Source organism: Novosphingobium aquimarinum (assembly GCF_009746585.1).
Taxonomy (GTDB): domain Bacteria; phylum Pseudomonadota; class Alphaproteobacteria; order Sphingomonadales; family Sphingomonadaceae; genus Novosphingobium; species Novosphingobium aquimarinum.
Map to the genome: position 1 here is coordinate 225,507 of NZ_WRPO01000001.1, position 196,249 is coordinate 421,755.

188 protein-coding genes, 4 tRNA genes, 1 pseudogene and 2 riboswitches (1 of these 195 running past the window's edge) are annotated in these 196,249 nt (G+C 64.7%); of the genes and pseudogenes, 107 read left to right on the forward strand and 86 right to left on the reverse strand.

Annotated features, from left to right (window positions below):
- The 3 genes in view from GQO94_RS01100 to cysS are tightly spaced (at most 38 nt apart) and all read right to left on the reverse strand, a layout consistent with a single transcriptional unit that may run on beyond the window.
- Positions 1-307 carry the start of a D-2-hydroxyacid dehydrogenase gene (locus GQO94_RS01100; protein WP_156839297.1) on the reverse strand. The gene continues 638 nt to the left of window position 1, outside the view, so the window shows 307 of its 945 coding nt (coding positions 1-307); it begins with the start codon at positions 305-307; the stop codon falls past the left edge of the window.
- A complete protein-coding gene (locus GQO94_RS01105; RefSeq protein WP_156839298.1) occupies positions 304-795 on the reverse strand; it encodes a DUF3828 domain-containing protein in 492 nt (163 codons plus the stop codon). The genes GQO94_RS01100 and GQO94_RS01105 overlap by 4 nt, the downstream gene beginning before the upstream one ends.
- 38 nt (positions 796-833) lie before the next feature.
- Positions 834-2,288: a cysteine--tRNA ligase gene (gene cysS, locus GQO94_RS01110; RefSeq protein ID WP_156839299.1), complete on the reverse strand. Its 1,455-nt coding sequence runs from the start codon at positions 2,286-2,288 to the stop codon at positions 834-836.
- A 213-nt stretch (positions 2,289-2,501) separates the two neighbouring features.
- Between cysS and GQO94_RS01115 the strand changes: the two genes are divergently transcribed.
- Positions 2,502-4,073: a DUF1570 domain-containing protein gene (locus GQO94_RS01115; protein WP_156839300.1), complete on the forward strand. Its 1,572-nt coding sequence runs from the start codon at positions 2,502-2,504 to the stop codon at positions 4,071-4,073.
- Here the strand turns inward: GQO94_RS01115 and GQO94_RS01120 are convergent.
- The 5 genes from GQO94_RS01120 to GQO94_RS01140 form a co-directional block, all read right to left on the reverse strand.
- Entirely contained in the window at positions 4,070-4,975 is a 906-nt protein-coding gene (locus GQO94_RS01120; RefSeq protein WP_156839301.1) for a DMT family transporter, read from the reverse strand. The two genes, GQO94_RS01115 and GQO94_RS01120, sit on opposite strands and share 4 nt — an antisense overlap.
- A gap of 3 nt (positions 4,976-4,978) precedes the next feature.
- Positions 4,979-5,629, reverse strand: a complete 651-nt coding sequence (locus tag GQO94_RS01125) for a nitroreductase (protein WP_232332721.1) — start codon at positions 5,627-5,629, stop codon at positions 4,979-4,981.
- Between the two features lie 234 nt (positions 5,630-5,863).
- Entirely contained in the window at positions 5,864-7,678 is a 1,815-nt protein-coding gene (cobT, locus tag GQO94_RS01130) for a cobaltochelatase subunit CobT (protein ID WP_156839303.1), read from the reverse strand.
- Between the two features lie 246 nt (positions 7,679-7,924).
- The gene (gene fsa, locus GQO94_RS01135; RefSeq protein ID WP_156839304.1) at positions 7,925-8,575 is read right to left on the reverse strand and encodes a fructose-6-phosphate aldolase; all 651 of its coding nucleotides are present in this window, start codon (positions 8,573-8,575) and stop codon (positions 7,925-7,927) included.
- Between the two features lie 56 nt (positions 8,576-8,631).
- On the reverse strand, positions 8,632-9,321 hold the full coding sequence (locus GQO94_RS01140; RefSeq protein ID WP_232332706.1) for a DUF4197 domain-containing protein: 690 nt from the start codon (positions 9,319-9,321) through the stop codon (positions 8,632-8,634).
- Between the two features lie 89 nt (positions 9,322-9,410).
- Here GQO94_RS01140 and GQO94_RS01145 point away from each other — a divergent pair, with 89 nt between their 5' ends.
- The 3 genes from GQO94_RS01145 to GQO94_RS01155 all read left to right on the forward strand — a co-directional run bounded on the left by GQO94_RS01145 (position 9,411) and on the right by GQO94_RS01155 (position 14,733).
- A complete protein-coding gene (locus GQO94_RS01145; protein ID WP_156839306.1) occupies positions 9,411-11,576 on the forward strand; it encodes a primosomal protein N' in 2,166 nt (721 codons plus the stop codon).
- 62 nt (positions 11,577-11,638) lie between these two features.
- Positions 11,639-13,111: a tetratricopeptide repeat protein gene (locus GQO94_RS01150; protein WP_156839307.1), complete on the forward strand. Its 1,473-nt coding sequence runs from the start codon at positions 11,639-11,641 to the stop codon at positions 13,109-13,111.
- A gap of 65 nt (positions 13,112-13,176) precedes the next feature.
- Positions 13,177-14,733, forward strand: coding sequence for a cryptochrome/photolyase family protein (locus tag GQO94_RS01155; RefSeq protein WP_156839308.1), 1,557 nt, complete (start codon positions 13,177-13,179; stop codon positions 14,731-14,733).
- A 13-nt stretch (positions 14,734-14,746) separates the two neighbouring features.
- On the opposite strand, the gene ada is transcribed toward GQO94_RS01155, so the two are convergent.
- Complete coding sequence (gene ada, locus GQO94_RS01160; protein WP_156839309.1) at positions 14,747-15,793, reverse strand: bifunctional DNA-binding transcriptional regulator/O6-methylguanine-DNA methyltransferase Ada; 1,047 nt, start codon at positions 15,791-15,793, stop codon at positions 14,747-14,749.
- A 186-nt stretch (positions 15,794-15,979) separates the two neighbouring features.
- On the opposite strand from ada, the gene GQO94_RS01165 reads away from it, so the two are divergent.
- The 7 genes from GQO94_RS01165 to GQO94_RS01195 all read left to right on the forward strand — a co-directional run bounded on the left by GQO94_RS01165 (position 15,980) and on the right by GQO94_RS01195 (position 22,717).
- A complete protein-coding gene (locus GQO94_RS01165) occupies positions 15,980-17,512 on the forward strand; it encodes a S1C family serine protease (protein ID WP_198045736.1) in 1,533 nt (510 codons plus the stop codon).
- Positions 17,513-17,687: 175 nt separating this feature from the next.
- A complete protein-coding gene (locus GQO94_RS01170; protein WP_156839311.1) occupies positions 17,688-18,242 on the forward strand; it encodes a F0F1 ATP synthase subunit delta in 555 nt (184 codons plus the stop codon).
- A 33-nt stretch (positions 18,243-18,275) separates the two neighbouring features.
- Positions 18,276-19,805 (forward strand): F0F1 ATP synthase subunit alpha, encoded by a 1,530-nt coding sequence (gene atpA / locus GQO94_RS01175; RefSeq protein WP_156839312.1) that lies wholly within the window; start codon positions 18,276-18,278, stop codon positions 19,803-19,805.
- A gap of 4 nt (positions 19,806-19,809) precedes the next feature.
- On the forward strand, positions 19,810-20,103 hold the full coding sequence (locus tag GQO94_RS20730) for a putative quinol monooxygenase (RefSeq protein ID WP_269748708.1): 294 nt from the start codon (positions 19,810-19,812) through the stop codon (positions 20,101-20,103).
- Positions 20,104-20,105: 2 nt separating this feature from the next.
- Complete coding sequence (locus tag GQO94_RS01185; RefSeq protein ID WP_156839314.1) at positions 20,106-20,978, forward strand: F0F1 ATP synthase subunit gamma; 873 nt, start codon at positions 20,106-20,108, stop codon at positions 20,976-20,978.
- Positions 20,979-20,996: 18 nt separating this feature from the next.
- Positions 20,997-22,454, forward strand: a complete 1,458-nt coding sequence (gene atpD / locus GQO94_RS01190) for a F0F1 ATP synthase subunit beta (protein ID WP_156839315.1) — start codon at positions 20,997-20,999, stop codon at positions 22,452-22,454.
- Between the two features lie 5 nt (positions 22,455-22,459).
- The gene (locus tag GQO94_RS01195; protein WP_156839316.1) at positions 22,460-22,717 is read left to right on the forward strand and encodes an ATP synthase F1 subunit epsilon; all 258 of its coding nucleotides are present in this window, start codon (positions 22,460-22,462) and stop codon (positions 22,715-22,717) included.
- An 83-nt stretch (positions 22,718-22,800) separates the two neighbouring features.
- Here the strand turns inward: GQO94_RS01195 and GQO94_RS01200 are convergent, their stop codons facing one another.
- Positions 22,801-23,088: an HNH endonuclease gene (locus tag GQO94_RS01200; protein WP_156839317.1), complete on the reverse strand. Its 288-nt coding sequence runs from the start codon at positions 23,086-23,088 to the stop codon at positions 22,801-22,803.
- 116 nt (positions 23,089-23,204) lie between these two features.
- Here GQO94_RS01200 and GQO94_RS01205 point away from each other — a divergent pair, with 116 nt between their 5' ends.
- Complete coding sequence (locus GQO94_RS01205) at positions 23,205-24,737, forward strand: CpaF family protein (protein WP_156839318.1); 1,533 nt, start codon at positions 23,205-23,207, stop codon at positions 24,735-24,737.
- A gap of 58 nt (positions 24,738-24,795) precedes the next feature.
- Here the strand turns inward: GQO94_RS01205 and GQO94_RS01210 are convergent, their stop codons facing one another.
- Positions 24,796-25,008: a hypothetical protein gene (locus GQO94_RS01210; protein WP_156839319.1), complete on the reverse strand. Its 213-nt coding sequence runs from the start codon at positions 25,006-25,008 to the stop codon at positions 24,796-24,798.
- Between the two features lie 43 nt (positions 25,009-25,051).
- Here GQO94_RS01210 and GQO94_RS01215 point away from each other — a divergent pair, with 43 nt between their 5' ends.
- Positions 25,052-25,969: a DMT family transporter gene (locus GQO94_RS01215; RefSeq protein WP_232332707.1), complete on the forward strand. Its 918-nt coding sequence runs from the start codon at positions 25,052-25,054 to the stop codon at positions 25,967-25,969.
- Between the two features lie 63 nt (positions 25,970-26,032).
- Positions 26,033-26,161, forward strand: a complete 129-nt coding sequence (locus GQO94_RS21195) for a hypothetical protein (RefSeq protein WP_269748709.1) — start codon at positions 26,033-26,035, stop codon at positions 26,159-26,161.
- Between the two features lie 42 nt (positions 26,162-26,203).
- Here GQO94_RS21195 and GQO94_RS01220 read toward each other — a convergent pair whose 3' ends face one another.
- The 12 genes from GQO94_RS01220 to GQO94_RS01275 form a co-directional block, all read right to left on the reverse strand.
- Positions 26,204-27,244, reverse strand: a complete 1,041-nt coding sequence (locus tag GQO94_RS01220; protein ID WP_156839320.1) for a bile acid:sodium symporter family protein — start codon at positions 27,242-27,244, stop codon at positions 26,204-26,206.
- A 77-nt stretch (positions 27,245-27,321) separates the two neighbouring features.
- Complete coding sequence (gene gcvPB, locus GQO94_RS01225; RefSeq protein ID WP_156839321.1) at positions 27,322-28,890, reverse strand: aminomethyl-transferring glycine dehydrogenase subunit GcvPB; 1,569 nt, start codon at positions 28,888-28,890, stop codon at positions 27,322-27,324.
- The gene (gcvPA, locus tag GQO94_RS01230) at positions 28,887-30,245 is read right to left on the reverse strand and encodes an aminomethyl-transferring glycine dehydrogenase subunit GcvPA (RefSeq protein ID WP_156839322.1); all 1,359 of its coding nucleotides are present in this window, start codon (positions 30,243-30,245) and stop codon (positions 28,887-28,889) included. The genes gcvPB and gcvPA overlap by 4 nt, the downstream gene beginning before the upstream one ends.
- Before the next feature lie 4 nt (positions 30,246-30,249).
- Entirely contained in the window at positions 30,250-30,621 is a 372-nt protein-coding gene (gcvH, locus tag GQO94_RS01235; RefSeq protein WP_156839323.1) for a glycine cleavage system protein GcvH, read from the reverse strand.
- A gap of 10 nt (positions 30,622-30,631) precedes the next feature.
- Positions 30,632-31,801 (reverse strand): glycine cleavage system aminomethyltransferase GcvT, encoded by a 1,170-nt coding sequence (gcvT, locus tag GQO94_RS01240; RefSeq protein ID WP_156839324.1) that lies wholly within the window; start codon positions 31,799-31,801, stop codon positions 30,632-30,634.
- Positions 31,802-31,835: 34 nt separating this feature from the next.
- A riboswitch (glycine riboswitch) is annotated at positions 31,836-31,944 on the reverse strand.
- A gap of 1 nt (position 31,945) precedes the next feature.
- A riboswitch (glycine riboswitch) is annotated at positions 31,946-32,051 on the reverse strand.
- 136 nt (positions 32,052-32,187) lie between these two features.
- A complete protein-coding gene (locus GQO94_RS01245; RefSeq protein WP_156839325.1) occupies positions 32,188-33,348 on the reverse strand; it encodes a deoxyguanosinetriphosphate triphosphohydrolase in 1,161 nt (386 codons plus the stop codon).
- Position 33,349: 1 nt separating this feature from the next.
- Entirely contained in the window at positions 33,350-34,045 is a 696-nt protein-coding gene (locus GQO94_RS01250) for an aspartate/glutamate racemase family protein (protein ID WP_156839326.1), read from the reverse strand.
- 34 nt (positions 34,046-34,079) lie between these two features.
- Positions 34,080-34,394 (reverse strand): hypothetical protein, encoded by a 315-nt coding sequence (locus GQO94_RS01255; RefSeq protein WP_232332708.1) that lies wholly within the window; start codon positions 34,392-34,394, stop codon positions 34,080-34,082.
- Complete coding sequence (locus GQO94_RS01260; protein WP_156839489.1) at positions 34,394-35,893, reverse strand: NAD(P)(+) transhydrogenase (Re/Si-specific) subunit beta; 1,500 nt, start codon at positions 35,891-35,893, stop codon at positions 34,394-34,396. Before GQO94_RS01260 ends, GQO94_RS01255 begins: the two co-directional genes overlap by 1 nt.
- A gap of 23 nt (positions 35,894-35,916) precedes the next feature.
- A complete protein-coding gene (locus GQO94_RS01265; RefSeq protein ID WP_156839327.1) occupies positions 35,917-36,201 on the reverse strand; it encodes an NAD(P) transhydrogenase subunit alpha in 285 nt (94 codons plus the stop codon).
- Between the two features lie 17 nt (positions 36,202-36,218).
- Positions 36,219-37,352, reverse strand: a complete 1,134-nt coding sequence (locus GQO94_RS01270; protein WP_156839328.1) for an NAD(P) transhydrogenase subunit alpha — start codon at positions 37,350-37,352, stop codon at positions 36,219-36,221.
- 7 nt (positions 37,353-37,359) lie between these two features.
- Positions 37,360-37,485 (reverse strand): aa3-type cytochrome c oxidase subunit IV, encoded by a 126-nt coding sequence (locus tag GQO94_RS01275; protein WP_156839329.1) that lies wholly within the window; start codon positions 37,483-37,485, stop codon positions 37,360-37,362.
- Positions 37,486-37,635: 150 nt separating this feature from the next.
- Here GQO94_RS01275 and GQO94_RS01280 point away from each other — a divergent pair, with 150 nt between their 5' ends.
- On the forward strand, positions 37,636-39,060 hold the full coding sequence (locus GQO94_RS01280; protein WP_156839330.1) for a sigma-54-dependent transcriptional regulator: 1,425 nt from the start codon (positions 37,636-37,638) through the stop codon (positions 39,058-39,060).
- A gap of 26 nt (positions 39,061-39,086) precedes the next feature.
- On the opposite strand, the gene folP is transcribed toward GQO94_RS01280, so the two are convergent.
- Complete coding sequence (gene folP / locus GQO94_RS01285) at positions 39,087-40,199, reverse strand: dihydropteroate synthase (protein WP_156839331.1); 1,113 nt, start codon at positions 40,197-40,199, stop codon at positions 39,087-39,089.
- A 20-nt stretch (positions 40,200-40,219) separates the two neighbouring features.
- Positions 40,220-41,326, reverse strand: coding sequence for a site-specific DNA-methyltransferase (locus GQO94_RS01290; RefSeq protein ID WP_408636563.1), 1,107 nt, complete (start codon positions 41,324-41,326; stop codon positions 40,220-40,222).
- Positions 41,327-41,615: 289 nt separating this feature from the next.
- On the opposite strand from GQO94_RS01290, the gene GQO94_RS01295 reads away from it, so the two are divergent.
- Positions 41,616-42,314, forward strand: a complete 699-nt coding sequence (locus tag GQO94_RS01295; protein ID WP_156839332.1) for a sulfotransferase family protein — start codon at positions 41,616-41,618, stop codon at positions 42,312-42,314.
- Positions 42,315-42,433: 119 nt separating this feature from the next.
- On the opposite strand, the gene GQO94_RS01300 is transcribed toward GQO94_RS01295, so the two are convergent.
- A complete protein-coding gene (locus GQO94_RS01300) occupies positions 42,434-43,060 on the reverse strand; it encodes a ribonuclease HII (protein WP_198045738.1) in 627 nt (208 codons plus the stop codon).
- Between GQO94_RS01300 and GQO94_RS01305 the strand changes: the two genes are divergently transcribed.
- Genes GQO94_RS01305 through GQO94_RS01330 form a run of 6 tightly spaced genes read left to right on the forward strand, consistent with a single transcriptional unit; the run spans position 43,059 to position 47,816 of the window.
- On the forward strand, positions 43,059-44,225 hold the full coding sequence (locus GQO94_RS01305; RefSeq protein ID WP_156839334.1) for a PQQ-dependent sugar dehydrogenase: 1,167 nt from the start codon (positions 43,059-43,061) through the stop codon (positions 44,223-44,225). The genes GQO94_RS01300 and GQO94_RS01305 overlap by 2 nt on opposite strands.
- A 43-nt stretch (positions 44,226-44,268) precedes the next feature.
- A complete protein-coding gene (locus tag GQO94_RS01310) occupies positions 44,269-44,805 on the forward strand; it encodes a GNAT family N-acetyltransferase (RefSeq protein ID WP_156839335.1) in 537 nt (178 codons plus the stop codon).
- A 22-nt stretch (positions 44,806-44,827) separates the two neighbouring features.
- Entirely contained in the window at positions 44,828-45,373 is a 546-nt protein-coding gene (locus GQO94_RS01315; RefSeq protein WP_156839336.1) for a DUF1285 domain-containing protein, read from the forward strand.
- Entirely contained in the window at positions 45,370-45,963 is a 594-nt protein-coding gene (locus tag GQO94_RS01320) for a CoA pyrophosphatase (protein ID WP_156839337.1), read from the forward strand. Before GQO94_RS01315 ends, GQO94_RS01320 begins: the two co-directional genes overlap by 4 nt.
- The gene (locus GQO94_RS01325; protein ID WP_156839338.1) at positions 45,956-47,122 is read left to right on the forward strand and encodes a CCA tRNA nucleotidyltransferase; all 1,167 of its coding nucleotides are present in this window, start codon (positions 45,956-45,958) and stop codon (positions 47,120-47,122) included. The genes GQO94_RS01320 and GQO94_RS01325 overlap by 8 nt, the downstream gene beginning before the upstream one ends.
- Before the next feature lie 46 nt (positions 47,123-47,168).
- Entirely contained in the window at positions 47,169-47,816 is a 648-nt protein-coding gene (locus GQO94_RS01330) for a retropepsin-like aspartic protease family protein (RefSeq protein ID WP_156839339.1), read from the forward strand.
- Positions 47,817-47,819: 3 nt separating this feature from the next.
- On the opposite strand, the gene GQO94_RS01335 is transcribed toward GQO94_RS01330, so the two are convergent.
- Together GQO94_RS01335 and parC are read right to left on the reverse strand one after the other, a co-directional pair.
- Positions 47,820-48,827 carry an amidohydrolase family protein gene (locus GQO94_RS01335; protein ID WP_156839340.1) on the reverse strand — a complete coding sequence of 336 codons (1,008 nt, stop codon included), beginning with the start codon at positions 48,825-48,827 and terminating at the stop codon, positions 47,820-47,822.
- Positions 48,828-48,869: 42 nt separating this feature from the next.
- The gene (gene parC / locus GQO94_RS01340) at positions 48,870-51,155 is read right to left on the reverse strand and encodes a DNA topoisomerase IV subunit A (RefSeq protein WP_156839341.1); all 2,286 of its coding nucleotides are present in this window, start codon (positions 51,153-51,155) and stop codon (positions 48,870-48,872) included.
- A gap of 184 nt (positions 51,156-51,339) precedes the next feature.
- Here parC and GQO94_RS01345 point away from each other — a divergent pair, with 184 nt between their 5' ends.
- Positions 51,340-51,876, forward strand: a complete 537-nt coding sequence (locus GQO94_RS01345) for a type 1 glutamine amidotransferase domain-containing protein (protein ID WP_156839342.1) — start codon at positions 51,340-51,342, stop codon at positions 51,874-51,876.
- Positions 51,877-51,897: 21 nt separating this feature from the next.
- Here the strand turns inward: GQO94_RS01345 and GQO94_RS01350 are convergent, their stop codons facing one another.
- The 3 genes from GQO94_RS01350 to GQO94_RS01360 are packed head-to-tail and all read right to left on the reverse strand — an operon-like array spanning position 51,898 to position 54,378.
- A complete protein-coding gene (locus GQO94_RS01350; RefSeq protein WP_232332709.1) occupies positions 51,898-52,230 on the reverse strand; it encodes a 2Fe-2S iron-sulfur cluster-binding protein in 333 nt (110 codons plus the stop codon).
- A 1-nt stretch (position 52,231) separates the two neighbouring features.
- Positions 52,232-53,326 carry a cysteine desulfurase family protein gene (locus tag GQO94_RS01355; RefSeq protein WP_156839344.1) on the reverse strand — a complete coding sequence of 365 codons (1,095 nt, stop codon included), beginning with the start codon at positions 53,324-53,326 and terminating at the stop codon, positions 52,232-52,234.
- Positions 53,323-54,378 (reverse strand): cysteine desulfurase family protein, encoded by a 1,056-nt coding sequence (locus GQO94_RS01360; RefSeq protein WP_156839345.1) that lies wholly within the window; start codon positions 54,376-54,378, stop codon positions 53,323-53,325. The genes GQO94_RS01355 and GQO94_RS01360 overlap by 4 nt, the downstream gene beginning before the upstream one ends.
- A 129-nt stretch (positions 54,379-54,507) precedes the next feature.
- On the opposite strand from GQO94_RS01360, the gene GQO94_RS01365 reads away from it, so the two are divergent.
- A complete protein-coding gene (locus GQO94_RS01365; RefSeq protein ID WP_156839346.1) occupies positions 54,508-55,164 on the forward strand; it encodes an alpha/beta hydrolase in 657 nt (218 codons plus the stop codon).
- A 52-nt stretch (positions 55,165-55,216) separates the two neighbouring features.
- Here GQO94_RS01365 and GQO94_RS01370 read toward each other — a convergent pair whose 3' ends face one another.
- Entirely contained in the window at positions 55,217-55,435 is a 219-nt protein-coding gene (locus tag GQO94_RS01370; protein WP_156839347.1) for a hypothetical protein, read from the reverse strand.
- Between the two features lie 148 nt (positions 55,436-55,583).
- Between GQO94_RS01370 and GQO94_RS01375 the strand changes: the two genes are divergently transcribed.
- Complete coding sequence (locus GQO94_RS01375) at positions 55,584-55,751, forward strand: hypothetical protein (protein ID WP_156839348.1); 168 nt, start codon at positions 55,584-55,586, stop codon at positions 55,749-55,751.
- A 198-nt stretch (positions 55,752-55,949) separates the two neighbouring features.
- Here GQO94_RS01375 and GQO94_RS01380 read toward each other — a convergent pair whose 3' ends face one another.
- The gene (locus GQO94_RS01380) at positions 55,950-57,560 is read right to left on the reverse strand and encodes a phosphoenolpyruvate carboxykinase (RefSeq protein ID WP_156839349.1); all 1,611 of its coding nucleotides are present in this window, start codon (positions 57,558-57,560) and stop codon (positions 55,950-55,952) included.
- 230 nt (positions 57,561-57,790) lie between these two features.
- Here GQO94_RS01380 and GQO94_RS01385 point away from each other — a divergent pair, with 230 nt between their 5' ends.
- The 8 genes from GQO94_RS01385 (at position 57,791) to GQO94_RS01420 (ending at position 63,572) form a co-directional block, all read left to right on the forward strand.
- Complete coding sequence (locus GQO94_RS01385; RefSeq protein ID WP_156839350.1) at positions 57,791-58,549, forward strand: response regulator transcription factor; 759 nt, start codon at positions 57,791-57,793, stop codon at positions 58,547-58,549.
- A gap of 31 nt (positions 58,550-58,580) precedes the next feature.
- Entirely contained in the window at positions 58,581-60,158 is a 1,578-nt protein-coding gene (locus GQO94_RS01390) for a sensor histidine kinase (RefSeq protein WP_156839351.1), read from the forward strand.
- Positions 60,155-60,583 carry an HPr kinase/phosphorylase gene (locus tag GQO94_RS01395; protein WP_156839352.1) on the forward strand — a complete coding sequence of 143 codons (429 nt, stop codon included), beginning with the start codon at positions 60,155-60,157 and terminating at the stop codon, positions 60,581-60,583. The genes GQO94_RS01390 and GQO94_RS01395 overlap by 4 nt, the downstream gene beginning before the upstream one ends.
- Positions 60,584-60,653: 70 nt before the next feature.
- Positions 60,654-61,577 (forward strand): RNase adapter RapZ, encoded by a 924-nt coding sequence (gene rapZ, locus GQO94_RS01400; protein WP_232332710.1) that lies wholly within the window; start codon positions 60,654-60,656, stop codon positions 61,575-61,577.
- A 48-nt stretch (positions 61,578-61,625) separates the two neighbouring features.
- Positions 61,626-62,030, forward strand: coding sequence for a PTS sugar transporter subunit IIA (locus tag GQO94_RS01405; protein ID WP_156839354.1), 405 nt, complete (start codon positions 61,626-61,628; stop codon positions 62,028-62,030).
- A gap of 4 nt (positions 62,031-62,034) precedes the next feature.
- Positions 62,035-62,307, forward strand: coding sequence for an HPr family phosphocarrier protein (locus GQO94_RS01410; protein WP_156839355.1), 273 nt, complete (start codon positions 62,035-62,037; stop codon positions 62,305-62,307).
- Between the two features lie 4 nt (positions 62,308-62,311).
- Complete coding sequence (locus tag GQO94_RS01415; protein WP_156839356.1) at positions 62,312-63,121, forward strand: TrmH family RNA methyltransferase; 810 nt, start codon at positions 62,312-62,314, stop codon at positions 63,119-63,121.
- A gap of 88 nt (positions 63,122-63,209) precedes the next feature.
- Positions 63,210-63,572, forward strand: coding sequence for an META domain-containing protein (locus GQO94_RS01420; RefSeq protein WP_156839491.1), 363 nt, complete (start codon positions 63,210-63,212; stop codon positions 63,570-63,572).
- 2 nt (positions 63,573-63,574) lie between these two features.
- Here the strand turns inward: GQO94_RS01420 and rmuC are convergent, their stop codons facing one another.
- The 3 genes from rmuC to recR all read right to left on the reverse strand — a co-directional run bounded on the left by rmuC (position 63,575) and on the right by recR (position 66,414).
- Positions 63,575-65,119: a DNA recombination protein RmuC gene (gene rmuC / locus GQO94_RS01425; RefSeq protein ID WP_156839357.1), complete on the reverse strand. Its 1,545-nt coding sequence runs from the start codon at positions 65,117-65,119 to the stop codon at positions 63,575-63,577.
- Between the two features lie 74 nt (positions 65,120-65,193).
- Positions 65,194-65,760 carry a peptide deformylase gene (gene def, locus GQO94_RS01430; protein WP_156839358.1) on the reverse strand — a complete coding sequence of 189 codons (567 nt, stop codon included), beginning with the start codon at positions 65,758-65,760 and terminating at the stop codon, positions 65,194-65,196.
- A gap of 57 nt (positions 65,761-65,817) precedes the next feature.
- Positions 65,818-66,414 (reverse strand): recombination mediator RecR, encoded by a 597-nt coding sequence (recR, locus tag GQO94_RS01435; protein ID WP_156839359.1) that lies wholly within the window; start codon positions 66,412-66,414, stop codon positions 65,818-65,820.
- A gap of 54 nt (positions 66,415-66,468) precedes the next feature.
- Between recR and fmt the strand changes: the two genes are divergently transcribed.
- The 3 genes from fmt to GQO94_RS01450 all read left to right on the forward strand — a co-directional run bounded on the left by fmt (position 66,469) and on the right by GQO94_RS01450 (position 70,707).
- Positions 66,469-67,377 (forward strand): methionyl-tRNA formyltransferase, encoded by a 909-nt coding sequence (gene fmt / locus GQO94_RS01440; RefSeq protein WP_156839360.1) that lies wholly within the window; start codon positions 66,469-66,471, stop codon positions 67,375-67,377.
- Between the two features lie 92 nt (positions 67,378-67,469).
- The gene (gene truA, locus GQO94_RS01445) at positions 67,470-68,207 is read left to right on the forward strand and encodes a tRNA pseudouridine(38-40) synthase TruA (protein ID WP_156839361.1); all 738 of its coding nucleotides are present in this window, start codon (positions 67,470-67,472) and stop codon (positions 68,205-68,207) included.
- Positions 68,208-68,661: 454 nt separating this feature from the next.
- Positions 68,662-70,707 (forward strand): putative bifunctional diguanylate cyclase/phosphodiesterase, encoded by a 2,046-nt coding sequence (locus GQO94_RS01450; RefSeq protein ID WP_198045739.1) that lies wholly within the window; start codon positions 68,662-68,664, stop codon positions 70,705-70,707.
- A 22-nt stretch (positions 70,708-70,729) separates the two neighbouring features.
- Here GQO94_RS01450 and cobS read toward each other — a convergent pair whose 3' ends face one another.
- Positions 70,730-71,722 (reverse strand): cobaltochelatase subunit CobS, encoded by a 993-nt coding sequence (gene cobS, locus GQO94_RS01455; RefSeq protein WP_156839363.1) that lies wholly within the window; start codon positions 71,720-71,722, stop codon positions 70,730-70,732.
- An 84-nt stretch (positions 71,723-71,806) separates the two neighbouring features.
- Entirely contained in the window at positions 71,807-72,514 is a 708-nt protein-coding gene (locus GQO94_RS01460) for a winged helix-turn-helix transcriptional regulator (RefSeq protein ID WP_156839364.1), read from the reverse strand.
- A gap of 88 nt (positions 72,515-72,602) precedes the next feature.
- Between GQO94_RS01460 and GQO94_RS01465 the strand changes: the two genes are divergently transcribed.
- The 9 genes from GQO94_RS01465 (at position 72,603) to GQO94_RS01505 (ending at position 77,275) form a co-directional block, all read left to right on the forward strand.
- Positions 72,603-73,031, forward strand: coding sequence for a VOC family protein (locus GQO94_RS01465; protein WP_156839365.1), 429 nt, complete (start codon positions 72,603-72,605; stop codon positions 73,029-73,031).
- 30 nt (positions 73,032-73,061) lie between these two features.
- Positions 73,062-73,739 (forward strand): glutathione S-transferase family protein, encoded by a 678-nt coding sequence (locus GQO94_RS01470; protein WP_156839366.1) that lies wholly within the window; start codon positions 73,062-73,064, stop codon positions 73,737-73,739.
- 4 nt (positions 73,740-73,743) lie between these two features.
- On the forward strand, positions 73,744-74,124 hold the full coding sequence (locus GQO94_RS01475; protein ID WP_156839367.1) for a DUF1428 domain-containing protein: 381 nt from the start codon (positions 73,744-73,746) through the stop codon (positions 74,122-74,124).
- A complete protein-coding gene (locus tag GQO94_RS01480; RefSeq protein WP_156839368.1) occupies positions 74,117-74,923 on the forward strand; it encodes a VOC family protein in 807 nt (268 codons plus the stop codon). Before GQO94_RS01475 ends, GQO94_RS01480 begins: the two co-directional genes overlap by 8 nt.
- 66 nt (positions 74,924-74,989) lie before the next feature.
- Positions 74,990-75,619, forward strand: a complete 630-nt coding sequence (locus GQO94_RS01485; RefSeq protein WP_156839369.1) for a glutathione S-transferase family protein — start codon at positions 74,990-74,992, stop codon at positions 75,617-75,619.
- Entirely contained in the window at positions 75,616-75,774 is a 159-nt protein-coding gene (locus GQO94_RS01490) for a hypothetical protein (RefSeq protein WP_156839370.1), read from the forward strand. Before GQO94_RS01485 ends, GQO94_RS01490 begins: the two co-directional genes overlap by 4 nt.
- A complete protein-coding gene (locus GQO94_RS01495) occupies positions 75,771-76,154 on the forward strand; it encodes a VOC family protein (RefSeq protein WP_156839371.1) in 384 nt (127 codons plus the stop codon). The genes GQO94_RS01490 and GQO94_RS01495 overlap by 4 nt, the downstream gene beginning before the upstream one ends.
- Complete coding sequence (locus GQO94_RS01500; RefSeq protein ID WP_156839372.1) at positions 76,151-76,816, forward strand: glutathione S-transferase family protein; 666 nt, start codon at positions 76,151-76,153, stop codon at positions 76,814-76,816. Before GQO94_RS01495 ends, GQO94_RS01500 begins: the two co-directional genes overlap by 4 nt.
- Before the next feature lie 9 nt (positions 76,817-76,825).
- Positions 76,826-77,275 carry an SRPBCC family protein gene (locus GQO94_RS01505; RefSeq protein WP_198045740.1) on the forward strand — a complete coding sequence of 150 codons (450 nt, stop codon included), beginning with the start codon at positions 76,826-76,828 and terminating at the stop codon, positions 77,273-77,275.
- Positions 77,276-77,302: 27 nt separating this feature from the next.
- On the opposite strand, the gene GQO94_RS01510 is transcribed toward GQO94_RS01505, so the two are convergent.
- Positions 77,303-78,037, reverse strand: a complete 735-nt coding sequence (locus tag GQO94_RS01510; protein WP_332310807.1) for a J domain-containing protein — start codon at positions 78,035-78,037, stop codon at positions 77,303-77,305.
- Between GQO94_RS01510 and GQO94_RS01515 the strand changes: the two genes are divergently transcribed.
- On the forward strand, positions 77,936-78,223 hold the full coding sequence (locus GQO94_RS01515) for a BolA family protein (RefSeq protein ID WP_156839375.1): 288 nt from the start codon (positions 77,936-77,938) through the stop codon (positions 78,221-78,223). The genes GQO94_RS01510 and GQO94_RS01515 overlap by 102 nt on opposite strands.
- 25 nt (positions 78,224-78,248) lie before the next feature.
- Here the strand turns inward: GQO94_RS01515 and GQO94_RS01520 are convergent, their stop codons facing one another.
- Positions 78,249-79,322 (reverse strand): DUF2332 domain-containing protein, encoded by a 1,074-nt coding sequence (locus GQO94_RS01520; protein WP_156839376.1) that lies wholly within the window; start codon positions 79,320-79,322, stop codon positions 78,249-78,251.
- 39 nt (positions 79,323-79,361) lie between these two features.
- Here GQO94_RS01520 and hisG point away from each other — a divergent pair, with 39 nt between their 5' ends.
- The 7 genes from hisG (at position 79,362) to GQO94_RS01555 (ending at position 86,962) form a co-directional block, all read left to right on the forward strand.
- Positions 79,362-80,018, forward strand: coding sequence for an ATP phosphoribosyltransferase (hisG, locus tag GQO94_RS01525; protein ID WP_156839377.1), 657 nt, complete (start codon positions 79,362-79,364; stop codon positions 80,016-80,018).
- Positions 80,018-81,310: a histidinol dehydrogenase gene (gene hisD / locus GQO94_RS01530; RefSeq protein WP_156839378.1), complete on the forward strand. Its 1,293-nt coding sequence runs from the start codon at positions 80,018-80,020 to the stop codon at positions 81,308-81,310. The genes hisG and hisD overlap by 1 nt, the downstream gene beginning before the upstream one ends.
- Positions 81,307-81,750 (forward strand): transcription antitermination factor NusB, encoded by a 444-nt coding sequence (gene nusB, locus GQO94_RS01535; RefSeq protein ID WP_156839379.1) that lies wholly within the window; start codon positions 81,307-81,309, stop codon positions 81,748-81,750. Before hisD ends, nusB begins: the two co-directional genes overlap by 4 nt.
- Before the next feature lie 32 nt (positions 81,751-81,782).
- Complete coding sequence (gene thiL / locus GQO94_RS01540) at positions 81,783-82,676, forward strand: thiamine-phosphate kinase (protein WP_156839380.1); 894 nt, start codon at positions 81,783-81,785, stop codon at positions 82,674-82,676.
- A 105-nt stretch (positions 82,677-82,781) separates the two neighbouring features.
- A complete protein-coding gene (locus tag GQO94_RS01545; RefSeq protein ID WP_156839381.1) occupies positions 82,782-84,938 on the forward strand; it encodes a sodium-translocating pyrophosphatase in 2,157 nt (718 codons plus the stop codon).
- A gap of 243 nt (positions 84,939-85,181) precedes the next feature.
- Positions 85,182-86,270 (forward strand): GNAT family N-acetyltransferase, encoded by a 1,089-nt coding sequence (locus tag GQO94_RS01550; protein ID WP_232332722.1) that lies wholly within the window; start codon positions 85,182-85,184, stop codon positions 86,268-86,270.
- A 164-nt stretch (positions 86,271-86,434) separates the two neighbouring features.
- Entirely contained in the window at positions 86,435-86,962 is a 528-nt protein-coding gene (locus tag GQO94_RS01555) for a GNAT family N-acetyltransferase (RefSeq protein ID WP_156839383.1), read from the forward strand.
- 48 nt (positions 86,963-87,010) lie between these two features.
- On the opposite strand, the gene uvrC is transcribed toward GQO94_RS01555, so the two are convergent.
- Both uvrC and GQO94_RS01565 read right to left on the reverse strand, forming a co-directional pair.
- Positions 87,011-88,954: an excinuclease ABC subunit UvrC gene (uvrC, locus tag GQO94_RS01560; protein ID WP_156839384.1), complete on the reverse strand. Its 1,944-nt coding sequence runs from the start codon at positions 88,952-88,954 to the stop codon at positions 87,011-87,013.
- Between the two features lie 70 nt (positions 88,955-89,024).
- Positions 89,025-91,883, reverse strand: coding sequence for a TonB-dependent receptor plug domain-containing protein (locus GQO94_RS01565; protein WP_232332712.1), 2,859 nt, complete (start codon positions 91,881-91,883; stop codon positions 89,025-89,027).
- Between the two features lie 200 nt (positions 91,884-92,083).
- Between GQO94_RS01565 and infA the strand changes: the two genes are divergently transcribed.
- From infA to GQO94_RS01590, 5 genes are all read left to right on the forward strand, one after another.
- Positions 92,084-92,329 carry a translation initiation factor IF-1 gene (gene infA, locus GQO94_RS01570; RefSeq protein WP_058735963.1) on the forward strand — a complete coding sequence of 82 codons (246 nt, stop codon included), beginning with the start codon at positions 92,084-92,086 and terminating at the stop codon, positions 92,327-92,329.
- A gap of 10 nt (positions 92,330-92,339) precedes the next feature.
- A complete protein-coding gene (locus GQO94_RS01575; RefSeq protein WP_232332713.1) occupies positions 92,340-92,942 on the forward strand; it encodes a Maf family protein in 603 nt (200 codons plus the stop codon).
- Positions 92,935-93,912: an Rne/Rng family ribonuclease gene (locus GQO94_RS01580; protein WP_156839385.1), complete on the forward strand. Its 978-nt coding sequence runs from the start codon at positions 92,935-92,937 to the stop codon at positions 93,910-93,912. The genes GQO94_RS01575 and GQO94_RS01580 overlap by 8 nt, the downstream gene beginning before the upstream one ends.
- A complete protein-coding gene (gene yacG / locus GQO94_RS01585) occupies positions 93,909-94,076 on the forward strand; it encodes a DNA gyrase inhibitor YacG (RefSeq protein WP_156839386.1) in 168 nt (55 codons plus the stop codon). Before GQO94_RS01580 ends, yacG begins: the two co-directional genes overlap by 4 nt.
- 85 nt (positions 94,077-94,161) lie before the next feature.
- Positions 94,162-94,237 (forward strand) — tRNA-Phe (locus GQO94_RS01590).
- Positions 94,238-94,450: 213 nt separating this feature from the next.
- On the opposite strand, the gene GQO94_RS01595 is transcribed toward GQO94_RS01590, so the two are convergent.
- A complete protein-coding gene (locus GQO94_RS01595; RefSeq protein WP_198045741.1) occupies positions 94,451-95,302 on the reverse strand; it encodes a cupin-like domain-containing protein in 852 nt (283 codons plus the stop codon).
- 280 nt (positions 95,303-95,582) lie between these two features.
- Positions 95,583-97,607 (reverse strand): amidohydrolase family protein, encoded by a 2,025-nt coding sequence (locus tag GQO94_RS01600; RefSeq protein WP_156839388.1) that lies wholly within the window; start codon positions 97,605-97,607, stop codon positions 95,583-95,585.
- 257 nt (positions 97,608-97,864) lie between these two features.
- On the opposite strand from GQO94_RS01600, the gene GQO94_RS01605 reads away from it, so the two are divergent.
- Positions 97,865-98,617 (forward strand): hypothetical protein, encoded by a 753-nt coding sequence (locus GQO94_RS01605; protein WP_198045742.1) that lies wholly within the window; start codon positions 97,865-97,867, stop codon positions 98,615-98,617.
- Between the two features lie 61 nt (positions 98,618-98,678).
- On the opposite strand, the gene GQO94_RS01610 is transcribed toward GQO94_RS01605, so the two are convergent.
- From GQO94_RS01610 to GQO94_RS01620, 3 genes are read right to left on the reverse strand one after another with little or no spacing between them, the layout of a single operon-like run.
- A complete protein-coding gene (locus tag GQO94_RS01610; protein ID WP_156839390.1) occupies positions 98,679-98,909 on the reverse strand; it encodes a hypothetical protein in 231 nt (76 codons plus the stop codon).
- Positions 98,909-103,165 carry a translocation/assembly module TamB domain-containing protein gene (locus tag GQO94_RS01615; protein WP_156839391.1) on the reverse strand — a complete coding sequence of 1,419 codons (4,257 nt, stop codon included), beginning with the start codon at positions 103,163-103,165 and terminating at the stop codon, positions 98,909-98,911. Before GQO94_RS01615 ends, GQO94_RS01610 begins: the two co-directional genes overlap by 1 nt.
- Positions 103,165-105,414: an autotransporter assembly complex protein TamA gene (locus tag GQO94_RS01620; RefSeq protein ID WP_332310808.1), complete on the reverse strand. Its 2,250-nt coding sequence runs from the start codon at positions 105,412-105,414 to the stop codon at positions 103,165-103,167. The genes GQO94_RS01615 and GQO94_RS01620 overlap by 1 nt, the downstream gene beginning before the upstream one ends.
- A gap of 185 nt (positions 105,415-105,599) precedes the next feature.
- On the opposite strand from GQO94_RS01620, the gene GQO94_RS01625 reads away from it, so the two are divergent.
- The 6 genes from GQO94_RS01625 to GQO94_RS01650 all read left to right on the forward strand — a co-directional run bounded on the left by GQO94_RS01625 (position 105,600) and on the right by GQO94_RS01650 (position 110,573).
- On the forward strand, positions 105,600-106,670 hold the full coding sequence (locus tag GQO94_RS01625) for a YihY/virulence factor BrkB family protein (RefSeq protein ID WP_156839392.1): 1,071 nt from the start codon (positions 105,600-105,602) through the stop codon (positions 106,668-106,670).
- A gap of 252 nt (positions 106,671-106,922) precedes the next feature.
- The gene (locus tag GQO94_RS01630) at positions 106,923-107,732 is read left to right on the forward strand and encodes a crotonase/enoyl-CoA hydratase family protein (protein ID WP_156839393.1); all 810 of its coding nucleotides are present in this window, start codon (positions 106,923-106,925) and stop codon (positions 107,730-107,732) included.
- 56 nt (positions 107,733-107,788) lie between these two features.
- Positions 107,789-109,090 carry a 3,4-dihydroxy-2-butanone-4-phosphate synthase gene (gene ribB / locus GQO94_RS01635; RefSeq protein ID WP_156839394.1) on the forward strand — a complete coding sequence of 434 codons (1,302 nt, stop codon included), beginning with the start codon at positions 107,789-107,791 and terminating at the stop codon, positions 109,088-109,090.
- 4 nt (positions 109,091-109,094) lie between these two features.
- Positions 109,095-109,523 carry a 6,7-dimethyl-8-ribityllumazine synthase gene (gene ribH / locus GQO94_RS01640; RefSeq protein ID WP_156839395.1) on the forward strand — a complete coding sequence of 143 codons (429 nt, stop codon included), beginning with the start codon at positions 109,095-109,097 and terminating at the stop codon, positions 109,521-109,523.
- Positions 109,524-109,690: 167 nt separating this feature from the next.
- Positions 109,691-109,954 (forward strand): hypothetical protein, encoded by a 264-nt coding sequence (locus tag GQO94_RS01645; protein WP_198045743.1) that lies wholly within the window; start codon positions 109,691-109,693, stop codon positions 109,952-109,954.
- Positions 109,955-110,141: 187 nt separating this feature from the next.
- Positions 110,142-110,573, forward strand: coding sequence for a MarR family transcriptional regulator (locus tag GQO94_RS01650; RefSeq protein ID WP_156839397.1), 432 nt, complete (start codon positions 110,142-110,144; stop codon positions 110,571-110,573).
- A gap of 61 nt (positions 110,574-110,634) precedes the next feature.
- On the opposite strand, the gene eno is transcribed toward GQO94_RS01650, so the two are convergent.
- A complete protein-coding gene (gene eno / locus GQO94_RS01655; protein ID WP_156839398.1) occupies positions 110,635-111,921 on the reverse strand; it encodes a phosphopyruvate hydratase in 1,287 nt (428 codons plus the stop codon).
- A gap of 171 nt (positions 111,922-112,092) precedes the next feature.
- Here eno and GQO94_RS01660 point away from each other — a divergent pair, with 171 nt between their 5' ends.
- From GQO94_RS01660 to GQO94_RS01680, 5 genes are all read left to right on the forward strand, one after another.
- On the forward strand, positions 112,093-112,593 hold the full coding sequence (locus tag GQO94_RS01660; protein WP_156839399.1) for a hypothetical protein: 501 nt from the start codon (positions 112,093-112,095) through the stop codon (positions 112,591-112,593).
- A 29-nt stretch (positions 112,594-112,622) separates the two neighbouring features.
- Positions 112,623-113,018, forward strand: coding sequence for a phage holin family protein (locus tag GQO94_RS01665; protein WP_156839400.1), 396 nt, complete (start codon positions 112,623-112,625; stop codon positions 113,016-113,018).
- Positions 113,015-113,332 (forward strand): hypothetical protein, encoded by a 318-nt coding sequence (locus GQO94_RS01670; protein ID WP_156839401.1) that lies wholly within the window; start codon positions 113,015-113,017, stop codon positions 113,330-113,332. Before GQO94_RS01665 ends, GQO94_RS01670 begins: the two co-directional genes overlap by 4 nt.
- The gene (locus tag GQO94_RS01675) at positions 113,316-113,915 is read left to right on the forward strand and encodes a hypothetical protein (RefSeq protein WP_156839402.1); all 600 of its coding nucleotides are present in this window, start codon (positions 113,316-113,318) and stop codon (positions 113,913-113,915) included. The genes GQO94_RS01670 and GQO94_RS01675 overlap by 17 nt, the downstream gene beginning before the upstream one ends.
- A gap of 67 nt (positions 113,916-113,982) precedes the next feature.
- Positions 113,983-114,210, forward strand: coding sequence for a DUF4170 domain-containing protein (locus GQO94_RS01680; RefSeq protein WP_156839403.1), 228 nt, complete (start codon positions 113,983-113,985; stop codon positions 114,208-114,210).
- Between the two features lie 105 nt (positions 114,211-114,315).
- Here the strand turns inward: GQO94_RS01680 and greA are convergent, their stop codons facing one another.
- From greA to carA, 3 genes are all read right to left on the reverse strand, one after another.
- Entirely contained in the window at positions 114,316-114,792 is a 477-nt protein-coding gene (gene greA, locus GQO94_RS01685; protein ID WP_156839404.1) for a transcription elongation factor GreA, read from the reverse strand.
- Between the two features lie 105 nt (positions 114,793-114,897).
- Positions 114,898-118,221, reverse strand: a complete 3,324-nt coding sequence (gene carB / locus GQO94_RS01690) for a carbamoyl-phosphate synthase large subunit (protein ID WP_156839405.1) — start codon at positions 118,219-118,221, stop codon at positions 114,898-114,900.
- A 51-nt stretch (positions 118,222-118,272) separates the two neighbouring features.
- Positions 118,273-119,439 carry a glutamine-hydrolyzing carbamoyl-phosphate synthase small subunit gene (gene carA, locus GQO94_RS01695; RefSeq protein ID WP_156839406.1) on the reverse strand — a complete coding sequence of 389 codons (1,167 nt, stop codon included), beginning with the start codon at positions 119,437-119,439 and terminating at the stop codon, positions 118,273-118,275.
- 154 nt (positions 119,440-119,593) lie between these two features.
- Here carA and GQO94_RS01700 point away from each other — a divergent pair, with 154 nt between their 5' ends.
- The 3 genes from GQO94_RS01700 to rpoD are packed head-to-tail and all read left to right on the forward strand — an operon-like array spanning position 119,594 to position 124,009.
- Positions 119,594-120,046, forward strand: coding sequence for a GatB/YqeY domain-containing protein (locus tag GQO94_RS01700; RefSeq protein WP_156839407.1), 453 nt, complete (start codon positions 119,594-119,596; stop codon positions 120,044-120,046).
- Positions 120,047-120,077: 31 nt separating this feature from the next.
- Positions 120,078-121,928: a DNA primase gene (dnaG, locus tag GQO94_RS01705; RefSeq protein ID WP_156839408.1), complete on the forward strand. Its 1,851-nt coding sequence runs from the start codon at positions 120,078-120,080 to the stop codon at positions 121,926-121,928.
- Between the two features lie 59 nt (positions 121,929-121,987).
- Positions 121,988-124,009: an RNA polymerase sigma factor RpoD gene (gene rpoD, locus GQO94_RS01710; RefSeq protein ID WP_156839409.1), complete on the forward strand. Its 2,022-nt coding sequence runs from the start codon at positions 121,988-121,990 to the stop codon at positions 124,007-124,009.
- Positions 124,010-124,063: 54 nt separating this feature from the next.
- Here the strand turns inward: rpoD and GQO94_RS01715 are convergent, their stop codons facing one another.
- Positions 124,064-125,011, reverse strand: a complete 948-nt coding sequence (locus tag GQO94_RS01715; RefSeq protein ID WP_156839410.1) for a homocysteine S-methyltransferase family protein — start codon at positions 125,009-125,011, stop codon at positions 124,064-124,066.
- Between the two features lie 205 nt (positions 125,012-125,216).
- On the opposite strand from GQO94_RS01715, the gene GQO94_RS01720 reads away from it, so the two are divergent.
- The 8 genes from GQO94_RS01720 (at position 125,217) to rpsD (ending at position 130,238) form a co-directional block, all read left to right on the forward strand.
- On the forward strand, positions 125,217-125,834 hold the full coding sequence (locus tag GQO94_RS01720; protein WP_156839411.1) for a TetR/AcrR family transcriptional regulator: 618 nt from the start codon (positions 125,217-125,219) through the stop codon (positions 125,832-125,834).
- A gap of 75 nt (positions 125,835-125,909) precedes the next feature.
- Positions 125,910-126,362 (forward strand): ribose 5-phosphate isomerase B, encoded by a 453-nt coding sequence (rpiB, locus tag GQO94_RS01725; RefSeq protein ID WP_156839412.1) that lies wholly within the window; start codon positions 125,910-125,912, stop codon positions 126,360-126,362.
- Positions 126,359-127,657 carry a serine hydroxymethyltransferase gene (gene glyA, locus GQO94_RS01730; protein ID WP_156839413.1) on the forward strand — a complete coding sequence of 433 codons (1,299 nt, stop codon included), beginning with the start codon at positions 126,359-126,361 and terminating at the stop codon, positions 127,655-127,657. Before rpiB ends, glyA begins: the two co-directional genes overlap by 4 nt.
- Before the next feature lie 5 nt (positions 127,658-127,662).
- Positions 127,663-127,956, forward strand: coding sequence for a zinc ribbon domain-containing protein (locus tag GQO94_RS01735; protein WP_156839414.1), 294 nt, complete (start codon positions 127,663-127,665; stop codon positions 127,954-127,956).
- 4 nt (positions 127,957-127,960) lie between these two features.
- The gene (locus GQO94_RS01740; RefSeq protein ID WP_156839415.1) at positions 127,961-128,179 is read left to right on the forward strand and encodes a hypothetical protein; all 219 of its coding nucleotides are present in this window, start codon (positions 127,961-127,963) and stop codon (positions 128,177-128,179) included.
- Between the two features lie 13 nt (positions 128,180-128,192).
- Positions 128,193-128,654: a transcriptional regulator NrdR gene (gene nrdR / locus GQO94_RS01745; protein ID WP_156839416.1), complete on the forward strand. Its 462-nt coding sequence runs from the start codon at positions 128,193-128,195 to the stop codon at positions 128,652-128,654.
- A 7-nt stretch (positions 128,655-128,661) separates the two neighbouring features.
- Positions 128,662-129,390 carry an RNA methyltransferase gene (locus GQO94_RS01750; protein ID WP_156839417.1) on the forward strand — a complete coding sequence of 243 codons (729 nt, stop codon included), beginning with the start codon at positions 128,662-128,664 and terminating at the stop codon, positions 129,388-129,390.
- Positions 129,391-129,623: 233 nt separating this feature from the next.
- Positions 129,624-130,238 (forward strand): 30S ribosomal protein S4, encoded by a 615-nt coding sequence (gene rpsD, locus GQO94_RS01755; RefSeq protein ID WP_156839418.1) that lies wholly within the window; start codon positions 129,624-129,626, stop codon positions 130,236-130,238.
- Between the two features lie 247 nt (positions 130,239-130,485).
- Here rpsD and GQO94_RS01760 read toward each other — a convergent pair whose 3' ends face one another.
- From GQO94_RS01760 to GQO94_RS01805, 10 genes are all read right to left on the reverse strand, one after another.
- A complete protein-coding gene (locus GQO94_RS01760) occupies positions 130,486-131,151 on the reverse strand; it encodes a ParA family protein (protein WP_156839419.1) in 666 nt (221 codons plus the stop codon).
- 78 nt (positions 131,152-131,229) lie between these two features.
- Complete coding sequence (gene tgt / locus GQO94_RS01765) at positions 131,230-132,354, reverse strand: tRNA guanosine(34) transglycosylase Tgt (protein ID WP_156839420.1); 1,125 nt, start codon at positions 132,352-132,354, stop codon at positions 131,230-131,232.
- A 60-nt stretch (positions 132,355-132,414) separates the two neighbouring features.
- Positions 132,415-133,338 carry a DUF481 domain-containing protein gene (locus GQO94_RS01770; RefSeq protein WP_156839421.1) on the reverse strand — a complete coding sequence of 308 codons (924 nt, stop codon included), beginning with the start codon at positions 133,336-133,338 and terminating at the stop codon, positions 132,415-132,417.
- Positions 133,339-133,357: 19 nt separating this feature from the next.
- Positions 133,358-134,131, reverse strand: a complete 774-nt coding sequence (locus tag GQO94_RS01775) for an ABC transporter permease (RefSeq protein ID WP_156839422.1) — start codon at positions 134,129-134,131, stop codon at positions 133,358-133,360.
- Complete coding sequence (locus tag GQO94_RS01780) at positions 134,128-135,075, reverse strand: ABC transporter ATP-binding protein (RefSeq protein ID WP_156839495.1); 948 nt, start codon at positions 135,073-135,075, stop codon at positions 134,128-134,130. Before GQO94_RS01780 ends, GQO94_RS01775 begins: the two co-directional genes overlap by 4 nt.
- Before the next feature lie 156 nt (positions 135,076-135,231).
- On the reverse strand, positions 135,232-136,260 hold the full coding sequence (gene queA, locus GQO94_RS01785; protein WP_156839423.1) for a tRNA preQ1(34) S-adenosylmethionine ribosyltransferase-isomerase QueA: 1,029 nt from the start codon (positions 136,258-136,260) through the stop codon (positions 135,232-135,234).
- A gap of 9 nt (positions 136,261-136,269) precedes the next feature.
- The gene (locus GQO94_RS01790) at positions 136,270-136,929 is read right to left on the reverse strand and encodes a peptidylprolyl isomerase (RefSeq protein WP_156839424.1); all 660 of its coding nucleotides are present in this window, start codon (positions 136,927-136,929) and stop codon (positions 136,270-136,272) included.
- A gap of 84 nt (positions 136,930-137,013) precedes the next feature.
- Positions 137,014-137,538 (reverse strand): pantetheine-phosphate adenylyltransferase, encoded by a 525-nt coding sequence (coaD, locus tag GQO94_RS01795; protein WP_156839425.1) that lies wholly within the window; start codon positions 137,536-137,538, stop codon positions 137,014-137,016.
- Positions 137,538-138,443, reverse strand: coding sequence for a polyprenyl synthetase family protein (locus GQO94_RS01800; protein ID WP_156839426.1), 906 nt, complete (start codon positions 138,441-138,443; stop codon positions 137,538-137,540). The genes coaD and GQO94_RS01800 overlap by 1 nt, the downstream gene beginning before the upstream one ends.
- A 3-nt stretch (positions 138,444-138,446) precedes the next feature.
- Positions 138,447-138,701 carry an exodeoxyribonuclease VII small subunit gene (locus GQO94_RS01805; protein ID WP_156839427.1) on the reverse strand — a complete coding sequence of 85 codons (255 nt, stop codon included), beginning with the start codon at positions 138,699-138,701 and terminating at the stop codon, positions 138,447-138,449.
- A gap of 139 nt (positions 138,702-138,840) precedes the next feature.
- Here GQO94_RS01805 and purL point away from each other — a divergent pair, with 139 nt between their 5' ends.
- Both purL and GQO94_RS01815 read left to right on the forward strand, forming a co-directional pair.
- Positions 138,841-141,060 (forward strand): phosphoribosylformylglycinamidine synthase subunit PurL, encoded by a 2,220-nt coding sequence (purL, locus tag GQO94_RS01810; RefSeq protein WP_156839428.1) that lies wholly within the window; start codon positions 138,841-138,843, stop codon positions 141,058-141,060.
- A gap of 96 nt (positions 141,061-141,156) precedes the next feature.
- Positions 141,157-141,516: a hypothetical protein gene (locus tag GQO94_RS01815; protein WP_156839429.1), complete on the forward strand. Its 360-nt coding sequence runs from the start codon at positions 141,157-141,159 to the stop codon at positions 141,514-141,516.
- A gap of 19 nt (positions 141,517-141,535) precedes the next feature.
- On the opposite strand, the gene serB is transcribed toward GQO94_RS01815, so the two are convergent.
- Positions 141,536-142,372 carry a phosphoserine phosphatase SerB gene (serB, locus tag GQO94_RS01820; protein WP_198045744.1) on the reverse strand — a complete coding sequence of 279 codons (837 nt, stop codon included), beginning with the start codon at positions 142,370-142,372 and terminating at the stop codon, positions 141,536-141,538.
- 40 nt (positions 142,373-142,412) lie between these two features.
- On the opposite strand from serB, the gene miaA reads away from it, so the two are divergent.
- The 9 genes from miaA (at position 142,413) to GQO94_RS01865 (ending at position 151,488) form a co-directional block, all read left to right on the forward strand.
- Positions 142,413-143,396 (forward strand): tRNA (adenosine(37)-N6)-dimethylallyltransferase MiaA, encoded by a 984-nt coding sequence (gene miaA / locus GQO94_RS01825; RefSeq protein ID WP_156839431.1) that lies wholly within the window; start codon positions 142,413-142,415, stop codon positions 143,394-143,396.
- A 190-nt stretch (positions 143,397-143,586) separates the two neighbouring features.
- Positions 143,587-145,329: a biosynthetic-type acetolactate synthase large subunit gene (gene ilvB, locus GQO94_RS01830; RefSeq protein ID WP_156839432.1), complete on the forward strand. Its 1,743-nt coding sequence runs from the start codon at positions 143,587-143,589 to the stop codon at positions 145,327-145,329.
- A 34-nt stretch (positions 145,330-145,363) separates the two neighbouring features.
- Complete coding sequence (ilvN, locus tag GQO94_RS01835) at positions 145,364-145,879, forward strand: acetolactate synthase small subunit (protein WP_156839433.1); 516 nt, start codon at positions 145,364-145,366, stop codon at positions 145,877-145,879.
- A 122-nt stretch (positions 145,880-146,001) separates the two neighbouring features.
- Positions 146,002-147,021 (forward strand): ketol-acid reductoisomerase, encoded by a 1,020-nt coding sequence (gene ilvC, locus GQO94_RS01840; RefSeq protein ID WP_156839434.1) that lies wholly within the window; start codon positions 146,002-146,004, stop codon positions 147,019-147,021.
- Positions 147,022-147,081: 60 nt separating this feature from the next.
- Positions 147,082-147,492: a hypothetical protein gene (locus GQO94_RS01845; protein WP_156839435.1), complete on the forward strand. Its 411-nt coding sequence runs from the start codon at positions 147,082-147,084 to the stop codon at positions 147,490-147,492.
- A 65-nt stretch (positions 147,493-147,557) separates the two neighbouring features.
- Entirely contained in the window at positions 147,558-148,229 is a 672-nt protein-coding gene (locus tag GQO94_RS01850; RefSeq protein ID WP_156839436.1) for a YceI family protein, read from the forward strand.
- On the forward strand, positions 148,216-148,530 hold the full coding sequence (locus tag GQO94_RS01855) for an I78 family peptidase inhibitor (RefSeq protein WP_156839437.1): 315 nt from the start codon (positions 148,216-148,218) through the stop codon (positions 148,528-148,530). Before GQO94_RS01850 ends, GQO94_RS01855 begins: the two co-directional genes overlap by 14 nt.
- Positions 148,531-148,741: 211 nt before the next feature.
- Positions 148,742-150,406 carry a 2-isopropylmalate synthase gene (leuA, locus tag GQO94_RS01860; RefSeq protein WP_156839438.1) on the forward strand — a complete coding sequence of 555 codons (1,665 nt, stop codon included), beginning with the start codon at positions 148,742-148,744 and terminating at the stop codon, positions 150,404-150,406.
- 134 nt (positions 150,407-150,540) lie between these two features.
- On the forward strand, positions 150,541-151,488 hold the full coding sequence (locus GQO94_RS01865; protein ID WP_156839439.1) for an NAD(P)H-dependent flavin oxidoreductase: 948 nt from the start codon (positions 150,541-150,543) through the stop codon (positions 151,486-151,488).
- 48 nt (positions 151,489-151,536) lie between these two features.
- Here the strand turns inward: GQO94_RS01865 and GQO94_RS01870 are convergent, their stop codons facing one another.
- Together GQO94_RS01870 and GQO94_RS01875 are read right to left on the reverse strand one after the other, a co-directional pair.
- A complete protein-coding gene (locus GQO94_RS01870; protein ID WP_156839440.1) occupies positions 151,537-152,334 on the reverse strand; it encodes a hypothetical protein in 798 nt (265 codons plus the stop codon).
- A 70-nt stretch (positions 152,335-152,404) separates the two neighbouring features.
- Positions 152,405-152,824 (reverse strand): annotated as a pseudogene (locus tag GQO94_RS01875) (flavodoxin family protein); the annotation flags it as partial.
- Positions 152,825-152,979: 155 nt separating this feature from the next.
- Between GQO94_RS01875 and recJ the strand changes: the two are divergent.
- The 4 genes from recJ to GQO94_RS01895 all read left to right on the forward strand — a co-directional run bounded on the left by recJ (position 152,980) and on the right by GQO94_RS01895 (position 155,543).
- Complete coding sequence (recJ, locus tag GQO94_RS01880) at positions 152,980-154,773, forward strand: single-stranded-DNA-specific exonuclease RecJ (RefSeq protein ID WP_156839441.1); 1,794 nt, start codon at positions 152,980-152,982, stop codon at positions 154,771-154,773.
- A 105-nt stretch (positions 154,774-154,878) separates the two neighbouring features.
- A tRNA-Glu gene (locus tag GQO94_RS01885) sits at positions 154,879-154,953 on the forward strand.
- A gap of 28 nt (positions 154,954-154,981) precedes the next feature.
- Positions 154,982-155,056 (forward strand) — tRNA-Glu (locus tag GQO94_RS01890).
- Between the two features lie 244 nt (positions 155,057-155,300).
- A complete protein-coding gene (locus GQO94_RS01895) occupies positions 155,301-155,543 on the forward strand; it encodes a hypothetical protein (RefSeq protein ID WP_156839442.1) in 243 nt (80 codons plus the stop codon).
- A 45-nt stretch (positions 155,544-155,588) separates the two neighbouring features.
- On the opposite strand, the gene GQO94_RS01900 is transcribed toward GQO94_RS01895, so the two are convergent.
- The 3 genes from GQO94_RS01900 to GQO94_RS01910 form a co-directional block, all read right to left on the reverse strand.
- A complete protein-coding gene (locus tag GQO94_RS01900; RefSeq protein ID WP_156839443.1) occupies positions 155,589-155,819 on the reverse strand; it encodes a hypothetical protein in 231 nt (76 codons plus the stop codon).
- A gap of 163 nt (positions 155,820-155,982) precedes the next feature.
- A complete protein-coding gene (locus GQO94_RS01905) occupies positions 155,983-156,726 on the reverse strand; it encodes an extensin-like domain-containing protein (RefSeq protein ID WP_156839444.1) in 744 nt (247 codons plus the stop codon).
- 143 nt (positions 156,727-156,869) lie between these two features.
- Positions 156,870-160,628 carry an error-prone DNA polymerase gene (locus tag GQO94_RS01910; RefSeq protein ID WP_156839445.1) on the reverse strand — a complete coding sequence of 1,253 codons (3,759 nt, stop codon included), beginning with the start codon at positions 160,626-160,628 and terminating at the stop codon, positions 156,870-156,872.
- Positions 160,629-160,780: 152 nt separating this feature from the next.
- Between GQO94_RS01910 and GQO94_RS01915 the strand changes: the two genes are divergently transcribed.
- Entirely contained in the window at positions 160,781-161,674 is an 894-nt protein-coding gene (locus GQO94_RS01915; RefSeq protein WP_156839446.1) for an alpha/beta fold hydrolase, read from the forward strand.
- Here the strand turns inward: GQO94_RS01915 and GQO94_RS01920 are convergent, their stop codons facing one another.
- From GQO94_RS01920 to GQO94_RS01935, 4 genes are all read right to left on the reverse strand, one after another.
- The gene (locus tag GQO94_RS01920) at positions 161,675-162,223 is read right to left on the reverse strand and encodes a GNAT family N-acetyltransferase (protein ID WP_156839447.1); all 549 of its coding nucleotides are present in this window, start codon (positions 162,221-162,223) and stop codon (positions 161,675-161,677) included.
- Between the two features lie 9 nt (positions 162,224-162,232).
- The gene (locus tag GQO94_RS01925) at positions 162,233-163,849 is read right to left on the reverse strand and encodes a DUF6504 family protein (protein ID WP_156839497.1); all 1,617 of its coding nucleotides are present in this window, start codon (positions 163,847-163,849) and stop codon (positions 162,233-162,235) included.
- A 37-nt stretch (positions 163,850-163,886) separates the two neighbouring features.
- Positions 163,887-164,714: a hypothetical protein gene (locus GQO94_RS01930; protein WP_232332714.1), complete on the reverse strand. Its 828-nt coding sequence runs from the start codon at positions 164,712-164,714 to the stop codon at positions 163,887-163,889.
- A gap of 107 nt (positions 164,715-164,821) precedes the next feature.
- Entirely contained in the window at positions 164,822-166,375 is a 1,554-nt protein-coding gene (locus tag GQO94_RS01935; protein WP_156839448.1) for an amino acid permease, read from the reverse strand.
- A gap of 176 nt (positions 166,376-166,551) precedes the next feature.
- On the opposite strand from GQO94_RS01935, the gene panB reads away from it, so the two are divergent.
- The gene (gene panB / locus GQO94_RS01940; RefSeq protein ID WP_156839449.1) at positions 166,552-167,424 is read left to right on the forward strand and encodes a 3-methyl-2-oxobutanoate hydroxymethyltransferase; all 873 of its coding nucleotides are present in this window, start codon (positions 166,552-166,554) and stop codon (positions 167,422-167,424) included.
- Positions 167,425-167,433: 9 nt separating this feature from the next.
- Here panB and GQO94_RS01945 read toward each other — a convergent pair whose 3' ends face one another.
- The 4 genes from GQO94_RS01945 to GQO94_RS01960 all read right to left on the reverse strand — a co-directional run bounded on the left by GQO94_RS01945 (position 167,434) and on the right by GQO94_RS01960 (position 174,086).
- Complete coding sequence (locus tag GQO94_RS01945; protein ID WP_198045745.1) at positions 167,434-169,113, reverse strand: tetratricopeptide repeat protein; 1,680 nt, start codon at positions 169,111-169,113, stop codon at positions 167,434-167,436.
- Positions 169,114-169,219: 106 nt separating this feature from the next.
- Positions 169,220-170,587 carry a PEP-CTERM-box response regulator transcription factor gene (gene prsR, locus GQO94_RS01950; RefSeq protein ID WP_156839451.1) on the reverse strand — a complete coding sequence of 456 codons (1,368 nt, stop codon included), beginning with the start codon at positions 170,585-170,587 and terminating at the stop codon, positions 169,220-169,222.
- Positions 170,584-172,701 carry an XrtA/PEP-CTERM system histidine kinase PrsK gene (prsK, locus tag GQO94_RS01955; RefSeq protein ID WP_156839452.1) on the reverse strand — a complete coding sequence of 706 codons (2,118 nt, stop codon included), beginning with the start codon at positions 172,699-172,701 and terminating at the stop codon, positions 170,584-170,586. The genes prsR and prsK overlap by 4 nt, the downstream gene beginning before the upstream one ends.
- Positions 172,701-174,086 (reverse strand): TIGR03013 family XrtA/PEP-CTERM system glycosyltransferase, encoded by a 1,386-nt coding sequence (locus tag GQO94_RS01960; protein ID WP_156839453.1) that lies wholly within the window; start codon positions 174,084-174,086, stop codon positions 172,701-172,703. Before GQO94_RS01960 ends, prsK begins: the two co-directional genes overlap by 1 nt.
- A gap of 273 nt (positions 174,087-174,359) precedes the next feature.
- Between GQO94_RS01960 and GQO94_RS01965 the strand changes: the two genes are divergently transcribed.
- Positions 174,360-174,878, forward strand: a complete 519-nt coding sequence (locus tag GQO94_RS01965; protein WP_156839454.1) for a hypothetical protein — start codon at positions 174,360-174,362, stop codon at positions 174,876-174,878.
- A gap of 16 nt (positions 174,879-174,894) precedes the next feature.
- Here GQO94_RS01965 and GQO94_RS01970 read toward each other — a convergent pair whose 3' ends face one another.
- The 6 genes from GQO94_RS01970 to efp form a co-directional block, all read right to left on the reverse strand.
- Positions 174,895-176,235: an amidohydrolase gene (locus tag GQO94_RS01970; RefSeq protein WP_156839455.1), complete on the reverse strand. Its 1,341-nt coding sequence runs from the start codon at positions 176,233-176,235 to the stop codon at positions 174,895-174,897.
- A gap of 73 nt (positions 176,236-176,308) precedes the next feature.
- Positions 176,309-176,392 (reverse strand) — tRNA-Leu (locus GQO94_RS01975).
- Between the two features lie 64 nt (positions 176,393-176,456).
- Complete coding sequence (locus GQO94_RS01980) at positions 176,457-176,792, reverse strand: hypothetical protein (protein WP_156839456.1); 336 nt, start codon at positions 176,790-176,792, stop codon at positions 176,457-176,459.
- Between the two features lie 80 nt (positions 176,793-176,872).
- Positions 176,873-177,709 (reverse strand): inositol monophosphatase family protein, encoded by an 837-nt coding sequence (locus GQO94_RS01985; RefSeq protein ID WP_156839457.1) that lies wholly within the window; start codon positions 177,707-177,709, stop codon positions 176,873-176,875.
- 34 nt (positions 177,710-177,743) lie between these two features.
- A complete protein-coding gene (locus GQO94_RS01990) occupies positions 177,744-178,157 on the reverse strand; it encodes a hypothetical protein (protein ID WP_156839458.1) in 414 nt (137 codons plus the stop codon).
- Positions 178,157-178,720 carry an elongation factor P gene (gene efp / locus GQO94_RS01995; RefSeq protein ID WP_156839459.1) on the reverse strand — a complete coding sequence of 188 codons (564 nt, stop codon included), beginning with the start codon at positions 178,718-178,720 and terminating at the stop codon, positions 178,157-178,159. The genes GQO94_RS01990 and efp overlap by 1 nt, the downstream gene beginning before the upstream one ends.
- A gap of 119 nt (positions 178,721-178,839) precedes the next feature.
- On the opposite strand from efp, the gene GQO94_RS02000 reads away from it, so the two are divergent.
- The 4 genes from GQO94_RS02000 to GQO94_RS02015 all read left to right on the forward strand — a co-directional run bounded on the left by GQO94_RS02000 (position 178,840) and on the right by GQO94_RS02015 (position 182,691).
- On the forward strand, positions 178,840-179,313 hold the full coding sequence (locus GQO94_RS02000; protein ID WP_198045746.1) for a hypothetical protein: 474 nt from the start codon (positions 178,840-178,842) through the stop codon (positions 179,311-179,313).
- A 177-nt stretch (positions 179,314-179,490) separates the two neighbouring features.
- Positions 179,491-180,543: an ABC transporter substrate-binding protein gene (locus tag GQO94_RS02005; protein WP_156839460.1), complete on the forward strand. Its 1,053-nt coding sequence runs from the start codon at positions 179,491-179,493 to the stop codon at positions 180,541-180,543.
- A 147-nt stretch (positions 180,544-180,690) separates the two neighbouring features.
- Positions 180,691-181,632 (forward strand): cation diffusion facilitator family transporter, encoded by a 942-nt coding sequence (locus GQO94_RS02010; protein WP_198045747.1) that lies wholly within the window; start codon positions 180,691-180,693, stop codon positions 181,630-181,632.
- A 138-nt stretch (positions 181,633-181,770) separates the two neighbouring features.
- Positions 181,771-182,691 (forward strand): hypothetical protein, encoded by a 921-nt coding sequence (locus tag GQO94_RS02015; protein WP_156839461.1) that lies wholly within the window; start codon positions 181,771-181,773, stop codon positions 182,689-182,691.
- Between the two features lie 109 nt (positions 182,692-182,800).
- Here GQO94_RS02015 and GQO94_RS02020 read toward each other — a convergent pair whose 3' ends face one another.
- From GQO94_RS02020 to GQO94_RS02030, 3 genes are all read right to left on the reverse strand, one after another.
- A complete protein-coding gene (locus GQO94_RS02020; protein ID WP_198045748.1) occupies positions 182,801-183,871 on the reverse strand; it encodes an alpha/beta hydrolase in 1,071 nt (356 codons plus the stop codon).
- A 97-nt stretch (positions 183,872-183,968) separates the two neighbouring features.
- The gene (locus tag GQO94_RS02025; protein WP_156839462.1) at positions 183,969-186,491 is read right to left on the reverse strand and encodes a penicillin-binding protein 1A; all 2,523 of its coding nucleotides are present in this window, start codon (positions 186,489-186,491) and stop codon (positions 183,969-183,971) included.
- Positions 186,492-186,576: 85 nt separating this feature from the next.
- The gene (locus GQO94_RS02030; protein ID WP_156839463.1) at positions 186,577-187,440 is read right to left on the reverse strand and encodes an N-acetylmuramoyl-L-alanine amidase family protein; all 864 of its coding nucleotides are present in this window, start codon (positions 187,438-187,440) and stop codon (positions 186,577-186,579) included.
- 577 nt (positions 187,441-188,017) lie between these two features.
- Between GQO94_RS02030 and GQO94_RS02035 the strand changes: the two genes are divergently transcribed.
- The 4 genes from GQO94_RS02035 to zapE all read left to right on the forward strand — a co-directional run bounded on the left by GQO94_RS02035 (position 188,018) and on the right by zapE (position 193,478).
- Positions 188,018-190,837 carry an Rne/Rng family ribonuclease gene (locus tag GQO94_RS02035; RefSeq protein WP_156839464.1) on the forward strand — a complete coding sequence of 940 codons (2,820 nt, stop codon included), beginning with the start codon at positions 188,018-188,020 and terminating at the stop codon, positions 190,835-190,837.
- A 286-nt stretch (positions 190,838-191,123) separates the two neighbouring features.
- A complete protein-coding gene (locus tag GQO94_RS02040; protein WP_156839465.1) occupies positions 191,124-191,909 on the forward strand; it encodes a succinate dehydrogenase iron-sulfur subunit in 786 nt (261 codons plus the stop codon).
- A 1-nt stretch (position 191,910) separates the two neighbouring features.
- Positions 191,911-192,369, forward strand: a complete 459-nt coding sequence (locus GQO94_RS02045) for a PaaI family thioesterase (RefSeq protein ID WP_156839466.1) — start codon at positions 191,911-191,913, stop codon at positions 192,367-192,369.
- On the forward strand, positions 192,366-193,478 hold the full coding sequence (gene zapE, locus GQO94_RS02050) for a cell division protein ZapE (protein WP_156839467.1): 1,113 nt from the start codon (positions 192,366-192,368) through the stop codon (positions 193,476-193,478). Before GQO94_RS02045 ends, zapE begins: the two co-directional genes overlap by 4 nt.
- Before the next feature lie 247 nt (positions 193,479-193,725).
- Here the strand turns inward: zapE and GQO94_RS20935 are convergent, their stop codons facing one another.
- Complete coding sequence (locus GQO94_RS20935) at positions 193,726-196,014, reverse strand: EAL domain-containing protein (RefSeq protein ID WP_156839468.1); 2,289 nt, start codon at positions 196,012-196,014, stop codon at positions 193,726-193,728.
- Positions 196,015-196,249: the final 235 nt, after the last annotated feature.

Sequence of the window (196,249 nt, forward strand, 5' to 3'; positions counted from 1 at the left end):
CGGCAATGGGACGGGCATTGAGCTTGGCGCCATTGGTAAAGATCACGCCCCGCTCGCGCATCAGATCGAGCGGGAAACCTTCTACCCCGGCGGCCATCGTATTGAGCCAGCAGGCGTTTTCGGCTTTGGTGTAGGCCTCCAGCGTATGGTGAAAATCGAAGGTGTCGAACCACCCGATCTCGACGATCGGCGCGATCTCGAGAAGCGCGTCCCCATCGGCGAACCAGCGCGGCTCCACCCAGGCGGGCAAGGTATCTCCCAGCAAAGGCCGAAGCCGCTCGTTGAGAGCCACCGATGTGCGCGTCACTGGCGCGCGTGTCCTTGGATGACTTCGCGTAGCTTCTGACGCAAACCGTCGGGGAAATCGGATGCTACGAGATCATCGATCTTCCAGGCGCCGTCTTCGCGGACGAGATGGAAGGCGGCTTTATGCTCCGCGCCGGGAAAGACGACGATCCGCACATTGGCGTTGGCGGTATTGCCGGTGACAGTCGATTCGAACACTTCGGTGCTGAACGTGCTCGCGTCCCAGTCCTGGCATTGGCACAGCCAGTCGGCTCCGCTCAAGTCATCCGCTTCGTTCGCGGGAAGCGTGGCATGCCAGCGTTCGACGAGTGCTGCCAGGTCCTTGCTGAAGATCGGCCGCTCCCACGCCGGCAGCGTCGCTTCGAGATCGTCGGTGTCGGCAAAGTACGGCGCGTAAAGGGCGTCGATCGCGGCTTCCATCTCGGGATCCCCCGCCAGCACCGGAGCCGGCGCGAGCAGCGGCGACACACAGATCAGCAACTTTCTCATATCGCGCTCTCTATCTCGGTTTTAGCCAGCCTGCCCGATCACGCACCGATTTTCCATTCCCAACCGAGCGGATCGCCATCCATCACTTCGACGCCTTGCGCGGCGAGCTCGTCGCGCAGGGCGTCGGACGCGGCAAAGTCCTTCTCCGCTCTCGCGGCCTTGCGGCGTTCGAGCACCGTTTCGATGTCGCCTTCGGAAAGGCTGACCGCGCTTGGCCGGAGCCGCAAGTCGGCGCGTGTCTTGCTGAACAGATCCAGCCCGAGCACCCGATCCATGCGTTCGATGACGGCCCGCTTGGCGCCGAGATCGACCTTTTTCATCGCCAAAGCCTCTTCCACGACCGTCAGCGCGACCGGAGTGTTGAGGTCTTCGGAGATCGCGGCCTCGAACGAAGCCAGCAGCGGTGCCAGCTTCGGATGCCCTGGATCCCCGGCTGCGACATCGGCCAGCTTTTCGCTCGCCATCAGCATGCGCTTGAGGCGAGTCAGAGCCGCGCCAAGCCCTTCCCAGGAGAACTCCAGCTCGGACCGGTAGTGCGCCTGAAGGCACATCATCCGGTACGCGAGCGGGTGGTAGCCCTTGTCGATCAGCAACTGCAGACGAAGGAATTCGCCCGAAGACTTGCTCATCTTGCCCGACCGCTCGACGAGGAAGTTGTTGTGCATCCAGAAGCGCGCGCCCGAATTTTCGACCGCGTCGAGGCCATTGGTGCAGCAGAACGCCTGATTCTGGGCGATCTCGTTGGGGTGATGGATCTCGCGGTGATCGATACCGCCGGTGTGAATGTCGAACGGAAAGCCGAGCAGGTCGCCCGACATCACCGAGCATTCGAGGTGCCAGCCGGGTGCCCCCCTGCCCCACGGTGAATCCCATTCCATCTGCCGCGTTTCGCCCGCCGGAGTCTTGCGCCAGATCGCGAAGTCGGCGGCGTTGCGCTTGCCCTCGACCGCGTCGATGCGGCCCTCCCCTTCCTCGGTCACGGCGCGCGCCAAACGCCCGTAATCCGCGACGGTCGAAACGTCGAAGTAGAGCCCGCTCGCGAGCTCGTAGCAGTGCTTCGGCGCGATCGTCTCGGCGAATTCGAGCATCTGCGGCACGTAATCTGTCGCGATCGACCACTTCGCCGGTTGCCGGATATTGAGCGCGGCGATGTCCGCCCAATAGGCCTCGGTATAGTGCTTGGCGATGTCCCAGATCGACTGCGACTTCGCTGCCGCCATCTTCTCCATCTTGTCCTCACCCGCATCCGCGTCGTCGGTGAGGTGGCCGACATCGGTGATGTTGATGACGTGGGTGACGTCGTACCCCTTGAAGCTCAGCGTTCGCGAGAGCACGTCGGCGAAGACGTAGGCACGCATATTGCCGATGTGCGGGTAATTGTAGACCGTCGGCCCGCAGGTATAGACGCGCGCCTCGCCGGGATGGACCGGCTCGAACCGCTCGAGCGACCGCGTGAGGCTGTTGAACAGTGTGAGGGAAGCGACTTCAGACATCTGCCGCGCCTTATCCCGCCGCGAAGCAAGGTCAAGAGAGAGCCGTCAAGCAGACCTCGCCAGGTTATCTGAAAAAGTTGTGCTCATTTTGGGCTTATTCGGCGGATTTTAGTATCCGTCGCCTTGGGAGAGTAATATATCCCGCAAAGGAATCCCATGGTGCGAAACCTTATGCATACGTTGCGATTTGAATCGAACAAGTGTCTCGTACACATGGCGCTTTTCATTCTGATGCTGGTGCCTTTTCCCGCTCATGCCGAGTGGCGAGAGGCCTCGAGCGATCATTTCGTCATTTACGGCAATCAAAGCGATGCCGAGATCCGCACTTTCGCCGACAGGCTGGAGCGCTATCATGCGGCCCTGCGTTTCGTGACGACCGTAAAAGCGGAAAAGCCCAGTCCTTCGAACCGCCTTACCGTCTACGTCGTCTCATCAGATCGCGAGGTTCAGGAACTCTACGGCACGCAATCGAGCATGCTGAAGGGCTTCTATGTGCCGCGAGCAGGCGGTTCGATCGCGATCGCGGCGAACGACGAGAATAGAAAGGGTTTCTTCGATCTCTCTCCCTCGATGTTCTATTTGCTCCATGAGTACGCACACCATTACACCTTATCGACAAACGCCTTTCCCTGGCCGAAGTGGATGTCCGAGGGGGTTGCAGAGTTCTTTGCCGCCGCCAAGTTCGAGCGGGACGGGACTGTCTCGGTGGGCCGCCCCTCACAGCAGAGAGCAGCCGAACTGGCCTGGGCCGAAACCGTACCGATCGAGGAAATCTTTGATGCGGCGCTTTATGCCAAGGGCGCCGGGGCCAAGAAGGCCTACGATGAATTCTACGGCCGCTCTTGGCTGCTCTATCATTACCTGAGCTTCGAACCCGCGCGCAAAGGCCAGTTGGAGACTTATCAGAAGAGCCTGGCACGCGGTCGCACGTCGCTGGAAAGCGCGAAGCAGGCGTTCGGCGACCTCAAGGTGCTCGACCGCGAGTTGGACAGCTATCGCAAGCGTCGCAAGTTGTCTGCGTTCTTTCTCACGCCTGAGAAGCTCACGGTCAGCCCGATCACAGTGCGCGAACTCGGCAAGGGCGAAGCGGCGGCCATGCCCTTGCAGATGCGCTCGCGTGTCGGCGTTGACGACGAGCGCGCCGAAGTTCTGGTCGCGAAAGCCCGCCAGCTCGCGAAGCTTTATCCTGACGACCCGGCCGTGCTCTCGGTGCTGGCCGAAGCCGAATTCGATGCTGGCGACGATGCGGCCGCGATCGCCGCTGCGGACCGTGCGCTCGCAATCGATCCTGCGCGAGTGAACGCTTATATCCAAAAGGGCTATGCCTTGTTTCGCATTGCCGAAGACGCTTCGGACGCGGATAGCGCGGCGGCGTATGCCCAGGCTCGCAGACCTTTCATCGCGCTCAACCGGATCGAGAACGATCACCCCCTGCCGCTAATTTACTTCTACCGCAGTTTTGTCGAGCAAGGGCTCGCGCCGAGCGATATCGCCAAGCAGGGCCTTGCCCGCGCCGCGCAACTCGCGCCGTTCGATATCGATTTACACATGACGTTGGCGATGATGTATTTGCGCGATGAAAAGCTCGACTTCGCACGAAGCGAGCTGCGACCGGTCGCCTATGCCCCGCACGGTGGCGGTTTCGCGACGATGGCGCAGACGATCCTGGCAGGGATCGAGAGTGGAACGATCAAGGGGGGCCCGAGCTTCGATCCCACGTCCTACATGCCACATCTCGAAGATGCTGAATCGGAGACCCCCGATACCCTCACCGCCGAAGGTTAACCGCGGTGCCCTATCAATAGCAACGCGACGCCGCCGGTGATCAGCGCGAACCCCGCCCACTCGTGCCTCGCCAGGTCCTTGCCCGACACGCGCCGCGACAGCAGCGCAGCCAGCGGCATCTCGACGAGGCCGAGCGTGCGCACATTGGCCGCGTTCGTCAGCGAAAACGCCAGGAACCAGCCCGCCGAGGCGAGCGCGCCCAGAAACCCAGCGCCGATGCTGACCCGCCATTCGCGCAGTGATCCGGCGAAGGCGGCGCGATCGCGTACCGCCAACCACACGCCGAGCAGCAGCGTCTGCACCCCCAGCGAAATCGCCAGCATCAGCAGGCTGCGCATCACGAACGAGCCCGAGGGCAGCGCCTCGATTGCACCGCGAAAGGCAATCGCGGACAACCCGAAGAATGCGCCCGAACTTACGCCGATCGCAGCGGGGCGCAGTTCCCCCACCAGCTTGCCGAGTTGCGAGGGGGGTGTCGCCGCGAGGATGACGCCGGTCGTCACCACCGCGATCGCCACCCAGCCCAGTGCCGTCGGCATTTCGCCGAGCAGCACAACGCCGAATAGGGCGACCAGCACCGGCTCGGTCTTGATGTAGGCATATGCAACGCCGAAGCCGCGTGCTTTCATCGCGACGAGCATCAGCGCCGTGGCCGCGATCTGCGACGATGCGCCGAGCACGATCCACCCGGGCGATGCTACCTTAACCGGCGGTAACGGCTCGCCGGTCGCCAGCGTTGCGGCGATCAAGAAGATGACCGCGAACGGCAAGCCGAATACGAAGCGCACTTGCGTCGCGCCGAGCGTGCCGATCCGCTTGGTCAAGCCCGCTTGCGCCGAATTGCGCAGGACCTGCGCGGTCGCCGCCACGAGGGTGAATGCGACCCACAGTGCGCCCGTCATAGCCTAGCCCAGGAACGTGACCTGTTCGTCGAGCGGCACGCGCTCTCGCTCGAAATTATTGACCGGGTGATCGGCATCGCGCCAGCCGATCGCGAGCCCGCAGAACAGCAGGGTATCGTCCGACAGTCCGAGGTGCGTCTTGATCGTGCGCCCGTACATGCCCATCCATTCCTGCGGGCAGGTATCGAGACCCTCGTCGCGGGCCAGCAGCATGATCGTTTGCAACCACATGCCGACGTCCGACCACTGCGGCTCCTTCATCATCTTGGGAAAATGCGCGAGCAGCAGCACGGGCGCGCCGAACGAGGTGAGATTTCGTTGGGAGAAGTCGGACCGCTCTTCCGAGTCCCCGCGCGCGATCTCCATCGCGCCGTACATCGAAGCGCCGACCGCCGAGAGACGCTGCTGATACTTCTCGACCGCGCCGGGAGCCGAAAAATCGTATTCCATCGGATCGTCCTGCGGGCTTGCCAGCAGCACATCCTGCAGCGCCTTCAGCGGTTCGCCGCGCAGCACGGTCGCTTCCCAGGGCTGGAAATTGCATCCCGAAGGCGCCATCCGCGCCGCCTCGAGCATGCGGACTACGGTTTCGTGCGGTACCGGCTTATCAAGGAACGCCCGCACCGAGCGGCGCGTCGACACGGCTTCGTACACGTTCAAGTTTCAATTCCCCAATATCTGTCAGCTGCAAAGTTCTGCGCGTCGAGCGCATATCTAAAGGTTTGATCGAAACGCCGCACACCAACTTGAACTTGCCAAATCGCCTCGTTCGAATGTGTATGGTTCTGAAGTTTGAACATTATCGCGACAGTTTGGCCTTGCACCCGGCCATTTCGCGTACTGCTATGACCGTTCCCGTCCCATTCAATGTTACGTACAACGACCAACTCATTCCTCCTCGAAAAGGCCTGCAAGCTGCTCGATCATCGTGCCGCCGAGCTGCTCGGCGTCCATGATCGTAACGGCGCGGCGATAGTAGCGGGTGACGTCGTGGCCGATGCCGATGGCGACGAGCTGGACCGGAGACTGCCGTTCGATCCATTCGATCACGCGCCGCAAGTGGGCTTCGAGATATCCCGCGCTGTTCACACTGAGCGTCGAATCGTCCACCGGCGCGCCATCGGAAATGACCATCATCACCCGGCGATCCTCTGGTCGTGCGAGCAGTCGCGAATGCGCCCAAAGCAGCGCCTCGCCGTCGATATTTTCCTTGAGCAACCCCTCGCGCATCATCAGGCCGAGGTTCTTGCGCGCACGGCGCCAGGGCTCGTCCGCCTTCTTGTAGACGATGTGGCGCAAGTCGTTGAGGCGGCCGGGATGCTGCGGCTTGCCGCCCGCCAGCCAGGCCTCGCGGCTCTGCCCGCCCTTCCAGGCGCGCGTCGTGAAGCCCAGGATCTCGACCTTCACGCCGCAGCGTTCCAGCGTGCGCGCCAGCACGTCGGCACTGATCGCGGCGATCGAGATGGGACGGCCACGCATCGAGCCGGAATTGTCGATCAGCAGCGTGACGACCGTGTCCTTGAACTGGACATCGCGTTCGACTTTGTAGGACAGCGATTGCCCGGGCGAGACGACCACGCGAGCGAGCCGCGCGGCATCGAGCAGGCCTTCTTCCTGATCGAAATCCCAGGACCGGTTCTGTTGCGCCATCAGCCGGCGCTGCAGCCGATTGGCGAGCCGCGTGACGACGCCCTGCAGCCCCTTGAGCTGCGCATCGAGATAGGCGCGCAGGCGAGTCAGCTCTTCGTCGTCGCACAAATCGGACGCGGCCGTGATCTCGTCGAACTTTTCGGTGAACACCTCGTAGTCGAAGCTGTCGGGAATGTCGGTCCAGGGACGATTGGGGCGGACCGGCATCATGCCTTCTTCGCCATCGTCCCCGGCTTCGCCGTCTTCCATTTCGTCCGACGCGTCGCTTTCGGACTCGCTCTCGCCCTCGTCCTGCCCTTCGCTGGGTTCGGCGGCCACTTCGCCGGGCTGCTGCTCCTGCCCCTGGTCGTCGCCGGCCTGCTCTTCCTCGGTCTCCTCGTCGCCGTCCATGTCGTCGGCGTCGTCGGGTTCCTGCGGCACGTCCTCGGCCCGCGTCAGCTCCAGATGCTGCAACATGTCGAGCGAGAGCGACTGGAACGCCTGCTGATCGTCGAGCCGATCGGCGAGCGCGTCGAAATCGGCGGCGGCGCTGCCCTCGATCCATTGGCGCAGCATCGCCACGCCCTTCTCGGCCACCTTGGGTATGGCTTGCCCCGTGAGCCGTTCGCGCAGCAGCAGGGAAAGCGCGGTCGGGATCGGCACTTCGTCGGCCGCGGCCGCTCGTGCGATCGGGTCCGAAGCCATCCGCACATCCATCGAGGCATCGAGGTTGGCGCGGATGCCCGAATAGCCATTGGCACCGAGCGCTTCGTATCGCACCCGCTCTACCGCATCGTAGCACGCCCGCGCGATCGGATCGGTCGGTGCCGAGCGCGCGTGCACACCCTCGTTATGATGACGCAGCTTGAGCGCGAAGCTGTCAGCAAAGCCGCGCGCTTCCATGGCCGCGCCAAGCGGCAGGCTGCGCCCCGGCATCGGCACGCGAAACTGCTTGCCCGCGGCGGCGGGAGCTTCGGCAGTCCAGTTGACGTCGACCTCGGCATCGTGCGCGAGGGCGCGGCTGGCGCCGGTCAGGACGGACTTGAAGCGATCGGAGGGGGATTCGTCGGACATCGCCTCCCCCGCTAGCGCATGCGTCGCGCAGGCTCAAACGCTGCGGCGCACAATCGCGTTGCCCGAAGGGGGGCGGGGGCTCCTCCCCTACCCCGGCACCAATCCGGTCCCGACGCAAGGAACTCGTCACCCTGAACGTGTTTCAGGGTCCATTTCTCCTCGCGCGCCGGCAATTCGGGGGGCGGGATGCACGCTGAAACGCGTTCAGCCTGACGGTCGGAAGGTGGGGGCGTCGGTTTAAGCTTCCTAGATTGTCTGACCGGTCTTGGCCCAGTCGGCGAGGAAGCCTTCGATGCCCTTGTCGGTGAGGACGTGCTTGAACAGGCCCTTGATGACCGCAGGCGGCGCGGTCATCACGTCGGCCCCGATCCGGGCGCATTCCAGCACGTGCACGCCATGGCGGATGGAGGCGGCCAGGATTTCGGTTTCGTAGGCGTAGTTGTCGTAGATCAGCCGGATGTCGCGGATCAGGTCGAGTCCGTCGAAGCCGTTGTCGTCGTGCCGGCCGATGAAGGGCGAGATGAAGCTCGCTCCCGCCTTGGCGGCGAGCAGCGCCTGGTTGGCCGAGAAGCACAGCGTGACGTTGACCATCGTTCCGTCGCCGGTGAGCTTCTTGCAGGTCTTGAGGCCGTCGATCGTGAGCGGCACCTTGATGCACACATTGTCCGCGATCTTGCGCAGCACTTCGGCCTCGCGCATCATTTCCGCGTGATCGAGCGCGACCACTTCGGCGCTGACCGGCCCATCCACGAGACCGCAGATTTCCTTGGTCACTTCCATAAAATCCCGCCCCGACTTGTGAATCAGCGAGGGATTGGTGGTGACGCCGTCGAGCAGTCCGGTCTCGGCCAGCTCGGCGATTTCCTTGGTATCGGCGGTATCGACGAAGAATTTCATGTCAGCTCCCGGAAGCGAATCGCGCCGGACGCTATAGGGTTATGACCTCGTGCGGGCTAGAGCAGCTTCAGCGCTCCGATCAGTAGCGGGTCGTTGGTCGAGGCCGGATCCTGGCGGATCTTCGATTCTTCGGCGCCCACCTGATACCAGATCGCGTTGTCGGCCTCGAGCGCGAGGGCCTTGGCGGCATCGGCGACGTTCACGCCCGAAAGCGCCGCCAGGGCCTGACCGACGATCGGATTGTCGGCCGCGCTCATCGTGTCCTGCAACTGGGGGATCATCGCGTTGACGAGCGCGGGCCCCATGGCGGAGCGCAGCAGCGTCGTCGCCGCAGTCGGTTCGTCACTGCGCAGCACGGCGTAGGCGTCGGGGATCGAGATGTTGCGCACTGCTTCCGCCACGACCGGGGCCGCGCGGCGCGCGCCGTCTTCCGCGAAGCGGTTGAGCTGGCGCTGGAGCTGCTCGCGGAACGGCTTCGAAGCAAGGACACCCTTGAACGCACCGGTCGACTTGCCGAACAGCGTCGGCATGTCGACGCGGGCCACGGCGCTGTTCCAGAAACCGTCCTGAGCGGTAAGACTGGTGAAGGCGCGGCGCGTGGAAACGTCCAGCAAGCGACGGATCACCGCGCTGTAATCCATGCTCGTGCCGCCACTGGCACCGCCGCCCATGGTCGTCGCGCAGCCCGGCAGGACCGCGAGCGACGACAGCGCGATGCCACCCAAAAGCATGCGTCTGCGGCTCACTTGATCGATCATATTCGAATTCCGTCCCCAGTCCTGCATCACCCACTCCTTTTGCGAGACACGCTCGCCTGCCTATATCAGGCGCGTTTATGCAACGCGTCCGTCTTCTCGTCTTCAACGCCGCGCTTGGCGCGCTCGATTACCGGGTCCCGGACGGGATGCAGGTCGAGGTCGGGTCGGTCGTAGTCGCTCCGCTCGGCCCGCGCCAGATTCTTGGCATCGTGTGGGAACCGGAACGTCTGAAAACTCAGGAGGTGCCCGAGGCGAAGCTGCGTCCACTGCTGGAAGTCATGCCCGTTCCTCCGCTGCCCGCCGAATTGCGCCGTCTGATCGAATGGACGGCGGACTACTACTGCGCATCCTTGGCCGGCGTCGCGCGGATGGCGCTGGGCAGTACCGGCGCGCTGCGCGGCGGGGGCACGACCACCGAATATCGCCTTACGGGCGCGGAACCCGCGCGGATGACGCCGCAACGCGCGGCGGCCCTCGATGCCTTGCAGGGCGAACAAGGCTCGATCCGCGAGCTGGCCGAGCTTGCCTCGGTATCGGAAGGCGTCTTGCGCGGCATGGTCGGTGCGGGCCTGCTGGAAGCCGTGCTGGTCGATCTCGACCGGCCCTATCCGACCCCACGCCCCGAACACGCCCCGCCCGATCTCAACCCCGGTCAGCGCGAGGCCAGCGACACGCTGGTCGCCGCCGTGGCGAAGCGCAAGTTCGCCCCGTTTCTGCTCGACGGCGTCACGGGTTCGGGCAAGACCGAATGCTATTTCGAAGCGGTCGCCGAAGCCGTGCGCGAGGGTCGGCAAGTGCTGGTGCTGCTGCCCGAGATTGCGCTCACCGAAAATTTCCTGCGCCGCTTCGAGCAGCGCTTCGGCGTCGCCCCGGTGCTGTGGCATTCCTCGCGCAAGGCGAGCGAGCGGCGCCGCGCCTGGCGCGCGATCGTGCACGGTCAGGCCCAAGTGGTGGTCGGCGCGCGATCGGCGCTGTTCCTGCCCTTTGCCGATCTCGGCCTGATCATTGTCGACGAAGCGCATGAGGTGTCGTTCAAGCAGGACGATGGGGTGCGCTACAATGCGCGCGACGTGGCCGTGATCCGCGCCCGGTTCGAGCAGGTCCCCGTCGTGCTTGCCAGCGCCACACCCGCGCTCGAATCGATGCAACTTGCCGAAGCGGGCATCTACACGCGCATCGAGCTGCCCGACCGGTTCGGCGGCGCCAGCATGCCAGACATAGCGGCGCTCGACTTGCGCAAACACCCGCCCGAACGAGGTCGCTGGCTGGCCCCGCCGGTGGTTGAGGCGATGCAGCAGCGGCTGGAGCGCGGCGAGCAATCCCTGCTGTTCTTAAACCGCCGGGGCTATGCGCCGCTGACGCTTTGCCGCAATTGCGGATACCGCTTCCAGTGCCCCAACTGCTCCGCCTGGCTGGTCGAGCATCGCTTCAGCCAGCGGCTCGCCTGCCACCATTGCGGCCATGAAGTCCCCGCGCCCGAGACGTGCCCTGATTGCGGGACCGCCGATTGCCTCGTGGCTTGCGGGCCCGGGGTCGAGCGAATCGCGGACGAAGTGGCCGAGATCATGCCCGAGGCGCGCGTGGCAGTGGTCACGTCCGATACGCTGGGCAATGCGGAAGCGGTCAATGCCTTCGTGGCCGCCGCTGAGGAAGGCGCGATCGACGTGATCGTCGGCACGCAGCTGGTCACCAAGGGTTATCACTTCCCGGAACTGACGTTCGTGGGCGTGGTGGATGCGGACCTTGGCCTGGAAGGCGGGGACTTGCGCGCAGCGGAGCGTACTTATCAGCAGATCGCGCAAGTCGCAGGCCGCGCCGGTCGCGGGGAGAAGCCGGGCGAAGTCCTGCTGCAGACGCGCCACCCCGAAGCCTCGGTGATTGCCGCGCTGGCGGCGGGGGACCGCGATTCGTTCTACACCGCCGAAACGAGCGCGCGGCGAGATGCTGGCGCCCCGCCGTTCGGGCGCTGGGCCGCGATCATCGTCTCGAGCGAGGATCAGGCCGAAGCGCGCGACGTGGCCCGCGCGATCGGCGGGCGCGCGCCCGATGCGCCCGACATCGTGGTGTTCGGTCCCGCCCCCGCGCCGATGGCGCTGCTACGTGGACGCTATCGCTTTCGCCTGCTCATCAACGCCCGCCGGTCGGCCGAATTGCAGCGCACTTTGCGCGAATGGCTCGATCCCTTCGATTTTCCGCGCAGCGTGCGCGTGAACATCGACGTCGATCCCTACAGCTTCGTGTGAGCACCCGCGCTCGGCCGCAACCGGCTTGCCGCGTGCCCTTCCGAAGGTCTAGGCCGCATCCCATGCGCATGCGCACCGCCCTGCTCCGCGTCCTCGCGCTCGTCGCAGTTCTGCTCGCGCCGGCGGTCCGTGCCGAGGAATGGCTCCGCGCCAGTGCCCCCGGCTTTATCGTCTATTCGCAAGGCGAACCGGCGACGCTGGCGAGAATGGTCGAAGATCTGGAGCGCTACGACGCCGCGCTGCACCTGGAAATGGGCGTACCGGACGGTCCCCCGGGCGCACCGCTCACGATCTATCTGTTCAAGGATCCCAAGGCGGTGGCAAATATGCTGTCACGCAACCACGTCGCCGGATTCTACGCGCCGCGGATCGACGGCAGCGTCATCTTCTCCCACCGCAAGGAAAGCGGCAAGGCTGGCCCCAGCGCGCGCGAAACGCTGTTCCATGAGTACGCGCACCACTTCATGTTCCGCCACATCGCCGCGCCCTGGCCCGCCTGGTACCGCGAGGGCTACGCCGACTACGTCAGCACGCTTACGCTTCTGCCCGATGGCCGCTTTACCATCGGGCGCCCCGCGCTGTTTCGGCTGGGCACCGCACGCCGCAAGAGCGTGCCGCTGCTGACGCTGCTGGAAGAAGACGAAGGCGCTTATCCCGAAGGCAAGGAACGTTGGTTCTATGCCAATGCCTGGTTGCTGGTGCATTTGCTGCGAAACGATCCGCTATTGGGGCGCAGGCTGGATGCATATCTCGACGCGTTGACCAGGGGTGAGGCGCATGATGTGGCGCTGCTCGAACTGGGCAACGTTTCGCTGATCGAACAGCGAATGCGCGATCACGCGGCAAGCGCCATGGTCGAGCGGGTATCGACCATGGCGCTTGCCCCCCCGAAGCCCGCGAGGATCGAACCGCTCGACGGCCCGGCCTCGCGCCTGCTCGAACTCGAGCTGACCTGGCAGTTCGGCAAGGATCGTGAGCGGACGCTGGCCGAGCTGGGCACGCTTGCCGCCGATCATCCGGACCGCGCCGACATTGCGTATCGCTATGCCGTCGCGCTGTCGCAGCTGGACAAGCCGGAAGCGGAAGGCCAGGCCGACCGCGTACTTGCTCTCGATCCGCAGATGGCGCGCGCGCTGGTGATGAAGGCTGAGCTCCTGCGCAAGCGGCGCGGCCCGAAAGCGCAAGTCCAAGCCTACATGGCCGAGGCCGCCCGCCTCGCGCCCGACGATCCCCTGGTCCAGCTGGCCTACTATCAGACGCGCGTGAAAGATGGCCGCGTCTCGGCAATCGAGGCGTTCCCTCTGATCGAGCGCGCCTATAGCCTTGCTTCGGAAGTGCCGAAGCTGCGCCTGACTTATGCTCTGGCCCTCGCCGCCCAAGGGCGCCTGGACGAGGGCGAAGCACTGCTGGTCCGGCTGGCAGGCGAACCCGAATCCAGCGTCAAGGCGAAGGCTGCACTCCAGCGCTTCCGCGAGATTCGCGTCGCACGCGAACAGGCCGGCGCCGGAAAGGCCCCACGCGCCGAGGCGAACTAGCGCCGCGATTCCGCCCCATCGGGCATCCCAGGGCACTGCAAGCGGGCTTGTCCGTTAGCCTTGCCATGACTCGACCGATCCTCGTCCCCATCCTTGGCGATCAGCTTACCCGTACGCTCGCGTCTCTGCGCGGCATGACCAAGGCCGATACCGTCGTGCTGATGATGGAAGTGCGCGAGGAAGCGACGTACGTGAAGCATCACAAGCAAAAGCTCGTGCTGATCTTTTCCGCAATGCGCCACTTCGCTGAGGAATTGCGGCAGGCGGGCTGGCACGTCGATTACATCGCGCTCGACGATCCCGAAAACTCCGGCAGCTTCAGCGGAGAAGTCGAACGCGCGATCCAGCGCCACGATCCCGAACGCATCCGCATTGTCGAGTCCGGCGAATGGCGCGTGCGCGAGATGATCGATGATTGGCCCGACGCCTTCGATCGCGACGTCGAAGTGCTGGCCGACGATCGGTTTTTGTGCGCGATCCACGAATTCGCTGATTGGGCGGAGGATCGCGACAACTTGCGAATGGAAGCCTTCTATCGCGATATGCGCCGCCGAACCGGGCTTCTCATGGAAGGGGACGAACCGGCGGGCGGCCAGTGGAACTACGACAAGCAGAACCGCGCTTCGCCCGACGATGACATGCGCGCCCCGCCCGCCCCAAGCTTCAAGCCCGACACGATGACGTGCGAAGTCATCGAAATGGTGGAACGTGAGTTTGCCGATCACTTCGGCTCGCTCGACCGGTTCCGTTGGCCGGTCACGTCGGATCAGGCCAAGTCCGTCCTGGACGCCTTCATCACCGAGCGCCTGCCCGATTTCGGCACTTATCAGGACGCGATGGTCTGCGGCGAGGACGACTTGTTCCACTCGCTGCTGTCGACTTCGATCAACCTTGGGCTGCTCGATCCGCTCGAGTGTTGCGAGCGCGCCGCCGAAGCCTGGCGCGAGGGTGATGCGCCGTTGAACGCGGTCGAAGGCTTCGTGCGCCAGATCATCGGCTGGCGCGAATATATCCGTGGCATGTACTGGCTGCAGATGCCGGACTTGCGCGAAGCCAACGCGTTAAAGGCGGAACGCGCCTTGCCCGAGTTCTACTGGACGGGCGAAACCGACATGCGCTGCCTTGCCGACTGCGTGCGCTCCACCCGCGACAACGCCCACGCGCATCATATCCAGCGGCTTATGGTTCTGGGAAACTTCGCGCTGATCGCCGGTATCCGCCCGCAGGAAGTGGAAGACTGGTTCCTGGTGGTCTACGCCGATGCGTACGAATGGGTAGAGCTGCCGAACGTGGCGGCGATGGCGCTATGGGCGGACGAGGGAAAGCTGGCGTCCAAACCCTATGCGGCGAGCGGCAATTACATCAACAAGATGTCCGACTATTGTGGACAATGCGCCTATTCGGTCTCGAAGAAGCACGGGGAAGGCGCTTGCTCGTTCAATCCGCTCTACTGGCATTTCATGGACCGCCACCGCGAGCGCTTCGAGAACAATCCGCGCATCAGCCGCGTCTACGCCACTTGGGACCGCATGGATGCGGACAAGCGCAAGGCGTATCTGGAAAGCGCGGAAGCGTTTCTGGATAGCCTGAAACCCGCTGAGAATGGTTGGGCGCGGGCGTGAGGAAGAGATCGATCTAACCACCATCCTTTGCCTCGCGCTTCAGCAGCTCCCGCTTGATCTCCAATCCATAGGCGTACCCGCCCAGCGTCCCGTCCGAGCGGATCACCCGGTGGCAGGGAATCAGCACTGCGACGTTGTTCGCGCCATTGGCAGAGCCTGCCGCCCTCACGGCCATCGGCTTACCCGCAGCTGCGGCAATCTGCGCATAGGATCGCGTTTCGCCCGGCGGAATACGGCGCAGCTCGCGCCACACCGCCTCCTGGAACGCAGTACCCTGCACGTCGAGCGGAATGGCGCGCGAATCGCCCGGCTGCTCGACCGCGCTGACGACGTCGGCAAGCAACTCGGCGAAGCCCTCACCGCCCTCTTCCAGCGTCGCGTTCGGGAAGCGTCGTGCCAACGCCTCCCGGTCTTCGTCGAAGGACAAGCGGCACACGCCTTTGTCGGTGGCCGCGACGAGCATCGGGCCGAGCGTCGTATCGACCAGAGCCCAACGGATCGTGACGCCGCGGCCGCCGTCGCGCCACGCGCTCGGCTCCATGCCCATGCGCTCGCGGTTGGCCTCATAAAAGCGTGAAGGCGCACCGTACCCGGCCGCATAGACGGCTTTGGTGACGCTGGTGCCCTCGCTCAGCGCAGCGCCCGCACGCTCCGCGCGCAAGGCCCGCGCATAGGCAGCGGGCGATAGCCCGACCGCGCGTTTGAACACGCGCTGAAAATGCGTGCGGCTGTAACCAGTGGCTCGCGCCAGCCCGTCCAGCGACAGCATCTCGGATGATTCGCGCAGCAGTGCCAACGCGCGGGAGACGGCCTGCTCGTCGCGCGAGACCGCATCCGGCCGGCACCGCAGGCAAGGCCGCAAGCCCGCTTCCCGCGCCAGTTGCGGCGATGCATAGAAACGCACGTTCTCCCGCTTGGGATGACGCGCCGCACAGGACGGCCGGCAATAGATGCCGGTGGAATGGACGCCGGTCACGAAGCGCCCATCGAACGCGCGGTCGCGCGCCAGCACCGCCTGCCAGGCGCGCGTATCATCTAGGTCATTCCCGACAGCAGACATGGACACATCCTTCGCTGTCGGATCTTCGGCATGCAAGCGCGCAAAGGGTGAAATTCGGTATGTCATCGCGAGCTCCATCAAGCTAGGAACCCCTCCTAGGCGGATCGGCGCTGCCCCGCTTCCCGAAGCTTGCGGTCAAACCCGAAGGCGCCCCGCGGCCCTCAAATCTTTTCGGAGAGCGACGACTTGCTGCGTATCCTGCTGTTCCTCGCCACGGTCATCGCTTCGCTTACCATCGCGAGCCCGTCGCACGCCGAGCAGGCGGACATCAACGCCGCGGCGCGTGGTGCGGTGCGCGTCGTGCTCCTCGAAGAGAACGGCGACGAAGTCGAACTGGTCGGCTACGGCAGCGGCCTGGCGATTGCTCGCAATCTCGTCCTCACCAACGCGCACGTCGTCCAGCCCGCGCAAGGCCGCGAGGCCATCCGCATCGGCGTCGTGCCGCCACAGGGCCAGCGCGGCACGTTTACCCGCGTTCTCGCGGTGTCCCCGCGCAACGACCTGGCATTGCTCCAGATCGACGAGGGATCGCTGCCGCCGATCAGCCTGTTCACCGGTAGCATCGCCGACGGCGCGCAAGTCTTCGCAGTGGGCTACCCCGGCAGCGTCGATTTCGCCCAGGGACTCGATCCCTGGGAGATCATCTCGCCGATGAGCCCGGTCAAGACGCAAGGCACGGTATCCGCCGGCCGCAGTGCCAAGGGCTTCGAGACGCTGCTGCATACCGCGCCGATCGGGGCGGGCAACAGCGGCGGCCCGCTGCTCGATGCTTGCGGGCGCGCGATCGGCGTCAACAGTTTCGGCACGATCGCCGGAGAGGCGGATTCCGAATTCTTCTTCGCCGTCTCGATCCGCGAAGTGATGCGCTTCCTGACGGCCGCCAAGGTCAAGCCGATGACCACCGGCGCGCCCTGCCGCTCCATCGCCGATCTCGACCGCGAGCAGGCGAGCCGCGACGCTGCACAGCGCGAACGCGATCGGATGGAGGATCTGCGTCGCACCGAGGCACTGCGTGTCGCCGAACGCGATGCGCAATTGGACATCCTGTCCGAACGCGAGAACACGATGGCGCTGGCGGGGCTGGCGCTGATCCTGGCGGTCGTCTGCGCCGCGGCCGCCTTCGTCTTCGCCCAGCAGGACGATCGCGGCCGCGACGTGAAGATCGCGATCGCGCTGGCGATTGCTATCGCGATCTTCGCGGTGGTCACCTGGCTCTCGCGCCCGAAGATGAAAGAGGCGACCGAGCGCGCCAGGGACGCGGTTGCCGAGCAGCAGGAACGCCGGCAGTCATCGCGCAAGTCCGACACGCCGCTGACCGGTTCGCTGGTCTGCGTGCTGGACAATGCCCGCAGCCGGATCACGGTATCCCCAACCACTGACGTGCCGTTCACCTGGTCCGGGTCTGGTTGTGTCAACGGTCGCAGCCAGTACGGTCTTGGCGCCGATGGGTGGTCGCGTATTCTCGTGCCGAACGAGGAGCAGACGGTGACCATCGCATCCTACGATCCCGATACGGCGACGTATCGAACCGATCGCTTCCTGCTCGATCTCGAAACCATGGACAAGCTGCGCGCCAAGCGCGGCGAATACGAGGTTCCGTCCTGCAAAGCCGGCGACGGCGCGGCGCGCGAGCTGGGAAGCTTGCAGGACGCTCTGCGCGCGCTCCTGCCGCAGCAGCCGAACGAGCGGCTGGTCTATCGCTGTTCGCGCGCGCCATGAATTCTCCGCGATGAATTGGCATGACCGCGTTTCCCACAGTGGAGCGAAACCTGCGGCGGCTGCCTTGCATCGCTACAGAATCGTCGCTATGCGCCCCCCGTCTGCGGGCCGGCCTGCGCTTTTGCGCGGGTCTTTCATGTGCCCCAGCCCACCCGATGCTAAGGATAGGACACGCGTGGAGAATTCCGCCGGTATCAAGGCCAGTCTGCAGGGCCGTTACGCTTCGGCTCTTTTCGATCTCGCCAGCGAAAATGGCGTGGTCACGGCCGTCGAGGCCGATCTCGACAAGGTCGAGCAGGCGATCCGCGAGAGCGATGAATTCTCCCGGCTGATCCGCAATCCGCAAGTCAGTCGCACGGACGCTCGCAAGGTGACCGATGCGATCGCGCCGGTGCTCGGACTGTCGCAGCTGACGCAGAATTTTCTTGGCGTCCTCGCCAGCAATCGGCGGCTGTCCTCGCTGCCCGAAATCATTCGCGCCTTCCACGCGATCGCCGCTGCCCAGCGCGGCGAAGCGACCGCCGAAGTCGCATCCGCGCATGCGCTGACCGACAGCCAGGTCGAAGCGCTGCGCCAGAAGCTCGAGGCCCGCGAGGGCCGCAACGTCAAGGTCCGCACCAGTGTCGATCCCGACCTGCTCGGCGGCCTTGTCGTCACTATCGGATCGAAGCGCATCGATGGCTCGATCCGCACCCGTCTCAACACGCTCGCCCAGGCGATGAAGGGCTAAGGCCCCAACAAGATTTCGACGAAAGGCAAACCCATGGACATTCGCGCCGCAGAAATCTCCAAGGTCATCAAGGACCAGATCGCCAGCTTCGGCACCGAGGCCCAGGTCTCGGAAGTCGGCACCGTGCTGTCGGTCGGCGACGGCATCGCCCGCATCCACGGTCTCGACAAGGTTCAGGCCGGTGAGATGGTCGAGTTCAACGGCGGCATCCAGGGCATGGCGCTGAACCTCGAAGCCGACAACGTCGGCGTCGTGATCTTCGGGTCGGACCAGGACATCAAGGAAGGCGACACCGTCAAGCGCACCGGCACGATCGTCGACGTGCCGGTCGGCAAGGGCCTGCTCGGCCGCGTCGTCGACGCGCTCGGCAATCCGATCGACGGCAAGGGCCCGATCGCTTACGAAAAGCGCGCCCGCGTCGAAAGCAAGGCCCCCGGCATCATCCCGCGTAAGTCGGTGCACGAGCCCGTGCAGACCGGCCTCAAGGCGATCGACGCGCTCGTGCCCGTCGGCCGTGGCCAGCGCGAGCTGATCATCGGTGACCGTCAGACGGGCAAGACCGCCGTCGCGATCGATACCTTCATCAACCAGAAGGAAGTCAACGCGGGCGACGACGAAGGCAAGAAGCTGTACTGCATCTACGTCGCGGTCGGCCAGAAGCGTTCGACTGTCGCGCAGATCGTGCGTCAGCTCGAAGAAAACGGCGCGATGGAATATTCCATCGTCGTTGCCGCCACGGCTTCCGAGCCGGCGCCGCTGCAGTACCTTGCGCCTTACACCGGCGCCGCGATGGGAGAATTCTTCCGCGACAACGGCATGCACGCCGTGATCGTGTATGACGATCTTTCCAAGCAGGCCGTCGCCTATCGTCAAATGTCGCTGCTGCTGCGCCGCCCGCCGGGCCGCGAAGCCTACCCCGGTGACGTGTTCTACCTCCACAGCCGCCTGCTCGAGCGTGCGGCGAAGATGAACGACGAAATGGGTGCCGGTTCGCTGACCGCGCTGCCGATCATCGAAACGCAGGCGGGCGACGTCTCGGCCTACATTCCGACCAACGTCATCTCGATCACCGACGGCCAGATCTTCCTTGAGACCGGCTTGTTCTTCCAGGGCATCCGCCCGGCGATCAACGTCGGTCTGTCGGTCAGCCGCGTCGGCGGTGCCGCCCAGACCAAGGCGATGAAGAAGGTCGCCGGCTCGATCAAGCTGGAACTCGCGCAGTACCGCGAGATGGCCGCCTTCGCGCAGTTCGGTTCGGACCTCGACGCCTCGACGCAGAAGCTGCTCAACCGCGGCGCGCGGCTGACCGAATTGCTCAAGCAGCCGCAGTTCTCGCCGCTGCCGTTCGAAGAGCAGACCGTCTCGATCTTCGCCGGCACCAACGGTTATCTCGATGCGATCCCGGTGACCGACGTGACCCGCTACGAAGGCGAGATGCTCAGCTACATGCGTTCGGAACACGCCGATGTGCTCGGCGAGATCCGCTCGTCGCAGAAGTTCGAGGGCGAAGTCGCCAACAAGGCGAAGGCCGCGCTCGATACTTTCGCCAAGCAGTTCGCGTAAGACCATGTCGCATCGCGTCTTCGTACGATTGACTTGCAAGCCTGACTGCATGGACGCCTTGTCCAGCGCTGTCCGCGAGGTCATCGGCAAGGCGCGTTGCGAAGATGGGTGCGTATCGTTCGAGCCTGCGGTGCCTGCAGACGGTTCCGCCACTTTGCTGATCTGGGAACACTGGGCTAGCAAGTCGGCATTCGATGCGCACAATGCCCATCCTTACATGCAGGAGCTGTACGGAAAGCTGGGCGATTGGCTCGCAGCAGCACCGGATATCGTCGAAATCAAGGAATTGGAAGGCTAACGGTGGCAAGCCTCAAGGAACTCAAAGGTCGGATCAACTCGGTCAAGTCGACCCAGAAGATCACCAAGGCCAAGCAGATGGTCGCAGCGGCGAAGCTGCGCAAGGCGCAGGCCGCCGCCGAGGCGGGCCGGCCTTACGCCGAGCGTCTCGCCGCGGTGATGGCCTCGCTCGCCACCAAGGTCAGCGGGGACAGCGCGCCGCGCCTGCTCGCGGGAACCGGTAGCGACGAGCGGCACCTGCTGGTGGTCGTGAACACCGACAAAGGCCTGTGCGGCGGTCTCAACGCCAACCTCGTCAAGGCGGCCAAGGTCAAGGCGCGCGAGTTGATTGCCGCCGGCAAGTCGGTCGAGTTCTATCTGGTGGGCAAGAAGGGCCGCGCCCCGATCCGGCGCGATTACGCGAAGGAAATCACCGGCGGGTTCGACACCAGCGTCGTGCGCAATCCCGGTTTCGAAGAAGCCGAGAACATTGCCGAGGAACTGGTCTCGATGTTCGAGGCGGGCAAGTTCGACGTGGCCCACCTCATCTACCCGATCTTCCGCTCGGCCCTGGTGCAGGATCCCACGGCGCAGCAGCTGATTCCGGTTCCGGCGCCCAAGTCCGCCACCGCCGACAGCGGGGCGGTCGTCGAGTACGAGCCGGGCGAGGAGGAAATTCTCGAGGCGCTGCTGCCGCGCTATGTGAAGACGCAAATCTTCGGTGCGCTGCTGGAGATCGCGGCTTCTGAACAGGGCGCCTCGATGACGGCCATGGACAACGCCACGCGCAACGCGGGCGAACTGATCCAGAAGCTCACCATTCAGTACAACCGCAGCCGCCAGGCCGCGATCACCACCGAACTCGTCGAAATTATCGCGGGCGCCGAAGCGCTCTAAGAAGGCAAGGAAAAGACAATGGCCACCGCACCCGTGCTCAACCAGACCACCAACGGCACCATCAGCCAGGTCATCGGCGCCGTCGTTGACGTGACTTTCGAAGGCGAGCTGCCGGCGATTCTGACCGCGCTCGAGACCGACAACAACGGTAACAAGCTGGTCCTCGAAGTCGCCCAGCACCTCGGCGAGAACACGGTGCGCTGCATCGCCATGGACGGCACCGACGGCCTCACCCGCGGGCAATCGGTGTTCAGCACCGGCCGGCAGATTTCGGTTCCGGTCGGCCCCAAAACGTTGGGCCGCATTCTCAACGTCATCGGCGAGCCGATCGACGAACGTGGTCCGGTCGGCGCTGAGATGACCGCGCCGATCCATGCCGAGGCTCCGCTGTTCGTCGACCAGTCGACCGATGCCGCCATTCTCGTCACCGGTATCAAGGTCATCGACTTGCTCGCGCCTTATGCCAAGGGCGGCAAGATCGGCCTGTTCGGCGGCGCCGGCGTCGGCAAGACGGTGCTCATCCAGGAGCTGATCAACAACATCGCCAAGGGCCACGGCGGCGTGTCGGTCTTCGCCGGCGTGGGTGAACGCACCCGTGAGGGTAACGACCTCTACCACGAATTCCTCGACGCCGGCGTTATCGCCAAGGACGCCGACGGCAACGCGACCTCGGAAGGCTCCAAAGTGGCGCTCGTCTTCGGTCAGATGAACGAGCCCCCGGGTGCCCGTGCCCGCGTCGCGCTTTCGGGCCTGACGATGGCCGAATACTTCCGCGACCAGGAAGGCCAGGACGTGCTCTTCTTCGTCGACAACATCTTCCGCTTCACCCAGGCGGGCGCCGAAGTGTCGGCCCTGCTCGGCCGTATTCCTTCGGCCGTGGGCTATCAGCCGACCCTGTCGACCGACATGGGCCAGCTGCAGGAGCGCATCACCTCGACCAACAAGGGCTCGATCACCTCGGTCCAGGCGATCTACGTCCCCGCGGACGACTTGACCGACCCTGCCCCGGCAACCTCGTTTGCCCACTTGGACGCGACGACCACGCTGAACCGCGCCATCTCGGAGCTGGGCATCTACCCGGCGGTCGACCCGCTCGACTCCACCTCGCGCGTGCTCGAGCCGCGCGTCGTCGGCCAGGAGCACTACGAGACCGCGCGTAAGGTCCAGGAGACGCTGCAGAAGTACAAGTCGCTGCAGGACATCATCGCCATTCTCGGCATGGACGAGCTGTCCGAAGAGGATAAGCTGACCGTCGCCCGTGCGCGCAAGATCCAGAAGTTCCTCTCGCAGCCGTTCCACGTCGCCGAGGTCTTCACCAACATCCCTGGCAAGTTCGTCCAGCTCGAAGACACCGTGAAGTCGTTCAAGGCAGTGGTCGACGGCGAGTACGATCACTTGCCCGAGAACGCCTTCTACATGGTCGGCGGCATCGACGAGGCGGTCGAGAAAGCCAAGAAGCTGGCCGAGGACGCCTGATCGCCATGGCTCTGCACTTCGAACTCGTCACGCCCGCGCAGCTCGTGCGGTCCGAGGATGTCCACATGGTGGTGGTCCCCGGCACCGAAGGCGAGTTCGGCGTGCTGGAGGGTCATGCGCCCTTCATGTCGACCATTCGCGACGGCGCGCTCAAGATCTACAAGAGCGCGAACGCAGCGCCCGAAGAGATCATGATCCAGGGCGGTTTCGCCGAAGTCGGCGATGCCGGGATCACCGTGCTGGCGGAGCATGTCGCCGGCTGATCCGCCGCCACCAGATCACATGACGAGAACGGGCGTCGCGACAGGGTTCGCGGCGCCCGTTCTCGTTGCGGCTACGTTTCGGATCACGGCCCGCGCCGTCTGGCCGTGGGTGCGTGGAAGTCGGCTGGCTTGCCCGCGATCCATTTCAGAAACCGGCCGATCTCCAGCTTGGCGACGAGCTCGGCGCGCTGGTCGCCGATCTTCGCGAGTTCGGCATTCGAGAAAGTCGCATGCAGGGTCCGGTGGCAAATCGGGTGCAGCGGAACCGTCTCGCGCCCGCCCCGGCTCTTGGGCACCGGATGATGCCATTCGACCTTGCGCCCGAGTGCCCGGCCACACAGCCAACAGTCGATCGGACGCGCCTCGGACATGCCGAGATATTGGCAGACCATTAGGGAGTTATCAAAGTTTCAACCCTAATGATTTGGCAAATCCGCAGGATCGAACCAGCGCGGCGCCGAACCGCGCGTAAGGGAATGAGCTAGAGATGAGTGCATTCGGGCGTCGCAGCGGGCCTAATGGCATGGGCCAGGGATCTCGGCCCGCGTTCGGTGTAGCCAAGCCGCTCAAGGGTGGCAGTCCCGATCGGAGCGCAGCGTCCCCTCCCGCAGGAGCCCCGGTTCCCGGCGGCGATCAGTTTCCGCCGCTGCCGTCTGCCGATGTGGGCACGTCCGTTCCGCCGAACTTGCGTGAAGACGCCATGTCGCGGCTCGCCGACCGCGCCAACGCCGTCCACGAGACGTTTGAACAGAACGGCTTCGAAGCCTCGATCCACAAGATCAAGGAGCAAGTGCTGCCGCGCCTGCTCGAGCGGGTCGACCCGGAAGCTGCAGCGACGCTGACGAAGGACGAGTTGTCGGAAGAATTCCGCCCGATCATCGTCGAAGTGCTGGCCGAACTGAAGATCACGTTCAATCGGCGCGAGCAGTTCGCGCTCGAGAAAGTTCTGATCGACGAGCTGCTCGGCTTCGGTCCGCTGGAGGAATTGCTCAACGATCCTGATGTCTCCGACATCATGGTGAACGGCCCCGATCAGACTTACGTCGAAAAGAAGGGCAAGCTGACTCTCGCTACGACCAAGTTTCGTGACGAGCAGCACTTGTTCCAGATCGCGCAGCGCATCGTCAATCAGGTCGGCCGCCGCGTCGACCAAACGACTCCGCTGGCCGACGCCCGCCTCAAGGACGGCAGCCGCGTCAACGTGATCGTGCCGCCGCTGAGCTTGCGCGGCACCGCGATCTCGATTCGTAAGTTCTCCGAAAAGCCGATCACCATCGACATGCTCAAGGACTATGGTTCGATGAGCGAGAAAATGGCGACCGCGCTGAAGATCGCGGGTGCCTGCCGGATGAACGTGGTCATCTCGGGCGGTACCGGTTCGGGCAAGACGACGATGCTCAACGCGCTGTCGAAGATGATCGATCCGGGCGAGCGCGTGCTGACCATCGAGGACGCGGCCGAACTGCGCTTGCAGCAGCCGCACTGGCTGCCGCTCGAGACCCGTCCGCCGAACTTGGAAGGCCAAGGCGCCATCACCATCGGTGACCTCGTCAAGAACGCGCTGCGTATGCGCCCGGACCGGATCATCCTGGGCGAAATTCGCGGATCGGAGTGCTTCGATCTGCTTGCCGCGATGAACACTGGCCACGACGGCTCGATGTGTACGCTTCACGCCAACAGTCCGCGCGAATGCCTGGGCCGTATGGAAAACATGATCCTGATGGGCGACATCAAGATTCCCAAGGAGGCCATCAGCCGCCAGATCGCGGAATCGGTCGATCTCATCGTCCAGGTCAAGCGCCTGCGCGACGGTTCGCGCCGCACCACCAACATCACCGAAGTAATCGGCATGGAAGGCGACGTCATCGTCACCCAGGAGCTGTTCAAGTTCGAGTATCTCGACGAGACGGACGACGGCAAGATCCTGGGCGAATTCCGCGCCTCGGGTCTGCGCCCCTATACGCTGGAAAAGGCGCGCCAGTTCGGCTTCGATCAGGCGTACCTCGAAGCCTGTCTCTGATCCTTACGTTCGTTTCGTGTGGTGAATCCGGTTCCCGCCGACCAGGTATCGACCCAAGCTACAACCCGGCCGCGATCCACTCGCGGCCAGCCAGTCCGAGCAGGATCAGCGCAGCGACCAGCGACAGGAAGAACAGGCCCGTCCAGGGCATGAACCCGATTCGCTCGAGGTCGCGGCGGCGCACCCGGCGGCGGTCCCCCAACCAGGCAGTCAGCGCGAGAATCGCAAAAAACGCCCCCGGCACGGCAAGCAGATAAAACGTCGGCTCCATTTCCCGCCCTTGCCCCGCGTTGCCCTGCGTTTAAAGCCCTCGCGTGGCCCAGACCGAACGTCCCATCCTAGCCCTCGGGCTGCGCGTCTGTGCGATGGCGCTGATCGCGACCATGTTCATGCTGATCAAGGTGGCAGGCGATCGGGGCATTGCCGGGCTGGAAGTGATTTTCTGGCGACAGGCTTTGTCTCTGCCGATCATCGTCACATGGCTCTGGGCGCGGGGCGGACTTTCGATCCTGCGGACTCGGCGCATGGCGAGCCACGCGCAGCGGGCCATCTTCGGCATGATGGCGCTGTTCTGCAACGTCTCGGCCGCCATGCTCCTGCCGCTGGCCGAAGCCACGACCTTTGGCTTCACCGCTCCCCTGTTCGCGGTTCTTTTGACTCCGCTGATCCTGAAGGATCGCGTCGGACCCTGGCGCTGGGCTGCGGTTCTGCTCGGATTTGCGGGAGTCCTGATCATCGCCAATCCCGGCCACGAAGTCGTCGCGCCCCTGGGCGTCGCTGCCGGACTGGGTGCCGGCTTTCTCGTCGCGGTCGTCAGCTTCCAGATTCGCGATCTGGCTCAGACGGAAGCGACGATCACATGCGTTTTCTGGTTCGCCTTCTTCGGCGCCGCCATGAGCGCCATCGTGCTGCCGATCTATTACACCCCGCATGGGGCTTTCGATTGGGCTCTGCTGGTTCTGATCGGCATTTGCGGCACGTTCGGGCAGCTCCTCCTGACATCGGCCTTGCGGTTCGGGCAAGTCGCGACGGTCGTGGTAATGGATTACACCTCGCTGATCTGGGCGACATTATACGGCTGGCTGATCTGGGATCTCCTTCCCGGCATCGCGACCTGGCTCGGTGCGCCTGCGATCATCGCGGCAGGGCTCATCATCACCTGGCGCGAGCATCGCCTCGCCAAAGCCGTTGCGCCGGTCACTTCGCAAGGCGCGTCGTCGGGAACCGCTTAGACCTTTACGGGTTTAACCGATCAGCGCCCAAGCCTCACCAAGCGGGCGCAGCGGAGATAGACTATGATCAAGAAAGTCGTTTTGGCGCTCGTGGCCGGCAGCATCGCTCTGAGTGCCTCGGCGTGCAACACTGTACGCGGTGCCGGTGCAGATCTTGAGTCGGCTGCGAACGAAGTCGACAAGGAAATGTAACCATCGGGCAGCGCTTCAGACGCTGCCTTTGATCCTCGAAATTCAATGCATCCCCGCCCCCGCTTGCCGCGAGGGCGGGGTTGTTGTCGTGCGGCTCTCCGCTGACCCGACCTGCTCACGCGCGGCAGCACGCGCCCACACCGATGCCAGGATACTCCCCAGCACCACATGCGTGACCGCCGAGAAGGCAGCAGGAACCGGCGCGAGCGCGGCTTGCGCCGGCATCGAAAATTGCGAGCGAAACGCAGGGGATGAAGCGAGACTGGCGCCCAGTCCACTGTTCTGCATGCCGACTTCGATCGAGATCGTTCGTTGCGCCGATCGGTCGAACCCGAGCATCCGCGTCACCACCCAGCCCAGTCCGAACCCCAGAATATGCAAACAGACGACGGCCGCGACGAGCACCCCTGCATGCGCCGCGATCAGCGGCTTCGACCGCGCGATAATGCCCGAGACGATCAGGACCACGGCAAACACCGATACCAGTGGCGAAACCCGCGCGATCGCTCGCGACGCGTTCGGCAAATAGCGCGCCATCAGCACGCCGCTGAACACCGGAAGCAGCACGACCGCAACCATTTCGCGAAACAGGTTCCACCGATCGATCGAGACGTAGACGCCCGCGAGCCAACCGGCGAGCACCGGCGTGAGTACGATCGCGACGACCGTCGATGCCATCGTCATCGTCACCGACAGCGCGACATTCGCCCGCGCGAGATAAGCGACCACGTTGGACGCGGTTCCGCCCGGGCAGCAAGCGACGAGGATCAGGCCGACCGCAAGTCCGGGCTCGAGGCCGAATAGCCAGGCCATCGCCATCCCGGCCAGCGGCATGACGGTGAATTGGAGCGCGACGCCGGCGGCCACGCAACGCGGCATACGCCCGATCCGCTTGAAATCGTCGACCTCCAGCGTGATCCCCATGCCCAGCATGACGATCCCGAGCAGCACGCTGATCAGCGGTTGGCCGAATGGTCGAACGCTGCCGTCGGCGACCCACGCGAAGTGCTCCGGCAGCAACCAAGCCCACAAGGCGCCGAGCACTGTCCACAAGGCGAACAGCCGTGTCGCACGCTCGATCATCGCCGTCCCCTCCCCCGCGGTCGCGCAGCGCTATGGCAGGCTGGCGGAGTGGCGGCAATCCGCCGAGCCCGCCGCGATCAGTCTTCGGCGGCCGGTTTCCAGGTCAGCACCGGCTTGCGCGCGGCCTGCGTCTCATCGAGCCGGCGGCGCGGCGCGAAATGCGGCGCGTCGTGCAGCGCCTCGTCGCCGTCCCGAGCCCGCTGCGCGACGTGACGCAACGAAGCGATGAAGCGATCGAGCCCCTTCTTGCTTTCGGTTTCGGTCGGCTCGACCAGCATCGCGCCTCGCACGACCAGCGGGAAATAGACCGTCATCGGGTGAAAACCCTCGTCGATCAGACCCTTGGCGATGTCGAGCGTGGAGAAATGCTCGGCGAGGCTGGCATCGCTGAACAGCGCTTCATGCATGCAGGGGCCGCTTTGGCCGAACGGCGCATCGAGCAGATCCTCGCAGGAACGCAGAATGTAGTTCGCGTTGAGCACTGCATCCTCTGCGACTTGTCGCAGGCCATCCGCCCCGTGGCTGAGAATGTAGGCCAGCGCGCGCGTAAACATGCCCATCTGCCCGTGGAACGCCACCATCCGGCCGAACGCCTGCTTGTGGTCGAACTCGGCGGCGTTGTCCTCTTCGACGAGATGGACGATGCCATCCGCGGTCTTGGCCGTGAACGGCAGCGGACCATAAGGGCACAGCGCCTCGCTGAGCACGACCGGCCCGGAACCGGGTCCGCCGCCGCCATGCGGAGTGGAGAAGGTCTTGTGCAGATTGATGTGCATCGCATCGACGCCGAGGTCGCCCGGGCGCACTTTGCCGACGATCGCGTTGAAGTTCGCGCCGTCGCAATAGACGTAGCCGCCCGCCGCGTGGACCGCGTCCGAGATCGCCTTCATGTCGCGCTCGAACAGGCCGCAAGTGTTGGGGTTGGTGATCATCACCCCCGCGACGTCCGGACCGAGCCGCGCCTTCAGCGCATCGAGATCCACCCGACCCTCGGCGGTCGCGGGAATGTTTTCCACCCGATAGCCCGCGAAGGCCGCCGTCGCGGGATTGGTGCCGTGCGCGCTTTCGGGCACCAGCAGCACTTCGCGCGCATCGCCCTTGGCTTCGAGGGCGGCGCGGATGCACAGCACGCCGCACAGTTCGCCATGCGCGCCGGCCTTGGGGCTCATCGCCACGCCACTCATGCCGGTAAGGTCTATCAGCCAGAAGGCCAGTTCGTTGATCACTTCGAGCGCGCCGCGAATCGTATCGCCGGGCTGCAGCGGGTGCAGATCGGCAAAACCGGGAAGACGCGCGACCTTCTCGTTGAGGCGCGGGTTGTGCTTCATCGTGCAAGAGCCGAGCGGGAACGGCCCGAGATCGATCGCGTAATTCTGCCGCGAAAGGCGCGTGTAGTGACGCACGGTTTCGCCCTCGGAGAGGCCGGGAAGCGCCAGCGGCGCCTTGCGCAAATGCTTGTCGAGCGCCGCGATCGGCTCAAGCTCGCAATGCTCGAAATCGACGCCCGTCGTGGGTTCGCCCGCCAGTTCGAAGATCAGCGGTTCCTCTAGCATCAACCCGCGATCGCCGCTGGCGGTCACGGCGTCGCCCGAAGTGCCGCCCTCGCCCATGCTCGGCTTCCATCCGCTTGCGTTGACGACGTTCATGCCAGCACTCCAGCCAGTTCGCGCGCGAACGTGGCGATGTCTTCCTCGGTGGTGGTTTCAGTAGCGGCGACGAGCATGCCGTTCGCGAGCTCGCTCTCGCCGGGATAGAGCCGGCCGAGCGACACGCCGCCCAGCACGCCGCGATCGGCGAGCTTGCGCAAGATCTCGCGGGTATCGCTCGGCAGCCGCAGCGCGACTTCGTTGAAGTAGCTCTCGTTCACCACTTCCACCCCGGGCACGTCCGCCAGAGCTGCAACCAGCTGCTGCGTTCGGGCATGACTGATCTTCGCCATGCGGGCCAGGCCTTCGCCGCCCAGTAGCGTCATGTGAATACTGAAGGCCAGTGCACAAAGACCTGAATTCGTGCAGATATTGCTTGTCGCCTTCTCGCGGCGAATGTGCTGCTCTCGAGTCGAGAGCGTGAGCACGAAACCTCGCTTGCCCTCGGCATCCACGGTCTGCCCGCACAAGCGCCCGGGCATTTGCCGCAGGAACTTCTCGCGGCAGGCGAACAGGCCGAGATAGGGGCCACCAAATTGCAGCCCGACTCCGAGCGACTGCCCTTCGCCGACGACGATATCGGCGCCCAGATGCCCCGGCGCCTCGATCAATCCCAGCGCCACCGGTTCGGTCACGACCGCGACCAGCAACGCGCCCTTCGCGTGCGCCGCTTCGGCGATCGCGGCGAGATCCGGAATGCGGCCGAGGAAATCGGGATACTGGACGACGACGCATGAGGTCGCATCGTCGATCGCATCGCAGATGGCCGCGTCGTCGGTCGTCGCCTCAAGCTTCGGCGCCGAGGAGGCGATCTCGTCGCGCGTGAACTTCGCCATCGTGCGCACGACTTCGGCGTAGTGCGGGTGCAGACCGTCGGAGAGCACGACGCGACGCTTGCGCGTGATCCGGCCCGCCATGACGATCGCTTCCCAGCACGCGGTCGATCCATCGTACATCGACGCATTGGCGACATCGGTGCCGAACAACCGCGCGACTTGCGTCTGGAACTCGAACAGCACTTGCAGCGTGCCTTGCGCGATTTCCGGCTGATAGGGCGTATAGGCGGTAAGGAATTCGCCGCGCTGAATCAGATGGTCGACGCTGGCAGGGATATGGTGCCGATAGGCCCCTGCCCCCAGGAAGAACGGCGCGTTTCCCGCGCTGAGGTTCTTGGCCGCGAGCCGCGCCATGTGCCGTTCGACCGCCATCTCGCTGGCGTGCATCGGCAAGCCCTCGATCGGGCCGGAAAGCCGCGCCTCCTCGGGAACGTCGACGAAGAGATCGTCGACCGAGCCGACCCCGATGACATCCAGCATCGCGGTCCGGTCGGGGTCGGTCAGGGGCAGGTAACGCATCCGGTCAGAGCCCCGCGACGTAGGCGTCGTAAGCCTTGCGATCCATCAGCGGTTCGAGCTCGGAGCTGTCCGAAATCGCGATGCGGTACAGCCAGCCCGTCTCTTCCGCATCGGTATTGACCAGTTCGGGCTCGTCCGCGAGCGCGGCGTTGGCGGCGGTCACACTGCCACTGACGGGGGTGTAGACGTCGGATGCCGCCTTGACCGAATCCACCACGGAAACGGAGTCTCCCTTGGTGACGTCGGTGCCCTCGCTGGGAAGTTCGACGTAAGTGATATCGCCAAGCTGGCTCTGCGCATAATCGGTAATGCCGACGGTTCCGACGTCACCTTCGACGTCGATCCATTCGTGGTCCTCGGTAAAGTAGCGGGGCATGGCTGGCTCCTCAACGATAGTAGCGGTGGGGGACAAAGGGCATGGACACGACGCGGGCGGGCAGGCGTTTGCCGCGCATCTCGATTTCCAGCGCGGTGCCGTCCGTGGCAAGGTCGGCATCGACGTACGCCATGGCGATCGGGTGCTGCAGGCTCGGCGAGAAGCCGCCGGACGTGACCGTGCCGATCATCCGGGCGCCGAGATGGACGGTGGCACCTTCGCGCGCGGCCATGCGGCCTTCGAGCGCGAGGCCGACCCGCTTGCGCGGCGCACCTTCCGCCAGCAGCGCCAGGACTTTGTCGGCCCCCATGAAGCCACCTTCGGCGCGCCGCCGCTTCGAAATCGCGAAGCCGAGGTCGGCGGCGACCGGGTCCGTCTCGGGCGAAAGCTCGTGTCCGTACAGCGGCAGCCCCGCCTCGAGCCGCAGCGAATCGCGAGCGCCGAGGCCGATCGGGCGGACTTCGGGCAGCGCCGCGAGTGCATCGGCCAACGCGACGACGTCCTCGCTGCGGACCGAAATCTCGAAGCCGTCCTCGCCAGTGTAGCCGGAGCGGCTGATGCCCAGCGGCTTATCGTTCCAGAGATAGGCGCCAGCCTGCATGAACTTGAGATCGAGCAAGGCAGGGGTGTCGGAAGACTCAGGTCGCACGTCGAGCCGCGCGAAAGCCTCCGCCGCCTTCGGGCCTTGCAGCGCCAGCAGCGCGTGCTCGTCGAGATGGTTCATGGTGATTTCGTCGGGCAGATGCTCGCGCAAATGGCCGATATCGTCCCACTTGGTCGCGCCGTTCACGACCATGTAGTAGTCGCCGTCCCGGTTCGCGATCATCAGATCGTCGAGGATGCCGCCGTTGTCATCGAGCAGAAGCGAATAGCGCTGGCGGCCGGGTTTGAGCGCCGAGATCTCGCCGGGGAGCAGCGTTTCGAGCGCCGCTGCCACGCCCTCGCCCGAAAATTCGAGCTGGCCCATGTGGCTGACATCGAACAGGCCGGCCTGCTCGCGCGTCCACAAGTGCTCGGCGATGATCCCGCCGCCCTCCCCGGTATATTGAACGGGCATCATGTAGCCGGCGAATTCGACCATGCGAGCGCCGCGGGCGCGGTGCCATGCATCGAGCGGCAGCAGCGCAGGCTCCTGCGGCTCTTCGCTGAAACCGTTGTCGTTCGAAAGCGATTCACTCAAGGCACGGCTCCGCACAGGATTGGCACACCAGTCAGGTGCCCCCTCTGTCACGGAAGCCTGAGAGCTTTCCCCAGCGGTTGCCCGCGCGGGTTACACCGTCGGCGGCCCGGCCTTGCGGCAGGACACTTTCCAGAGTGTCGCTATAGACGGTGCGCGGTCCTTCTGCCTGAGAGATTCCGGGGCGGTTGCTCCTTCGGCGCCTTCCGCCTCGGCTTGCACCGAATCGGAAAGTCTCTCCCGCGCTGTCAGCGATCGTTTAACGATGGGCGAGCCTCAAACCCAAGTCAACTGCTGCGGCGCAGCATGGCCCTTGGTACAGTCGCGCCGACGACCCAAATGCTCCGGACGGTCTGCATCGTCACCGCAAGAACGAAGCAGGGATCGGTTCAGACATGACCCAGATCTTCGTGCGAGACGCCGTAGATCTGTTCGTGACAATTGATGGCGAACCGGTCAGTCATCCCGGCGATGTAGCCGGCGATGTGCCGCGAACGATCGGGCTCGTGGCGCGGCATCGTGCCGATCCATTCCTCGTCCATCAGCACTGGCTCTTGGGAGTAAGCCGAATAGAGCTCCGCCACCAGCGCGCGGGCGCGTCGGGCCGTCTCCAGCTGCAACGGGTGGTGGTAGAGCTTCTCGTACATGAAGCGCTTGAACTGACGTTCCGACGATTCGAGCGCGGGCGAAAATGCCACCGTCGCACGCCCGGCAGCGCGAACTTCGTCCACCGACGCGATGCCCTTAAGACGGACCCGAGTTTCGGCCAGCAAGTCATTGACCATGTGGCCGATCTGGCTGCGGACGAGTTCGGCAAGCTGGCGATCGAGCGGGGCATCGGGATAACGCGCTTCGACTTCGGCCCAGTGATCCGCGACGAAGGGGTGCGCGAGCACTTCGTCCAGATCGAGGATGCCGGCGCGCAAGCCATCGTCGATGTCGTGGTTGTCGTAAGCGATGTCGTCCGAAAGCGACGCCACTTGCGCTTCGAGCGAAGGCCACGTCCCGAGCTCCAGTGGAAATTCGGTGTTCAGTTCGCCCAGCGACCAGTTCGGCTCGGCGACGGGGCCATTGTGCTTGGCCAGGCCTTCCAGCGTTTCCCAGGTGAGGTTGAGCCCGTCATGCTCGCAATACGGCGATTCGAAACGCATGAGCACGCGTAGCGCATGGGCGTTGTGATCGAACCCGCCGCGGCCGGTGAGCGCGGCATTCAGCGCGTCCTCGCCCGCGTGGCCGAACGGCGCGTGGCCGATGTCATGCGCCAGCGCCAACGCTTCGGTCAGGTCTTCATCCAGCCCGAGGACGCGCGCAATAACCCGCGCGATTTGCGCGACTTCGAGGCTGTGGGTCAAGCGGACGCGGTAATGGTCGCCGTCGGGCGCGACGAAGACCTGAGTCTTGTAGCGCAGCCGGCGGAAGGCGATCGAATGGATGATGCGATCGCGGTCGCGCTGATAAGCCGTGCGCGGTCCGCGCGCGAAAGTATTCTCGATCGCGAATTCGCGGCCGCGCGAGCGCGCTGGGTCCGAGGCGTAGGGGACAAGTGGCAAGTCAGTCGGCCCCCAGAATCCAGTCGACCGCGGCATCGGCATGGATGCGCGTGCAATCGAAGATCGGCAAGACGTTGGCATCGACATCGACGATCATTTCGAGCTCCGTGCACCCCAACACGACGGCCTTGGCGCCCTCCTGCTGGAGCACGGTGATGATCGATCGCAACTCGCGCTCGGACTGGCGGGTCGCCTTGCCGAACATGAGCTCCTCGTAAATGATCCGGTCGAGCGTCTCGACCCGCGCGAGGTTGGGCGGCAGCAGTTCGATGTCGCGCGCGATCAGCTTTTGACGATAGAACGTATCGAGCATGACGTTGCGTGTGCCGATCAGCGCCGCATGCTGCATTTCCTGCGCGACCATCGCATCGGCCACGCATTCCGCGATGTGCAGCATTGGCACCGAAACCGCGTCGGCGACCTGGTCGTACACTTTGTGCATCGAATTGGCGCCGATCAGGATCGCGGTCGCGCCCCCGTCCTCGAGACGTTTGGCACTGTCCGACAATGTCGCCGCCGCGCGCTCCCAGTCCTGCGCGCTGGAAAGCCGCATCAGACTCGAGGCATCGAGGCTCTCGATCAGCAAGGGCGCACTCGCCGTCAGCCCCGCGCGGGCCTGAATGCCGCGCTGGATGTGCTCGTAATAGGTTCGGGTCGAATACCAGCTCAGGCCGCCGATAAGGCCGATCTTGCGCAAGATCCGCTTCTCCTCGTGGGTTGTCTGAAACCGCCTAGCGGACGAGGCCACTACCGCACAAGGCGGCCGAACTGGCGGTTACCCCGATAAGCTCGGGATCGCCGATTTTCCGGACGATGACGAGGTAGTCCGCCAGTGTTCGCCGTTCGCCCCGAAGCGCCTCCAGCTTGCGCAGCTGGCCGATCGACAGCCGATCGACCATCCGCCCGGCCATGCAATCGGCATGACGATCCGACAAGCCGGCTTCGACCAGCGCGCCGCGCACTCGGCTTTCGGCGATTGCGGAAATGCAGCCCGACAGGGCCGCCGCCGCCAGAAGCAGCGGCACCAGCGCCCTGCTGGGCCGCATCAGTCAGCCAGCGCCTTGTTGATTTCCTCGACCATCTTCTTGGCATCGGACAGCAGCATCATCGTCTGGTCCATGTAGAAGACATCGTTGTCGACGCCGGCATAGCCCACACCGCCCATCGAGCGCTTGATGAAGAAGACCTGCTTGGCCTTGTCCACGTCGAACACAGGCATCCCGTAGATCGGCGAGGACTTGTCGGTCTTCGCGGCAGGATTGACGACGTCGTTGGCGCCGATGATGAACGCGACGTCGGCCTGCGCGAATTCCGAGTTGATGTCCTCGAGCTCGAAGACCTCGTCATAAGGCACGTTCGCTTCGGCGAGGAGCACGTTCATGTGCCCCGGCATGCGCCCCGCGACCGGATGGATCGCGTATTTGACGCTGACGCCGTGCTCCTTGAGCTGATCGCCCATCTCGCGCAGCACGTGCTGGGCCTGCGCCACCGCCATGCCGTAGCCCGGGATGATGATGACCGTTTCGGCTTCCTTCATCAGATATGCCGCATCCTCGGCCGAACCGCGCTTCCAGGGACGGTCGGTCTTGGCGACGCCGGGACCCGCGTCGCCCGCATCGGCACCGAAGCCGCCGGCGATCACCGAGATGAACGAGCGATTCATCGCCCGGCACATGATGTACGACAGGATCGCACCCGATGCGCCGACGAGCGCGCCGGTGATGATCATCGCGGTGTTGTGCAGCGTGAAGCCCATCGCCGCCGCGGCCCAGCCCGAGTACGAGTTGAGCATCGAGACCACGACCGGCATGTCCGCCCCGCCGATCGGGATGATCAGCAGGAAGCCGATAATGAAGGCGAGCAGCGTGATCCAGACGATCAGCAGCCCCTCGCCCGGCCCGCCCGCACCGCTCAGCGCATAAGCCGCGACCAGAACGATGATCGCGGCCAGCACGCCGAGATTGATGACGTGACGTCCCGGGAGCATGATCGGCGAGCCCGACATGCTGCCGTTGAGCTTGAGGAAGGCGATGACCGAACCGGAAAAGGTGATCGCGCCGATCGCGATGCCCAGCGCCATCTCGATCCGGCTGGTGACCAGGATCTGACCGGCGGTATCGACAATGTCGAACGCACCCGGATTGAGCCAGGCGGCGAGTCCCACCAGTACTGCGGCAAGGCCGACGAGGCTGTGAAATGCGGCGACCAGCTGCGGCATCGCCGTCATCTGGATGCGGCGCGCGACCACGAAGCCGATGCCGCCGCCGATCGCGATCGCGATCAGGATCTGAACCAGCGTCGCCAGGTCAGCGGCGGTCGGTTCGGGCAGGAACTGGCCTTCCGGTACCGGCGCCTTGAGCAGCATCGTGGTGAACACCGCAATCGCCATACCGGCCATGCCGAAGCGGTTGCCCTGGCGCGATGTCGAAGGCGAGGACAAGCCCCGCAACGCCAGGATGAAGAACACGCCGGCAACCAGATAGGCCAGCGCCACCCATGGGTTGACCTCGTGGATCACTGGAACCGCGAGCGCCGGCTCGGGCATGGTCTCGGGGGCGAGGAGCGCCACTATTTGCGCTCCTTCTTCTTGTACATCGCGAGCATGCGCTCGGTGACGGCGAAGCCGCCGAAGATGTTGATACTGGCGAGCACGATACCCACCAGGCCGAGCCAGCGCGCCGTCGGGCTTTCGCTCGCCGCCGCGGCGATCAGGGCACCGACGATGATCACTGAGGAGATCGCGTTGGTCACCGCCATCAGCGGAGTGTGCAGCGCCGGCGTGACCGACCAAACGACGTAATAGCCCACGAAGCAGGCCATCACGAAGATCGAAAGGATTGCGATGAAGTTCATGAAATCCTGACCTCGCTTCAGTCCAGCAGTCGCGCGTTGACGATTTTGCCGCCCTTGGTGAGGCGGATGGCATCGCCGATTTCCTCGTCCAGCACGGGTCCACCCGCCTCCTTGTCCCAGAAAGCGGACAAAAAGTTGAACAGGTTGCGTGCGAACAGGGCCGAGGCGTCGGCAGGAAGGTGTGCCGGCGTGTTCGAATAGCCGATGATCTTCACGCCATGGCGCTCGACCACTTGATCGGCGACGGTGCCCTCGACATTGCCACCTTGCGGCGCGGCGAGATCGAAAATCACGCTGCCGGCTTTCATCGTCGCGATCTGCGCATCGGTCACCAGGCGCGGCGCGGGGCGACCGGGGATCAACGCCGTAGTGATGACGATGTCCTGTTTGGCGATATGGCTGGAGACCAGTTCGGCCTGTGCCTTCTGATATTCCTCGCCCATTTCGGTGGCGTACCCGCCAGAGCCCTCACCCTCGATACCGGCGACGCTCTCGACGAAGATCGGCTTGGCCCCGAGCGAGAGGATCTGCTCCTTCGTCGCCGAGCGCACGTCCGTCGCGGAAACTTGCGCACCCAGGCGGCGCGCGGTCGCGATCGCTTGCAGGCCGGCAACGCCCACGCCCATGACGAAGGCCTTGGTGGCGCTGATCGTCCCCGCCGCCGTCATCATCATCGGGAAGGCACGGCCATACGTGTCGGCAGCGGCCAGCACCGCCTTGTAGCCGGCAAGGTTCGACTGCGAGGAGAGAATGTCCATCGACTGCGCGCGGGTGATGCGCGGCATGAACTCCATCGCTAGCGCCTCCAGCCCGGCAGACGCATAGGCATCGATGCGCTCGCGCTTGCCGAACGGGTCAAGCCCGGCGACGATCCAGGCTCCGGAATTGACGCCCGCCAGCAGCGCCGGATCGGGAGCCTGGACGCCCAGCACGATATCCGCACCCGCGACCGTCTGCGCCACGTCGGCAACGCTGGCTCCGGCCGAAGCGTAGTCCTCGTCCGAGATCGAGGCGGAGACGCCCGCTCCCGATTCGACGGCGAGCTGGGCGCCAAGCGCGGTCAATTTCTTGACCGTCTCGGGTGTCGCCGAAACGCGCGTTTCTCCCGGAGCGCGTTCCGTCAATACCGCGATCCGGCGAGGCGTGCTCATGTGCCGATCAAGACGCGATCAGGAGAACGACGATCGCTGCCACGATCACGCTGAGGATCGTTCCCCACTTCAACATGACGAGAAAGCCGCTGTACGTGGAAGTTGCCGCCTTCATGTCTTGACCTTCAGCCATCAAAATGTCCCCCGCTGTATAGGATCTCAGCCGGAGCCTTTAGCCGCCAGTTTCGCCTCGCTCAAGGCTTTAGCCTTAATCTGGCCTTTACCTGGCACCTCTAAGAGGTTTCCTCGTAGTTTATGTGAACCGGGGGACCGCTGGCGCGCCATGGCGGATACGGACAATCGTCTGCTCATGCTCATCGATGATGAGCCGGCGCAATCGCGGCTCATCACCGCGCTTGCTTCACGCGAAGGCTGGCGCACGATTGTGGCGCGCGATGCCGAAACCGCAATCGCGCAACTCGGCACGCGCCAGGGCATGCAGCTATCGGCGATCATCCTCGACCAATGGGTGCCCGGTGACGGTGCCTGCGAACTGATCGCCGAGCTGAAGTCGCGGCGCCCCGCCTTGCCGATCCTGATGCTCACGTCGAGCACGTCTCCGCTGCTGGCAGTCGAGGCGATGCGCGCGGGCGCGAGCGATTATCTCGTCAAGCCGGTCGCGCCCGATCGTTTGATGCAGGCCCTGCGCGCTGCGACCACCCGCGAAACACCGCGTGACGAACTCGCGCCACTGACCGAAAAGCTGCTGTCCAACCCCGATTTCGAATCGATGATCGGCGCCGCGCCGACGTTCCGCAAGGCGCTGGCCGTCGCGGCCAAGGCGGCACGCGGGCACGGGCCGATCCTGATCGAGGGCGAAAGCGGCACCGGCAAGGAAATGCTGGTGCGAGCGATGCATGCGGCCAGCCCGCGCGCGAAGATGCCGCTGCGCATCGTCAATATCGCCGGTCTGCCGGCCAATTCGATCGAATCGGTGCTGTTTGGACACGAGAAAGGCGCCTTCGCCGGCGCGTTCGATCGACAGATCGGTGCGATTCAACACTGCGACGGCGCCACGCTCGCGATCGACGAAATCGATCGACTGCCCGAATCCGTGCAAGTGCGCCTGCTCGAAGCGCTGCAAAAAGGCGGGGTCCGCCCGATCGGTGCGAGTCACAGCTTCCGGGTGGACGTCCGGCTGATCGTGGCCAGCAACCTGCCCTTGCGCGAACTGGTGGATGGCGGCGTATTCATGCCGGAGCTTCAGGAAGCGCTGTCGAGCGTCTGCGTCCAGCTGCCGCCGCTGCGCGAACGCCACGGCGACATCGCCGCGCTTGCCCGCTTCTTCCTCGCTCGCATCGGCGAACAGCCAGGGCTGCGCGAACTGGGTATCACCGACGGCGCGCTCTCGCTGCTGACTGCGTACGACTGGCCCGGAAACGTGCGCCAGCTGCAGGCGGTGCTGTTCCGGGCGGCGGTCTTCTGCGACGGCGATGCGCTCACCGCGGACGACTTTCCACAGCTTCTCGACATTCTGGGCACAGACCAGTCCACAGCTTCATCCACAGCGCATCAGGCCAACCACGGGGTCATGCTCTACACGGCGGACGGCAATCTACGCCCGCTCGAAGAGATCGAGGCCGATGTCATCCGCCTTGCGATCGGCCTCTATCGTGGCCGCATGACCGAAGTGGCGCGCAGGCTCGGGATTGGCCGTTCGACGCTGTATCGCAAGCTCTCGGAACTCGGGATCGACAACGCCGCCTGATCCGCTGGGCGAAAGCGCTGCGTCTTTCAGTCCGCCAGTTGCGTAAAGTCCGTCAGCGCAGCATCGCGCAAACCCCGCCAGACTTTCACCGCTTGCACCGTTTCCGGCACATCGTGAACGCGCAACAGGTGTACGCCGGCTTCCAGCGCCTTGACCACCAGCATCAGCGATCCGCCGAGGCGGCGGTGCGCGGGCGCTTCATTGGCGAGGGCACCGATAAACCGCTTGCGGCTCGATCCGACGAGCAGCGGCTGCCCCAGGGCATGGAATAGCGGCAGCGCGTTCATCAGCGCGAGATTGTCCGCGAGCGATTTGCCAAAGCCGATCCCGGGATCGAGTACGATCCGTTCGCGGACAATTCCTGCCGCCACCGCGGCATCGCGCCGCTCGCGCAGCCAGTCGAACACATCGAGCACGACATCGCCGTAGCCCGGTCCATCATGCAGGGCGTCGCCTTCGCCCGGCGCGTGCATCAGCACGACCGGAACGCCCGATCGCGCCGCGAAATCGAGGCTGCGCGGATCGTAGCGCAAGGCCGAAACATCATTGAAAACGTGCGCGCCCGCCGCGAGCGCCGCTTCCATCACCGCCGGCCTCCGAGTGTCGATGCTGATGGCGGCGCCCATCGCGGCAAGCTGCTCGACCAGGGGAATGACGCGTTTGATCTCGTCGCCTTCCCAAACCCCCGCTGCGCCCGGGCGCGTCGATTCGCCGCCGACGTCGATGATCGCCGCACCTGCCTCGAGCATGGCGGCCGCGTGATCGCGCGCCACTTCGGGCCGGTCGAGAAAGTCGCCGCCGTCGGAAAAGCTGTCGGGCGTGACGTTGAGAATGCCCATGATCTGCGGCTGGTCGAGGCGGATGACGCGATCCCCGCAAGTCAGTGGGGCGTGGGCCTTACCCAGGTCCGACCACTGTGCTGCTGCGTCTTCGGCAAGGTCATCGGGGAGCGCATCGAGGCCGCCGGCGATAGCGTCAGCCCCAAACCTGTCTCGCGAAACGATACGCCCGCCCTCGCGCACGATCAGCGCGAACCGGCTCGCCCAGACCATAGCGCCGCCAAGCCGGATCGCAGTGCCGTCCTCGCTTTGCGGGCTGTCGGCAAAAGCGATCGGCCGGATGTAGACCCTGCGTGTCATGGGGTGGATTTACATTCGGATCAGGGTTCGGTCGACAGCAGGTAAAGCTGGCGCAGCGCATCGATCGGTTTGGTCTCGCCTTCGTGCTCGGTGTGCCAGAAGGTCCAGCCATTACAGGCAGTGGCGCCCTGCACTTTCGCCCCGACGCCGTGGATCGAGCCCTCATGCGTTTCGGCGGTGAGCGAACCGTCGGCGCGCACGGTTGCCCGGTAGCGGCCCTTGCGATCGGTCAGTTCCGTGCCGGGCTTGATCCATCCCGTTTCGACCAGCACGCCGAACGCCACCTTGGGCGCGCTGCGCTTGCTCTGCATGGTGGTCAGCGCGCTTTCGTCGAGCGGTAGCGCCAGTTCGATCCGCTCGCGCGCGGCGTCGCGATAGGCGGGCTCGCGCTCGCAGCCGATCCATTGCCGGCCGAGGCGGCGCGCCACGGCGCCGGTCGTCCCCGTCCCGAAAAAGGGATCGAGCACGACGTCGCCCTTCTGCGTCGTCGCCAGCATCACTCGGTAAAGCAGGGCCTCGGGCTTTTGCGTCGGGTGCACCTTGGCGCCATCCTTGCGCAGCCGTTCCTGCCCCGCGCAGATCGGCAGCACCCAGTCCGAGCGCATCTGCAACTCGTCGTTGAGCGTTTTCATCGCGCGGTAATTGAAGGTGTAGCGCGCCTTTTCGCCCATCGAGGCCCAGATCAGCGTCTCGTGCGCATTGGTGAAGCGCGTCCCCTTGAAGTTCGGCATCGGGTTGGCCTTGCGCCAGACGATGTCGTTGAGGATCCAGAAGCCGAGGTCCTGCAAGGTCGCGCCGACGCGGAAAATGTTATGATAGCTGCCGATCACCCAGAGCGATCCATTGGGCTTCAGCACTCGGCGCGCTTCGGCGAGCCACGCCTTGGTGAAAGCGTCGTAAGCGGCGAAGCTATCGAACTTGTCCCAATCATCGGTCACCGCATCGACGTGGCTGCCATCGGGACGCGCGAGGTCGCCGCCGAGTTGCAGATTGTACGGCGGATCCGCGAAGACCATGTCGATCGAGGCATCGGGGATCGTGCGCATCGCCGCGATGCAGTCGCCATCGAGGATCTGCCCGACCGGAAGCTCGCGCGTTCGCTCGAGCACCTTCGGGCGATGCTGCAATATCGTTTCCACCACTACCCGCTCCGAGTTGCCCCCAATCACCGCAGGGTGAGTCCTCGCGGACTCCTCGTCAAGCTGCGACTCGCCGGAATTACTGCCATTTTATGGTGAAAATGCCGTAAACAGATCGCGATGAGCGAGTCAGGACCACATCATCGTGTGGTCTTCCTTCTCTTGCGCCGCAACATGTGGAGGGTGTGTCCCACAGGACTCGCTGCGAATTTTGTTTTTATGCGACACTCGTAATCGCATTAATGACGTTCACCATCCGCGAAGAGGAGGCTGAATCTTGGCACTGAAAATCATCGGGGCGGGCCTGGGGCGTACCGGGACGATGTCGTTGAAGATAGCGATCGAATATCTCGGCTTCGGGCCCTGCCTCCACATGACGGAAATGTTCGCCGATATTCATCGCCAATTGCCGCTATGGCTCGATGCCGTGGACGGCCATCCGGATTGGGATGCGATTTTCGAAGGTTTCGTCTCGTCCTGCGACCATCCCTCCAGTGACTTCTGGCGCGAACTTCATGCGTATTATCCCGAAGCCAAGGTCGTTCTGACCACGCGCTCGGCCGAAAGCTGGTACGCTTCGGTGACGTCGACGATTTACAACGATGACAATTTCGCGGCGATGCCCGAGAACCCGCTGAAAAACATCCTGACCCGGCACATCGGCCCGCAGCCCCGCGACATCCTCAAGGACAAGGCAGCGGCGATCGCCTGGTTCGAAGCGCGCGAGGCGGAGATCATCGCCACCGTGCCCAGCGATCAGCTGCTCGTGCTGCCGGTGGGATCGGGGTGGGAGCCGCTCTGCGAATTTCTCGGCGTCGACGTTCCCGACGTCGCCTATCCCAAAGTCAATTCCGCCGAGGAATGGCACGAATCCGCCACTCGCCCACCCCCGCCCGGCGCGCCGGAGGGATTGGATTTCATAGTGATGATGGGCAACGCCATGCTCGCCACGATGCGCGCGCAGGCCTGGCGATGAACGACGACCGGGGGAGCGCTGGTTAGCCCGGCACCCGATCGGGATCGCTCGTTAGGGGCGGTATCCTCCGCGATCAGCAAGGCGCGCTGGCACGGCTGCAGGGCCGGTCGGTAAGCCCGTCACAACGCCATTTCCAGTTGTGCGACCGGAGCGAAGCTGCGCCGGTGATGAATGGTCGGCCCATGGTGCCGCAAGGCGGCGACATGTTCGGGCGTTCCGTACCCGGCATTACGCTCCCACCCGAATTGCGGGTGCTCCAGGGCCAGGTCACGCATCACACGGTCGCGATGCTCCTTGGCGATGATCGAGGCCGCCGAGATGCACGGTTCGATCCCATCCCCGCCGACGATCGCGCGCGCCTGCCAGCGCCACTCGGGTCGCCGCCCCGCCGGGGTCAGGTTGCCATCGACGCGAACCTCGCACGGATCTTCGCCCAGCTTCTCGCACAGGCCCTGCACCGCCAGGCTCATCGCCAGCATCGTCGCGCCGAAGATGTTGAGCCGGTCGATATCGGCCACGTCGACCACGCCGACGGCCCACTGGCACCGCCGCTTGATCGCCGCTTCCAGCACCGCCCGCCGTTCACGGCTGAGTTTCTTGGAATCGTCGAGGCCGACCGGCCGCGGCTTGCACAATGCGACCGCGGCCGCGACCACGGGACCCGCGAGCGGTCCGCGCCCGGCTTCGTCAACCCCGACAATGAGGCCTCTGGCACTTCCGTGCTTGATCTGCGTTAAAAGGGTCATGACATACTTGCGTTTGCTCTCCTTCGTATCCCCTCTCGGCCTCATGATCGCAAGTTGCAGTCAGGCCGCACCCGGGGAAAACAGCCCCGCGATGGCCTCGGACGAACCCTTCCGCACCGAAGTCGTCGCGCAGTTCGACGAACCCTGGGCGATGGATTTCGACGATGCGACGGGGACGATGTTCATCACCGAGAAGAAGGGGACGATCCGCTTCCGCCGGCCGGACGGAACGATCGGACAAGTCAGCGGCGCTCCCAAGGTCGATTATGGCGGCCAGGGTGGGCTTGGCGATATCGTCTTCGGGCCGACGCCGGGTTCGCTAGCCGAGGGCCGGACGGTATACCTGAGCTGGGCCGAAGCGGGCAACGGCGACACTCGCGGCGCGGCCGTCGGGCGCGCGAACCTCGTCTGCAAGACCGGGGATGCCTGCGCTCTTGAGGACCTGAAAGTGATCTGGCGCCAGCAGCCCAAGGTGACGGGTCGCGGCCACTATTCGCACCGGATCGCGTTCTCGCCGGATGGCCAATACTTGTTCATTGCGTCTGGCGAGCGACAGAAGATGCAGCCGGCGCAGGACACTTCGAACACGCTCGGCACGATCGTGCGGCTCGATCTCGACGGCAATCCGGCCCAGGGCAATCCGATGGCGGGCAAGCCATCTCCGACCGATCAGATCTGGTCCTACGGCCACCGCAACATCCTGGGTCTGGCATTCGACGAGACCGGTCGGCTGTGGGATCTGGAGCACGGCCCGCGCGGCGGCGATGAATTGAACCTCGTCGAGCCGGGCAAGAATTATGGCTGGCCGCTCGTATCCAACGGCGTCCACTATGACGGCGAACCGATCGCGGATCATTCGACGCGCCCCGATCTCGCGGCCCCGGCGATCAGTTGGGATCCGGTCATCGCGCCGGGGGACTTCATCTTCTATTCGGGCGACGATTTCGCCGAATGGCGAGGCGAAGCCGTGATCGCGGCCATGAAGCCCGCCGGCATCGTGCGGGTCGCGATCGACGGAACCAGTGCGCGCGAGGTTGCCCGCTACCCGACCGAACATCGGATCCGCGAGATCGAGCAAGGACCCGATGGGGCAATCTGGCTGCTTGAGGACGGCAAGGAAAGCGGCGCGAGCCGGTTGCTGAAGCTGGTGCCGAACCGGCCGTAATAGCATCGACAAGCCTGCTCGCAGCGCCTATCGGCCCGCAGCCATGACTGTCTCCGCTGCCCAGGACGCGCGTGCCGCGATCATTCCTCTCGACAACGTCGATCCGGCGCTGGTCGAAAATCTACTCGATCGCGCCTTCGAACCGGAACGCAAGCGCCGCACCGCCTACAAGGTCCGCGAGGGTATGGACTGGCTGCCCGCGCTGAGCTTCGCCGCGCTCGACGAGAGCGACATGATGGTGGGGACGATCCAGTGCTGGCCGGTCGCGCTGACCGATACGGACGGCCGCGCGCATCCGATGATCATGGTCGGGCCGGTCGCGGTGCTGCCTGAGCTTCAGCAGCAGGGCTACGGTAAGGCGCTGATGGCAGCGACGCTGGGCGGGATCAATGCGGCCGCGCCCTTGCCGCAAGTGCTGATCGGCGATGCGGAATATTACGGCAAGAACTGGGGCTTCTCGGCCGAGGCGACCGCGGACTGGACGCTTCCCGGCCCGTGGGACCCGTCGCGCTTGCTGGTGCGGTGCGACAACCCCGCGGTTCTGCCCAAAGAGGGCCGCCTGGGCCCTTGGCTCCGCTGAGCCGATCTGGCATCGACCGGAGATGCCCTATGAGCCGCCTCCCGAACTTTCCGGACTTTCGCTGGCCGAAATCGCCGAACTCGTCGCTGCACGTGACTTGCCGCCGCTCGAGACCTGGCGCCCCGCGCACGAAGGCGACAGCGAAATGCGGATCGCTGCCGACGGCCGCTGGTACCACCAGGGCAGCGAAGTGCGGCGCCCCGCGATGGTGCGCGCCTTCGCTTCGTTGCTGATGCGCGATGCCGAGGGTCAACACTGGCTCGTCACGCCGGTGCAGCGCTTGTCGATCGAAGTCGAGGATGCCGCCTTCATCGCCACCGACGTCCGCGAGGAAGGCGGCGCCCTCGCCTTCCGGCTCAATACCGACGATCTCGTGATTGCCGGGCCCGAGCATCCGCTGCGCGCCGCGGGTGATGCCGAAACGCCGGCCATGTATCTGGCCGTGCGGCACGGCACCGAGGCGCGGCTCAACCGCAGCACCTGGGCCCAGCTCGCCGAGATCGCAATCGCCGGCGATGGCCGCTCGGTCTCCAGCCAGGGCAAGACGTTCTCGCTCGTTCCGGCATGAGCGCGCTGTTCGAGCGCGTTTCCCGGTTGCACGCCCAAGGCCACGCCGCCGCGCCACCCGGACTCTGGAGCGATCCGCGCATCGACGAGATCGAGGCCTTCATTCCCGCGGCTGTGCTCGTCGCGCTGGTCGAGCGCGAGCGCCCCGGCATGCTGTTTCTGCATCGCCCGGCCACCATGCGCGCGCACCCCGGCCAGATCGCTTTCCCCGGCGGTCGCATCGATCCCGGCGAAGACGCGATCGAGGCGGCCCTCCGGGAAGCTTGGGAAGAGCTGGGGATCGAGCCCGAACGCGTCCGCGTGATCGGGACCAGCGATCGCTATCGGACGGGGTCGGGCTACGAAATCACTCCGGTGATCGGCGTGGTGCCGCCAGACCTCGAAATTCGTCCCAATCCCGCCGAAGTCGCGCAGTGGTTCGAAGCGCCCGCCGACTTCGTCCTCGATCCGGCGAACCAGCAAATGAAAACAATCGGCATCAGGGGCCGCCAGCACGAATTCGTCCAAGTCGATTGGCAAGGCCATCAGATCTGGGGGGTGACGGGCGCCATTCTCCACAATCTTGCCGGACGGCTGCGCTGGCATGACTGAGCGACTGCCCGAGGCCGCTTGGACCGGGCGTGAGGATCTGCGCGCTCTGGTCGCAGCCATGGGTGCCGGCAACGCGCGCTACGTCGGCGGCGCCGTGCGCGACACGCTGCTGGGGCTGCCGGTCAAGGACATCGACATGGCGACGGTGTTGCGCCCCGACGTGGTGATGCAGCGTCTTTCTGCCGCGGACATCCGCTGCATTCCGACCGGGATCGCGCATGGCACGGTGACCGCAGTCCTGGACGGAGGGCCCGTGGAAGTGACGACGCTTCGCCACGACGTCGCGAGCGACGGACGCCACGCGGTGGTCGCCTTCGCCGATGACTGGCGCGAAGATGCGGCGCGGCGCGATTTCACGATCAACGCGCTCTATGCCGACCCCGAAACGCGCGACGTGTTCGACTGGTTCGGCGGGCTGGACGATTTGGCGGCGCGGCGCGTGCGTTTCATCGGCGATCCCGAGGAGCGGATCCGCGAGGATCATCTGCGCATCCTGCGCTACTTCCGCTTTCAGGCGCGGTTCGGATCGCGCCCCGCCGACGAGGCCTCCGAGCAGGCCTGCGCAACGTTGTCCGCCACGCTCAAAGGTCTGTCGCGCGAGCGGGTCGGGATGGAGACTCTCAACCTTCTGGGCTTGTCCGACCCGGCGCCGACGGTGCGGCGCATGGCCGAACTGGGCGTGCTGGAAGTGATCCTGCCGGAAGCCGATCCCGAAGGGCTGGAACGGCTCGTAGAGCAGGAGCGCCGACAATCGGTCGGGCCGGACGCGATCCGCAGACTGGCGGCGCTCCTGCCCGCAGATCGCACTCTGGCGGGCCTAGTCGCCGCGCGCTTCCGGCTTTCCGGCGCACAGAAGAAGCGGCTTATGACGGCCGCGGACCGCAGCGAGACCCCCGGCGAAGCGCGTCCGCTTGCCTACCGGCTGGGCCGCGAGGCCGCGTGCGACCGGTTGCTGATCGGCGGCGCCGACATCGCTCCGCTCGCAGGCTGGGAGGCGCCGGCACTCCCGCTGCGCGGCGGCGAGATCGTGGCGCGTGGCATCGCGTCCGGACCCGATGTCGCCCGCATCCTGCGCACGGTCGAGGATCGCTGGATCGCCGAGGGCTTCCCCGATCGAGCGCGGGTCGAGCGATTGCTGGACGAGGCGATCGACGGATGAAACCGGTCAGCCTGCCGTAAGCATTTGCGTGCTAGGACGCACAGTGATGGACGTAACCGAACTGTTTGATTTCCTTCGATCGCAACCGCTGCTGGCACTCGCCATCGGCGCGATCTTCCTGACGACGCTGGGCGGCATGATCCGCCGGCCGGCGCCGCTTGCCGGCGGTTTCATCCGGGGCGTCGGCAACCTCGGCCTGCTCGCCGCGCTCCTCCTGACGATCGCGCAAGTCACGCGCTTTACCAGCGGGCACGATTTCGCGCTGCCTCAGCTCGATATGCCCGCACAGCGCGTCGAGGGCAGCGAAACCCGCGTGCCGATGGGCGGCGACGGCCACTTCTGGATCGAGGCGAAGGTCAACGGCGTGGAGCAGCGCTTTCTCGTCGATACCGGTGCCACGCTCACCGCCATCTCCCCGCGCACCGCCGTCGAGTCCGAAGTGCCCGAACGACAATTCCCCCAGGCCGTCGCGATGCGCACCGCGAACGGCAATATCCGCGCCGAACTCGCGACGATCGCCGAACTGCGCTTCGGCAATGTCGTCGCGCGCGATCTCGACGCCGTGGTCGCGCCGGGGCTGGGTGACACCAATGTCATCGGCATGAACCTGCTGAGCCGGCTCGCCAGCTGGCGCGTCGAGGGTAAGACGCTGATCCTGGTGCCGAACAATCCGCAGCCGGTAGAGAAGAGCTGAACACTACGGAGCGGTCTCGCTGAGCCTCAGGAAGCGCGCCGCATTGTCGTGCAGGATCGCTTTCTTCTGAGCATACGTCAGAAACGGCGCCTCGTTGATCGCGGCTACGCCCTCATCGATCAGACCCGGCCAATTCATCTGATCCGACCCGAACATAATGCGATCGCCGAAACCGGCATCGACGATCTCTTCGAGGAATCGGTAATATTCCTTTCGGGTCAGCGCGGCCTGCAGAACCCCGGTATCGACCATCAATTGCGGCCAGGCATAGAGCATCGCCTTGAGATCTTCGACATAGGGCCACCCAGCGTGCATTGCGTAGACGCGAAGCTTGGGATGGCGGGCAAGCACGGCTTCCAGATGGCGAGGGTTCTGGATGCGGAAGTCGGGAAAGACCATGGGCGAACCCGGCGGCCCGACACCCACATCGATGCCGACGGGCAGGTCCTTTGCTTCGGCCATGGCCCAATACGGTTCGAAGCGCGGATCGTCGGCGAAGACGCCATCATACTGGATCGTCACCTCCGACAGCACCGCAATCTCACCCCGATCGAAGGCATCAGCAATCGCATCCGGCGAATGACGCGCCATCGCGCTCAGGCTGAGATACTGCGCCGGAATGAACGTGCCCTTCGGCGCGGCCTGCATCCAGTCGCGCAAACTCTCCCGTTCGCCTGAAAGCACCCCGCGCCCCTTGTGCCGCGCCAGCGCGGCGATCGTCTCGTCACGATTCTCCGCATCTGTCGAAGCCGCTTCGACCGGCCTGGCGCACGCGGCCTGCGTCATGATCCGGCCAAGGGTCTCGGGCCAGGGTTCGCGCGGATCGTAGCGCATATCTGCCGCTGAGCCGGGACACAGCTTGCTGCCGGGCGGGCCGTTCTCACCGGCATGGGCAGCATGGAGATGCATGTCGATGATCGGCCCCTCGTAGGCACGACGCGACACGTCTTGCGCCACTACGGCAAATTGGCACGGCACGACGATCGCCAGCAGAACAATCAAGGCGCGCATCGGTTTCCCCTCAATGGACCCCGCGCTCGCCAGTTTATCAGACTAGAACTTGTTGTCGCGCGGAAATCCCTGGGGGGGCATGCGGCCGGCGGCGCCGCGCGCAACCTTCCACATCATCATGTCCTTTTCGGTGCGCGTACGGCCGGTGTCACCGCCCATCGCCCAGGAAAGGCCGTCTTCCAGCTTGAGCGTGGTGGCATCCGCCAGTCCGCCGTCACGATAGCGCTGGAGCATGACCCCCTGGCCCTTGGCGAGCACGGGCAGCTCTTCAAGACTGAACACCACCAGCTTGCGGTTCTCGCCCACCACCGCGACGTGATCGTGTTCCTCCGGGATCTCGCGCACGACTTCGAGCCGCACGCCCGGCTTGGTCGTCACCACCGCCCTGCCCTTGCGGGTTTCGGCGAGGAGTTCATCGCTGACGGCTGCGAAGCCCTTGCCCGCGCTAGACGCCAGCAACAGCTGCATCTTCGGCCGATGCGGGATGACCGCGACGATCTGCGCGCTCGCATCGATGTCGAGCATCGTGCGGATCGGTTCGCCAAACCCGCGCGCGCCCGGCAACTTGTCGCCTCCGAGCGTGTAGAACCGGCCATTGTCGAGCGCGATCAGCAGCTTGTCGGTGGTCTGCGCATGGAAGGCGAAGGCCGGGCCATCGCCTTCCTTGAACTTGAAATCGCTATCCAGCGGCACATGGCCGCGCGCGGCGCGGATCCAGCCCTTGGCCGAGAGGATGACCGTGAGCGGCTCCTTCTCGATCATCGCGTCGAGGCTGAACTCGACCGTCGGCTCGGCTTGCGCGATCGTCGTGCGGCGCCGACCGAGCGCGGTATCCTCGGCATAGTCCTTGCGCAGGTTCGTCAGATCGCGCTTGAGCCGCGTGCGCTGGCGGGCCGGGCTTTCCAGCAGCTTGTTGAGCTCGTCCTGCTCTTTCAGCAGATCCTCACGCTCCTGGCGCAGCTCCATTTCCTCGAGCTTGCGCAAGCTGCGCAGCCGCATGTTGAGGATCGCTTCGGCCTGGCGGTCAGTGAGATTGAACTCGGCCATCATGATCGGCTTGGGCTCATCCTCGGTGCGGATGATCTCGATGATCCGGTCGAGATTGAGGTAGGCTATGATGTAGCCTTCGACCAGTTCGAGGCGGGAGGCGATCTTGTCGAGCCGGTGCTGGGTGCGCCGGACCAGGATATCGATTTGCGACTTGATCCATTCCTGCAGCAGCAAGCGGATCCCCAAGACGCCGGGCGTACGACCGGCATCGAGCACGTTGAGATTGAGCGTAAACCGGCTTTCGAGGTCGGTCAGGCGGTAAAGACTTTCCTTCAGCAGTTCCGGATCGATCTTCCTGCTCTTAGGCACGAAGACGATGCGCACTTGCTCGTCGCTTTCGTCGCGCACGTCCTCGAGGATCGGCAGCTTGCGGTCGGCAATGAGTTGCGCGACTTGCTCGATCAGCTTGCCCTTGGGCAGCATGTAGGGGATCTCGGAAATAACGAGCTGCCATTGGCCCCCGCCGAGCCGCTCGATCCCGGTTTCCTCCCACGTGTCGCCCGTGCGACCCGTCGAGAAACGCCCCCGCATCCGGAACGAGCCCTTGCCGGTCTCGTAAGCAGTGCTGATCGCTTCGGGACTGTCGACGACAAGGCCGCCGGTGGCGAAGTCCGGCCCCTTGAACACCTTCATGATGTCCGCATGCTCGGCGTGCGGATTGTCGATCAGCATCAGCGAGGCATCGATCACTTCGGCGACGTTGTGGCTGGGGATCGAGGTCGCCATGCCGACGGCGATGCCGGTCGCACCGTTGGCCAGCAGATTGGGAAACAGCCCCGGAAAGATTTCCGGCTCTTCCTCTTCGCCGTTGTACGTCGGATGAAACTCGACCGTGCCTTCGTCGAGCCCGGCCATGAGCTGGATCGCGGTCTTGGTGAGGCGCGCTTCGGTGTAGCGATAGGCGGCGGCGTTATCGCCGTCGATATTGCCGAAGTTGCCCTGCCCCTGGACCAGCGGGTAGCGCAGCGAGAAGTCCTGCGCGAGACGCACCATCGCGTCGTAGACGGAACTGTCGCCATGCGGGTGGTACTTGCCGATGACGTCGCCGACGACGCGCGCCGATTTCTTGTACGCGCTCGCCGGATCGAGCTTCAATTGCCGCATCGCCCACAAGAGGCGGCGGTGCACCGGCTTCAGTCCGTCGCGCAGATCCGGCAGCGACCGCGCGGTGATCGTCGAAAGCGCATAGACGAGATACCGCTCCGACAGCGCCGCATCGAACGGCGCGTCGACGATCGCGTCGAACGGATCGGAATCGTCGTCGGTGATCTCGGCCATGCAAGCGGCCCTAGCAGCCTGAGATTCGGCGCGAAAGCGCACGGGCACTGCTTATCCATAGGGATGCGCTCCGGTTTGGTCCGCAAAGCGCCTTGCGCTCGCGACAAACCGGTGGCGCGCCAGGAACACCTCGGCAGTCCGGACCGTTTGGAGGGCAACCGTTAGACTCAAAGGAGACGTACCCATGGCCCGCAAGGTCCTCATCATCGCCACCGATGGTTTCGAACAATCCGAGCTGATCGAGCCGCGCCGCGCGCTCGAGGACGCCGGAATCGAAACCGTCGTCGCCAGCCCCGAAAAGGGCGAGATCAAAGCCTGGGACAAGACCGACTGGGGCAAGAAGGTCAAAGTCGACATCACCCTCGATGAGGTCAACGTGAGCGATTACGACGGCCTGGTTCTGCCGGGCGGTCAGATCAATCCGGACAAGCTGCGCATCGAAGAAAAAGCGGTGTCGTTGGTTGGCGAATTCGTCCGTTCCGGCCGCACGGTTGCCGCGATCTGCCACGGTCCCTGGCTCCTGGTGGAGGCCGACGTCGTACGCGGCAAGACTCTCACCAGCTGGCCCTCGGTTCGCACGGACTTGCGCAACGCCGGTGCGAACGTGGTCGATCAGGAAGTCGCGATTGACGGCAATATCATCACGAGCCGCAACCCGGACGACATCCCGGCATTTTCGAAGGCCGTGATCGAGGCGGTGAACAGCAGCGTCAACGCCTGATCCCTTCTGCGTCCCGGGCGTTCAGCCGATTTGCATATCGCGCGACACGCCCGGGATCCGGACTTCGAGCCCGTCGAAGTCCTCTTCCAGTTCGATCTGACACGACAGGCGGCTGGTGCGGGTTACGCCGGCCGCTAGGTCGAGCATGTCCTCCTCGTCCATCGACGCATCGGGCAGACGCTCGAACCAATCGTCTTTGACGATGACATGGCACGTCGAGCAGGCCATCTGGCCTTCGCACGTACCTTCCAACGGCATGCCTGCGGCCTGCGCGACTTCCAGCAATCGCGATCCCGGCTCGGCCTCTGCCGTGATCCTATCGCCATCGGCAGTCACAAAAGAGACGGTCAGCAAATCAAACTCCCTGCGCCGAAGCGGCGTTATCCAAGCGTGCGCAGGCATCCTCTAGTTCGTTAACGTTAGTATATCGTCCAAATCCCAAGCGAACAGAGCTTTTAGCTTGCGCGGGAGTGAGGCCGAGGGCGGTCAGCACATGACTGGAGCGCCCGGAACCGCTGGCACAAGCCGATCCGGCCGAAAACGCGACATCGCGCACGTCCGACATCAGGCGACCGACATCCAGCCCATCCAGCCTAAGGTTCAAATTTCCGGGCCAGCGCGCCTGCGCCGATCCATTGAGCGACCATCGCGCGAGAATTTCGCAGGCGCGGTTCCAGAGCGCGCGGATGTGCGCCTCGTCGACGCTCTGCCGCTCGAGAGCGAGCGACGCTGCCGTCCCGAAGCCCGCGCACAAGGCTGGGCTCAAGGTGCCCGATCGCAAGCCCTGCTCCTGCCCGCCGCCATGCTGGACCGGTACGAGTTCGACGCCGTCGCGGATCCACAAGGCCCCGATACCCTTGGGGCCGTAGAGCTTATGCGCCGAAATCGCGATGAGATCGGCCGACTGCGGCGCAGCGATCTTGCCGGCGCCCTGAACGGCATCGCACAACGTGAGCGCGCCTAATGCCTTCGCGCGTCGCGCCAGAGCATCGACCGGCTGGATCGTACCGATCTCGTTGTTGACCTGCATGACCGCGAGCAGGCGCGTATCGGCGGGCAAGTCCGCATCCGCGGCAACGATGCCGTCACGCCCCACCGGAAGCCTCTCCACGTCGAGCGCGCCGCGCATCGCATCGGCGCAGTCGAGTACGGCGGCATGCTCGATCGCGCTGACGGCCAGCGTGCCGCCATCGCCGCGCAGGCTGCCTTTGATGGCCAGGTTGATCGCCTCGGTCGCGCCACTGGTGAAAATCACGCGTCCGCCAGCTGGAAACAGCGCGGCGACTTGCTCGCGCGCGACTTCGACGGCGGCGGCGGCAGCGCGTCCCGGTCGATGCGGGCTATGCGGATTGGCGAAACCCGCCGTATCGGGTCCGCCAAGCCAGGGCAACATGGCTTCGCGCGCTTCCGGAGCGAGTGGCGTAGTCGCCTGATAATCGAGATAGATCACGCGCGCGCCTTCGGCGAACCGGCCATCTCGCGCCAGTTCTCGAGAAAGCGAAGGATATCGGCTTCGCGCGTTTCGGGGCCGATGCTGACGCGAATGACTTCGGACGCGGCCTTCTCGTCGAGCCCCATCGCGGCGAGGACGTGGCTGGGCCGCATCGAGCCTGACGAACATGCGCTCCCTGCCGACACGGCGATGCCGGCGCTGTCGAAACGAATGAGCTGCACCGCCGCGGCAACGCCGGGCATCCGCACGGCCCCGATCGTCGGACACCGCGGTGCATCCGGCGCGACCACTTCGCCGCCGGCATCCCGTATCGCGTCATCCAACATGGCGCGCAGCCGGGTTGCCTCGCCGAGCCAGTCGTTACCCGCCTCTAGCGCGGCAGCCATGGCGAGCACGCCGGGCAGGTTTTCGGTACCTCCGCGATAGCCGCGTTCCTGGCCGCCACCTGGGTGCAACAGCGACCAATCGCGCACCAGCAGCGCGCCGACACCAATCGGGCCACCGAACTTGTGCGCCGAACAGGCGATCATGTCGGCGTCCGGCAATGGCAGCTTGCCTGCACTTTGCGCGCAATCTGCGAACAGGACCCCGCCTGCCTGCCGAATAGCATCTCCGATTGCGGTCAGATCCTGAATGACGCCCGTTTCGGAATTGACGTGCTGAACGGCCACCAGTCCGGAGCGGGCCGCGTCGTCGGCGCCGCCGATCCTTCCATCGCCGGCAACCGCGATCCGTTCCGCCGCCCCGGCGACACGCAGCACGGCGTCATGTTCGACTGCCGAGACAGCAGCCAGAGGCCTCCGGGATTGCCCCAAGCCCAACGCGATCGCTTCGCTGGCGCCGGACGTGAAGACGAGTTCGCCCCGCCAATCGAGCGCCGCACGGACTCGCTCGCGGGCGTCTTCCAGCGCGGCGCGGGCGGCGCGCCCGGCGCGATGCGGGCTCGAGGGGTTCGCCCAGCACTCGAAACCTTCGAGCATGGCGCGTCGGGCCGCATCGCGAAGCGGCGCCGTGGCGGCATGATCGAGGTAAAGCGGTTTGGCGGTCATCGTTTGCAAGTTGTTTTCAATGCGGGTGTTTCTATATAGCGACCCTTCCTTTCCATTCATCCCCACCGGCCGCTCCATCCCCGGTGGGCATGAACGCTCCAATCGGCGTTAACCGGGGTTATCCATCACATGCCTGCAGTCATCTTTCCTGGTCCCGAAGGTCGTCTCGAAGGCCGGTTCCAGCCCGCGTCTCGGCCGCGCGCGCCGGTTGCGATGATCCTCCACCCGCATCCGCAGGCGGGCGGAACGATGAACGACCGCATCACGCAACACCTCTACAAGACCTTCGTCAATCGCGGTTTCGCGACGCTCCGCTTCAATTTCCGCGGCGTCGGCCGCAGCCAGGGCAGCTTCGACAACGGCATCGGCGAACTTTCCGATGCCGCGTCCGCGCTGGACTGGGTGCAGTCGATCCACCCCGAGGCTTCGACCACGTGGATCGCCGGATACAGCTTCGGCGCGCTGATCGGCATGCAGTTGCTGATGCGCAGGCCCGAAATTCGCGGCTTCATTTCGGTGTCGCCGCCGGCGAACATGTACGATTTCAGCTTCCTTGCGCCTTGCCCCGCTTCGGGCATCATCATCCAGGGCACCGCGGACACGGTGGTGACGCCCAATGCCGTGCAGAAGCTGGTCGACAAGTTGCGCACGCAAAAGCACATCACCATCCATCACGATGAAGTGCCGCGCGCCAACCACTTCTACGAAAACGAAGTGGAAGACCTGATGCATTCGGTCGACAACTACCTCGACATGCGACTCGCGCCCGACTGCCCGATCAAGTAGCCGCCAGACATTCGCGTTCGATCGACTGCCGGCCTGCTCGGCGGTCGGCTATTCAGTCGGGAGCCCCGACCGGATCGCGAGCGCTGTTGACCAGCGATTGCCCGGCCTCGTTGGGGATCGCCCAGATCGCCACATTCGCGGCCATGACCGCAGCCAGGACGAGCATCAGCACGGCTTGCCGGCGCAAGCCTTCGCGTCGCCACAGGTAGGCGGCACCAAGGCCAAGCAGGATCGTCGCGAGGACGAGAAGCGACAGCGCCAGATCAGTCATGGGCGGCGCCTTATCGTCTTGCGAGCGCTAGCGCGAGAGCTTGCGGAGCTTCTCCGACACCACCCGCGCGGATTGCGAATTATCGCCTTTCGGAACGAATCGCCCTGCTCCTGCATTGAATTTATAGCGGAGATAAAGGAGCGCCATCATGTCATCGAGCGAAAAGTCCGAGAAAAAACCCACGGAAACCACCCCCAAGCCGCGCAGTGCCGGTTCCTGCACCAACGGCACGACCACCCCGCCCGTCAAGAAAGCTGTCCACGGCGGCGCCATCGAGGGCGACACCTTGCAGACTCGTCACGGAACGCACGGCTGATTATCTGAGGGCGATTGCAGCTAAGCGCGTCGCCCTGAGGGCGGCGGCCTGCTGCGCCGCGCCTATCAAGTCGGGACATCATGAAAAAGGGGGCCACCGAACCGGTAGCCCCCCTTTTTCATTTTCACCGTTCACTGTCGATCAGACTGATCATTTCAGACTGATTTCCACGACTGATCGCGAATTGGGTTCGCGCAATCAGGCTGTCGCGGCGCTATGCGGCGCGGCCTTGCGCACGCCTTCGTCGACATGTGCCTCGAACTGCGAGAAGTTGTCGATGAAGAGGCGCACCAGGTTCTGCGCGGTCGCGTCGTATTCATCCGCATCGGCCCAGGCCGAGCGCTGATCGAGCAGACGATCCTCGACACCGTTGACGTGTACCGGCACTTCGAAACCGAAGTTGGGATCTTCGCGGAATTCCGAATCGTTGAGGCTGCCGTCAAGCGCGGCGTTCAGCAGCGCGCGGGTGGCCTGGATCGGCATCCGCTTGATGCCCTCCTGCGTCGCCTTGCCGCCGAACCAACCGGTATTGACGAGCCAGCACTTCACCCCGCCCTTGGCGATCCGCTCCTTGAGAAGGTTGCCGTAGACGGATGGGTGACGCGGCATGAACGGCGCGCCGAAGCAGGTCGAGAACGTCGCCTGCGGCTCGGTCACGCCGATTTCGGTGCCCGCCACTTTCGCGGTGTATCCCGAAAGGAAGTGATACATCGCCTGATCCGGCGTGAGACGGGCGATCGGCGGCAGGACGCCGAAGGCATCCGCCGTCAGCATGATCACGTTGGCCGGCACCGGCCCCATGTTGTCGGCCGAAGCGTTGGGGATGAAGTCGATCGGATACGCGCCGCGCGAATTTTCCGCGAGCGTGGCATCGTCGAGATCGAGCGTGCGTGTCTCCGGATCCATGACGACGTTTTCAAGCACCGTGCCGAAACGCTTGGTGGTCGCGAAGATTTCGGGTTCCGCTTCGGCGGAAAGCCGGATCATTTTCGCGTAGCAACCGCCTTCGAAGTTGAAGACCGCGGTATCGGACCAGCCATGCTCGTCGTCACCGATCAGTTCGCGGCTGGCGTCAGCCGAAAGCGTGGTCTTGCCGGTCCCCGAAAGGCCGAAGAACACCGCGGTCGAACCGTCGTCACCGATGTTGGCCGAGCAGTGCATCGGCATCACGCCCTTGGTCGGCAGCAGATAATTGAGAATGCCGAAGACGCTCTTCTTCATCTCGCCGGCGTAAGCCGTGCCGCCGATGAGAATGAGCTTTTCGGAAAAATTCACTGCGACGACCGTTTCCGAGCGCGAGCCATGGCGTTCGGGATCCGCGCGGAAGCTGGGCAGGTCGATGATGGTATATTCGGGCTCGAAGCCATCGAGCTCAGACGCATCGGGCCGCACCAGCAGCGTGCGAATGAACAGGTTGTGCCAGGCAAGCTCGTTGATCACGCGCACTTTAACGCGATGCTCGGGCTGCGACCCACCGAACAGGTCGGCAACGTAAAGTGTATCCTTTTCGCCCAGCGCCTTCATGAAGTCCGCCTTGAGCGCCGCGAAGTGCTCAGGCGTCATCGGAACGTTCACCTTGCCCCACCACACCGTGTTTTCGGTTTCGGCGTCCCGCACGATGAACTTGTCCTTCGCCGAGCGGCCAGTGTGCTTGCCGGTCTCCACCACCAGAGGACCGTCGGCCGCCAGCTTCCCTTCACCACGCGCGATCGCATGTTCGACCAGCTTGGCCGTGCCGAAGTTGGCATGGATCTTCGCATCAGTGGCAATGCCTTGGCGATCGAGTGGGAAGCTGAGCGAAGCGGTCAAGTCATCATCTCCAATTTGGGCAGATCCAAGTAGAATTGCCTGGGATCATACCATGAGTGCGCGCGGGATTCGCGGCGTCGCATAGGGCATGATTACAATACGCGTCAATTTCGGTGAATCCATTGCGAAATTCGGAATACCGTTGCGGCGTCAAGCTCTTCATGCCGGGGAGCAACTGCGCTATGCGCGGCCGAGCGCCCGAGCGGCGCAGGGAGCCGAGCAGTAGGACGATGACAGAACAGCCAGGCACTCAGCCGATCCAGGATGAGGGGCGCAACCGGCAGCAATGCATCGCGCTGGTCGACGATGACCGTAATATCCTGACGACGCTGTCAATCGGCCTCCAGGCGGAAGGCTTCGCGACGCGGGTCTATACCGATGGCGAAACGGCCCTGAAGGCCCTGCTTGATAACCCGCCGGACCTCGCGATCTTCGACATCAAGATGCCTCGGATGGATGGGCTGCAGCTGCTCGAGAGCTTTCGGCAAAAATCCATGCTTCCGGTGATTTTCCTCACCTCGAAGGACGAGGAACCCGATGAAGCGCTGGGACTCGCGCTCGGCGCCGATGACTATATCACCAAGCCTTTCAGCCAGCGCCTGCTGGTCGCGCGCATCCGAGCGATCCTGCGGCGCAGCGAACTGGTGCGCGACGAGCCCGACGCCGAAACCGCGAACGACATGCCCGAGCCCGTCGTCCGCGGCAGGCTCGCGCTCGACCCGGCGCGGCATCGCGTCACCTGGGACGGCAAGCCCGTCTCGCTCACGGTCACCGAATTTCTGATCCTCGAAGCGCTCGCGGCACGCCCGGGCGTGGTCAAGAGCCGCAATCAGCTGATGGATGCGGCCTACAACGAGGACATCTTCGTCGACGACCGCACGATCGACAGCCACATCAAGCGTCTGCGCCGAAAATTCCGGCAAGTCGAAGCGGAGTTCTCCGCGATCGACACGCTGTATGGTGCCGGATACGCCTTCGCCGATGGCTGATTTCGACGATGCCTGATTTCAACGATGGTTGATGCCCGTGGTTGATGCCCGATCGGACCGCCGACTGGAGCGCTGGGGCTGGTCCTGGCGGGTGTCGTTGACCGCTCGCATCCTTGCGGTCAACGTCATCGCCCTTGCCCTGCTCGCCGGCAGCCTTTTCTACATCGACAGCTATCGCAAGGAGTTGCTTGCCGAACGCTTCCGCCTCGCGGCCTCGGAAGCGGACATTACGGCTCATGCCCTGACGGACCGGTCGCGCAAGCAGCGCCGCGCGCTGATGATGCAGATCGGCTCCGGACTGGAACTTCGCTTGCGCCTCTATGACGACGAGGGCGAACTGGAGGAGGACAGTTTCGATCTCGACGAGCCGTCCTATACCTTCGTCGATCCAGCGACCGAACCCGTGCTGCGCAAGGCCGCGCGGGTTCTCGATCGCGGGATGGATGTATTGATCGGAGCGCCGTCGATCCTGGAATACGCCGACCCCGATGGGCCGAGCGCGAGCAACTGGCCGGAACTGCAGGAAGCGCTCGACACGGGCACGACCGCGATCGGTCTGCGGCTCGCGCCCGACCGGACGCCTGTCATCATCGCTGCCGCGCCAGTCGGCGACGAGGGCGAATCCCTGCTCATCACGCGGAACGCGCGCGACATTACCGAGAACGTGCGCGATGCTCGCCAGACGCTGGCCATCATCGTCGGCGCGGCGCTGATCATCTCGATCCTGCTATCGCTGTTCCTGGCCCGCACGATCGTCGGGCCCTTGCGCAAGCTGGTGCGGGCCGCGATCCGGGTTCGGCTCGGTCGCGACCGCGAGGTGGTCGTTCCGCGTCTGCCGGACCGGGGCGACGAGATCGGCCTGCTTGCGCGCGCGATATCGGACATGACCGCGGCGCTGCGCGAGCGGATCGACGCGGTCGAGCGGTTCGCGGCAGACGTAGCACACGAACTCAAAAATCCCCTGACATCGATGCGCAGCGCGTTGGAAACCCTCGGCAAGGTCGATGACCCGGACTTGCGCCGGCAATTGCTCGAAATCGCTTCGCAGGATGTGCGCCGCGTCGACTTCCTCGTCACCGAGATCGCCGATGCGAGCCGGATCGACGCGGAATTGAGCCGCGCGACCTTCGAGCCGGTCGCGATGGACCGCCTCGTCCGCGCGATCGTTGCCGAGCGCGAGGAACGTGGGGTCAATTTCGGGCGCCGCCTGATCGTCGCTTGCCAGGGGCAGGATGACATGACCGTGCCCGGTTCGCCTTCGCGGCTCGAACGCGTGCTGCACAATCTCATCGACAACGCGGTTTCCTTTTCGCCGCCGGGCGAGCCTATCGTGATCGAGCTTGCGAGACAGGAGGATCGTGTCGTCGTATCCGTCAGCGATGCCGGCCCCGGCATTCCCGAAGCCGTGCGCGAGAAAGTCTTCGAACGCTTCCACTCGCTTCGGCCCACCAGCGAGGAATTCGGCACGCACAGCGGGCTCGGCCTCGCGATCGCCCACACGATCGTGCAGGCGCACTTCGGCACGCTGAGCGCGCACGACCGGCCCGACGGCAAGCCCGGCGCGCGCCTCGTGCTCACCCTGCCCGCCTGGGACGAAGACGGCGCATGATCGCGCGACAATTCACGTGTGTCGCGATTGACCGGCGCGCCGTGCTGATCGACGGGGCGCCGGGCGTGGGCAAATCCACACTCGCTCTCGCGCTGATCGACAGAGGTGCAGTGCTGGTGGGCGACGACTCGGTGATGTTGGAGAAAAGCGGCACGCACATCCGCGTTTCCCCGCATCCCCAGACCCGTGGCATGCTCGAGGTTCGCAATCTTGGAGTGGTCACCATGCCGGTTGCCGAAGGAATTCCTGTCTGCCTGGTCTGCACGCTGCGCGAGGCCGCGCCGCGCTTCATCGACAGCGCCGGCACCCTCGTGATCGAGGGCCTCGATTTGCCGCGCATCCAGCTCGAGCCTTTCGCCCCGCTGCAAGCGGTTCGCGTGGAACTGGGGCTGAAAACCTACGGGCTGACGCCCAGGACAGCTTAGGATCTACGCCATTTTGGTGGTGCCCCTTCCCTTCGCGGCATGACCGGCGCATGTAGCCACGATGTCTGCCATGCCCCCTGACACGCCCAAGCCACGACAGCGGATTCTGCTGGTCACGGGGATGCTTGGCGCGGGCAAGACGACCGCGTTGCGCGTGCTGGAAGACCTGGGCTGGGAGATCATCGATAATTTCCCGATCCGCCTGCTCGATCGCCTGATCGAAACGCCACAGGACACCGACTTACGCGGAAAACTCGCGATCGGCTTCGATTCCCGGACTCGCGGCTTCGATCCCGCCGGGATCATCGCCCAGGTCAAACGGCTCGATGCCCGCGACACGATCGAACTGACGACGCTGTTTCTGGATTGTGCGAGCCGCGAACTCGAACGACGCTACAACGAGACGCGCCGGCGCCATCCCCTCGCGACTGAAACCAGCGCGTCGGCCGGTATCCGCGCCGAGCGCGAGCTGCTCGGTCCGTTGCGCCGCTGGGCGGACATGTTGATCGACACGACCGAATTTACATCGAACGATTTGCAATCGGTCATGCGCGAGAGGTTCTCCGAAACGATCGACGGCGAACTGATCGTCAGCATTTCGAGTTTCGGCTTCAGTCGCGGCATGCCGCCTGTCGCGGATCTCGTTTTTGATATGCGCTTTTTAGACAATCCGCACTGGGATCCAACGCTACGACCGCTCACCGGCAAAGACGAGGCGGTGGGCGCGCATATCGAAGCGGATCCCGCCTTCGCCGAGGCCTTCGCGCGCATCCGCGACCTCCTGCTGCTGTTGCTGCCGCGCTACCGTGCCCAGGGCAAGGCCTACGTTCATATCGCTTTCGGGTGTACCGGGGGGAGACACCGTTCGGTCTTCACGGCAGAACGGATGGCTATGGCCTTGCGTGAATCCGGATTTTCGCCCACATTGCTGCATCGCAACCTGGGCTCACGAGCCGCTGACTTACCCGAAGGGGGGCTGCGCCGTGACCGATAAGAAAACGACCCGGGTATCGCTGCGGGGAATTCGGAGTTTCGCTTTTTCATGATCGGCATGATCCTGGTTACCCACGGCAATCTGGCTGAGGAATTCGTGCATGCGATGGAACATGTCGTGGGCGATCAGGCGGCCGTGCGCACGGTCTGCATCGGTCCCAACGACGACATGGAACAGCGCCGTGCGGAAATCAGAGCGGCCATTCAGGCGGTGGATTCCGGCGATGGGGCCGTCGTTCTCACCGACTTGTTCGGTGGAACGCCCTCCAATCTCGCGATCTCATTGATGGAAGCGGGGCGGGTCGAAGTGATCGCCGGGATCAACTTACCGATGCTGATCCGCCTGGCAAAGGCGCGGGAATGCATGTCGGTGCGCGAGGCGGCGGTCGCCGCGCGCGATGCCGGGCGCAACTACATCACGATCGCATCCGAGTATCTGGGCCAGGACGCCTGAGGCAATGGCTTGCGAGACGGTCAAGATCGTCAACAAGCGCGGCCTGCACGCGAGAGCCAGCGCCAAATTCGTCAATCACGTCGCCGAACTTCCCGCAGGGCTACAGGTCAAGGTGTCGAAGGACGGGACCAGCGCAGAGGGCGGATCGATCCTCGGCCTGATGATGCTGGGGGCCGCGATCGGCGACAACATCGAAATCGACGTAACCGGCGAGGACGCGGAGGCCGCTCTCGCGACCCTGGCGGCGTTGGTGCGCGACGGTTTCGGCGAGGAATGATCGCTTGGTCGAACGCCGCAGGATCACAGGGTTTTCCAACCCCACAGTAAAGTTCATGCGCGCGCTGCGCGAGAAGAAGCACCGCCGCCGCGAGCGCCGCTTCCTGGCCGAAGGCCTGCGCCTTCTGACCGACGCGCGCGAAAACGGTCAATTCCCGGAATTGCTCGCGATGGCGACGGGCCGAGAGCCCCATCCCCTGCTAGATGCGCTCGAAGACGCCGTGCTCGCGGCGGGGGGCGAAGTGGTGGAAATGGAACCCGACATCCTCGCGAAGGTCACGGGTAAGGACAATCCGCAATCGGTGGCCGGGGTCTTCCTCGAGCCTGCGACCGAGCTCGACGCCATTGCGCGCGAAGCCGCGCCGATCTGGCTCGTCGCGCAGGCGTTGCGCGATCCCGGCAATCTCGGAACGATGCTGCGAACCGGCGATGCCGTCGGCGCCGGCGGGCTCATTCTGATCGACGACTGCGCCGATCCCTTCTCGGTCGAAGCCGTGCGCGCCAGCATGGGCGCGATCTTCACGCAGCGGATCGCCACCGCGCGATGGGAGGAATTCCTGCCATGGTTGCGCCAAGGGCCGGGACAACTTGTCGCGGCCTCGCTTCGCGATCCCACCGACTATCGCACCGCAGACTATGAAGCGCCCTGCTTCCTGATGGTCGGCAACGAATCGCAAGGTCTGCCCGAGGCGTACGAAGCCGCATGCGATCTGCGTGTGCGCATTCCGATGCTGGGGCGCGCGGATAGTCTCAACGCCGCGATCGCGGGGGCCGTGCTGGCCTATGCCGCGCTGGCAAAAATGCCGACATCCTGACCCTGCCGTTCATCGCCTACTAAGCCTTTGCAACATAGATTATGTTGCCATGCACAAACGCCAAACCGCCCTTGCCTCAATGCTGCTCATGAGCGGCTGCTCGGTGCCCGGCGAACCGTCGCATCTGGCACATTCAACGTGGCGATTCGTGTCCATCGACGGCGAACAACCGGCGGCATCGCAGGCCGCGATCGTATTCGACGAACAGGCGCTCGATGCCAACGTCGGCTGCAATGCTTTGGGTGGGCCATGGCGGACCGAGGACGACCGGATCATTGCCGGTCCGCTCGATCAGACCGAGAAGTTCTGTGAAGGCCCGGTCTGGGCTCAGGAGAAGGCCGTCGGTGCCCTTCTGGTCGCCGCCCCGCGCTTCGAACTGGAAGGCGACACCATGGTTCTGCGCTCGAACGGCCATACCGCGAAGTTGCAGCGCGAGAACGTCGGCGGCTGAGCTTATTCGGCGGCTTCGCCGACCTCTTCCGAGAGAGATTGTTCGCCGTATCGCGGCAGCGCTTCGATCACCGGCACATCTTCGATCTCGCGCTTGCCGATCTCGATGCCCTTGTCCTGCAACCTGCGCCCTGCCGACAGCACGTTGCGTTCGAAGCTGCCAACGAACTTGTTGTAGTTGTTCACGGCTGATTCCAGCCCGCCACCGACGCGCTTCAAATGCTCGGCAGCGACCGCAAGACGATCGTAAAGCTCGGTTCCGGCACGCCCGATCTCGATAGCCTCGCGCGCGATCGTATCCTGCCGCCAGACTTGCGCGACCGTACGCGCGATCGCGACCAGATTGGTCGGTGTCGCCAGCAAGACCTTGTTGCGGAACGCAAAATCCCACAGCTCCGGATCATGTTCGAGAGCGGCGGCGACGAAATGCTCGCCCGGCACGAACATGACGACGTAGTCGGGCGCTTCCTCGAACTGGCTTTGATAGCTTTTGGCACCGAGCGTCTGCACGTGGTTGCGCATGGCCTTGGCGTGCAGATCGAGGTGCCGGATCCGTTCGCGATCGTCCTCCGCCTCGAACGCCTGCTGATACGCGTTGAGCGAAACCTTCGCATCGATCACCAGCTTCTTCTGGCCCGGAATGTTGACGATCGCGTCGGGCCGCAGCCGGCCTTCGTCGGTATCGAGCGAGTGTTCGAGAATGAAGTCGGTGTGTTCGGACAAGCCACACTGCTCGAGCACGTTCTGCAAGGCGCGTTCGCCCCAGCGGCCGCGCGCCTTGGGCGCGTTCGTCAGCGAATTGCCGAGCCGCTGTGCCTCGCGACGAACCTCTTCCTGTCCGCGCTGCATTTCGGTGATCTGCTGATAGAGCCGGCTGAACGCGTCCGTGCGCCGTTCTTCGAGCGCTGCGACCTGCTCCTCGTACTTGCGCAGACGATCGCCGACCGGGAGCAGCATCGCCGCGATGGCTTCCTTGTTGGTCTTCTCGGCATGCCCGAAGCGCTCGCTCGCATTGCGCAGAAATTCCTCCTGCGCCTTGCCCAGAACCTTCGAGCCGGCGAGCTGGAACTCCTTCAGCATCTCCTCGCGCGCGCCGAGCAGCAACCGTTTCTGTTCGTCGAAATTGGCGGTCTTTTCGAGCAGCGTCGCATGCGCCGAAGAAACCTCGGCCAGCTTCGCGCGCGTCGCCTCGTGGTGGGCCGCCGCTTTGCGACGCGTATCGTCGAGCACCTGAGCATGTTCGGCCCGTACGCGCTCCAGCAGATGCGCATGCTCGCTGCGCAGTCGGTCGAGCGCGTCCCCATGCGCGACGCGTGCGTCTTCGAGATCGCGGGCCAGCTTGTCCGCATGCTCGGCGCGAGTCGAAGCCCCCGCCAGATCGGCAATGGCGCGGCGAAATTTCTCGTCGAGATCGCGCGCTTCCGCATCGCGCGCGGCATGCCGATCCCGCCATTCCTTCACCGGTCTCGAACCGAAGACGAAACCCAGCACGGCGCCCAATACGACGCCGGCGACGAGCGCCACGATGACAAGCAGAATCGGGTCCATCCCCCGACGCTAATTGGAACGAAGAGAGAACTCCAGCCCCGCCGGTCGCTCTTTCCCCAGCGGGGAAGCAGCGATCACGCCGCCTTGCGCAGCTTTTCCAGCTTCTTCAGCGCCATCTGTCGCTTGAGGCGCGACAAGTGATCGATGAACAGGATGCCTTCGAGGTGATCCATCTCGTGCTGGAGGCAGATCGCCATCAGATCGTCCATCTCTTCCTCGTGGACCTTGCCGTCGAGGTCCTGCCAGCGCGCGCGAATGCGCGACGGACGCTCGACCTCGGCATAGATCTCGGGGACCGAGAGACAGCCTTCGTTGTACAAGGTGCGCTCTTCGGACGGATCGAGGATCTCCGGATTTACGAAAACCCGTGGCTCCCGCTTGGTCGGCTGATGCGTATGCTCATGGCCGTCATGGTGACAGACTTCGGGTTCCGCATCGGGATCGTCGGGCTGAAGATCGATCACGAGCACGCGCAGCGGCACGCCCACCTGGATCGCGGCAAGGCCGATCCCCGGGGCATCGTACATCGTCTCGAACATGTCGGCGACGAGCGTCTTGAGTTCGTCGTCGAACTGTTCGACGCGGGTCGATATCTGCTTGAGGCGCGGATCGGGCGCCTCGAGGATTTCACGGATAGCCATGAATGCCAGATAGTCGCGACCGCCCCCGTTCGCAATATCGCGAACCCGCGCGATATCTCAGCCCATCGGTCTGCGGGCGCGCAGCGCCTGGGCCAGTGTGCCCTCGTCCAGGTAGTCGAGCTCGCCGCCCACCGGCAATCCGTGCGCCAGTTGCGTGATCCGCACCGGAAACGCCTCGAGCCGCTCGGCAATGTAATGCGCCGTGGTCTGCCCCTCGAGCGTGGCGTTCATCGCCAGCACCACTTCGTCGATCCCGCCTGCCTCGACTCGCTCCAGCAGCCGGTCGATCGCCAGATCCTCCGGCCTGATCCCGTCCAGGGCGGAAAGCCGGCCGCCAAGCACGTGATAGCGCCCGGGAAAAAGGTGCGCGCGATCGAGCGCCCACAAGTCCGACACGTCCTCGACCACGCAGAGCTGGCTCGGATCGCGCCGCGGATCCACGCAAATTCCGCAAGGATCGCCAGTGTCGACATTGCCGCAGATATGGCATTCGACGAGCCGGTCCCGCACGGCTGCGAGCGCATCGACGAGCCCCACCAGCGCCGTTTCGCGGCGCTTGATCAGCCATAGCACGGCACGCCGGGCCGAACGGGGGCCAAGCCCGGGCAGGCGGCTAAGCGCTGCGGCCAAAGCCTCGATCTCTTGCGATGCCATGGTGAGGCAGATAGGGCTAGCGGCCCTCAAGCGGCAAGAACAAAACGAGACGTCATGCGCACCATCTTCATGGGTACTCCCGAATTCGCCGTTCCGGCGCTCGTCGCTCTGGTCGAAGCGGGTCACGAGGTCTGCGCGGTCTACACCCAACCGCCCCGCCCCGCCGGACGACGCGGTCGCGAATTGACGCCGAGCGCGGTTCAGCGCGTCGCAGAGATGCGCGAACTTCCGGTGCGGCATCCCGTCTCGCTCAAGGGGGCCGAGGAGCAGCAGGCTTTCGCGGCATTAGAGGCGGATATCGCGGTGGTCGCCGCATACGGGCTGTTGCTGCCGCAGGAGATCCTCGACGCAACCCGGCTCGGCTGCGTCAACATTCACGCCTCGATCCTGCCGCGCTGGCGCGGTGCGGCGCCGATCCACCGCGCGATCCTGGCCGGCGATCCGACAACCGGCGTGACGATCATGCAGATGGAAGCAGGTCTCGACACCGGTCCGATGCTGGCCACCTTGCGCACGCCGATCGAGCATAAGACCGCGGGCGAGCTCACCACCGAACTGGCCGAGCGCGGCGCACAACTCCTTGTCGGCACCTTGCGCGATCTGCCGCTGCATCGTCCCGTCCCGCAACCGGACGAAGGCGTGACGTACGCCAAGAAGATCGAGAAGTCCGAAGCGCGCCTCGATTTCACCCGCGCCGCCGAGGAGGTCGAACGACAAGTCCGCGCCTTCGCGCCCACGCCGGGCGCATGGTTCGAGCTGGAAGACGAACGCTACAAGATCCGCGCTGCCGAGATCGTCGAGGGCGAAGGGGCCGCCGGTACGGTGCTGGACGAGGTGCTGACCATCGCGTGCGGCACTCAGGCCATCCGCCCGCTGAGCGTGCAACGCGCTGGTCGACCAGAGATGGCGCCTGCCGAGCTGCTACGCGGCCGGCCGATCGCGGCTGGGACACGGCTCGGGTAGGCATTCAGGTCTCTGCCAGATCTCTGCGCGAGGCGTCGCGTTTCGGCCCGAAAATTTGCAGCGGCGGCGGGCTGTTTGTATCGGCATGGGCCATGACCCGCTTTGCGCTCACTCTGGAATTCGATGGCCGCCCCTTCATGGGTCTGCAGCGGCAGGCGCACGGCCCTTCCGTTCAGGCGGCGATCGAAACGGCCGTGCAAACCGTAACCGGAGAGGCCGCGACGATGCATGCCGCAGGCCGGACCGATTCCGGAGTGCATGCGATCGGGATGCGCGCGCATGTGGACATCGCAAAAGCGATCACGCCCTTCCGCCTGCAGGAAGCGCTCAACGCGGTGCTGCGACCCGATCCCATCGCGGTTATCGCTTGCGAGCCAGTGCCCGACGATTGGCACGCGCGGTTCTCTTGCGTCGGCCGGGCCTACCGCTATCGGATTGTCAATCGCAGGGCGCCGCTGACGCTCGACCGCGGTAAGGCGTGGCACGTAGTTCAGCCGCTCAACGAAGCGGCGATGCATACCGCCGCGCAGGCGCTGGTCGGGCTGCACGATTTCACCACCTTCCGCTCGGCGCATTGCCAGGCACGCAGCCCGCTAAAAACGCTCGATCGGCTGGCGGTATTTCGCGACGAGGACGAGGTCGTGATCGAGGCTGAAGCGCGAAGCTTCCTCCATCATCAGGTCCGTTCCATGGTCGGATGCCTCGTTCTGGTAGGCAATGGGCGGTGGGAGGTTTCGCGGGTCGGCGAGGCTTTGGAGGCACGCGATCGGCAGGCGCTCGGGCTCAACGCACCGCCCGATGGACTCTACTTCGTGAGGGCGATATATTAAGTAGATTATCTTAAGCCCTTAATTCTGCAATATTTTTAGCCGTACTATCATATGTTCGCGAAAGACGGACTAGGGGTCGCAACCGAAAATGATATTGTCGAATAAAATTTCATGGCTGTTCGGTCGAGTGATGCTGCTCGGACCGACCCGGCACGACGTGCCGGAGAGTGATCGCGAATGGTTCGCCAGATGCCAAATGCGGCAAACGGAAAAGTGTCCGTGGATGCTATCCGATGTCTTCCGATCCGTGATGTACATTGTATTGTTCGCCAGAGGACCTGGCAGCAACTTGAACATCATGGTGGCGCTGCTGATCGTTACGATGGTAATTGGTTTCGTCCTCATGAACTCTGCCATGCGGATTGCCCCACGAACCTTCGATCGCCTCAATCTCATTCGCGGATATCTTGTGTTTCGGGGCGCTATTTGGGCCCTCGCGATCGGTTCTGCAGTCATGTTCGCATCGGACGGCGATCATAGCATCGTGATCTATTTCGGCACTGCAGCGCTCCTGATCGATCTGCTGTTCATGGTTTCGCTTCCCACCGTCGGATTGATGACGTGTGCCTTCAGCACGCTGGCCATGGGGGGCGCCCTCATCCTTACCGACACGACGGGCGTCGCGACGACAATAACGGCGATGTCTACGCTGCTGCTGAGCATTCACTTCGCCACCTTCAATTTCTACCACATGTTCGCCACCCGTCGTTTGCGCACCAGAAAACTGAAGGCGGCGAACGAGACGATCGAAGTACTGCTCGGTCATTATGACCAGCATGGCAGCGACTGGTTGGTCGAAATCGATCGCCACGGCCGGCTCGTACGCCCGTCCCAGCGCATGTGCGAGGCGCTCGGGCGCCCCCGCGAAGCGGTCGAGGGGATGGACCTCAAGACCCTGATCGATCCAGGACCAGAGCTGCGCGAGGCCTTGAATGCGGCGGATGAGCACAAGCAGATCAGCAACCATCTGCTGCCCGCAAGAGTGCACGGGGAGCAACGCTGGTGGTCCATTTCAGGCTGCCCGATCTACGACAGCAAGGGCGAATACGCCGGCTATCGGGCTTTCGTGCAGGACGTGACCGAGAAGCACGCGGCGGAAAATCGGGTGCGCACACTGGCCCTGACAGATGGGCTGACGGGCCTCGCCAACCGCGCCGTTTTCAGGTCGCGGCTGGAAAAGGCTCTTGCGGCTGCCGCGGAGGATCAGACGATTTTCGGCGTGCTCTTCATCGATCTGGATTCCTTCAAGGTCATCAATGATACGCTCGGTCATGCTGCGGGTGACGAAATCCTGTGTCAGTCGGCTGAACGCATCGCCGCGATGGTCAAGCCTGGCGATACTGCCGCCAGGTTCGGCGGTGACGAGTTCGCGCTGATCCTCTCGTCCACGACCGGGGATTGCGGCGAGATCGTCGCACGAGCTGATGCGCTATCCGATGCGATGGCGCGTCCTTTCCGGGTCGATGACCGGTCCGTCGCCAGCGGTGCCAGCATCGGTGTCGCGATCGGTCCTCGTGACGGAGCGGACGGCGAAGCCCTGCTGCGCGCGGCCGACCTGGCGCTATACGAAGCGAAAGCACTGGGTCGCGGGCGCAGCGTCGAATACCAGCCAGCGTTGCTGGAGGAACGGGCCGAGCGCCGGGCTCTGGAAGCGGATCTGCGCAATGCGCTCGATCGAGGCGAGTTCCTGCTTCATTACCAGCCGCTCATCGATATCAAAACGCGGGGGATTACTGGCTACGAAGCTTTGCTACGCTGGAATCATCCGGTGCGCGGCTCGGTGCCCCCTGCGGAATTCATCCCGATCGCCGAACAGATCGATATCATCAATCCGATCGGCGAATGGGTGCTGCGCGAGGCCTTGAAGGAAGCGGCGACCTGGCGCGACGACATCACCATCGCGGTGAATGTTTCCCCCGCGCAGATGCGCGGCGAAGCGCTGCTCGCCCAGGTCATCAACGCGCTCGCATCGAGCGGGGTTGCGCCGGAGCGCCTGGAGCTGGAGATCACCGAGAACCTGCTGATGCAGGAGTGCGACGCCCACGTCCGCATGATGCACCGTCTCCGTACCTTCGGCGTAAAAATCGCGTTGGATGATTTCGGCACGGGCTACAGTTCGCTGAACTATCTGCGCAGCTTCCCGTTCGACAAGCTGAAGATCGACCGGTCCTTCGTAAAGGACCTCACCTACGACGGCGACAGCCGTTCGATCGTCGAGATGCTTTTGCGGCTGGGACGCAATTTCTCGATGAAGACGATCGCCGAAGGCGTCGAGCACGAAGGCCAGTTCGCGGCGCTTGAGGCAATGGGCTGCGAACAAGTGCAAGGCTTCATGTTTGGCAAGCCGGTTCCGGCCAGCAGTATCCCGCCCAGCGTGCGCAAACCGGCCACGGCCAAGGCCGAGCCCTCGCTAGCGCCGGTGGAATGGCTCAAGCAAAACGGCTGCGCGGGCCTTCCCGCTCATTCCGACTGCTGCAAGACCGCGTGTCGCAAATGCTGATCGGCAAATTCTGGTCCTTTGATCAGACTTTGCCGACAACGCTTTCGGGAAGCTCCGAGCCGAAAACCCGCTGGTAGTATTCCGCTACCAGCATCCGCTCCGTCTCGTCGCACTTGTTGAGAAACGAGAGGCGGAACGCGAAGCCTGCGTCGTTGAATATCCGCGTGTTCTGCGCCCAGGTAATTACCGTGCGCGGGCTCATCACCGTCGAGATGTCGCCATTGATGAAGCCCTGGCGGGAAAGATCCGCCACCTTCACCATGTCCGCAATCAGCTTGGGCGAAACATCGGGGACTTTGGCCGCGACGATTTCTTGCTCGACCGATTGCGCGAGATAGTTGAGCCCGACGACCATGTTCCAGCGGTCCATCTGGCCCTGGTTGATCGCCTGCGTGCCATGATAGAGCCCGGAGGTATCGCCAAGGCCGACCGTATTCGCCGTGGCGAACAGGCGGAAGCCGGGATCGGGCCGGATCACGCGGTTCTGGTCGAGCAGCGTGAGCTTGCCCTCGGTTTCCAGCACACGCTGGATCACGAACATCACGTCGGGGCGGCCGGCATCGTATTCGTCGAACACCAGCGCGACCGGGTGCTGCAATGCCCAGGGCAGTAGGCCCTCGCGAAACTCGGTGACCTGGAGCCCGTCGCGCAGCACGATCGCGTCGCGCCCGATCAGATCGATGCGACTGATGTGCGCATCAAGGTTGATGCGGATGCATGGCCAATTCAGCCGCGCGGCGACTTGCTCGATATGAGTCGATTTGCCGGTGCCGTGATAGCCTTGCACCATGACGCGCCGGTTGAACGCGAAGCCCGCGAGAATCGCAAGCGTCGTGTCGGGTTCGAACACGTAGCTGGGATCGAGATCAGGAACCCGCTCGTCCGCCTCGGAGAAGGCCGGAACCTTCATGTCGATGTCGATCCCGAAGGTCTCGCGCACGTCGAGTTCGATATCGGGAGCCGCCAGGATGGTGCGATCGCGGTCGATAGCCTGCATGTTTTTCGTCTCTGTCATCGCGAACCCGCCTAACCGTCCGAACGCTGCGCTGCAATAACGTTGGCGGGCGAATTTCGGGCAATGCGCGCTGCGGAGCTGCAATCAACCCCGACTGCCGGAAATCTTCGAAGGAAGGCGGAAACAGGCGATGAACCGCTCCAGCAGCTTTTTATCGCCTTCGTAGGTGAAAGGGATCAAGCCGCTATCGATCGGCTGCTTGCCATAGAAGCATGCCAGGAAATCGCCGGCAGCGCCGGCCCGCAAAACCAGGTCTGCCAAGTTATGCTCACCGTCCACGGTGCGGCGAACGTCCAGCTCGCCTTGCGCAAGCTGGGTGAAGAAGCCGTCGTCGCCGATTTCGAAGCGCACAGTCACGTCCAGATCCTCCGCCGCATCACGATCGATCATAGTGCGCAGCGAGAGCATGAATGCGACAGGCGTCAGCGGAAGCCGTGGATTGTGCAGGGTCGAGCGTACAGCCCAGCGACCGAGTGCCTGCGTCACCTTCTCAAGTTCGCGTCCCCACTCGGTCAGTTCGTAAAGCTGGGCCGATGCCGGGGGGGGCGAGCGGGTACGGTGCAGGATCCCGCTCGCCTCGAACCGCTCGAGCCTTTCGGTCAGCACTTTGGCGCTCAGACCGGGCAGACTGGCGCGGATGTCACTGAAACGTCTTCCGCCCAGCATCAACTCGCGCACGATGGGAATCGACCAACGCTCGCCAATGAGTTCCATCGCAAAGGCAGCGCCGCAAGCATCGTCGTACCACTTACCGTGAAATTCTGGACCCTCAGTTTCTTTAGGTAACTTCATAGTTGCTTTTTGTAACTCACTTGGTCAGCTTGCGGCAAGCCGATTCGCCGGGATTGCCCCTTTGTCGGTCCGAAAAAGGAGAAGCGCCATGGAGCGACAGATCTTCGTCAACCTTCCCGTTATCGATCTCGATCGCGCCATCGGCTTCTACGAGGCGATGGGATTTACCAGGAACCCACAGTTCTCCGACGAGACCGCGGCCTGCATGGTATGGTCCGAAGCGATCTACGTCATGCTCCTTACCCATGCCAAATGGCGGACGTTCACCCAGCGCCCCATCCCCGATTCCGGCTCGAGCGAAGTCATGAACTGCCTCTCGCTGGAGAGCCGCGACGAGGTCGACACGATCGCCGAGAAAGCGACCCCGGCAGGTGGAACCACAGACATCCAGCCCGGTGAGAACCACGGCTTCATGATAAGCCGCACGGTCGCCGATCCCGACGGGCACATCTGGGAACTGATGTGGATGGACCCAGCCGCCGCCGCGCCGGCGACTGAACCTGCCGCTTCCGCCTGATCCATCCTCGAATTTGCGGAAAAATCATCCATGCCGATCGATCCCGATGCGCCCATCGAAATTACCGCCTTTGAATGGGTACCGCCCTTCGCACAGGGCTTCGTACGCGACTTGCGCCCCCGCTGGGCATGCGAAGAGCTTGGCCTCGCCTATCGCGAACGGCTGATCAGCGCGATGGATCGGCCCGAATGGTACTATTCCGATCAGCCATGGGGTCAGGTTCCCTACTTGCGCGACGGCGACGCCGAAATGTTCGAAAGCGGTGCGATCCTGATGCACCTGGCCGAAGGCACCGCGCTGCTGCCCTCGGATCGCAGCGCGCGCGCGACGGTGATGAGCTGGCTCTTTGCGGCGCTCAATTCGGTCGAGCCGATGGTATTCGAGCTTTCGAATGTCGATATTTTCTCGCGCCAGGAGGAGTGGGCAAAGCTGCGCCGGCCTTCGCTCGTCGAGGCGCTTGGCGGCCGGCTCGATCGCCTCGACGACGCGCTGGGCGAACGCGACTGGCTGGCGGGCCCGTTCAGCATCGCCGATATCGCCATGATTACGGTCCTGCGCGAGATCGGCAAGACCGATCTCTTGACGGCGCGCCCTGCCCTGTCCGCCTATCTCGAACGCGGCATCGCCCGACCCGCCTTTCAGACCGCGCTGGCCGACCAGCTGCGGGTTTTCCAGCAGCATGCCCCGAAGCAGCCCGAAGGAGTGTGACGCCATGACTTACTACGACGGGTTCGTTATCCCCGTGCCGACCGCGAACAGGGACCGTTTCCTCGAACACGCCCGGCTCGGCGATGCGGTGTTCGTCGAACACGGCGCGCTCAGGGTCATCGAAAGCTGGGGCGTGGACGTTCCCCGAGGCACGCAGACCGACTTCTACGGAGCGGTCCAGGCCAAGGACGACGAGACGATCGTATTCTCGTGGATCGAGTGGCCCGACAAGGCCGCTCGTGATGAGGCCATGGCCAAGATCATGGATCCATCGTTCTGCGATCCGCGGATGGATCCGGAGAAGAATCCGATGCCTTTCGATGGTGCGCGCATGATTTACGGCGGTTTCGAGCCGGTTCTCGTGCTGGAGAAGGCCGATGTCTGATCGAGTGGGAAGCTTCATCTGGTACGAGCTGATGACGCCCGATCCCGATGCCGCGGCCGCATTCTACGGCGCCGTGATCGGCTGGAAGATCCCGCCGCATCCCGACCCGCAGTCGGCGACCGGCGGCATGGACTACCGCATGATCTTGCGTGACGACGGCGGTATGGCCGGCGGCGTCCTCAAGCTCACCGACGAGATGATCTCGGGCGGCGCGAGCCCGTGCTGGATGCCGTATTTGCATGCGGCGGATGTCGACGCGGAAATCGCGGCGATCGAAGCGGAAGGCGGCAAACTCCTGATGCCCGCGACCGATCTACCGGTCGGCCGGATCGCCATGCTCCACGATCCGCAAGGCGTGCCGATCTACATCATGACCCCGGTCCCTCCACCAGGCGCACCCGCCGATGCGCGAAGCGACGTGTTCGACGAAGACGCGGTGCAGCGCGTGCGCTGGAACGAACTCGCCAGCACGGACCAGGAGGCGTCGATGGCCTTCTATGCCAAGCATTTCGGCTTCGCGTACCCGGACAAGATGCCGATGGGCGAGATGGGCGACTATTGGTTCATCTCGCACGAAGACAAGACGCTCGGCGCCATCATGCGCAAGAACTGGGACAACGCCGTGCTGTGGGACTTCTATTTCGGGGTGCCTTCGGTAACGGCCGCAAAGCAGGCGATCGAGAGCAATGGCGGCATGGTCTTGTCCGGCCCGATGGAAGTCCCGGGTGGTGACTGGATCGTCTTCGGCACCGATCCTCAGGGTGCGCGATTCGGCGTGGTCGGGCCACACGGCGATTGACCGGGCGGCTGGAACGGACCAGAATGTTCCACGTCTGTTCCGTTTCATGAGTCGAGAGGTGCCGCAATGGCCGAGTACACGTTCTTCACCCATCCGATGTCGCGCGGCCAGATCGCTCGCTGGGCACTGCATGAAGTCACCGCGGACTACGAACAGGTCCTCATCGACTGGCAGGCCAAGCCGGCCAGCCTCCTGGCCGCCAATGCCATGGGCAAGGTGCCCACGATCATCCACCATGCCGAAAGCGGCGATCGGGTCGTGAGCGAAGCGGCGGCGATCTGCCTCTACCTCGCGGAGATGCATCCCGAGGCCAAGATGGGCCCGAGCGACGACGAAATGGCGGATTATCTTCGCTGGTCGTTCTTTGCCGCGGGCCCGGTCGACCAGGCGATCACGGCCAAGGCCCTGAAATTCGAACCGTCCTCCCCCGAGCAGGAGGGCATGGTGAGTTTCGGCAGCTTCAAACGCACGATGGATGCGATTGAGGGGCTTCTCGACGGTCGACGTTGGGTTTGCGGCGATCGTTTCACTATGGCCGATGTCTATGTGGGAAGCACGGTCGACTGGGGGCTCAATTTTGGCATCATGCCGCCGCGCGAAGCTTTTGTCGCTTATGCCGAACGCTGTCAGGAACGCCCCGCCTACAAGGCCGCCAAAGCGATCGACAGCAAGCTGATCGAGGACATGAAGAAATGATCCGTCCCAAGGTTCTGAGCCGCCTTCGGTGCGACGGCACGGCCCTTGACGCCGCGGTGGAGCACGGTTCCGAGACGATGATGGCAATGCGCACTATCGACCCCGCGACGATGCAGGCCACTATCCCGGCAGCGCTGAAAGGAGCAGTGCTTTGACGGTCGGCCTGAACCACACGATCGTCTGGTCGAGTGATCGCCACCGCGCCTCCGAATTCTTCGCCCGCATCTTCGCTCTGCCCGCGCCGGTCAAAGTCTCTCGCTTTCAGGTCGTCACGCTCGACAACGGCGTGTCTCTCGACTTCGCGGACACCTCCAAGCCGATCGCAACGCAGCACTATGCCATGCTCGTCAGCGAGCCCGAGTTCGACGGCATTTACGCTCGCATTCGCGAGGAAGGCATTCCCCACTGGTCCGATCCCGGCCGCACGCGACCTGATGAGATCAATCACAACCACGGTGGCCGCGGCGTCTATTTCACCGACCCGGATGGTCACGTGCTCGAAGCGCTAACGGTGCCATACGGTGGGGCCGCATGAGTGCGCCAACCTCGCTGGAGCTCTATGGGCACCCTTTCTCCTCTTACACTTGGAAGGCGCTGATTGCGCTCTATTCCGCCGAGATACCCTTCGAATTCAAGATCATCGACGCTGAGCATCCCGAGCACGGCGCGTTCGTCGCCAGAGCGGGCCCGGCGGGCAAGTTCCCGGTATTGCGCGACGGCGAGACCGTGATCTTCGAGGCGACCGCGATCGTCGACTACCTCGCGCTCCATCATGCCGAACCGGACACGCTGATACCGCTGCAGCCGGAGGTCGCGATCGGGGTCAGGATGATCGACCGCGTCTTCGACAACTATGTGATGGCCAATATGCAGGAGATCGTGAACGCTTACCTGCGCGATCGCGACTCCCCGGATCAACAGCGCGTGGCGGATGCGCGCGAGCGGCTTTCAGCCGCCTATGCGTGGCTGGAAGGATGGCTGCAGTACTACCCGGCGGCGGAAGCCGTGACGCTGGTCGAGTGCGCCGCCGCGCCGGCCTTGTTCTACGCTGATTGGGTTCACCCCATCGTGGAAACCTTCCCTCGCTTGCGCGCTTGGCGAGCGCACTTGCTGGCACTGCCGGCGGTGGCTCGCTGTATCGAAGATGCCCGTCCCTATCGTGCCGGCTTTCCCCCCGGCGCCCCCGATCGAGATTAGGTGATATCCATGAGCCATTCGCTTTCCATTTCCCGATTTATCGATGCATCTCCCGAGGTGGTCTGGGACGTCCTCGCCAATCGGCAGAACGAGTGGTGGTGCCCGACACCCTGGCGCGCCGAAGTGGACGAGCAGGATCGCCGGCCGGGCGGCGTTTGCAAGATGACGATGTACGGTCCCGACGGTGAAGTCATGCCGCAGAACGGCATGTATCTGGCTTACGAGGAAGGCCGCCGCTTCGTGACGACTGACGCGATTGTCGATGATTTCGAGCCCTCCGGCCCCTTCATGATCGGCATTTGGGAGATCGCGCCGGAAGGCACCGGCACGCGCTACACCGCGACCGCGCGCCACTGGAGTGAGGAAGCCTGTCGCCAGCACGAGGAAATGGGTTTTCTCGATGGCTGGAATGCCTGCGCCGAACAGCTCGCCGCGCTGTGCGAGAACGACAAGGCTTAGCCTCGATCCGGTTTCACCCCCGGCGGCTCAGACGAATGCCACCGCCTTGCGCAGCAGCTGGTAGGCTTCGACGACCTGGCGCAAGCGTTCCTCGTGGCTCCGGTCGCCGCCGTTGTGGTCGGGGTGATAGTCGCGCACGAGGCGCGTGTAGCGCGTCCGCAGGGCCTTGCGGTCGGCATCCTGGCCCAGGCCCATGGTGGACAGCGCGCGGCGTTCGGCGGCGGTGAAACGCCCGGGTCCCGCTCCGCGCATCGCCTCGCGGCGCTCTCGCAAATGCTGGCGCGCCCGGGCGCCGATGGCTTCGAGCGGATCGGCGAAGTCAGCCCACCTGGGAATGCCATCGACGCCGGCATCGCCGCGGAAGGCTCGGGTATGCTGGTCCCAGCCATTCAACGGCGATTGCTCCTCGAAGATCTGCTCCGAGGTCATGCCTTCGAAATAATCGTAACCGGAATTGAACTCGCGAACGTGCTCGAGGCAAAACCAGCGCCATTCGCCCGGCCCATCGAAATTGGGCCGGCGGGGTCCGGGCGCACGGAATTCCCCCTGCTCGGTGCAGCCGGGCCATTCGCATTGCATACCGCGGGATTCGAAGCGTCCGTGGAACCTGTCTCGTCTCACGCGCTTGAAGATGGGGCACGCATGCGCAAATTGGAACCCATGACCACACCTATCGCGCAGGAAATGCGGCAAATCCTCGAAGACGCCTTCGCGCCGAGCCGGCTCGAAATCGTCAATGACAGTGCCAACCACCAGGGCCACGCCGGTGACGATGGCACTGGCGAATCGCACTTTTCCATCCTGGTCGAAAGCGACGCGTTCTCCGGCGTTTCGCGCCTGCAGCGCCAGCGCCAGGTGATCGCGGCGCTGGGTGACATCCCCGGACAGCGCGTCCACGCCGTCGCGATCAAGGCCCTGTCTCCGGACGATCCGCGCCCCGCCGCCTGATCCGCACCGCCTGCGCCTTTCGGGATCAGGCGCGCCAATCGATCCAAGCGCCGTGGGCATGGGCGATGGCCAGTTTGGTCTCGCCGCCATCCCCCGGCCAGTGCCGCACCACGAGCCGGTGACTGAGCAAGGTCCGGTCCGCCTCGACCGCGATCCAAGCCAGCGCTCGCTCGGGCGACGCCGCCCGGCCCGCCGCCTCCATGGCACGCGTGATCCGTTCTTGTTCGTCGTCGGGCAGATACTGCCACACGATCGAGTGCATCAGCACGCGGGTCGTGCCCGGCTCCTGCGGCACCGCCAGCTCGCGCTCGACGAAATCGGCGGCGGTGCTTTGCTCGAGTCGCGGCTTTTGCTCCGAAGCCGCCGCGATCGCCGCCGCCAATCGCTCGAACCGCACGCGATGTTCGGGCCAGATGTAGGAGCGCAGCCGCAAGGCGTCGTCGGGATCGGTAAGGTCGACAGGAGCGATATCGCACCCTTTCGGCGTCATGAGCTCGATCGGCCCCGGCGGCGGCGGCACGCCCCGCCATTCGGGGGCCAGCGTCAGGGCCGGTCGCTCCGGCCCCACGATCACGCCGCCGAGGTCGTAGCGGTAGCGCTCGATCATCAGGTTGATCCCGGCGCTCGATCCGATCTCAAGGCAGGCAAACCGTCGCGGCAATCCCTGCTCAGCGAGCCACAGCATCGCCGCGATGAAGTTGGCCGACCGCCCAGCCTCGTTGGTCTGCGGCGGGCCGTCGAGCCAAGGCATCATCGCCTCCGAATAGGCATGACAGACGTCCCGCACGATCGCGACGTCGTCTGCGTCGTCGTCGGCATAGATCGCGTCGAGCTCGGGAATGGTGCCCGAAAGGTGCCTCGCATGCACCGCCGCCGCCGCGCGCAGTGGCAAACCGTCCGCGAGCGCCTGCCCAGGCCACTGCGCGATCCGCGCCACGAAGGGACTGGCATCTGGCTCGTCGAGGAGCTGCAAGACGGCCCCGACCACGCGCGCCGTCACCGCAGCGCCATTGGCGCGGCAATAGGCGATCTGGTTCGCGAACGCCTCGCGGACGTCGCCATGGAAAGCCCGATCTGCCGCCTTGTCCTTCGTGACCATGTTGCCCTTTCGCGCGCCACACCCTAATTGGCCGCGATCATGCCAGAACCGCTGACCTTTGCCGTGCCCAAGGGGCGAATCCTCGACGAGGTCCTGCCGCTGATGGAGCGTGCCGGTCTCATGCCGGACGACGAGTTCCACGACAAGAAGTCGCGCGCCCTCGCCTTTGCCTGCAAGGATCCGGGCATGCGCATCATTCGCGTGCGCGCTTTCGATGTCGCGACCTTCGTCGCGCATGGCGCCGCGCAAGTCGGCATCGTCGGCTCGGACGTCATCGAGGAATTCGCCTATTCGGACCTTTATGCCCCGGTCGATCTCGATGTCGGGCATTGCCGCTTGTCGGTGGCCGAGCCTGCGGGCGAAGTCGGTGGGCCGCTGCCCAGCCACCTCAGGATCGCGAGCAAGTACCCCAATCTGACGCGCAAGCACTTCGAAGGGCTCGGCATTCAGGCCGAAGTGGTCAAGCTGAACGGCGCGATGGAGCTGGCCCCCACGCTCGGGCTTTCGAGCCGGATCGTCGATCTGGTCTCGACCGGGCGGACGCTCAAGGAAAACGGTCTGGTCGAAACGAGCCGCATTCTCGACATTTCCGCTCGCCTGATTGTCAATCGCGCCGCCCTGAAAACCGACGAACGCGTTTCGGCGCTGGTCGAGCGCTTCCGCTCGCTGGTGTCCGAGACTGGGATGGCCGCCTGATGTTGCGCCTTTCGACAAGCGATCCGGGCTTCGCGAAGGCCTTCTCGAAGATCGTCAAGGGGCGCCGCGAAGCCGATCCCGATATCGCCAACGATGTCGCGCGGATCGTCGCCGACGTGCGCGCTCGCGGTGACGCGGCGCTGGCGGACCTCACCAAGCGGTTCGATGGGCACGATTTGGGGGACGATGCCGCGTGGCGGATCGACCAGGCAGCCTGCCGCGCTGCCTACGATGCGCTCGATCCTGACTTGCGCAACGCGCTCGAACTCGCCGCGTCGCGCATTCGTGCGTTTCACGAAGCGCAGAAGCCCGCCGACCGTGACGAGGTCGATTCCGCCGGCGTGCGGCTCGGCGCGAAATGGCGCCCGGTGGATGCCGCGGGCCTCTATGTGCCCGGCGGCCGGGCGGCTTATCCTTCCTCGCTGCTGATGAACGCCCTGCCCGCCAAAGTCGCGGGCGTGGAGCGGCTGGTGGTGGTCACGCCGACGCCCAAGGGCCAGAGCAACCCGCTCGTCCTCGCGGCGGCCTATCTGGCGGGCGTCGACGAAATCTGGCGGATCGGCGGCGCGCAGGCCGTAGCCGCGCTGGCGTACGGGACGCAGCGGATTTCGCCCGTCGACGTGGTGACCGGCCCCGGCAATGCCTGGGTCGCCGAAGCGAAGCGGCAACTCTATGGCGTGGTGGGGATCGACATGGTCGCCGGCCCCAGCGAGATCCTGGTGATCGCCGATGGTCGCAACTCGCCCGAATGGATCGCGGCCGATCTGCTGAGTCAGGCCGAGCACGACCCGTCCTCGCAATCGATCCTCATCACCGACGATCCGGTGTTTGCCGATAGCGTCGCAGACCGGATCGGCGTCGAGACCGCCATGCTGGCCACGCAGCGCGTCGCCGAGCAGAGCTGGTCGGTACATGGCGTGATCATCGAGGTCGCGTCGCTGGCCGAAGCGCCCGCGCTCGCCAACGCGCTGGCCGCCGAGCACGTCGAGATCGCAACCGATGATCCCGAGGCATTGTTTGCCCAGATCCGCCACGCCGGCAGCGTCTTCCTCGGTCGGCATACGCCGGAAGCGGTCGGCGATTATGTCGCCGGGCCGAACCACGTGCTTCCGACCGGGCGCCGGGCGCGCTTTTCCTCGGGTCTTTCCGTGCTCGATTTCATGAAGCGCACCAGCTTCATCGAACTCGACGGCAGCGCCCTCAACGCTATCGGTCCCGCAGCAGTAGCGCTCGCTCACGCTGAGGGCCTTCCCGCCCACGCGCGCAGTATCGAACTAAGGTTGAACTCATGAAGGCACGCAGCAAAGCTCGGGCCGCGGCGCGCCTCGCCGCCGTACAAGCGCTTTACCAGCACGAAATGGAGCAAACCCCGGTTGCTTCCCTGCTCGACGAATTTCACCGCCATCGCCTCGGCGCCGAGATCGACGACGATCAGTATGCCAAAGCCGAAGTCGCGTTCTTCGACGATGTCGTCAAAGGCGTGATCGCGCGGATCGAGGAGATCGACGGGCGCATCGCGGAAAAGCTGGCGCAAGGCTGGTCGCTGGCGCGGCTCGATCGTACGATGATCCAGATCCTGCGCGCCGGCACCTATGAGCTGCTGGCTCGCTCGGATGTGCCGACCGGCGCCGCGATCAGCGAGTACGTCGACGTCGCGCACGCCTTTTTCGCGGAGCGCGAAGCGAAGTTCGTCAACGGCGTGCTCGACGCGATCGCCAAGGCGGTCCGCTAGACACCATGAGGCCCGCACGGCATGGCAGAGCCATGTCGTCCGAAGAACGCTTCATTGCGGGCTTGCGCAAGCTCGTCCACGCCCCCGGGGCGCGCAGCCTTACAGACGATGCAGCCGTCCTCGAATTCGGCGGCGAGGCGCTGATCCTCACCCACGACGCGATGGTGGAGGGTATCCACTTCCGTGCCGGCCAGGACCCGGCAGACGTCGCCTGGAAGCTGGTGGCGACGAACATCTCCGATCTGGCCGCAAAAGGCGCAGAGCCGGTCGGCGTGCTGCTCGGCTACCAGTTGGCGGCGGACGACGCGGCGTTCCTGAAGGGTCTGGGTGAAGCGCTCGATCATTTCGGAGCACCGCTGCTGGGGGGCGACACGGTCGGTTCGGCGGGCCCCCAAACTCTTGGCCTGACCGCGCTGGGCCGAGCGACGTATCGCCCCGTCCCGTCCCGTGCCGGAGCGCGGCCGGGTGACAATCTCTGGCTGACCGGTTCGCTCGGCGCAGCGATGCTGGCTTTCGAGGCACTGTTCGCCGGGTCCGATGCGGATACTCTCGCGTACCGCAGACCCGGCGCGCGACTTCGCGAAGGACAGCGTCTCGCGCCGCTCGTCACCGCGATGATGGACGTTTCGGACGGTCTACTGCTCGATGCGCGCCGGATGGCGCTCGCCAGCAGCGTGACGATCGACATCGCCACGGCTCAAGTGCCGATCGCGACTCCCGAAAACCGCCGTCAGGACGCACTGCGCTGGGGCGACGACTACGAATTGCTGTTCACGCTTCCTGCCGGCTCCAGCCCTCCCGTGCCCGCGACCAGGATCGGAACCGTGATGGATCTTCTGGCGGTTCCGTTACTTTGCGATGGCGAGGATGCCGGAAGCACGGCGCTTGGTTTCGAGCACGGTACTAGCAACGAGCCTGAACATTAGTCCGGCTGTAATTGCACTTGCCAGTATTCCGCCCAGCCGATAGCCAGTTGCATGTAGCGGGATTACCACTGCAAAAAATGCAATAATAGCAGGAGGGGGCGAACCGTGGATCTGATCACGATCGCAATAGTTTTGGGGCTGGTTGCCATCTTGTATGGCTTCGTCACGAGCCGCCAGGTGCTGAGCTCATCAGCCGGCAATGCCAGGATGCAGGAAATCGCAGCGGCCATTCAGGAAGGCGCGCAAGCGTACCTGAGGCGCCAGTATACGACGATCGCCGTCGTCGGCGTGGTCGTGGCCGTCATCATCGTGCTGACGCTTGGAGGCGTCTCGGCGACCGGTTTCGTGATCGGCGCAATCCTGTCGGGCGTTGCCGGGTTCATCGGCATGAACATTTCGGTTCGCTCCAATGTGCGGACCGCCGCTGCCGCCGAGAAAGGCCTGCAGCAGGGCCTGACGCTCGCGTTCCGGGCGGGTGCCATCACCGGCATGCTGGTCGCCGGTCTCGCGCTACTCGCGATCGCGGTGTTCTACTGGTACCTGACCGGGCCTGCCGGCTATACGGTGGGCGGCGAAGACCGGACCGTCGTCGACGGACTGGTGGCGCTGGCCTTCGGCGCGTCCCTCATCTCCATCTTCGCGCGCCTCGGCGGCGGCATCTTCACCAAGGCGGCAGACGTCGGCGCCGACCTGGTCGGCAAAGTCGAAGCCGGCATTCCCGAGGACGATCCGCGCAACCCCGCCGTGATCGCCGATAACGTGGGCGACAATGTCGGGGACTGTGCCGGCATGGCTGCCGACTTGTTCGAGACTTACGTCGTCACCGTCGGCGCGACCATGGTGCTCACCGCCTTGCTCCTCAAGGGCGCGGGCGATCTGCTTCCCAACCTCATGGCTCTGCCGCTGCTCATCGGCGGGGTGTGCATCGTCACGTCGATCATCGGTACGTACTTCGTCCGCCTTGGCGGCGGCACCAATGTGATGGGCGCGATGTACAAGGGCTTCCTCGTCTCGGCGGTCCTTTCCATTCCGGCGATCTGGTTCGCGATCGCCTTGGCCGTGGGCGATCTGAATGCCGACATTGCCGGCTCGGCGGCGATGATGTCGTCGAGCGATCTCGGGATGAGTGGGATGGAAACGGACGCGTTGGGCGTCTTCACCGGGATGGATCTGTTCTGGTGCGCTCTGCTCGGCCTCGTCATCACTGGACTGATCATCTGGATCACCGAGTATTACACCGGCACCTCTTATCGCCCGGTTCGCTCGATCGCCAAGGCTTCCGAAACGGGCCACGGCACCAACGTGATCCAGGGCCTCGCCATCAGTCTGGAATCGACCGCGCTGCCGACGATCGTGATCATCGCGGGCATCATCATCGCCTACCAGCTCGCCGGTCTGATGGGGATCGCCTACGCCGCCACCGCAATGCTGGCGCTGGCGGGAATGGTGGTGGCGCTCGACGCTTACGGCCCCGTCACCGACAACGCCGGCGGCATCGCCGAAATGGCGGGTCTCGATGACAGCGTTCGCGAAAAGACCGACTTGCTCGACGCGGTGGGCAACACCACCAAGGCGGTGACCAAGGGATATGCGATCGGATCGGCCGGGCTGGCCGCGCTGGTCCTGTTCGGCGCCTACACCACCGACTTGCGCGAGTTCTTTCCCGATCTCGCGGTCAACTTCAGCCTCGAAAATCCCTACGTGATCGTCGGCCTGCTGCTCGGCGCCCTGCTCCCCTATCTCTTCGGGTCCATGGGCATGACGGCGGTCGGCCGCGCGGCGGGCGACGTCGTCAAGGATGTGCGCGATCAGTTCGCGGCCGATCCCGGCATCATGGCCGGCACTTCGAAGCCGAACTATGCCAAGACGGTCGATCTCGTCACCAAGGCGGCGATCAAGGAGATGATCATCCCCTCGCTGTTGCCGGTCCTGGCGCCGATCGTGGTCTACTTCGTGATCACGCTCGTCGCGGGGCAGGAAAACGGTTTCGCGGCGCTTGGTGCACTGCTCCTCGGCGTAATCGTCGGCGGGCTATTCGTGGCGCTGTCGATGACCGCCGGCGGCGGTGCCTGGGACAACGCCAAGAAGTACATCGAGGACGGCAATCACGGCGGCAAGGGCTCCGAAGCGCACAAAGCCGCCGTCACCGGCGACACCGTGGGCGATCCGTACAAGGATACTGCGGGGCCCGCAGTCAACCCGATGATCAAGATCACCAACATCGTCGCCTTGCTGCTGCTGGCCGCACTCGCAGCCGGCTGAACCTCACTTCGGGCGCAAGGAAGGGCTCCGATCGCATGCCGATCGGGGCCTTCTTTCCATACGCTCGCCCGCGGTGCGCGACCGCACTCGTTAAGAGATCTTTGAGCCCGCCCTGATAGGCACGTGCTGAAGTCCCCGGGGGCGGGGGGTCTCGAAGGTTAATCCGTGGCGGTCATCGCAGAACAGATCGATATTGACGCCGGCACGGGCTTCGTCCCGGTCGCCGCCGCGACGCGGCGCCACATCGAATGTCAGCCATGGCAGGATCTGGAAACGGAAGTGGCAGCGTGGGACGCGCTTGCGGGTCGAGCCAGCGAGCCCAATCCCTTCTTCGAAAGCTGGTATCTCCTGCCCTCGCTTCGGCATCTTTCGCGCGATTGCGACGTGACCATCCTGCGCTACGAAGAAGACGGGCAGCTCGCGGGTCTGATGCCGATCATCCGGTCGAACCGATATTACGGGCGCCGCCTCAGCAACATCTCCGCTTGGCTGCACGACAACGCCTTTTGCGGCACGCCCCTGGTGGCGCGGGGAAGCGAAACCGGGTTCTGGCAGGAATTGCTGGGTTGGGCCGATCGCGAGGCAGGCGCAGCCCTGTTTCTCCATCTGCGTGCCATGCCGCTGGATGGGACGCTTCACGCCGCACTCGAAAGCGTGGCCGCCCGCGAGGCACGCCGGGTCGCACTGGTCCATCACGAAGTACGGGCGCTGCTGGAATCCGATCTGCAGCCCGATGCCTATTTCGAAACTTCGCTCAGCACCAAGAAGCGCAAGGAGCTGCGCCGCCAGACGAGACGTCTCGCCGAAGAGGGCGATCTGCAAGTCGTGCGCGAACAGGGCGAGCAAGGCTTGCAGGAATGGCTCGATGCCTTCCTCGAGCTAGAACGCGCTGGCTGGAAAGGCGAATCCGGCTCCGCTCTCGCCAGCCACGGCGAGACCGAGCGACTGTTCCGCGAGGCCCTGTCCGGTGCGGCAAGCCGAGGCCGGCTCGAACGTCTGGCCGTGCGCCTCGACGGTCGCGCCATCGCCATGCTGGCCAATTTCCTCAGCCCGCCCGGTGCCTTCTCCTACAAGACCGCCTTCGACGAGACCTACGCTCGATTCTCTCCCGGAGTGCTTTTGCAGCGTGAGAACCTCGCGATGCTGGAACGCCCGGACATCGCCTGGACCGACAGCTGCGCGTCGCAGGACCATCCGATGATCGACCATTTCTGGCGCGAGCGGCGGGCCATCGGGCGCCTGTCGATCGCGATCGGCGGTCCGGTTCGGCGCGGCGCATTCCAGATCCTTGCGCAAGTCGAACAAGCTCGTTCGCACAAGAAGCGGGACTGAACGGGCTTCCGGATAGCGCGCGCGCACCCTTCGCTGCCAATTCGGAACGATGCGCCACAGTCTCTGCGGCGAGCCGATCGCAGCCTTTTTCGCACCTCCTTGCGCTCGATCAACGACCAAACCGGAAACATCGTCAATCTGCTCGCGAGATAGAGGAGTCAGCCATGACGACAATTTCCGCACCCGAAAAACTCGAAACGATTTCCGGCGTTACGCTCCAGATCCGCCCGGCGACCCAGTTCGACGAAAAAGAGCTCGTAGCCCTCTTCAAAAAGGTCAGCGAGGCAGACCGCCGCTTCCGATTCCTATCGGGCGATACCCGCATCGAACATCATCGCGTCGAACCGCTCATCCAAGTCGATCATGACCGCTGCGAAAGCTATCTCGCTTTCGAGACCACCGGAGGCCAGCTCGTGGCGACCGGCCAACTGGCTTGCGACGACGCTTTCGACACCGCCGAAGTCGCGGTCGCGGTCCGGTCCGATTTCCGCGGCCGGGGCATCGGCTGGTCGCTGCTGGACAAGCTGGCTCGGGAAGCCTGCCGCCGCGGCGTGAAGCGAGTCATCTCGATTGAGGATCGGGCGAACCACGCTGCCATCACACTGGAAAAGGAAACCGGTTTTACGGCAGAGCCCATCGAAGGCGATCCCTCGTTGGTGCTGCTGACCAAGACATGCGATTGCCCCGCCTGACGTCGAATTCTCGAACAGGCGCCGGCTAGCGGCAGGAGCCGACCTGGCTCACCCCGAGGGGTGATAGAAATCGTAGACTGTCTGCGCGACGCCGACGCTGACTCCGGGCGTGCGCTTGAGATCCTCGAGGCTGGCGGCACGCACTTTGCCCGCCGTGCCGAAGTGCAGCAACAGCGCCCGCTTGCGCGCCGGCCCGATACCCGGGATCTCGTCGAGCGGGCTCGCAGTGATCGAGCGGCTGCGCTTGGCGCGGTGCGCGCCGATCGCGAAGCGGTGCACTTCGTCGCGCAGTCGCTGCAAGTGAAACAGCACCGGCGAATTGGTTGGCAGCATCTTCTCGCGACCATCGGGAAAGTGAAAGACCTCGCGCCCTTCGCGGCCGTGGTGCGGACCTTTGGCGATGGCGATCAGCGGGACGTCCTCGATGCCCAACTCTTCCAGCGCGTCCTGCACCGAATGCATCTGGCCCTTGCCGCCATCGATCAGCACGAGATCGGGCCAGGTGCCGCTCTCGCGCTCCGGGTCCTCCTCCTGCGCGCGGCCGAAGCGGCGCGTCATGACTTCGCGCATCATCGCATAGTCGTCGTCGCTCTGCGCGGACTTGATGTTGAACTTGCGGTACTGGTTCTTGACGAAGCCTTCCGGCCCCGCGACCACCATCGCGCCGACCGCCTTGGTGCCCTGGATGTGACTGTTGTCGTAGATCTCGATCCGCTGCGGCGGTTCCGGCAATTCGAGGAATTCCGCCAGTTCGGCCAGGATCTTCGCTTGCGTTCCGCGCTCCGCCAAACGCCGGTCGAGCGCCTCTACCGCATTGCGCGAGGCTTGCGCGATCAGCCGCCGGCGGTTGCCTCGCTGCGGCACCGAAATCTCGACCTTGCCGCCCGCCAGCTCCCGAAACGCTTCGGCCAGCAGCTCGCATTCGGGCAAATCGCGATCGACGAGGATGGTGCGTGCGGGCGGAACTTCCTCGTAGAACTGGGTGAGAAAGCTCTGCATGACGTCTTCTTCGGACAGACCCTCAGTGTGGGTCGGGAAGAAGGCGCGGTGTCCCCAGTTCTGGCCGCCGCGAATGAAGAACGCCTGGATCCCGATCTGGCCGCCCTTCCCCGCCAGGGCGAAGATGTCGGCATCGGTCATGCCTTCGGCGTTGATGGCCTGGCTGCCCTGAATGAACGTCGCGGCACGCAAGCGGTCGCGCAGCATCGCCGCGCGTTCGAAGTCGAGCGCTTCGGCGGCTTCGGCCATCTGCGTCTCGATCTTGCGCTGTACCGCGCTCGACCGGCCACCGAGAAAGTCCTTCGCCTCGCGCGTCAGCTCGGCATATCCCTCCACGTCGATCCGCCCGACGCAGGGCGCCGAGCAGCGCTTGATCTGGTAGAGCAGGCAGGGCCGGTCGCGGCGGGAGAAGAAGCTGTCCGTGCAACTGCGCAGCAGAAACAGCTTTTGCAGCGCGTTGATCGTCACGTTGACCGACCCGGCACTGGCGAACGGCCCGTAATAGTTGCCCTTCGCCTTGCGTGCCCCGCGATGCTTCATGATCCGGGGAAAATCGTGATCGGCGCGCAACAGGATGAACGGGAAGGATTTGTCGTCGCGCAGCAGCACGTTGTACGGTGGCCGGAAGCGCTTGATCAGCTGCGCTTCCAAGAGCAGCGCCTCGGCTTCCGAATTGGTGGTGACGATCGTCATCGAACGAGTCTGCGACACCATGCGCTGCAGCCGCCCCGAAAGCCGGTCCACTTGCGTGTAATTCGCCACCCGGTTCTTCAGCGCCCGCGCCTTGCCGACATAAAGCACGTCGCCGCGCGCGTCGTGCATGCGATAGACCCCGGGGCGCGTCGGCAAAGTGCGGACGGTCTCGCGGATGACCTCGCAGCCCCCGGCGAGATCGGGTTGATCGCTGCCCCGCACGGTATAGGTCGCGCGTTCCTCATGGAAACGCTCGAGGCCACGGGGATCATCGGGACTGCCGGCAGGAGTACGGGACATAGCTTCCAGATAGGCGCTCAGCGGCGGCTAGGGGAGCCCCACGGCGCCGTTGTTCAGAAGTTCTTGCGGCCTAGAACATCTTGCGGATGTCGATGCCGACGACGCGGCCCTGAGGCTCTCGAAAAGCGCGCTGGTAAGCAAGCGGCGTAACGCCGTTCTCGTCGGTCACTAGCTGGCGATTGTCGAAAATGTTGTCGACCGTGAAAGCGACGCGGGTGCCCTTCAGCCATGGCGCCTTTTCAATCAGGCTTTCGCGCTGGTCCAGATTGACGAACAGCCGCGCGTCGACATCGAAGGTACTGCCAAACCGCAAGTCTGAGGAGCCGGGCAGTCCCGTCCCGCGCACGGTGGCCGGCGCCTTCCAGGTGCCGTTGAGGCGCAACCCATAGCCGTTCTTAAACAGCCCGCCTTCCAGTTCGATTTCATGGCGCGGCACCCCGCCTGCCGAGATCGCATCTCCGGCGAGTTGATCGAGCACGGCGGTTCCGGGAGCGATTGTGACGTCGTCGCTGAAGCGCCAGGTATGATAGAGTGACAGGTTCCAGCGACCTCCCGGCCGTCCGCCCCGCCCGAACGGCATGCGTGGTGCGCCGCCGCCTCCCGCACTACCATTGCGACCGCCAGCCGATGCGTCAGGCGAGCCGTCCCGTCGGTCGCCTTCGCCGCCTGTCCGGCCGCTATCCCGATTGCAGATCCGCTCCTTGGCTGTCGCGAGTTTCTCGGCATCGATCGAACCGTCCGGACGCAGCAAGCGCTCGCGCATCCGTTCGGGCAGCGCACCCGGATCGGGCGGGGTATCGCCGCACAAGATCGTGCGCATGCGTTGGAAGCGCTCTGGATCGGGCCGGGGCGGCCCATTCGCGCCTTCGGCCGAGCATACGCGCGCGCGCATGCGTTCGAGCCGCTGCGGGTCGATCTTGCCATCCTCGCCTCGCAAGCGCTGCTGCACGGCCTCGGGGAACGTCGTGGGATCGGGCAGCGGGCCTCCTTCCGGGCCGCAGAACTGCAGCCGGAACGCGGCCCAGCGCGCCGGGTCCGGCGCTGGTCGGGCCGCTGCCCCCGCGCCGGTTTCGGCAGGTTCGGAAGCCGGGGGGCGCCGCGCGAATCCTTCGCCCGAACCCCGACCGCCTTCGCCGCGACCACCGGTCTCCTCCTCGCTGCCAAGGCGACCGGATACATTGAACCCCCAGCGCATGCGCGAGCTCTCGACCTGATCGAATGTCACGGCCCGCCGATCGATCGCGACGAGATTGCCCGCCGCATCCCGCTGGACGCGATCGGGAAACGCTGCCTCGATGGCGGGCGTAAGCAGCGGGAACGATTGCGTCACGTCGTTCGACCGATTGCGGAAGTATTCGACGATGAGGTTCGACCGGCGGAGGAACGGCAGTTCCCAATTGGCCGACAATTTGATGTCGCGGCGCGTCTCCGCGACCAGGAAGGGGTTGCCGCCACTGGTGACGCTGACGAGTTCGTTGCGACTGTTGACGAAATCGAAGACCGGTACGTTGAGCGTCACGATTTCGGGCGCGCCCAACTGCGACAACGATGGCGCGGCTTCCTCGACGATGTAGCTGGCCTGGAAGCTCAGCTTTTCGGTCGGGCGCCAGGTCAGCCCCACGTTCCAGTCGGTCAGGGTGCCGAAATCCGACAGATGATTGAGGCCGCCGCTCAGGTTCAGGGAAATGTCGCCGACCGCATCAAGAAAGCCCTCGCGCCGACTGGTGATCGGCACAGCCAGATTGAACCCCGCAGAGACGTCGGTGCGATCGAGGATCGTCGCGCCGAAGTCGGTCCGGCTGTCGCGGTTATCGCTGCGATCGTAATCGAGCCCCGCATTCAGCGTCAGCGCGGCTTCGCCTGCGGGTAGCAGGAGCGGCTTGCCGGCAAGCGTCGCGAGCGATCCGATCGAAGTCGCCTTGGTCCGCGCCGTATCGAAGCCGGGATCGATCAGCGCGCCGTCATCTGCGCGGCGATCGACTTCGGTCTCACTCTCGGAATAGCTGCCGTCGGCCGTCGCGGTGAATTGCCACGAGCCAAGCGGCTTGTTGAAGGCCAGGCCAGCCTCGAAGGTGTCGCTGGCGCTGCGGCGTTCCAGAGGATCAAGCAGCACCGGATCGAGTCCGGAAAGCGAGCGCGTATCGTTGCGCGTGTACGCCGTGTTGCCGGTGATCGATCCGCCGAGGCCGTCCTCGCCCAGACCGCGCGTAAGAGTGCCGTTAAGCGTGATCTCGCGGCTCTGCGCAACCAGGCTGCGGAAATCGGCGGGGTCGGGTTCGCCCGGAGCGGCGGGGGTAGCCTGGATCACGCCGCGCTCAGCTTCGGTCAGCAGCGAAGTCTCGACGATCTTCGTCTCGAGGTTGGCACGCGCGGGTCCATTGATCTTGAGCAGGCCGCCTTCGAGCTCCCAATTATCGGTCCCGCCGCGGGTGGGCACATTGTATTCGCCCGCCAGCTGCTTGCTGGAGAAGTTGTCCTTGAGGATGAAATTCACCACGCGCTTGTCAGGCGGATAGCCGAAGCGAAGCGCCACTTCTTCGGGCAGCACTTCGAGTCGCTTGATCGCCTCGGGCGGGATCGCGCGCAGCTCCCGGAAGCTCGAGATACGCTGCCCGTTGAGTAGGATCACGGGCCGTCCCTCGCCGCGTCCACGGCCGCTGCCCGTCTGCGGACTGATCGCATCGAGCAGTTCGGCAATCGAGGATGCGCCGTATGTCGAGATCTCCGCCTCGTCGAGCGTCAGCACCGGCGGTTGCGGCGCATCGACCTGGCCGCGAAAGCTATCGGCGATGACGACGATTTCGTCCGCGTAGTCCGCGGAATCGTCGGCAGGACTTTCCGTGGGTATTTCGGGCGGGCTCGCCTCTTGGGCGAGCAACGCACAAGGCGATGCACCCAACATCAGCGGGACAAGAATGAAACGACGCAAACGATGACTCCGAGACCAAAGGTCCCCTTCCCGCACTGGGCTTTGCCGGGCTGGGGGCCGACCGGCAAGTGAGCCCAGGGTATCAATTTGTCGCGTGCGGCTTTCGCGCCGATGAACCAGCGCGAAAGTCTTCCATTTTGGCGACGGCATGGCTATGTCGCGCCGCGATGATGAACACGAAAACCGGAAACTGATCGCCGATGGCGAAAGAAGAACTGCTCGAGATGCGGGGGAAGGTCGTCGAACTTCTCCCCAATGCCATGTTTCGCGTGGAGCTGGAAAACGGCCACGAGATCCTGGGACACACCGCCGGCAAGATGCGCAAGAACCGCATCCGCGTGCTGGTGGGAGACGAAGTCCTGGTCGAACTGACGCCGTACGACTTGACCAAGGGTCGCATCACTTATCGCTTCATGCCCGGTCGGGGTGGCCCTGGCTCCTATTGATCGCTCGCCGGTGACGGATCGTTTGACCGACCCCGCCGCAGCCCCGCCGCGCCTGATCCTCGCTTCTGCCAGCCCGCGACGCCGAGAGCTGCTCGCGCGCCTTGGCCTGCAGCCTGACAACGTAATCGCCGCAGACATCGACGAAACCCCGATTCCCAGCGAAGTGCCGCGGGCCTATGCGAAGCGCATGGCGCGCGAGAAGGCACTCGCCGTCGACGGGGGAGACTGTCACGTTCTGGCGGGCGACACGGTGGTTGCAGTCGGGCGGCGCATCCTGCCCAAGGCGGAAGACAAACAGACCGCGAAGGCCTGTCTCGAACTGCTCTCCGGGCGGCGCCACAAGGTGCTTTCGGCGATCGCGCTCAAGGCACCCGACGGCACCTTGCGCGAACGGATCAGCGAGACGGTGGTACGCTTCAAAGCGCTGTCGCACGAAGAAATCGCGCACTATCTCGCTCTGGGCGAATGGGAAGGCAAGGCCGGTGGCTATGCGATCCAGGGCAGCGCCGAAGGCCTGATTGCGTGGATCTCCGGCAGCCATTCCGGTGTCGTCGGGCTTCCGCTGTTCGAAGCGCGGGCGCTGCTCAAGTCCGCAGGCTTTCCCCTTGGCTGAATGGCTGATCGAGGAAGGGATCGGTGAAGACCGCGCGCTCCTCTACGAAGACGGCCACGCCATCGCCGCGAGGGTCGACTGGCCGGGACGGCTCGCACCCGGCCTGATCGCGGAGGCGACTCTCGTGGCGCGCGTCGCTGGCGGCAGCCGTGGCCGGGCCGTGTTTCCCGGTGGCGAGGAAGCGCTGGTCGACCGTTTGCCCCGTGAGGCCAGCGAGGGAGCGCCGCTGCGTCTCGAGATCATCCGCAGTGCCATCACCGAGCGCAACCGGACCAAGCTCGCCCATTCTCGCCCGAGCAATGCGCCGCCGCGCGCCGCCCTTCGCTTGCGCGAAGCCCTTGATGCTACAGGTGTCACCACCCGAGCCGTTCACCGCTTCCCCACTGCCGACTGGGACGAGATCTGGGCCGACGCCTGGAGCGGCATGATCGCCTTCGGCGGTGGCACGCTCGATTTCTCACCGACACCCGCGATGACGCTGGTCGATGTCGACGGCACGCTCGATCCGCGTGCGCTCGCACTTGCCGCAGTGCCGGCCTTCGCCGAGGCGGTTCTGCGCTTCGATCTCGCCGGGTCGGTCGGGATCGACTTCCCGACGCTGGCCGCCAAAGCGGACCGCAAACTCGTCGACGAAGCGCTCGAAGCGGCGCTGTCAGGCTGGCCGCACGAGCGCACCGCGATGAACGGATTCGGCTTCGTGCAGATCGTGTCGCGGCTTGAACGGCCCTCGTTGCTGCACCGGATTGCCGCCAATCGGATTGGTGCCGCGACCCGCCTGTTGCTGCGCCGGGCCGAAGACCCTGCCCTGCCCCCCGGCCGCCTGTTGCTGACCTGTCATCCCGCGATCAAGGCGCGTCTGCGCAGCGATTGGCTGGATGCGCTCGCGCGACGCACGGGGCGCGCCATGGAGATCGTCTCCGACCCGGGGCTTGCCATCGATGGCGGCTTCGCGCAGGCGGTTCAGCCATGACTCGCGCCGAACGCAAATGCCCGATCTGCCGCAAGCCGACCGTGGCCGAACACCGTCCGTTCTGCTCCACCCGCTGCCGCGACCGCGATCTGCTCAAGTGGCTGGACGACGGCTATTCGCTGCCCGGCCCGTCCGCGCCCCGGGATATCGACGAAGAGGATTGATTGGGGGTTGCAATGCCTTGGTTGCTTCGCCATAGGCGCTGCTTCCAACGCTCGCCGGTCCCTTTGGGGCCGTCGCCGAAGCGATGCCCGGGTAGCTCAGTTGGTAGAGCACATGACTGAAAATCATGGTGTCGGCGGTTCGATTCCGTCCCCGGGCACCACGGCGGCCCCCGCGTAGGTCCGCCAGACTGTTGCAATCCCGCAAAGGTCACGATCGTCCGCAAGTTCGAGAATGTTGCGAGCCTGGATGCACTCGTAAGTGCGCAGGCCGAACTTAGCCCCCTTCGAGAGCTATCCACCAAAGACCAAAGTGCGGGCGCAGCCGCACATCGCCCGACCTTACGAACCTGGAGCTAGGCAATCTCCAAGCTGGTTCATCCCGGCGGGTAATCGCCGTGGAAATCGTTGTGCCACAGGAAGTTGGTGTAGGTGATCGATACCGAGAAATCGAGCGCGCGAACTTGGTGCCACCACCCGATCGGGATGAACAGCGCGTCGCCCGGCTCCATGTCGAATGCGAGTGCGCCGATGTCGCGCGCCGCTTCGAAAGGTTCCTCGATCGCGGTTAGGTCTTTCACCATGCTGAAGACGTGGCGGTCGTTGTAGAGATTGGGCCACTCGTCGGGCGAGACGAGGATCAGGCGCTTGCGGCCGACTACCTGCACCAGCAGATTGTTGGTGAGATCGTGGTGCAGCGGCGTGAAGGTGCCCGCGGGGCCGATCCACATCATGCCGTTGGGCTGCGCAACTTGGCGGGTGAGGATCTGGTCGAAAAAGCCCAGGTCCTCTTCCAGCGGCTTGAGCGCCGCGCCGTTGAGCTTGTTGTTGTAGGCAGTGATGTAAGCGTCGTTGCCCGCGTCATCGTGGGTGATGAGGTCAATGAAAGCGTCGAACGGCATCGTGCGCGCGTGCGCATCCTTGTTGCGCTCGTAGTTCTCACCTTTATCGCGCCCGCCTTGATACTGGATCGGGGTGCTGCCGATCTTGTCCCGCAGATACTGCGGCGTCCAGAGCTCGAGAGCCGGCCAGTCGGCCATCTCGCCACGGATCAGCGCAGGTCGATGCGCCGCATAATGATGATCGAGGAATTGCTGCCGGGTAATCGTCTGGTAGGCGGCAAGCCCGGACTGCTGGCGCGAGAGACGAGCGAGCTTGCGCCGCGTGCGCATCAGCCAGTCGCGCTTGGCCAGCGCAACTTCGTTCTGCTTGGCGAGCGCGCGCTGCACGGCCGGCAGAACCGGGCGTGGAACGGGCGGTGTTGCGGAGGCCGCCTCTCGCCCAGCCTGACCTCGCGACGCACTCCGGGATTGCGGCGCGAGAGACTGAGCTGCGCCTTCGCGCTGCCGGTCTAGCCCAAGGACGGGTGCGCCAAAGGGATTCGCGGTCAGGCGCATAGTACCCTTGTCCGAAGAATCGTCAACCATCAGCGTTCCTGCATCGTGCCGGCCGGTCGGCACCGGGCCGGTTTCCGGCCCGGCATGACACAAGCCGGACCGGCTCGCCAGATCATTCCGGCGCGTTCACCTTCGGAGCCGGGGCGAACGGCTTGATCCCGATCTGGCTGTAGATCTCGGTGGGAAAATAGACGTCGCCGCCCCTCACCACCATGGCGATCGTCTTGATCGCCTTGAGGTCCTTCACCGGATCTCCGGGCACCAGGAAGAAATCGGCATATTTGCCCTTCTCGATCGATCCGAGCGTCTGATCCTGGCCAAGGTAGCGCGCCATCCCCAGCGTATCGAGCGCGAGAACTTCGGCCGGCGTCATCCCGATTTGGGTGAAGATTTCCAGCTCGCGATGCAGCGCGAAGGCGCCGCCGAGATCGGTGCCGGGGATCAGCAGGATGCCGCGCTTGTGCATGTCGCGCAGGGTATCGAGGATCTTTGCGTAAGCCGCGACATAGCCCGCGCGCTCGGCAGCGGTCTCGGTGCCGAACAATGCCTGTTTCATGTCGCGCTGCTCGGAGATCGGCATATGCTCGATATAGTCGAGCGCGCCGGGCCAGGGCTTCCCGTCGACCGCGGTGAGGCCGAGTTCGTGGATCGCGATGGTCGGCTCGTGCGCGGTGCCGTTGGCCACCATCATGTCGAGCGTGTGTCGCACTTTCTGCGATTGCAGATCGAGTTGGGGGAAGCGTCGCATCGCGGTGAAGCGGAACAGCGTGCGCGTGTCCTCGCCCTTGTTCAGCACCCACCCGAGCATCAGCTGATTGACGTGGGTGATTTCGTCGAAGCCCGCTTCGATCATTTCGTCCGCGCTGGAAAAGGCGGGCACGTGCCCGGCGACGCGCATGCCGAGGCGATGCGCCTCATCGACCACGGCCGGCGCCCATTTCGGATCCATCGAATTGTACAGCTTGGCTTGCCAGAAGCCGCGTGCGGCATACCAGCGCACGTGATCGATCGCTTCCTGCTCGCTGCGCGCGCGGCGGCCGTGGGCGGCGCTGAATTCGCTCTGCCCTTCGATGAAGCCGCTGCGGGTAACGCGCGGCCCGACGAGTTCGCCCGCCTCGATCCGCTCGATGAGATTGGCGAGGACTTCGTTGTCGTTGCCCATGTCGCGCATCGAGGTCACGCCCGCCAGGACGTTGAGCATCGCCCCCTGCGGTGAAAGGTGCGCGTGCATCTCGTAAAGGCCGGGGATCAGCGATCCGCCCGCGCCGTCGATCACCGTCTCGCCTTCGGTCGCCGGTGACCCGGCGGGGACGACTTCGCTGATCCGCTCGCCGGCAAAGACCACGTCCATCGGGTCCGACATCGCCAGCTTCGCGGGATCGAAGACGCGCACGTTGCGGATGCGCACGGGACCCGCATAGCGGTGCACGCCGTCGGTCTTGAGCCGCGCGAGGTGCTCTGCCTCCAGCTTTTCGGCGAGCGCGCGCAGTTCGGGATCGGCTTGCTCATAGCCTGCGCGCACCACGTCGAACGAGGCATCGGGCTGGGCGAAGAAGTTGCCGTCGGCATCGAGCGTGACGTAGTTCGGTGAGAGCGAGAGACCCGAAAGTTCGTAAGTGACGACTTCCTTCGGACCGCCCTTCCCGTCGACCGTCCGGCGATCGCGCTCGGTCAGAGTCGCGGTTCCGCCCGGAGCGACTTCGAACGAATGGTCGGCATCCGCCAGCAAGGCCTTGGCGAGCATCGCGATCGCGATCGGCGAGCCGTTCTGGCTGACGTAGTACATCGGCGCATCTTTGCCCGCGATCTTCCCGGGACCTGACAGGTCCTGCCATTCCACGCCCTTGGCCGTGCGACGGAAGGATTCCTTCACCGGGTTGCCGAACGTGGTCTTGCCGCTGATCGCCCAATCGGTCGGCACGCCATCGCTATCGAGCTTGAGGGTTTCGGCGATCGTCGGACCGCGCCCATTCTGCTTGTAGTCGTAAACGACAGTGGCTTTGTTGCCCTCTGTGGTGACGGTATAGCGGCCCACGTCGCGCTCACCAAAGACGACTCGATATTCGGTGGTTTCGGCAAAAGCCGGCGCGGAAAGAAGGGCCAGCATGGTGCCTGCAGCAAGAATGGCTTTGCGCATGGATCAGAAACTCCTCGGTTCGGCCCACTCTAGCGTTGCGCAAGAATATTGCGAGGGGTCGCCGACGTTTGGGGAAAATCTTGAGTAGGGCGTATAAGGACGTGCGCAATCGCGTCGATCTGCGCTCGCCAAGGTCAAAGGATTGGCGAGCGCGGTTGAGAAGTCACGCCCGCGATGTGGCATCGCGCACAGCGTCGATGGCGGTCGGTTGCTAGGACGGCCAAGTAAGGCAAGGCCAGGAATGGGAGGGTAGCGCCATGAACGCGCAGATTTCATCTTCGAGCAAGACGGGGAAAGTTTTACGACGCGCGGCATGGGTTTGCGCGGCCGCCGCGTCGCTGGGCATGGCCGCAAGTGCGTCGGCGGCGATCGTCGTCGCTTCGAGCGGGCCCTCTGCGGGCAAGGTCTATCCCGTAGGCAAGAAAGTCGACGAGAATGATCGTATCACGCTGCAAGCCGGCGATTCGGTGACGGTGCTCGAAACGCGCGGCACGCGCGAGTTCAAAGGGCCGGGTCGGTTCCGCGTCGCTCTCCCCGGAGACGCGCCGCGCAACACCGCGTTCAGCGTTTTCTCGCGTAGCCGGGTGCTCGCCAGTCGCTCGACGCTGGGCGGGACGCGCACCGGGCAAAGCTCCGATCTCAGCCCCAATCTGTGGTATGTCGATCTCGATCGTCCGGGGACCTATTGCCTGGCAGACCCATCGGAAATCACCTTCTGGCGGTCCCAGCAGAATGAGGCAGCCCGCTATACCCTCGCGGGTCCGGCCACGGCGCAGAATCTGTCCTTTGCCAAGGGCTCCAGCATGATCGCGACCGATACCCCGGTCGCGGCGGGCGAGACCTATACGGTTTACCGCGAAGGTAACGATGCGCCGGTCGGCACGACCGATTTCGTCATGCTGGACACGGTGCCCGCCGATCCGGAAGCGCTTGCGGAAACGCTGATCACCCATGGCTGCACCGCACAGCTTACTGCGATGTCGACGGCTCTGGCGATGAAGTCCTTCTGAGCGGCCGCTACAAACGCCGCGCAACCGCAGCCCACCGCTTCGGCGCTACTGACGCAAGCCCCTAGGCGCCAATGATCGCCGGCATGCTGGCCATGGCGTCGGGTGCCGCCTCACTCGCCTGAGCCGCCGCTTCGGCCGCGCTCTTCGCTTTCGCGTCGAGCTCGGCCTGGATCTCGTCGGACGTCTTCTTGGTCTGCTCGCGCGCGGCCTCGAAGCGCTCGTCGAACGTGGCCTCGCGCTTGCAGCCGGCGAGCGCCACGACGAGCGTAAGCAGTGCCAGCGTCGATCGCATCAGTAGTTCTTCCGCACGCGGACGTTGACGCTGTTGACCCCCGAGCCGCCGGCCTGGCTCAGCACCGAGAGCCACTTGGTGATCGCGACTTCCAGCTGCGTGGCAGTGAAGCCCCGCGTGTCGGTGATCAGCTCGACGTAAATGTCGTCGGTGATGTACTGACCCGCCGCCAGCGCGGTGCCGCGACCGGTTTGTTCGTCCGGTCCCAGAATGCGCAGGCGATCGATCCCCGCAGCGGAGCGCAGCTTACCGAGCGGATTGAGACCGCCACCCGAACCGCGCAGCGAGTTCAGCGAGCTTGCGAGCTGGACGGCCTGGATCGCCGAAAGGTTGGCGATCGAGCTGCCGAACAGAATGCGCGCCAGGATTTCGTCCTGCGGCAGACCCGGGACCGATGCGAAGGTGATCTGCGGATCGCTCGCGCGGCCCGACACGTTCACGTTGACGGTGACGTCCTCGATATCTTCGGTCGCGACGATGCGCACCGTGGGATCGATCGTCTGGCCGCCGGTGAACTGGACGACGCCTTCCTGCAGCTCGAAGGACTTGCCGGCAAAGCCGAGCGTGCCGCGGATCAGTTCGACTTGCCCTGCCAGCGTCGGCGCATCGCTGGTCCCGGCAACGGTGAAGTTCGCGCTCCATTCGGATTCGAGGCCCATGCCCGAAACGTAGAGTTTCTCAGGTGCCCGCAAATCGATATCGAGCCGCAGCTTGGCAAAAGTGCCGGTCATCGATTCCGCGGGTTCCTCGCCCGTGATCCGCTGACGACCGCGTGGAGGCTTGAAGCGCACCCCGGTCAGCCGCGGAACTTGCGCGGCCCCTTCGCGAACGATCGTATAGCGGGTCTCGGGCAAGCGAAGCTGGCCGGAGAGAAGCGCAAGCTGTCCCGCACTCTTCGACAGACGCAGCTGGCCCGACGCCGTCGCCGAGATCATTTCACTGCGTGCGAGCCGCGCATCGTCGAGAGTGACCGCGATGTCCATCGGATAGCCCGCATCGGACGCCAGACTGACGTAGCCGCTCGCCTCGACCGTACCATCGCCCGCCGAGGCATTGAGCCGTTCGAGCTGCAGCCGGTTGCCATCGAACCGCGCCACGACATCCATGTTCGACAAGCGCGTGCCGTATGTCAGGTTCTCGTAAGTGAGGCCTTTGCCACGCACCACGCCCTGCAGGCATGGATCGGCGACCCGGCACGAGAAATCGACTGCCACGCCGATCGGGCCCGACAAGCGTTGGTCCTGCTGTCCGGCAAAGGAGAACAGCGTATCGGCCGGACCGTTGTAGCGCATGCCGCCGCTCAGCGGCGCGCTCATCAGACGCGTGTTCCACGAGCCTTGACCCGGCGGAAGCGGCTTCAGCGATGCAACCATGCGTCCGATCACGGTGCCGCGACGGCGCATCACAGCCCGCGCCTCGCCGCCTTCGGGCAGCAACTTGCCGACGAAGTTGACGTCGATCGGCTGGCTCACCGAAGCCGCGGTGGTGCGCGTGAAGTTGTCGAGGTGGAGACGGGCATCGGCACGCGGGAAAGCGGCGGAATTCGCCTGCTCGAAATCGAGGCTGCCGCTGGCGGTGCCACCGATGCCGAGACCGGGCGAGAACGCGTTGACCAGCGCCATGTCGACGTTCTCGAGCCTGCTCTGAAGCTTCATGCCGTCGCCGTAGGTACCGGCCAGCTTCACCGTACCGCCGCCCAGGCCGATCGCGGTCGGAAGCAGCTCGTACGTGCCGTTCTTTGGGATAATGCGAGCCGGGGTCTTCGTGTTCAGATCGATGCCGCGCACTTTGCCGTCCAATGCGACGCGCCAGAGTTCGGGCTTCAGATCGGCATTGGCGGCGACGCGGAACGGCACCCCGCTGTTGCCTTCGAGCAGCGCCTTGGCATGGCCGCGACCATCCCGATAATCGACCAGCACGCGCGCGGCGGTGATGCTGAGCGCGCCATAGCTGGTCTGGGCAATCTGTGCATCGGCGACGATCGCGGGCTGGTCGTAAAGCACCGCGCGGCCATCGATGATGGCAGAGCCGATCGCGAGATTGGCCGGACCGGCAAACACCGTGTTGTTTGCGCGCAGATTGAAGTCGACCGCCTGATAGCGCCCTTCCGCACCGAGCTTGACCAGACCGCCCAGGCCATTGCCGTTGGCGGTCAGCTCGCCCGTGAACGGCCCTGCCCGGCTTTGCACGATGCGCCCGGCGAAATCGACACCGGACAGATTGGCGCTGTTGATCTGAACCGCGAGCGCGTTGCCGGTTTCCAGCACGACGTCGGCCTTGAGCGGGCCGTAATCGGTATCGCCGGTCAGAGCCAATTGATAGCCACCGCGCACGCCGTCGATCCGCGCATCGAGATTGGCGAGACCGATGCCGAGGTTGGGCTTCTCGGCGGTGATATGCGCGTTGGGATCCGCGATCGTTCCCGCGACGCGCACGCCGATCTTCCCGTAGCGATCAGAGATGCCGTCAGCGGTCAGCGTGATACGGCCGTCGGGCGAGTAGCTGCCGGATCCGCCGACAATGCGCAGATCGGGCGCTTCGAGCCGCAAGCGATTGAACCGAGCGACACCGTCGTCGCCGTAGCGAACATCGCTCGACGCCACAAAGTTGCCGCCGAGGTAGCTTTTCATGCTCTCGTTAAGCAGTTGCGTCGACCGGGCGCGCACGCTGCCGACCAGTGCGAAGCCCTGACCCTCGGTCTTGAGGTCGATGTCCGTCTCGATATTGAAAACGCCGACGCTTTCGACCCGGTAGTTGTCGATCCTGCCGTCGATCGCGCCGGTATAAAGGCCCGTGCTCATGTCGGCGAGCAGGATCACGTTGGCATCGATGCGATCCGAACGCACCCGCATGTTGTCGGACAGAATGCGCGGACCCGAAATCGCGACATCGCCATCGAGCCGCACGTTGGTGAGCGAGCCGCCGGCCACCGTGTCGAGGCCGGTGATCCGCCCTGCGCGTGCCTCGACCGGGATGAGGATGCGGTCCGAATTGACGGTCGCATCCCCCGTCGCCGAGAAGTTCTCGAGCCCCATGTCGTTCATCACGATGCGGTTCGCGTTGATCGCGTACTGCACACGAGGCGTCGCGAATGCACCGTTCAGCGTCAGCATCGCCCGCAGTCCGGAGCCCGAAAGGTTCTCTGCCAGCGCGGAAGGCTTGAGCAGAACGAAGGCGAGCTTGAAGTCATCGAACGTGTTGTCCGACAGATCGATCGTTCCGTTGGGCGACGCGGTAAAGGCATCGGAGAACACGCGGCCGGACAGGGTCGCGCTGCGCTCGCCCATGGCCGTCACCAGATCGAGCGTGGTGACCGGACCAAGCAGCTGCGCGGTCGGGCCATCGAGAAGCCGCGCGATCTGCGTCGGCCCCTTGATGCCGAACGTGCCGTCGCGCGCGGTCAGCGCGAGCCGGGCAAATTCGCTGCCCGCGAGATTGGCGTCGAACCGCCCGTTCCAGGCGTTCCAGTCGCCCTTGCCCACCGCCTTGACTTGCAAGGGCTGCGTCAGGCCGGCGAGCGCCGCGATCATGCCATCCGCGGGCGCTTTGAGATCGAGATCGATCGCTAGGCGGTTCTTGGCAGGCACTGCGTCGAGCAGGAGTTTGAAACGATCGCCGCCCTTGGCGCCTTGCGCCGCTACGGTGCCGCCATTGGCATTGATCTGCGCGCGGCCGTCGGAAATGTGCACTTCGGCATCGATCTTGGCGATGCGCAGTTCGCCCGAGACCGGTGGTTCGGCGATGAAGCGTTCGATCTGGAAGCGATTGACGTCGATATCGAGGTCGGGAAGCAGCGGCGCGTCGCTCGGCGGCGTCTCCTTGAATTCGGGAACGCGGCGCAGGATCATCCGCTCGGCCGTGGCGGAGCGGACGTCGACGTGGTTCGAAAGGTACGCGAACGGTCGCCAGTCGATATGGATTTCGGGCGAGAACAGGAATTCGCCCTTGGGATCGCGCACCGAAAGATCGTGCAGCGTCATTTCGCCGTAAAGCGATCCTTCGATCCGGCCGACGCGGATCTTCATGCCGTTCTCGAACTCGAGCGCTTCGATCTGCTTGGCGACGAAGCGCTTGCCGGGTCCGGTATTGATCCCGAAGATGACCAGGGCGATGAGCGCAACGAGGCCGAGCACGATCGCGGCGACCGTCTTGGCTGCGCGAATGCCCCAGCGCCGCCGGCGCGAGGGCGAGCCGCTCGTCTCGACCTGCTCTTCGGTGGTCACGGTCTCTTCGGGCGGGGTTTCGGGATCGGCCATCAGAATGCCTGCCCGATCGAGACGTAGACGTTGATCAAAGACTCACCCTTGCGTCGACCCAGCGGAGTCGCGACGTCGAGACGCATCGGTCCGAAGTTGGTGTAGAACCGCCCGCCGAGACCGACGCCGTAGCGCATGTCGGAGAACTGCGGCGTCGTCGCCGCGTAAGACTGGCCGGCATCGACAAAGCCGACGATGCCGAAGTTGCCCCAACGGTAGCGGACTTCCGCCGCCGCTTCGTTCAGGCTGCGCCCGCCGATCGGATCGCCTTCTGGATCGAGCGGGCCGAGCTTCTGGAAGCCGAAGCCGCGCACCGAGCCGCCGCCGCCCGAATAGAACCGCCGCGACGGCGCGATGTCGAACAAGTCCGCGCCTTGTATCGTACCGAAGCGAACGCGGCCGGCGAGGACGAAGCTGTTGCCGATGGGATAATAGGCCGAGCCGTCGATCCGAGCCCGGACGTACGGATTGAAGCCCCCGCCAAGGGACCCTTCGGGCTCGATCAGCGTGGTAAGGCGGAAGCCCTTGGTCGGATTGAGCAAATCGTCGCTGGTGTCGAGGCCGAGCTGCCCCGAGATGCCGCCGATGTAATACGTCCGCCGGCGTTTCTCGCCGGCATCGAAATCGTACGATTTTTCGGCCGTGCCGATCAGCTGCACACCGTAGGCATACGTGATCCGCTTCTGCCACAGCGGCGTCGAATCCCGGCTGATGCGAGCGGCAAGGCGGCCGGTATAGGCGTTGAAGGCATCGTAATCGGCGCGAAGGGCTTCGGCGGTGACTTCGAACGTGCGATCGCGCTTCCCGGCATTCGACCGGCGGAACGTCACGCCCGCTCCCTGCTGCTGAGTGCCGGCGATGCCATGCACGATCAGCGCGCCTTCGGGCGGGAACATGTTGCGATGCGTCCACGATCCTTCGAGCGTGAAGCCCTGACCCGCCGCGTAGCCGGCGCTGCCGCCGATCGTGCGCGGTGGCCCTGCATCCTGGTTGACGTCGATGGTCACGAACTCGGTGCCGTCGCCCGCAGCCTCTCCGGTTCGCTTCGGCTCGACCGAGACGGTGGAAAGCAGTCCGGTAGCAACCAGCGCCTTGCGCAGATCGTCGACCATGCGGCTGTCGTAAAGTTCGCCGCGCTCGAACCGCGCGAGCACGCCCACGTGTTCGGCATCGAACGCGAGATCGCCCTCGGTAGCAAAACCGCCGAAGCGGGCGCGCGGCCCGACCGTGACCGGAAGGGTATAGTCGCCGCCACCGGTATCGGGATCGAGCAGAATGTCCCGCTGGCCGATTTCGGCGAAGGGATACCCGTTCTCGGGCAGCGCGAGCGCAAGCTGAGCCTCCGCCCCCTGCACGCGCTCGGCGACGATCGGCTCGCCCACGGTGAGCGCGAAGTTCTCGGAGATGAGATCGGCCGGCTCGGTCGGATCGGCCTCGATCTTGATATCCGTGAAGTTGTAGCGCTTGCCGGGCGTAACTTGCAGCACCGCGATCAGCGGCGTGCCGTCTTCGGTTTCGGAGCGGTCGATCCGCGTCGTCACCGATGGGCTGTACCAGCCTTGCGACGCGAGGATCGTCTTGAGCAGTTCGCTGTCCTCGGTCAGCCGTGCGGACAGCATCGCGACATTGGCGGCTTCCCCGTCTCCATCGCGCAACGCGGACAAGCCCTTGAATTCGCTTTCGAGATCGAGGTCGGTTTCCTCGTCGACAGCTTCGAGGCCGTCGATCTTGGTCTTGTATGCGATCTTGACCGGCTCGGCATCGTCGGTCGCATTTTCGGCGAACTCGACCGGCTGAACCTCGAACTGATCGAGCGGCGGCAAAGGCGCGCTCAGTTCGGCATCGCGGACGGGCGCGTCGCCGATCTCTTCGGTGCTGTCGCCGTCGTCCAGAGCGGGCTCGCCAAGCGGAGCGTCACTATCCGCATTCGCCGCAGTGACAGGCTTTTCGCCGGCATCGCTGGCGGCCTCGCGCGCGAGCCGCTGTTCGAACGCATCGATCGATTCGAGCGGCTTTTGCAGCTCGTCGTCATCGGCAGGATCGAGCGAAGGGATCGTATCGTTGAACTCTTCGTCCGGAATGATCGGCTCGACTTCGGGCAGGCCCGCGGGCTCGGGCGGCACGGGCACGTCGCCCGCACGCAAATCGTCGGGCTCCGCCGTCGACAGGGTGTCTTCGGCCACGACATCCTTGCCGGACACATCGGCGGACGCTTCCTGCGCCGCAGCCGAGGTGGCGGAGAGGATCAAGGCTAACGTTATGATTCCTGAACCAAAGAGGGGCTGGATGGAACCTCGCAGCCGCTCGGTCATTTGCTTCGACGTGCCAAGTATGATCTGCTTCCCCATGCCGGCAATCCGGCGGCGCGGACCCCATCCGATCCGTAATCGCACGTGAACTAAAAAGTTCCCAAAATCAATCACCGAGGGCCCAAATGAGCGAAACCGCTACATCGCCGAAATCCAATCCCGGCGCGACCGCGAGAGCCCCCTGGAAAATGCCCGCCAAGGCTTGGTGGCAAATCGCCAAGCGCGTCTACGTCATGATTGGTTTTCACGAATTGGGACTGCTCGCTGCCGGTCTTGCTTTCTTTACATTTCTTGCGCTCACTCCGCTGATCGCGGCAACCGTCATGATGTACGGTCTCGTGGGCGATCCCGAGACCGTGCAAAACCAGATGCAGGCGATCGTCAACGTAGTACCGTCCGATGCCGCCACTCTCATCGAAGAGCAGTTGCTGCAAATCGTCAGCACCAGCTCGAGCGTGACGGGTCTGGCGCTGGTTATCGCGCTGTTCTTCGCCATTTACGGCGGGATGCGCGCCGCGAACGGCATGATCAGTGCCCTGAACATCATTAACGACGAGCATGAGACTCGCAGTTTCATCACGATCACTCTTCGCGCCGCCGGCCTCACTCTCGCGGCGATTCTGATTGCGCTGACCGGCGTGCTCAGCGGTGGCGTGTTCGCCTGGCTGCAGACGCAGACCAGCGTGTTGCTCGGCGAATCGACGCAGTTCCTGTTCAAGATCCTGACGTGGAGCGCTGCGATCCTGCTCGGCACCACGGGTTTCGCGCTGATCATGCGCTACGGCCCTGACCGCCGGCCGGCGAAGTGGAAATGGCTGACGCCCGGATCGTTGCTGGCCACCATCCTGTGGATCGCGATCTCGTTCGGCTTTTCGCTCTACGTGGCGTATATCAGCGACTACAACGCGACGTACGGCTCGCTTTCGGCGATCGTCGTGTTCCTCATGTGGCTGTTCCTGAGCGCCTATGGCGTGCTGGTCGGCGCGCTGCTCAATGCCGAGATCGAGCGGCAGATCGTCATCGATACCACGATCGGCCCCGACCGCCCCGTGGGCGAGCGCGGCGCGAGCCTCGCCGACGTCGTCGACGATACCGTCCCCACGACCGAATCCCTCGAAAAACGCCGCCGGCGCCATGCCGAGCGCGCGCGTCGCAAGCACGAAACCGACGACGAGTCGCTCGAAGCCGAGGCCTAGGAGCCCCGCACGCAATCCCACAGCGCAAACGCGAGTACGGTAGAATTGCGATTGTCCGACTTCGGGCTTGCATCGGAGGGCAGCGGCGAACAGCCGGGGCGTTGAAATTCCGCCCAAGCATGATCGGGGACCTTATCCGCGCCGAGCCCGCCTTCTTTCGGCCCCCCTGCTTCGGGCGAGAGCACCGCTCCGCCCCTTGGCGGCGGAGCCGAAGCTGCCTATCGCACACCAAGCGAAGAGGAGCCCCCAGCCATGTCGAACCCCAGCGCCGTTCTCTACGAAGCCGTCGAGGACGGCGTAGTGCTGATCACGCTGAACCGACCCGAAATTCGCAATCCCATTTCCGATCCCGAGATGATCGAGGCGCTCCTGACCACTCTTGCTCGACTCGACAGCGATCCCGCTGCCCGAGTCGCGATCCTGACGGGAGCAGGCAAAGGCTTCTCATCCGGCGGTAATATTCGCGAGATGAAAGCGGGCGGCAATCTCAACGCCGGGTCGCCGGTGGCGACGCGACTCGCCTACAAGCGCGGAATTCAGCGGTTGCCGATGGCGTTCGCCGCGCTTGAAGTGCCGGTCATCGCCGCGGTCAATGGCGCGGCGATGGGCGCCGGCTGTGACCTGGCGTGCATGTGCGACCTCAGGATCGCCGCCGAGGGCGCCGTCTTCGCTGAGAGTTTCGTTAAGCTTGGCCTGATTGCGGGCGACGGCGGATCCTGGCTGCTGCCGCGCGTGGTCGGCTGGTCGAAAGCGGCGGAAATGGCGCTGACCGGCGATCCGATCGATGCCGCCGAGGCGCTTTCGTTTGGGCTTGTTTCCAAAGTCGTCCCGCCAGAGCAATTGCATGAGGCAGCTCTCGCCCTGGCGCGACGGATCGCAGCCAATCCGCCGCATGCCGTGCGGATGACCAAGCGGCTGCTGTGGGAAGGCCGACGCGCCGATCTCGCGACAGTGCTCGAAATGGCAGCGGCGATGCAGGCAAATGTCCACATGACCCGCGATCATGCGGAAGCGGTCGACGCATTTCTGGAAAAACGCCGCCCCGATTTCGACGGCACTTGATTACAATGTGAATTCATCATATTCACTTCACATCATAATGTGATGGGAGTGGGAGCATGGCGGCAAATGTCATCGAAAAGGTTCGAAAGCTTGTCAGCGAAGGCGGAATGAGCAAATCCGGGCTTGCCCGCGCAGCCGGACTCCACGCGAACACTCTGCGCGATTGCACGCAGGACGATTGGAACCCGACCGCCGACACACTGGGCAAACTGGAGCGCGTTCTCTTTTCGAACGATGAACGCCCGGCGCTCGTGCCCATCGAGGAAATCATCGACGAGGCCCGCAATGGCCGGATGTTCGTTCTGGTCGACGACGAGGATCGCGAGAACGAAGGCGATCTCGTCATCCCCGCGCAAATGGTAACGCCGTCCTCGATCAATTTCATGGCGACGCATGGACGCGGGTTGATCTGCTTGTCGCTGACGAGCGAGCGCTGCGCTCAACTCGGCCTCGAGCCGATGAGCCGTAACAACGGCACTCATTACGAAACCGCTTTCACCATCTCGATCGAAGCGCGCGAAGGTGTCACCACCGGCATTTCCGCTGCGGATCGGGCGCGCACCGTGTCGGTCGCCATCGACGGCAGCAAGGGGCGGGACGATATCGTCACCCCGGGACACGTCTTTCCTCTGCGCGCGCGCCCCGGCGGCGTTCTGGTACGCGCCGGCCATACCGAAGCCGCGGTCGATATTTCGCGACTGGCCGGGCTCAATCCCTCGGGCGTGATCTGCGAGATCATGCGCGATGACGGCACGATGGCGCGGATGGACGACCTCATGGCGTTCGCGCGGCTTCACGACCTCAAGATCGGCACGATCCGCGATCTCATCGCCTATCGCCGCAAGCACGACCGGATGCTGGAGAAGAGAGGCGAGATCCAGTTCTCGAGCCGTTACGGTGGCCAGTGGACCGCCCGCACATATTTCAACCGCGCGACCGGCGACGAGACGATGACGCTGATCAAAGGCCACATCGATCCTTCCAGGCCGACGCTGGTGCGCATGCACACGCTTTCGGTCTTCGCCGATATTCTGGGTGAAGAGCAAGGCGACAGGGCGGACCTGTTGCACCGTTCGATGGAACTGATCGCCAAGGAAGGGGCCGGCGTGATCGTGCTGATCAATCGTCCGATGACCCAGTTTTTGAGCCGGACGATCGACATCAAGCAACGCGTCAAGGCGGGCGAGATCCCGGATTTGGAGGAACTGCGCGACTACGGTGTGGGCGCGCAGATTCTCGCGGAACTGGGGGTCCACGACATGGTCCTTTTGACTAACACGCACCATTCGCTGGTTGCGCTCGAGGGATACGGATTGAGCATCGTCGGTGAACGACCGATCGACGACGGAGGAAATTAGGCACATGGCAAAGATACTCATCGTCGAAGCGCGCTTTTACGAGCACCTCAATGACATGCTTATTGCGGGCGCCGTGCAGGCCATCGAGTCGGCAGGCCATGACTACGAAGTGGTCACCGTTCCCGGCGCGCTGGAAATTCCCGCCGCCATCTCGCTGGCACACGAATCCGGGCAATTCGATGGCTTCGTCGCCATCGGCGTCGTGATCCGTGGCGAGACGTACCACTTCGAAATCGTCGCCGGAGAAAGTGCGCGCGGTCTCATGGCGCTGACCATGGACGGCGTCGCCATCGGCAACGGGATCCTGACGGTCGAGAACGAGGAACAAGCGCTCGTTCGGGCCGACCACACCCAGAAGGACAAGGGTGGCGAAGCGGCACGCGCCGCGCTTGCGCTCATGCAGCTCGCCAAGAGGTTCGACGCAAATGGTTAACACGGCTCTCCATTTTGAACCGCGATAGCGTTGCAACCGCCTCGCCAACCTCGTAGATGTGCATAAATAGAACGATGGAGATCAACCGAACCTGACCGGCAAGATCCTTGAGAAGATCGTTGACGAATTCGGTGAATTCACACCGTAATGGATATATTAAGAATGAGATGCGGCAGTGGTCGGGATTCCACGCGCATTTGATGGGTCGCACCATGGGATTTCTACGCGCGGACGTCGAAATGCCAACAGAACTGGAGAAAACAGTCGTGGCATCGATCCGCGAAGCACGTCGCCTCGCCAATGAACTATCCGCCAAAATCCCTGAACTCGAGCGCTGCGGGGCCCTTCTAGCCGCCGCGCATTTACAGACGTGCGTCGACACCCTGTGTAAGCAGTTCGACATAGCGCGTATTACCTCCACTTCCGACTAGCATCACGGCGACCTGCCCCGGCAAACGTGATCTTGTGCCGATGGGAACAGGGCAAACGAACTTTCACATTGACGTCCAACCTGCTGTTTTTGCAGATGGAGTCGTTTGCTTAGGCCTCGGGCTGGGTGCGAGTGACCGGTGCCGCATGTCCGGAACGCAGTACCGGTTGTGGATGAAATCGACACCTATGGACACGCGCGAAGAGATCATGCGCAATCGCGCAAGAGCCAGTCGCCTCATCGGCGTCGCCAACGAACTTCTCGCCATGGCGCATGACCTCGAAAAGGCGGTCGTCAGCCAAGAAGGTCAGCCCGTACCCATTTCTGCAGCCCGGCGGAGCCCGTCGCTGCGAGAGAATCCGGCGGAGGATCATCCGCTCTGGGGCGAATTGGCGCGGCAGGCTTATGCGGACCGCCGCCGCCGCCCCAAGATCTTCGCCAACGAAGACCTGTTCGGCGAACCGGCCTGGGATATCCTGCTGGATCTCTTCATCGCCGAGAAAGAGCGCCGCCGTGTTTCGGTGACGAGTGCCTGCATTGGATCGGCGGTGCCTTCGACCAAAGTCAGCCGATCGATCATACTGAACAGCGCGCAGCACGAAGCCGCTGCGGGCGGCTAGAGAGGTTAAGCCACCTCCAGCCCTGCCCGCCTCGGCCCCGCCTAAGAATTAGCCTGCCGGATCAGGGCTTGAGCCGGCCGAACGCCTCCGGCCCGGCGTATTGCGCAGCAGCGCCAAGCTCTTCCTCGATGCGAATCAGCTGGTTGTACTTCGCCAGACGATCGGACCGCGCCAACGAGCCGGTCTTGATCTGCCCGCAATTGGTCGCGACCGCCAGATCGGCAATGGTCGCATCCTCGGTCTCGCCCGAACGGTGCGACATCACCGCCGTGTAACCGGCACGCTGCGCGATCGAGACGGCTTCGAGGGTTTCGGTCAGCGATCCGATCTGATTGACTTTCACCAGCAGCGAATTGGCCAGGCCCTGCTCGATCCCCATCGTCAAACGCTTGGGATTGGTGACGAACAGATCGTCGCCGACGAGTTGGACCTTGCTTCCGACCTTGTCGGTGAGCGCCTTCCAGCCCGCGAAGTCGTCCTCGCTCATGCCGTCCTCGATCGAGATGATCGGATAGGCGTCGCAAAGATCCGCAAGGTAATCCGCGAAAGCTTCGGGTGCGAGGCTCAGGCCTTCACCATTGATCTCGTACTTGCCGTCGCGGAAGAACTCGGTCGAGGCGCAATCGAGCGCCAGCATGATCTCGCTGCCGGTCTTGAAGCCGGCCTTCTCGATCGAAGCCATGATGAAATCGAGCGCGTCGCGCGTGCTGGCCAGATTGGGGGCGAAACCGCCCTCATCGCCCACCGCGGTCGCGAGCCCCTTTTCCGACAACCCCTTCTTGAGGGTATGGAAGATTTCGGCGCCCCAGCGGGCCGCTTCCGCAATCGACCCGGCCCCCACCGGCATGACCATAAATTCCTGAAAATCGATCGGATTGTCGGCATGCTCGCCGCCATTGATGATGTTCATCATCGGCACGGGCAGCAGATGCGCCGAAACCCCGCCGATGTAGGAATAGAGCGGAAGCCCGCGCGCACTGGCGGCTGCTTTTGCGGCGGCGAGGCTGGTGCCGAGGATCGCGTTGGCGCCGAGCCGCGCCTTGTTTTCGGTACCATCGAGCTCGATCATGGCGCGATCGATATCGCGCTGATCTTCGGCATCGAGACCCAGCAAGGCGTCGGCGATCTCGCCGTTCACGGCGTCGACCGCCTTGGTCACGCCTTTGCCGAGATACCGGTCCTTGTCGCCGTCGCGCAGTTCGACCGCTTCGTGGGCCCCGGTGGAAGCACCCGAAGGCACCGCCGCGCGGCCGAAGCTGCCGTCTTCCAGCAGCACGTCGACTTCAACCGTGGGATTGCCGCGGCTATCAAGGATTTCCCTACCATGGATGTCGATGATCGCGGTCATGCGGCGCTTTCCTTCTCGCTATGCCGCGACTTTGCGGCTTTGGCGGCGTCATAGCAGCGGAACTTTCGCAGGCAAGTTGCGTTGCAGCACTAAGACGGAATGTGCGATACCGTGCACTTGTCCGTACTACCGTGCCATCCCGTCTGGGGTAATAAGGAGGAAACGAGAGCCATGGTCGATCCTGAAATCACAGCGGAAGCTGCTGACACCGCCGCAAAGAATCACTTCGCCAAGGCCGTCGAGGAAGCGAAAGCCGGCGCACAGGCGCTCGGCAAGGAAGCGCAGGCCCGTGCCGACGAATATCGCGGCAAGTTCTACGACAAGAAGGAAGGCCTGAGCTCAGACGCCAAGGTGAAGTCGGACGAGGCCCGGGAAAGGGCCTTCATGTTCGCCAACGAAGGCAAGGCCAAGACCAGCCAGGCGATGACTTCGGTCAGCAAGATGATCGAAGACAACGCGGCCGTGATCGACGAGAAGGTCGGCGTGAAGTACGGCGATTATGCGCGGGGCGCTGCGAGCTCCATCAACGGCGCGGCCCTGCGGCTCGACGAAAAGACGCTCGATGAACTGGGCGAAGATGCGAAGGCCTTCGTCCGCCAGAGCCCGGCGCTCGCCGTCGGCATGGCTGCCGCGACGGGCTTCTTTCTGGGACGTCTGTTCAAGGGCAAGTGAAGCCGCGCGAGGGGGGCGGATTGCAAGAAATGATACATGATCCGGCGACCGTGGTCGCGCAAGGTGTAGAGGCGCGCGACCGGTCGCTGCAGGATGATCTGCGGGATCTGGCGGACGAAGCCCGTACCGCAGCCGAAGCCGAATTCGCGTTTCAGAAGTCGAGAGCCACTTACGCCGGCAAGAGCCTGCCCAAGATTGCAGGCCTTCTTGTCGGCGCGGCGGTACTCGCATTCTTCGCGATGATGGCGCTGGTCGTCGGTCTTATCATTGCCCTGGCGCCCTTGCTCACCGCGTGGGGATCGATGGCCCTCGTCACGATCGTCCTGCTTGGCCTTGCACTGGTGGTCGCCCTCGTGGCCCGCAGCAAGTTCAAGGAGACGATGGTGATCATCGGCGATGACCGGAGTTCGGAGAGCCAATCATGACTGCCACTGCCCGCAAGGTGCTCCAGGAAAAAGCCGTCCGCAACGCCGCTCGCGATGCGTACGAGACGCGACTTGCGCAAGTGAAGGCCGATCTCGCCGCGCGCGGCGTTGCTGGCCGGATCGCGGACGACCTGGTGGAAAAGGCCAAGGCAACGTTCGACGAATCCGTAGTCGTCGCACAGGAGAATCCAGCCGTCGTTGGCGGAACCATCTTCGCCCTAGTGCTTTGGTTGGTGAAGAGCCCGCTAATTGCGTGGACCGAAGACTTGTTCGGTTCATCGGAAAGGAATGATGACGATGGCGACGGAGATTAACCAAACCCCGCCCAAGACCTCGACGGCCCCGCACACCAACGTGGTGGCCCTTCCGGCCAAGCACCCCGAAGAGCGCCCATCGGACAAGGCGATCGCCTGGATCAAGAAGCATCCGGTCCTCACGATCGCCGGTGGTATCGCGGTCGGTGCTGCGGTCGGTGCCCTGCTGCCCCGCCGGGCCGGTCGCCGGATGGCCAACCGCGCCATGGAGCTGGCCGAAATGGCCGCAGCAACCTCGATGATGCTGGGTCACGAAGCCGCCGACAAGGTCGAGGACTTCGGCGACAGCGCCAAGCGCAGCGCGCTTTCGTTCGGGCATTCGGCCGAGCGCCTCGGTGAGCGCGCCGCGAACCGGGTCGAGCGCGCCGGATCCGCAGCTCTCGGCACTGCCGGGGCCCTCGCTTATTCGGCCCGCAATCGGGCGGAACGTATTGGCGACGCGGCAGCCGATCGGGCAAGCCGGTTGTCTCACGCCGCACTCGATAAATCGACGCGCTTGATCGGCTATCCCAAGCCTTCTCTCTCGCTTACGGACCGAATCCTGCTTCGGGCCGGTGAAATCAAGGGCCGCATCCGCTCCTGACGCTTGCGGTTCGCACATGCAGCACGGTAAAGGGGGCCTTCAACCAAACGGAATGGCCCCCTTTGCTATGCAGAAGCTTCACCTCGTATTCGGCGGGCGCGTCACTGACCCGCGCAGCACCGAGTTCGCCGATCTCGACCAGCTCGATATCGTCGGCGTCTTTCCCGACTATGCCTCGGCTGAAGACGCCTGGCGCGCAAACGCGCAGCGCACGGTGGACGATGCCGAGATGAAGTACGTTCTCGTCCACCTGCATCGGCTGCTCTGGCCCGACCAGCTGCCGGAAGACAAATAATCTCGCACACGCAACAGCCCCATGGCCCTGCCGCTTCTAAGCAGCTGGGCCATGGGGCTATCTACGCGTGTCCAGGACTATATCCGCGCGTCGCGCGCGACGGGATCAGATGAACTCGATCTTGTTGACGAGATAGAACTTGTCGCCCGCAGGCACGGTGACCTCGATCTCTTCTTCGACCTTACGACCGATAAGCGCCTTGCCCAGCGGCGAATTGTAGCTGATGCGTCCGGCCTTGGCGTCCGCCTCGTAAGGGCCGACGATCTGGTACTTCACCGGCTTGTCGTCCTCGTCGATCAAGGTGACGGTGGCGCCGAAGATGATCTTCTCACCCGAGAGCGTGGTGGGATCGACGATCTGCGCACGACTGATCCGGTCTTCGAGATCGGCGATGGTCGCCTCGACTTGTCCCTGACGCTCTTTCGCCGCGTGATACTCGGCGTTTTCCGAAAGGTCGCCATGAGCGCGCGCTTCCTCGATCGCATCGACGATCCGGGGACGCTCTTCGCGCAGGGCCTTCAGCTCAGCGGTTAGCCTCTCGTAGCCTTCCGCGAGCATGGGCAGCTTTTCGACACTCGCCATTGTAGTAATTCTTCCTCCTGCGCCTCCCGTCCCACAACGACTATGGTTTTCCGCACCTTCCCGGTACGGGCCGACCATTCGCGATGTGGGGAGGCAAGATCGATTTTAGCTATAATAATCTTGTAGTGACCGCACTTCAAGCTGGCTGCCACGAATCGCGCCGATCGCCTCGGACGCCGCCTTGCTGGCGGCAGCCGTGGTGAAGATCGAAACCTTCGACGTCAGCGCCGATGCGCGGATCGACTGCGAGTCCTTGAGGCTCTGCCAACCTTCGGTCGTATTGAAGATCAAGGCGATCTCGCCGTCGATGATCTTATCGACGATGTGCGGCCTTCCTTCGGCCACTTTATTGACCAGCTCGACCGGCAGTCCGGCATCGCTCAGGTACTTCTGCGTGCCGCTGGTCGCGACGATGCGGAAGCCCTGCTTCACCAGTTCCTGCACGGCCGGCAGGATCTGCGGCTTGTCGTCGCTCTTGACCGAAACGAAGACCGTACCCTCGGTCGGCAGGCGCATGCCGGCCCCCAGCTGCGCCTTCGCAAACGCGCGGGGATAATCGCGGTCGATGCCCATGACTTCGCCGGTGGACTTCATCTCCGGGCTGAGCACGGGGTCGACTCCGGGGAACTTGGCGAAGGGGAACACCGCTTCCTTGACCGCCATGTAATCGAGCTCGCGCTTGAACGGCTCGAAATCGGCGAGTTTCTCGCCCGCCATCACGCGCGAGGCGACCTTGGCGACCGGCTGACCAATCGCCTTGGCGACGAAGGGGACGGTGCGGCTCGCCCGCGGATTGACTTCGATCAGGTAGACTTCGCCACCCTTGACCGCGAACTGCACGTTCATCAGCCCGCGCACGCCGAGGCCGCGCGCCAGCAGATCCGCCTGGCGTTCCATCTCCTGAACGATTTCGGGCGGCAGGCTGTAAGGCGGCAGCGTGCAGGCGCTGTCGCCCGAGTGAATGCCGGCCTCCTCGATGTGCTGCATCACGCCGGCGACAACGACCTGATCGCCGTCGCACAGGGCATCGACATCGCATTCGATCGCATCGCGCAAATACTGATCGATCAGCACCGGGCTATCGCCCGAAACGTGCACCGCATTCTCGATGTAGTCGTCGAGCTGCTGCTCGGAATCGACGATCTCCATCGCCCGTCCGCCCAGCACGTAGCTCGGCCGCATCAGGACAGGATAGCCGATGCGGCCCGCAATTGCCGCTGCCTCGTCGCGGTTGCGGGCAATGCCGTTAGCAGGCTGCTTCAGATTGAGCTTGTCGACCAGCGCCGCGAAGCGCTCGCGGTCCTCGGCAAGGTCGATCGCGTCGGGCGAGGTACCCAGGATCGGGATGCCTTCCTTCTCGAGTGCAGCGGCGAGCTTGAGCGGGGTCTGCCCGCCGAACTGGACGATCACGCCGACCAGCTCGCCGTTCTGTTGCTCGACCCGCAGGATCTCGAGCACGTCCTCGATCGTCAGCGGCTCGAAATAGAGTCTGTCCGAAGTGTCGTAGTCGGTCGAGACGGTCTCCGGATTGCAGTTGACCATGATCGTCTCGTAGCCCGCCTCGCCCAGCGCGAAGCAGGCGTGGACGCAGCAGTAGTCGAACTCGATGCCTTGCCCGATACGGTTGGGGCCGCCGCCGAGGATCACGATCTTGCGCCGGTCGGACGGCATGGCCTCGTTCTCGGGCTCGCCGAAGCTGGGGGCCTCGTACGTCGAATACATATAGGGCGTGATCGCCTCGAACTCGGCGGCGCAGCTGTCGATCCGCTTGAACACGGGGTGGACGCCCAGCTTCTCTCGCAGTGCGCGCACTTCTTCCTCGCTCGTCGCGCCGGCCATTGCCCGGATCGTGTCGTGCAGCAGGCCGGAGCGCTTCGCCTGCGTCTCGGCCAGCCCACCTGCAACGTGCACCGAACGCACTGCGAGCGTCGCCAGCCGCTTGTCCGAAAAGCCCATCGACTTGAGTCGCCGCAGGCCCGATGCATCCGTCGGCAAGCCTTCGGCCATGATCCGCGCTTCCTCGCGAATGATGTCCTCGATGTGCCGCAGGAACCAGCGATCGTAATGCGTGATCGTATGGATTTCTTCGACCGAGAAGCCTTCGCGCATCGCCTGCGCGACGAAGAGCAGGCGATCCGGCGTTGCTTTGGACAGCGCGGCAGTGATCGTATCGCGCCCCGCGCCTTCGAGCGACGGGATGCGGTTGAAGCCGTCCAGCCCGGTCTCGAGCCCGCGCAGCGCCTTCTGCATCGATTCGGGGAAGCTGCGGCCGATCGCCATGACTTCGCCCACCGAACGCATTGCGGTCGAAAGCTCGTTCTTCGATCCCTTGAACTTCTCGAAAGCGAAGCGCGGGATCTTGGTGACGACGTAGTCGATCGTCGGCTCGAAGCTTGCGGGCGTCGCGCCGGTGATCTCGTTGGTGATTTCGTCGAGCGTGTAGCCGACCGCCAGCTTGGCGGCGACGCGTGCGATCGGAAAGCCGGTCGCTTTTGATGCCAGCGCCGAGGAACGCGACACGCGAGGGTTCATCTCGATCACGATCAGGCGACCGTCCGCCGGGTTGACCGCGAACTGCACGTTCGAGCCGCCGGTCTCGACGCCGATCTCGCGCAGCACCTCGAGCGAGGCAGTGCGCATGATCTGGTATTCCTTGTCGGTCAGCGTCAGTGCCGGGGCGACAGTGATCGAATCGCCGGTGTGGACGCCCATCGGATCGACGTTCTCGATCGCGCAGATGATGATGCAGTTGTCGTTGCGATCGCGCACGACCTCCATTTCGTATTCTTTCCAGCCGAGGAGCGATTCCTCGATCAGAACTTCGTTGCGCGGGGACGCGTCGAGCCCTTCGCGCACGATGCGGTCGAACTCGGACCGGTTGTAAGCGACACCGCCGCCCGTTCCGCCCAGCGTAAAGCTTGGGCGGATAATCGCGGGCAGCCCCGTGCGTTCGAGCACGGCATAGGCCTCGTCCATCGAGTGCGCGACGCCGGAGATCGCCGATTCCAGCCCGATCTTGTCCATCGCCTCGCGGAAGCGCTGGCGGTTTTCCGCCTTGTCGATCGCGTCGGCGTTGGCGCCGATCATCTGCACGCCGTGCTTGTCGAGCACGCCCGATTCGAACAGATCGAGCGCGCAGTTGAGCGCGGTCTGCCCGCCCATAGTCGGGAGCAGCGCGTCGGGTTTTTCCTTTTCGATGATCCGCTCGACCACTTCGGGCGTGATCGGCTCGATATAGGTCGCGTCCGCCATGTCCGGGTCGGTCATGATCGTGGCCGGGTTCGAGTTTACCAGGATGACCCGGTAGCCCTCTTCCTTCAGCGCCTTGATCGCCTGCGTCCCCGAATAGTCGAACTCGCAGGCCTGACCGATGATGATCGGCCCGGCGCCGATGACGAGGATCGAGGAGATGTCTGTACGCTTGGGCATGACTGGCTTTCTGTCAGTTGGGTCGGGTCAGTGGCTGGCGGGGGGCCAGACCTACTTCAGCATCCCCACGAATTTTTGGAAGAGGTAGAAGCTGTCCTGCGGGCCGGGGCTCGCCTCGGGGTGGTACTGCACGCCGAACGCCTTCTTGCCCTTGATCGAAATGCCGCAATTGGTGCCGTCGAACAGCGAGACGTGGGTCTGCTCGACGGTATCGGGCAGCGTGTCGCCATCGACCGCGAAGCCGTGGTTCATCGAGGTGATCTCGACATAGTCGTCCGCGAGCCGCTTCACGGGATGATTGGCACCGCGGTGGCCCTGGAACATCTTGGCGGTCTTCGCGCCGGCGGCGAGGCCGAGCATCTGGTGGCCGAGGCAGATGCCGAAGATCGGCACGTCGCGCTCCAGCAGTTCCTTGATCACCGGCACGGCGTAGCGCCCCGTCGCGGCGGGATCGCCCGGGCCGTTCGACAGGAACACACCGTCCGGCGCGAGTTCGAGGATCTTCTCGAGGGTGGTCTCGGCAGGCACCACGGTCACGCGCGCGCCGGCTTTCACCAGGTTGCGGAAAATGTTGTCCTTGGCGCCATAGTCGATCGCGACGACGTGCGGCCGCGCATCGCGCGGGGATCGGCCATAGCCCTGCCCCAGCGTCCAGACCGAACCTTCCCAGCCTTCCTGGATCTGGCGGCTGACGCGCTTGGCGAGGTCCATGCCTTCCAGACCGGGCCAATCCTGCGCGCGCTTCACCAGTGCGGGAATATCGAAATTGCCATGCGGATCGTGGGCAATCACCGCATTAGGCGCGCCCTTCACTCGGATCCGCCGCGTCAGCGCGCGCGTATCGACGCCGGCGAGACCGATCTTGCCATGGTCGCGCAGCCAGTTATCGAATTCCCCGCGCGAGCGGAAGTTGGAGGCGAGCGTCACATCCTGGCGGACGATGCAGCCGACCGCGGAATCGACTTTCGATTCCAGATCCTCTTCGTTGACGCCGACGTTGCCGATATGCGGGAACGTGAACGTGACGATCTGCGCCGCGTAGGACGGGTCGGTCATCACTTCCTGATATCCGGTCATCGAGGTGTTGAAACACACTTCGCCGACTTCGGTCCCGACGGCGCCGAAGCCCCGCCCCCACAAGACCGTCCCGTCGGCAAGGACCAGAACGCCGGTGGCCCCGTCGGGCTTGGGCGCGTGCGAAGATGCGGGGTCGGCCATGGGGTCGCTCCGTTATGCGGCGTTCGAACGATGAGTGCTAAGGCCCATCGGCTAGACACGGTTGTGCAAGGCGTCAAGGCTGCGGTGGAAAACGCGTCCATATCCGCCTATCTGCTCCAGCATACCAGACATAGGCAAGGATGGACGATTTTCCATGATCCGCGATACGATCAAGGCCGCGCAAGTCGCGTCGATGAAGGCCGGCGACAAGCCCCGCACCGCTGCCGTGCGGCTGATCCTCGCCAAGCTGAAGGATCGCGACATCGAATTGCGCACCGCCGCGACCACACCTGACGACGATGCGCTGGTCATCGAAGTGCTGCAGAAGATGGCCAAGCAGCGCCGCGAATCCATCCAGCTGTTCGAGGAAGGCGGCCGGCCCGAACGCGCCGCGGACGAACGCGCCGAACTGGAAGTGATCGAGGAATTCCTGCCCGCACAGATGTCCGAAGAGGAAACCCGAGTCGCGATCGCGGCGATCAAGGCCGAGACCGGTGCCGAAGGCATGAAGGACATGGGCAAGGTTATGAGCGAACTCAAAGCCCGCCACGGCCCGCAGCTCGATATGTCCAAGGCCAGCGGTCTGGTGAAGGCCGCGCTCGCGTGAACCGGCCCCCTCCCCTTTCCGGGAGGATGCGATGCTGAGCCCGCAGTGGCTCGATCAGCTGCGGACGCGGATCACGCTGTCGGCGCTGATCGGACGCTCGGTGCGGCTGATTCGCGCAGGGCGTGAATTCAAGGCCTGCTGCCCGTTCCACAACGAGAAGTCGCCAAGTTTCACCGTCAACGACGAAAAGGGCTTCTACCACTGCTTCGGCTGCGGGGCGCATGGCGACGCGATCCGCTGGATGACCGATCACCAGGGCCTCGAGTTCATGGATGCGGTCAAGGAGCTCGCCGCCGAAGCGGGGATGGACGTGCCCGCGCCCGATCCGCGCGCCGCAAAGCAGGCCGAGCAGCGCGCCTCGCTGCACGACGTGATGGCAGCGGCGCAGGAATGGTTCGTCGCAAATCTCGAGGGCGAAGGCGGCAAGGCCGCGCGCGACTATCTGGCGACCCGCGGGTTCGATGCCGCGACCGTCCGCAAGTTCGGCTTCGGCTTCGCGCCGGACGAGCGGCAGTCGCTGAAGGCGGCCTTGGCGCGTTTTCCGGAGCCCATGCTGATCGAGGCGGGGCTGCGCATCGCCGTCGAGGGCCGCGATCCCTACGATCGCTTCCGCGGCCGGCTGATGCTGCCGATCCAGGACGTGCGCGGCCGGGCGATCGCCTTTGGCGGGCGCATCCTGGCCAAGGACAAGACGGACGCCCCGAAGTACCTGAACTCGCCCGATACGCCGCTCTTCGACAAGGGCCGCACGCTCTACAATCTGCACCGCGCCGCACCGGCCGCACGCCAATCGGGGCGGATGGTCGTGGTCGAAGGCTACATGGACGTGGTCGCGCTGGCCGCCGCCGGGATCGAGGAGGCAGTCGCCCCGCTCGGCACCGCGTTGACGGAAGAGCAAATCGAATTGCTCTGGCGGCAAGTCGAAACGCCGGTGCTGTGCCTCGATGGCGACGCCGCCGGCCAGCGCGCGGCCATGCGAGCGGTTACGCGCGCGCTGCCGATGCTCCGCCCGTCCCACTCGCTGCGGATCGCGCGGCTGCCCGAAGGCCTCGATCCCGACGATCTGGTGAAGAAAAAGGGGCCCGAAGCGCTCAGAACGTTGCTCGGAGAGGCGCAGTCGCTGCTCGACGTGCTGTGGGTTCAGGAACGCGACGGGGCCTCCCTCGCGACGCCAGAAGACAAGGCGGGCCTCAAAGCGCGGCTCATGGCGCATGTTGATGCGATCGCGGACAGCGATATTGCCAGCCTCTATCGCCGCGAACTGCTCGATCGCTATTCCGCCTTCGCGTTCCCGCCCCGCCCCGATCGCCGCCAAAGCAATTTTGCGCCGCGCCGGGGCGGCCGCGATTTCGAGAAGCCGCGTCCGCCCTCGTCACCCGAATCGCTTGGCCGCTTGCGTCGCGCCTCGCAGGGCAGCGCACGTGATGCCCTGTCGGCGGCAGTCCTTGCCGGACTGATCCGCTGGCCCCTCGAGATCGATCGTCATGCCGATGCCCTGGCGCGAACGCCGGCCCTCGATCCGCGATTTGGCAGGCTCCTGGATTGTTGCGACGCAGCAATGACGCTTGAAAGCGGCCAACTTTCGACCATATTGGCAGAGCACGGTCTGGAAGGGCCTGATCCCGCCGAATACGCGGGGCTCCGCTTCGGTTTTCTCGATCCCGATGCGGACCCGGCACAAGCGGCTCAGGACCTTTCCCGGGCTTTGGAGTTGCTGGTTGAACGCCCGGTTTTGGAGGCGGCCTTGGCAGACGCGACGGAGAGGTTCGAAAGCGACTTGTCCGAGGAGGCCTTCGAAGAGCAGCAGCGTCTGCTCAAGAGAAAGCTGGAATTCGATCGTCGGCTCAGGCACATGGCGACGAGAAATGCGGCGGTACCCTAGCCGGTGCGCCTCCCGCACGGATGGGGCACGGCAGGAATCAGGATCTTTTTGGCGGTAGAATGAGCAAAAACGAAGACAACACGGCAGAAAAGACCGACGCGACCGACGCGCCGCTGATCGATCTGAACGAAGCCTCGATCAAGAAGCTGATCGCGCGCGCCAAACGTCGCGGCGTCATCACGTACGACGAGCTCAACGAAGCGCTGCCGCAGGACATGTCCTCCGACCAGATCGAGGACATCACCTCGGCACTCAACGAGATGGGCGTCAACATCGTCGAGAACGACGAGGACGCGCAGGCCGACGACGAGCAGGACGTCGACGAGGTCGAGCCCGAGGGCGAGAACGCGCCCAAGATGGTGGTCGACACCAAGAAGAAGGAAACGATCGAGCGCACCGACGATCCGGTGCGGATGTACTTGCGCGAGATGGGCGCGGTCGAGCTGCTCAGCCGCGAAGGCGAAATCGCCATCGCCAAGCGGATCGAGGCCGGTCGGGACATGATGATCCTGGGCCTGTGCGAGAGCCCGATCACCTTCCACGCAATCATTCTGTGGTCCGAAGCGCTCAATAACGGCGAAATGCAGCTGCGCGAGATCCTCGATCTCGATGCGATGCTGTCCAAGGAGCCGGCGCCCGAGAACCTGTCCGACGACGATTCGGACGATGACGGCGAAATCAGCGAAGCCACCGCCGGTCCGTCCTACAAGGAAGACGAAGAAGAGCCCGAGGAAGAAGCGTCGTCGGACGACGAAGACGATGACGGCAGCGCCGAGCGCCGCGCCAAGCGCGAGGAAGAAGAGGAAGAGGACAACACCCTCAGCCTCGCGCAGATGGAAGCGGCCCTCAAGCCCGAAGCGCTCGAGAAGTTCGCGCTCATCACCGAGCTGTTCCAGAAGTTCGAGAAGATCCAGACCGAGCGTCTCGACGCTCTGGGCCTCGGCAACGATTTCCCCGCCGCGAAGGAAAGCCAGTACCAGCAGCTGCGCGAGGAACTGACCGCGCAGGTGGAATCGGTCCAATTCCACGCGACGAAGATCGAATACCTCGTCGACAACCTCTATGCCTTCAACCGCCGGCTGACGACGCTGGGCGGTCAGATGCTGCGCCTCGCCGAGCGCCACAAGGTCAAGCGCGTCGACTTCCTGCAAAGCTACGTCGGCCGCGAACTCGACGACACCTGGCTCGCCGAAATGGCGTCCAAGGACAAGAAGTGGGCTGCTTTCGCCGAGGCCGAAGCCGATCCGGTCGAGCGCATTCGCGCCGAAGTGGCCGACATCGCCGCCGCCACCGGCATGGCGCTCCCCGAGTTCCGCCGCATCGTCAACATGGTGCAGAAGGCGGAGCGCGAGGCGCGCATCGCCAAGAAGGAAATGGTCGAAGCGAACCTGCGTCTGGTGATCTCGATCGCGAAAAAGTACACCAATCGCGGCTTGCAGTTTCTCGACCTGATCCAGGAAGGCAACATCGGCCTGATGAAGGCGGTCGACAAGTTCGAGTACCGCCGCGGTTACAAGTTCAGCACGTATGCGACGTGGTGGATCCGCCAGGCGATCACGCGTTCGATCGCCGATCAGGCGCGCACCATCCGCATCCCGGTGCACATGATCGAGACGATCAACAAGCTGGTGCGCACCTCCCGCCAGTTCCTCCACGAGCAAGGCCGCGAGCCCACGCCCGAGGAAATGGCCGAGCGGCTCTCGATGCCGCTCGAGAAGGTGCGCAAGGTGATGAAGATCGCCAAGGAGCCGATCTCTCTCGAAACGCCGATTGGCGACGAGGAAGATTCGCACCTCGGCGATTTCATCGAGGACAAGAACGCGATCATCCCGGTCGATGCCGCGATCCAGTCGAACCTCAAGGAGACGGTGACCCGCGTGCTCGCCAGCCTCACGCCTCGCGAGGAACGCGTGCTGCGCATGCGCTTCGGCATCGGCATGAACACCGATCACACGCTGGAGGAAGTCGGCCAGCAGTTCTCAGTCACCCGCGAACGTATCCGCCAGATCGAGGCCAAAGCCTTGCGCAAGCTCAAGCACCCGAGCCGCTCGCGCAAGATGCGCTCCTTCCTCGACCAGTAATCCGAAAGGCCCCGCATTGCGGGGCCTTTCTTCTTGGATGGCCGAAGCATCTCGTCAGGCCGCCATCAGTTTCGGCAGGCTCTTCGCGGCGCAGCCGACATGGCGGTGATCGGTTCCGCAACATCCGCCGATGACTTTCAGTCCCGGCAGCTTCGACGCGAGATCGCGGTGAAGCCGGCCGAATTCGGCAGGGTCGCCCTCGTCCAGAACCTCGCTGTTGTCGAGTTCCTCGTGGCTCAGCCGTGAGGCATTCGCGCGCAAACCGCCGATGCGCTCGACCCAGGGTTCTTCGGCGTTCAGGACTTCGCCGAAATGATCGGGGTGCGCGCAGTTGATCATGTAATAGGCCGGGCTGGCTCCGGTAGCGTCATCGACCGCGACGATGGCTTCGCCCAGGGCATCGCCCGAGGGCAGGCGGCCATCGGTCTCCACGGTGAACGATATCACGCACGGCAAACCGGCGTCCGTCGCCGCGCGGGCAATGCCTGTCGCTTCGCCGATACTGGTCATCGTGATCGCGGAGATCATGTCCACTCCGGCCTGAGCTAGGGTTGCGATCTGAGGCCGATGCAGTTCCTGCGCGGCCTCTGCCGTCGGCACGCTATCGGCAGAATAGCCGTCTCCCGCAGGACCGATCACGCCGTTCATCACGATTGCGGGCAGGCGTTCCTGCCACCGATCGCGCAGACCGCCCGCGAATTGAGCCGCCTCGCGACTGAGATCGAGCAGCGCCTCCCGGCTCATACCGAGGCGTTCGGCCCAAGTCGTGCACCCGCGCCAGGTGCAGGTATCGAGCACGAAGCCACGGCCTTCAGCTTCTGCGATGGCCAGAAAGCCTTCGAAATAGCGCTCCATGGCCTCGCGTGCGGCGTCATCCCGGATCAGCGTCAGGGCGGCGAATTCCGGCGCGGAAAAGCCCTGCTGAAAGAACAGCCATGTTTCCAGCCCGCCATCGGTCAGAAATGGTGTTCGGGATTGAAGTAGTCGTTGGACCGGTTTCATTGTCTTTATCTCCCTGATTGGACTGCCGACCTTGTCTCGAAAATGTCGGGGCGGATCCAGACGACTTGCGGTACGGCAGCTTTAGCCAGTGTTTCTTCAATAATTCCAGGGTCTTGCCGGTCCGTAGTGATCCTGGCTTTTGCGGGACTGGCCCAAAAACCGGACTCGCGGTACAGTAAGCGCAGGCAAGCAAGGGAGCCGCGGAGTGGCGCGGGGTTCGGAAACGAAGCGCAGGATCATGGATGTCGCGCAGGAATCGATCCTCGCGAAGGGTTTCGACGCGACCTCGATCGAGGAGATCGTCGCCAGCGCGGAAATCACCAAGAGCGGATTCTTTTATCACTTCCCCGACAAGAACGCCCTCGCGCACGCGCTGATCGAGCGCCACATCGAGGTCGAGGACGCCTTGTTCGACGATTTGTTCGACCGGGCGCGCGCGCTCACCGACGACCCGCTTCAAGTCATGCTGGTGGGGTTGAAACTGTTGGCCGAACTGATCGCGGACATGCCGGGGCGCCATCCGGGCTGCATCGTCGCCACCGCAGTCTACCAGGACCGATTGTTCAACCCCGACGTACGCGATGCGAACCGTCGCGCCGTGATGGGTTGGCGCGCTCGCTTTCGCGCCATGATCGACGACATTCTCGCGAGCTATCCGATGCACGATGTCGTCGATCCGGATGATCTGGCCGATCTGGTGAACACGATCATCGAAGGCGGCCTCGTGATGGGCCGCGCGCTGGACGATCCCGGGATCACGCCGCGCCAGATCCTGCTGCTGCGCTCCTATCTGAAGCTTCAGTTCTCGCCCCGCGTGTCTTGAGGCCGTGTCAAGCAGGATCGGAAAACTTCGAAACCGCCGGTAGCGCTGCTTCGCGCAAGCGCCTATGTGGCGCGCATGAAGATCGCTATCGCTTCCGATCACGCCGCCGTCGACCTCAAGGCCGATCTTGCCGCGTGGCTGGCCGAGAACGGCCATCAGGTTTCCGACCTCGGTCCCGCCACCGCGGATCGCGTCGATTATCCCGACTATGGCTACAAGCTGGCCGAAGCCGTCGCGAGCGGTGATGCCGAGTACGGCGTCGCGCTGTGCGGATCGGGGATCGGAATATCGATCGCGGTCAATCGCCATCCGTCGTTGCGCTGCGCGCTCGTGTCCGAGCCGCTGTCGGCCAGCCTCGCGCGCGAGCACAACGATGCCAATGCCATCGCCATGGGTGCGCGGCTGACCGGCCCGGACATGGCCAAGGCGTGCCTCGAAGCCTTTCTTTCCACCGAGTTCGGCGGCGGCCGCCATGCGGGCCGCGTCGACAAGCTCTCGAATCCGTCCCTGAAGGAGACCGCCCGATGAACGTCGCAACCAAGATCCGCTCGGCGGGGTTCTTCACCGACGATATCGCCACCAGCGACCCCGCGATTGCCAAGGCAATCGGCCAGGAAATGGCGCGCGAGAGGAAGCAGATCGAACTGATCGCGTCCGAAAACATCGTCAGCAAGGCGGTGCTCGAAGCTCAGGGCTCGGTGCTGACCAACAAGTATGCTGAAGGTTATCCCGGCAAGCGCTACTATCAGGGCTGCGCGCCGTCCGACGAAGTTGAGACGCTCGCGATCGAGCGCGCCAAGGAGCTGTTCGGCTGCGGCTTCGTCAATGTGCAGCCGCATTCGGGCGCGCAGGCGAACGGCGCGGTGCTGCTGGCCACGGTCAAGCCGGGCGATACGATCATGGGCATGAGCCTCGATGCCGGTGGCCACCTCACCCACGGCGCCAAACCGGCGCTGAGCGGCAAATGGTTCAACGCGGTGCAGTACGGCGTCACTCCCGACACCCACCTGATCGACTACGATGCGGTCGAGGCACTGGCGAAGGAACATCAGCCCAAGCTCATCATCGCGGGCGGCAGCGCCTATCCGCGGATCATCGATTTCGCCCGCATGCGGGAAATCGCCGATTCGGTGGGCGCGCTGTTCCAGGTCGACATGGCGCACTTCGCCGGGCTCGTTGCGGCAGGCGTGCACCCCTCGCCCTTCCCCCACGCGCACATCGCGACGACGACGACGCACAAGACGCTGCGCGGTCCGCGCGCCGGCATGATCCTCACCAATGACGAAGCGCTGGCCAAGAAGATCAATTCGGCGGTGTTTCCGGGCCTCCAGGGCGGCCCGCTGATGCACGTGATCGCCGCCAAGGCAGTCGCGTTCGGCGAAGCGCTGCGGCCGGAATTCAAGGACTACGCCAAGCGCGTGGTCCAGAACGCGCAGGTCCTCGCCGCCACGCTCAAGGAGCGTGGCGCCGAAGTCGTCTCGGGCGGCACCGACACGCACCTTGCGCTGATCGATCTTACGCCGCTCGGCGTGACCGGCAAGGATGCGGACGAAGCGCTCGAACGCGCCGGGATCACCTGCAATAAGAACGGCATCCCCAACGATCCGCTGCCGCCGACCAAGACCAGCGGCATCCGCGTCGGCTCGCCCGCGGGCACCACCCGCGGATTCGGCCCCGAGGAATTCCGCGAGATCGGCCATATGGTCGCCGACGTGCTCGATGGCCTCGCCAAGTGCGGCGAAGCCGGCGACGCGCAAGTGGAGCAGGCCGTGCGCGCCCGCGTCGAGGCACTCTGCGATCGCTTCCCGATCTACGAAGGCTGATCCTGATGGCCGGTGTCACTGCATCCAACCGCTGCCCGCAATGCAATCATTCGGTCTTCGCCGAGGATCGCTATTGCTCGAAATGCGGCGAGCGGCTGCCGGGCGGTCAGAGCTTTTCCGCTGCGGAAGCGGCCGGGGCGGCGATGACCAAGGCGATGAAGGACCGTCGCGTGCGCACCGTCGCCGGCGGCGCCGCGATCGGCGCGGCAGCGGGATTGGTGCTTCCAGTGATGACCACCGGCTTCGGCCTGGTCGCCGGCGCTGCCTATGCCGGATACAAGCTCGTTAAGAAGGATTGAGACGATGGATGACGAACCCCAAGGCACCGATTTCCTAACCGATGCGCGCACCGAACTGGCCGGAATGATCGAACGGGGCTTCGAACACCCCTCGACCAAGCCCGTGCTGACCTATGGCGCGATCGGGGCCGTCGCCGCTGCGATCATCCCCTTCGTCGGGGTCCCGCTCGGGTTCGCGGCAGGCGCGGGCTACAAGTTCTACAAGCGCGTCCGCCCGGACTGATCGGAGCCCGACAATGCGCTGCCCGTTCTGCGCGCACGACGATACGCAGGTCAAGGACAGCCGCCCGACCGAAGACAGCGCCGCGATCCGCAGACGACGCCAATGCGTCAGCTGCGGCGCGCGGTTCACGACGTTCGAACGCGTCCAATTGCGCGAGATCACCGTCGTCAAGAGCGACGGCGAGCGTGAGGTGTTCGATCGCGCCAAGATCGAGAAATCGGTCACTCTGGCATGTCGCAAACGCAATGTGGAGCGCGACCGCATCGATCAGCTCGTCTCGGGCATCCAGCGGCAGGTCGAGACTCTCGGTGAGGCCGAGGTCTCCTCGCTGGCGATCGGCGAAATGGTGATGGACGGACTGCGCCAGATCGATTCGGTCGCCTACATCCGCTTCGCCAGCGTCTATCGCGACTTCTCCGAAGCGCGCGACTTCGAGGAATTCGCCAGCACCGTGCGCGACATCGGCCAGGCGTGATCGGTCTGTGAGCAGCGCGCCACCCCCTGTCATCGTCCTGGTGCGTCCCCAGCTGGGCGAAAATATCGGCAAGGCCGCGCGCGCGATGCTCAACTTCGGCCTGACCGAGATGCGCCTGGTCTCGCCGCGCGATGGCTGGCCCAATCCTTCGGCAGGCCCTGCGGCATCGGGCGCCGACGCCGTGCTGGATGGCGCCCAAGTGTTCGAGAGCCTCGCCGAGGCTGTGGCCGACTGCGCGCATGTCTATGCCACTACGGTGCGCAAGCGCGGCGTCACCAAGCCGGTGGTCACGCCCGAGGAAGCCGCGCGCGAGATCCACGCCGCCACGGCGCGCTCCGCATTTGTCTTCGGCCCCGAGCGATCGGGCCTGGAGACCGAGGACGTGGCGCTTGCGCGCAAGATCCTGACGGTGCCGATCAATCCGGAGTTTGGCTCGCTCAATCTCGCGCAGGCGGTGATCCTGTGCGCGTACGAATGGTCGAAATCGCAAGACCTCGCGCAGCCAACGCTTGAGGAAGAACTTCCCCCTGCCCCGCAGGACGAGCTCGAGGGCCTCATCGGGCATCTGGAAAAGATGCTCGAGGCCAAGAACTACTTCTGGCCGGAAACCCGCGCCGAAGCCAATCGCCGGACCTTGCGCAACGTGCTGACTCGCCCGGGCTGGAACCACCTCGAAGTCCGCACCCTGCGCGGTGTGCTGACGACGCTGGAACGGGACCGCCGCGAGCGGGACTGAGCCCCCTCGTCCCAGCTAACCCCCTCCGGCTAGCCCAGTATACTTGACTTTGCGCCTGCGATCCGTATGAGCGCGCCTTCACTTGGACTGCCGTGCATCAACGCGGCACTCGTCCATTCGGCCCCGCACCCCGGTGAAGCGGTGGCCGCATCCGATCCCTAAGATCGGGTGGTGCGCATCCGGGTATCGGCTGCGGTCATGGTGGCACGCGGCAGCAGAAATGGAGACGACGCATGTCGAAGCGCAAAAGCGCCAAGTACAAACTCGACCGCCGCATGGGCGAGAACATCTGGGGCCGGCCCAAGAGCCCGGTCAACACCCGTCCGAATCCTCCGGGCCAGCACGGCGCCCGCCGCAAGGGCAAGCTGTCGGACTACGGCATTCAGCTGCGCGCCAAGCAGAAGCTCAAGGGCTACTACGGCGACGTGACGGAAAAGCAGTTCCACCGCTCCTACAAGGAAGCGTCGGCGATGAAGGGCGACACCGGTCAGAACCTGATCGGCCTGCTCGAGCAGCGCCTCGACATGGTGTGCTACCGCGCCAAGTTCGCGCCGACGATTTTCGCCGCGCGCCAGATCGTCAGCCACGGTCACATCTACGTCAACGGCGTGAAGTGCAACATCGCCAGCCGCCGCGTGAAGGTGGGTGACGTCATTTCGCTGGGCGACAAGGCCAAGGAAATGGCGCTGGTGATCGAAGCGCAGGCCCTGCCCGAGCGCGAGATCCCCGACTACGTCGCGCCCGACGGCACCGACAAGGTCACTTTCGTGCGCGTTCCGACGCTCGACGAAGTACCTTACCCGGTGAAGATGGAACCGAACCTGGTCGTCGAGTTCTACTCGCGCTGATCGGTCTTTCCGGCAACGAACGAACGGGGCGGTCCATCGCGGGCCGCCCTTTTCGTATGTAGGGATGGCGCTGCCGCGAGTTTGAGCGCGTGCAATCCTGTCACCACCGAAAGATACAAGGCACTCCGTCATCCTGAACTTGTTTCAGGATCCATTTCTCCTTCCAGCGAAGGGTTAGGAAGGGGGGCGGGATGGATGCTGAAACAAGTTCAGCATGACGAGGAGAGGGGCGGTGGCCCCGTGCCCTTCAGACGTCCTTCTTCTTGCGCCCACCCTTCTTCGCGGGCGCCGCAATGCCGAGCTGCTCGCGCACCCATTCCCACAGCGCCGAGACTTCCGCCGCCGCCTTGCCCTCGGGCTCGGCTTCGGACGCGACTTCGCCCGAAGCCGACGAGCGATGGAACGCGGCGCGCTCTCCGAACCGGACGGGACACGTCGGCAGGCCGAGCTTGTCGAGAAATTCGGTCGTTTCCGCCACCACCTTGGTGGCGCGCGTCGGAACCGCGTTCAGCAGAACGAAGGCCGGCTTGCCCGCGAACGTAACGAGCTGCGCCGTCGCTTCCATCGCATGCAGATCGAGCGCGCGGGCGCGCGTAGGGATCAGCACGAGGTCCGCCATGCGCGCTGCCTCGCGCGAGGCGATGTCGCCGTGCGGTGGCGTGTCGATGACGACGAATTCGGTGCCGCCGCGCACCGCGCGCTGGATCGTGCTGCCAAGCCGCACTGGTGGGCAGGTGATGACTTCGGGCAGGAAATCGCCGCGCCAGTCTCCCCAGGCGGCTGCCGAAGCCTGCGGATCGGTATCGATCACGCACGTCTGCATGCCCTCGTAAGCGGCGCAAGTCGCGAGATGCAGAGCCAGCGTGGTCTTGCCCGAGCCGCCCTTCTGGCTGACGATCGCAACAGTGGGCATGGCTCAATCCTCGGCAGGTTCGGACCCAGCCATTGTCCTATGCTGCACTTGCGAAGTCCAGCCCGGCTTGCACCAATATCAACCGCCTAGATAATCGCGGCGAAAGTCGGCGGCAAAGGACGTGAAGCGACCCTGCGCGATGGCGTCGCGCATGGCCTGCATCAGCTGCTGGTAAAACCACAAGTTATGTTCGGTCATCAGCATGGCGCCCAGCATCTCGCCCGTCTTGACGAGGTGGTGCAGATAAGCGCGCGAGAACGTCGTGCAGGTTGGGCATGGGCAGCGCTCGTCGAGCGGGCCGGTGTCCTCCGCATGGCGGGCATTGCGCAAGTTGAGCGGGCCGTTCCAGGTGAACGCTTGCCCATTGCGGCCCGAGCGCGTGGGCAGCACACAGTCGAACATGTCGACCCCGCGCTCGACCCCGCCGACGAGATCGTCGGGCTTGCCGACTCCCATGAGGTAGCGCGGACGGTCCGCCGGCAATTGCCCCGGAGCGAAATCCAGCGTGGCGAACATCGCCTCCTGCCCTTCGCCCACGGCGAGCCCGCCGATCGCGTAGCCATCGAAGCCGATGTCGGCGAGCGCATCGGCGCTTTGGCGGCGCAAGCCTTCGTCGAGCGCGCCTTGCTGGATCCCGAACAGCGCGGCGCCTTCGGCATGCGCACCGCCGGAATCGAAGCCTTCGCGACTGCGCCGCGCCCAGCGCATCGACATTTCCATCGAGCGCGCAATCGCTTCGCGCGGCTGATCCGTGCGGGGGCATTCGTCGAAGGCCATAACGATATCGGAGCCGAGCAGCCGCTGGATTTCCATCGATCGTTCGGGCGTGAGCAAGTGACGCGAGCCATCGATGTGGCTGGCGAACGTCACGCCTTCCTCGGTGATCTTGCGCAGATCGGACAAGCTCATGACCTGATAGCCGCCACTGTCGGTCAGGATCGGTCGGTCCCAGCGCATGAACCGATGCAGCCCGCCGAGCCGCGCCATGCGTTCGGCGCCGGGGCGCAGCATGAGGTGGTAGGTGTTGCCGAGGATGATGTCGGCGCCGGTGGCGCGCACATCGTCGGGCTTCATCGCCTTGACGGTCGCGGCGGTGCCGACGGGCATGAATGCGGGGGTGCGGATCTCGCCGCGGCGCATGCGGATGGCGCCGGTGCGGGCCTTGCCGTCGGTCGCGGCGATAGTGAAGTCGAAACGTGTCATGTGCGCGCCTTTAGCGAAAGGGAACGCGCGCGCGAACCGAAACCGGCATGGCGGCCGCCTTCAGAAGCCGAATACCAGCGTCGCACGTGACAGCGTATCGGTGGAAAGCGCATCGGGCGGCGGGTTGGTATCGTGCTCGACCGTGTACGATAGCCGCGCCTTGATCGCCTTGGACAGCGCGCCTTCGATCGCGGTCGCCGACGTGAACGTCGAATTGTCCGCTTCGACGAAGGCGTTGGCGTCCTGCGTGAACTTGAGCCGTTCGCCGATCTGCCAATCGAGATCGAGCGATGCCAGCGCCGACCACTTGGTCTCGTCGGGTTCGCCGATCGCTTCGGTGCGGCGAACGGCGGGGCCGCCCTCCAGCGCCAGCGAGATATTCCCGCCGCGCAGGACCCGGTAGCCGGCACCCCCGGAGAGCGTGTAGCGCGCGGTGTAGCCCTGGAACCGGTCGCGCTCGTACTGGATCAGGCCATAGGCGTAGAGCCGGTCGTCCAGAGTGAAGCGCGGGCTGTAGGCCGCGAGATACTGCTCGCGGGTCACTTTACCACGGTCCTTCTGGTAATCGACGCGCAAGCGGAGCTGATTTTCCCAGATGACCCCTTCACGCTTGAGCTTGAGACCCGCCGAAACGCCCAGCGTGCGGCTGTTGCCGGTCGAGCGGAACCCGCCCAGCTCGCCTTCGCCCTGCCAGCGCTCGAACAGGCCGGCCTCCTGAATGCGCTGACGCTCGTGTTCGGCCCGGCGATCGGCGAGACGCTTGTGCTTCTTGCGATACGTGGCGAGCAGCGCGTCGATCGCCTGCTCGTCATCGGGCCAGGTCTGCTTCGCGACTTTCGCCACGGTATCGAGCGATTTGCTGCTGTTTTCGAGTACCGCGGTCTCGAACATCGCGCGTACCGCATCGAGCGCCGCTGCGTGAGCCGGCGTGGCGGTCAGGAGAAACGGAACGAGCGGAAGAATGCGAAGACGGGCAGCGAACATGAAACCGGCGACTAGCCAATCAGCTGCGCAGGCGCCACCCGGTGCGGAAGATATAGGCGATCAGCGCCACACAAGCGGCGAGAAACGCCAGCGTGAGCCCCAGCGAAAGCCAGATCGAGACGTCCGAACTGCCGTAGAACGTCCAGCGCAGGCCATTGACCAGATAGACCACCGGATTGGCCAGCGCGACGGAGCGCCAGGGCTCGGGCAAGACGTCGATCGAATAGAACGTCCCGCCAAGGAAGGTGAGCGGCATCAGGATGAGCATCGGCACGATCGAGAGCTTCTCGAAATTGTCCGCCCAGATCCCGAGGATGAAGCCGAACAGCGAGAAGCTGGCGGAGACCAGGATCACGTAGCCCACCGCCAGAATTGGATGGGCAATCGTGTAATCGACGAAGGCCGTCGCCGTAATCAGAATGATGGCCGCCAGAATCAGCGACTTCGTGGCCGCCGCGCCGACGAACCCCACCAGCGTCTCGGCCACGCCGACCGGCGCGGACAAGAGTTCGTAGATCGCTCCGGTAAAGCGCGGCATGTAGATGCCGAAGCTCGCGTTGCTGGTGCTTTCGCCCAGCAGGGTGAGCAGCAGCAAGCCGGGCACGATGAACGCACCGTAGTTCACGCCGCCCATGCCGCCCTGCATCTGCGAGCCGATCGCCGCTCCGAACACGACGAAGTAGAGCGTGGTCGTCAGCACCGGCGCGAAAATCGACTGCATCACCGTGCGGAAGGCCCGCATCAGTTCCTGCTTGTAGATGGTCCAGGCGCTGCGCGCATTGAAGCCGATCATGCCGCCGCCCTCCCGCCGCCGTTTTCGACGAGATCGACGAAAATATCCTCCAGGCTCGATTCGTGTGTTTCGATCGCGACGTAGTCGATCCCTGAGCGCGTGAGCGTCTTGGTGAGTTCGGCGACTTCCGCCTTGCCCTGCCCTGCGCCGTCCCCGCCGCGGTAGCACAGCGTCAGGCCATCGTCGGACAGAGTCACCGACCGACCCGAAAGCCCATCCGGAAGCTGGGTCAGCGGCTGGGATAGCGTGACGCGCGCTTCGGTCCGCCCGAGCCGCTTCATCATCGCGTCCTTTTCGTCCACCATCACGATCTTGCCCTGGCGAATGATGCCGACGCGATCCGCCATCTCCTCGGCCTCCTCGATGTAGTGCGTGGTGAGGATGACGGTGGTGCCGCGCGCGCGCATCTCCGCGATCTGCTTCCACATGTCGCGCCGCAGTTCGACATCGACGCCGGCCGTCGGCTCGTCGAGAAACAGCAAGTCGGGGTCGTGCGCCATGGCCTTGGCGATCAGCACGCGCCGCTTCATCCCGCCCGACAGATTACGGATCTGCGCATCGCGCTTGTCCCACAAGCTCAGCGATCGCAGGATTTCCTCGATCCGGTCCGGATCCGCCGGCAGGCCGAACAGGCCGCGCGAATGGCGCACGGATCGCAAGACAGGCTCGAACATGTCGGTCGCCAGTTCCTGAGGCACCAGGCCGATCCGCGCGCGCAGGCCGCGCCAGTGCTCGCGCATGTTTTCGCCGAACGCGTAGATCTCGCCCCCCGTGGGACGCACCAGGCCGCAGACGGCGCCGATGAGCGTCGTCTTGCCGGCGCCATTCGGCCCTAGCAACGCGAAGATCTCACCCTGGCGAATTTGCAGATCCACCGCATCGAGCGCGGTGAGACCTCCGGGATAGGTCTTGGTCAGGCCCCGGATATCAAGAATTGGCTCCATTGCGGCATAGATGTGTTCGCAAGTGCAAAACGCCAAGGCCTGTTTCCAGGAGCGATGACGAATTCCGGAAAAGGCGTTTACCGCAGAACCCGTCATCCGTAGGTTTCGGCAGGCTAGCCCAGTCTCCCGACGGCATTAGCCGCATCATCAAGACTCTCAGGGCAGCAGCAGACTCGAATCCCCGTAGGAATAGAACCGGTACTTTTCCGCGATCGCGTGGGCATAGACCGCCTGCATCGCCTCGGTGCCCATCAGTGCCGACACCAGCATGAACAAGGTGGAACGCGGCAGGTGGAAATTGGTCATCAGCCCATCGATGGCGCCGAAGCGGTAGCCGGGCGTGATGAAGATCGACGTGTCGCCCTCGAATGGCTGGATTGTTCCCTCGGGATCGACCGCACTCTCGAGGAGCCGCAGGCTGGTCGTGCCGACCGCGATCAGCCGGCCTCCGTTCGCGCGCACCGCGTTGAGCCGGTCGGCCGTCGCCGCATCGATCCGGCCCCATTCGGCGTGCATGCGGTGATCGTCGGTGTCGTCGGCCTTCACCGGCAGGAAGGTGCCCGCGCCGACGTGCAAGGTCAGCGTCTCGTGCGCGACACCCCGGGCATCGAGGGCCGCGACCAGTTCGGTGGTGAAATGCAGCGCCGCGGTAGGCGCGGCGACCGCGCCGTCCTGCGCCGCAAACATCGTCTGGTAATCGCGGCGGTCGTTTTCGTCGGTTTCGCGCTTGCCCGCAATGTAGGGCGGCAGCGGCATGCGACCGGCGCGTTCGAGCAGGACTTCGACCGGCTCCTCGCCCTCGAACCGCAAGGTCCAGGAGCCGTCTTCGAAACGGCTTTCGGCTAGCGCCACGACGTCTGCCGGAAACTCGACCCGATCGCCCTCGCGCAGCCGCTTGCCGTTGCGCACGAAGGCCTGCCAGCGCCGCAAGTCGAGGCGCTTGTGCAGCGTCGCACCGATCCGCGCCTCGCCGCGCCGACCTTCGAGCTGAGCGGGGATGACGCGGGTGTCATTGAACACGAGTACATCGCCGGGCCGAAGCAGATCGGGCAGATCGCGGACGTGGCGATCCGCCAGCGGCTCACCGCCGCGCGCTACCAGGATCCGCGCCGAATCGCGCGGCCGTGCCGGGCGCAGCGCGATCAGCTCGGGCGGGAGCTCGAAATCGAACAGATCGACGCGCATCGCGCGCCGTCAGTCGGAGACCGAATTGTTGAGATCGCTCACCGAAACCGGTGCCGCAAGGCTCGGCGGCGCAGCGGGCGCGGGCTTGTTTTCCGAAGCGAGCGAGGCTTGGACGACGCGGGTGGGATTGGCGGGCGGCTCGCCGCGCTGGATCGCATCGACATACTGCATGCCGCCGATCACGCGTCCGAACACGGTGTATTTGTGATCGAGCGCGAAGCGCGGATAGAACATGATGAAGAACTGGCTGTTGGCCGAGTTCGGCTCGTTCGTGCGCGCCATCGAGACGGTGCCGCGCAAGTGCGGAACGTTGTTGAACTCGGCTTCGAGATCGGGGAGCTGCGAGCCGCCGACGCCGGTGCCCGTGGGATCGCCGGTCTGCGCCATGAAACCTTCGATCACGCGGTGGAAGATCACGCCGTTATAGAAACCCTCCTTGGTGAGTTCCTTGATTCGCGCGACGTGATTGGGCGCCCATTCGGGCATCAGCCGGATCGCGACGCGGCCACCGGTCGACAAGTCGAGCAGCAGCACGTTGTCGGGATCTTCCGCGACGTTCATGTTGACCGCCATCGTCAGCGGCTTGGGCGCTGCAGTCTCCTGCGCGGCGACCGGTGCGGATCCAAGCGCCAGGAGCATGACCAGAGGGGCGAGCAAGCGAAGCTTCATCTGTTTCTCACTGAATTCCGACGGAGCGCGTTTGGCTCCGGCGGCGCGGATAGGCGCTCGCCGCTGTCGTGGCAATGAACGGGATCAATAGTCGCCCAGTTGCCCGAGCGTCTTGATCCGAACCAAAACATCGTCGCGCACGGCAGTGCTCACGAATGGCGTGATATCGCCGCCGAACAGGGCGATTTCCTTGACCAGCTTGGAGGCGATCGGCTGCAGGCTGACGTCGGCCATCAGGAAGACGGTCTCGATGCCCGCGTTGAGCTGCTGGTTCATGCCGGCCATCTGATATTCGTATTCGAAATCGGCGACGGCGCGCAGGCCGCGCACGATCACGCTCGCGCCCTGCTTCTCGGCAAATTTCATCAGCAGCGCGTTGAATCCGACGATCGTGACGTTGTCGAGCCCCAGCGCCGCAACTTCGCGCTCGACCATTGCAATGCGCTCATCGGGCGAAAACATAGGATTTTTCGAGATATTGGTGGTCACGCCGATGATCAGCCGATCGACCAGCTTGGCACCGCGCCGGATAATGTCCGAATGGCCCCGAGTGATCGGATCGAAAGTGCCGGGATAAACTCCAATACGTTCGCCTGCCGTTTGCGGCATCAATGGTCCCTCTCCACGATATATCGCGCCAGCGCGCGCAGTACGTCCGCCTCGCTGCCGTGGCTCGCGAGGTGCGATACAGCCTGCTCGACCAGCATTTTTGCCTGATCGCGCGCGCGGTCCGGACCCAGCAGCGATACGAAGGTCGCCTTGCCCGCCACGGCGTCCTTGCCGACCGCCTTGCCTGCTACCGAGGCATCGCCTTCGTGATCGATGAGATCGTCCGCGATCTGGAATGCGAGGCCGATATCGCGCGCATAGCCGCGCAAGTGCGTGCGGCCCTCTAAGGGCACGTGCCCCAGGATCGCGCCCATCTCGATCGCCCCGCCGAGCAAGGCACCGGTCTTGAGCTGTTGCAGCCGCGTCACTGTCGGCAAGTCGAACTCGGAATTTTCGGCCACGAGATCCATCATCTGGCCCCCCGCCATGCCGGACAGACCGCTGGCGCCTCCCAATGTGCGGACCAGCTCGATGCGCACGAACGGATCCGCGCTGGTTGCGGGATCGGCGAGGACTTCGAAGGCGAAGTCGTGCAGCGCGTCGCCCGCCAGCACGGCGGTCGCCTCGTCGAACGCGACATGCAGCGTCGGCTTGCCGTGGCGCAGGGCATCGTCGTCCATGCACGGCAGATCGTCGTGGATCAGCGAGTAGACGTGGATCGCCTCGATCGCCGCGCCGGCGCGCACCGCCGCATTGCGATCGACGCCGTACATCGCGGCTGTCGCGGACAGCAACAAGGGTCGCACGCGCTTGCCGCCGCCAATGGTCGCATAGCGCATGGCCTCGACCAGCCGGTCGCGGGCATCGTCCGGCACGGGCAGGAGCGCATCGAAAGCGGCATCGATATCGGCCGCAATCTGCGCGAGGCTATCCGCCAGTAGCGATTCGATCACCGCCACGGACATCCCTTAGCGTTCGACGGCATCGAAGGGCTGCGTTCCGGCGGGAGCACCGTCGGCGCCCTGGACGATACGCTCGATTCGCGCCTGGGCGCTGTCGAGCCGCGCCTGGCAATGGCGGCGCAATGCCTCCCCGCGCTCGTACAGCGAAATGGAATCGTCGAGCGGCACATCGCCGCTCTCGAGTTTACGAACGACATCCTCGAGTGCGCGCAAGGCGTCCTCGAAGGTCATTTCGGCGATGTCGGCGCTGTCCTGCGTCATATTGGCGAGCAATGGCGGGGCTGAGCGCGAGGGTCAAGCATGGCGATGCACAGTCTCCGGTTACGGGGCGCCCAAACTGGCACGACACCGCTCATCTGAGTCTGGCGTGGGCGCGCCCTGCCCGCTAAGGCGCCGTCCCATGTCCACGATCACGCCTGAAGTCGTCGAAGCCCACGGGCTCAATCCCGAAGAGTACGAGCGCGTCCTCCATGCGCTAGGCCGCGAGCCGAACCTCGTGGAACTCGGTATTTTCTCGGTGATGTGGTCCGAGCATTGCTCGTACAAGTCGAGCCGGGTGCATTTGAAGAAGCTGCCGACCGAAGCGCCCTGGGTGATCTGCGGCCCCGGCGAGAACGCCGGCGTAATCGATATTGGCGATGGTCAGGCAGCCATCTTCAAGATGGAGAGCCACAACCACCCGAGCTACATCGAGCCCTACCAGGGCGCGGCGACCGGGGTCGGCGGCATCCTGCGCGACGTGTTCACGATGGGCGCGCGGCCTGTTGCCAACCTGAACGCGCTGCGCTTCGGTCGGCCCGACCATCCCAAGATGAAGCACCTCGTCCAAGGCGTGGTATCGGGTATCGGCGGCTACGGGAACTGTGTGGGCGTGCCGACGGTCGGCGGCGAGACCAATTTCCACAAGGCCTACGACGGCAACATTCTCGTCAACGCGATGACGGTCGGCGTCGCCGATGCGGCCCGCATTTTCTATTCAGCGGCGACGGGCGTGGGCAATCCGATTGTTTACGTCGGCTCCAAGACCGGGCGTGACGGCATCCACGGCGCCACCATGGCCAGCGCCGACTTCGACGAGAATTCGGACGAGAAGCGCCCCACTGTGCAGGTCGGTGATCCTTTCACCGAAAAGCTGCTGATCGAGGCCTGCCTCGAACTGATGGCGACCGACGCCATCGTTGCGATCCAGGACATGGGCGCGGCGGGCCTGACCTCATCCTCAGTCGAAATGGCGAGCAAGGGCGGCGCGGGCATTCGGCTCGACATGAATAAGGTGCCGTGCCGCGAAGAGGCTATGACGCCTTACGAAATGATGCTGAGCGAGAGCCAGGAGCGCATGCTCATCGTGCTCGTGCCCGGCAAGGAGGCGATGGCCGAGGCGATCTTCCGCAAGTGGGAGCTGGATTTCGCAGTGATCGGCGAAGTCACCGACACCGGGCACATGGTGCTCGAATTCGACGGCGAAGTGGTGTGCGACATCCCGCTCGCGCCGCTGGCCGACGATGCGCCCGAATACGACCGCCCGCATGTCGACGCCGCCGCCTACCACGAGTGGGCCGGCGTCCCCGAACTCGGCGCGATTCCCGAGTGCACCGACGTCGCGGCCGATCTACTGCGGATGATGGGCTCCCCCGATCTCGCCTCGCGCAAGTGGATCTGGGAGCAGTACGACAGCCAGGTCGGCGCGGACACGCTGCAGAAGCCCGGTGGCGATGCGGCAGTGGTGCGTGTTCATGGCACGCGCAAGGCGCTCGCGATGAGCACCGACTGCAGCCCGCGCTATTGCTACGCCGATCCGCGCGAGGGCGGCAAGCAGGCCGTCGCCGAGACCTGGCGCAACATCTGCGCGGTGGGCGCCAAGCCGCTCGCGATCACCAATTGCCTCAACTTCGCCAATCCGCAGCGGCCAGAGATCATGGCGCAGATCGTCGGCTGCCTCACCGGCATGGGCGAAGCCTGCCGCGCGCTCGACTACCCGATCGTGTCCGGCAACGTCTCGCTTTACAACGAAAGCAAGGCGACCGGCGGCGGTTCGGCGATCCTGCCCACCCCCGCGATCGGCGGGGTCGGCCTGCTCGACGATCACGAGACGATGGCGACGATCGGCTTCAAGGCGCCCGGCGAAACGATCGTCTTGATTGGCGGCGAATCCGGCCATCTCGGCCAGTCGCTGTGGCTGCGCGAAATCCATGGCCGCGAGGAAGGCATGCCGCCGCCGGTCGGCCTCGACCTCGAACGGCGCGCGGGCGACCATATCCGCGCGGCCATCGCCTCGGGTTCGCTGAGCGCGGTTCACGATTGCTCCGATGGCGGCCTCGCGGTCGCGCTGGCGGAAATGGCGTTGGCGGGCGGGATCGGCTGCAGTGTCGCGATGCCGGCCGCACGCGACGTCGCCGCCGCATTCTGGTTCGGGGAGGACCAGGCGCGCTATGTGGTCACCACGAGCGATGCCGCCACGGTGATCGCCGAGGCCGAACGGGCCGGCCTCGCGGCGATCGCTCTGGGCGAAACCGGCGGCGAAACCCTCGTATTCCGCAGCAAAGCCGGCGAATCGCGGATCGAACTCGCGCGCTTGCGGCAGGCACACGAAGCCTTTTTTCGCGACTGGATGGACGCCTGATTCCAGGCAATCGCCAGCTTCGCGATTTTTGTTGTCAAACCAGCGGCTTGGGATAGCAATCGCACCTGTGGAATCGTCCACTGGGGTGTCTGAAACATGAAAAGCTATGGATTTGCCATCGCGCTGGCGACGGCCGGTTTTGCCGTGCCGGCCCATGCCTCCGATGAAGTTCTCACCATCATCAACCGCACCGGCTACACGATCGCGGAAGTCTATGTCGCTCCGACCGCAAGCGACGACTGGGAGGAAGACGTTCTTACCGACGACGTCCTCGAAGACGGCGCGCGGACCAATATCGACATGAGCCATTCGGAAGACACGTGCCGCTGGGATGTGCGCGTCGTCTATGACGATGGCGATGACGCCTACTGGCGCAAGCTCGATTTCTGCGAGATGTCGCGGATCGTTCTCCGCTACAATCAGAAGTCCGGGGAAACCTGGGCGACTTTCGAATGAGATGAGGCGGTCGAAGGCGTCAGCCTTCGACCCAGTCGCGCTCGCGAATTCCGAGCAGGCGTAGCACCGCAGTCAGATCGCCGCGATCGATCCAGCCGTTCGCGGCAGCTCGTGCCTTGGGCTTGGCCTTGAACGCGATCCCGTACGTCGCCGCCTCCAGCATCGGGATGTCATTGGCGCCATCGCCGGTGGCGAGGCTGGTTGCCTGATCGCCGAACGGCTCGAGTTCGGCCAGCAGCGTCGCTTTCTTCACCGCGCTATCGGTGATCGGGCCGACGAGGCCACCGGTCAGCTTGCCGTCCGCCACTTCGAGCCGATTTCCCACGACATGCTCGAAACCCAGCATCCCGGCGACCGGATCGGCGAAATGGTGAAACCCGCCGGTTACCAAAACCGTGCGGCAGCCATGCGCGCGCAGCGTCGCGACGAGCGTGCGCGCGCCGTCCATCGGGCGGATCCGATCGGCTAGGCAGTCATCGATCGCTGTTTCGGCCAAGCCTTCGAGCAGCCCCACGCGCTCGCGCAGCGCCGCCTCGAAATCGAGCTCGCCTTGCATCGCGCGTTCGGTGATGGCGGCGATTTGCGGCTTGAGACCGGCGAAATCGGCCAGTTCGTCGATGCACTCCTGCCCGATCATGGTCGAATCCATGTCGGAGATGAACACCGAGGGAACGACGGGTTCGTCCGGACAGACCAGCCCGTCGGATGGTGCGAAGCAGGAATCGAGAACTTCGCGCAGGGCAAGCGCATCGTCGTCGGGCGAAGCGATTTCCATCGTCTGTCCGCAGAAATCCAGCATCGCGGCACTGGCAAAGCGAACGCCGCGCTCGGCGGCGGCGGCTTGGGCGGCGGCCATGCGTGTGTTCAGTTGGTCGGGCTCTGCTATCAGCCGGGCAATGAGCAACGAAGAATCCTCTGGTCTGCTGAAGCCGGTCGCCGCCGGGCGGCCGCCGCTGGCGCTCATCGCAGGGCCGACCGCGAGCGGCAAGAGCGATTGTGCCGTGCTGCTCGCGCAAGCGCTGCAGCAAAAGGGCCGCGAAGCCGTGATCGTCAATGCCGACAGCGCGCAAGTCTATCGCGATTTGAGCATTCTGAGCGCGCGCCCGACCGAGGCGGACATGCAAGGTATCGCGCATGTCCTGTTCGGCAGCTGGGATGGCGCCCATGCCTGCTCTGCCGCCGATTGGGCCGCGGCCGCGCGGCGCGAGATTGCCGCTGCACATACCCGCGATGCGGTGCCAATCCTGGTGGGCGGCACGGGGCTTTATATGCGCACCCTGCTCGACGGAATTGCCCCTGTCTCCGGGATCGACCCTGCCATTCGCGAAGCGGTGCGGGCCATGCCGGTCACCGAAGCGCACGCCGCGCTGGCGCGCGAGGATCCGCAGCGCGCGGCCAGGCTGGCTCCCGCCGATACGGCACGCATCACGCGCGCGCTGGAAGTGGTGCGATCGACCGGGCGAACGCTGTCGGACTGGCAGGATCGGCGCGAAGGCGGGATCGGCGACGCCGTATCGCTGCATCCCCTCATCCTACTGCCCGACCGCGCGCAGCTCTACGCGCGATGCGATGCGCGCTTCGCGACGATGGTCGATCGCGGTGCCGTTGCGGAAGTCCGCGCTCTGCTCGCGCGCGACCTCGCGCCCGACTTGCCGGTCATGCGCGCCATCGGCGTTCCCGAAATCGGCGCCTACTTGCGCGACGAGTGCACGCTTGGCGAAGCGAACGCCGCGGCAGCGCAAGCGACCCGAAATTACGCCAAACGGCAATTCACCTGGTTCCGCCGTCAGCCGCCAGACGACTGGCCGCGAGTCGAGATCACTGATTACAAATTCACTGACCTTCGCGTAATTTTATATCGCACATTTGGCTTGACCTGACATTTATAGATGCCTAGGGGCGATGCTCTACCCGCCCTGGAAGTATATGCGGGAGGAGAGGAGCGGCCCGGCGCGGCATTGTCGTGTCGGGTCTACTCTATTATGGAGCGCGCGAAGCCTCACCGGCCTTGTCCGCCTCGATCAAATACCGAACGCTAGGGGCTAAAGGCCCGTTACTAAGGAAGAGAACGTGACCGAAGAGCGCAGCGGCGCAGCCATCCTGGTCGAAAGCCTGGTCAAGCAGGGGGTCGAATTCGTATTCGGCTATCCCGGCGGCGCCGTGCTTCCGATTTACGATGCCCTGTTCGACGACGAGCGCATTCGCCACATTCTCGTCCGCCACGAAGCCGGCGCCGCGCATGCCGCCGAAGGCTATGCGCGCTCGACCGGCAAGGCGGGCGTGGTGCTCGTCACGTCCGGTCCCGGCGCGACCAACGCGATGACGGGCGTTGCCGATGCCTGGATGGATTCGATCCCGCTGGTGATTATCACCGGGCAAGTCGCGACCGGGCTGATCGGCTCGGACGCGTTCCAGGAAGCCGACACGATCGGCATCTCGCGCCATTGCACCAAGCACAACTACCTCGTGCGCGATCCGGCCGAACTGGCAGACGTGATCGACGAGGCGTTCCAGATCGCCACCACCGGTCGCCCCGGCCCCGTGCTGATTGACATTCCCAAGGACGTGCAAGTCGCCTCGGCGCTGCTGCGCGAAGGACCGAGCCGGCGACGCCAGCGTTATGCGCCGCAAGTCAAAGCTGCGAACGAGGCAATCCTCGAAGCGACCGAATTGCTCGCCAACGCCAAGGCTCCGGTCTTCTACACCGGCGGCGGCGTGATCAATTCCGGCCCGCGCGCCAGCGAACTGCTGCGCAAGCTGCAGGCGCTCACCGGTGCGCCCGTGACGTCGACGCTGATGGGCCTGGGATCGTTTCCCGCCGACCATCCGGACTGGCTCGGCATGCTCGGCATGCATGGCACCTACGAAGCCAACATGACGATGAACGAAGCGGACCTGATGGTGTGCATCGGCGCGCGGTTCGACGATCGCGTGACGGGCCGCCTCGATGCCTTCGCGCCGAATTCGAAGAAGATCCACATCGACATCGACCGGTCCTCGATCAACAAGACCGTCGCGGTCGATCTGCCGATCGTGGGCGATTGCGGACACGTGCTGCAGCAGATGATCGAGGCCTGGGGCACTCGCAAGCCACAGGATCTCGCGCCCTGGAAGCAGCGGATCGAGACATGGCGCGCGCGCAACAGCCTCTCCTATCCGCGTTCGGACATCGAGATCATGCCGCAATATGCGGTGCAGCGCTTGTTCGAACTGACGCGGGATCGCGATCCGATCATCTCGACCGAGGTCGGCCAGCACCAGATGTGGGCGGCGCAGTATTATCACTTCTTCTCGCCGAACAAGTGGCTGACGTCGGGCGGCCTCGGCACGATGGGTTACGGCCTGCCCGCCGCGATCGGCGCGCAGCTCGGCAATCCGGATAGCCTTGTCATCGACATCGCTGGCGACGCCTCGATCCAGATGAACATTCAGGAGCTGGGCACCGCCAGCCAGTACCGCTTGCCGGTGAAGATCTTCATCCTCAATAACATGTGGATGGGCATGGTCCGCCAGTGGCAGGAGCTAACGTACGAGAGCCGCTATTCGAACTCCTATTCGGACAGCCTGCCCGACTTCGTGAAGCTGGCCGAGGCCTATGGCTGGGAGGGCATCCGCATCGAGAACGAAGGCCAGCTCGACGACGGCATTCGCGCGATGATGGATTACGATGGTCCGGTCATCGTCGACTGCGCGGTTTCGAACAATGCCAACTGCTTCCCGATGATCCCCTCGGGCGCGGCGCATACCGACATGATTCTCCAGGGCGATCACGTTGCGGGCACCATGGACGACAAGGCCAAGGCGCTCGTCTGAGCGTTCGGAACCTTTCCCGAGAAAGACCATCGACATGAAGATCGAACAGCAGGCGCCCGAGCGGCATGTCCTGACCGTGACCGTGGACAACGAGGCGGGCATCCTCGCGCGCATCGCGGGCATGTTCACCGCGCGCGGCTACAACATCGACAGCCTGACCGTCGCCGACATTACCGAGAACCACGCGGTGAGCCGGATCACCATCGTTACCCACGGCCCGCCGGCGGTGATCGACCAGATCCGTCATCAACTCGACCGGCTGGTGCCGGTGCACAAGGTCGTCGACCTCACCGAGTCCGGTCCTTACGTCGAACGCGAACTGGCGCTGATCAAGGTTTCCGGCACCGGCGAGAAGCGCGTCGAGGCGCTGCGCGTCGCCGAGATCTTCCGTGCTCGCCCGGTCGATACGACCACCGAAAGCTTCGTGTTCGAGCTGACCGGCATTCCCGACAAGATCGACAGCTTCGTCGCCCTCATGCGCGAGCTCGGCCTGGTCGAGATCGGGCGCACCGGCGTGGTCGGCATGATCCGGGGCGCGAACGAAGCCTGATTTTCACTCACCACCCGTCATGCCCGCGAAGGCGGGCATCCAGTTCCGGCGGGTGCGTTTGATCGACAAGTCCGGAGCTGGATTCCCGCCTGCGCGGGAATGACGAAACAAGGGAATATTCGATGAAGGTCTATTACGACGCCGATTGCGACATCAACCTGATCACCGACAAGAAGATCGCGGTGCTCGGCTACGGCAGCCAGGGCCATGCCCACGCGCAGAACCTGCGCGATTCCGGCGTCAAAGACGTCGCGATCGCGCTGCGTGAAGGTTCGGCCACCGCGAAGAAGGCCGAAGGCGCCGGCTTCAAGGTGATGAGCAACGCCGAAGCCGCCAAGTGGGCGGACATCCTCATGGTCCTCGCGCCCGACGAGCATCAGGCGGCGATCTATGCGGCGGACCTGCACGACAACATGAAGTCGGGCGCTGCGCTTGCCTTCGCGCACGGCCTCAACGTCCACTTCGGCCTGATCGAGCCACGCCCCGACATCGATGTCATCATGATCGCGCCCAAGGGCCCCGGCCACACCGTGCGCAGCGAATACCAGCGCGGCGGCGGCGTGCCTTGCCTCGTCGCCATCGCGCAGGATGCGACCGGCAACGCGCACGACATCAGCCTCGCCTACGCGTCGGGCGTCGGTGGCGGTCGCTCGGGCATCATCGAAACCAACTTCCGCGAGGAATGCGAGACCGACCTGTTCGGCGAGCAGGCCGTGCTGTGTGGTGGTGCGACCGCACTCGTCCAGGCAGGCTTCGAGACGCTGGTGGAAGCCGGCTACGCGCCCGAGATGGCCTACTTCGAGTGTCTCCACGAGCTCAAGCTGATCGTCGACCTCATGTATGAGGGCGGCATCGCCAACATGCGTTACTCGATCTCGAACACCGCCGAATACGGTGACATCAAGACGGGCCCGCGCATCATCACCGAAGAGACCAAGAAGGAAATGAAGCGCGTTCTCGCCGACATCCAATCGGGTCGCTTCGTCAAGGACTTCGTGATGGACAACCGCGCCGGCCAGCCCGAGCTGAAGGCTTCGCGCAAGGCGTCCGAACGTCACCAGATCGAGGAAACCGGCGCCAAGCTGCGCGCAATGATGCCCTGGATCGGCGCCAACGCGCTCGTCGACAAGTCCAAGAACTAAGACTAATAGCTCGCGCGAGGCGCGCCGCAATCGGGCGGCGCGCCTCGCGGAGTTTCTCCCATGCGTTTTCGCAACCTCGCCATGGTGTCTCTGCTGACGCCGGCCTTTGCTTTGTCCGCCTGCAATCAGTCTCCGTCCGAAACCGCCGAGGACGACTTCGCGAGCCGCATCCAGGGTTCGCCCCCGGCGATGCAGGTCGACGCGACGCCTGTTCCCGAAGCGCCGATGGAGCCGGGCACCGTCACCGATCCTGCGTCTTCGAGCTGCGGTGCGCGGCTTGCCAAGGACTTCGTCGGACAGACCGACAGCCCCGATATTCGCGCGAAGATCACCGAAGCTGTTGGCGACAAGGCCCCCGGCGGTATAGAATTCGTGCAGCCCGGCGGATCGGCGAACGCCAAAGCACGACCCGACCGTCTGCGCGTGATGATCGACTATACGCAGACCGTGCGCGACTTGCGCTGCGGTTGACGGAGGGAACTCGGCAACGCAGCAACGGTCGAAGAAGTAACCGCCAGTAGCAAGGATCTCGAGATATGCATCGCAATCGCATCGCCACCGCCGCCTGCACATTGGCCCTCATCGCCAGCGTCCCCCTGCTCGCCGCGCAGAGCGAACCTGCGGCACCCAGCCAGGCCCCGGGCGCCGCCGAAGTCTCGCGCATCAGCGGCGGCACGTATCAGGCCGATCCCCAGCACACTCTGGTCGAGTGGAGCGTCGATCACATGGGCTTTTCGCCCTATTTCGGCCTGTTCGGTTCGATCGATGGCACCTTGCAGCTCGATCCCTCCAACCCCGAGGCCGCCAAGGTCGACGTCACGATCCCGGTCGCCAAAGTGACCACGGCTAGCGAAGGGCTGAACGAGCATCTCCTCAAGCCGGCCGAAGGCAGCGGCAAGCCCGACTTCTTCGGTGCCAATCCGCAGGACGCGAAGTTCGTATCGACCAAGGTGGAGAAGACCGGCGACGATACCGCTCAGATCACCGGCGACCTCACGCTCAATGGCTTTACTCGCCCGGTAACGCTCGATACCCACTTCTACGGCGCGGGCACGATGCGCGGGCAGGAAAATGTCGGCTTCGAGGCGACCGCGTCGATTATGCGCAGCGATTTCGGGCTCGGCTTTGCGGTCCCGTTGGTTTCGGACACGGTTGAACTGAAAATCGCCGCGGCCTTCACCAAGAGCGAGACGAATGCGCAGAAATAGGATCGCGATCGCTGCCGGCAGTCTTGCGGCGCTCGCGCTCGCAGGCTGCGCCGGCACCGAGCGACCGGGCGGTTCTTCCGAAGCGATGCCCGCATCCGACGAATGCGGCGCGCAGGCGCTGCAGGGCTACCTCGGCGCAGTCGCGACAGGCTCCGTCGAAGCCCGCATTCGCGAAGCCGCCGGCGAAGGCCGCGTGCGCGTCATCGGTCCGGATGATGTGGTGACCATGGACTTCAGGCCCGATCGCCTCAATGTCGAGACCGATGCCGAAGGCCGCATCGTGCGCATTCGCTGCGGTTGATCGCGCCAAAGTCGATCCCCGCTTTCGCGTCCGCCCCTTTACAAGCCTTGTGCCGGTGCCCATAGGGACCATGCATGACCTACCAGCTTGGCCTTCTTCTTCGACTTACGCGCCCTTGGGCGTGAGGTGATGCGTCGTTCCTGACGGCGCGCTCGGCGCCCAAGGGACTGAATTGCCATCCAAGTCGAAGAATTCCCGAGCGAGACTATCCATGACGATGCTGAAAGACCCCCAGGTCAAATACCGCCCGTTCCCGCAGATCGAACTGCCGAACCGGCAATGGCCCACGCGCACCATCGAAGCCGCGCCGCGCTGGCTTTCGACCGACCTGCGTGACGGCAACCAGGCGCTGATCGATCCGATGGGCGCAGAAAAGAAGAACCGCTTCTTCGAGCTGCTCGTCAAGATCGGCGTGAAAGAGATCGAAGTCGGCTTTCCGAGCGCAGGCGCGACCGAATTCGATTTCATCCGCGGGCTCGTCGATTCCGGCAAGATCCCCGAAGACGTGCTGGTGCAGGTTCTCACCCAGTCGCGGCAGGACCTGATCGAGCGCTCGTTCGAAAGCCTGGCGGGCGTTCACGCCGGCATCGTCCACGTCTACAACGCGGTGTCCCCGCTCTGGCGGCAAGTGGTGTTCGGCATGGAGCGCCACGAGATCCGCGGCATTGCCGAGAACGGGGCCAAGGTCATCCGCGACCAGATCGCCAAGTATCCGCAGACCAAGTGGCACGTCGAATACAGCCCCGAGACGTTCTCGACCGCCGAGCTCGATTTCTCGATCGAGTGCTGCGAAGCGGTGATGGAAATTCTGCAGCCGACACCCGAACATCCGATCATTCTCAACCTGCCCGCCACGGTCGAGGCGGCGACGCCCAACATCTACGCGGACCAGATCGAGTATTTCTGCCGCAACCTGCCCAACCGCGAGAGCGCGATAATCAGCCTGCACACGCACAACGATCGCGGCACCGGCGTCGCGGCGGCGGAGCTGGGACTGATGGCCGGAGCCGATCGCGTCGAGGGCTGCCTGTTCGGCAACGGCGAGCGTACCGGCAACTGCTGCCTGGTGACCGTGGCGCTCAACATGTACACGCAGGGCGTCGATCCCGGGCTCGACTTCTCGGACATCGACGAGGTCATCCGCACGGTCGAATACTGCAACCAGCTCAAAGTGCCTGAGCGGCATCCCTATGGCGGCGAACTGGTGTTCACCGCGTTTTCGGGCTCGCACCAGGATGCGATCAAGAAGGGTTTCGCCGCGCAGGAACAGCGCAACGATCAGTTCTGGTCGGTGCCTTACCTGCCGATCGATCCCGCCGATCTCGGCCGCAATTATGAGGCCGTAATCCGCGTCAATTCCCAGTCGGGCAAGGGCGGTTTCGCCTGGGTGCTCGAGCAGGATCAGGGGATCAAGCTGCCCAAGCGCATGCAGGCGCATTTCTCCAGCCATGTCCAGGAACTGGCCGACGAACTGGGCCGCGAACTGCAGGCAGGCGACATCTGGTCGGTGTTCCGCAAGGCCTATCGCCTGGACGATCCGCAGCACTTCCACCTCATCGAATACGAAGAAGCCCGCGCGCCCGATGGCAGCCGCATCTTCACCGGCAAGATCGGCGTCGATGGCCAGGAGCAGACCGTCTCGGGACGTGGCAACGGCCTGATCTCGTCGGTCGTGGCGACGCTCCGGGAAAGCTTCGGCGTCAATCTGGAAGTGCGCGACTACGCCGAGCACTCGATGGGCAAGAGCTCGGATGCGCGCGCGGCGGCTTATGTCGAATGCCTGCGCCCCGATGGCTCGACGGTGTGGGGTGTGGGCATCGACGAGGATATCGCGACCGCCAGCGTCCGCGCCGTGCTTAGCGCCGCCAACGCCTGAGCCGGCGCAGCGGGTCCCGGGGTGTCCCTTGATCGACGTGACCGTAGCATGGCTGGCAGCACGGGGACCGCTCGACAGGCGCTGCGTCTTTCGCCTATGCGGCGAATTAACCGCACGATTAAATGGATGACAGCATGCCCGTACCTGCTCTGCTCAAGGATTTGCGCATTCCGGTGATCGCGGCGCCGATGTTCATCGTTTCGACGCCAGACCTCGTCATTTCGCAAGTCCGCGCAGGTATCGTTGGCAGTTTCCCCGCGCTCAACGCCCGGCCCGCAAGCCAGCTCGACGAATGGCTGGCGAGGATCTCGGAGGAGACCGCCGACTGCGCCGCTCCCTATGCGGTCAATCTCATCGTCCACAAGACCAACACGCGGCTCGAGCAGGATCTGGCGCTGTGCGAGAAGTATCGCGTGCCGCTGGTGATCACCTCGCTCGGCGCGAATGTCGAGGTGAATGACGCGGTCCACGGCTGGGGCGGCCTGGTGTTCCATGACGTGATCAACGATCGGTTCGCACACAAGGCGGTCGAGAAAGGCGCGGACGGCCTGATCGCCGTCGCTGCCGGGGCGGGCGGGCATGCCGGCACGCAATCACCGTTTGCCTTGATGCAAGAGATCCGCGCCTGGTTCGACGGTCCGATCGCTCTGTCGGGCGCCATTGCTTGCGGCCGCTCGATCCTCGCTGCGCAAGCGCTGGGGGCGGACTTCGCCTATATCGGCTCGCCCTGGATCGCGACGACCGAAGCCAATGCAGTGGCCGATTACAAGCAAGCGATCGTCGCGGCCGGCGCCTCGGACATCGTCTATTCCGACCTCTTCACCGGCGTCCACGGCAACTACTTGCGGGCCTCGATTGCCGCAGCGGGTCTGGATCCCGATAACTTGCCCCCGAGCGATCAGAGTGCGCTGAACTTCGGTTCTGGCGGCAACCTGGACGCCAAGGCGTGGAAGGATATCTGGGGCGCAGGCCAAGGCCTCGCTACGATCGACAGCGTCACCAGTGTGGCCGAGCGCGTCACCCGTTTCGAACGCGAATACCTTCAGGCAATCGGGTCGCTGGCGGCCGTCACGCGCGCGTAAGCTTGGCGGGGCGCTTGCCAGGTATCGCTGACCGGTTCGGGTCGCCCGTCAGGCCCCGCACCACACCAGCAGCAATTTGCCGAAGCGCGAGGGTTCGACAAAGACCGCGCCCTCGTCCCCGAGTTCGATCCTGATCGGATCGTTTGGCACCCCCGACCGCATCAAATGATCGACCAGGCGGATTGCCGTGCGCAAGGTTGTGGCGGGTGCATCGCCCGAGGCCGGCTGCACTTGCAATTCCTGGCCCAGGAAATGCGCGAGGCCCTGGCTTCGCACCGAGCCATCGTCGTTCGGCAGCAGAGCGGTCAGGCCCAGCGCGGGAAACGGCCCGCCCTTAAGCCAGGTTTCGCTGACCCGCATGAAATAGCCCGGCTCCATCAAGGTTTGCGCGGGACCATAGCCCACCGCCTGCACAGCGAGCGGGCCGATGACGCTCGCGGCAATTCCGCACATCGCGCGCACCACGGACGGCATGCCTCCTGCGGATGCGAGGTGCGGCCCGGGTGCGATCGTGATCGCTTGCAGGGGCTCCAGATCGCGCTCGGGTTCGAACCCGTAACGGATCCGGGAAATTGCGGCATCGCAGGGAGCGCCTGGCGTCAGCACGGCAACATCGAAGGTCATGCCGCTGCAAAGCAGTTCCACTCTACCGGTTTCGTCCGCGCTGCGATGGCTGATCCTGGCGACGGCTCGCCCGGAACGCGCTTCGCCCAGCGCGGTTTCGAACCCGGCTTCATCCGGCCGCTCGTCCGGTCTGAAAAAGAGCGACAACGCCGCTTCGCCGGTATTCCTTCCCAGCCTCTCGTTACCCCGAAACGGCCCGGATTCGACTTCTGGCAGTGACATAGGCGCTTGCCCCATGCGCGGTGCGGAACCTGTAAAAGCCATCGACCCAGCCTCGTCCAATCAGAAGATTGCCCATTTCCAGCCCTTGTGCAAAGGCCTCGCCAAGCTCGGCGCATTGCTTTGTGGCCGCCTCGCTCAGCGTCTTTTGTGCGAGAATAGCCTCCGGTGTCTGCGCGGCAAGGTTCACGATCAACGGTTCGGCGACACGACGCAGCCGCCATCCCTTCGCGATCCGGTCGATCTGCGCCTGCGCGCCCGTGCCATCCGACCCCGCCGCGATCGCGGTCGCATAAGGCCGACCCTCGATCCGCCCCAGCACCGGATAATACGTGCGGTCGAACATCTCCTTCATCAGGCCGGACATCGATGCGAGATTCTCCGGGCAGACGAACAGCAGGCCCCCCGCTTTCAGCAGGTCATCCGGGACAACGTCCGCCGCGGGCAGCAGCCGGGCCGAACCACCCGCCCCTGCAGCCGCCGCGCGCGCCATGGCTTCTGATGCGCCGGTTCGGCTGTGCCAGATGATCGCAAGCGTGATACCGCCTCCCTCGCTGTGCCCGCGAGGCTCGGTCGCACGACACGTGGCTGATGACAACCTGCGTAAGCCCCTTCCGCGCGACCGCCGCATGGCTTAGCGAGGACGGCATGGCTCAGGCATCCTTGTCCATCTCCGCCATTCGCACCTCAATCACTGGCAAGAGCTGGCGCTGGCGCGGCGGCAACATGGAGCTCGGCGATCAGGGCTTCGGCCTCGAGGACGATATCGTCTCGCAACTGCTGCTTTCGCGCGGAATTGCACGCGACGATCTCGACCGGCAGCGCACGCCGTCCCTGCGTGCATTCCTCCCCGATCCTTCGGCGCTGCGCGACATGGATCAGGCCGCCGACCGTCTGGCGCAAGCGGTGATGACCCACGAGCAAGTCACCGTTTACGGCGATTACGACGTCGACGGCGCCACCAGCGCGGCCCTGCTGATCCGCCTGCTGCGCATGCTTGGGCACGACGCGCGCTACTACATTCCCGACCGCCTGCTCGAAGGCTACGGCCCATCGGGCGAGGCGCTCGTCCGGCTCGCGCGCGAGGGATCGAGCCTCATCGTCACGGTCGATTGCGGCGCGATGGCGCACGATGCCTTGGCGATGGCACATGCCGAAGGCGTCGACGTGATCGTCGTCGATCACCACAAGTGCGCCAGCGAACTGCCGCTCACCGCCGCGCTGGTCAATCCGAACCGCCTCGACGAAAGCGAGATCGGTGCGGGGCACGGCCATCTCGCAGCCGTCGGCGTCGCCTTCCTGCTCGCCATCGCGACGGTGCGCACCTTGCGCCAGCGCGGCTATTTCGAGGCTCGCGCCGAGCCCGACTTGTTCGCGCTGCTCGATCTCGTGGCGCTCGGCACTGTGGCCGACGTCGCCGCGCTGCATGGGCTGAACCGCGCCTTCGTCGCCCAAGGGCTCAAGGTCATGGCGCGGCGCGAGAACGTCGGCATGGCGGCGCTGGTCGATGCCAGCCGCTTGAGCCGCGCGCCGACTTGCAGCGACCTCGGCTTCGCGCTGGGCCCCCGGATCAATGCGGGCGGCAGAGTCGGCGAAGCCACGCTCGGCGTGCGCTTGCTGACGACGACCGATCCCGAGGAAGCGCGCGCGATCGCCGCGCAGCTGTCGCAGCTCAACGAAGAACGCCGCGCAATCGAAGCGGAAGTTCAGGAAGCGGCCGAAAACCTCCTTGCGGCGCAGCACAACCGCGCGGTCGCCGTGGTCGCCGGCAAAGGCTGGCACCCCGGGGTGATCGGCATCGTCGCAGGCCGGATCAAGGAAAAAACCGGTAAGCCGGTGCTGGTGATCGCGCTCGACGATAGCGACGGCCTCGATTCGCAAGGGAAGGGATCGGGCCGCTCGATCCCCGGCGTCGATCTGGGCGCCGCGATCATCGCCGCGCGCGAAGCCGGCCTGCTGGTGGCCGGCGGCGGTCACGCCATGGCCGCGGGACTCACCGTGAGCGCGGACAAGATCGACGCCTTGGCCGATTGGCTCGATGACCGGCTCGGCGCGGATGTCGCGGCGGCGGCTTGGAGCCGCAGCGTGGCGCTCGATCTCGCGGTGGCACCCGCCGGACTGACGCCGATGCTGGTCGAGACGCTCGAAAGCGCGGGGCCCTATGGCATGGGCTGGCCCGGCCCCAGAGTCGCGGTGGGGCCCTTGCGGATCGTCAAGGCGGACGTCGTGGGCAACGGGCACGTGCGGCTTATCACCAGCGGCGCGGATGGCCAGCGCCTCAAAGCGATCGCCTTCCGCGCCGAGGAAAGCGAGCTTGGGCAAACCTTGCTTCATGCCAAGGGCGATCGCCGCTTGTGGCTCGCCGGCCGCCCGAAGATCGACGATTGGGGTGCGCGCGTGCAGGCCGAATTGCTGATCGACGATGCCGCCTGGGCGGACTGAGGCATCACCTTCGCGCCGCTCCTGTCCGATTATTCCCCTCCCGGGACTTGACCCCTCCACCCCGCTTGCCTAAAGGCGCGGCCTGCTTTTGCTGCAGACCGGCATGGCCCCTTCGTCTAGCGGTTAGGACGCGGCCCTTTCACGGCTGAAACACGGGTTCGATTCCCGTAGGGGTCACCATACCGGCGCAGCAAAGCCGCCTTCGTGCGGCCCCTTCGTCTAGCGGTCAGGACGCGGCCCTCTCACGGCTGAAACACGGGTTCGATTCCCGTAGGGGTCACCAGGCAGCACGACCTGAGCAGTGAAGCTTGTCGCTTCCCTTCCTGCAGCTGCGACGAGCTTCCGCCTGACACCTCCCGCTCCATGCAGAGTCCTAGGTGCTTTCCGCGCAGTTCCATGCGAACGCGCCGGCAAGCGTCGCTTTCCCGGTCAAAACAAATCCGCATTGGCGACCGTGGCCCCAGCAGGTGCATAGGTAAGTCATCATGGAAAAGAACAGAAAGAGCGCAGTTCTCGAGCTGCGACGCATGGCGCTTTGGATCGTGATTGTCGGGGTGCTGATGGTCGCGGCGGCGCTGACCTATATCTGGGCGATGGATGCTTGGAGTCTGCACGCAGTGATCGCCACCATCCTGGGGGTCTTCTTCTCGGTGCTGTTGGGATGCGGTCTCTTCGCGTTGGCCTTTTTCAGCGACAAGAGCGGGCACGATGCAGACGTGAGCGCCGCCGGATCTTCCAGGCCGCGCGTACCGCAGAAGGACATTCGCTAGCCGTCGGAGCAACGACGGGGACGCGGCACGGGTGCAGAGCGACGGCTAGATCCCCGCCTCGCGGCGGATTTCGTCCAACATCGCCACCCACACCTTTTCGCACGTCGCAGGCGAGACTCGTGACTTGCGCGCCGCTTTCGCGAACGAAGCGGTGGTGGGATCGTGCAGCCAGTTGAAGACTGTCGCGACCGCCGCTTTCGCCATGGCCTCGCTGTCCTGACGGGTCACGGCACCGGTATCGGCCACGACTTTGTGCACCCGATCGATCAGTGACAACCTGTTGCTCCTTGTCTGACGTCCGGATCTGGCAGTTCGAACGTTACGTAGAAACTCAGGGTCTGGTGTCATCGTTAACCGATCGAAGCAAGCGGTCGTCGTCAGCGGCCAAGCCACTTATCGACATTTCGAAGTCGCAGTTTCGCGCTCCTCGTCCGACGCTTTAGCGGCAAGCGGACCAACCCGCCATGCGGCCCGCCTGATCCAGATGGAAGTGATCGGCATGCGCGGCATTGTATTCGGGCGAAAGCACGGTCGAGAAGACGAGGCAGGCCCCGTCGCGGGCCGTTCGCAGGAAGCTGGCGGCATCCTCGTCCGTCCCCTTCCAGTCTGCGAGTACGCGAATCCGGCGACCGTCCGCGAGCACGAATCCGGCAATGTCGATCGCATTGCCGGTGGCGTGTTCGCTCCAGTTGCCGCTGTCCCCGCCGCCGATTCGACGGCAGTTCGCCGTACCGAGATGCTCCATCGCGACGACGCGCGATCCCAGAATGGTTTCTGCCGCAGGCTGCACCTCGTGCCGCATCCACCACGCCAGCGCCGCGTGGACGGCGCACGTGGCGGGCGGCGCGCCGGGTTGGAAGACGAGGCCGGAAGCGCGATCGTTTTCCAGCACCACGCGATCGGCTCTGCGGCAGGTCCCCTCCCCCGCTGGATCGAGGCTTTCGAAGCCTATGTCGCTGCGTTCGAGAAAGGCCCGGCATGCGCCGGGTTCGTCCCGCAAGGCCGAAAGCTTGCGCGATGTGGCCCACCCGGCGGGATCGGCGATGTCCAGCGGAGCCCACGGGTCATGCTCGGGATGATCGTGCAGCCAGGCGCGGGCGAACAGCAGCAGCGCCGCGAGCACGAAGAGGGCGAAGATCCAGCCATCGATCGGCGGCCGCCGGCGCTGTCCATATCTGCCCACTCGTCAGCAACGCCTCATCGGCCTTTCGGGTTGCGAACCCGCCGCGCGTCATGCCGAAAGTTCGTCGACCCGATGCCGCGGTTCGAGCCAGCGGGGTTCAGGCGGTCGGGCATCCGTGCGGCACCGTGACCGGCTCTGCCCGGTCAATGAAAGTCGCGGGACTTGGGCAGCACGCGCGGGATCACGCGGACGTCGCGCGGGTGGCCCTGATGGAAGCCGCATTCGCGATTGCCCGGGCCGGGTGGCTGCCAGGGCTCGACCGGCGCGAAAGGATCCTCGGCGCCTTCGCGCAAGTTGTCGCGCGGATTGCGCTTGCCCGAAGGCAGCGGGCTGTTGACGTGATCGGCGCGTGCCAGATGCGCGGGCAGCAGATCCTCGGACAAACGATGCAGTTCCTGCGTGGCATCGGTCATGTGCGCGGCGATCACGTGGATCACTTCATCGTCGTATTCGACCCGGCCGCGCACTTCCATCAGCCGCGCGCCCATCACCACCTTGCGCTGCTTCTCCTTGAGATCGGGCCAGACCACCAGGTTCACCACCCCGGTCTCATCCTCCAGCGTGATGAAGCACACCCCCTTGGCCGAACCCGGCCGCTGGCGGATCAGCACCACGCCTGCCACTTGCACCATCGCGCGGAACTTGCGGCTGCGAAGGTCGCAGGCGCGGACGAAGCCGCGCTCGGCAAGGCTGGCACGCAGGAAGGCCATCGGGTGCGCCTTCAGCGACAAGCGCTGGGTCTGGTAGTCGGCTACCACTTCCTCGCTGAGCGGCATCCGGGGCAGCTGTGTCGCGGTGCGTTCCGCGCCTTCGTCCCGAGCCTGTGCCGCCGCGAACAGCGGCAAATCTGGCCCGGCGATCAGGCTGCGCGCCTCCCACAAGGCCTGCCGCCGCCCCAGCGCGATCGAGCCGAAAGCGTCGGCGGACGCTAGCCGCTCGATCAGCGCAGGCGAAAGCCCCGCCCGCTCGCGCAGCGCGGCGACATCGGCGAAGGCGCCGCCCTCCTCGCGCGCGGCAAAGAGACGCGCGGCGGCGGCCTCGGGGAAGCCGTCGATCTGGCGCAGACCTAGGCGCAAGGCGACGGGGCAGTTCTGCTTGGCATGCGCCCCGGCCCACCCCGCTGCGGCTAAGCTCGCCTGTGGCTCGCCAAGCCTCGCTCCCCTCCCGCTTGCGGGAGGGGCAGTGAGACTTGCGTCCGCGCAGCGGGCGCTAGTCGCAACGGGGTGGGCTGCCGCATCCTCCACAACCTCCAGCGTGCAATCCCACGCACTCGCGTTCACATCAACCGGCAGCACCATCACGCCATGCTCGCGCGCATCGCGCACGATCTGCGCCGGCGCATAGAACCCCATCGGCTGCGAATTGAGCAGCGCGCAGCCGAAAGCCGCCGGAAAGTGGCACTTGAGCCAGCTCGAAACGTAGACGAGGTGGGCAAAGCTTGCCGCGTGGCTTTCGGGAAAACCGTATTCGCCGAAACCGCGGATCTGGTTGAAGCAGCGTTGCGCGAAGTCGGGATCGTAGCCGCGCGCGACCATGCGATCGACCATCATGTCCTGCAACTCGTCAACCATTCCGCGCGAGCGGAAGGTCGCCATCGCCTTGCGCAACCGGTTCGCTTCCACGCTCGAGAACTTCGCCGCATCGAGCGCGATCTTCATCGCCTGCTCCTGGAAGATCGGCACGCCCAAGGTGCGTTCGAGAATGCTCGACAATTCGTCGGGCGGGCCGTGTTCGGGCGCCGGCGCGGGGATCCGCACCTGCTCCTCGCCGCGCCGCCGCTTGAGGTAGGGATGGACCATGTCGCCCTGGATCGGACCGGGGCGCACGATCGCCACCTGGATGACCAGATCGTAGAACTCGCGCGGACGCAGGCGCGGCAGCATGTTCATTTGCGCGCGGCTCTCGACCTGGAACACGCCGAGCGAATCGCCCTTGCGCAGCATCGCGTAGACCTCCGGGTCCTCGCGCGGGACGGTGGCGAGCGTCAGCTCGCGGCCATGGTGCGCGCCCAGCAGATCGAGGCATTTGCGGATGCAGGTCAGCATCCCCAGCGCCAGCACGTCGACCTTGAGGATGCCGAGCGCGTCGATGTCATCCTTGTCCCACTCGATGAAGCTGCGATCGGGCATGGCGCCGTTGCCGATCGGCACGGTCTCGGTCAGCGGTCCCTGGGTTAGGATGAAGCCACCGACATGCTGGCCCAAGTGGCGAGGCATCCCTATCATTTGCTGGGTCAACTTAAGAACACGCCTTAAGTGGGGATCGGTTACGTCCATGCCGGTTTCGGAGACATGCTTCTCGCCGATCTCGTTCCCCCACCCGCCCCACACGGTGCGTGACAGCGCGGCGGTGACGTCTTCGGTAAGGCCCATCGCCTTGCCGACTTCGCGGATCGCCATGCGCGGGCGATAGTGGATCACGGTCGCGCACAAGCCGGCGCGGGCACGGCCGTACTTGGCATAGATGTATTGGATCACTTCCTCGCGCCGTTCGTGCTCGAAATCGACGTCGATATCGGGCGGCTCCTTGCGCTCCTCCGAGATGAAGCGGTCGAACAGCAGCGCGTGCTTGGCCGGGTCGACCGCCGTGATCTCGAGGCAATAGCAGACCGCCGAATTGGCCGCCGAACCGCGCCCCTGACACAGGATCGGCGGATCCTGATTCCGAGCGAAATCAACGATATCCTTGATAGTTAGAAAGTACCTTGCGAGCTGCAGCTTCGCGATCAGTGCCAGTTCGCGCCGCAGCGTGTCGCGCACGGTTTCGGGCACGCCCCCCGAATAGAGATGGGCCGGGTAGCGGCCATCGGCACCCTGCCACGTCAGTTCCTCGAGCCGCGCCTGCGGTTCGAGGCCGCCGGGGCAGATTTCCTCGGGATATTCGTATTGCAGCTCATCAAGACTGAAGCGGCAGGCATCGGCGACTTCGCGCGCGGCGGTGATCGCATGCGGCCAGCGCTCGAACAGGCGGACCATCTCGTCCGGCGACTTCAGGTGTCGCTCTGCATTGGCTTCCAGCGCGAAGCCGGCGCGCGCCACCGTGGTCTTATGGCGGATCGCGGTCATCACATCCTGCAGCGGGCGGCGTTCGGGCTCGTGGTAGAGCACATCGTTGGTGGCCAGGATGCCGAGGCCGTTCTCGCGCGCCATGGCATTGAGCGCCTCGATCCGCGCCACGTCGTCGCCGCAGTAGAGGTAGCAGGCGGCGATGTGGCGCAGCGTGGGCAACTGGGGAGTCAGGTGCGGGAGCAGTTCGGTGAGGGGGGCGGTCAACATACTCCCCTCCCGCTTGCGGGAGGGGGCGGGGGTGGGCTCAGCGACAGGCCGGCCCGGCGAACCTTCCGTGGTTTCGCGCCCACCCCTAACCCCTCCCGCAAGCGGGAGGGGGATGACGTTGCTCTCGACCGCCACCGTAAATCGCGCCTCCAGATCGCGGGGCGGCACCAGGATCAACTGCACGCCCTCGGCCTGCGCGGCGAGCATCTCCAGCGAGATCTCGCATACGCCTTTCTCCTGCCACTCGCCCGATAGCGTACCCATCCGCCCCGCCGAGATCAGCCGGCACAGCCGCCCGTAGGCCGCGCGGTCGGTGGGATAGGCGAGGAACGCCAGCCCCTCGACCGTCTCGACGCGGCAGCCGATCACCGGCCGCAGCTTCAGCGTCGCCGCCTCGGTGTGCACGCGCACGACACCTGCCATCGAATTGACGTCGGCAATGCCCAGCGCATCGTAGCCGAGCTTCCATGCGGTCTCGACCAGATCGGCCGCATCCGAAGCCCCGCGCAGGAACGAGAAGCAAGTCGCCACGCCCAGCTCGACGAAAGCCGCACGCTGGGGCGCGGGAATCGTATCGGGATCGACCGCGATGCGGCGGGGATCGGGTGTGAGGGGACCTTCGGGCATTTTCCGACAACAAGTTCGAGGGACAAATGTTCCTTATATGTTCCGTCCATCACAAAGGCGAGTCTCCTTTCGGCCCGCCCCCGGCACACGGTGGCGCCGTAGACGGAACGAACCGGCGTACCGGGCGCTATTGGGGCAAAGGAGACTCCCCCATGACCATGATCCAGACTCGCGACACCACTCGCCTTTACGTCAAGACGCTGGGCGAAGGCCGCCCCGTGATCCTCATCCACGGCTGGCCGCTGTCGGCCGATTCGTGGGATCCTGTGATGATGGCGCTGGCCGAGAACGGCTATCGCGCCATCGCTTACGACCGTCGCGGCTTCGGTCGCTCCGACCAGCCACCCAAGGGCTACGACTACGATACGTTCTCGGATGATCTTGCCGACTTCATGGCCGCGACCGGCGCGACGCAGGACGCCGCGCTCGTCGGCTTCTCGATGGGTGGCGGCGAGATCGCGCGGTACATGTCGCGCCATGGCGGCAAGGGCGTGAGCCAGGCGGTGCTGGTCTCCTCGGTGGTGCCCTACATGCTCCAAACCGACGACAATCCCCAGGGCGTTCCGGACAGCGTGTTCCAGGAGATGACCGAGGGCATGAAGAAGGATTTTCGCCACTTCTTCAAGGGCTTCTTCAAGGATTTTTACGGCGTAGGTATGCTGACTCATCCGGTCAGCGACGAGGAACTGCACTGGGCTTGGGCAACCACCATGCAGGCGGGGCAATACGCCACGCTGCAATCAGCGGCGGCTTTTGCCTACACCGATTTCCGCCCCGACCTCGCGCACTTCAAGGTGCCGACGCTGGTGATCCACGGAACGGCGGATGAGACCGTGCCGATCGAGGCGACCGCGCACCAAGTGATCGACAAAGTGCCGCAGGCGGAATTGATCGAATACGATGGCGAGCCGCACGCCGTCTTCGCCACGCAGACGCAGCGCCTGATCGGCGATCTGCTCAACTTCCTTGCGGGTCGCAAGGCCGAGGATCGGCAGGAAATTCTCGATGCGGTGACGGCAAACAGCCTTTCCGTCGATCCGCTCTGATCAGGCGGGCAGCACCATCCGCACCAAGGGTCTGGCGGCTCCGGTCGCCAGGCACTCCTTCATCTCGATTTCGGTTTCGACGAAGCCGATCTTAGCGAGCACCCGCCCCGACGCGGGGTTGTCGGTGAAGTAGCCCGCCATCAGCGTACCGGGCCCAAGCAAGCCGATGCCATAGGCGGCGACGGCGCTCGCGGCTTCGGTCGCGTAGCCCCGACCCCAGCAATCGCGCGCGAAGTAGTACCCCAGTTCCGCCTTTCCGGTCTCGCGATCGAGATGCAGCCCGATCATGCCGATGACCGCGAGCGGATCGCCGGTGGTGACGGCCCAGACACAATCGGGCGGGACGATCGCATCGAGGAAGAACCGCGCATCGACCTCGGTATAAGGGTGCGGGACACGGGCGACGCGCCGCGCGATCTCGAAGTCGCCGGCGATGGCTAGGATCGCGGCGATGTCGTCCGTGACCGGAACGCGCAGGCGAAGCCGCGCGGTTCGCAGATGATCGCCGCGTGCTGCGGCTTCCTCGAATCGGTGGACACTGGTTTGCATGCGCCCAGCCTATCCGAACAGGCCCTGCAGGAACCAGTCGGGCGTGCCGCCGCGCCCGTCCCCGGCAATACCGCTACGGTAGATCCAGTAGCGCCGGCCCTCGCCATCCTCGATGCGATAGTAATCGCGCAGCCGCGCCGAACCGCGTTCGCGCCACCATTCTGGCGCGATGCGTTCGGGTCCTTCGACGCGCAGCACCTCGTGCACCGTACCGCGCCAGCGGAACTTGCGCGGCAGGCCATCGGGGCTCTCGTAGATGACCGCGATATGCTCGGGGCGATCCAGCATTTTCAAAGGCCTGTGATGGAAATCGAACTCCTCCAGTGAGGTTTTTTCCGGCTCGAGCGGGCCCTGCCAGCGTTGTGCGCGCTCCGGCATATGGCTCGCGCGTGAAACCGGGCGGCGCACGGCCTCCATCCCTAGCCGCACGACGAGCCGGTCGATGCAGGCGGCCAGACTGGTGCCGGGTCCGTCGCCCTCGCCGTCCTGCTCGATATCGGCCTGGACCAGTGCCAGCGGCTCGGTCCAGGCGGCACGCAAGCGCACCATTTCGAAGCCAAAGCCGGCGTCGACATCCTCAAGCCGTCGGTCGAACAGGCTCGCGATGTGCGCGGCCGCGCGGCTGGGCGCGGCCATCTCGACCCGGCGCACCACCACCTCGCCATCGACGCGCCACATGCCGAGTTCGAGCCGGCGCGCGCCGAGGCCGCGCCCTTCGAGCTGACGCGCCATGTCCTCGGCAAGGTCGGCGACGACGCGGTCGAGCAGCGTGCGGTGGCGGATCGGCTCCATCAGCCGGCGCTGCGCCAGCGGGGCATGCGTTGCGATCACCGGCAACAGCGGCTCGGGCACACGTCCAAGCAACTGGTCCAGGCGGATCAGCGGATTGGCCGCGGCCGAACGGCGATTGCGGAAGCGCCGCACCAGCGCCTCGCGCTTAACGCCATGAAGGTCGCCGAGCCGCTTCAGGCCCAATCGGCGCAGCACGGTGAGCGTATCGTCATCAAGCCGCAGCGCCGCGACCGGCAGCGCGCCGAGCCGCGCGGCGGCATCGTCCTCGGCCCGCAGGATCGCGCTTTGGCCGCCCCCCGCGCGACCGTGATGCGCCAGCGCCCAGGCGGCGCCCGCCGTGGGCGCGATGGCGAAGCGCGACGCCAGCGCACGGCGCGCGAAAGCGGCGCGGGCATCGGCCAGCAGGCCTTCCTCGCCGCCGAACAAGTGCGCGACGCCAGTGACGTCGACGATCAGTCCGTCGGGCGGATCGAGCGCGCTCCACGGTCCCCAGCGCTGCGCCCAGAGCGCGAGCTTTTCGAGGAAAGCGAGGTCGCCAGCGGGATCGGACGGCGCGACGGCCAGCTGCGGGCACAGCGTACGCGCATCGGCCAGCATCATCCCCGGCTGCGCGCCTGCTTCGAGCCCCGCGTCGTTGGCGGCGGCAATGCGTGGCCCGTGCGCGGTCTCGGTGATGAGCGCGAGCGGGGCCGCATCGGCGCCCTCGCCCATCGCCAATCCTTCGCTCAGACGCCAGCGGTCAATCGCGAGCCGCGCGCACCAGATCGCGAGGATTCGGCGGGACGCCGCGCCGGGCGGCGGCGCATGCGGCGGGGCCGGCGGCTCGCGCCCCATCGCCTTCAGCGGCAGGAGCGGGAGCGGGCCGGGCATGTCAGCCGGTCTCGCTGCGCGCTTCCTGGCCTTCCTGCCGTGCCAGCCTGTCCTGTCTGGACATCGTCGCGCCGAACAGGCCGTGCGGCACCATGGTGAGCGGTTCGGAAGATGCGGCAGCGGGACGCTCGGCAGCCAGGACGCCGTCGTCACGCAAGGTCCAGGTTCCCGGCGGGTGGCGACGCGCGCGGAACAGCTCGGCGCGCCAGGTGGGGGTGCCGGGCGCCTGCGGGTTCCAGCGCGGTGGTGGCGAGGCGGCGGCGGCGGCCTCCCAGCGCATTCGCGCCGAGGAGAGATCGCGCCGCGCATCGATCCGCACCAGCCAGAACGGGACGCCGTGGCGCTCGGCGGCAAGGCTGAGCCGGCGCGAGGCGGTGAAGTCGAGCGCGCGCGGATTGCCCGCGATTTCCCCTACCACGAATGCAAGATCGCGGCAGCGCAGCCCTTCCTCGAGCGCGAACAGCGCATCTTCCGCGCTCGCGGCGGCGACGTGGATCAGGCGGTGGCGCAAGCCCCGCGGCAGTCCGGGGCGATAGGGCCGGCCAGAGCGGCGTAGCGCCTCACGGTCCTGCACCCACAGCCACATGCGCTCGTCCGGCACATCGGCGACGGGATCGGGGCGCGCGGCGCGCATCCGGTCCCGCGCGAAAGCGAGCGCCAGCGCGGTGCCGGTCGCCTCGCCGCCGCGTGCGAAAATCTCGGCATGGGGCACTTCGTCGGAGACTTCGCCGGGCCGCCATTCGGCCTTGCGCACGGCAGTGAGAGCCCCGGGCGCGGGGATCGCGGGAGGGGCTTCGGAGGGAATCGAATCGGGTGTCGCTTGAGCCATGTTCTATTTATGTTCTCACGCACGCCGATGCGCAAGAACCTCTCGGGACAGGTCCACAAGAGGAAGGGGCCTTGCGGCCCCTTCCCCCTTGTCGTCGAATGATCCGATCAGTTGACCGGCGGCACCGGCTGCGGCGGCGCGTCGGGATCGTCTTCGTGCACTTCGACACGGCCGAGACCCACGTGGCTCTTGCGATAGCCGTAAAGGAAATAGACCACGAGGCCGATTCCGCCCCAGACGGGCAGCACCATCTTCGCCTCGAACGGCAGGTTGAAATAGAGCCCGAGCGTGCCGATGATCGCCAAGGGCGCGACCACCCACACCAGCGGCGTGCGGAACGGGCGATGCCGATCGGGCTGGGTACGGCGCAAGATCAACACCGCGATCGCGACCATGAAGAACGCAAACAGCGTGCCCGAGTTCGAAATGTCGGCCAGCTGACCGACCGGCAGGAAGGCGGCGAAGAAGGCCACCGCAACACCCGTGATCATCGTGACGATGTGCGGCGTCTTCCATTTGGGGTGGATCGAAGCGAGCTTCTCGGGAAGCAGGCCGTCACGCGCCATCACGAAGAAGATGCGCGTCTGGCCGAACAGCATGATCAGGATCACCGAAGGCAGCGCCAGGAACGCCGCGACGCCGATCAGGTCACCGATCCGCGCCCATCCGATCTCGCGCAGAACATGCGCAAGCGCCTCGCGCGAGCAGACCAACGGCTCAGTCCCCGCCGCGATCAGCGACTGGCACTGCTGCGCCAGCTCCGGCGTTCCCGGAGCGAGAATTTCGCCGTTGGGACCGTACACCGGCTGTGCGCCCAGCGCGCCAATCGCCCCTGCCGCGACGAGCAAGTAGAAGATGGTACAAATCGCGAGACTGCCGACCAGCCCGATCGGCACGTTGCGCTGCGGATTCTTGGTTTCTTCGGCCGCGGTCGAGACCGCGTCGAAGCCGACATAGGCGAAGAAGATCGAAGCCGCCGCGCCGACCGCGCCGAGCCCCGCGCCCTGGCCGTTGCCGAACCAGCCATTGGGCATGAACGGTTCGAAGTTGGCTCCACGCACGACCGGCAGAGTGAGCGCGATGAACACGGTGAGCGCAGCCACCTTGATCGTCACCAGCACTGCATTGACTCGCGCGCTCTCGCTGGTGCCGATCATCAGCAGCAGCGTGACCAGCAACGCGATCACCAGCGCCGGCAGGTTGACGATCCCGCCCGCATAGGGTCCGACCACCAAGGTCGGCGGCAGCGCGATCCCCCAGGAATTGAGCAGGCCGACGAAGTAGCCCGACCAGCCCACCGAGACCGCGCTGGCGGCGACGGCATATTCGAGGATCAGCGCCCAGCCCACCATCCAGGCGAGCAGCTCGCCCATGACCGCGTAGGTATAAGTATATGCCGAGCCCGACACGGGCACCATCGAAGCGATTTCGGAATAGCACAGCGCCGCAACGCCGCAGACAACCGCCGCGATCACGAAGGCCCACATCATGCCGGGCCCCGCCTTCTGCGCGGCTTCCGACGTCAGGACGAAAATGCCGGTGCCGATGATGGCACCTACGCCTAGCAGGGTTAACTGGATCGCGCCCAGTGTGCGCGTGAGGGATTTCTTCTCGGCTGTCGCCAAAATGGCGTCCAGCGGCTTCACGCGTCCGAAGATCATGCGGGAAAGGGCTCCTGCCGGGGCGTGCGACGGACTGCCCGCCGCATCAGCCGGAAAGCGCAGATGCTTATGCGCTTTTTCCCCGCACGCAATACCCCCTGCCCGCTAACCCCCAATCGCGTTCCTTGCATCAACCCGCTTTGCGCCGGGCCGGCCTGCGCGCTAGAAGCGCCGCCATGTCCACGACCTTTCAGCTCGACACCGCGACCAGCCGTGCCAATCCGACCCCGCAGCCGATGAAGCGGCTGACCGTACCCGCGATCAAGCGTCGCAAGTCAGACGGCAAAACCGACGAGCCGCTGGTCATGCTCACCGCCTATACCGCGCGTCAGGCCCAGTTGCTCGATCCGCATTGCGACATGCTGCTGGTGGGAGATTCGCTCGGCCAAGTGATCTACGGGTTGCCTTCGACACTGCCGGTCACGCTCGACATGATGATCGCGCATGGCGCAGCCGTGGTGCGCGGCAGCTATCATGCGCTGGTGATCGTCGACATGCCGTTCGGCGCCTACGAGGCGAGCCCGCAGGATGCCTTTCGCGCCGCCAGCCGGATCATGGCCGAGACCGGAGCCGCGGCAGTCAAGCTGGAAGGCGGGCAAGCGATAGCCGAGACAATCGCGTTCCTGTCCGCGCGCGGCATTCCGGTGATGGCGCATGTCGGCCTCACCCCGCAGGCGGTCAATGCGCTGGGCGGCTACGCCGCACGCGGACGCAGCCAGGAGGAGCACGAGAAGATCCTGGCGGACGGGAAGGCCGTGGCCGATGCGGGCGCCTTCGCGATGGTCGTGGAAGGCGTCGTCGAACCGATCGCGGTGGCGCTGACCGGCGCGGTCGAAGTGCCCGTGATCGGCATCGGCGCATCGGCGCAATGCGACGGACAAGTGCTCGTCACGGAAGACATGCTGGGCATGTTCGAGCGCGTGCCGCGCTTCGTGAAACGTTATGGCGACATGGCGGGATACATCTCGGAGACGGCGGCGAACTATGCCAGCGAAGTCCGCTCCCGCGCCTTTCCCACCGAAGCGCAGACCTATCAGCCCAAGTCCTGAGCGGCGCGCCTAGCCTCGCGAATCGGCAAGCTTGATACGGGCTTGCGCGAGCAGCGCATTGTCCCCCATCATCGCGCGGGCCTTGTCGAGCAGGGCCGCGGCCGTTTGCGGTCTGCGCCCGCCTTCGACCAGCGCGAGCCCGAGCGCCTGGCTGGCGACCGGATTGGCGCGCTGCAGGCGATACGCGCCTTGCGCTTCGACCTCGCCTTCTGCGGCATCGCCGGCGCCGATCTCGACCATGGCAAGATCGGCCAGAAGCTGCACATCGCGGCCGCTGCCGGTCTGGGAGAGATATTCGAGGATCCTCTCGGCGCGGGCCAGGTCGTTCGCGCGCACCGCGAGTATCGCGGCAAGCCGCAGCGCAGTGCGACTGGTCGGCGTCTGCAGGAGATAGCCTCTCACGAGCAACTGCGCCCCGGCGAAGTCCTGCCGCGCCAGCGTCGCCTGGAAGCGCCGCAGCAGCAGGCCGTCCGACATGCGGATCGCACCCGCCGCCGCATAGCGAACGTCCGCCTCCGCGGCGTTGCCGAGCGCGAGCTGGACGTCGCCGGCGGCAAGCAGGTTTTCGCGGTTGCCGGGTAGTGCCGCGCGCCTGGCCTCGGCGAGCCGTTGCGCCTCCTGCAACCGACCCTGCGCCAGCAGTTCGCCGACCGGGCCCTTGTCGGCTTCCGGCCGAAAGCTGGCCGTGCGCGGCGCGGCGGCGCGATCGAGCAAAGGCGCGGCATTCTCGCGCTCGCCGAGAACCTCATAGGCACGCGCGACCGTGGTGAGAAGGTAGGGATCGGCACCCGGATCCGCGACCGCGCTGGCCATGCGACGTGTGAGATATCGATACTCACCACCGAGATAGAGCGCGCGCGCCAGCAGATGACGCGCCCTGACGTTGTCGGGGTGTCGTTCGAGAAAGATCTCGAGCTGCTCGGCGGCCACCGCTGCGTTGCCTGCCCCAAGCTCGAGCGTGGCCTCGAACAACATGACCGCCGAGACGCTTGCGAGCTTGTTGCCGGTGCGGTTCAGCAAAGCGCGGGCAAGCTCGAAATTGCCCGCACGCGCGGCGATCACCGACTGGAGGAAATAGGCCTGCGGATTTCCTGGCGAGAGTTCGAGCACGCGTCGCGTGACCACGACCGCCTCGCTTGCGCGATTGAGCTCCCCGAGCGTCGCGGCGTACTCGAGAAGGACGGGGACATCATTCGGATCCTGCGACAGCGCCGCCTCGAACCAGGGCAGCGCGGCGCGCAGGCCGTAGCCATCGCGCACGAGTTGCCCGCGAAACAGCAGGGCCGCGGTATCCGACGGATCGAGCGCCACGGCATGGTTCGCCGCCTCGATGGCGAGCGCATGCTGCCCTCCCCGATAGCGCAACCGCCCGATCTCGACCCAAAGACTGGCATCATCGGGATCGACCTTGAGGGCCTTGTCGTAGGCCTTGCCGGCGGCAGGCAAGTTGCCATCACGCTGCTCGAGGCGTGCCAGCGCGCGAAAGCCGGCGAAGGCGGTGTCGGCCGTGAAATTCTGCGGTTCGAGCCAGCGTCGCGCCCGGTCCGGCGCATCACGCGCCAGCATCGCTTCCCCCATCAGGGCCGCGAGCGCTTGGGGTGGCACTCCTGCGTCGAGCGCCTTGCCGAGCTTGACTTCGGCATCAACGCCGTCGCCGCGTTCGAGGGCCGCGCGGGCTTGCTCGATCAACTCGCTGGTCGAAGGCGGATCGGCCCGCAGCGGCCAAGCGCACGCAAGCAGCGCCGCTACGGCGAATGCCAGAGCGAGGCCACGCCGCTGCCTTCGCCAAGGGCGATCAGGCGCTGAGATCGTACTGCTTGAGGAGATCATACAAGGTCGGTCGGCTGATACCGAGAAGCTTGGCGGTGCTGGAAATGTTCCCCTCGCTGCGCGCGAGCGCGTGGCGGATCACCTTGCGGTCCGCCAGTTCGCGCGCCGACTTGAGGTTCAGCGCCGTGACTTTCTGTTCCTCCCGATCCCCGAGATCGAGGTCGGTGGCGGAGACCAGCTTCTCGTCGGCCATGATGACCGCGCGCTTCACTCGGTTCTCCAGTTCGCGCACGTTGCCGGGCCAAGCCCAGGAATCGATCGCGGCGAGCGCGTCCGAGGCGAAACCCCGCACTTTGGGATTCATTTCGGCGGCAAAGCGCGTGAGGAACGCCTTGGCGAGCAGGATCGCGTCGCCGGGCCGTTCGGACAGCGACGGGATCTTCACCACGATCTCGGCAAGGCGATAGTACAGATCCTCGCGGAAGCGCCCCTCGGCAATCATCGCCTCGAGATCCTGATGCGTGGCGCACACGATCCGCGTATCGACGGCGATCGAATCGCGCGAACCGACGCGTTCGATCACCCGCTCCTGCAGGAAGCGCAGCAGCTTGACCTGCAGTTGCAGCGGGATGTCGCCAACCTCGTCGAGGAACAGCGTGCCCCCGCCGGCCTGCTCGATTTTGCCCTGCGTGGTCTTCACCGCCCCGGTAAAGGCGCCCTTCTCGTGCCCGAACAGCTCGCTTTCGAGCAGGTTCTCGGGAATCGCGGCGCAATTGATCGCAACGAATTCGCCGCCCGCCCGATCGCTGGCATCATGGAGGCCGCGGGCCAGAAGTTCCTTGCCGGTCCCACTTGCGCCCAGCAGCATCACCGAAACGTTGGTGTTCGCCACTCGCTCGATAGTGCGGGCGACGCGCACCATTTCCGGCGCGGCAGTGACCAGCCGCCCAAGGACTTTCTCGCCCTTGTCGACTTTCGCGGCGAGCTTACGGTTCTCCGCCTCCAGCTTATGCAGCTGCAGCGCGCGGCGGACGATCAGACCGAGCGCATCGATATCGACGGGCTTCTGGTAGAAATCGTAGGCCCCGCGCGCGATGGCGTGCAGCGCACTTTCGCGAGCGCCGTGCCCCGACGCGACGACGACTTTGGTATCGGGCTTGAGCGCCATGATTTCGTCGAGCACCGCGAACCCTTCGCTGGTGCCGTCGGGGTCCGGCGGCAGGCCGAGATCGAGCGTGACGACGTCGGGCACTTCAGACCGCAACGCCGTGATCGCAGAGGCGCGGTCGCCTGCGACGATCACTTCGAAATCCTCGTAAGCCCACTTCAGCTGCGCCTGGAGACCGGCATCGTCCTCCACCACAAGGAGCTTGGGTTTGGCGTCCGTCGTCATGCTACTCTCTGTTCTTTTTCAGCGATGTTTTCGTAGATTTCGGTGGCCGCGCTCAGCGGGATGCGAACGACGAAGCGGGACCCCAGCCCTTCGCGCGATTCGACCTCGAGCCGGCCGCGCATCGCGCGCACCAGTTCGCGGGCTTCGAACGCTCCGATGCCGAACCCGCCGTTCTTGGTGGAATAGAACGGCTTGAACAGCTTGTGCCGCACGAATTCTGCAGACATGCCGCAGCCCGAATCGAGCACTTCGAACCGGGCATTGAGGCCTTCCGCGCTCAGCGAGAGAAACACCGGGGTGCCGCTGGCACTCGCATCGAGCGCGTTCTGGACGAGGTGGACCAGCACCTGTTCCAGCGAATCCGGGTTCGCGGTGATCGTGACGTTCTGCAATTCGCTGATCGACACCTGCGCGTTCCCCGCGAAATGCGCGGCCACCTTTTCGACGATGGCGAGCGCGGGCACCGGCTCGAGCCGGTCGACTGCGCCGCGTCCATAACGCCCCAGCCGCGCGAGCAGGGCATTGAGCTTGTCCGCGGAATTGCGCAACGTGACGAGCATGTCGGCGCGGAACTCGGCCTTGTCGGCATGCTTTTCGGCATTGCGCGCCAGCAGACTGAGCTGGCTCGCGAGGTTCTTGATGTCGTGCATCACGAACGCGATACGCCGATGGAAATCGTCGAAGTGGCTGGCTTCGGCCAGGGCTTCCTGACTCGAATTCTCGGCCAGATAACTTGCAAGCTGCTGGCCGACGACGCGCAACAAGTCGAAGTCCTCCCAGTCGAGCTTGCGCACGATCGCCGGCCTTGCCAGCACGATCATGCCCACGAGCCGCTCGAAATGGACCAGCGGCACCAGTGCCCAGGCCTGCGGCGCCTCGATCATCCAGTTCGGAACGAGGGGGCGGACGTTCTCCGAATGGGCCCCCAGGCGAATGTCATCGAGGTCGGCGATGAAGGTTTCGCGCTCGAAGAAGCCGAGCGAACTTGCGGGCAATGCAGTCGCGGGCACTTCGATACCGGGCCAGTTCCAGCGCGCGGCCAGCGTGAGATCGCCATGGTCTTCCGGCAGGAGCAGCAAGCCGGCCGGGCAGTCGGGAATGTCCGCCACCGCCTGGATCACGCGTTCGCCAAGCGGCAAGGCTTCCGCCCCGCCCGCACCGATGGTGCGCGTGAAGCGCAGCCATTCCTCGCGATAGTCGTAGCGATGCTGGAAGAAGTGCTTGGCGAGCGTGACCTTGAGCCAGCCGCGCAGCCGCTTGGAAGGAAGAACGAGCAAGGCGAGCGCGCTGGCCGCGGTCAGGAACACGAGTTCCATGAGCTGCGCGAAATCGCCGCCGACATAGGAAATCCACTGCGCGATGCCCACCATCGCCACGAGATAGATACCGATCACCAGCAACGAGAACGTCTGAAAGGTGACTGCGCGCGATGGCTTGATGCGGACCGTTTCGCGTCCCTTCGAGGCGCCGATCGCGATCATCGCCGGCATCACGATCATCGCCAGGCTGCGCAGCGGGTAGATCTCCACCGGCCAGCCTCCAGAGAGATAGGCGATAGTGTACAGATTGAGATCGAACGCAAAGAGCGCCGCGATACCGATGGTAGGCCAGCGCAGGAAGGCGCGGGCGGCACGTGATGCGCCGGCATAGAGATTGTGCACCAGCACCAGCACGCCGACCGTCAGCAGCAGCCGGACCACCGTGCTGAATTCGAACAGCGGGCCCAGCGCGAGTTCGGCGTTCGGGAGACGCACGACGATCAGCGAGGCCGAAAGCTGCAGGCTTTCCACGAAGGCCAGGGAAAGGACGACCGGCCGGATGGGCGCGACGCTGGCGTGGCGGCCATCGCCCGCGAAGAGCCGATAGACGACAAGCAGAAAGGCCATGTTGCGCAGCGATTCGGTGATCATCACCGACAAATCGCCGGGGCGCGTGGCTGCGATCGCAATTCCCATCGCCGCCGTCATCATCAAGGCAACGCACAACGCCGGACCGGCGGGATTCAGGGCCGAGCGTCGCTGCCAGACCCACAGCGCGGCTGTGACGTTGGCAATCGCCGCGCAGATACCCATCGCGTAAGCCAACATACCAACGATGCCGGAAGGCTCGGTCATCAACGCGCACCCTCATGCCAAAGCACCACCCGCAAGGTTTGCAGGATGATGAGAAGATCGAGAAACGGCGTGTAATTCTTGGCGTAATACAGATCGTATTCGAGCTTGTTGCGCGAATCCTCGATCGAGGCCCCGTAGGGATAATTGATCTGCGCCCAACCGGTGATGCCGGGCTTCACCATGTGCCGTTCGGCGTAGAATGGCAGCTGTTCTTCCAGATCGGCGACGAATTCGGGGCGCTCGGGGCGCGGGCCGACGAAGCTCATCTCGCCCTTGAGCACGCTCCAGGCCTGCGGCAGTTCGTCGATGCGCACCTTGCGAATGAAGTTGCCGACCCGCGTGATCCGCGGATCGTCCTTGGAGGCCCATTGCGCCCCAGCCGCCTCGGCGTCGGTACGCATCGAGCGCAGCTTGATGACTTCGTAGTCCTGCCCGTAAAGCCCGACGCGACGCTGACGAAAGAACGCGGGCCCCTTGCTGTCCAGCTTCACCAGTACGGCAAACACAGCAATGACCGGTGCGGTCAGCGCCAGCAGCAGCAAGCTCGCGAGAATATCGAAGCTGCGCTTGGCCGCGCTCGAGATCATGCGGCCGGACGAGAAACCATCCGAGAAGATCAGCCAGGACGGGTTGACGGTATCGAGATCGACACGGCCGGTCTCGCGTTCGAGGAAGCTGGAAAATTCGTTGACGTGCACCCCGGCCGTCTTGATCCGCAACAGGTCCTTGAGCGGCAGCGAGTTGCGACGTTCCTCCAGCGCGAGCACGACTTCGCTTACTCCGAGGTTCTCGACGAAGCGCGTCAGATTGTGGATCGCAGCCCGCGGGATGGCTTCCTCGACCACCGGCGCGGCTTCGGCCATGGCAACGAACGTGACGATCGCAAAGCCCGATTCGGGCCGTTCGCCCAATACCCGCAGACGCTGCGCCCGAAGCCCGGCACCGAGAACCAGCACGCGGCGCCGGAACGCCGAATTGCCGAGGACACTGCCCAGAACCATACGATTGGCGAGAAGCAGCACGATGCCGAAGGCCATCGCGTAAGCGAGCGTCGAGCGCCAGAAGGTCTGCCCGCCCATCAGAAAATCGATGAAAGAAAGCGAAATGACGCCGAGCGAAATCGCGACCAGCAATCGCGCACAGGCAAAGCGCAGCGAGCGCAGCGCATCGGGCCCGTAGACGCCGACGGAGATCATCGCCACCAGCATCATCAGCGCGAAGCCGCCGTGCGCAGCGAACCGTTCGGGCCAGGCGGCCGTTTCGATGCCGATCTGACGTGCGCGTAATTGCCAGGAAAGCTCGTTCGCGGCGACCAGCAGCAGCGCGTCGACCAGCCATAGCAGGACGACCGCATGCGGAATGTAGTGCTTGAACAATCGAATCATGGGGCCGCGCTACTCACCGGAGCCGAGAATGGCTCCAACCCCCGCCTAGAGCGAATGCGTAAAATGTCGGTTACTTTAACACGCTCCGAAGTGTCCGAACTGCCACGGACTTGCGTATTTGCAGGCCCATCCGGGATACTGCGTCGGAATCGCTTACATCGCTCGGTAATTGGGCAGTCCGATTGGCTCCGTAACTCTGTGTAAGTCACGCAAAGACAATGCTAACCATTCCGAAATGCCAGTGCGTTAACCGATTGCGGCTAGCGAGATCTCATGGTTCGTACCGCCCAAGCGCCGGCCCTGAATGCCAAGATTTACCGTCATTTCGCGGTGGCGACGCTGATGATTACCGGGGCCGTGGCCCTGATCGCCAGCGATCAGGACGATACGGCGCAGGCAGCGGCGGAAACCGGCGGCCAAGCCGACACGGTCGAGCTCGCGATCCGCAAGGACAGCGCCGAACGGACCGCCGCCAAGCGCAGCGGTCGCTCGTTCGATCGCTGGGGCATAGACCACAGCTCCTACGACACGAACAACGTGAATTACGATGTCTACGCCTCGTCGCAGATGTCCAGCAAGACGCCGACCGCGATGGACATCATCAAGCGCATGCGCGCGAAAGGCCCGCCCCCGGGCATGACCTACGAGGAGTGGATGGCGTACCTGGCGAACCAGGAAGCGATGCTGGCCGCCGCTCAGTCGACCGGCGAAACCTCGGGCCAGGGTTCGATCGAGGACATGATCGCCGAATCGCGCGAACGCGCCGGTGCCAGCAGCAGCGAGTTCGAGTAAGAGCTAGCTCGTAGCCCTAGCTCTGGGGCGTTTTGACCAGCAGGCGCATCGCCGTCGCCGTCATCGCTTCGGCCGCAGTGCCGATCACGGCTTTCGCGTCGGGCGCCCAGAACGGACTGTGCAGCGACGGCAGCGTCGTGCCGTTACGCTGGGCCGCGGCAAACTTGTCTGCGGGGACGCCGCCCACCCGGAACAGCATGGATTGGGTGGTCTTGGGATCGGTCAGGTAGAATTCCCCGAAATCCTCGCCCACCATGGCCGGCTCCAGCACTTTGACGCGGTCCTCGCCGAACCGGGTCCGAAAGGATGCCAGCACCGACTCGGCCAGTTCGGGCGAATTGTAAGTGGATCGCGTGTACGCCTCGTCCCAGGTGACTTCGGGAAGCTGGTCTTCGGCGATGCCCGAGGCGATCGCCTCGCCTTTGGCGATGCGCCCGATGGCATCGAGGATGCGCTGACGAGTCTCGTCGCTGTAACTGCGCACGGTGATCTGCAGGCGAGCCTCGTCGGGGATGATGTTGTAGGTGGAGCCCGCGCGGAACGAGCCGACCGTCACCACTGCCGGATCGGTCGGGTCCTGCTCGCGGCTGACGATCGTCTGCAGCTTGTTGACGATCGCGCTCGCCAGCACGATCGGGTCCTTGGTGGTCTGCGGCGCGGCGCCATGACCGCCCTGCCCGTGCACCACGACGTCGACACTGTCGACATTGGCCATCGTGTAGCCCGGGGTGCCGCCCAGCACGCCCGCGGGAAGATCGGCGGAATCATGGAAAGCGATGGTGTAGTCGGGCTTCGGAAACCGTTCGTAGAGGCCGTCGGCAATCATCGCGCGAGCACCCGCGCCGATCTCTTCAGCCGGTTGCCCGATCATCACCAGAGTGCCCGACCACTCGCCGCGACGCGCTGCAAGCAGGCGCGCGGTCTCGATCCAGGCGGTCATGTGCGTATCGTGGCCGCAGGCGTGCATGACGCCGCTTTCGACGCCCGAGGTGACCGAAACCGCGCGTTTGGTCGAAGCGAACGGTAGGCCCGTCTTCTCCTCGAGCGGCAGCGCGTCCATGTCCGATCGGATCAGCACCGTCGGCCCCGGCCCGTTGCGCATCACCGCGACGATCCCGGTCTTCCCGACTTTCTCGGTGACCTCGTATCCCGCAGCCCGCGCGGCTTTCGCCATGATCGCGGCCGACCGCGTTTCCTGGAAGGCGAGTTCGGGATTGGCGTGAAGATCGCGGTAGATCTCCATCAGTCCCGGCATATCGGAGGCAATCCGATCCCGCAGAGGATTGTCCTGGGCCTGGGTGGCGGCGGGAAGCAGCGCGATGAGGGAAGCGGCGAACGAAAATGCGAGTTTAGTCATCGCCGGACGCTATGTGGATTTGCTTGCAATCGCAACTGCAGAGGCGTTGCAAGAATTGACCGCGTAGTCCGATTGGTGCCCCTGGCCCGACTCGAACGGGCACGTCTTGCGACAAACGATTTTGAGTCGTTCGCGTCTACCATTCCGCCACAGGGGCACGGACCGGGTGGCGACGCTTAGCGGCGGGTCGGCTCCGGTTCAAGTCTTAGCCAATGCGGCGTTCAAAACTGCCAGTCGACCCCGACCTGCACCAGGCGCGGCCCATCGTTTCGACCGGCGCCCAGCGCGGAAAACTCCAGGCTCGGGCCGTCTTCGGCGACCTGGTAGGACCAGCGCGGACCGAGCGGACTTTCCGCAAAGCGCGGTTGCAGCGCCTTGGCATCCTCACGCTCCCGGTCGCCCCGCGGCATGGTGCGCGCAGCGACGTGCCTCGCAAGATCGAAATTGCGCGCCTGCTCGAGATCTAGTGGCGAGGTAGCGCGGCGAGCCTGCGCGGATCCACCCGCCGCCAATCCGACCAGAGACATCACGAGGATGGGAGCCCTGAAATGCGCCATGCCAATTCCAACTCCGAAAGGAGCGGAAAGTTTCGCATCGTCATGGTTAAAGTGCGGCTAAGACCGAGCCGCGACCCCGATCAGGTCTTGACGGCTGCGGTCAGCACCTTGTGCAGACGGGCATGGAGGCCATCGTTGCCGGCAAGGATCTGCTCGTCGCACACCGGTAGCGAGCGACCGCGCCAGTCGGTCACGAAGCCGCCGGCTTCGCGCACCAGCAGGCATCCCGCCGCCGTATCCCACGGGCTGAGACCGCCTTCCCAGAAGCCCTCGTAGCGCCCCGCCGCAACCCACGCGAGATCGAGCGAAGCCGCGCCGAACCGCCGGATACCCGCGACTTGCGGACCGAACGCGTGGTAGATGCGCGTCCATTCGCCCATGTCGCCATGCCCCTGGAACGGCATGCCGGTCGCGATCAGCGCCTCGTCGAGATGGCGGCGCGCGGATACCCGCAAGCGACGATCCTGAAGCCAGGCGCCGCGAGTCTTCTCGGCCCAGAAGCTTTCGTCGGTGATCGGATTGTAGACGATCGCGGCGATGACATCTCCCCACCCGCCGTTGATCGACTTGTTGCCGTCGAGCCGAGGCTCCTGCGCCGCGATCGAGACGGCGAAATGCGGGATGCCGTGAAGAAAGTTGGTGGTGCCGTCGAGTGGGTCGACGATGAAGCGCGGTTTGTCGAATTCGCCTTCGAGCTCGCCGGCTTCCTCCATCAGGAAGCCCCAGCCGGGCCGTGCGACCTTGAGTTCGTCCCAGATCGCGCGCTCGGCGGCCCGATCGGCTTTCGAGACGAAATCCGAAGGTCCCTTGCGCGAAACCTGAAGATGCTCGACTTCCCCGAAGTCGCGACGAAGCCGCTGCCCGGCCTTGCGAGCAGCCTTCTCCATCACGCGGATCAGTCCGGAAATTGCGGCCATTTGAAAGGTACCTCTAAGTCGCGGATAGCAGCAATCAGCGACCCTGGGGCTGTTTCGACGTGGTCGCAGCCGGGGCGGCGGTCTGCGTCGGACGATAGCCACAGACAGCGGCCATCGCGCTCAGCACCTGGTCGGCGTTATCGCGCGAGATCTTGTCGGCGTTGTCGGCGATGACCTTGTCCATCGACGTGCTGATGCTGCGCAGCGAGTTGCCGTAGATGCAGCCGATCAGCGTGCTCTTGATCGGCTGTTCGACTTTGTCGGATTGCAGACCCGCGATCATGACCTGGAGGTACTTCACCGCGTTTTCCATGTCCTGCTTGCTCGGGGCGGCCGCCGCCGGGCTGGCGGGTGCAGGGCCGGCGGGCGCAGGCTTCTGCTGCGCGGATACGGGGCCGGCGAGCAGGGCCAGGGAAACGACGGGGGCGAGGATAAGCTTGCGCAGCATCAATCTGCCTTTCTGACGTATGTCTTCTCGTAGACGTCGACCACGATCCGCGTGCCGCTTTCGATATGCGGCGGGACCATGACGCGAACGCCGTTGTCGAGGACGGCCGGCTTGTAGCTCGAAGACGCGGTCTGCCCCTTCACCACGGCATCGGCCTCGACGATCTCGGCCTCGACCTGTTCGGGAAGCTGGACCGAAATCGGACGTTCCTCCCACAGTTCGAGGCTGACCTGCATGCCGTCCTGAAGGAACGCGGCTGCATCTCCCAGCAGGTCGGCGGGGAGCTGTATCTGCTCGTATGTGTCGGTATCCATGAACACCAGCTGATCGCCGTCGGCGTAGAGATACTGGTAGTCCTTGGTATCGAGGCGCACCTTCTCGACCGTATCGGCGCTGCGGAAGCGCACGTTGGTCTTGCGGCCGTCGATCAGGTTCTTCATCTCGACCTGCATGAAGGCCCCGCCCTTGCCGGGCTGGGTGTGCTGCGTCTTGGCAACTTTCCAGATGCCTTTCTCGTACTCGAGGATGTTGCCGGGACGGATGTCGACGCCGCTGATCTTCATGGGACAGTGCCTTCGATGGGAAAGAGCCGGGCCAATGTGGGCCGACGCGGAAAAAAACAGGCCGCGCCCTTAGCGCGCGAGCCAGCCCGTGGCAATTCCCCCACGCCGGTGCTAGGTCGATGGCGATGATCCGTATCTTCGCCACGATGGCCATCGCGAGCCTGATCAGCGCGGGCCCCGCCCTCGCCTCGCCCACGCCGCCACCCGTCCCTGGCGGTCGGCTCGGCACGCTGACGCAAGGGCACTATAGCTGCGAGACGCCCGGCGATGCGACCGGCCCGGTGGGGATCTCGATGGCGGATCTCGATTTCCGCATCGTCAACGGCTCGGGCTACCGGGTCGAGCGGCAACGCGGTACCTATCTCCTGGTCGGGGATCTGGTGATGATGACCGCGGGGCCGCTGAAAGGCCTGCAGCTGCATCGGCTGTCCGATGGATTCCTGCGTCGGATCGAGCCGGATGGCTCCGATGGCGAAGTGCGCTGCGTGCTCGGCACCCGCGCCGTTGCCAATGCGCCCTACACGACCAAGCCCGGCGCCGAGGAAGCCGAGTCGCGCGCCGACGAGGCCGGCGCTGACGGCGCTTCGCTGTAACGCCCCGACGACTGGCGCCGCCGTGCAAGCTGGCGAGCCTTCCGGCCTCGGCTGGGTTGGGCAAATTTTTGCGGCCGGCAGGAATTCGGCAGCCTTCTAGTCCACCGGACATTTGCTAGAGCGCCTGGGGCGGCCCCGCAATGATGTCGGGTGCGCCATCACGCAGGGGGAATGAGCATGAGCCAGACCATTCTCGTCGGAATTCTCAACGACATGGCAGACGATGCGCCCGCCCCCGGCGACGTCATCGACTGGCTCGAGCTTGAGATCGAGGCACTGCGCTCAGCCGGGCGGCTCGATGCGCAGGTGTCGTTCGTGCACGCCTACGGGCTGGGCCTTCCTTCGGGCACCGCGGAAGCGATCGAAAACGCTTACAAGCAGCTGGTCGAGCAGGACGTGGTGATGATCGTCGGCCCGGCGATCGGCGACAACGCTCTGGTCGCGACTCCGCTTGCCGAGCGCCACCGGGTTCCCACGATCAACTGGGCCGGAGCCGAACGCGCGCGCGGCAAATACATGTTCCACCTCCAGGGCGGCAGCCACGAGGAGGAGTCGCTGGTCATAGCGCGGCATATGGCAGATATCGGCGCGACCCGGCTGGGCGTGATCCACGACATCTCGCCGACGGGGACGCGCCACTTGCGCCACCTGCAGGACGAGGCCGCGATCCTGGGCATCGAGGTCCCGGTCGCGGTTGGCGTTTCGCCACTGTCGGACGACGTCGAGGAAGAGATCGCCAAGGTTCTCGCCAACGACCTGGACGGCTTGGTCTACCTCGGCCTGGGTCTCGCCGCGCCCGCGACCGCGCGCGCAGTCCAGTCCCGCAAGTGGGAGGGGCCGCGGATCATGAACACGGCCGGGCTGCGCGGCTATTCGGACGACTTCGCCAGAATCTGCGACGGCTGGACGTACATCGACATGCATTCCGACGGCAATCGCACGTTGCGCGCCTTGTGTGAGCGAATGGGTCTCCCTCGACAGCAGGCGCTCGCGGCAGCCAAGGGCCATGATCTCGGCCGACTGGTCGCAGAGGGGCTGGCCCGCGCGCGCAGCTTCGATCGCGAAGGCGTGCGTGCCGGGCTCGAACAGATCAAATGGCTTCCCGCAGCCGAGGGCGAGGACGGCACGCTGCTTGGCTTCGGCATCCAGGACCGCGGCGCGCTACACGGTCGCTATCTGGTGCTGCGGCAATGGCGCGGCGGCGAATCGGTGGAAGTGCGCGAGGGATGAGCCGCGTCATGGCGCATGGTGGCGATCCGGGATGCCCGGCTTGAGACGCGGCACCCCAATCATCATCGTCGACGGCGTCTCGCACCAATCGCGCGAGAGCGTCGCGTGATTTGCGGAACGTCGCCCGTACTCGACCGTTAGGCCGCCGTGAGCAAAGAGTCCCCCCTGACCCATATTCGCGCCAATATCGTTTTGTATGGTGCGCTGATTGCCAACCTGGGCATCGCCGTCGCCAAGTTCGTGGCGGCCGGGATCAGTGGCTCGTCCTCCATGGCGACCGAGGGCATCCACTCGCTGGTCGACAGCGGCAACCAGGTGCTGCTCCTGTTCGGACAGAAGCGCGCAGCACGACCGCCCGATGCGGCGCATCCCTTCGGCTACGGTCGCGAGCTGTATTTCTATGCCTTCGTCGTCGCGATTCTGATCTTCGCCGTCGGCGCGGGCGTCTCGATTTACGAAGGCATCGTCCACTTTCAGGATCCCCATCCGATCACCGACCCGACGCTGAACTACATTGTGCTGGGATTTGCCTTCGCGCTCGAAGGAACCTCCTGGGCGATCGCGGTGCGCGAGTTCGGTCGCGGCAAGGGCAACCAGTCCTGGTGGGGGGCGGTGCGCCGCTCCAAGGATCCTCCGGCCTTCATCGTGCTGTTCGAGGACAGCGCCGCACTGATCGGCCTGGTCATCGCTGCGATCGGCGTGTGGGCAAGCGTCCACTTCGAGGATGCGAGGCTCGACGGACTGGCCTCGATCGCCATCGGCTCGGTCCTGGCCTGCGTGGCCCTGCTGCTGGCCCGCGAATCGAAGGGCCTGCTGATCGGCGAGGCCGCCGATCCCGAACTGATCGCCAGCCTGCGCCGGGTCCTCGATGGCCACGACGAAATCGACCATGTGAACCACATCCGCACGGTGCACAGTGGGCCGCAGTCAGTGTTCGTTGCGGTCAGTGCCGATTTCCGGGACGACTTGTCGATGGGGGATGCGGAGTCGCTGATCGAGCGGCTGGAAGATCGGATGAAGGACGTCTCGCCGGCGATCTCCTCGATCTATATCCGGCCCGAAAAGCGCGAAGACGCCTTCATCGCCTGACTCATTGCGGGTCGAAGCCGGCATGAGCGCCGAGTGTCGCGCTGGGCGAAAGATTACACAATTTTCGGCAAGGCAGCGGATTGTCGCGGCCGACGTGCGCGGCATAGACTGGGCTGTCCTCATGGAGTGTGCGCTGTGATGTCTTTCGCCGAAATCTTCGATCGTCCCCGCCTTGCCGCCATTGTCTGCGGCGCGACCGCGACAGGTCTGGGCCTTGCCTGGATGGCTGCTGCCGGCGCGCCGACGCGAATGCTGGCGGTCAACGCGGCGGCCTTAGCGATCGGACTGATGCTGCTGCCGGCGCTCGATGCCCTGCTGGGCGAGCGCTCGCGGCTGCGCGGCATCGCCCTTCTGGCCATGGCTGGCATCCTGTGCGCGACGGCCTTCCTCGGCACGCCGGTTGAGGGCGCGACGCGCTGGATTTCGGTCGGCTCGCTGGTGATCCAGCCCGGAATGATCGTGCTGCCCTTGCTGGTCTGCGCGCAGGCCCGGCGGCCGGATCGGACGACCACTGCCGCGCTGCTGCTGGCGGTGACGGCGACTGCGCTCCAGCCCGACCGGGCATTGGCTGGCATGGCGCTGGCCGGGATCGCGGCCATCGCCCTGATCAAGACCGAGAGAACGACCTACGGGCTGCTGGCGGTCGCGGGCGTGGCCTTTGCCATCACCATGCTTTTCCCCGACCGGCAAGGCGCGATGCCTTATGTCGACCAGATCCTGCGGACCGCTTTCGACGTCGATTTGCTCGCCGGAGCCGCCGTCTGGGCCGGGTCCGCGATCCTGCTGGTTCCAGCCTGTGTCGCGATGCGCGCAAAGACGGAAACGCGGGCCGTCGCGTGCGCTTTCGCCGCCGTCTGGGCCGCCGCCATCTTGGCCGCGCTGTTGGGCAATTACCCGACGCCTCTGGTCGGTTACAGCGGCAGCGCGGTGCTGGGTTACGTGCTGTCGCTTTCGCAATTTCCGGGCCGCAAGGCATCGCGTTCGACGGACAGATCCGAGGCCGAAATCCGGGCGCAGGATGACGAAACGTCCATGCTGCCCTTGGCCGCCCTCGCCTGACACGCCTTTAATACCGGGACGAACTGACCTGCTCGAAGCGTCTCGGTGCTGGGCCTATGAATCCATCCCCGCCGTATTCACAAGGCTGTCCACAGCCTCGTACACACCCCTAGTCGCTTGCGCCGCTCGCTTCCGCTTCCAGCATGGCCTTGGCCAAATCGAGGAATTCCGCGGTATCGGTCGCTGCCGAGGGGATGGTCTTGCGGAACGTCGCGAAGCCGTGGACCAGGCCTTTGCCCTCGTAGAACACCGTCGGTACGCCGGCTGCGATCAGCTTGGCGGCATAGGCGCGGCCCTGATCGCGCAGCGGATCGAGCGAGGCCGTCACCAGCACCGTGGGTGGCAAGCCCGACAAGTCGCCGAGCAGCGGCGAAGCGCGCAAGTCCTTGGGATCGGCCGCGTAGAATTCGACCATCTTCTCGGTCCCCTCCGTGTCGAGGCCGTAGCCCTTGGCAAAGCGAGTCATCGACGGTGTGGTCGAGGTGAAGTCGGTTGCGGGATAGATCGGCAGCTGCATGACGACTGGCGCGGCCGCGGGTGCATCGCGCAGCGATGCGGCGGTGACCAATGCGAGATTGCCACCGGCGCTGTCGCCTGCGAGCACGAGGCCGGTCACTTTCAGGCCCAAGGCTTCGCCGTTTTGCGCAACCCAGCGCGCCGCCGCTTCGCCGTCGTCGATCGCAGCCGGGAACGGGTGCTCGGGGGCCAGACGATAGCCGACCGAGACCACCGGCAGATCGAGCCGCCGCGCGATTTCGGCCGCGAGCCCGGCGTGCGTTTCGATCGAACCGAGCACGTAGCCGCCGCCGTGATAGAACACCACGACCGGCCCGGGCTCGCGCGTCGCCCTCGGGTCGAACAGCTTGAGGCGGAGCGGACCGCCCGGCCCCGGCATCTCGAAGTCCTTCTCGACCGCCAGCTCTCCGACCGGCAGATCGAGCGCCGCGAACCCGCCCGCCTGGTCGCGGGGGAGCTTGTGGATCGCCTCGAGCATCTCGCGGGTCAGCGGCGGCATCGGCTGCGCGTAGAACGCCTTGAGATGCGTCGCGACATCGGGTCTGACGTAGGGTTCGGCGGCTTCTTCCGAGGCTGCGGGCGTGTGGGCCATCACCGGCGCGCCGGCTACCGCCGCAAGCAGCACCAGCGGCAAACGCGCGCGCGCTAGAGTCGAAAATCGCATCAACATCTCCCTCGATCGACGGCTACCACATGGGCGGTAAGCTGGCGCAACGCGCGCACATTCTGCTCACGCGAGCGCCAAGGCAAGACGCGCGTCGTCAGTACAGCCCGCCTTGTTCCTCGGCGAAGTTCTCGGGCGCGGCCTGGCGCGGCCCGGCAGCGGCTTCCGATTGCGCCCTGCGACTGGCCCGGATCTGCGCGATGAGCGCATCGCGACGTTTCGCGAACTCGTCCTCGGCGGTGTACTGCCGCGGTTCGGTGTCGGGCTTGAACGCTTCCCAGATCACCGAAGCCTTGGGCTCGTCGCTCGGCTCGACGCCCGTCACTTGCTTGCCGGTAACGCGATCGATCCGCACCATCCGCACCCCCGTAGGCGCCACGAGCGGCGTCTTGCTCCACCGCTCCTTCGTGTTCTGCACCACTTGCTTGAAGATCGGCGCCGCGATGCGGCCGCCTTGCGCGTATCCGCCCATCGAGCGCGGGTTATCGTAGCCCAGATAGACGCCGGCCACGAGATCCTGCGAGCCGCCGACGAACCAGACGTCGGTCGGGCCCGTGGTCGTTCCGGTCTTGCCGAACAACGGCAGCTTGAGATCGCGCAACACCACCGCGGTGCCGCGGATGACGACCCCCGTCAGCATGTGCATCGTCTGAAAGGCCGTTGCGGGATCCATCGCCTGTTTGCCCGGCCGCGAGATCCGCGGCATTGGCTTGCCGTCCCACTCAGCCATGTCGCAGCCAAGGCAACGGCGACTGTCGGACTTCCAGATCACCTTGCCGTTGCGGTCTTGCACGTAATCCATGACCGACGACGGGTACTGGATCCCCGCGTTCGCCAGCACCGAATAGGCGTTGACCATCCGCTCGACCGTAGTTTCGCCGGCGCCGAGCGCGAAAGACAGGTAGTTCTTGTAGTCGCCGATGCCGACGTTGCGGAAGGTGCGGTTGACCTTGCTCATGCCGACATCGTTGGCGATGCGCACGGTCATCAGGTTGCGCGACTGTTCGAGGCCCCAGCGCAAGGTGTGGTTGCCGCTCCCGCCGCTGTTCCCGAAGTTGCGGAAGCATTTCTGGCCGAGGCGCGCGCCCTGATAGACGCAGAAGGTACTGTCGAGCACCTGGCTCGCCGGGGTCATGCCATTATCGAGACCCGTGGCATAGACGAACGGCTTGATGGTCGAGCCCGGCTGGCGCATCGCCTGGGTTGCCCGGTTGAACGAGCCCAGCCCGGAATCGAAGCCCCCCTGCATGGCAAGGATACGCCCGCTGAAAGGCTGTTCGACGACCATGCCGCCAGAGACTTCGGGGATCGAGCGCATCGCATAACTATCCGCGCCCGTCGGTTCGGCGGCGACGAAATCGCCGACGCGCGCCTTGTCGGGGATGTTGGTGAGCGTCGCGGTATCGCCGTCCGAGAAGCCGATCGAGCCGCTGCTGGGGCCATTGGCGAGAATCACGCCCACGCGCCAGTCCTCGTAATCGATCGTCTTGTAAGACGAGATCAGTTGCGACTGCCAGTTCTCCATATCGTCGATATGCGCGATCGGCCCGGACCAGCCGCGCCCGGCATGAAAGCGCAGCAGTCCCGCGCGCAAGGCATCGCGCGTGGCCCCCTGCAATTCGCGGTCGAGCGAAGTGCGCACCCACAGCCCACCCGCGTAAACGCTTTGCGGGCCGTCCTCGGCGGTTTCACCGTAGCGCTCGATCAGGCGGCGCCGCACTTCTTCGACGAAGTAGCCGTTGGACGGGTCGTAGCTCTGTCCGCGACGCGGGATCAGGCCAAGCGGCTGCGCTTTGGCCGCATCGGCCTCCGCGCGAGTCGCCCAGCCATTGTCGACCATCTGATCCAGCACGTAGTTGCGCCGCTCGATCGCGAGCTGCTCGTACTTCTTGCGGCCGTAACGCTCCGGCGCCTTCGGCAGGATCGCCAGGAACGCGGCCTGGTGCAGGTCGAGATCGCCCACGTCCTTGTCGAAGTAGGCGCGGGCAGCGGCCTGCACGCCGAAGCTCTGCCGACCCAGCGGGATCTCGTTGAGATAGAGCTCGAGGATCTGTTCCTTGGTCAGCACATCCTCGATGCGGCTGGAGACGATCATCTCCTTGAGCTTACGCGTGACCGAGTATTCGTCGCCGATGAGGATGTTCTTGGCGACCTGCTGGGTGATCGTCGAGCCGCCCTTGGCACGCTCGCCCGAACCGAACTTGGAGACGTAATCGACGACCGCGCCGAGCAAACCGGTGTAGTCGACCCCGCCGTGCGACCAGAAGGTCTTGTCCTCGGCGGAGAGGAACGCGTTGATCAGCGGACGCGGGAAATCGACGAAGCGCAATTGCACGCGCCGTTCGCGAGCATAGCTGTAGACAATCGCGCCATCGATATCGCGCACCATCGTCGGCAGCGGCGGCTGATAGGCGAGCAACTTGTTCTCGTCGGGCAAGTCCCGCGTGATGACGAACCAGAACACCGCCAGCGCGGCAAATCCGGCCAACGCGAGATAGACCAGCACGCGCAGCCACCGGCGCGATCGCCACAAGTCGGCCAGCGAGGCGAGAACTCCGCCCGCGTCGCGTCGGATGCGGTAGCTCAGCGGCTCTCCTTCGGGTTCGGCGGTGTCGCTCATCGGGTCGTCTCTTGCATCGTGCCCCGCCCCTAGCACGCGCTTCCGAGATTGTGCCAGCGCTTCGAGCGGAACTTTGCCAATGCCATCAAATCCCTGCGCGCCGCGCGAGATATGCGCGGATGGCCCGATCGACGATCCGGGCAAAGCGGCGCTGGCCGGCATCGGACGCGAGCAGTTCGGCATCCTCGGGATTGTTGATGTACCCGGTCTCCAGCAGGATCGAGGGAATGTCGGGAGACTTCAACACGGCCAGCGCGGCCGACTGCACACTGGAACGATGCAGCCGCAGATCGCCCTCGGCCTCGCGCAGGAACAGGCTTGCGGCCTCCACCGAGTCCGCCTGGGATTTGCGCTGTGACAGATCGAAGAGGATGGCGTTGACGGCATCGTCGCTGCTCGACAGCGAAACCCCGTTCACCGTATCGACCGCATTCTCGCGCGCGGCGAGCCTTTCGGCGGCCTGATCCGAGCCCTTTTCCGAAAGCACGTAGACGCTGGCGCCGCGGGCGCTGTTGCTTTCCGCACTGTCCGCATGGATCGAAACGAACAAGTCCGCACCCAGCCGGCGGGCGATATCCGGTCGCTCGCCCAGCGTGATGAAGCGATCGTCTTCGCGAGTCAGCGCCACCCGGATGCCGCCGCCCGCGAGCAATTCGCGCCGCAGCGCTTTGGCGAAGGCCAGCGCCGCATCCTTTTCGCGGAACGGACCGGTCCCGGCTCCGGGATCGAAGCCGCCGTGTCCGGGATCCAAAACCACCAGGGGGCGGGTCGCATCGGGCGGGCCGTCGATGCGCGGCAGATCGATCGCCCCGCCTTCCTCGGGCAGGTCGATCCGAACCACGTAGTCGTAATCGCCGCCAAGCGCGGCGCGTTGGTCGAAGACGATCAGCCCGACGAACACCGCGACGGGCCCCAGTACCAGCAGCAGAAGGATCGCACGGCGCAACATCGCCCACTGGGTAGGACCGCAATTCCCGCGCCGCAATCGCGCAAGGCCGCACAATCCCTAGCTTTGTTTACGCCGGGCTAACCATTCTGCCTGCACAACCCGGCGCCAATCAACTTGCCGAGCTTGGGCATGAATGCTAGTCGAATTTGACAGGGGTCTTTTACTGTCGCCAAATTGCCATCTCCGATCCGTCCCGCGCGGGCTTTCGATCGAATGGCAGGTATCGTGGCAACGGCCCCTGCCGTCATGATCGAAGGGGCATCCGCCCGATCGGTCCCAAACAGGTTGACGCGAGATATGAGTAATTTCCCCCAGCATTGCCCGTCGCTGCCATCGCGCGCGACGGCCGTGCCGGGGGTGCTTGCGCGAGAGCAATCACCGCGCATTCTCTCCCTCGCAGACACGCAAGCACAGGGCGCGGCGCCGGATTGCCGCGCTCTTTCGCTCTCATCCGCCCGCGGCGGAACGGGCCCGGGCATCAAGCCCCGGCCGTTCGCATCGCCGCGCGGCAATCCCAATACAGTTCGCGCCGCATCGTCTCATCCGGACCTGATCCGGCGCGCATGGAGATTTCATAATGGCAACGCGCATGCTCATCGATGCGCGCCACCCGGAAGAAACCCGGGTGGCGGTACTCAAGGGAAACCGCATTGAAGAATTCGACTTCGAGTCCGCCGATCGAAAGCAGATAAAGGGTAACATCTACCTCGCGAAAGTTACGCGGGTCGAACCATCGCTGCAGGCGGCCTTCGTCGATTTCGGCGGTAACCGCCACGGTTTCCTCGCGTTCAGCGAGATCCATCCGGACTACTATCAGATCCCCCGCGAAGACCGCGAGGCGCTGCTCGCCGAAGAGGCCGAAGCCGCCGCCGAAGAAGCGGCTTTGCGCGCTCACGACGACGACGATCACGGCGACAACGACGGCGACGGTGACGATTACCACGACGATGGCGGACTGACCGAAGTCGACACGTCCGAGAAGGACGATGTCGCCACGTTCGAAGCCGGTCAGACGGAAGACGACGATTCGCAAGACGCCGAAAACGGCGACGGCGATCGCGCGTCCGATTCCGATGACGACGAATCCCCCCGTCGCGGTCGTGGCCGTGGTCGCGGACGTCAGGGCAAGGGCCGCTCCAAGGCCGCCGACGAAGTGCGCGCCAAGCGCATGGCGCTGCGTCGCCGCTACAAGATCCAGGACGTCATTCACCGCCGCCAAGTGCTGCTGGTGCAGGTCGTCAAGGAAGAGCGCGGCAACAAGGGCGCAGCGCTGACCACATATCTCAGCCTCGCGGGGCGCTATTGCGTGCTTATGCCCAATTCGAGCCATGGCGGCGGGATCAGCCGCAAGATCAGCTCGGCCAGCGACCGCAAGCGCCTGAAGCAGATCATCGCCGAACTCTCGCTGCCCTCGAGCATGGGCTGCATCGTGCGCACCGCCGGCTTGCAGCGCACCAAGACCGAGATCAAGCGTGACTTCGATTACCTCGCCCGTCTCTGGGACGAACTGCGCGAACGCACGCTGAAGTCCGCCGCGCCGACGTTGATCCATTCGGACAGCGATCTCATCAAGCGCGCGATCCGCGATATCTACAATCGCGATATCGAGGAAGTCGTCGTCGAAGGCGAGGACGGTTACCGCGCCGCCAAGGACTTCATGAAGCTGCTGATGCCCAGCCACGCGCGCCGGGTTAAGCCTTATTCCGATCCCGTGCCCTTGTTCCAGCGTTACGGTGCCGAAGATCAGTTGACCGCGATGTACGATCCTGTCGTGCAGCTGCGTTCGGGCGGCTACATCGTCATCAACCCGACCGAGGCGCTCGTGTCGATCGACATCAACTCGGGCCGCTCCACCAAGGAGCACGGCATCGAGGCAACCGCAGTCAGCACCAACATCGAAGCCGCGCACGAGATCGCCCGCCAGTTGCGCCTGCGCGACATGGCCGGCCTCGTCGTCATCGACTTCATCGACATGGAATACGGCTCGAACGTCCGTAAGGTCGAAAAGGCGATGAAGGACGCGCTCAAGAGCGATCGTGCCCGCATCCAGGTCGGTCGCATTTCCAGCTTCGGCCTGATGGAAATGAGCCGTCAGCGTCTGCGCACCGGCGTGCTCGAATCGACCACCCGCGAATGCCCGCATTGCGATGGCACCGGCCTCGTACGCACCGCGAGCTCCGCCGGCCTTTCGGCGCTGCGCCTGATCGAGGACGAGGCCGCCAAGGGCAAGGGCAGCGTGATCTCGCTCTACGCCAGCACGGAAGCGGCGGTGTACCTGCTCAATGCCAAGCGCGGCGACCTTGCCGAGATCGAAGCGCGCTATGGCGTCGTGGTCGAAGTGATTCCCGAGGGCGAGAACGAAGGCGCGAAGATGCGCGTCGGCTCGTCGGGTCCTCGCCTCGCCAATCCGCCGGTGTTCGAGCCCATCGTCGACCTTGAAGAGGACGACGAGGATCTGCCCGAAGACGACGAGAACGAGGAAGACACCGAAAGCGATAGCGATAGCGAAGGCGACAAGGACACCGAGTCCGAGGACGGCAACGGCTCGCGACGTCGTCGGCGCAAGCGTCGGCGCGGCGGTCGCGGGCGCGACCGCAACGACGATCAGAGCCAGGACAATTCCTCCGAAGACAGCGCGTCCGACGACGCCAGCTCCGACGACGAAGACAAGTCCCAGGCCACCGGCGAAGACGACGATCAGCAGGACGACGGCGCGCCCCGCAAGCGTCGCCGTCGGGGTGGTCGCCGCAGGCGCGGTCGCGGTCGTGACGAGAACGAGAACGCGCAAGACGGCAACGATAACGACGCCGATGAGCGCTCGGATGACGCACCCGCGTCGCCTGCTCCCGCAGCGGACGAGGTCGTAACCGAGGAACCGGTCGCAGAGCCTGCGGCAGCCGAGCCGGTCGCAGCCGAAGCGGTCACGCCCGAACCGGAGGCCGAGGCCCCCGCGCCGAAGCGTACGCGTCGCAAGAAGGCCGATGCCGTCGAGGGCGAAGCCGAGGCCAAGCCGCGGCGGACTCGCGCGAAGAAGGCCGCTCCGGCAGAGGCCGAAGACGCGGAAGCCGCACCGAAGCCCAAGCGCACGCGCCGCAAGAAGGCCGATGCCGTCGAGGGCGAGGCTGCCGCCGAGCCGGAAGCCGAAGCCAAGCCCAAGCGCACACGCCGGACGAAAGCCAAAGCGGCTGCCGAAGATGCATCCTCGTCGAACGAGACTACGTCAGCAGCGGCCGCACCTGAACCGGCGCCTTCGATCGCGGCAACTGCCGAGACGCCCGCCAGCCGGGCCAACGACGACGGTCCGGAAAAAGTCACGGCTGACGAAAGCGGTGACGGCGACAGTGACGATGATGGCAAGCCGCGTCGCGGCTGGTGGCAGCGCACTTTCGGAAACTGATACCTTCCCTGCAGACATCTGCAGGCAAGCATGAACGGGCCCGCCCCGGCACCATCGCCGGGGCGGGCTTTTTCGTGCGAACTTGGTGCCGCAGATAGGAATACCCGAGAAGCGCGGCATGACGGTGAGCGCCTTTGCGCTCCTTCCGCCCGTCTTGCCGCGCGAAAGCCGGCGTCGCGGAGCGCAACCCTGTCCAAATGTGCCCTTGCCCCCCATCCATGAATCGCTAGAGAGAAGCCCATGGGATGCGGCTTTTGTCGCAATGCAGCACGAACAGGAACGAGCGATGGCGACCTTTACCTTGCCGAAAAACTCCAAGATCACGGGCAAGGCCCGTCATCACGCTTCGGAGAGTTCCGGGGGGAAGGTGAAGAAGTTCACCGTCTATCGCTATGATCCCGATAGCGGCGAGAACCCGCGCTACGACACGTTCGAGATCGATCTCGACAATTGCGGACCGATGGTGCTCGACGCGCTCATCAAGATGAAGAGCGATCAGGATTCGACGCTGACGTTCCGGCGCTCCTGCCGCGAGGGTATCTGCGGCTCGTGCGCGATGAACATGAACGGCAAGAACGGCCTCGCCTGCACCACCGCGATCGAGGATCTGAAGGGCAACATCCGCATCACCCCGCTGCCGCACATGGACGTGATCAAGGATCTGGTTCCCGACTTCACGCACTTCTACGCGCAGTACGCCTCGATCCGGCCCTGGCTGCAGACCGTTTCGACCACGCCTTCGGGCAAGGAGCGGTTGCAGACCCCGGAACAGCGCGAAAAGCTCGATGGACTCTACGAGTGCATCCTGTGCGCCTGCTGCTCGACCGCGTGCCCCAGCTATTGGTGGAACTCGGACAAGTTCTTGGGCCCTGCGATCCTGCTGCAGGCCTATCGCTGGCTTGCCGACAGCCGGGACGAAATGACCGGCGAGCGTCTCGACGAGCTCGAAGATCCGTTCCGCCTCTATCGCTGCCACACGATCATGAACTGCGCGAACGTGTGCCCCAAGGGCCTCAGCCCCGCGCGCGCGATCGCCGAAATCAAGAAGATGCAGGTCGAACGGCACGTCTGAGGTGGCTGCCACCGCCGCGCTTGTCCAGACCCCGGATCCTGACAATCCGGGCTGGACGACCTGGGACATTGACGACCAGAGCAGGTTCAACCCGCAAGTCATGCGTCGCCTGATCGTGCGCGCCGAGGGCGAGCATGGGGCGCGGATGCGTTTGGTCGAGCCCAAGGCGCTGCATGCCAACCTGCAAGGAACGCTCCACGGCGGCGTCACTCTGGCTCTGGTCGACATCGCCATGTTCGCGACGCTTTACATCGTGAGCGGTGACGATGCCGAAGGTTCGGTGACGCTCGACCTCAATTGCCAGTTCATCGGCACGGGCTCGCTCGATAAGCCGGTCGATGTCGTCAGCGAAGTGCTGCGCGAAACGCGCCGCCTCGCATTCGTCCGCGGGATCGTTGAACAGGGCGACACGCTCGTGGCGTCCTATTCGGGTACGCTGCGCAAGCCATCCCGCCAATGACCGGTATTCTCGAACGATACGAAGCGCTGGTGGCGACCGGCGAGCTTCGCGCCGACGCGGAACAGGCCGACGCGGCCGAGCGGCTCGAGCAGTTGCAGCGCGAGCTCGAAAAGCAAGCATCCGCGGGCCTCATCGGTAAGCTGCTCAAGCGCAAATCCCCCGGCCCGCGCGGTGTCTATATGTGGGGCGGCGTCGGACGCGGTAAATCGATGCTGATGGACCTGTTCCATCAGACGCTGGCGATCGACGAAAAGCGCCGCGTGCATTTCCACGCCTTCATGCTCGAAGTTCACGAGAAACTTCGCGACGAGCGCCGCAAGGAAGAGGGTGATCCGATCCTGCCGGTGGCCGCGGCGATGGCGCGCAACGTGCGTTGCCTCGCGTTCGACGAAATGGTCGTCAACAATTCGGCCGATGCCATGATCATGAGCCGGCTGTTCACCAGCATGATGGTCGATCAGGGCGTGACGATCGTCACCACCTCGAACCGCGCGCCGAACGAGCTCTACAAGGACGGTCTCAACCGGGAGCACTTCCTCCCGTTCATCGCGCTGATCGAGCAGGAACTCGACGTCCTGCCGCTCAATGGTCCGACGGATTATCGCCTGCAGCGTCTCGGCGGTATGGCGACCTGGCACGAACCGCTGGGCGAGCCCGCGACCGAACAGACGCGCGAGGCCTTCTTCCGCCTGACCGACTATCCGCCCGAGGACAGTGAACACGTTCCCTCGGCAGAACTCGATCTCGGCGGTGGTCGCAAGCTGCACGTGCCCAAGGCGCTCAAGGGCGTGGCGGTGTTCAGCTTCAAGCGACTGTGCGGCGAAGCGCGCGGGGCACCCGATTATCTTGCTATCGCACGTACCTATCACACCGTTATCATCGTCGGAATTCCGAAGATGGGGCCCGACAAACGCAACGAAGCGGCCCGGTTCGTCACCCTGATCGACGCGCTCTACGAGAACAAGGTCAAGCTGATCGTGGCAGCCGATGCCCTTCCGGAAGACCTTTACCAGTCAGGAACCGGTCGCTTCGAATTCGAGCGAACCGTAAGCCGTCTTAACGAAATGCAGAGCGCCGATTACCTCGCACTAGGCCACGGCACGAGCTGATCCGAACCTGAGGACGCCGCGCGCCTTAACCTCAGCTCCGGGATAAGACCTGCACCCGCCCCACAGCAAAAAAGCCCATTCCGAGGAATAGGCTTTCTTACCAGCGTCTTAGCGCTGATCTCAAACTGTTCGACCCAAAAAATCTCGTGGTCGAATCAGAAGAAAAGGAACTTAATGAGCCACATAGAGGCCTCCTGTTAACGACTAGGAGTCCTCGTTAGAACATTATTTACCTTTTAACAAGTCTTTAACCATGTCTCCACACGGATTCTTTGGTTTGCGTCCTCTCGGCATGGAGCAAGGCCACGAAGTCTGCGAACGGCATAGGCCGCGCCAGATGGAACCCCTGCGCAAGATCACAGCCCATTTTCGCAAGGATTTGCATGGTCTCTTCGTCTTCCACCCCTTCGGCGACAGCTTCCTGTCCAAGCGATTGCGCCAGCCTCACCACACTCTCGACGATGGCATAGAGGCGCTTGTCATGCGCGATGCCGTCCACGAACCGGCGATCGATCTTAACCTCGTCGCAAGGGATCTCGGCGAGATAGGACAAGCTCGCCTGCCCGGTGCCGAAATCGTCGATCGAGAGGCGGAAGCCCAGAGCGCGCAGTTGCGCAATGTTCCGGCGGGCCATCTCCCGGTTGTTCATGCTGAAGGTTTCGGTGACCTCGATCACGATCCGGTTACACTCGCACGAACGCTCTGCGGCGAGTTTTGCGATACGGTCGACCAGATTGGGGTGATCCGCCATCCGTGCCGAAAGGTTGACCCCGATGCGGATCGTATTGAACGCGCCAAGTTCGTTCGCCATGTCCATGGCCCGCGCAAAAGTCCAATAAGTGAGTTCTTCGATGCGGCCGCTGCGCTCGGCCTGTAAAATGAACTCGTCGGGCGGAATATATCCGCGGTCCGGATCATTCCACCGGATCAGGGCTTCCGCGCCGATAATCCGTCGCTCGCGAACATCGTATTGCGGCTGCACCGCCAGCCAGATCGCACCCGTGCGCAGGCCTTCATCGATGCGCGCATGCATCGAGAGTTCCCACGATGACTGTTCCAGGCGCTGAAGACCGAATTCCTCGTAGAGCTTGCTCTTGGTCAAAGCTTCCGTAGCGCCCGCCAGCGCGGACTGGACGCGCGTCGTCGGCTGATTGCTCCAGTTGCGGTCGATGCCGAAATGAATGTTCGTATCGAGAACTTGCCCGTCGATAATGAGCGGCGAGGAGAACAGCGCCTTGAGACCTTCCAGGTGCTCGACCAGTTCAGCCAGATTTTGCGACCGCTCGAGCCAGGCGAAATGCCCGTTATCGTTGTCGTAGATGACCGAATCGTTCGCCCCCAACGAGAGCCGGCGGGCGATCTGACGGGCCACTTCGCCGTGTAATTCGCGCGGGAGCGTGGCCAGGATCTGTTCGTACTGACTGATCGCAGCAGAGACGACGTCGCTGTTCTGGATCGAAGGTTCCGAAAGCAGCGCCTGAATGCTGGGAAGTCCGGATTCGGAGCTGGTCAGAGCCACCCGCTCGCGCCATTTTTCCGCTGCCCGCAGCGGAACGTAGACAATCAGCAGCGTCAGACAGAGATCCGGCTCGAGCAGCAAATCCCGCGTCTGTAGAACGGCAGGGAAAACCAGGATCCCTGCGGCCAACGCTCCGTAATGCACTGCCTTCCAGCGCGGCGGCACGTAACATCGCCCCAGGACGATCATCAGCACCGCAAGCAGCAGCAAGGGCAGCCCCGCCTCCTGCTGGGACCATTTCGACAGATAGCCGTGCATGGCCGCAATATCGAGCAGAGCGCCGGGTCTTCGGCCATGGCCGAAATAGCCATAGGCGCTGTCCGCGTCGTAACTGGTGCGCGTCAGAAAGACGGTCTTGCCAGTCAGGCTGGCAGCAGCGCTTCGGTCCTGGAGGATGCGCGCGCCACTGACGATGGGAATGGCGTCCGGATCGATCGAAAAATCCGGGACGACGATCGACCCGGAAAGTCCCTCACGGCCTCTCGCCGCGATCGAGGGGATGTTCCCGGTCGACGGCATGGAGATCGTCGACGGCGCGCTCATCGCGTAGATCATCGCATTCGCTTTCCACACCGAAGCCGTGACGGGCAGATGATCTCCCAGATCCGTGTTCGATGCGGTCTTGATGGCTCTTTCACCATAGCGGACCATCTCCGCCCGATGGACCAGAACACTCAGCTTACCGCTTCGCGCCAGTGCCGATTTGAGCGCGGCATCTCCGACCGGATCTTCTCCAAGGACGTTGGGCACGTCGAAATAGATGCGTGCAGGCCGGGCCGCGGCGACGTCGTCGATCAACGCCGCCTGCCGCTGGGTCGAGGCGGCAATGGATTTGGCGGACAGGGTATGGCCTTCGTCCAGCGAGACGATGGCGAACTGCTCCTCCGTAGGTTGGGAATGAAGCTTGAACCACACGTTCCAGTACATGTGCGAAAGCACTGGCGTGAGGTCGCTGAAGGCAAGCATCACCAGGGCGGCAAGCGCCACAACAAGTGGTGATTTCGCATGCTTGAGCATAGATGCTTTTTAGCCTGGGACCCTGTGTTGGTCAGGCGTTTACCATCACTTTGGTAAAATTTGAATGAAAGTGCCTTGTTTACGCTGTTTCCGTGAAGCGCGGGCGCTTCAAGTCATCGTGTAATTGCGGCTGCTTCCCTCGGACCTTGGTTGAGGCGCACACTTCTGGTTGTCGAATCCTGAAGGAAGGAAACAGCCATGAAGCACTATGCCGGATTGGACCTGTCGATGGAAA

Coding starts and splice junctions, on each gene's coding strand:
- GQO94_RS01105 (WP_156839298.1), bottom strand. CDS start 795: ATGAGAAAGTTGCTGATCTGTGTGTCGCCGCTGCTCGCGCCGGCTCCG.
- cysS (WP_156839299.1), bottom strand. CDS start 2,288: ATGTCTGAAGTCGCTTCCCTCACACTGTTCAACAGCCTCACGCGGTCG.
- GQO94_RS01115 (WP_156839300.1), top strand. CDS start 2,502: ATGGCGCTTTTCATTCTGATGCTGGTGCCTTTTCCCGCTCATGCCGAG.
- GQO94_RS01120 (WP_156839301.1), bottom strand. CDS start 4,975: ATGACGGGCGCACTGTGGGTCGCATTCACCCTCGTGGCGGCGACCGCG.
- cobT (WP_156839303.1), bottom strand. CDS start 7,678: ATGTCCGACGAATCCCCCTCCGATCGCTTCAAGTCCGTCCTGACCGGC.
- fsa (WP_156839304.1), bottom strand. CDS start 8,575: ATGAAATTCTTCGTCGATACCGCCGATACCAAGGAAATCGCCGAGCTG.
- GQO94_RS01145 (WP_156839306.1), top strand. CDS start 9,411: ATGCAACGCGTCCGTCTTCTCGTCTTCAACGCCGCGCTTGGCGCGCTC.
- GQO94_RS01150 (WP_156839307.1), top strand. CDS start 11,639: ATGCGCATGCGCACCGCCCTGCTCCGCGTCCTCGCGCTCGTCGCAGTT.
- GQO94_RS01155 (WP_156839308.1), top strand. CDS start 13,177: ATGACTCGACCGATCCTCGTCCCCATCCTTGGCGATCAGCTTACCCGT.
- ada (WP_156839309.1), bottom strand. CDS start 15,793: ATGTCTGCTGTCGGGAATGACCTAGATGATACGCGCGCCTGGCAGGCG.
- atpA (WP_156839312.1), top strand. CDS start 18,276: ATGGACATTCGCGCCGCAGAAATCTCCAAGGTCATCAAGGACCAGATC.
- GQO94_RS20730 (WP_269748708.1), top strand. CDS start 19,810: ATGTCGCATCGCGTCTTCGTACGATTGACTTGCAAGCCTGACTGCATG.
- atpD (WP_156839315.1), top strand. CDS start 20,997: ATGGCCACCGCACCCGTGCTCAACCAGACCACCAACGGCACCATCAGC.
- GQO94_RS01195 (WP_156839316.1), top strand. CDS start 22,460: ATGGCTCTGCACTTCGAACTCGTCACGCCCGCGCAGCTCGTGCGGTCC.
- GQO94_RS01200 (WP_156839317.1), bottom strand. CDS start 23,088: ATGTCCGAGGCGCGTCCGATCGACTGTTGGCTGTGTGGCCGGGCACTC.
- GQO94_RS01205 (WP_156839318.1), top strand. CDS start 23,205: ATGAGTGCATTCGGGCGTCGCAGCGGGCCTAATGGCATGGGCCAGGGA.
- GQO94_RS01210 (WP_156839319.1), bottom strand. CDS start 25,008: ATGGAGCCGACGTTTTATCTGCTTGCCGTGCCGGGGGCGTTTTTTGCG.
- GQO94_RS21195 (WP_269748709.1), top strand. CDS start 26,033: ATGATCAAGAAAGTCGTTTTGGCGCTCGTGGCCGGCAGCATCGCTCTG.
- GQO94_RS01220 (WP_156839320.1), bottom strand. CDS start 27,244: ATGATCGAGCGTGCGACACGGCTGTTCGCCTTGTGGACAGTGCTCGGC.
- gcvPB (WP_156839321.1), bottom strand. CDS start 28,890: ATGAACGTCGTCAACGCAAGCGGATGGAAGCCGAGCATGGGCGAGGGC.
- gcvPA (WP_156839322.1), bottom strand. CDS start 30,245: ATGCGTTACCTGCCCCTGACCGACCCCGACCGGACCGCGATGCTGGAT.
- gcvH (WP_156839323.1), bottom strand. CDS start 30,621: ATGCCCCGCTACTTTACCGAGGACCACGAATGGATCGACGTCGAAGGT.
- GQO94_RS01255 (WP_232332708.1), bottom strand. CDS start 34,394: ATGCGGCCCAGCAGGGCGCTGGTGCCGCTGCTTCTGGCGGCGGCGGCC.
- GQO94_RS01260 (WP_156839489.1), bottom strand. CDS start 35,893: ATGCCCGAGCCGGCGCTCGCGGTTCCAGTGATCCACGAGGTCAACCCA.
- GQO94_RS01265 (WP_156839327.1), bottom strand. CDS start 36,201: ATGAACTTCATCGCAATCCTTTCGATCTTCGTGATGGCCTGCTTCGTG.
- GQO94_RS01270 (WP_156839328.1), bottom strand. CDS start 37,352: ATGAGCACGCCTCGCCGGATCGCGGTATTGACGGAACGCGCTCCGGGA.
- GQO94_RS01275 (WP_156839329.1), bottom strand. CDS start 37,485: ATGGCTGAAGGTCAAGACATGAAGGCGGCAACTTCCACGTACAGCGGC.
- GQO94_RS01280 (WP_156839330.1), top strand. CDS start 37,636: ATGGCGGATACGGACAATCGTCTGCTCATGCTCATCGATGATGAGCCG.
- folP (WP_156839331.1), bottom strand. CDS start 40,199: ATGACACGCAGGGTCTACATCCGGCCGATCGCTTTTGCCGACAGCCCG.
- GQO94_RS01305 (WP_156839334.1), top strand. CDS start 43,059: ATGACATACTTGCGTTTGCTCTCCTTCGTATCCCCTCTCGGCCTCATG.
- GQO94_RS01300 (WP_198045738.1), bottom strand. CDS start 43,060: ATGACCCTTTTAACGCAGATCAAGCACGGAAGTGCCAGAGGCCTCATT.
- GQO94_RS01310 (WP_156839335.1), top strand. CDS start 44,269: ATGACTGTCTCCGCTGCCCAGGACGCGCGTGCCGCGATCATTCCTCTC.
- GQO94_RS01315 (WP_156839336.1), top strand. CDS start 44,828: ATGCCCTATGAGCCGCCTCCCGAACTTTCCGGACTTTCGCTGGCCGAA.
- GQO94_RS01320 (WP_156839337.1), top strand. CDS start 45,370: ATGAGCGCGCTGTTCGAGCGCGTTTCCCGGTTGCACGCCCAAGGCCAC.
- GQO94_RS01325 (WP_156839338.1), top strand. CDS start 45,956: ATGACTGAGCGACTGCCCGAGGCCGCTTGGACCGGGCGTGAGGATCTG.
- GQO94_RS01330 (WP_156839339.1), top strand. CDS start 47,169: ATGGACGTAACCGAACTGTTTGATTTCCTTCGATCGCAACCGCTGCTG.
- GQO94_RS01335 (WP_156839340.1), bottom strand. CDS start 48,827: ATGCGCGCCTTGATTGTTCTGCTGGCGATCGTCGTGCCGTGCCAATTT.
- parC (WP_156839341.1), bottom strand. CDS start 51,155: ATGGCCGAGATCACCGACGACGATTCCGATCCGTTCGACGCGATCGTC.
- GQO94_RS01345 (WP_156839342.1), top strand. CDS start 51,340: ATGGCCCGCAAGGTCCTCATCATCGCCACCGATGGTTTCGAACAATCC.
- GQO94_RS01360 (WP_156839345.1), bottom strand. CDS start 54,378: ATGACCGCCAAACCGCTTTACCTCGATCATGCCGCCACGGCGCCGCTT.
- GQO94_RS01365 (WP_156839346.1), top strand. CDS start 54,508: ATGCCTGCAGTCATCTTTCCTGGTCCCGAAGGTCGTCTCGAAGGCCGG.
- GQO94_RS01370 (WP_156839347.1), bottom strand. CDS start 55,435: ATGACTGATCTGGCGCTGTCGCTTCTCGTCCTCGCGACGATCCTGCTT.
- GQO94_RS01375 (WP_156839348.1), top strand. CDS start 55,584: ATGTCATCGAGCGAAAAGTCCGAGAAAAAACCCACGGAAACCACCCCC.
- GQO94_RS01385 (WP_156839350.1), top strand. CDS start 57,791: ATGACAGAACAGCCAGGCACTCAGCCGATCCAGGATGAGGGGCGCAAC.
- GQO94_RS01390 (WP_156839351.1), top strand. CDS start 58,581: ATGCCCGTGGTTGATGCCCGATCGGACCGCCGACTGGAGCGCTGGGGC.
- GQO94_RS01395 (WP_156839352.1), top strand. CDS start 60,155: ATGATCGCGCGACAATTCACGTGTGTCGCGATTGACCGGCGCGCCGTG.
- rapZ (WP_232332710.1), top strand. CDS start 60,654: ATGCCCCCTGACACGCCCAAGCCACGACAGCGGATTCTGCTGGTCACG.
- GQO94_RS01405 (WP_156839354.1), top strand. CDS start 61,626: ATGATCGGCATGATCCTGGTTACCCACGGCAATCTGGCTGAGGAATTC.
- GQO94_RS01410 (WP_156839355.1), top strand. CDS start 62,035: ATGGCTTGCGAGACGGTCAAGATCGTCAACAAGCGCGGCCTGCACGCG.
- GQO94_RS01420 (WP_156839491.1), top strand. CDS start 63,210: ATGAGCGGCTGCTCGGTGCCCGGCGAACCGTCGCATCTGGCACATTCA.
- rmuC (WP_156839357.1), bottom strand. CDS start 65,119: ATGGACCCGATTCTGCTTGTCATCGTGGCGCTCGTCGCCGGCGTCGTA.
- def (WP_156839358.1), bottom strand. CDS start 65,760: ATGGCTATCCGTGAAATCCTCGAGGCGCCCGATCCGCGCCTCAAGCAG.
- recR (WP_156839359.1), bottom strand. CDS start 66,414: ATGGCATCGCAAGAGATCGAGGCTTTGGCCGCAGCGCTTAGCCGCCTG.
- fmt (WP_156839360.1), top strand. CDS start 66,469: ATGCGCACCATCTTCATGGGTACTCCCGAATTCGCCGTTCCGGCGCTC.
- truA (WP_156839361.1), top strand. CDS start 67,470: ATGACCCGCTTTGCGCTCACTCTGGAATTCGATGGCCGCCCCTTCATG.
- GQO94_RS01450 (WP_198045739.1), top strand. CDS start 68,662: ATGTTCGCATCGGACGGCGATCATAGCATCGTGATCTATTTCGGCACT.
- cobS (WP_156839363.1), bottom strand. CDS start 71,722: ATGACAGAGACGAAAAACATGCAGGCTATCGACCGCGATCGCACCATC.
- GQO94_RS01460 (WP_156839364.1), bottom strand. CDS start 72,514: ATGAAGTTACCTAAAGAAACTGAGGGTCCAGAATTTCACGGTAAGTGG.
- GQO94_RS01465 (WP_156839365.1), top strand. CDS start 72,603: ATGGAGCGACAGATCTTCGTCAACCTTCCCGTTATCGATCTCGATCGC.
- GQO94_RS01470 (WP_156839366.1), top strand. CDS start 73,062: ATGCCGATCGATCCCGATGCGCCCATCGAAATTACCGCCTTTGAATGG.
- GQO94_RS01475 (WP_156839367.1), top strand. CDS start 73,744: ATGACTTACTACGACGGGTTCGTTATCCCCGTGCCGACCGCGAACAGG.
- GQO94_RS01480 (WP_156839368.1), top strand. CDS start 74,117: ATGTCTGATCGAGTGGGAAGCTTCATCTGGTACGAGCTGATGACGCCC.
- GQO94_RS01485 (WP_156839369.1), top strand. CDS start 74,990: ATGGCCGAGTACACGTTCTTCACCCATCCGATGTCGCGCGGCCAGATC.
- GQO94_RS01490 (WP_156839370.1), top strand. CDS start 75,616: ATGATCCGTCCCAAGGTTCTGAGCCGCCTTCGGTGCGACGGCACGGCC.
- GQO94_RS01500 (WP_156839372.1), top strand. CDS start 76,151: ATGAGTGCGCCAACCTCGCTGGAGCTCTATGGGCACCCTTTCTCCTCT.
- GQO94_RS01505 (WP_198045740.1), top strand. CDS start 76,826: ATGAGCCATTCGCTTTCCATTTCCCGATTTATCGATGCATCTCCCGAG.
- GQO94_RS01515 (WP_156839375.1), top strand. CDS start 77,936: ATGACCACACCTATCGCGCAGGAAATGCGGCAAATCCTCGAAGACGCC.
- GQO94_RS01520 (WP_156839376.1), bottom strand. CDS start 79,322: ATGGTCACGAAGGACAAGGCGGCAGATCGGGCTTTCCATGGCGACGTC.
- hisG (WP_156839377.1), top strand. CDS start 79,362: ATGCCAGAACCGCTGACCTTTGCCGTGCCCAAGGGGCGAATCCTCGAC.
- hisD (WP_156839378.1), top strand. CDS start 80,018: ATGTTGCGCCTTTCGACAAGCGATCCGGGCTTCGCGAAGGCCTTCTCG.
- nusB (WP_156839379.1), top strand. CDS start 81,307: ATGAAGGCACGCAGCAAAGCTCGGGCCGCGGCGCGCCTCGCCGCCGTA.
- thiL (WP_156839380.1), top strand. CDS start 81,783: ATGTCGTCCGAAGAACGCTTCATTGCGGGCTTGCGCAAGCTCGTCCAC.
- GQO94_RS01555 (WP_156839383.1), top strand. CDS start 86,435: ATGACGACAATTTCCGCACCCGAAAAACTCGAAACGATTTCCGGCGTT.
- uvrC (WP_156839384.1), bottom strand. CDS start 88,954: ATGTCCCGTACTCCTGCCGGCAGTCCCGATGATCCCCGTGGCCTCGAG.
- infA (WP_058735963.1), top strand. CDS start 92,084: ATGGCGAAAGAAGAACTGCTCGAGATGCGGGGGAAGGTCGTCGAACTT.
- yacG (WP_156839386.1), top strand. CDS start 93,909: ATGACTCGCGCCGAACGCAAATGCCCGATCTGCCGCAAGCCGACCGTG.
- GQO94_RS01600 (WP_156839388.1), bottom strand. CDS start 97,607: ATGCGCAAAGCCATTCTTGCTGCAGGCACCATGCTGGCCCTTCTTTCC.
- GQO94_RS01605 (WP_198045742.1), top strand. CDS start 97,865: ATGAACGCGCAGATTTCATCTTCGAGCAAGACGGGGAAAGTTTTACGA.
- GQO94_RS01610 (WP_156839390.1), bottom strand. CDS start 98,909: ATGCGATCGACGCTGGCACTGCTTACGCTCGTCGTGGCGCTCGCCGGC.
- GQO94_RS01615 (WP_156839391.1), bottom strand. CDS start 103,165: ATGGCCGATCCCGAAACCCCGCCCGAAGAGACCGTGACCACCGAAGAG.
- GQO94_RS01625 (WP_156839392.1), top strand. CDS start 105,600: ATGAGCGAAACCGCTACATCGCCGAAATCCAATCCCGGCGCGACCGCG.
- GQO94_RS01630 (WP_156839393.1), top strand. CDS start 106,923: ATGTCGAACCCCAGCGCCGTTCTCTACGAAGCCGTCGAGGACGGCGTA.
- ribB (WP_156839394.1), top strand. CDS start 107,789: ATGGCGGCAAATGTCATCGAAAAGGTTCGAAAGCTTGTCAGCGAAGGC.
- ribH (WP_156839395.1), top strand. CDS start 109,095: ATGGCAAAGATACTCATCGTCGAAGCGCGCTTTTACGAGCACCTCAAT.
- GQO94_RS01645 (WP_198045743.1), top strand. CDS start 109,691: ATGCGGCAGTGGTCGGGATTCCACGCGCATTTGATGGGTCGCACCATG.
- GQO94_RS01650 (WP_156839397.1), top strand. CDS start 110,142: ATGGACACGCGCGAAGAGATCATGCGCAATCGCGCAAGAGCCAGTCGC.
- eno (WP_156839398.1), bottom strand. CDS start 111,921: ATGACCGCGATCATCGACATCCATGGTAGGGAAATCCTTGATAGCCGC.
- GQO94_RS01660 (WP_156839399.1), top strand. CDS start 112,093: ATGGTCGATCCTGAAATCACAGCGGAAGCTGCTGACACCGCCGCAAAG.
- GQO94_RS01665 (WP_156839400.1), top strand. CDS start 112,623: ATGATACATGATCCGGCGACCGTGGTCGCGCAAGGTGTAGAGGCGCGC.
- GQO94_RS01670 (WP_156839401.1), top strand. CDS start 113,015: ATGACTGCCACTGCCCGCAAGGTGCTCCAGGAAAAAGCCGTCCGCAAC.
- GQO94_RS01675 (WP_156839402.1), top strand. CDS start 113,316: ATGGCGACGGAGATTAACCAAACCCCGCCCAAGACCTCGACGGCCCCG.
- GQO94_RS01680 (WP_156839403.1), top strand. CDS start 113,983: ATGCAGAAGCTTCACCTCGTATTCGGCGGGCGCGTCACTGACCCGCGC.
- greA (WP_156839404.1), bottom strand. CDS start 114,792: ATGGCGAGTGTCGAAAAGCTGCCCATGCTCGCGGAAGGCTACGAGAGG.
- carB (WP_156839405.1), bottom strand. CDS start 118,221: ATGCCCAAGCGTACAGACATCTCCTCGATCCTCGTCATCGGCGCCGGG.
- carA (WP_156839406.1), bottom strand. CDS start 119,439: ATGGCCGACCCCGCATCTTCGCACGCGCCCAAGCCCGACGGGGCCACC.
- GQO94_RS01700 (WP_156839407.1), top strand. CDS start 119,594: ATGATCCGCGATACGATCAAGGCCGCGCAAGTCGCGTCGATGAAGGCC.
- dnaG (WP_156839408.1), top strand. CDS start 120,078: ATGCTGAGCCCGCAGTGGCTCGATCAGCTGCGGACGCGGATCACGCTG.
- rpoD (WP_156839409.1), top strand. CDS start 121,988: ATGAGCAAAAACGAAGACAACACGGCAGAAAAGACCGACGCGACCGAC.
- GQO94_RS01715 (WP_156839410.1), bottom strand. CDS start 125,011: ATGAAACCGGTCCAACGACTACTTCAATCCCGAACACCATTTCTGACC.
- rpiB (WP_156839412.1), top strand. CDS start 125,910: ATGAAGATCGCTATCGCTTCCGATCACGCCGCCGTCGACCTCAAGGCC.
- glyA (WP_156839413.1), top strand. CDS start 126,359: ATGAACGTCGCAACCAAGATCCGCTCGGCGGGGTTCTTCACCGACGAT.
- GQO94_RS01735 (WP_156839414.1), top strand. CDS start 127,663: ATGGCCGGTGTCACTGCATCCAACCGCTGCCCGCAATGCAATCATTCG.
- GQO94_RS01740 (WP_156839415.1), top strand. CDS start 127,961: ATGGATGACGAACCCCAAGGCACCGATTTCCTAACCGATGCGCGCACC.
- nrdR (WP_156839416.1), top strand. CDS start 128,193: ATGCGCTGCCCGTTCTGCGCGCACGACGATACGCAGGTCAAGGACAGC.
- rpsD (WP_156839418.1), top strand. CDS start 129,624: ATGTCGAAGCGCAAAAGCGCCAAGTACAAACTCGACCGCCGCATGGGC.
- GQO94_RS01760 (WP_156839419.1), bottom strand. CDS start 131,151: ATGCCCACTGTTGCGATCGTCAGCCAGAAGGGCGGCTCGGGCAAGACC.
- tgt (WP_156839420.1), bottom strand. CDS start 132,354: ATGACACGTTTCGACTTCACTATCGCCGCGACCGACGGCAAGGCCCGC.
- GQO94_RS01770 (WP_156839421.1), bottom strand. CDS start 133,338: ATGTTCGCTGCCCGTCTTCGCATTCTTCCGCTCGTTCCGTTTCTCCTG.
- GQO94_RS01775 (WP_156839422.1), bottom strand. CDS start 134,131: ATGATCGGCTTCAATGCGCGCAGCGCCTGGACCATCTACAAGCAGGAA.
- GQO94_RS01780 (WP_156839495.1), bottom strand. CDS start 135,075: ATGGAGCCAATTCTTGATATCCGGGGCCTGACCAAGACCTATCCCGGA.
- queA (WP_156839423.1), bottom strand. CDS start 136,260: ATGCGCGTCGATCTGTTCGATTTCGAGCTCCCGCCCGAGCTGATCGCG.
- GQO94_RS01790 (WP_156839424.1), bottom strand. CDS start 136,929: ATGAAGCTTCGCTTGCTCGCCCCTCTGGTCATGCTCCTGGCGCTTGGA.
- coaD (WP_156839425.1), bottom strand. CDS start 137,538: ATGCCGCAAACGGCAGGCGAACGTATTGGAGTTTATCCCGGCACTTTC.
- GQO94_RS01800 (WP_156839426.1), bottom strand. CDS start 138,443: ATGTCCGTGGCGGTGATCGAATCGCTACTGGCGGATAGCCTCGCGCAG.
- GQO94_RS01805 (WP_156839427.1), bottom strand. CDS start 138,701: ATGACGCAGGACAGCGCCGACATCGCCGAAATGACCTTCGAGGACGCC.
- purL (WP_156839428.1), top strand. CDS start 138,841: ATGTCCACGATCACGCCTGAAGTCGTCGAAGCCCACGGGCTCAATCCC.
- GQO94_RS01815 (WP_156839429.1), top strand. CDS start 141,157: ATGAAAAGCTATGGATTTGCCATCGCGCTGGCGACGGCCGGTTTTGCC.
- serB (WP_198045744.1), bottom strand. CDS start 142,372: ATGGCCGCCGCCCAAGCCGCCGCCGCCGAGCGCGGCGTTCGCTTTGCC.
- miaA (WP_156839431.1), top strand. CDS start 142,413: ATGAGCAACGAAGAATCCTCTGGTCTGCTGAAGCCGGTCGCCGCCGGG.
- ilvN (WP_156839433.1), top strand. CDS start 145,364: ATGAAGATCGAACAGCAGGCGCCCGAGCGGCATGTCCTGACCGTGACC.
- ilvC (WP_156839434.1), top strand. CDS start 146,002: ATGAAGGTCTATTACGACGCCGATTGCGACATCAACCTGATCACCGAC.
- GQO94_RS01845 (WP_156839435.1), top strand. CDS start 147,082: ATGCGTTTTCGCAACCTCGCCATGGTGTCTCTGCTGACGCCGGCCTTT.
- GQO94_RS01850 (WP_156839436.1), top strand. CDS start 147,558: ATGCATCGCAATCGCATCGCCACCGCCGCCTGCACATTGGCCCTCATC.
- GQO94_RS01855 (WP_156839437.1), top strand. CDS start 148,216: ATGCGCAGAAATAGGATCGCGATCGCTGCCGGCAGTCTTGCGGCGCTC.
- leuA (WP_156839438.1), top strand. CDS start 148,742: ATGACGATGCTGAAAGACCCCCAGGTCAAATACCGCCCGTTCCCGCAG.
- GQO94_RS01865 (WP_156839439.1), top strand. CDS start 150,541: ATGCCCGTACCTGCTCTGCTCAAGGATTTGCGCATTCCGGTGATCGCG.
- GQO94_RS01870 (WP_156839440.1), bottom strand. CDS start 152,334: ATGTCACTGCCAGAAGTCGAATCCGGGCCGTTTCGGGGTAACGAGAGG.
- recJ (WP_156839441.1), top strand. CDS start 152,980: ATGGCTCAGGCATCCTTGTCCATCTCCGCCATTCGCACCTCAATCACT.
- GQO94_RS01895 (WP_156839442.1), top strand. CDS start 155,301: ATGGCGCTTTGGATCGTGATTGTCGGGGTGCTGATGGTCGCGGCGGCG.
- GQO94_RS01910 (WP_156839445.1), bottom strand. CDS start 160,628: ATGCCCGAAGGTCCCCTCACACCCGATCCCCGCCGCATCGCGGTCGAT.
- GQO94_RS01915 (WP_156839446.1), top strand. CDS start 160,781: ATGACCATGATCCAGACTCGCGACACCACTCGCCTTTACGTCAAGACG.
- GQO94_RS01920 (WP_156839447.1), bottom strand. CDS start 162,223: ATGCAAACCAGTGTCCACCGATTCGAGGAAGCCGCAGCACGCGGCGAT.
- GQO94_RS01925 (WP_156839497.1), bottom strand. CDS start 163,849: ATGGGGCGCGAGCCGCCGGCCCCGCCGCATGCGCCGCCGCCCGGCGCG.
- GQO94_RS01930 (WP_232332714.1), bottom strand. CDS start 164,714: ATGGCTCAAGCGACACCCGATTCGATTCCCTCCGAAGCCCCTCCCGCG.
- GQO94_RS01935 (WP_156839448.1), bottom strand. CDS start 166,375: ATGATCTTCGGACGCGTGAAGCCGCTGGACGCCATTTTGGCGACAGCC.
- panB (WP_156839449.1), top strand. CDS start 166,552: ATGTCCACGACCTTTCAGCTCGACACCGCGACCAGCCGTGCCAATCCG.
- prsR (WP_156839451.1), bottom strand. CDS start 170,587: ATGACGACGGACGCCAAACCCAAGCTCCTTGTGGTGGAGGACGATGCC.
- prsK (WP_156839452.1), bottom strand. CDS start 172,701: ATGACCGAGCCTTCCGGCATCGTTGGTATGTTGGCTTACGCGATGGGT.
- GQO94_RS01960 (WP_156839453.1), bottom strand. CDS start 174,086: ATGATTCGATTGTTCAAGCACTACATTCCGCATGCGGTCGTCCTGCTA.
- GQO94_RS01965 (WP_156839454.1), top strand. CDS start 174,360: ATGGTTCGTACCGCCCAAGCGCCGGCCCTGAATGCCAAGATTTACCGT.
- GQO94_RS01970 (WP_156839455.1), bottom strand. CDS start 176,235: ATGACTAAACTCGCATTTTCGTTCGCCGCTTCCCTCATCGCGCTGCTT.
- GQO94_RS01980 (WP_156839456.1), bottom strand. CDS start 176,792: ATGGCGCATTTCAGGGCTCCCATCCTCGTGATGTCTCTGGTCGGATTG.
- GQO94_RS01985 (WP_156839457.1), bottom strand. CDS start 177,709: ATGGCCGCAATTTCCGGACTGATCCGCGTGATGGAGAAGGCTGCTCGC.
- GQO94_RS01990 (WP_156839458.1), bottom strand. CDS start 178,157: ATGCTGCGCAAGCTTATCCTCGCCCCCGTCGTTTCCCTGGCCCTGCTC.
- efp (WP_156839459.1), bottom strand. CDS start 178,720: ATGAAGATCAGCGGCGTCGACATCCGTCCCGGCAACATCCTCGAGTAC.
- GQO94_RS02000 (WP_198045746.1), top strand. CDS start 178,840: ATGGCGATGATCCGTATCTTCGCCACGATGGCCATCGCGAGCCTGATC.
- GQO94_RS02005 (WP_156839460.1), top strand. CDS start 179,491: ATGAGCCAGACCATTCTCGTCGGAATTCTCAACGACATGGCAGACGAT.
- GQO94_RS02015 (WP_156839461.1), top strand. CDS start 181,771: ATGTCTTTCGCCGAAATCTTCGATCGTCCCCGCCTTGCCGCCATTGTC.
- GQO94_RS02020 (WP_198045748.1), bottom strand. CDS start 183,871: ATGCGATTTTCGACTCTAGCGCGCGCGCGTTTGCCGCTGGTGCTGCTT.
- GQO94_RS02025 (WP_156839462.1), bottom strand. CDS start 186,491: ATGAGCGACACCGCCGAACCCGAAGGAGAGCCGCTGAGCTACCGCATC.
- GQO94_RS02030 (WP_156839463.1), bottom strand. CDS start 187,440: ATGTTGCGCCGTGCGATCCTTCTGCTGCTGGTACTGGGGCCCGTCGCG.
- GQO94_RS02035 (WP_156839464.1), top strand. CDS start 188,018: ATGGCAACGCGCATGCTCATCGATGCGCGCCACCCGGAAGAAACCCGG.
- GQO94_RS02040 (WP_156839465.1), top strand. CDS start 191,124: ATGGCGACCTTTACCTTGCCGAAAAACTCCAAGATCACGGGCAAGGCC.
- zapE (WP_156839467.1), top strand. CDS start 192,366: ATGACCGGTATTCTCGAACGATACGAAGCGCTGGTGGCGACCGGCGAG.
- GQO94_RS20935 (WP_156839468.1), bottom strand. CDS start 196,014: ATGCTCAAGCATGCGAAATCACCACTTGTTGTGGCGCTTGCCGCCCTG.